Source organism: Pseudoalteromonas sp. ATL1 (assembly GCF_058933015.1).
The window spans coordinates 2,471,446-2,702,131 of sequence record NZ_JBZYXL010000001.1 but is presented as its reverse complement, the minus strand read 5'-3'; the positions used below and the strand labels follow the sequence as shown (position 1 = coordinate 2,702,131).

The window sequence follows — 230,686 nt, the reverse complement described above, 5'->3', positions numbered from 1 at the left end:
CCAAGCATTCTTCTCTTTGTCTTTAGGGGTAGGTTGCATGATGATTTATGGCTCATATCTAAAGCCTAACGAAAACCTACCAAAACTGACTATGAGCGTCGCGGCACTGGATACTGGTGTGGCATTTTTGGCAGGGCTTCTTATCATTCCAGCCGTGTTTGTGGCTCAACACAATGGTGTTCAGGTATTTCAAGATGGCAAACTGATAGGTGAGGGTCGTCTAATTTTTGCGGTATTACCAGAACTATTTTCGAGTATGGGCGCTGTAGGTTTATGGGTAGGCCTGACTTTCTTTGTTTTGATGTCAATTGCCTCCGTAACGTCAACGATTTCTTCAACAGAGATACCTGTATCATTCTTGGTTGAAAATCATGGTATGGAACGAAAAGGGGCAACTTGGCTAGTAACGGCAATTATTTTTGTTGTATCGAGTGCCATTATCGTTAATTTTGACTGGTTATTTGGGCTGGTGATCACGGTGTTGACTCAGTATCAGCTACCGTTGATGGGCTTATTTTACTTTATTACGGTCGGTTGGATGTGGAAACGAGGCAATCAGCTAGGGCTTGAGTGCAAAGGTGGACATTACTGGTTTGCGCAATATGTGCGGTTTGTGTGTCCGGTATTAATGACCATCGTGTTTGTCAATGTAGCGCTAAACAAGCATTGATAGAATAAAAGCCCTTAATAATAAGAAACTATTAAGGGCTTGGTGCTTACTTTACCAGCGATTTATGTAGTTAATCTTCACTGTTTTCTCATCAAAAGTTGTTTGGCGTTCGTGCCATCCTTCATTCAAATCATACCCCTTATTAATACTAATTTGATAAAGCTCATCGGGTGCACTTTGGTAACGTAAGCGGCTGAATATCGAAAGACTGTCTGAGCGGGTGTTATGCTGTACCATTGTGTTCCAAGACCAGTCTTCATTGAATGCAACATTTGCTTTTATACGCGTGCTATACATATTGTCTTTTATGCCGTCACGCTCGTAATAGTGATTTCTACGTGCAACAGTGAGCATTAAATGTTTGCTTGGTTTATAAATCAATTCCCCTAATATTTGTTTTCGATCACTGTCAAAGAACTCGCCAGACGTCAGCTTTATATTAGCTGACAACACTTGGTCACGAGGGGTTTCATAAAACAGTGTCCACTGGTCAAACTTATAATCTTGCGCTTTAAACTTTATGTTGCGTCCCATTGCATAACGGTTTTTCAAACGTTCATTACGAGAGTCATACTGAATGAAACCAGTGGCGTTACTTTTTGTTTGCCAGTGAAATGGCCTGATTGCGTATTCTTTACTGATCCAATTATTGTTTGTGTCGTTATGTTGATAATAAAAGTAGGTAAATTGGTACAAGTTAAGGTACTCACCTAACAGACCTGAGGTGGGGCGCTCTCTGAAGCGTGTCATTAATTCATAGTAATTAATGCCTTTACGATTAACAAAGCCTAAATCTGGATTAAAATCTTCTCCTAAATAACGATATTTTGCTTCTACATACACGGCATCATTTGGTAAATAGAGCTGTGCACCATAGGCCTTTGTATCGTCCATGCCCGGTTTTTTCTCTGTTTCCTGGTACCATGCATGGGCTCTTATTTGTTGATCTTCCAAAAAACTACCCGAAAATCGATAATCGACACCATACAATCCGGTATCATCAGCATCACTGCTATTGCCATCCGTGGCAATGACACCAACTTGATGATTTTCGTCAATTTGGTGTTTCACTCGAGCGACAGTTAGTTGTGCGCTTTCTTCTTTATTACCGTCTTGTTCTTGATTGACACTGAGTATGCCAAAGCTGGTTCCCTCAATTTTTCCTGTGACTTTAGTGCCCCAGTTTACATCCAGTAGACCATCTTGAGGCCCTTGGCCTATGCGGCGAGAGTAAAAGGGCATACCGTTGAAGTCATCATTACTGAATCCACCAAAACTAAATACTTGGGAATCTTGCAAAAAGAAATCCCGTTTTTCAAAAAAAAACTCACTAAAGCGGGTCATATTAATATTTACTTCATCAACATCAGTCCCAGAAAAATCAGTATTTAATGTTAAAACGCCTGTGATGTTAGGAGTGAATTTATAAAATGCATCTAGCGAAGGTGTCCATCTGCTTTCGTTCAAATTATCTTTAAAACTCAATCCTGATTTAAGCTCAATGCCTTTACCTTGATTTAAACCAGTAATATTGGTGATTTTTGCGACTTGCGGCACTGTCCATGGATAGTTTTCAGGGTCGTTCAGATTCCAGTATATTTGTTTGTATGGTTTAGATAGCTTGTGTCTCAGCTGTAACCCCCAATCGCTCTTATTTGGATCAAATGAAATAGACTGCATGGGTATAGCCATTTCTACACTCCAACCCGTTTCAGTTCGATTTGTTTTTGCGTACCAAATGGTTGTCCATTCTCCGATGTATTTAGTGCCATCTATGAGACCGTCTTCTCGAACGCCTGAAGGGGTAACATGAAAGAGATAGCCGTCTCTTTTGTCGTAATTTGTGTCCAAAGAGATACCAAAGTAATCTTCGTCCCACATATTTTCACCTTGGATCAAAACTCGATCTGTAATGGTATCTTGGGGTTGCGTTATTTCAGCAGCAACATAAAAGAATTCAGCGTCATACCCTATACGTGCTTTGATTGGGTAGGGAGCCTCTTTACCTAAAGTTGGTCTGAATTCAACAAATTGCTCAACTATTTTAGCGCCTTGCCATTCTTGTTCTGTGATCACCCCATCAATAACTGGCGCTTGTTGTAATTTTGTGAGCGCTAGAGGCGCGCGCTTAAAGTTATTGTTTGCTAGTACGTTTGAGCTACAAGCGAGCACCGCTAAGTATATGTAATAAATGCTTTTCATAATCTAATCCACTAGAAGAACTAACTTGAATAATGCACACAAGCCTTTTAAAAAGCGTGATAAAGAAAGGAAAAGCGATGACTAAAACATGCGTCAAAAAAGTGACAAAAACATGTAACGTATTGAATTTTAGACTAACAATTAAATTTAACGATAAAGACAGTTGAACATGTATCGGCCAATCACTTGGATAGTGAACTTTTAGCGCATGGGATTCGTATAAATCTGGACAAAATAATTTATACACAAATGTATTTGTTCAATGATCAGAGCGGCTTACTTATTCACTCATGACTTACGTCTTAATGATAACCAAGCGCTGTCATCTGCGCTTAGCGCATCTGATGAATTAAAGGTTATTTATGTACTCGATCCTGATTGGTTTAGACCCATAAATTATCAGCAAAAACCCATGGGGATTAATCGATGGCAATTTTTGAAAGCGTCACTAATCGACATTAATGAGCAGCTAAATTGTTGTGGAAGGAAGCTAACGCTGTTGTTGGGTAACCCTGTTTACGAATTGCACCAATTTGTGAAAATGTACCAAATTGATGAGCTATATCTTTCTAAGCAACTAGGTTGTTATGAAATAGAGCAACTCGAACGGTTGAAAGCGCTCAATCCCAAATTACGTATTAAGGAATTTTGGCAATCGACATTATTCAAAACAACAGAGTTAGATTTTTCATCTGTGTCACTCAATTCATTTACTCAATTTAAAAATACTACTGCGCAATTGAATGAATCTATTACGCCATCAGAAGACAAATCACCGAACCTAATAAAAAGCGAAATAAAACTGGATACGAGAGAGTTTGAACACAAAATTATGCTGTTCGAAAACCACTTACACAGCACATCACTAAGTCTTGGGCGCGAGACAAAGTTTACTGGCGGAGAAACCGCTGGCAATGTTCATCTAGAGCGCTATTTCAGCACCAATAACGCCTCTAGTTATAAAACAACACGCAATGCGTTAGATGGATGGGGAAACTCAACGAAATTTAGCCCATATCTGGCACTTGGTAATGTATCTGCAAAGCAAATCTGGCATACGTTGACAAGTTATGAGTCACACAACGGCGCAAATGACTCCACCTATTGGATACGGTTTGAACTACTATGGCGAGAGTACTTTCAATGGCTACTGTACCGTTTTGGCGCTGCTTTTTTTAAATTTTCCGGCATCGCTAATAAAACGCCGCTCACCAGCTATTATTCACAACGCTTTAAACAGTGGTGTGCTGGTTGTACCCAATATCCTTTAGTAAATGCGTGTATGCGAGAATTGAATGAAACGGGCTATATGTCAAACCGGGGAAGACAAATTACTGCGAGCTGCTTGGTCAACGAATTGGGCGTTGATTGGCGTTATGGCGCGGCGTACTTTCAACAGCAGTTAATTGATTATGACGTTGCCTGTAATTGGGGAAACTGGCAATACATAGCTGGAGTCGGTGTTGATCCAAGAGGGGGGAGGCATTTTGATATTGAAAAGCAGACGGCGATGTATGATCCAGAAGGTGAATTTATAAACAAGTGGACTGATGGCGGTGACATTATATCTACCGATCACACAAATATTGATGACTGGCCATTCGAGCGAATGAAATGAAAAAGGAACATCTTCCTTCAAAAGTATGTGTTGTTTGTCTGCGCCCGTTCAATTGGCGAAAGAAATGGCGACAAAACTGGCTTGAGGTTAAGTACTGCTCTAAGCGTTGTGCGTCAAACAAATCAACTTTAGTGGAACAACAATGAAAACCCAGTATGAAACGTTACGCTTATTATTAGGTGATCAGCTTAACGCGTCACATAGCTGGTTTAAAAATAAAGATGAGCGAACACTTTATGTAATCGCTGAACTTCACCAAGAAACTGGTTATGTAAAACATCATATCCAGAAAATATGCGCATTCTTTTGCGCGATGGAACACTTTGCAAATGCGCTAAAGCAGGTTGGCCACCATGTTCAATATATGACGCTTGATGATACTAATCGCTTTGACTCGCTTACAGATCTACTGGAAAACTTGATAGAGCAGTATGAGGTTAAAACATTTGAATATCAGCTTCCAGATGAGTACCGGTTGCGTAAACAATTGTTTGAATTCTCCAATCATACGAGCGCTCAAGTTACTCATTTCGAAACTGAGCATTTTTACTTAGATGAACACGCTTTAGGTAAAGAATTTCAAGCAGGAAAAAAGCATCGTATGGAAGCGTTTTATAGGAAAATGCGTAAACGCTTCAATATATTGATGCAAGGCAGTGAACCTATGGGGGAAAAGTGGAATTTCGACCATGATAATCGTAATAAATTAACACATAGCCACTTTAACGAAGTACCTGATCCACTCTTGTTTGCGAACGACGTATCTCACATATTGGTAAGGCTCAAGAAGCACGATGTTCAGACAATTGGCACGTCGAATCATGCTTTGCTTTGGCCTGTTAATCGCGCTCAAGCCAAGGCGTTATTGGCATATTTTTGTGAATACTGTTTGCCACATTTTGGGCGCTTTCAGGATGCAATGACAGGTGAACTGGACAATGTTTTTGAGTCGAGGCAGTGGAGTCTGTTCCACTCGCGTTTGTCGTTTGCCATGAATGTAAAAATGATAAGCCCAATGTTTGTTGTTAATTATGCGATTGAACACTATACGCAAAATAAAAGCGTAATTTCCATATCTCAAATAGAAGGGTTCGTTAGGCAAATTATTGGTTGGAGAGAGTTTATCAGGGGCGTTTATTGGGCAAACATGCCAAATTATGCGCAGTTAAATTATCTGGACGCGGGTAGAAGCTTACCGACATGGTTTTGGAATGGTCAGACCAAAATGAACTGCTTACGACATGCAATACTTCAGTCTCTCGATTATGCCTATGCGCATCATATTCAGCGCTTGATGATAACGGGCAACTTTTGTTTGATAACCGGCATCGACCCTAGTGAAGTAGATGCGTGGTATTTAGGAATTTATATCGACGCCATTGAGTGGGTTGAAATGCCAAATACAAGAGGGATGAGCCAGTTTGCTGATGGCGGTATTGTGGGCTCAAAAGCGTATGCAGCAAGTGGTAACTATGTAAAAAAAATGAGCGATTACTGCTCTTCTTGCGACTATCAAATAGATAAGGCTTCTGGCGCGAAAGCTTGCCCGTTAAATTCGCTCTATTGGTATTTTATGGTGCAACATGAAGAAGAATTTTCGAAAAATCCACGTAATCGTATGGTTTATGCAAATTGGAATAAGAAAAGTATTGACGTAAAAAAGGCCATACTGACGCATGCAGAGCATTGTATTGAGAATATGGATCAGCTGTAGGGCCTGTAAACTAGGGCTATATATGACTGTAAAGGACCTTTACGTGTGATTAAAATTCTAAAATATCCAAATTACGCGTGCATATCACAGTGGTATTCAATATGATTTTCCTTTTGATTATGTAAGAAGGTCATATCAATATGGAATTGTCTACTTGGCTGAGCTTAGCGTTTATCTGTGTTTTAGGGGCCATGTCTCCAGGGCCAAGTTTGGCTGTGGTTTTAAAGCACTCACTTCATAATAGCGCTGCACATGGTGTCGTAGCTAGCTTAAGCCATGGTTTTGGTGTGGGAATATACGCGGTATTATCTTTATTAGGGTTGGCGGGTCTGATCAATAACTACCCAACTCTATTTCAAGTAATGGTCTTTGGTGGCGCGTTGTATTTGGCGTACATGGGCGTAAAAATACTAACAAGTAACGCTAGCAGCTTGTCAGTGGCAAGCCCCAGTAGTACGTCTAATTATGCAAAAGCGGCCAGAGATGGGTTTGCGATCGCATTTCTCAATCCAAAATTGGCAATTTTCTTCCTAGCGCTTTTCTCACAGTTTATTGTGCCGGAAAATATGACGCTACAATCTGCCACCATCATGTGTGCGACTGTATTGATCATTGATACGGTGTGGTACTTTTGTGTTTCAGTGCTAAGTGCAAAAGCAAGAGATAAATTCGATTTACTGTCAAAGCAGGGCATTATTGACAAAGTGTTAGGATGCGTATTTTTACTATTAGCTTTGCGAGTTGTTATTGAGCAACTCTAATGTATGTTGATTAATCGAAGCTATCGTTATAAAGCTCAAAAATAGTTTCTTTAAGCTCATCTAATCCTGAATTTATGTTCATAATCTCAAGCGCGACAGCGGTTTCATTAACAAAACGACTGAGTGCCACTTCAAAAGTAGCACTTCGGTCATTTGGCAAGACGAGCGTTACTGGCGCTTGAGTGATGATTTGTTGAATATGATTTGCTAAATAAGGATGTGTTCTGATCACAAGCCCGGAAAGTGACAGTGATAAGACCGAAAATTGAATTGTCGTGTGCGGTATTTTGAGAACAATGCCATTCAGCCGTTGAGTGATCCAATGCCGATTAGTTGCTTCTGCTGAGAATATGTTAGGGAGATCGCAGGAGAAAGTCGGCATGCCTTCATTTGTTGTATTGAATTGAGCTGGAAAATAGACAACTTCAGAGTTTACTTTAGCAACAACTTGTATGTCAGTTGCTTGACTTAATGTGTGTAGCCAATGTTTAAGTTGAGCTGCATGGTTATCCTCAAGAAAAATATCAAAGTGAGGTGAACCGTCTTCCTTAACGACTTGGGATATAAATTGGGTCTCTTCCTTTGAAAGCTTCATTTTGATAGTCCACTTAAAGTTGTTTATTGAATATACACACACATTGTTCCCTTTCAAGGGATTCTTACAAGTTTATGTGCATCCGCTTAAACAGGCTATTACATCTAATTACACCCTATAAATTCAACAGTTAATGAAAATCACTCCCTGTTGATATACTAATATCGGCACAAACGTTAGAACATTTAGTGTTAATATTAATCCAAAAAGTAAAACAGTGTTAATTGGGACAAACATCAGGGCAAGAGCATGAAAAATCACTTGCTATTCAATACCTTTTCTAGATAGCACTCGTTTCTAGCTGCTTTTAGCTGTTTAGCGCGCACACCTTTGTTAAAGGATGTCTCTTTCTTCAATAAATTCAATGCAATATGTCTTACACCAGCCAACACTTCTGCTGCTCCGCCGCGGCGTATACGGCAACCATCTTCATTCATCGCCACATCCAAACACCAATGAAGACTGTTCTCAATATACCAATGTGCTCGCGTGGCTTCTGCTAGTCTTTGCGCACTCAAGTTCGCTGAGCTTATGTAATATCGATATGTTAATTCACCTTGCTGTTGGTTATCCGATTTACGGTAAGACACTATCACGCCTACACTTTGTAAATTGGGCCAGCTAGCACTTGCGGGAATTTGAGCCATATCATGGCAGACAACAGCCGCTCTGAATTCTTCTCGACCTCGTTGATAATCTACTTCACTTAATAAGCTATCAGTCGCTATCTGGCGTGATATTTCTGGTTGCAAGAGTTGTTTCACTTGTTCAAATAAGTTGCCCTGATTGGCTTTGAGAGCCAGCAAGTAATCTGCTTCTTTTTCTACAATTTGCTTTGCAATTTCCTTTTGGCAGCCCATCGCATCAATCGTCACTAAGCAACCTTTTAGCTCTAGTAACTGTAGCAACTCTGGGATTGCGGTGATTTCATTGGACTTCGAGTCGGTCTTGCATTGACCTAACGTTACGCCATTTTCGCAGGCAAACGCACTGACAATGTGGATCGCATCTTTTCTATCTGGCTGTTTAAATGAACCTTTTAGCCTTTTTCCATCAATGGCAACCACACTGCCGTCTGTGAGTTCACTACAGCTGTGCATCCATTGAGAAAAACTGGCTTGAAACTGGGTCATATCGATACGGCTTATAACCCTTGCAATCGTGTCATGCCGAGGCACACCGTTCGATAGTGCTATAAATTTACGTAACCAAGATAGCTTGTCATGGGCAAAATCTTCAATTTCTTCCCAACCTTGGCAACCTGCGATCACGGCACTGATAGTTAGAAACAGAATATCGAACAATGTATGTTGTACTTTGCCTTGCTGGCGTGGGTCATCAATTGAAGAAAAGTGTTCGAACAACTTATTGGCTGACATAATTGTGCTGCTTAATCTGAAAAGCAGTATAAGATCATAAAATTATGCCAAGGTAAAGTTCATGATCTTGCCCTGGGACAAACATGTTTTTTGAGCAACGCTTAAAGAGGTTAAGTGTGATTAATTTATAAAAGGGGCGTATTCAATTCGTGTATTAAAAACAGTCTTTTCGGCGTGCTCAATTAGTTTTTTCAATTCGCCGCTTTTAATCATTTGTTGGAGCTTTTGGTTCACGATGGGCACTAAGTTCGAATGAGTTTTATAGACGTAGTGATATAATTCAAGCCTATCTAAGCTATGTTCGTGTGCGGTTATGTCGTTCATATTCAAGTTTCTTAAAACGATCAGACCATCCATTTTGTTGGTTAGCGCGATATCAGCAAGGCCGTCATGGAGTAACTTGAACATTTGCGCTGTATTGTCTGTATCCATTACATTGCTCATGCCCTTTGTGATATTTTCTGTATGCTTAACGCCTCTAACTTTAACAACTTTAAAATTTTTTAAATCGGACGCTGTGAGTATTTTAATTCCGCTGTTGTTTTTGGTGAACACCATCGTTTCTAAATAATAATATGGAGTTGGTACGCGTATCGTGTCAGGCGCTTCCTTTCCGTAACTAAAAATGCGCATAATTTCGCCATCTTTTATGCCTCTTGAAGCTTCGTATTGCGCACGTTTCCCTGGAACGGGCGTGATTGTTATTTCTAATCCTAATTGATGATAAACTTCACCCAGTACTATTCTGCCAACTTCTTGCTCAATAAGGTGATTGATTGAAACAAAATGGTAGGTTTTAGCATGCGCTGATGAAAAATAGCAAAGTAAAATTAAGAGATATTTCATAGTTAAATAACGGACTCTTTGGTAACAGTAAGTATAGCTGAGTTTTTTCTTGCTAAATATTCCTTAAATGACGCGGCTCGCACGCTGGGCTGCTAAGCCTAACGCGTGTAATTCCAAATGAGGAAAATTTTTTAATTTTGCGTGAACCTTTTATAGCGCGACTGCGCCCTATAGAAAACAAATCTGATAAGGGGTGTTATGAATGCAAGTGAAGTAGCCATGTTGGTATTGGATGCCCAAAAGGGCGATAAAGGTGCATTTGAAACGCTTTGCAGCCACTTATATCTTCCAACTCACCGTTTTGCGATCAAGTTATCGAAACATGCCGCTGTCGCGGATGACGTTACGCAAGAAGCGTGGACGTACGTAGCCAAAGATATAAAACGCTTGCAAGAACCAAGCGCATTTAAAGCGTGGTTATTCAGAATAGTTTACAGAAGATTCATTGACTACACGCGCAAGCACCCGATGACTTCAAATGAGGAAACAGAACGGGCTTATACCCCGAATATAGAAGAGCAGTATGATGTATTAAAGTTGATCAATAAATTGCCAGACATTGAGCGTCATACCATTTATCTATATTACTTTGAACAAATGACGACTTGTGAAATAGGTGCTGTATTGGAAGTACCTGAAGGAACCGTAAAATCAAGGTTATACCGGGCGAGAAATGAGCTATCTAAATGGGCTAATGAAGCGTGATGTTTTTGACACACTAAACGCGGAGAGAATGATATGAATATTGATGACAAAATTAAGCAAAGTTTAAATGCAGAGCAGCACCATTTAGACACAATATTAAGTAATGAAAGCGGCATATTTAAACGTTTGGGAGATATATATCAAGGAAGAATGAAAGTATGGGTAATTCTCTCTACCTTGATGGCATTTATAGCGTCGCTGGCCTTTATATATTGTGCCTATCGATTTGCAGTTGCTTCAGAAGTAGAGCAACAAATCTTTTGGGGCGTGTGGTTTATTGCAGGGCTAGTGGTCCAAGTAACAATCAAGTTGTGGTTATTTATGGAAATGAATAGGGTCGCTTTGCTTAAAGAGTTAAAAAGAACCGAGTTGAACCTATTAACAGCTCAGAAAAAGGGCTAGTGGTAAAAGCGTGAATCGCGCATATCTGCGCGATTCACATTTTTATACAACTAAACAATTGCAATAATCTGTAAAGCCCCTAGTATACTGAAGCGACGGCTAGTAAAAGAATAAGAACAGGGTGATGTCGGTAATACAATTTGGTGATTTTTGCTTTGATTTAGAGCTTTCTCGTTTAACGCATGCTAATTGCGATGTTGGATTAGATCCGAGACAACAAGCACTTTTGTTATATTTTATTAATAACCCACAAAGGGTGGTATCTCGTGATGAACTCCAAGCGCACATATGGCAAGGACTGATCGTCACAGACAATGCAATAAACAAGCTTGTAGCAAATTTGCGCAAAGTATTGAACGACGATGCAAAAGACCCAAAGTATATTCAAACAGTACCTAAGATTGGTTATAGGTTTGTTGCGCCCATCTCTCGTATTAGCCACAAAATTCCTCCTAAAGACACGCTCATAACGGAAGATCGTGAAGAACGTCAGTTTTCTAAAAATTGGTTATTGCTGACCGTGTCTTTGATGGTCATCATGAGTATGTTCTGGTTTTTACAAGGGGTATATTCTCAGCCAGAATATGGCGAAACAACTGCTTTGACTCGATTTCATGGTTCGAAACTGTCACCAACTTTTATAGATAAACAGCGCATGTTATTTTTAAATGCGACACAAAGAGGGCGCTCTTTGTGGCTAAGCAGTGGCTTGTCTGATTCAAATGTGGTCCCTCAGGAAATCGACATATCAGACACGGTGATTGAAAGATTGGTAGGTTTTACTGGGAACACGTTGGTTTATCATGGATATAACTCTGAGTGTGGCTGGTACAAAACAAATTTTAATACACAAACATTGCAGTTAGCTGCGCAAGAAAGCGCGCATACAGAGTGTGGCCCTTTAACTGTTCATTATTCATCATATGATGTAAAAAACGACACAATTTACGCTTTAGCACACCCCAAGATCCGTGAACATGATAACCAGTTGTATCGTGCTAAATTCGGCGAACCACTGGAGCTATTAACTATCGATTTAGATAAAGATTGGCGTCTTGTGTCTTTTGATATTCATGATCAAAGCGGCAAAATATTAGTTAATGCACATTCCTTTTCGGGAAAAACGGGCTCGTACTTATATGAACCAACGACTAATCAATTACATCATCTCAATACGTTTGATAATTTGCTAGATCATGTGATTTGGGATCATGATGGTAATGGCCTTGTATTTGTGACCCAAGCGCCGAATAGTCGTTTATTACATTACGCCTTAGACGGCGAACAAACAACATTGCTGGCAAGTGCCAATGAGCGTTTGTGTTGCTCTATTGTCAGACACCCGAACTCTAAAGATTATGTATTCACAAGTAGTGACAAAAATATTGACGTGAAGTGGCTTAAATCAGGTTATAACCTTGATAATAGTAGTGTTATTGATAGTAATCCGCTATTGGCGCATACTCAAGAGGGCCATTATTTTTTGTCAAATAGAACAGGCAAAACACAAGTGTTCTTTCAAAAGCCAAATGAACCGGCGACCTTGCTTAAAGAGTTGGCACGTAGTGCGCGAGTTGAGTCAATGGCGCTATCAGATGATGATACGCTGTTATTGTTGCGCGAAAAGCATAGGCTGTGGGTGATACCAACATCAGAATCAACAGAGCAAAACGACATCTTTATAGATGGCTACGTTTTTTCAGAGCATTGGTTAAGCAATACGCTTTTTACGACTACCCTAAAGCAAGGTGAGAAAAAAAGTGTTTGGATATTTAACAAAGATTTGCAAAAAGTAGCAGAGCTGAATGAGCGTTTTAGGCACATACTGCCCGACCAAGCGCTCCCTCAAAACCATTACTACCTCGATGACGAAAGTAACTTATACAGAGGGACTCCAGAGCAGGTGTTTTCTGATCCTGCGCCGGTAAATTTAGCATTACTAGGACAGCTTCCGGTGTTCTCTAATTTGCTAATAGAAAACAATATTTTATACCTAGTAAGTCATTATGGCGAAACCCTTTCTAGCTATAAGTTGGATGAAAATAATATACAATTTTTGAGCAAGCAGCCATTAAACGCTTATCAAGGTTTTGACGTAAATGATGCTCAGGTTATATTTTCAGGTAAAACGCATTACCGCAGTGAGGTTTATCGAACTGTCGCGCATTAATCATTGCACGGTCTCAAGCATTGGCAATCTAAATACCAAAAATTAGTTATTAAGTATTAGTGATTTTTATGAAATTAGCTATTTGGGCTAATTTTTATAGATAACACTATATAGTTTCTTAGTTTAGTTTAAACTTACTTTATAATTATTTTCATAATAAAAATATGATGTTAAACGGTTTTCTTAAGATTCTATGTTCCATAGCGCTGTTGCTAAGCTTGTCTTTAAGCGTGTGTGTAGACGCGCATGCGGATGAAAGTGAAGCTGATAAGCAGCTTGAGTTAGAGTTAGTTCAGCAGCTTAATGCAGATCCTAACGCTGCGCTTAAAAGAGCAACTGAGTTACTTGAACAGCGAAATTATGCTTTTGAAACTAATCGTAATGCATGGTTCTTTTTAACCGAAATCATCGCCCACTCCCAGATTAACCTCGGACAATTTGAGCAAGCGAAGTCTAAAGCTGATAAGTTATATACGCTGCATAATGCTGAGCAATACCCAATCTATCGCGCGCGCGTAACATTGATACTTGCTATGTTAGCAGAGCGGCAAAACAATTCAGGATCGGTAAAACGTTTTGCTAATGAAGGACTTGAACTGTTGAAAAATCATACAGAGCAAAATGAGCTACAGGCCGATTTATATAGCATGATTAGCAATGCATATCGCCAAGAAGCAAACTTACCCAAAGCACTAAATAACTTACAACGTGCATTAGAGTTGTCTAAAAGTAATGAGTCTAAGCTTGGGGTATTACATAATCAAATAGGCATTATTTATGACTATATGGGTGATTTGAAGCTCGCGTTGAAACATCATGAACTGTCGTTAAATATCAGGAAAAAAAACGCAAATCAACAAGGCCTATCGGATTCTTTATATAACATTGGCGAAATATATCGAGACATGGGGCAACTAGACAGTGCTTTGTTACACTTTAAGCAGGCATTACAAGTCGATAAATCTCTTGGAAATCCTTATCACATAGCAAATAGCCAAGGCAAATTAGGCCAAGTTTATTTGGCTATGGGCAAGCTTGAATTAGCGAAGTCACATATTGAACAAGGACTAGCGCTAACGCAAAAAATGGATGCACCAAGTGATACGGCTTGGCAACTAAGTAATATGGCTCGTGTACATATGGCACAAGGGCAACTGACGTCCGCATTGGATGTTGCCAATCGCGCATTAACTTTAGCGGTCGACGCCAACGCTAAGCGTACAGAGCATACTGTTAGGATGACACTGCTAGACATTGCGCTTGCTCAGAAAGATAAAAAGCTCGCTCGTGAACAAATCTCTCTTTTACTCAAAATGGACAACATTGGTTTGCAATATAAAAAAGAGCTTCATGAAACCAATGCAAAACTCTACAAAGATGAAAAGCGATGGGAAGAGGCGTACTCAGAGCTAGAAAATTACATCGATACGCAACAACAACTCTATACAGATTTGGAAACCAAGAGTATTGAAAAGCTTAAACAAAATGTTGAAGTAATAAGGCAGGAGCAAGAACTAAATCTACTTAAAAAAGAGCAAGCACTACAACACGCTGAGTTAGAAAACCTAGAGCTTCAGCGTACGGTGGTTATATTAATTGGATTGCTACTAGCCGGTGGATTGCTACTCATTTACCTAAAGCATAAACAAAGTCGCCGTATCGCATTTATGGAAGCAAGAATGCTCGCGACTAATTTAGAGGAAAAAAACCAGTTACTTGCCGATGTGTCTCATGAGCTTCGTACTCCACTCGCAGCGCTTAAGCTATCGATCGAACTTCTTGAGCACAATATAGAGCCAGATGTTGGTAAAGCATATGGAAAAGTACATAGCAAAATAGCTCAGCTTGATAATTTGATTGGTGATATTTATCGCTCTGCCCAGTATGACAATAATGCGATGCAACTTATTAAAAGTGAGTGTGATTTAGCAGAATTGCTTTTCGACGTTGTTCATGATTTTACTGCTCAATTCGATAATAAACCACAGGAGCTTGTGGTAGAGCCCATTGTGGGAAAAGTGCTATGTCATGTGGACCCTGAGCGATTTAAGCAAATAGTTGTTAACTTGCTCAATAACAGTTTGGCTTATACAAATACGAATGGTAAAACAGTTGTGTCGCTTAAGGTCACTGAAAGCCAAAATAGAAAAAGAGCAGAGCTTATTGTGAGTGATTCTGAACCTGGTCTTGAAGACAATGAATTGGCCAAAATATTTGAACGCTTGTATAGAGTTGAAGGGTCACGTAGTAGAGATTTAGGTGGTTCAGGGCTTGGTTTAGCAATATGTAAACAAATAGTCTTGGCGCATGGCGGCACGATTGAGGCACAACACAGCTTTCTTGGCGGTGTTTCGTTTATAGTACTACTCGATTTGCAGTAACTTTGCCTAGAATCTTATAGCAAAAACATCTGAGCCATTGAAAGTTGAAGGTGCTGAGCTAATCTCAATAGGTGTACTTTGAAATAGCATATGCCTGATGAGAACGATGTGAATGTTCAACTTTTAATCATAAATACCAAATCCTTTTTAGTGATTTTGCTGTTTTATTGTCAAGTCGGTTGGTGCGAGAAGCTAAAAATTGGCGTTGGAGAGTGGCCTCCATACTTTGTTCAAGAACAAACTTCTCAAGGTACTGTTGCTGAAGTCATTAGAGAAGCATTTTTGCAAGCCGGGCATGAGGTCGAGTTTATATTTTTGCCTTGGGCGAGAGCATACAAAGACGCTGAGGCAGGCCGTCTAGATGCCACAGCTGTTTGGCTTAGAACTCCGGAGCGGGAGGAGGCTTTTTACTTTTCTGATGCCGTGTTAGAAGAAAGGCATGTGTATTTCTATCATCGCAGCAATAACTATCAGGCTTATACGCCACAGCAATTGTATAAACTTTATTTTGGCGCGTTATTAAACTTCAGTTATGGACCACATTTGGATAGCCTAATTGAAGATGGCACTATTGTGGTGCAACGCGTTTCAAGCGATAAACAAGCGTTTGGCATGCTTTTGAAAGGGCGTATTGATATCTACCCTCAAGAGCAAAATGTTGGCTACCTGCAAATTGAAAAATATTTACCCGCAGAAGAGGTGTCTAATATCACTCATATAACCCAGCCATTTATGACAAATAAAAGCTATCTGCTTGTTACTAAATCAAATCCAGCCGGACAATCACTTATAAGCCAGTTTAATCAACAATTAAATTTGTTACGTGAAAATGGCCAGCTTCCTGATATGTATTGATTGAGCGCTGAGGTTAATTTTCAAGCGCTCAAATGGTAAAGGCGCGCCTAATGAAGTGTTATTCTTTAGGCAAAATCAGGTGTGTGGCACAAATTTTATTACCAGAAGGATCGCGTAAGTAGGCTAGGTATAGGTTACGACCCAAACGACTTCTCAAACCCGGAGGCTCTTCACAGGTCGTTCCACCGTTAGCCACTCCCGCAGCATGCCAATCATCAACCAGTTCAGGGCTATCTACTTTAAAGCCAATTGTCATACCATTACCATGCGTTGCTTGTTCACCATTAATTGGTTTTGTTAGTCCTAAAATACCTTGTGAATTGACGTATAGACAACGGCCATATTCATCAATTGTGCCTGCGGGGTAGCCAAGCACTTCCAAGATTGCATCGTAAAAACGCTTTGAGTTATCGATGTCATTGGCACCGATCATAATGTGGCTATACATTTTATTCTCCTTAAAACACATTCCGTTTTACTCTGCTATATTGCGCTGATGATGTCTAGCAAGTTTTACTACATTGTCATCTATCGCTAGAATTGGTGAAAGTAACCAAAAAATGAAGTCTATATTGATGAACAACGGGCCATCCGCATTATTTGAATCAAAACGCCTCGAATTTAAGTACTGTAAGGCATTATATGACACAGATGCTCCTAACTTTATTGCCCAATTGAGTCAAATTCTAACTGAAAATGTGATTAAAGAATTGCCATCAGATTGGGAGCGAGCCTTAAACCCAAAAGAAATACGAAGGTGGTTAATCGAACAGCTTGCGACATGTGACATGCTAGCGATGCTAAATAAAACTAATGGCGCATTGGTTGGGTTATTCTTTGTATATAAAGACAGTCGAGCGGCCCATATCGGTTATTTGCTAGGAGAGCAATATTGGCGTCAAGGTCTGGCCAAAGAGGCATTAGAGGAACTTATCCATTATTTTACTGAGCATGAATACCTCGATAAACTTTATGCTGGCGTTGAAATTTCAAATATACCGTCAATCAATTTGCTGGAGCATGTAGGGTTCATTAAAGGCCAAGCTGTGAGTGACCACACAACCTCAATTATGTATGAATTTGACTGTAAAAAAGCTGGCTATCCACGCTAATAGACGCCAGCTTTAGTTTAAGGTTGAATTTTATTGATATGTGACTTTTAGCTCAGTACCTGTACCTTGACCTGTTACCATAAGGTAGTGCCAGCCAGAATTAGGGCTATTGATTGTAATAAGCTCTTCACTCGAATTGGCTGTAACCGCTTTGTTTTCAAAGTTACTATTACTTGGCCAACCCTGACTGTTTTGATACACGCTAGCGTCACCATCACCACCCGTTGTTTTTACAGTGAGTGTTGATTGACCTGCTGGTACTGATATTGAGACATATACGGTTTGACTGTCCATACAAATTGCTTCGCCATTGCTCAATTTTCCTCTCGTTTGTGGCGACTTGGTTTCACATGCATTGTTTGGTGGTATAATCACATCGTCTTTGTAACTGGCAGTTAATGTAACATTGTCAGAAGCACTGAATCCTAAAACGGATACATAGTAGGTACCGCCTGATTTGGTCAGCTTGCTGCTATCACAGGTTTCATCCACATTACCACCCTTATAAGGACGACAATCCCAGTTATTTGCGGTGTCAGAGTCGCCAAACTTCACGTACAGATCTGGATCGCCCGAGCCGGCTCCCATGTGAACATTGATATTAGTGGCACCTTGAGGTACGTCAAAGGTAAACGTTTTGGTTTCACCTTTGGTAACGTTGATACCAGACTTGGTTTCACCATTTTTCAGTTCATTACTTGGCTGAGTTGAATCAATGATAGTGACATCATAATCCTCAACTTCGCCCCAACCAAAACTGCCACAGGCAGGCACTTTTCCATCAGTTAGTTCATAAGATTGCATAACACGCATCACGGTTTTACCCGTAGAGCTAGTTTGCGGCACCGACAATGAACCAACCACTTCATCAAACGTTGTTGCACTCTTTTGTAGCAATAACTCGCCAGCGTCATCAAAACTATTGTTTTGGTTCAAATCGACATAAACTGCCCAATTCGCTAAGTATGGACCGCCCGAGCCGTGAGTTAGACCAATTTCAGTGTCACCACCTTTGCTTAATACAAAGTCTGTATCTGCAAAGTGGGTAAATTGACTCTTTTGCGACGCATTGTTTTTATTTCCAACTCTTACGTTGCTTGTCCATTGAGTTGGAGACTTACCATAGGCAATACAATAAGCGTCTCCAGAAACGGTCACGTCTTGCTGTTTTACATAACTTACACCGTTTGTGAGCGTTACTTTAGCGCGCACCGTATAAGTCCCCGCATACAAATAGGTGTGAGTAGGGTTAGACTGTGAGCTTGTGTTATCCGAGTTAACCATACCATCGCCAAAGTCATACTCTATCGAGGCGATGTTTTGACTCGAACCAGCGCTATCTTCAAAGCTTACGGTTAAGTTGTTTGCAGTCACATTGGCCGTAAATTCGGCAGGGTTTTGTGCTTTGATATCGACAGTGAAGTCTTCAACTTCACCCCAGCGAATTCGACCGCAAGGCGACGACAGTTTTTCGTAGCTTTGTAATACGCGCATTCTGGTTTTACCTTCAAGCGCGGTGTTTGCGAGGTTAAAAGTTCGCTCGATTGCATTGCTGGTATTAGCGCCTGTCCAGTACCACATACTTTCACTGTCTTCAAAAGTACCATTTTGGTTGCTATCAATATAAACACGCCATTCTGCGTTGTATGAAGATTTAGAGCCCGTTGCACCTTGGCGAACAGACAAAATGTTTTCTCCGTGAACGGCACCCATGATTGTTGCTGTGTGATCAGAATAGTTTGTTGCGCCTGATGTAACGCCTGTGCCATTGAGTGTTACATTGGCATTGTATTGATACTTAGGTTGATTACCGTATGCTTGGCAGTAATCTTCGCCTGCCGGTGCGGTTACATCAACAACCTTGGTATGCGTAAGTTTTTCGCCATTTTTCAGGGTGATAGTTAAAGTGACGGTATAGCTGCCGGAGAATAAGTATCTATGACTTGGGTTGAACTCAGTGCTTGTGCTTGAGCGGCTAAATAATCCATCGCCAAAATCCCACTCTACAGAAGCAATATCAGCATTCGATACGCCACTAAAGCTGACATTTAAATCGTTAGCGGTAATATTCGGTGTAAATTCTGCTGGATTTTGCTCTTGCTTGATATTTATTGTGTAATCTTCAACCTCACCCCAAGTAAATTCGCCACAAGCCCCCAATGTCGTTTCATCATCGCGTAACTTGTACGATTGCATAACCCGCATGCGTGTTGTGCCAGCCAGTGCTGTTTGAGGAATTGTGATGTTACCCAGAACAGGCTCTCTTGATTGCGTTGTTCTAGGTACTGAATAGTGTAAAAGTTCATCCTCACTAAACGTGTTATCTTGGTTCAAATCGACATACACAGCCCAATAAGCGGCATACGGGCCAAAGTCATTGCCACGAGTGCCTTGCTGTAGTTCGATACCTGTAGAAGAACCAGCATAGGCAGTAAACGCATCTTTTTGCGTTTGATCAGTGTAATTTCTACGCCATGTCTCGTGAGTTAAACCGTTTACACCCACGCTTTCTATATGTTGATATAGCGCGTTGTAGCTTTTAGCAGCACAGTAACCTGTTCCAGGTAAAGCCGTTACGGTTACTTCAGTTTGAGCTGAATGAATAAGGCCTTGATTGTCGGTTGCGGTGTAACGAACTGTGTATGTGCCAGGAAATTGATAAGTATGAGAGACATTATCGCCCTGAGCATACGGTTCATTATGATAAACACCATCACCAAAGTCCCATAGAGTCGACACAATACTGCCGTCACTATCACTAGCTTGGCCAGAAAAGCTGACAGTTAGGTTATTATCTGTTGCGTTGACCTGTGTGATAGTCGCATTGGGTGCAATATGAGCGCTAGTGCGAAGTGCAGCCATGGCGGCTGCACGTTCATTGTGTACGCGAGCATTATTGTTTGTTGCTGTTGTACCACCGACTTCATCTTTGTACATTTGATCTGGGTTTGACCAAACATTGAGTCGCTCACCACAGTCTGAAATTGCCATGAGTGTTCGCCACGTTTTATCGGTATTACAAAAACCATGGCCATACGCGAATGGGGTAGTGGTAGAGTCATTATCGTGGCGCGCGCCATATAAATGGCCTAATTCATGGGCGAAAGTATTTTTAAATGTACCCCAACTACTTAGTGTAAATAGTGCACTTTGCTCATCGGTACCGATTTGTCCTGCCCAACCAGCCCAAGGTGACGACTTATTTTTATCCGCTAAAAATACCATGACATCAGCCAGGTGTTCATCACGCAGACTCTTTAATTCAACCCCAAAGCCATTTGGTGCAAGCGGGTTTGGATTTTTTAGCCAGTCACTCGAGTTTTCATTGAGTAGCGTTGAGTTGTCCTCAGCCATATCGCCGGTAGATTTGTAACCCGTTTGATAAGAATGCACGATGCGCACGGTCGCATTTACGCCACTGGCAACGTAACTATCGTTGGTGTCTTTTTCCATCAGCGCTAAGTACGCGTCAATATCGCCAACTTCTTTCGCGACTTCTTCTGTGTAAGCAACTATCACCGTTACTTCAGGGCTGGCTTCATCGCTATTTAACACATTAGCGATTGAGCGGCTTAGACCTTGGAAAGTTGTCGTGTTTGACAAATCATTGATTTGTGGATGATCTGAATCATCAACTTGCGTCTTATCATCTATAAATTTACTCAATTTATAGATGCTACTGTTGTTCGGTGAAGGGCTAAGTAAATAGCCAACGCCGTTAACTTCAATTTTAGCGCTGTAACGATTATTTACACTGACCATCGAAAGCGTGGCACCGCTGTCATAAGAGCGACCAGAAATGAGAACTTTATTACCGGTCGCCTGGGTTACTTTGGTCAGTTCAATTTGAATATATTGACCATCAATCGTGAGGCTAAGTAGGTCGCCCGCTTTTAATGTACTTGCATCAATTGTATTGATCTCGACGGATTGCACTAATGCGTTTTCAGCCGCCGAATTAACACCAAGTGCTACATTGTTATTTTTTTGTTGTAGCTTAGCGACTTGACTGCCAAAAGAAATAGCGTGGTTAAATAAATTAACTTCCTGCGCAAGCGGAGAAAATGATGTAGTAATCGCCAATGCAGCGGCTATTTTTGTTAGTTTATGCTGTTTCACTGCGTATACCTTAGTTAAATTATGCTCAAATTCAGGTTTGAGCGGATCCTGTTAACGAGTGACCTATCGAAAGGTAAATCGTGCGGACATCAAGATATAATGTATACAATATATCTTGATGTTCATTCAGTATACATATTGGTGAAATGATTGCCATAAATTTGTTCAGTTTTTGGGGAGTATTGTTATAAATAAGTAATTGTTACTAATTTGGCGAGTATGATAATGCTTTGTTCTGGGTGAAAATTGGTCTGTATTATTGAACTTGGAGTGATAGATATGACAAACAACATTTAATTACTTCACCATCAGAGCAAGTAAAACAATGCAGCTATTTTGTGTAGTGATACGCAGGTTTGCTAATCTATTAATGTGCTATTGAGAATTAAATTAACATAGAAATGTTTAAATTTCAGTGTATTATGATGTATTGTTTGCCCAAAATTAAGTAAAGGCAATGCAATTATAATCTATAAAAAAGCCCTGCATTTGCAGGGCTATGTAGTTTCACGGGGAAATGGACAGACATGTTAAAAGTTAACGTCAATTCCTACATATCCAGAGCGGCCTAAGATTGACCAACCATTGTAGGCACCGCGAGAAGTAGTCCAGTGATCACCACCATTATTGTCCGTAATGTTATTCAAGCCCACGTAAAAAGACATACTATCGTTATACTGATAGTCGGCACGTAAGTTGTGAATAAGCGAGTTACGGGGAGTATCCGAATCACGATAATCTGGCGCTGAATCATCATTGTAACGGCCAGATTGTTTAAACTTAAATGTCCACGTCAAGGTTAAATCTTCAAACTTGTACTTAGTTTTTAGATTAGACATCCATTTAGGATCGCCTAGCTGTCCTGCTTCATTGTTAGTTTCTACAATTTGTTCAACAATATTGAATGTAGAAGCCGAGCGCTCTAAAATACGGCTTGCTTTAAAGTCAAATGACAGCGCATCCCAACTATAGTAAAGTTCAATATCGACACCTCTGGCTCGTGCAGAGTCATAGTTAAGACTCAATGGTCGCACAAAGTCTACATCGCCATTATTTTTACGCTGGATCAGCTTACAAAACATGTTATCTACACTGTTTGCTTGTAAGTCTACACAGTTTTCCATTACGGCTGTACCACCGAAGCCTGAAATCATGTCATCGAGCTTAATATCATAAAAATCGACAGATGCAGTAAAGCCTTCCAAATATTCTTCAGGCGTAAATACAAAACCTACGGTTAGCGTATCGGCTTTCTCTTCTTTTAAATCTGGGTTACCCGAATTTTTCACTTGCGCCCGTTGCGTTTTAATATTTGAATTCCAACCTTCGGAAATACCCAGTAATGCACAGTTGGCTTTACGTCTACCATCTGCCGGTCCTCCGTTAATATTAGAGTCATCACAGGGGTCGCTTACATCAGAATAACCAATACTTTCTGCGCCATATAGCTCTTCTAATTGCGGTGCTCGTACTGCTTGAGAGAAAATTGTGCGTAAACGAACGGCGTCACTAAATGCCCAATTTAAAGCCAGTTTAGTACTTTCAAAACGGCCATCGCTGCTTGAGTAATCGGCAATGCGGTATGCGGCTTCGAGGTCTACCTGTTTTGCATATGGCATGTCACTTAATAAAGGCACGAGTACCTCTACGTAAGCTTCTTTAATATTGCGGCTTTCATCAATGGGTTTTTTAACAGAGCTTATTTTACCTGAAGACCACAATTCCGAAGGATCAAAATCAAGGCTTTCATAACGAATATCAACACCGGTACTAACTTGAACCATACCAGCGTCAAGCTCATATACATCTCCACCTAAGTTCGCTTGAAATGCATGATTAACCGTCACTGTATCGGCAATGAAGCCATCAACAATGTAATCCATTAAAGCTTGTGATTGACGCTCAAAAGGATTAAAGGTAGGGCAGTTACCTTGCGCTTCACACTCACCAACAACTTGCAATTTACTATTCAGTCGGTCTTGACGTAGTTGACTAGGGCTATCAAGTTCAAATTTAGAACGCCCGGTTGTAAAGCTAACGTCCCAGAACCAATCATCATTATATACGCCAGAGAGCGATAAATTGGTCGAGAAGAAATCTCTTTGTGTTTTACTTGTACGGCCACCGTGTTCATAAAATGTGTGATGGAAGCCTATCCAGTCATCATCACTAAAGTTATTGCTGATTGAAGCTGGAGTATCAAAAAGTGCTTTCACCTCTGAAACTTGCATCCAAGCACGCTTAAACGGCGGATCGATTACGTTGTGAGATGAATTGCGAGAAAGTGTAATATCGTATGCAAGATCAAAATTATCGAATTGATAGTTTAGTGAGCTATACAAGCTAAGGCGTTCAAGCGGATCTTCAATATGGCCCCATCGTGTACCTTCATAGCCATTTTCTTCATCAACTAACCATCCGTCATACATATCACGATAGCGCGCTCTTAATGCAATATCTTGGGTCGACTCGTCAAAGTCATACCAGTCGTAACCTTTATCATCATTGTTATAAACTGAGAAAATAGTTTGTGGTACTCCCCAAGGGATAGGTGAAAGCCCTGTTTTCCAAATTTTACTTGGTTGTCCTTCGCCTTTATTCGGATTAGTTACAGAGCGTTGATAGTTATATGACTTTGCACGGTTCTCTTGTGTTAGAGCCGACTCTGACAAGTAATCAAGTGAAACGGTCAAATTACCTTTGTCATCGTCAAAATTAAAGCCATGTGTCACGGACAGGCTTCGTGTACTGTGGCCACCTTCTTGAGTTCCTGATACTTGGGCGTTTGCAGTGGTGCCTTCGAAATCTTTTTTGAGAATAAAGTTAACAACCCCAGCGACAGCATCAGAGCCATAAATAGCTGACGCTCCCCCCGTCATAATTTCAATGCGTTCAACAAGTGATGATGGGATAGTGCCGACATCAGTAAACATGCCTTGATAGTCAGTTGCCACAGCCGGTGGGCGCTTGCCATTGATCAATACCAATGTACGGGCTTCACCTAAGTTGCGAAGGTTTATTATATTAAGCCCTGCGTTACCAAAGCTATAGTTACCTGACGCTGAATCAAACCCATCGGCAAACATTGGTAAGCCCGTCAAAATATCATTAACATTTTGCGCACCTGTTACTTTGATATCTTCTGCTGAAACAACAATAGTAGGAGAAGGTGCCTCAAAGTTTAAACGTTTGATACGCGAACCCGTCACCTCAATTCGCTCTGGTCTTTTGGCTTCTTCTTGGTCGTCTGCAGCCCAAGCTGAGTGGCTAGATGCCGCTACAGCCATTGCTATTAAGCTTTTAGTTAGCGTAGTGTTTATATTCCTGTTGTGACGCATTGTAATACCCCTTTGTGTCATTGTTTTTCTTGTGTTGTGAAGTGTTCTGAGTGAGTAGTTAAAATATGATGTTTGTACCTACCAAATCAGATATATTGTATACAATATATCTATTATCAGATATTGCAAGTACTTTTATTGGGAAAATGTAAGTAATGAATCTACGGAGAGTACCTAACAAATAAAGCTAGGGAGTCCTAGCTTTATTTGTTATTCTATATATCCTTTTTAAGAAAAATGACGACATAGTCCTGGTATCCCTGGATTTCCTCCACCAGGCTTATATGGGCAACCAGCGTCACCACACCACACGCCATCACTTCCACCTACTACTTTTTTAAGCTCTCTAGTTGATAACCTTTTAATGTTTCTGATTTTTTTCATAATAACTCCTTTATATAAACAGATATGAAATTGCAATTTTGTATATTGAATGCAATTTAAATGTACGTATTTTGAGTTCTATTTACAAGTCTTTTTACCAAAACGGATACAGTTATTTATCAAGCGTTTCAACTAATGTAAGTGGTTCGCCATCCACATCCATCGTTGCGTTAATTAGTATTATTCCGTTACTCAATTTACTCTCGATTGGTATGTTTGGTTTCCAGTGTTTCTGTTCATTCGGTTTGATGCTAATTGACTGAGACCATAATGTTTGGCTCTGCTCTGAGTCGTCAAAGGAATAAAATGACACCGTTAGAGTGCCAGCCGTTTTGCCCGAATATGGACCTGATAGGGTTATTTCAAGTCCATGCTCAACGTTGACCTTAATTCTTACACCGTCATTCGCGCTATCGTAATTAGTTTTAGGAAGGAGAAACGCTGTGCTTTTTGGAATTTTGGCTTGCCATTGTGTATTAAGCATATGCAATTGCTTTTTAAGTTCTTTGTGTGCTGCAGGTGTTTTCAACTTGTTTGCAAGTACAGTCAAGCGACTTCTGCAACCAATTAAAATATCTTGCGACTCTTCACACAGGTTTAGTAAATGTACAAACAAAGCCGTGTTTGAGAAGTACCAAGGATCGGGATTGTTTTGTGCCAAGTTAGGTAGTTCAAATGTGTGAGCTTGAATATACGGAGTGATTTTATGGTTCATACCGCGGCCAATGAGACTAAATGCGTTATCTTTGAGTTTTACGGTGTTTGGCAAATGGAAGCGCATTGTTTGATGTTCGTTATTAATGTAAAGCATTAATTGCAATTGCGATTCGTGTTGCTTAAGTGAGAATGTGAGTGCCGCATTTTGCTTAATCAAATTTACAATTTTCGGTCGAATAGCAAGAGTTTGGGTATCAAAACCTAATTTTGTCAGGTCAAGTTCAACACGGTTACCTGTCACGAGTTTAACTGCAAGCGATGCATTATCGCTTGTGCTCAACATGACGCCTATTTCACCACGGTGTAACTGTGAAAGTTCAAACTCTGTGGTTGCTGCTACGAGCCAATCTTTTGCAGATAATACATTAGGCAGCTTTGGTTTGGGGAAATCGAGTACCTTGTGCTGCGCTTCCAAGTTTGGCGAGATATCCAATTGATGTAAGGTATCACCGTCATCGCTTCGCAGCCAATAGGCGTTGCCATCTTGTTCCCAAGGTCCAGATACAATGTCAAAAGTAGGCTGGATATTTTCGACAAACTGCGCAAATTGCTGCTCTAATAAAGACCAATTAGGAAAAATTGTTTTTAAAAGCTTATTTGCAACGGGCAGGGTATTGTCCGAGTGGGGGTTTAGTGCCATGAGTTGTTGTAAATACCGCTTAAAGTAAAGCTGGCGCATTGGATCATTCATCAAAAAGTGAATAATAAAAAAGTTAAGTCCTCTTTGTAGTGCCGGGTCATCGTTTATCTGCTCAATGCTAGGGGCGTTACCTTGATGATATTGTTTTAAACCCGTTGTGATGTAATTCATAGGCGCGCGGTCAAATACCATAACCGTAAGTTGTTTTTGAATAGGGTCATAAACATGGCTGGCGATAGAGTCAGCCATTCCCTCTGTGATCCAATTTGGCGCCCAAGTTGAATGGCCATTTAATGCCATGTGAAAGGCATGCATCGTTTCATGAATAACGATGTAGCGTTGATGATGTTGTCTGTGACTTGGAAAGTTGTATCCCGCGCGGTTGTAAAACATGGTTTCGCCACCGGCAGTTTTATGAATACCACGTAGAAACCCATCGTCCAACATTGCTTCTTTTAGCCGCGCTCTGGAGCTGCCGTATACCACGGCAATTCGTTGCTGTGCGATATTTTTGGGTTCCATACCAAACAGTTCAACATAATGTGGGTAAGACATTTCAAGCAATTCTAAGTATAGACGTACCTTATCCTCGCTCAGATCACTTTTCAGCGCAAAGTGCTTGCTCGCCCACCAGTTATATCCTCGGCTATTACCAATTTTTCCATCGCTGTAAGTTTTAGGAATGGTTTTTCCAAGATAGGCGATATCAATATGTTTTAGTGTACTTGTTCTACCAACGACACTCACATCTGCTCGAAGCGAATTTAAATCTAGAGGCTTGTTGTTTGGGTCGGAAATGCTTTTACATCCGAGAGAAAAAAGTACAAATAGGAACAATATTATTGGCATTTCGGTCTTCTCATTTCTTTAGTTAAAGTATATTGTATTCAATATACTTTAACTTTGATGCACTCAGTTTGCAAAATGAATTGCAATTACAAAGTACATAAATAGGTTGTATCACACCTAAAAGAGTTAAGACTGACTGGGATCAAGTTTTCCATCCCGGTTAAGAAGTTAAAGGATTGAAGCATTATTCATAAGTTAACTCATAAACAAGCTACGCTGACGGGTTTAAACAAATCAGTGGGTTTATTGGGCTTAACATTAAGAGTAATAAAAAAACAAGAACAATTAGGGCGTGTTGAACTTTGCTGTGTGTTTTTGCAGCAGTCATTCGGTCATTTTGGCAAGGCAGAGCCAGCGTCGCATAGTTATTCTATGTAAGTCTGGCGATAACGTAGAAAAATAGCCGAATGGCGCTGCCCATAGGGTTCAACCAAAGGCTTCCACTACGGCGTCATGCGCTACTCGTATAGTTAGCTATGCGTCATAGCGCATTTCTGGTATTGAAAGCCTTTGATTTGAACAAAAATCATACTTCAAAGACCAGCATGCCCTATGTTCGTTTACAATTAACAAATTAAGGAAAGCATTGTGAAATTTATACATTTTAGAAATACAGCTTTGGCATTTGCCATTACCACTTCAATGGCTGCAACTGCAAGTCAACAGCAAATGGAGCCGGCCGCTCAAGTTAGCGCGGTGGAGCAACAAGAAAATACTGAATCATTTGCTACTCAAGGGCTTGTTACCACAGCGCTTATTCGCGGTTGGATCTTAGATGGTGCGAAAAGTGCTATTAAAGGCGGAGTTAAAGACTTTATCTCCGGACTATTATTCGGTGGTGGTCCAGCGGGTCCGCAAATTGTACGCTTGCATGCTGAAGACCTACAAAAAATTGAAGACTTGGTGTTTGGCGTGATCATTACTGATGCTGTTCATGACGCAAAAAGTCAGCTAGCTTCATTTAGTAATACATTTGACTACTATCAAGACTCACTAAGTGGTAATAACTTTGATCCTGCTATTTTGTCTTCTTTACTATTTTATGTTAACTCATTACGTGAGCATCGAGCTTATGACCCGTCATATAATTCAAACGCTTATGCGTTAACAACCTCATACTCTCTAATTGCAACATTAAATTTAGCAATACTGACTGAGCGTCATGTAAAAGGTTACGTCAGCGCTGCCTTTGTAAAATCACAAGCCGGGGCAATGGCAACTAAATTAGCGTCTTTAGGTACGTTGGTCGATCGTAAATCATATTCAATGGGAGGAGTACAAACTTATGGCAGCCGTTGTTGGGGAGGGCGTTCGGCTCCAGAGCTCAGCGCCGCGACGTCACAAAAGCAAACTGATAACCATATAATGGCACCATTAGATTGTTTGGTGTCGGCTTCATTTCCAGGTAAACCGACTAAACGCTGGAACGCAACAGATATTGGTTTGCACGTGGCTGAAGAGCTAGCCTACGACTATTTAAACCAAATGCGTGCCGAATATAGAAGCGAAATTAAAGGCGCTGACTTTGATTCTGTGGTGACTAAGTTACGTAATCTTTAGCCATTGAAAAATCGAAGGTTTAATAACTAAGTGGCATATCTTAGAATAAATGATGTTAGCGAATTTTAAAATATAACTAAATTAAGTGTTGAGTGTATACAGTATACCAAATACACTGAGGTTACTTTAAGTGCTATTGCTATTTTTCAAATAGAGATTATGTCCTGCACTTAAAGTTAATTTCTTTGCTTGCGCAAAGTAGTTAGTTATTATTTTCCCTGACTAGTAAAGCCCAGCAATGCTGGGCTTTTTTCTGTGTTTACAGCTGCTGAAATGGGTAGACACTGCCTAACGACAATATTTTTGTTAGCTCATCAAGCGCTGCTTTTGTTTCTTCTAATAGGAGCGGATCGGCTAGGTCTTTGTCGGTCATTCTATCTCTGTAATGGGTTTTAACCCATGACAGCAGTGTGGTAAATTTTTCTTCACTCATTAATACGTCTTTATTTACCGCATCAAACTCGTCTTGGTTTAGCGAAACTCGTAAACGTAAGCAGGCTGGTCCTCCGCCATTTTGCATACTTTGTTTCAAATCAAAAAACTTAACATGTTGAATTGGGTTATTGGCGCTGAGCATACTGTCAATGTAGGTGCGCACGGCGGCGTTATTTTGGGACTCTTGGGGCGCAACTAGCATCATTGTACCATCTGGTAGCGTTACTAACTGACTGTTGAATAAATAGCTTTTCACGGCATCTTCGACGCTCACAGAATGAGTGGGTACTTCAACTATATAAAGTTGTTTATCTCCCAAGTAGGCTGTTTTAATTTTATTTAATGTGTCAGTTTGATTTAGAAAAGCTTGCTCATGACATAGCAGTACATTTTCATTGCCGACGGCGATAACATCATTGTGAAACACACCTTGGTCAATCACATTTGAATTCTGCTGTATATATATCGCTTGGTTTTCTTTGACTTTATGCAGGCGCGCAATCGCTTGGCTAGCTTCTAATGTTTGCCGAGCTGGGTACTTCTTTGGCCCAGTAATCGCGTTGTTTAGGCTGCTTGAACCATAAACAAACAACTCTAATCCTTTATCAGAATGGCTGTCGCACAAGCGAGTATGGTTCGCAGCGCCTTCATCGCCAAAAAAAGGCTGCTCAGGTAAATGTGTGTGATGAACAAAATGATCGCTGGGAAACATGGCTTTTAACAAATTAGTTGTGGTGCTTGGTTCCAACGAACGATGAAATTTATTGTTTAAATTAGCACTAGTGAAATGTACTTTACCATCGTCAGTATCCTTTGAAGGCGACACCGTTGCGGCATTTGCAGTCCACATTGCAGATGCTGAATAAACTGCTCGCAAAAGAACGGGGGATTCTTTTGCTGCTTTGTTGATTACCTGCTGATCGGAGCCTGTGAAGCCCAATCGTCTTAGCGCGTTTAAATCTGGTCGTGCATGAGGCGCGAATATCCCTTGCTTAAGGCCAAGATCATGCATTGCTTTCATTTTAGCGAGTCCTTGTAATGCGGCCTCTCTAGGGTTCGAGGTCACGTCAGCATTACTTAGTGAAGCAACGTTTCCATATGATAGGCCCGCATAATTATGTGTGGGCCCAACAAGGCCATCAAAGTTAACTTCGTAACTTTTGTTGTTGTTATTCATGTCATTTTCCTGTCCTGTTGATGTGCTAATTAGGGCGTGTTGATCTTTGCTGTGTGTTTTTGCAGCAGTCATTCGGTTATTTTGGCAAGGCAGAGCCTGCGTCACTTAGTATGACAATTGACGCAAACTAAGCAATTAGCATTCGATTTCATAGGGAAATATTGAACATACGAAAATATGTATATATGATATTTCGAATATAACTTGAGGTATGGATATGGATTTAGTCAATTTCTATAAAGCGCTGAGTGATGTGACGAGGTTGCAATGTTTACTGCTGATTGAGCAAGAGCAAGAACTTTGTGTTTGTGAGTTAATGGCTGCGCTGGATTTGAGTCAGCCAAAAATTTCGCGACATCTCGCTCAATTACGAAGACTTGGCATTCTTATCGACCGCAAACAAAAACAATGGGTTTATTACAGTATGAATAAAGAAATGCCAGATTGGTGTCTCACTGTTGTTACTCAAACATTTGAGCAGAATAAAGATTTTATTCGATCAGCCACTCATAAACTAAACAGCATGGGAGCGCGTCCAGAACGCGTAACGACGTGCTGCAATGCTAATTAAGGAACTTCCATGACAATTAAAGTGGGTATTAACGGTTTTGGCCGAATGGGGCGCTTAACGATGCGTGCGCTATATGCAAGTGACAATATTGAGATAGTACACATTAATGATCCAGCCGGAGACGCAGCAACGCTGGCTCATTTGATGAATTTTGACTCTGTTCATGGGCGTTGGCGTTACGAGGTTGAAAGCCATGGCAATGATATGACCATTGATGACGCTACAATCTCTGTGACACAGAACAAAGAAATTGCACAAACGGATTGGTCGAAATGTGATTTAGTCATTGAAGCATCGGGTAAAATGAAGACCAAAGCGTTACTTCAATCGTACTTGGACCAAGGCGTTAAACAAGTTGTAGTCACGGCTCCGGTGAAAGAAGAAGGGGTATTGAACGTTGTCTTCGGCGTGAACCATAAAGACTATGATGCCAGTGTGCATGACATAGTTACTGCCGCATCTTGTACTACTAACTGTTTGGCACCCGTAGTCAAAGTATTACAAGATAAGATTGGCATCGAACATGGTTCAATGACAACTATCCATGACATTACCAACACACAAACTATCTTAGATGCGCCTCACAGAGATCTGCGCCGTGCTCGTGCTTGTGGCATGAGCTTAATTCCTACAACGACTGGTTCAGCTACTGCTATCACGCACATTTTCCCAGAGCTAAAAGGTAAATTGAATGGTCACGCTATACGCGTACCGTTGGCAAACGCGTCGATCACCGATTGTGTTTTTGAGGTGAGCCGTGAAACCACTGTCGAAGAGATTAACGGCTGGATGAAAGACGCGGCACAAGGCGCGCTGAAAGATATTCTCGGTTTTGAAACTCGCCCATTGGTATCAATTGACTATCGAACTGATCCAAGAAGTTCAATTGTTGATGCACCTTCGACTATGGTCGTGAACGGCACTCAAGTAAAAATGTATCTTTGGTACGACAATGAGTGGGGATATGCCAATCGTACGGCTGATTTAGTGCGTTATGTTGTTTCCCAAAGGTTTGTATAATTGCGATGTTCCACCAGTTATCAAGCGACATTAAACAATATTTGATCATAACGGGTAATTATTGGGCCTTTACCTTAACTGATGGGGCACTGCGAATGCTCGTGGTGCTGTATTTTCATCAGTTAGGTTACAGCCCCATAAGTATTGCTATGCTCTTTTTGTTTTATGAATTCTTTGGTGTAGTCACCAATTTGTTGGGGGGATGGCTCGGCGCACGGCTTGGCTTAAATAAGACCATGAACTTTGGCTTGGCGCTGCAGATAGTTTCGCTGGCCATGCTTGCTGTTAATCCACAGTGGTTAAGTGTTGCTTATGTGATGGCCGCACAAGCGCTTTCAGGCATAGCCAAAGATCTCAATAAAATGAGTGCTAAAAGCGCCATTAAGTTGTTAGTACCAGAAGATGCCGATAGCACACTTTATAAGTGGGTTGCCAGATTAACTGGGTCTAAAAACGCACTAAAAGGCGTAGGCTTTTTTATGGGAGGCGCGTTACTTGGGGCGTTTGGTTTTCAAGGTGCCTTGTGGTTAATGGCCGCAATGCTTGTGGTGGCTTGGGTTGTCAGCCTAACATTGCTCAAAGCGGATTTGGGCAAAAAGAAATTTAAGCCCAAGTTTAACGAGTTGTTTTCAAAGAGCAAACAGATCAATACATTGTCGGCAGCACGGTTGTGCTTGTTTGCATCGCGTGATGTTTGGTTTGTTGTCGCGCTCCCAGTATTTTTAGCATCAACTTTTGGGTGGGACCACTCGCTGGTTGGCGGCTTTATGGCCGTTTGGATTATTTTCTATGGCTTAGTTCAAGCCAATGCGCCTCGCATAACGGGTCACAAAGCAAGTAATTCGGTGCCAAGTAAACAGCTCTCAGTTTGGTCGCTCATATTAACTGTGATCCCAGCCCTAATCGCATTAGGATTGTCGCAGAATATCGCACCAGTGTGGGTAATAGCACTTGGTTTGCTATGTTTTGGTGGGGTATTTGCGGTTAATTCGTCGCTGCACAGCTATCTTATCGTCAAGTTTGCAGACAGTGACGGGGTGTCGTTGGACGTTGGTTTTTACTATATGGCCAACGCGATGGGCCGACTAATTGGCACTGTTTTGTCTGGAGTGATCTACCAAAGCTATGGGATAGAAGCATGCCTTTGGCTGTCTAGTTTATTTTTGCTTACGACAACGATAATAACCAGAAAACTACATCGCTGATTTAAAAATTTAAGCACAGTCAATTTTACTTACTGTGCTTTAATTAATAACACTCAATAAATTGCGTAACTTGCAACTTCGGCTATTCAAGCCCTTAAGCTAACGCGTTAGGCGCATCAATCAACTGTACTTTACAGCCTGTTTCTTTATCATACTGTGCATACAAGGTGGGCGATTCAGCCTTTAAATCCATACCAAGCACTTTACTTGTATCGACTCCTCGAACAAATGCACGTAACTGCTGGTCGACTATCTTCCAAGTCGTGACTGTTGTTTTTTCAACAGGTATACGTAGCGGTGGCCTGACTGGCGCAAGCATCGACCCTGTGATGCTAATATCTAAATAGTCCTTAAGCTTATTTATTATTTGGAAATAGTGCGCTTGTTCATCATTTGAGTGATTGACTAATAAAAATTGAGTTGCATTAAGTTCATTCACACCACCGATAAACCGATCACCTTGTGAGTTAAGCCCCAGATAACCAAAATCTGAACCATCATGTGCTGTAAGTTTTAAAATCTTGTTCACTCTGTTTCCTTTATAAACTAGAGGGACCATGGTAATAAACAAAAATGGACCAAACATGAAGCTTTGCCACTTTATATATAAATTAATTAAGGTTTTTCCTTAGTACGATTAATAACAAGCTACGTAGCGTGGCCATTAGCAATCAGCAATCAGTAACTATTTAAGTTTTGCTACATTATTTTACCTATTATGGGTCCTTTTGATGAAAGTGAAATTACAGCGCATTACACCAAATGCTAACTTTAGGTACGCACAAGGAGGTTTGAACATAATCAAAATTGATAGTGTGCTGCGCTTTAGGGTTTGTTTTTTTGTTAAATTTCAGGTTTTTACGGTTTCATGTCGTACATGTTATGGGCTAATAATGAGGGCTTCTTCGCGATTCAGGAGTGTACTTTCTAAATTAGATATGAATTTTTCGTCCTCATTCTTTGCACTTTTGACTTCTACCTTTTGCGTTGGTTGCTAGTACAGGATCATTCTTATGATCTCTGGTTAAGGACCAACACATTAAGTAAAAGGAGAGGAATTTAACTATGAAACAAAGTAACAAACTGAATAAACTCGCATTATTACTAGCCGGAGGCATGATCGCTTCGATTGTACCTTCAGTTACTCATGCGGCAATCGACACCGATGACGACAAAGTCACACGTTTAGATTTGCAAGGCCAAATTGATAACTTCGCGCCTTTTTCGAAAACACTTTGGGCGGGAGCCCACAATGCCTATGCTTCGTATTCATGGAGTAAAGGTACGTATACTGATGTAAACCAATATTACTCACCAAAAAGCTTACTAAAGCGTGGCATACGAGTAATGGAGTTTGATATTTACCCAGAAGGTACTTTTGATTCAACGCCGATGCTATGCCACAACTCACTTGAAAATAAAGCTTTATGCTCGAGTTTTCATGCAAAGCTATCCGAAGGGTTGGACGATATAAAAGAGTTTTTGCAAGATAATCCAGACGAAGTTATTTTGCTCAAAATAGAAGCCTATAAGCACAATGACCACAACAATTGGCACAACAAGATAGGTGAGCGCCTACAAAATGATATTAGCGATTATTTGTTGTTGCCTTCAGACTGGGGCTACCCTGATAAAAGTTGTGCATCGTTACCTGTATCACATCTGACTAAACGAGACATATTAGCTGCCGGTAAACAACTGGTGGCGGTTGTACAAACGCCCAGAGACAAAAGCGATCTCTGTTCGTACCACAAGGCGGGAAATTACTCCAAGTTCTGGAACACGGTATTTATTGGTGTCGACGCGTTTGATTCAAGCGGTAATTTAAAAAGTAACCGTCCGTTTTGTCAAAACGGTAATGACGAATGTGTAAGCAACGACCAAACTGCGCATTACAACGCTAAGAATATGACGGTGGTTATTGATGATGCAACACAGCTCAATACGGATGGGCCTAGCTCTAGTAAAACGGGTGGCAATGTACTAAAAAATTGGGGCAAGAAGGGCTCTCAAATCTTAGAGCTGGCACTTGTTGAGGCAAATAACACCAGTGCTGCCAGTGGCTATGGTGCCAATGAAGTACAAATCGAAGACTATATTTGGTCTTGGAAATCAAACCGCCCCAATGGCACCGGTGATTGCGCAAGCCTTGAAGACGATGAGTCTATCGTAGATAAAGCATGCACAACATTTCAGTATCATGCGTGTGTGGATAAAGATAGAAACTGGCTGCTCTCGACAACAAAAGGTACCTGGCATATGGGCTTCGAGTACTGTAAGAGCTTAGGTGGTACCTATACGTTTGGTATGCCATACAATGCCTATGAAAATGAGTTATTGCTAGATGAAATTGGCACGAGTACTGAAGACCATTGGGTCAATTACTACAACGCATTTGAAGATTTTTGGCTCTCTAACGCAAGTAGTTATATCGATTGGAAGCTCGTCAAAAATAACGCTGTAGGTTCGACTAACAAAGGGGACTCATTCGACAACATCGGATTTTTAAAACGCAAAGCTTTGCTGGGTGGCGCACTCAATTTAAGCTCTGTAAGAATTCGATCCAACAATCGTGTTGATGGCTTTCAAGCGTGTTATGAAACTAAGCAAAGCGTGAGTCATGCTAGTGTAGGGACCTCCGAACTATGCGTTACTTACGGCGGAAGCGGTGGCAGTTGGGGCAATGAATTGACCTTTGACGCCAGTAATGGGGAATTCCTAAAAAATGTGTTCATCTGTAAGGACGACGCCAAATACGGCTACGACACGGTTTATTATGTGAAGTTTACCTCTAGCACTGGAAGTAACATCTCGGGCGGTACCAATTCGGGGAGTTGTACATCTTATAACGCAAGCTCTAGCCAGCAAATATTCGCATTCCATGGCACAGAGAACAGTGAAATCAATTCGCTAGGCTTATATCGCATAGAAAAGTCACTGGTTAACGGCGGGTTGTATGCAACTGATTGGTTAGACCGAGATGACCCAGCAAGCGGCGATAATGAGTTGTTTAATGCACATAAGTCATCAGGCAACATTTCAGCAAGCTGTGAATCAAGCGACATTGCAGCCATTGTTGCCCGCGATGTAGATACAAAACTGGATGCGAGCTTAACTGGCCAAAACCTGGTTAATAACGCGTCAGGCTTTGCCTGCTGGAATTCGAGTAATGGCGGCAGTAGCAGTAATACGACATGTAAAGACTATGAAGTTAGGTATTTCTTTACAAAATCGAGCTGTTTGCCTTAGAGATATTTGGTAGCGGAAGCCAGAAGGATTACCGTTATAGAGTTATGAATAAGACGAATGCTATTGAATTGGTCTATATTAAGGTGTTATTTGTTAAAGAAGGAGTCACTATGGGTATTAAACCTGGACCTAAAAGAAAGAATGAAGATGGTACGCCTGATAAAAGACAGCGTGTACGTCCTGAAAACAAAAAAAAGCACCCAAAGCTCAAACCGCATGATCACGAAAAGGGTGATTAGATATTCTGAAAATCAAAAAAGCGCCTTTATGGCGCTTTGTTGGGCTAGTAATTGTGTTTATTTCAGTGCTTGAATACGTTGTTCAAGCGGTGGGTGAGAGGCAAACATTTCCGATAAGCTCTTACCAGAAGCGATACCGAATGCCATCATTGACCCTTCAAGTTGTGACTCTTGGTTTTGTTTTAAACGCTCAAGTGCTGCACGCATTTTATGTGCGCCTACTAAATCAGCGGCACCTTTATCAGCGGCAAACTCGCGTTTACGACTAAAGTACGCGACAACAATTGAAGCCAAAATACCGAACACCATTTGGAAAATCATATCAAATACAAAGTATGCCCAACTGGTGCCTTCTTCGTCTTCGCCACGGAAGAAGTTATCAACGATACCGGCGAGCACTTTTGCAATGAAGATCACGAAGGTGTTCACCACACCTTGGATCAGTGTCAGTGTGACCATATCACCGTTTGCCACGTGCGATACCTCATGGGCTAGCACAGCTTCGGCTTCATCTTGACTCATGTTATGCAAAAGACCTGAACTCACCGCAACTAGACTGTTGTTCTTGCTCGGGCCTGTTGCAAAAGCATTGATCTCAGGGCTGTCATAAATAGCCACCTCTGGCATCTTGATATTTGCTTGCTGTGCTTGGCGAGCAACTGTTTGTAATAACCAGTGCTCTGTTTCATTACGAGCGTGCTCAATGACTACTGCACCCGTAGATTTTTTCGCCATCCATTTCGACATAAATAACGAAATAAAAGAACCACCAAAACCAAATACCAGTGCTATTAGCATAATGCCACTATAACTTCTAGACGATATGCCTAGTACCGACATTAAGACAGATAAAACCACTCCCAATACCAGCATAACTGCGAGGTTTGTTAGTAGAAATAACACAACGCGTTTCATAATCACCTCAGTGAAATAATAAATGTAAGTTCTGCATAAGCGCGCTTATGCAGTGTCAGATTTCTAATACGTAAAATGGGGCAGATTGAGATACTAATCAATAGTAAGAAGAGCAATAAAACAGATATTTTTATCACTTTTTTGAGTTAATTTTTTGTCAAGGGCCAAACAGCCAGTTTGGCCCAGATTATTTCTTATAACTGCAACGAAAAAGCCGATTCTTTCAATTTTTGCTTAAGCGCTTCATCTTTGATTTCACCTTGTTCGTTGTCGAAAACATCGTAAAAACTTGGGACAGACACACTTGCTTTTACATCCATCGCAAAAAATGGGGCAGAGCCATTGGCACTAGCTAACACACTTTGCGCGCCGCCTGGACCCGGTGATGTTGCCAATAACAACATAGGTTTGTTTTGGTATACTTTTTGGTTGATACGAGATACCCAATCAAACACATTTTTATACGCAGCTGTATAAGTACCATTGTGTTCCGCGAACGACACGATAATGGCGTCAGCTTCACTTATCTTGTTATAAAACTGCTGTGCTTGTACTGGAATGCCACTATCGTTTTCTCTATCTGAGCTGTAGATAGGCATTTCATAATCGTTTAAATCAAGTAACTCGACTTGGGCCCCTTCAACGAGAGACGCTGCGTATTGCGCTAATTGCTTGTTGATAGACTGACGACTGCTGCTTGCTGCAAATGCTAGAACTTTCATAACGTACTCCAAAGTGGTTTATTCAATAACGAAGACTTAGTCATTCGTTGTGTTCATTTGATGTTTCACAGTGTATATTGATATTCAAAATTCATTAATAAGCTTTTTGTAAAGTTACTATTTCCATATGGCTAATAATATATTTGATGGTGTAGAAGTTTTCGTGCAAGTGGTAAAAAGCGGCGGATTTGGGGCTGCGGCGCAAGTGTTGGGGCACTCGAACTCGCATGTGAGTAAAGAGATAAACAAGTTAGAAGCACGTTTAGGGGTGCGGTTACTGAATAGAACAACGCGTTCAATTGCACTCACACCAGAAGGAGAGCTGTATTATGGCTATTGCAATCAACTTGTTGATGATGCATCCGAAGCCTTTACTTTGCTGACGGAACATGACGACAACCCAAAAGGAGAGCTAAAAATAAGCTGTCCTGTGGGGATCAGTCGCTCATTTATTCAACCTGTCATTTCTCAGTACTTGAAGCGCTATCCAAATGTAAGAGTTGATTTGGATTTAAGTGATAAAAGAATTGATTTAGTTGCGGATGGATTCGATCTTGTTGTCAGAGCCGCTCCGATGCTCGAAGAATCGACTTTAATTTGTAAGCGGCTGTTCTCATGCCCTACTCATGTTGTTGCGTCACAGACGTATTTAGAACGTTTAGGGTTTCCGCATCACCCAAAAGAGTTGATGAAACATGATTGCATTTGTTATAGCAACCTGAAAACGCCGGACCGCTGGGAATTTACAGATAAAGAAGGTGAAAAGTTCAGCGTGAAGGTGCGGCAAAAAGTACGAACCAACAGTGGCATGATGCAAACCCAAATGGCACTTGATGGGATCGGTATTTGCCGATTACCTGAGTTTTATTTAAAAGAAGCGTTTGAGAGTCAGTTACTTGAAATCTTATTTGAAGACTACCCGCAGCCAGAGGTGAACGTGTATGCGATTTACCCCAGCAAAAAGCATTTAGCAACCAAAGTGCGTCGATTTATAGACTTGCTAGAAGAACACGCGAATGAAATTTGACCATGCAACGTATTTTTTATTGTGCGAAGTACATGCTTTTCATCGCGTGCGTTGTATAAATGCGATAAAATAGATGATTACTTTCCTATAACTCGATACCCACCGTGTTGTGGATATCCTGACATCGAGAACACCATGAAAAAAACATTTGCATTAACGCACCCTAAATTAAAACCAGCACGATTAGTTGATGCTATTAAATACGAAGTAAAAAAGTACTTGCGCAGAGAACGCAATAAGAACTTGCCTGCAGGCGCTGATTTTTGGGATTTTGATTGTCGCTTTGGCGCAACACAATCACAAGCCGATGTGATTAAAGTCGCAACTATCAACAAGCACATAGATAAAGCGGTAGAAGCTGAATTACCTTCGTTTTACTTAGAAATATTGGCAAAACCTGGCTATAAAGCTCCATTGATGGATGACGACGTAGAATAAGCGCCGGCCATTTGTGGCATTCACCATTGAGTGCCACAAAAAACGCTTATTTGTTTGATAACTAATTTGTTCGATACTGGCGAATAAAATTATAAAGCAGAGGAAGGGACAAGACTACACCGCCAATTGCACCAAGCAAATGCGCTTCAATTGCTACTCTGGACTGAATAAGTTCACCCACTTGCGCACTTGGACCTTGTATTTGTTCCCAGGCCAATTTCGCCCAAATTCCGATAAATAACAAAGCGCCAGATCGCATGCCAACCTGAATATCTTTAAGCGCCCCCCACACAATAACGCCATGTAAAAGACCGCTCAGCCCGGTATAAATCGCAATATCAGGGCAGAACAACCAAATGCCCAATCCTGTCCACAGTGCTAAAGAACAAATATGACAAAAATATTGGGTTGGAGAGCGATGTTCTGCATGTAGTATCCATATAAAGACGATGCCTATCACATTGAGTAGTAGGTGAGTCCAATTGCTGTGCATGAACTGGCCGGTAAAAATACGCCACCATTGCTCTGGCATAAACGCTCGATTGAATGCAAGTATTGCGTTTGCGTCAAGCAGCATTAACGCACCAGCCAAAAGGGCAAGTACAAGCGGGGGGAATACGTAGCGCTTTTCTAGGGGGAATTCAATCATGTTATCTAGCAGTTATTTTTTGCATATTGTGCCCGTTTGCTTTTATCATGCCAATGTTTTCAATGGATAAAAGTGACCAGATATGAAATATGCACCGCACATAGTGAGCATGTTATTACTGACAAGTTGTGCTTCAAATCTTGATACACAAACGACTCAAAAGCGCGAGACACGTGAGCCAGAAGCCGCCACGGGTGTTCAACAAAAAGACCAAGTCGTTGCTAAACAATTTATGATAGCGGCAGCAAACCCTTATGCGTCAAAAGCGGGACAAACAATGCTTGCCAAAGGGGGCAGTGCGATTGATGCAGCCATTGCCACGCAACTTGTGTTAACACTAGTCGAGCCTCAATCATCGGGTATTGGTGGTGGTACGTTTATTTTGTACTTTGATAAAGACAAAAATGAATTGGTTACTTTTGATGGCCGTGAAACCGCACCAAACAATGCGGATCACACTTTATTTTTAGATGAAACAGGCAAAGCCGTACCTTGGATTAAAGCCGTAGTTGGCGGACGTTCAGTGGGTGTGCCGGGCGTGTTACACGCGTTCAAGCAAGCGCACGATAAATATGGAAAGTTACCTTGGCTACAATTGTTTGAACCGGCTATCAAGCTGGCGACAGAAGGCTTTGTGGTTTCACCTAGGCTGAATATGTTACTTGAGAAACAGCTCAATCCTGGATTAACTCAGCTGTCACCCGCAAAAGAGTATTTTTATCCAAATGGTGAAGCATTAAAGGTGGGTACCGTTAAGCAAAATCCTGAACTCGCTGCGTTATACACACAAGTGGCGCACAAAGGTATTAAAGCCTTCTATCAAGGTTCAAATGCCAAAAAGCTCGTGTCTGCAGTGCAAGGTTCCGCGATTGCGCCGGGTAAATTAGATGACACGGATCTAAAAAACTATAAAAGCAAGCAACGAGATGCTATTTGCGTAGAGTATCATCAATATAATGTCTGCTCTATGGCACCACCAAGCAGTGGCGGGGTTGCAGTTTTACAAATTTTGAAACTACTTGAAGGCAAAAATTTGAGCCAATACAAAGCGAATGATCCACAAGCTTTGCACTTATTCACACAAGCATCACGTTTAGCATTTGCTGACAGAAACCACTATGTCGCAGATCCTGATTTTATTGCTGTACCAACGAAGGCATTGTTGCAAAGCGACTATCTATCGAATAGGGCTGCGCTGATTACAAACCAAGACAATCACAATGTACCTGTAGGTGATCCTACTCAGGGTAAGCTTGCTTACGCGATGGATGACGGCTACGAACTACCGTCTACAACGCACGTCTCAATTGTTGATAGCGAAGGTAACGCGGTATCTATGACCAGCTCAATTGAGATGGCTTTTGGTTCAACGGTGATGGTGAATGGGTATCTTTTAAACAATCAACTTACCGATTTTTCACTCAGTCCAAAGAAAGAAGGTAAGTGGGTAGCCAATCGCGTGGAGGCAAATAAGCGTCCCCGCAGTTCAATGTCTCCAGTTATGGTGTTTAACCCCGATGGTAGTTTACGCTTAATTGTTGGCTCTCCAGGTGGTAGCCGCATCATAAACTACGTTGCGCAAACGGTGATTGGTGTTCTTGACTGGCAATTGACGCCTCAAGAAGCGATAAACTTACCTCGGATCACCAACCGCAATAAATACACGACCTTAGAAAAAGGTACCGAATTGGAAAACTTAGTGCCGTTCTTTCAAGAAAAAGGGCACAATGTGCAGGTAAGAGATTTGAACTCCGGCCTACATGTAATTGAACTGAAAAACGGCAAGTTATTTGGTGGCGCAGATCCACGCCGAGAAGGTGTTGCATTAGGCGAAAACACGCGATAATCGTAGGCTTAGACACAAGTTTACGATATACTGTATCGCCCTGTTTACGGAAGGTTACTTCATTGAACAGGGCTTTTTACATTGGTCTGATGTGAGCGAAATTCATTGAAATTTAATCACTTTGGGCAATAATGAACTCTCAGCCTATATAAATGTGTCAAAACTTGTAAATATGACTAAACAAACCGATCCAAATTATTTATACATTCCTTACTCTGGTCCAAATCTTTTAGAAACGCCTTTATTAAACAAAGGCAGTGCATTTAGTCAACGTGAGCGTGAAAGCTTTAACCTAACTGGTTTATTACCGCCTCGTTATGAAACCATCGAAGAGCAAGTTGAACGCTGTTATCAGCAATATTCAAGTTTTCAAGATAACTTAAACAAGCATATTTACCTGCGTGCAATTCAAGATAATAACGAAACTTTGTATTACCGCTTAGTTCGCGATCATTTAGAAGAAATGATGCCTATTATTTATACGCCAACGGTAGGTGACGCATGTGAGAAATTCTCTGATATTTATCGTAGTTCGCGTGGCTTGTTTATTGCGTATGAAGAGCGTCATCAAATGGATGATATTCTGCGTAACGCAACGAAAGGTAAAGTAAAAGTCATCGTAGTAACGGATGGTGAACGCATTTTAGGCTTGGGTGACCAAGGTATTGGCGGTATGGGTATCCCTATAGGTAAACTGTCTCTGTACACGGCCTGTGGTGGTATCAGTCCTGCTTATACTTTACCTGTCATGCTTGATGTTGGTACCAACAATGAAAAATTACTCGCTGATCCTATGTATATGGGCGCTAGGCATAAACGTATCAGCCAAGAAGAGTATGATGAATTTTTAGAGCTTTTCATTAGTGCTGTGAAACGTCGCTGGCCAAGTGTGCTACTTCAATTTGAAGACTTCGCACAGCCTAATGCAATGCCATTGTTAAAGCGCTATCGTGATGAAATATGTAGTTTCAACGACGATATTCAGGGGACTGCATCGGTCACTGTGGGTTCGTTGTTGGCCGCTTGTCGTGTTAAAGGCGCAAAATTGTCTGAGCAAAAAGTGGTATTTGTCGGCGCAGGCTCTGCTGGATGTGGTATTGCCGAACAGATCATCAGCCAGATGGTTGCTGAAGGCATTTCTGACGAACAGGCTCGCAGCCAAGTGTTTATGGTCGATAGGTTTGGCCTATTAACTGAAGGCATGGAAGACTTACGTGACTTCCAAGCGGCGCTTGTGCAAAGTAAAGATTCACTAAGCGATTGGTCGTATAGTGGCGATTTTGCATCATTATTGGATGTAATGCACTGCGCAAAACCAGATATCTTGATAGGCGTTTCCGGTCAACCAGGCCTGTTTACTGAGCAAGTGATCCGTGCAATGCACAACGGGTGTGAGCGTCCTATTATATTCCCACTGAGTAATCCATCACGACAAGTGGAAGCACATCCAAAAGACGTGATTGAATGGACAGAAGGCAATGCCATTGTCGCAACAGGTAGTCCATTCGAGCCCGTTGAGTACGAGGGCAATACCTACCCAATTCCACAGTGCAATAACAGTTATATTTTCCCTGGCATTGGTCTTGGTGTAATTGCAGCCAAAGCAACACGTATCACAGATGCTATGTTGATGGTTTCAAGTGAAACGCTTGCTGAGTCATCTCCTTGGGCAAACACTGGCAAAGGCAGTCTGCTTCCAGCGTTAGTAGAAATAGAAGCATTGAGTAAGCGTATTGCATTTGCTGTTGCTAAGAAGGCAATGGAAGAAGGCGTAGCGCTTGAAATGAGCGATGATGCTATTTGGCAAGCGATCGAGAAAAATTACTGGCTACCTGAATATCGTAATTATAAACGACGTAGTATTTAATTTTTAATTGATAGAGCCAGCATGACGATTGCTGGCTCTTTTGTTAGTATTGCATAATGATTGAACGCCAAGGAGGTGAATGACACACTTAGCTTGGTGGTTTATGACACTTTTTAAAAATATCGCAGTTTTTATTCTTCTATGCACCTTTAAAACTCATGCACTCGTTATTGATTTAGCATCGGATTATGACCCTTCGAAAATCTACGAGCCCCGTGATGCTGCGATGGTTTTACTCATGAAAGTTCAGCAAAAGCTGGATGGTAAGATGGTTTTCAATCACATTCCTGCAAGCCGAGTTCGCGAGTGGCGCGAATTAGAAAACCAGCCATCAACTTGCCTTTATAACAAAGCCAAAACCCCTGAAAGACAAAAACAAGCGAGATATAGTAAATATCCACTCATGGCATTTCCCGCAAATAGAATTATCGCCTTCGGCCATCAATCACTGCCATTGGCCATATCAATTAATGAGTTAGTCATGACACACAGGTTACATTTAGGTGTGACTAAAGGGCGTTCATACGGTAAAGAAATCGACAAAATGTTGCTTGAGGTCAATGACAGCATTTTTATCAATGAAGGTGCAAATAGTGCGGTGCGCTTGCAAAAGATGCTCATCCAAGGAAAGCTAGATGCGATCATTGAGTATGCCCCGGTGTTTAGATACAACCACCCGCATGAATCAAAAAATGACTCTATCTCAATTCATCAAATAAAAGGTATACCACTGGCGACCTTTGGCTATTTTGTTTGCGCTAATTCTCACATTGGTGAACAAGCAATCAAGTTATTTGATGAAGCAATGTCTGATGCTAAATTACAAGATGATATTATTGAGTTTCACAGAGACTTGTTTTTCGAACCAGAAAGCGCTTTTATAACGGAGGCATTGAAATCACAATTTAACGTTCAGGAATGATTAAGGACAATGTGATTCAATACAAACAATAGATTAAATAAGGAATCGCATTATGCGCATGTTCACTTCACTCGTAGCAACTCTATTTTGTACGTCAGTATTTGCATCAGCACTTCCTGACGAGCCTCATCTCTATGTTCAGGGTTCTGCTAAATTGCAAGTTCAGCCGGATAGAGCAACCATCCGCGTGGCCATTACTGAAAAACATAAGCAGCTAACTGATGCTAAAAAAAGAGTGGATAGCATTATGGAAGATGCAATTAAGTTAGCGAAAAGATTTAATATCAAACCGGATGATATTCATGCTGACCAACTCAATGTTCACCGTCAAACGCGTTATGACAGAAATACCAGTGAAGAAGTGTTTGAAGGCTTTCGTGTTAGTCGTAGCTTAACGCTTACATTGAGCAATATAGAGAGCTACCCAGAGTTGTTACAACAGCTGGTTGACGCAGGTATTACTGAGTTTTACAACACCGAATTTAGCGTAAGCAATCAAGACGAGCTTGCTGATAAGTTGAGAAAAGAGGCAATCAAAGATGCGAAGCTTGCAGCAAAAGAGTTAGCAAATGATTTTGATGTAAAAGTTGATAAACTATATTCAGTGTCGTTTTCACCTCTATCAACACCAACGGTGCCTTATCTGCGCCAAGCTTCCATGCGTATGATGGATTCAGAATCGGGTAGCTATAAAGAGGCTTATAACACAGGGGCTATCACCATTGATGCACAAGTTTACGCTGTATATCTTATCAAGTAGCTATCTACGATAGGTAGGGGTGTCTCAAGCCCCTACCTAAAGACCTTTCGACTCCTGTATACTTGCGCCATATTCTCATTGAGGTATTCATCAATCAGTTATGAGTGATAAAGTTTTTATTGTGGGGCTTCCTAGAACAGGCACAACGAGCGTGTGCGTGGCTACACTTCACTTAGGATTTAGAACAGCGCATACGGCATACACGCGTAACACATTTAAAAATGCGCAGGTTATCGCTGATACCCCCGTGTTTAACGATTACCAGACACTGTCTCGCATTTATCCAAATAGTCGGTTTATTTACTTAGAACGTGATCTGCAGTTATGGCTTCCCTCAATTTCCCAGTTGCTCCAGCGTATGTCCACAAACTTACTACGTGAAGATGGAGGCTTTAATGACACCATTAAACGATGTTTTTTAAATACATTTGACGGTTTAAATACGCAGTTGACGAAGGACTATGAGTATCTATCTGCATGTTATGAAGGCCACAAGTACAAAGCGCTCCGCTTTTTTGAGCTAAACGCGTTGGACTACCTATTGTTAGATATTTCCGCGCCGCAGGCACTTAATACATTAAGCACATTTCTTTTTGCTGATAGCCTCAATTTGGACTCGATGCCATATACCAACAAAGGTGGAAAAGTGACTGCATGGAATGAAATACGCCATCCATTGAAGGTAAGTTCAACCCGCAACGGAAAAGTAGATAAGGACAGTCAACTGTATTGCCAGACTTAAACTTTGCTCGCTGATCAGAATGCGTTAAAATGCGCGTAATTTTATCGATATAAATGTAAGTATTAGTAATGTTTGAACTTAAATACCACACGCCATTTGAATGGACTCATAAAGTACTCGAAGATTTTGGTACCTTTTTACAAGATCATGCTGCAGCGGAAAAAAAAGCGTCAGGTATGGCTGTTTCGATGTTAAGTCATTACCCAGACAGAATTAAACTCGTAAAGGCAATGACTGACCTAGCCATTGAAGAAATGATCCACTTCAAACAAGTACTGAAGTTGTTGACTGAGCGCGGTATTACTCTTGGTAATGATCAGAAAGACCCTTATGTAAAAAAAATTCGTGCGATATTTAGAAATGGTCGTGACGAATTCTTGATAGACCGTCTGCTTGTTGCCGCGGTTATTGAAGCGCGTGGTCACGAGCGTTTTTCTCTTGTTGCAGAAGCCTTACCAGAAGGCAAAGAGAAAGACTTTTATGTGAGCATTGCCAAATCCGAAGAAAAGCATAAAAACCTGTTCGTAGAGCTAGCATACGAATATTTTGACAAAGATGTGATTGATCAGCGACTGGAAGAAATTTTAATTGCGGAAGGCAAGATCTGCGCAGAAATACCATTTACGGCAGCATTACACTGATTTTGTTGACACTTAATTGCTATGTAAAACGAGTAGGGGTTCGACCTGCTTGTTTTACTGTTCAAAAAATAGCAATACCAAGAAAATACAAAGAAAAATTATGTTGACTTGCTAGCGCAAATCTATATAGTAACGCCAAGCTTAAAAGTAAGTTCTTTTATACACTCCATTTCGAAGCGTTAACGTTAGTACCTCCGTCCTGTAGTTTTAAATATCATTTATCTTTTTTTGCTATTCCGTCTGACTTTGATGATAGTCAGCAATTTAATTTTTTATTACAGGATATACATTATGTCTAACACAGTTACTGGTACAGTTAAGTGGTTCAACGAGTCTAAAGGTTTTGGTTTTATCGCTCAAGAAAACGGCGCTGACGTTTTCGCACACTTCAGTGCAATCAAAGGCGATGGTTTCAAAACTCTTGCTGAAGGCCAACGCGTAGAGTTCACTCTAGCTCAAGGTCAAAAAGGTCCTCAAGCTGAGAACATCGTTGCTCTTTAATTCTTAGGAATTAAGTTCAACAAAAAAGGCAGCCTAAGCTGCCTTTTTTAATGCCTAAAATAATTTAAACTGTAAATGAATTACAGTTTAAATTTAGATGTTGAGTCTAGTAGGTTATCAGATAACTTATGTAAGTTTTGAGCAACATCACCCACCTGTTCTAGTGCTTTCATTGTTTGCTCAAATGAGCTGTGCATATTAGAAACGTTATCTACAACCATAGCTGCAACGGATGTTTGCTCTTCAGTTGCCGTCGCAATCTGAGAGTTCATACCATTGATTGCTAGAATTTGGTCAGAAATCTCCTGAATAGACTTACCAGTTGCTTCGGCGGCTTCAGCATTGTTAGTTGCCATATCTCTTGCAGAATTCATCGCATTAACCGAATCAGATGCAGCGACGGTTAAAATGTTAATCAGCTCTCTGATCTCATTTGTAGATTTCGCCGTTCTAGAGGCTAGTTCTCTTACTTCATCTGCAACCACGGCAAAGCCACGACCTTGCTCTCCAGCCCGTGCAGCCTCAATGGCGGCGTTTAATGCTAGTAAGTTGGTTTGTTCTGCAATAGATGTAATTACATTCAATATTTGCGTGACATTTTGTGTATCGTCTGCGAGTTTATTAATCGTCACCGCGGCTTTATTTATCTCTTCACTTAAGTCTTGAGACTGTGCCACTGATACATTTATCTGTTTTAGGCTTTCATCAACGGCATTTTCAGCAAGCTCAGCTGCTTGGAAGGCAGTCGCAGCAGATTGTGAAATATCACCAACGCTTTGCTTCATTTCTTCCATTGAGTTACGAACAACTTGAGCATCGCTTGACTGTTGTTGTGTTGCTCTCTCCGCAGATTCCATACCTTGCACTAAGCGAGTGGAGTTTTCCATTAATGGCTCAACTACTGCAATAACATCCTCAACGGTACCACGTAGCATATTCACAAACGCATTAAAGTTTTTCGATACTTGACCAATTTCATCGTTAGATGAAACGGTAAGTTGAGAGCTCAAAGAGCCTTTTCCTTCAGCCAGCAGGTGCAGATTATCAGCAGCTTCGCCTGCTGATGAGCTAATACCCCGGGCAATCACGACGGCTAGAATAATAACGATTGATAAAGAAACGATGGCGACGACAAACATCATCGTCAGTGCATCGTCAGCGTTCGACTTTGTATTGTTAATAAGTTCGAAAAAGCGGTCATCCGCGCGTTTTTTATCTGAATTGAGGTCTTTCAGAATACTGTCGAATAGGTCACTCTTTTGTTTAGCTATTTGCGGTAACTTCGTGAAGTCAGCGGTACCATCTATCATGCTCGTCGCGATTTGCTTTGCAATTTTTCCATACTCTTGGATTTTTCTTATAGTATCCATAGTAGGGAAATTTATATTAAGGTTTGGTACTTGCTTAAGGTTCTCGACTAATTTTTTTTGTGTTGCAGTTGCCTTACTAATGAGTTCAGCGTCTCCAAATGTCACCGATTGAGTGTATGTCTCGTCAAGGTTTTGCATGGATGTAACATTTTCGGAAGTAAGGATGAGCAATTTATAAGTTTGGTTTTCTAATTCATCTAACGAGCGTTGATTCTCCAAAAGCGATTTATAATTAATCATTACGAGTACGACAAACGCTGCGACGGCAACTATGGTTATCGCATGAATCTTCTTCGAAATACTCATATTCTTAAAATGCAATAATTTAGACATATAACACCTTGTAATATAACAATGTGACAACCTTAAGTTGTGTTACTCCTTGCTATTAGCCCATTTTATGGCGCAGCTTGGCTATTTTTATATTTCCCCTGATTCTAAGCTTAGCCATATTCCAATTTTTATCAATAAAACTTTCTTTTTCGGAGGTTTAACTATACTTAGCTTGCCAATTACTCTTAAATGAGCGGAGCTATCTATGAAACTAAAAACTACTCTCTTGGTCGCTGCACTTAGTTCGACGGCGGTACATGCAGAGATAAATATTTCAGGGTTTGCAAGTGTCAATGGAGGTAAAGTGCTAAGTGGCACTGGAGTCCCACAATACGGTATAGAGCCGTCCTTTCTTGCTGACTATCCAATTGTAAGTACATACACTAAAGACTTTTCCTTTACACCAGAATCACTTATCGGTTTACAAGTGAGTGGTGATCTTGGAGATGGCTTAAGTGTTACCGGTCAAATTGTGGCGCGTGGTGCGAATGACTACGATGCCGAATTTGAGTGGGCTTACATTTCTTACGAGATAAATGACAGTTGGACATTGCAAGCAGGTAAGAAGCGTTTGCCACTGTTTTACTACTCAGATTTCTATGATGTAGGTTACGCATACGTATGGATGCGACCCCCTGCGGATAACTACACATGGCAAATTTTTAACTATGAAGGCGTAAATTTACTGTACAACGGTTCAGTTGGAGATTGGGGACTGTCAGCAAATATTTACACAGGTCGAGAAGATGATGCGCAAAATAAGCTGCTTTCAGACTTTTTCTTTAGTCAACCAACGCGTGAAATTTGGGAAGATATCCTTGGCGGTGTCGTCAACCTAAGTCACGATTGGTTAGAAATACGGTTAACGCACATGCGCTATACCAATAAGCGTTTTGTAGGTGGTGAACCGTCGATGTGGAATGGTAAAGATGAACGAGATGGTAAATTTTATGGCTTAGCCGTGAATGCTGATTGGGGTAATTTCTTTATTTTAACAGAGTTAAACCGCCTTGAACTGGATAGCGACTTTGATACTTACATGATAAGTGCGGGTTATCGTTTTGGCGATTTCACCCCTTATGTGACGTATTCAGATTATGAGCAAAGTGGTGATGGTGATGTTGAGAAACATGACACAACTGCGGTAGGTATCCGTTGGAATTTCCACCCTTCAGCCGCTTTCAAAGTACAATATGACCGCGTTAAAGATGATTCGTTTGACTTTGCCGTAGCGGGCGACAGTAAAGCGCTTACGTTTGGCGTAGATGTAGTATTTTAGGAGGCATAAGCGATGAAAAAACTAACTTATTTAGCTGCAATGTTGCTATGTGCTCAATCATATGCAGGCGTGTCGGTTATTGTTCATCCAAGTAACAACAGTAGCTTTGATGATTCAACTATTAACCGAATCTTTACAGGTAAAGAAAAGTCATTTTCAAATGGCAACAAAGCGATTCCAATCGGCCAAGAATCAGGCAGTGCAGTTGCTGAAGAGTTCAATACCAAAGTGTTGAACAAATCTTCAGCGCAGCTTAAAGCATATTGGTCAAAACTCATATTTACGGGTAAAGGAACACCACCGAAAGAAGCTGCTAATGATACAGAAGTCATTCAAAGCGTATCATCTAACCCTGATACGATTGGCTTTGTATCATCTGGTTCTGTCACTGGTGATGTAAAAGTAGTGAAAGAATTCTAAGCACTTTCTAAGATTTTGATTTAAAAACTCGCTCTTTTGAGCGAGTTTTTTATTTTTAGTTATGTGTTATTTCAAGTTCAACAGTTTGAGAAATAGGGGAGAGGTTACCCGCCAAGTCCTGCGCATAGACAGCATAAGTGACTATCCCTTGAGGAGGCCATGGATCATTGAACTGCGTATCACTTGTGTGCGTGTACATTTGCCCATTCCTTACAATCTTGTATAACTTGACGCCATAATTATCACTACTAGCTTGCCAAGTTAATTGTGCGCCGTAAGCCCCATCTGATTGAACAGTCAGCGCTCGCGGTACCGAAGGTAACTCGCTATCTCCTGCTTTAGTGACAATCTGTTTGCTTGCTATTAGCACACCAGTATTTTCTACGACAGCCTCAATTTGGTAAGTTATTTGCCGATCAAGAGGTAACCAATGATTCTCAAAAACATTGTCGTAACTATGTGTGAGCAGCGTTGGGACTCGAGAGATTTTGTACACTATAGGTTGATCGACATTGCTCAATTGCCAACTTAACCTAACACCATTAGTTTCAAATATTGGTTCTGCTGCTAATGTTAGTGCTGGTGTCGGATCTGGTTCAATCACTGGAGGTGGATAAATAACGTCTGTTGGTATACCTATTGGATCGTCGTTGTGTGTGAGATTCCTTTCGCATAACTGCCACCAACAGGTGTTATGCTCAATAAATTTCAATACAGCGTCAAATTTGACTGCACTTTGTCTGGGTTGGGTTTGATATTCTTTTAGCGGAAATGCTCCCCAAGTGTCCCAACGCCCAATACTTTCAAAGACTATATATAATCCAGCGCCAGAATCCCGCCAATCCTCTAAGTGCTCAGTAAAAGCGTTTGCCATTCTAGGGTCGCGGTTAGCGGTTAAAAATAACGTATCACTAATTTTATCTCGACCTTCACGTCTGTCACCTGCGTAAGTTAAATGCTGACCACCTTCATAAGCTGCCAGCATTAACCCATTTTGTTGCGCAAGCGCTAGGTTACCGGAGATATTCTCTTTTGCTTGGGCTAGTGCACCATGCTCAGGAGCTTGCCACCAAATCGGTTCATCAGGGTTAAACGTTAATGAGCGCAATAGGCCCGAATGCATTTCGGTAAACAGGTTATCTAAGCCAGTTGAAGGTGTTTTCGCCCAATTATTTAAAATATCTAGATACTTTTGGTCGGCAAAATAGCCTCCAAAATAGCTGCCCACAGCTAGCACGTCCATGTTCTCTGCACACTTAGCATTAACCCCAGAGGCATAAATAGGGCAGTTCAATGCTTGTTCACTGATCCATGGAACACCTGTTTGCCCACCCATGACACATTTAATACGAGCGGCTTGATCAGCAAATTCCGTTTTTACAATATTGCATACTTGGCTGCTACGCATACCGTAATAATTCATTCGATACTCAATATCATGGTAATTGGTATTTGGCCAAAGCGCTTTACCTTGCTCTTCCATATATATGGCGTCATTAATATAGGGCCATGCGTTATTCCAAAGCTCATTACCAAACTCAATGAAAATATCACTTTGCTCATCAGCGGTATTTTTTAGTAACCGAGCAAATTGTCGAACGTATTCATCATTAACTCGAACGGGTAAGTTATACCAACCTTCAGCATGTAGCATGTTTGCCATTGTAATGGCTACTTCAAATGGGCTGCCGCCATTTAGTGCCCAGCTTGCGTAATTGTATTTAGGGCGGTCGTGCCAATTTTCTACCGGGTTATCTATAGTGTTGAGTAATTGCATGAATCGGAGCGTTCGAAATTGCGACATGTCTTTTAAAAATAACGGGTGAAAAACACGCTGTGCATAACTTTGTTCAAACGGCATAAATGTAGCAGGATCATTACAGTCGCTTGCACTTTGTACAAAGTCGGTTGCCACTGGGCTGCAACTCCCGCCCGGGGCAATGATCCTCACATTACGAATGTAGTTTCCCGTATTGTTTGGATCGGTACTATGAATTTGCAAGTGAAAGTAGCTATTGTCACCCATGCGTACTACATCCCGTCCAGGTGCGGTGCTAATTAGCTCGGGGCCGGAATAATATAGCTCACCTTCACCTTCGTATAAAATGACATAGTCACCTCTAGCGTAATGAAGATTGTCGTGAAAAATAATCGTAGTGACATAATGAAAAGGGGATTCACTCGTCAATGAGGGTAAAGAACGCGGCCAGCCTTGTTCGTCTAAGTCCAGCAGTGACTGGTCGCCAGTATTATATTCGTACGTAATTGCATTACTGGTTGCCCAAAGTTCACCACTGCCATTGGACGCATGTTTCATTACATCTATCGTTGTCCATTGGCTTGACCAATAGTTGATACCGGTGAGATTAATACCTACGCCTGAATTTGCGTTATTCGCTACAGCGGTACTTGATACGATAGAGAGTAATGTGCAAAAGAAGAGATTTTTCATGATTGAATGACCATTCCAATTGACCAAGATTTAAGCATATAACAAAGTGAAATAAATACTGATAGGTCGAAAGGGTGGTTTTATGTAAGCGCATATACTTGTTATACTGTGAACAATTTGTCGAGTAACTCTGTGAACATTCCTAACTCGTTTGCTTAGTGCACAACACTCAATCAAAACCTCAATTTACGATGACCGATTTGACATAATTAAAAATGCCCATTAAAAAACTCTCAGCTGCAATACTCATTATAACAGCGTCACTACATATAGATGTTAGTGCGCGTGGCGATACAAATCATATTACTACCCCTAAAAAAGTATCTATTGCAGAAGATGACAAACGTGTGAGAAAAACAACACAATCACCAAAGTATCTAAATGCTGTTTTAAAGATTGTAATTTCTTTTAAGCACAAGAAGAAAGCTAAGTTTTGTACTGGCACACTTATTGGTAGCGATCTGAATAGAGATTCTCGTGTGGTGTTAACCGCGGCTCATTGCGGTGTAATGGAGAATGGCGTTGAAAAAATTGAAGTCTACGCCACTACTGCACAGCAAGTATTTAAGATGACAGCAACGGCTCCAGATAAAGTGAGTCATCAATACGTGATGAGCTATGAATATGATTGGGCGATTATTGTATTAGATAAAGCTATCGAGCATACGCTTATTAAGCCTATTTTGATTTTCAATGAACAAGAAGAAGTATACTTTGGCGAAACTTCAGAAGAACTTGTTTATGAATTTGAAGGCGAAGTAACAGTTGCAGGTTACAGCACAGATGCAGAAATAGGCGATAGTGGTAAATATATGACCTACGAAACGTTTACCACAGACTTTTTATTTGAATCTGATATAGATTACTATTTAAGCGAAGTCGGAGGCGGGCGTTTTGACATGATACGTTCATTTACCTACCCCGGAGCGAGCGGTGGCCCAGTTATCGCTTATGTTGATGTTCATGAAAATGGTATTAAAAAGCCTTATATTGCTTCAATCATAAAAGGAGGTATGGATAGTGATGTTAAGAATTACCATTCAAGCTCAAATGGCGTAAAAGGTTCGCTAAGAACTAAAGTTGTTGATATGAAACACTTTAAAGAGGCTGCACTCGAAGCAATTAAAAAGTACAACAATTAGAACCTAGCTTTTCTACATCAGATGGGCAAAATATTCCACACCACAAAAACAGTACTTTTTGGCTATTTAATTTTTATTCGCTAGTTATTAAAGTTTAGATTCTGGAGTTTTTTGGATCACTTGAAATGCTAGAGCAAATGAAATGGCCTTACTTAGGCATATTGATTGGCATTGTGGTTACAGCACTTTTTTGGTCAAAGAGTGCACTGACAACGCAAGAGCAAGATGTGAAGCTTACATCGATGTATGATGGCGTTTATTTTTTTAGCCTCGTAAATGCCACTGGAAACAACCTCTATATAAAAGAATCGTGCGCAGCAACAAGTAAAGCAGATCGACGATTTCTTAACGTACACAAAGGTAAGATTTACAAAGCCAAGGTAAGATTTCGCATAGGCGATGAAGTTTGGACTTATTGCACACTCACTCAAGAATCAGAAAAAAGCTTTAAAAAGGCGATTGATTCATTCTTTCGCGCTGGTTGAGATATCATTAATCACGAACACTAAATATGACTGACTTATTTAGCGATACGTTTTCTGTATTTGGTGATAATACGCTGTTTATGTTTATTGAAATCTACGAGGGCTGACAAGTACTATATACACGTTTAACCTAATTTAACATAACGTAAATTATAGGCCGTTAACCATATAGATGCACTTAACCTCTCTAGAAACATTCTGAGTTGCTCAAAATGTCCAATACTAGGCGGTATCGGACATTTTGGGGTGTTGTTCAGTTATCTGTTGCTAAAATGGTCAAAGTTATTGAGCTTGAAGTTTGTATGCCTTAGTATGTTTTCATACAAACAATATGAAGTATCGTTATATGGAATTTGTAAAACCCCTTGAGCCGATATTGATTATCGACGACTCTCAAGACATTCGAGATTATTTGAGTAACATATTGAATGAACTTGGTTTTGAAGAAATTTTTGAATCTGAAGATTTTGAATCTGCCAAAGCCTTGTTATCTGAAACCCCACCTAATGTTATTTTTTTAGACATTGAATTGCCTGACACTGACGGAACGCAAATCTTAGAGTTTATAAACGATAATTATCCGAACACACATGTGATTATGTGCTCTGGTCACAACAGTTTAGAAAACGTTCAAAACACTTGGGAGCTTGGTGCTAAAGGTTTTATCGCAAAGCCATTTAATGCAAAAAAAGTGGATACAGTATTAAAGCGCATAGAAATGATTGCATGAACCAAGTAATTGAACAAATAACGTCGCAGCTATCTCATATCATCTATGGTAAAGAATCACAGGTAAAACTCGCCATTTGTAGTTTATTGTGCCGTGGTCACTTGTTGATTGAAGACTTACCAGGTATGGGTAAAACCACGTTATCACACGGCTTAGCTGATGTTTTAGGCCTTAGCTATCAACGTGTACAGTTTACGAGCGACCTATTGCCAGCCGATGTTATAGGTACGATGATATTCAATACCAATGAGCATCAATTTACCTTTCATCCAGGCCCGATTTTCAGTCAGTTATTACTGGCCGATGAAATAAATCGCGCAAGCCCAAAAACACAAAGTGCCTTGTTGGAAGCGATGGAAGAACGACAGGTGACGGTTGACGGCGTAAGCCACCGCCTTCCTGACCCATTCTTTGTAATTGCAACGCAAAATCCATTGCATCAAGCTGGTACACACCCCCTGCCCGAGTCTCAACTCGACCGCTTTTTTATGCGTATAAGTTTGGGTTATCCAAGTGAAGATGCTGAACGCAAGCTGATACTTGGTATCAAAGAGAATGACACTTCCAAAGCATCTCAAGTTATTGATACTAAAACATTAAACGATATACAAGAGCAGGTTAAATTGATCAAATTGCCCAAACCTGTAGTCGATTATATTCTAGCGCTTGTTCGCTATACTCGTGATAGCGGCCGCTTTACCGATCCACTCTCTCCCCGTTCCAGCATCGCCTTAGGAAGTGCAGCTCGTGCATGGGCACTAATGGATAATAGAGAGTACGCGACTCAAGATGATGTGCAAGATGTGTTTGCAAGTATTGCAGCACACCGTTTGAATATTCCCGTTCATATGCAAGGCAATGCAATATCGGACATTTTGAACGAGGTGAGCATTCCTCTTTAATGAAAAAGATAACTAGCCGTATATTTGAGCGTTTAGTCAGCAAAAAGCACTCGGGCAAACAGATCACATTTTCTCATAACAACATATATGTGCTGCCTTCAAAAATGGGCGCTGGTTTTTTGGGTGTTGCTGCGCTCAACTTTGTGCTCGGTATTAACTATCAAAACAACTTGTTGTTGGCCATTGCTTATTTAATGGTTATGCTCTTGATTGTGTCGCTTCTTTACGGTTTTGCGAATTTAAGCGGAACCAAAATAAAGTGTGTAAACGTTCATAGCGATTATGTGAATGCGCCACCGACACTCAATCTTGAGATCACGCCCAAAAAAGCGCTATTAGACTTCCACATTACACACCGCAGTTCGCTTTCAAATTTAACGATAGAGCAAGTTTTAAAATCAACCATACAGGCTTTGCCCATCGCTTTTTCGCGTGGAAAACATAAAATTGGCCGAGTTAAATTTTTAAGTCATTACCCTTTTGGCTTAGTCAGTGTTTGGAGTTATCTATATGTGGCAGATTCGATACATGCCTACCCTAACCCGATACCAACAGATGAAACAAGTCATTTAGTAATAGATGAACATGGCGAACAATCAGGTGTAAAAGATGCGTCCTTGACCGAAGAATTTCAGCAGTTATTGCCTTATCAACATGGTATGAGTATGCGCAGAGTATCTTGGCGTCATTATGCTAAAACGCAACAGCTAGTGATTCAAAGTTATGCAGGCGAAGATGAAAAATGTTCCGTGGGATATGACTACGCGCAATTGCAAGGCGATACTGAAGAGCGATTGTCAAAGCTCAGCTACTTGATTTCCAACGCAGATAAAGAGCAAGTTGCGTACGCATTAAAGTTAGGACATCTCCAGTTTAAAGCCGACAAAGGCGAGCATCATAAAATGCGTTGCATGGAGGCTCTCAGTGAATTCCAATAAATTATTGGTGTCTTTTAGTTATTTATTGCTGACTTGGATGCCCATAACAGACTTTGGTACGCTATTTAACATAACCATGACATTGCTTGTAGTTTGGCATGTCATTCTTGTGTATAGCAACCAAATTGGTGTACGGACCTCTTTACTAAACCTACTCGCTTTAGTTGGCATGGGGATCACCGCATTATCTGCGGGATTATCAAACTCGGTATCCTTGTTTGTCGCACTTATGCTTTTGGCTTGTCAGCTAAAGGTGTTACAAGCTAATAATAAAAGGCTGTGGCGACAAATATTTGTACTTAATTTTTTTACGATCCCTTGTGCCTTTTTGTTTTCACAAAGCTTATATATCACCCTTTTCGTATTCTCATTTTTAGTCGTCAATTTGGTTTTAATGCTAAGGCTTGAGCATAACAAGCCTATGTTTAAATTAACAAAGTTTGTATTTTCTAAATTATTGTTTAGCGCTGTTTTAAGCGCCGCTTTAGTCATATTCTTACCTAAGCTACCCGCATTTTGGCAGTTACCAGGGCCAAATTTGGCAAAAACAGGTCTGTCTGAAGATGTCGATCCATTTAATATAGCCGCGTTATCTCAATCAGATGAATTGGCATTTAGAGCGGTTTTGAGCAGTCAAGAACAAGCCAAGTCTCCCCTTTATTGGCGTGCCATTGTGCATGATAATTTTGATGGCGTTCAGTGGAAAATGGCTGATTTACAACACGTGCCATGGCCTTTTTCACAGCAGGAAAATTCCACGTTTTACACTATTTATGCGGAGCCTAGTAACACACCATGGCTTTATGGATTGGGTTATTCCGGAAGCTCAACGTCCGGCGTTGTGACAAATTATTTTGGTACCTTATATAGAACTGAGCAGCTAAGTAGTACGTTTGAATATTTGGCGTATGGCGCAAACATCCCAAGTCAATCACAAATAAGCAGACGAGAATATAGGCGCAACACCGAGTTTCCAACAGCACTTAACCCTAAGGTACAAGCTTTAGCCGAACAATGGGACTTACAAAGCGCTGATACTGCAGCGTTTGTTACATTGATGAAAAACTACTTTTTGCAGCAACAATTTAGCTATACGCTCACCCCGCCCACCGCACAATCTCGTCATGTTATTGATGAATTCGTGTTTGAAAACAAAAGAGGATTTTGTGGGCATTATGCCGCGACTGCGGCTCTAATGATGCGTGTTGCCAATATTCCTGCGCGTTTGGTATCTGGCTATTTAGGCGCAGAATACAACTCAAAAGAAAACTATTACAGTGTTTATCAATACGATGCACATGCCTGGGTTGAGTATTATGTACCAAACCAAGGGTGGATAAGCCTTGACCCAACTGGATGGGTGTCGCCTGAGCGTTTACAAGGTTCGCTCTCTCAGCTTCAGCCCTTGTCTGACGAATTTAAATCTAATCTAGGTTTAGGGTTAGCTGCTTGGTCTAGTTTTCCGGCCGTAAATTGGCTTAGGTTGCAACTTGAACAACTGGACTACCAATGGACGCGTTGGGTGCTGAATTTTGATCAAGAAAAACAAACAAACCTGCTCACCTCTTTATTTGGTGAACGAGGTAAGCTTGTTTCTGGGCCTATTCTAATTATGACGTTAAGCTTGGTATTTATGGCATGGTATGGCGTCGTTTTTTTACAAAACCGGGTCAAGGAACCATTAGCTGTAAAGCATTATAGAAGGTTGTTAGCCTACTCCAAGCACGACCTTAATAAACTAGGACCAAAGCAAGCGATTGCGCAGTTGCAAGCTGAATTTCCAGAAAAAAGTGAAGAATTTGCCCAGTTTTACGGCAATTTTTGTGCAAATAGGTATCAAGGTAAAACTTTTAACAAAAACCAAAACATTCAAGCAAAAAATTTGATAAATTCAATAAAAACAAAAGCAAAGAGAAGAATATGAATGCAGTAATTATCGGGGTTATATTGATGCTCGGGCTCACGCTGGTGCGCGTGAATGTCATTGTGGCTATGACGGTCAGTGCCATGGTTGCAGGCCTAAGCGCAGGGCTTGGCTTAACGGATACCATGAACGCCTTTAACAGTGGTCTATCTGGGGGCGCTGAAATAGCACTAAGCTATGCCATGTTAGGTGGTTTTGCCGTTGCGATATCCAAATCTGGATTAACCCACATTTTAGCGCAGAGGCTATTGAACCTTGTTGATAATTCGGACGAATCACACACGCGAATGCTCAGTTATACTATCATGGCTATCATCGTGTGTTGTGCAATTGCATCGCAAAACTTAGTCCCTGTGCACATCGCTTTTATTCCAATTTTGATCCCGCCACTATTAACGATATTAAATAAACTCAACTTAGATAGGCGTGCTATCGCTTGTATTCTCACGTTTGGCTTAGCAACTTCGTACATGGTTTTGCCTTATGGCTTCGGCGGTATTTATCTGTATTCTATTTTGCATAAAAACCTCGTTGATAATGGGTTGGATGTGGTGAATACACAGGTACCTATGGCAATGATTATCCCTGCGCTCGGTATGGTGATAGGATTGCTTATTGCTGTATTTTTTAGCTATCGCAAAGGCCGCGAGTATAAACATAATGAAGCGTCAGAAGTAGCTGAAGCGAAAATGATTGAGAATCCCAAAAAAGTGATGATCATAGGTAGTATTGCGGTTATCTGCTCTCTTATCGCTCAAAATGTGAGTGGCTCGATGATTTTGGGCGGCCTAGTAGGTGTGATGATGTTTAGCGTATTTGGCATCGTGAAGTGGGAGCAAAGCTCAGACGTCTTTAGTCGAGGCGTTGCCATGATGGCCATGATCGGCTTTATTATGATTTCGGCGCAAGGCTTTGCATCGGTGATGAAAGCAACCGGTGATGTCGCCGCTTTGGTATCCGCGTGCGCAGACTTTATCGGAGATAATAAGCCGTTAGCCGCAGCAATGATATTGCTTGTTGGCCTACTGATCACCATGGGTATTGGTAGCTCTTTTTCGACCGTGCCAATCATTGCAACTCTATTTGTACCACTTTGTATGGAAGTCGGTTTTTCTGTAATGGCAACTGCTGCGTTAGTTGGTACTGCGGGTGCCCTAGGTGATGCTGGCTCCCCTGCTTCTGATTCTACTTTGGGGCCCACCTCTGGCTTGAACGCGGATGGTCAGCATGATCACATTTGGGATTCTGTGGTACCAACCTTTGTTCATTTTAACTTGCCGCTACTTGCTTTTGGTTGGGTTGCTGCGATGGTACTTTAATCTCGTCTTATTTTGCATTTTGCAACGCGCTTTGCAGCAAGCGCGTTGTGCTCCCTCTCACGATTCTTCCTAATAAGCTCTAACTAATTGTTTTAACATGTAATAGACGTATATTTAAAAGGTCGCATGCTTTTTGCTCCATTAAAACAACACAAAGCAAAATGAGTACAAAGACTATGGCTTGCATTACCGTTGTTGAGCTAGGTTATGTGGCGTTGGCAAACGCATGCCTGTCATCTCAAGCAATTACCCAATATCGAACAACTCAATGAAGTTCTCTCAAAATTATTGCAATGTAAAACCGACTAAGCTTACAGACTGGCAATGAGCTTGTTGGCGTCCTTGAAGGCGAGCGTACTTTGCTCTGTTGCTTGCTCCACAAGCGGTTTTAAAGCACTAAGCGTGATGTCTGTGTGTTTTGTTGTCATCTCTAATAGTTCGCAAGTTTGCGCGAGTACCAACGCGCCATAACTGCGGCTACTGCTTTTCAAACTATGGGCGATATGAGCAATTTCGCTGATGTTATGGGTGTTGTTGAGATCGTCAATTTGCTTTCGAGACTCAGCGACATAAACACTCAAAAGCTGGCGTGCCAACTGCTCACCTACATCATTACATAGTTGCGAAAATACCTGCTTATCTATCATTATTAAGCCTTCGGAGGTCGAAATGAGTTATCAAATGATTTTTATGTAGATTCTGCCGGCTATGGAGGCATTGAATCTCATACTATTGCGTTAGCGAAACTCTTAAAACGCCATCATGTTGAGTGTAGCGTGCTTTTTTATAAAGACCATAACAATCACAATTATTACAATAATTAACATCGCCTTCGCATACTTATCAGGCTCATTATGACGTGGATCACCAGACACCGTAGAGAACATATCGACAAATACCTTTCTCGTTACATTTTCTACGTACAAACTTAAATTTAGAACACCCGTAACCTTACCCAAAAACAGGATGTTACCTTCAGCTGTGTAAACTTTGACATAAACCTGATCTGCGCTGAACCCATATGAACTCGGTTCAATCATCAGTGTGTGGTCACTGAATTGTGAAAAAGTAAATTGCTCATTAGCAGGATTATCCGCTAATAGATTGACTCATTCGTTGCAGGAAGTTGTTGCTCTACCTGTGGCGTAGGCTCGTTAGATTGAGCGGTGCTTTTTGGGGTATTACTTTGCTCACCTCCACCACACCCACACAATATTAAAATTGTGGCCGAAATCAGTAATTGCTTCATCGTCTCAACTCCATAAATAATATTAGAATTGAACAATCAAAAAATACGCCAAGGCATAACATTCTGATTAATTGTTAATTTCAATAATCATTTTTGCAATATGCAACGCATTATGATTATCGTCGCAATCACCCCGCTTGATAATATTGCGGATAGATTTCACACGAATGATGAGAAGTTAGTAGACAAACTTTTAGTATGATGTGTTCTATTTAATTTGAAATATGGACCACATAAAGTGGCCTATATTTCAAATTTAGCTTATTTAGACTTACTTGAATCCAGATAGCATTTTATCGCAGACCACAGGAGTCGGCCTATGATTATCATCTACGGCAACAAATGTGAAACTACCAGATATTGCTAAGTGCTTATCATCTTTGTGCATGCGTTCTAAGTAGATTTCAACTTCTACCTTCAAACTTGTATTGCCCACATGCACAACGCGAGAAACGAGTTCGGCGAACGTGCCCGCCGGTATTGCCTCTTTAAAATCGACTCTATCGGATGAAATTGTCACAAGAGGTTTACGACAAAATCTTGTTGCAGCAATAAACGCAACTTCATCCATCCATGCTAAAGCATCCCCACCGAATAACGTGTTGTGGTGGTTCGTTCTTCCGGGGAAAACCGTTTTAGTTACTGAAGTTACTGAACTTTCAATGCGTTTTGCAATAATTGCATCTTTATCTATTTGTGTCATTTGTTACTACTTTTCGCTCGCCAAAGTGTCTTGCATTAATAATTGTGGATCAAGTCGTTCATTATACCAATTAAAGCGCCAATCTAAATGCGGGCCAGTCACTCGTCCCGTAGCACCGATATCCGCGAAATGGTCTCCTGTTTCTAGCTTATCACCCACCTGTACATGAAGCTTACTGAGGTGAATATACGTAGAGTTAATCCCATAACCGTGGTCAACAATCACAGTACCACCACTGTAATATAAATCTGCGTCTGCAAATGTAACGACACCCGGTAATGGTGCTAAGACAGGGGTACCCGTTTTGTTAGCGATATCTAATCCATAATGAGGATTACGGGGTTTGCCGTTAAAGTACCGTTGGCTACCATACACGCCCGAAATACGACCTGTCGCAGGTCTATAAACAGGCTCTTTAAAGTACTCAAGATCTGAATCTGTAGTGCGTGCTTGGTGTACAGCCTTTGCCTCTTCACGAATACGCTTTAGAACCGCTTTTGGTGGAGAAACGTATTTTTTTTCAACACCTTCAATGCGATCGATTTTAAACTCACGGCTTGTTATCGATAATACCTTTTCGTGTTGCTTACCGTTCTTGTCAACCCATGACAATGTCTGTTCGGTTTGTGCATCTCGACCAAAACCGAATACAAATTCACCATCAGGAGTCAGCCTCAAGGGTTTATCATTCAAATAAACCGATTTGGCGGTTTCTAGCTTTCCAATAACCATACCGCCTTGAGTCAGGTTACCTTTGAGCTCTAATGCGCTTACATGGATTGATGCGCATAAAACACCTGCAAACAGCAAACCTGCTTTAAGCATATGCAATTGCCCCTTTACCTACACCTTCATAGGCTTTAACCATGATTGTTTTGTCTGGATTTTCTAGCTTGATCTGTTGCGCTAAATAGTCGGCGATACATTCAACCGTCGTATCACATGGCAGAATGTCACAGCGTGCTTCACTGATTGCTAACTCGAAATAACCCTGAGTCGATTCGTAGGCAAAGCTGATATCACCTTCTCTTGCTGTAACATGCTTAAGTGCACTTGCTTCGATGATATCTTCTTCTGTTCCGAGATAAATATCTTGCCACTTGGTCGCCCACTGTTTTTGCATGCTAGGGTGTTTCATACCATCTACAAAAACACCGAGCTGTGAACGGTGACCATGAATAATGCGCTGACAATTTCCATCATGTTTTTTCAAGCCATGGCTGTAGTGGTAGTAAAAGCTTTCTGTGGGCTCAGCTCTGAGCTCAATGCCGATGTCTTTCACATTACTTGGCATTTGAGGCATGATCACTGATTTTAAGAATGCCACAACAGCCTGTTCATCGACGATTTGCGAGTTAAGCATACATACGGCTTGTACTGGCGCATTCATTGCTAAATGATGGCCTTCACCAAACTCGCAATCAACCGTGACAGTGTCATTTTCAAATGACACTTTGCCGTTGATACCTTTTGCAATAGCAAGCTTATGATCGATTGTGTCGTCGATGATGCGTTTAATTTGTTTCTTTACCAGTGCAAAGTCCAGCACCATTGATTCGTCATTCAATTGACCGTGTAGAGTCAAATCAACAACCCAACTTTCGCCAACGGCGCCGCGTTTGTTACAAAGGTAAGAAAAATCAATGACAGTCAGTGCATCTACAAAAAGGATCATAAACTTCCGATAAACTAATTAAATACTGGGGGTATTATAAGGTTTTTTAACACAAAAAGCGCCCCATTCAGTGTCTGAAATCATTATTAATGAGAATTATTCTTAGATAATGGTGTTTTTTAACTGTTCAGAGTTGTCTAGCGTACAAGTGTACGCTAGAGTAGCTGCGAATTTTTAAGCAAAGATTGTGAACTATGGAACCAAAAAATAGCTATACAAAAGAAGAATTAATCCTATGTGGTCGTGGTGAAATGTTTGGTGAAGGCAATTGTCGTCTTCCTAGCGACAACATGCTGATGATGGATCGTATCGTTGAGATCAATGATGACGGTGGTGAATTTGGCAAAGGTCACATCATCGCCGAACTTGATATCGACCCAAGTCTTTGGTTCTTCGATTGTCATTTCAAAGGCGATCCTGTAATGCCTGGATGTCTTGGCCTTGACGCAATGTGGCAACTTGTTGGCTTTTTCTTAGGTTGGTCTGGTGGCCCTGGCCTTGGTCGTGCACTAGGTGTTGGCGAAGTAAAGTTCACGGGCCAAATTCTGCCTACCGCTAAAAAAGTAACTTATCGAATTGATATGAAACGCGTGATTAAACGTAAGTTATTCATGGGTATGGCTGATGGTACTGTGGAAGTAGATGGTCGTGTGATTTACGAAGCGAAAGACCTTAAAGTAGGTCTATTCCAAGACACTAGCGCTTTCTAATATTTACGCTTTGAAACAACAAAGCCCCTAATTAAGGGGCTTTGTTGCTTTTTAATTCTGTCAAACAATCACGTTTTATATGCATTGCGATTGTCAATCGCTTCACGCCATCCACCCAGCCACTGCGATCTAGGTTCAATTTGTTGATATGGACATAACTCTTTTGATCTACCTGCTAAACCAGCTTTAAATCCTTGTGAATGTGCTCTTTCTAAGCGATCTCTTTTCTGTCTCTTCATAGGTAAAATCCTCACCTTTTTGTTCAATGATGCCAATGAAAAATATCATCAACATTTAATGATTAGTTAATAAAGCCGTAGTTATCAACTCTATCGAGTGAATGCTTTTACTTATTCACTGCCAATTTGATTGAGTTACCACAAACAAGACTTTTACTTTTAACTGATGTGTATTCCCGCGCACATCTCGCACTATTGAATTATTGAGAACAAACAATCAACCGAGTAAGTACTTTTAGCATCGCTATGCCCAGCCTTACAAGACGCAATTGTTACAGAGCAGGGTTGGCCAAACCTTCATCTTCAATTAATCATATTAGATGAAAGCATGCAATAGCATTTTTGAATCCTAACTATGAGACGCATTAACATGCAAATAATTTATACATTAAGTTAGATATTTAGAGATATAAAAATCAATTTAGAACAAAGTTAGATCTTGTTTTTGTCTGATCTAGTTTAAAAAAACATTCATATTTCTGACATAAAAACTTTCCTTTTTAATTCAAAGTCAAACAAAAAGTGACAAGAAAGTTAGCCAGCAATATTTGAAATGGTTACGGAATTTAAAAACAGCAATGCAGTCGAGTACGCATTTTATGGGTACAATATTAAGAAATTTATAATAGTGGATGGTGTAACCAATTTTGGTTACACCACAGATCAACTTAATCGCTTCTATGTGCAAAGCTAAAACTACTTTGGGGCACTAACTTACCGGATTGATCATTCGGTGTTGTGTAAAAGCTCACTTCAAGCTTCTCTTTATCGTTATTCAAACTAATATGCGCAAAACCCCACACAAAGCTTTTAGACCAGACCAAATCATACTCTTTAAACTGAGCTTCTTGATATTCTGCAAGCTTCGAGTGCGCGCCTCGCATTTTTGAAGCTGCCCCGCTGATGATCAAAGGTAGTTTAGGCTTACCATGATTGGGTGGTAAAACACGCGAGCAATCGTCTGTTAAAAGCTCTAAATCGTGTTCATGCCCTGCGATATAGGCATCAGCATATTCGCACAGCTCTGGTAGAATTAAACGACGTAACACGTGCGCTTCATCGTATTTTGTCCCACCGATAGACCACAAAACATGGTGCCCATATACGATTTTCCATTTTGCGGTTGAGTTTTTAAGTCCATTAGCCAACCAAGCCAACTGCTTGTGGTCCTCACCGTTTAAAGGGGTTTCATGCTTTTCAATATCTTCTACTTTGGCTTGACCGCTCGCAAGTGCGCTTGCTAAGCCTTGCTCAGAACCATCTGGTCGAAGTGGAATTTCATAATAATGTTGTCCTGACAGAAGCATGTTGGTATCCAGTACGAAAAACTCTACGTCATTACCGGGCTGCCCTTGCTTAAAGCTGTAGTATCCAGTGTCTTGCATATAGAAATTCGGTTGTTTCGCCATCCACTTCGTTTGTAGCCCAACACCTTTTCTAGATGTTTTCCAATCATGGTTGCCAAGCGCTGAATAGACCACCAGCGATTGTTCTTGATCGAATAATGGTTTTAACGGCGCGAGGATCAGATCATCCATACGTTTTTGATCGTCTTTACCATCTTTAGCATCTGCCCCGTCGGGATAAATGTTATCCCCTAGTTGAATGCCAAAATCACATCGTTTTGTTGTACATAGCTTTGCCATCGCTTTTCCAACAGCATGAGCACCACTTTTTTCCGTGACCGCATCCGTGCCTGGGTAAACATAGAGTGGAGCATGCGCAAATTCTTCAATCGGCCGATGCTCTTCTAGCCAGTCTGCTTTTTCTGCCGCAATAAATTGTGCTTGTGTCTTTGGCTTTTTTAACACGTCTTCTTTCGGATAATCAACGCTATAACCGCCATCACCAAATGCTAAGAATTCGATAGTGCTGCTGTCATTGGCTATTGCACTATTTGACAGTACAGATAACAGCAAAAATGATAGTTTTACATGTTTCATAGTGTTGCAGCCAACATCTGTTGGCTGCCTCCTCAATCATTTAAAGAGAATTAAAGCTCACACCCAGTTCGAATGTTCTGCCGTAAGTTTCATATTGGTAGTTATACTGCGAAGTACCGTGATACAAATAGAATGGCTCATCGGTTAGGTTCACGGCATTGAAGTAAATTTGAGTCTGGTCATTCACATCGTATTTTGCGCTAAAGTCCAATTGCAGGTGATCTTGTTGATACACTCGCGCATCGCCATCTTGTTGTTGATAGTTTTTGCTCTTGTAACTTGCACTCAAGCGCGTACTGACGACACTATTTTCGTAACCCAACATGAAATTAGCGACCGTGTCTGATTGATTCGGCAACTTATCGTCTGCATCGATAAATGTAGCATTTACGCCAATCATGATACCGTTTTTAAAGTTTTTGCTGTAAGCCAGTTCAATACCTGAAAGGCTCGCTGAATCGCCATTACGCGACTGTTCCACTTTTTTATAGCCTTGCCATGGTGCAATACCTTGAACTTGTTCAAGCGTAATGAAGTTTTCAATGTCTTTATAGAAAATACCCGCTGATATCACACCTATACCGTTGGGGTAATATTCTATCGAAAAATCCAGGTTATTTGATTCAAGTGGCTTAAGATCAGGGTTGCCCACTTCTGCTTTTCGTTCAGTAACCGCGCCTTCATCTTCCATTGTTACTTCTGTTTCAATCACTTGAAACGCGGCAGAATCTGAAAATTTTGGCCGTGCAATGGTACTGGTGTACGCGAAACGTGTAACGAGATCTTCTTGCACATCATAGCGAACCGTTAGGTTTGGCAGTAGATGGTCGTAATCTTTCTTTGTTTTCCAAGCAGAAATATCAACTCGCTCAACGTCATTTACTTCATCAGCAATAAGTTCAACTCCATTTCCCTCTGTTTTGAATTCGGTTGATTCATAACGTAGACCAGAAATGACCTGCCATTGTCCCATATCAAGTGTGATCATGGCATACGCTGCACTTATCTGTTCTTCAGATAGGTAACTCTTACCTTTGTTGTTAATATCCGTATCTAATTCGTTGATTTCAAATGCTGAGCGATTCGTTAATACAAAGTCTTTTATTGCACCACGATTTAGACCCGGCCCAAATTCACCGAGAGAATAATCAGGCGAAGCAGCAGAAAATTGACTTGCTAGTGCTTCGTCAAAACCACCGTCATAGACAATGGCGTTTACATTCGAAACTTTCTCTCTTTTATTAAACTTGGCACCAAACTTAAGCTGCGCATTGTAGTTGTTAACCACAAAGTCTTTGCTAATGTCTAATTTGAAACTCAATGATTCATCTTCACTCAGGTTATTTTCAAAACTAATTTCGTCGAGTTCAAAATTATTAAGATCGTGGGCGTCAGAGCTATGGGCTAGAACAGGGGTATCTCCCAAACTGGCGTATCCCAATGTAAAACCTTTACCTTTAAAACTTGCGTCCAAACGGTTCGGTTCTTTTTCATTTGATTTTGAATAGCTCGCACTGTATTCAGCTAACCAAGGGCCAAATTGTTGTTCCGCCCCCGCAACAATTGATAAAATTTCTTGGCTCTCATATCTGTCTTTTGTGTCTCTATCCATGGCTGCGCCATCAAATTGCGCAGAAGTTTGAGATGCAGAGCCGGCTATAAGGTCGCCTTTAGCCAGTTTGTATTCATTGCGTAATCTAAATTCGTCGTCACTAAACTCACTGTAAAGCGTACGTAGATAGTAGGCGTTAGCATTTTTATCACGCAAATCTAAATTTAACGCCGCCCCTAATCTTTCTCTTTTTATAGAGTAATGACGTTGTTCAATTTCTTCTGCGGCCCTCATGCTCACTTCATTGGCGTCCGTGTCTTCTAACGTCAATGTTTGCCAACCGCCGTCTGTTTCCATATTGTGAGAACCAAACTTGCGCTCCGACCATGACAGCGCGGTGGCCACACCCAAATCATAGTCATTTCCTAAGCTAAATATTTCAGAGAAGCTACCTGAGAGTTTTGGACTGGTATCGCTGGTTTGCTTATTATACGTTGCTTGGACATTTGCGCTATAACTCATGCCGTCACGGTCAAACGCACTTAAGCTTTGTACTTCAACACTGCCACCTATTGCTGATGCATCCATATCAGGTGTTACCGTTTTACTCACCTCTAGACTTTGGATAAGTTCACTTGGGATCACATCCATTGCCACACTACGCACTCCCGCTTCTGGCGAAGGAACGTTTGCACCATTGATTGTTACGTTATTCAGGTTCGGGTCGATACCACGAATGCCAACAAAACGACCTTCACCTTGGTCGCGCTGAATGAACATGCCTGGTAGTCTTTGTAAAGCTTCTGCCGCATTTTGATCGGGAAGCTGACCAATGGAGTCACTACTCACAATGGCTTTAATGCCATACGCATTTTTCTGTCGATTTAGCGCCCCCGCTTGACCAGCGCGTTGTCCAACAACTATCACGTCTTCTATGACTTTATCTTCGGATACTAGCGCGACCTTAGTATTTAACACCTGCCCATCAACAACCTCAATTACCTGCTCTACTGGCTCTGCACCTAAGTAATCAACAATTAAGGTATATCGACCTTGCGGTAAGTTAGTGAGTTTAAATGAACCATCACGCTTGGTCACAGTACTGCGTTTTAACTCTTTGATAGTGACTTTTGCCCCTTCAAAATAAACGTCATGATTGTCGTTGCTCACTTTACCTTGGAGGGTGTTCGCCATAGTAAGCGAACTAAACAGCACACTGCTCAGTGCCAGCGCTATTTTCGATTTAATAAATTTAGACGGATTATGTGTTTTCATTATGATTCTCAATTTGCACAGGGTAACGAGCGCGAGTACCCCACTCGGCTCAGTGACGGCAAGATAGATAATTCACATGAAAGAAATATTTCACGCTTTCTAGCGGTTGAAGAATTTGCACTAAATTAGGTCAATTCACGTACAAATTGAGCCGTTTTGACCCCCAACAAACGGCTTGAATATTCATTTTTGTGCAAAATACTCTTTAAAACACACGGTTTGTCATAAATTTAGCAACTCGTGTGAGCTATTCTAACCCTGTTTAACAACTCACAAGCTAAGCCATACTATCAGTACAAGATCAAACTATGCGTCGACTCATGCAAAACAACCTCATAAAGTTACACAAAACTTTATTCTTAACTTTACTCATCACAACTGTTGCCACTTTCGTACTTATTTTACAAATAAGTACGCCAAGGTATGGTTCAGAGATTAAGCTCATAGACTGCATTGGAGAAGGTGGCATGGCTTTGGTTACGCTACTTTGGATCATCGCCACTTTATTAGCTCGACCTAAAGGCAAAGTCACTACATTGCTATTTTTTGGGCTACTTGCAATGCATATCACTATGCTTTTAGACTTTTTAGACGAATTCTTCATTTTCAACGCACAAGGCGCTTGGTATTTAAATTTTGAGGCGTTCCCGGCTGTACTTGGTATGTGTTTGATGAGCGCTGGCATATATTATTGGTATCAAGAGCAGCAAGTGCTTAATCAGATGTTAGTGAAAAAAGAACGTTTTTACCGAGAAAATGGCTCGACGGACTTCATCACTGGTTTGTATCGGGCTGATTACATGAAACAGCAAATAAGTAATGAACTCATCTCTTTGAATGAAAAGCACAGTGAGTTTTGTATTGCGCTTATTGATATAAAACATTTTTCAAAGTTTAATGCGAAATACGGTGTGGTTAAGGCGAATAGCCTACTGGCTGATGTGGGTCAAATTATCTTACTGAACCTTAGAGAGTGCGACCTAGCTTGCCGCTATGCGGGAGATCGCTTCATTGTTTTGCTTCCCAAAACCAGTTTGAGCACTGCAAAAAACGTTATCCAACAAGTCGCTAACATGGTTGGACAACATACACCTTATAACAATACGCAAGTAATTAAAGGCTTTACCGACGTACATTGGCACTGTGTTCAACCCCTTAAACATGACTCACTGACGGATTTACTTGAGCGTCTCAATGATGAACTTCATACCAGCAAAGCAGCATAAGCGATGAAGCCCTATTATGAAGCTAATCTAAAATGCTTCAAAGCGTATGAGCTAGCATTGCCTTTGGTAGAATTTGCGCATCAACGTGGTTTACAACCAGACAAAGCGCTTAAAGGCACAAAGCTGTTTTACAGCGATCTCAATTGCCCAAAGTGTATGGTCAGTTTTGAGCAAATTTGCGCTGTCATCTGTAACGTTTCAAAACATTTACCCAATGACGGCTTAAGCTTTTTGCTTGGTCAACATTTATTGAACTCGCTAGAGGGCCCTGCGTTTAAATCGCTTTTGCATGCTAAAAACCTCAGGAGTATGTTTAGGATCAGCCAGCTATGCCATGGTGCGCTTTTTCCATACATGTATGTAGATGTATACCGTAGTGACAGCAAAACTCACTTTATTTGTAACTTTGCTATTGCTAAGCCAAATATGTCCGTACAAATTTTCTTTATTGAGATGCTGGCCAGCTTAATCGTACACCTGTATAAATGGCGTTTCAGTTGTTCAAAACAGCTCGAAATCAAATTTCCATTTGAGCAACCAAAATATGTCGAGCAATTTCACGCCCACATGCCGTGTCATTATCAGTTTTCGCACCCCTGCTTTATGTTTACGCTCAATGATGCACTGCTTAGTGCCCCCCAATCTCAACCTGTTTTAAATATGTCTAAGTTCTATTTAAAACAATTAGATCAGAGAAAGAAAACAACGGGCTTTGTTGAACATATATGCGCACTTATAAAATGCGCCCCCAAGGCCACCAGCGATAAAATAGCGCTGAGCTTAAACATCAGCTCAGCGACATTGAAGCGTAAGCTAAAGCAACATAATGTGTGCTTTAAAGCGCTTAAAGACGAGTATAATAAACAACATGCGCTCATCAATATTCTTGAACGAGGTTATTCCAATGAACAGGCAGCTGCGGCACTCGCGTTTACAGATCTCACTAATTTTCGACGAGCGTTTAAACGTTGGACTGGAAAGACGCCCAGTGAAGCTAGATTGATTAACTTTGATTAAGCTTATGAATGAGTTGCCACCTGATTTTTCTAGCTTGTACCTCGTCAATCTCCCCAAGCATACCTAAGGCACTATCGTTAATGTGCTCATGATTTTGTTCTGAAAACACATAATGATCGAAGATATCACGCCAAGCTCGCCTTTGCGCTTTGGGTAATTTGCTGATACTCAATACCGCATGTGTTAAAGCATCGGTCGCAAGCCCAAAATGTTCGTTTGTCGTTCTCCACCAGTAATTAACTAGCGCGTTAATATTGGCGGTACTTTTAACATGATGCCACCACATACTTGGGATATATATCGCATCCCCCGGCTCAAGCTCTGCGTAATAAGCGCGTTCTAGTGCATGCCGGTATTTGGGAAAGCGCGCATGATCAGGGTTATTAAAATCCACCATGCTTACAATTTGACCAGCGGGTGTAAAGTCTATCGGTCCAGGGTAAAGGTTAGCAATTTGTTCAGGTGCAAATAGTGTAAATGCCCTTTTACCAGCAACAACGCAGGCAATATTGTGTGGCACGTCATAATGCGCGGCGACTTCACTTTCACTACCAAGCCATAGACTCACAAGCGGCTGCTGCTCAATCATAGGTAGGTCGTTGTCACTTCGAAACTTTGGTAAGCAATAGTCCAACGTTGTAGACCCCATGTACAAGGTTTTTTTTTGCTCGGAATCTAGACAGTTCAAATGATTAATTATCTCATTTATATGAGTTTTCTTTTGCTCAAAGTTCTTTGATGTCTGCGTCGCATCATAAAAAAAGCGCCCCTTGTACTGCGCATCACATTCATAAGCATACACAGGCACTTTGGCATCAAACTGAAGTAAATAGTCGCAAAAGCGGTTAGCTGAATGTTTCGCTTGTTTTACTGCAGGCCAGTCGTCGACGACACCTTTAAATACGATTGGTTCAGGATGTTCTAACTGACTATATTCAAGTATCGTAGCGACCATCTGCTGTGGAGTATATGACTGACAGATTTTGATAGCTTTTGTCATAGCGCGCTCCTATCAACACTGCTTATTTATCAGTTTTTTTAACTGACCGAGCGATGCAAGCACCATATACAGATGTTGCAAGTATCCTTGTTGATGTAACAAAGACAACGTATGACTATCCAACCTCGCCAGTACATCTTCATTAATAGTGTAAAGGCCACTTAATTTGTGCTTTCCTACATTAAGCAAAGCACTTTCTAACAAATCAAGTTTTAGTAGATAGTTTATAAATTGCTGACTCTGTTCATGACCTTCATGAATACGCATTAAGATTTGGTTAATATTATCTAGAAATGGCGTTGTTCCGCCGACATCATTAAATAGCGCTTCACCTTCAAATTCACTCACCTTTGGGTGTGACATATCAATATGCACGACTGGCTCTTTTATTGGCACACCATTTTGCAGCTTTTCAACAAAGCCGATTAAAAATGGCTGGCGTTGCATGCTTAACGGTATGGTATTCGCATTCCAGCCATGCTCATTAAGGTAAAGGTTTTCATCTGCTTCAAACCCTAACAACACAACACTTTGAAATTGGCCTGTTTTTGTGTCTTTTTTGAAAAATATCGGATATTCACTTTGCAATGCGGAAAATTCACTTGGAAATACGCGAGCTAAACTCACATTGTCACCAAGCACAGCGCTGTAATGGTTGATCACACGTGTGTTTTTATGTGTGACATTGTCTAATAGTTGTTCTTGGTTCATATATGTCACCTTTATAATTTTGCTATGCCAAACTCTTTGATGTTCTCTATCAGCGTCCGATTACTAGGTAAGGTCGATAAACCGTGTTGTGCCAATTGCGTCACACTTTTAAACATGTCGTTTCGCTCAGTATTCCATGAGGCCTCGGTAAACTCAGTATTGTATCCCATACCATAAAGCACATATTGATAGCTCGCAGCACAAAACACTTCGCCTACTTGTTCAAAGTCGGTGTATTTGGGAGTTTGATAGCGCCACATCAGCAATAAGTCTTGGAGTGACTTAGGTATGGATTGCGCCCTCATTTCACACCAATAATCAGTATCGTTTCTTTGACTCAATACGTAGTGAAGTTTCAAAAAGTCGATGACCCGTTGCCATCGATATGTAAACTTTTTATTGAATCGTGTCTGAACGATAGCCATCATTTCTCGATTAACAGGCATGTAGTCACATAGATACTGGGCTGAAAGTTCGATCATCACCAAGGCCGAGGCTTCTAACGGTTCAATAAAACCAGCAGACATGCCAATCGCGATACAGTTTTTATGCCAAAACTTTTCTCTGTAGCCTGGGTCAAATTTTATTTCTTTGAAGTGCGCACGAGTCAATTCACTCAACCCTTGCGCATTGATGTATTGTTGAAGCCGCTGTTTCGCTTCATCCCATCCGATATATTCACTGGAAAAGGTATAGCCAATGCCACGCCTGCTTGGTAATGCAATATCCCATATCCAGCCGTGGGGTTGAGCTGTTGATTTAGTGCATGATGCTAGCTCACTATTTGGCATTTTATGGACGACTTGTGCAGCCACAGCGCAGTCGTTTTTTAAAATATCCTTTTTAGATAGCCACTTTACATTGTAATGACCATTTAAAAGAAGCGCCTTAGACCCCGTGCAATCGATGAAAACATCAGCTTGAATTTCCCTTCCATCATCGGTTGTGACTGAATGAATATAGTCAGCGTCATCAGTATTAACCTGACTGACGTCACCAATTATGTGTTCGACCCCGAGTTCGCTGACGCAATGTGTCTTTAAAAGGTTAGCAAACTTTTCGGCGTTAAGATGATAGCCATAGTTTCCTTTGCCTTCAAATGCTCTATCGCTTGGTGTTTTTGGTGCTCTAGATTCATCACACCAATAGCTTTGCGAACACACAGCATGGGCAAAATCTACCTTATCCTTTACATCTTGCCATGCCCTAACCATATCGAACCCCTGCTCAAACCCAATGGGAAGCGAAAACGGGTGATAGTAGCTTGGCTTGTCGGTATCTATCCAACCTATAAATTCTGTTCCTTGTTTAAAGGATGCGTCACATGCTTGCATAAATACGCCTTCATCTATGCCTATTTTTTGCAAAGTCCCTTTCATCGTTGGCCAAGTACCTTCTCCGACACCAATGGTTTGGATATTCGCCGACTCGACCAGTTTAATGCAAAGCCTATTTTTATGTTGTGCAGCAATCAAGCCCGCGGTAAGCCACCCCGCGCTACCACCACCGACTATGAGTACTGTATTTATCGCTTTATCTTGACTCATCTCTCTTCACTCTAAAATGTCGACATAACATAAAGCCGCTAAAACGCGGCTTTATATAAATGTTAGTGCATTGAAATCAGTCAACGCAGTTAGAAAGTATAACGAGCGCCTAAATTGTAGCGCGCACCGTATTGCGCACCATTTAAGAACTGCTCGGGATAGCGGACATAAACACGTTGCGTTTCTTCAGTTATATTTAAACCTTCAAAAAACACGGTCAACTGCTCTGTAACTTGGTAATTAACGTTAACGTCAATTTGTGAATAAGCCTCAGTAAACACTGGCGACGCATGCTGATCAAAACCTGATAAGAACTCGTCTCGCCAATTATATGAAATACGAACAGATAATCCGTCTTTATCATAAATGGCAGACAGGTTAGCTGAGTCACTCATACCAACTAATGCAAACTGAGCAGTGGTTACATCACGATTTACGCTTACGTCACCGTCAACAAACGTGGCGTTTGCTTGTACACCAAAACCGCTTTCGCCAAGCATATGTTGTACAGCCATTTCCCAGCCATACAATCGCGATGCGCGTAGGTTAACATCACGAGACACAGCAAAACTCGCCAGTGGGTCACTGCCATTCGCGCCAATACGAGTGCCCGTTTCTACGCCCATATTTTCATTGATCCTGTCGTGAATAGCTTGATCTGACGGCTGGATCCCTTCTGCGATTAATTGCTCTCTCGCTTCTTGTGCACGCGGGCCTGAAAAAACGTCGCGCAAGCCATCGATGGTCTCATTGCTGGTCATCTTCACTAGAAAGTTATCAACTTTTTTATTGAAGTAACCAATTGAGGCGTAACTGCCTTCTTGGTAGTAATACTCAAATGACACATCGTAATTGTCTGCTACATAAGGCTGTAATGACGGGTTACCAACAGACACTTTACGTTGGCCTACTTTCGGATTACCCAAAAAGTCTTTGGTTGAACCTAACGCTCCGATGGGCGGACGAGTAAGTGAACGAGAATACGAAGCGCGCGCAATCACGTCATCAACCAATTCGATGTCTAAATCAATGCTAGGTAAAAACTCTTCAGTTTCACCTGAACCTTTTGAAAAACTCTGCTCAGTCGCATAGACATATTCCCACTCGTTGCCATTAACCCATTCCATGGCAACCGCTGGACGCTCTAGACCCGCCGACTCAACATCAGTTTTTTCATAGCGTAAGCCAACTGACACATTTAGCGGGCGTTCTGCAACGTCAAAAGTCATATTTGCCTGAGTGTAAAGCGCGGTTGTCGTTTCTTTCACTCGACTATCATTATCTATCGGACCTGCTTGAAACTGACCGTTGACCTCTTCAGGCCATCCATCGTTGTAAATGTCTGGTGCAATTGTATCTTCTATCGTTTCAAACAAATGCAACACCTGATCAAAATCAGCTGTTAGGTAATAATTTACCGGCTTGTCTTTGGCATTGTTAAAACCGTCTAACAAGCTATCAAGTGCTACACGGTTAAACATGTCATCAGGGAAATGAACCGCCGACCAGGTCCACCATCCTGCAGGTAGGTTTTGAGAATATGCTTTGGTTTGCTTAAACTCCATTTGCGTGCGTGCACCACCAAATGACACTTTATTCAAAAAGCCGCTTTCTGGATTGACCCATTCACCTCTTAACTGAAATTGAGTCATATCGTTTTCTTTCTCTTCCTGAGTCACGGCACCAAATAATGACCCCATATCAGCGCCTGTTAGCTCAGCTTGAGGATTACCTTGACCATCAACAAGGTCAAAGCCCCATAATGGGATCCCACCACCCGACACAGCATTGGTTTTAACATTGATGTTTGCGGTGTTGGGACCAAATGCTTCTCCGGCATCATTACAAAAACCACAAGAAGTATTACCAATAATGAGGAATGCGTCATTACCTAACCCGGCCCCTTCATTCACTGCAGTTGAGTCATGTGCGTCCAATTCAAAACTCAAAGAGTCTGAAGCTTGCCATGTTAAGTTGAAACCCAAAGATTTGTTTTCATTTACATATTCAGCGCGACTCAAGTTAGTTGCGTAGTCGCCGCCAATTTCCGCAACATCCGTATAGGTCCCATTTTCGTTAATTGTGGCACTTTTAACGTTACCACCATTGTTAAACCACACGCCAAACGCATTGCGATTTGATTCAAACTCAAGCTTAGAATAGGTGTAATCAAGTGTCGCCCGGACATCGTCATTGATATCATACTGCAACACTAATTGACCGTTGACTCGTGTGCGTTCGTTGTCATTTATTGAGTATCCTGAGTTCTGTGGATACCAAGTTGTACCATCAGAACGCTGATTGTTATCAGTCAAATCAAGGTCCGGTGACGCACTGATATCTACATTTGGGATCCAGTTATCTATCGCCGCTTTTTCTTCCCGGTTATTGCGGTCTTGATAAGAACCTGACAATAAAATACCCAACCTATCGTCGTTAAAGGTATTACTATAGATACCCGAGATCTCAGGTGTAATATCGTCTCCCGCTTCATTTGAAGTTTCTAAAACGCCTTTTACGCCCAAGGACGCTTTCAATCCAGGTGAGTTCAGCGGTTTTGCGGTGAGCATATTGACAGTTGCGCCAATACCGCCACTTGGTAGAGATGCTTTGGTTGTTTTGTATATTTCTACAGCACTCACACCTTCAGTGGCTATATTTGCAAAGTCGAATGAACGTCCACCCACGGTTGGCAATTGGCGACCATTGAGGGTGACTAAGTTAAACTCTGGGCCCATGCCTCGAACCGTGACTTTGCTACCTTCATTGTTACTTCGATCAATAGACACCCCTGTGATACGCTGCAAAGACTCAGCCAAGTTAGCATCCGGGAACTTACCGATATCTTCAGATGTAATTGCGTCTACAACCCCAGTAGCACTGCGTTTTACGTCCATTGACTTGATGAGACTTCCCTTAATACCTGTAATTTCGATTACTTCTATTTTTTGTTCTTCTTGAGCTACTGCAAAAGGCACTAAGCTACCACCTAAAATGAGCGATAAACTGCTTGCCAGCAAAGACTTATTAAATTGTTTTGTTGTCATAATTGAGTCCCCGGACGTCACGATTGTTTATTGCTACTCAAAAACCATAGAAAGAATTTGAGCAACGCACAATGTAAGCGCTTACATTTAACTTTACACAAATGAAAGCGCTTACATTAAATTAATGTATTATGTTGTTTGTGTCAAATAAAAACCATGCTTAATAATTAGTATATTTATAGAGACAGATGTACTCGTGAATTATTTGCCTTAACTTATCTTCTTAAGACAGGAGTCACGTACAATCAACTGTGGTACAAACACGTCTTGCACTTCTAGACCCTTAACGCCATAAACCTGCTTAAGTATTTGTTTTGCCGCCATATGCCCCATTTCATAAATGGGATAATCCACTGTCGTCAAGGTAGGATATAAGTAGCTGGCATAGATAATATTATCAAAGCCAACGACTGAGAGCTGACTGGGGATCTCTATGCCAAGCTCCCTTGCCCGGGTCATAACACCGGATGCCATTTCATCATTCGCACACACTACAGCGGAAAACTCACCTGCATGTTCCTTTAACCAGTCAAACCCCTCTCTTCCTGAGTTTTGCTGATAATCCCCTTCGTACAAACTGTTTTCATCAAACACGCCATGCGCTTGCTCAATAGCCTGCTTATGTCCTGCAAGTCGCTGTTGCGCATCTTGTTTCCATAAAGGCCCTGAAATGTAGGCGAGTTTATAGTGACCATGTTCAAGTAGGTACTGCGTTGCCAAAAAACCGCCTTCTTTGTTATCTAAGCTAATACATCTCTTAGCAATTTTTTCGATAAAACGATTTATCAAGACAAATTCAACGCCTTTCTCATCAAGCTCTAATAAATAATCATCAGAAACCGCTTCCACATGTAATATAAGCGCATCGCATTTGCGGCCAATTAAAAAATCAATGCTTTCTCTTTCACGATCTTCGTCTGCATGGCCAGAGGTGATAATGGTGTGCTTTCCTTCCATTCTCAATGTGTCTTCAATGGCACTCATCATATCTCCAAAGAACGGACCATGTAGCTCAGATACGAGCACACCCACACTGTTTGAACGATTCGATGCTAAAGATTGGGCGATTGAGTTAGGCTGATAACCAAGTTGCTTCATTGCATCGAGTACTTTTTGCCTCGTTTTGTCGCTCACCTTGGCATTATTGTTCATGACGCGCGACACGGTCGCCAATGACACGCCCGCTAATTCAGAAACTTGGTAGATTGTGGCCATAACCTTCTCTTACTCTTAATTTTGGCTTTGCATTTGCTCTATCTTGACTTGAATGCTTTTCATCTTGTGTGAATCAAGTGTGTAGTTACGCATAAGAAGCGCCACAATCAAAGAACCAAATGCAGGAAAAACGCTAAAACTCAACGCTATACCGTATTGTGTATGTGCAGATTGTGCCATATCCGCTTGATAACCAAAATAGCCAAGTAACCAGCCTGCGATTGCACCACCTAGCGCAATCCCCATTTTGATAAAAAATACCACAGATGAGTATAGCATTCCGGTCACACGACGATTGGATTGTATATGTCCATAATCAATTGTGTCTGCCATCATTGCCCACAACAGCGGCGTAGCCATTTGTAAAAAGAAACTCCAAAATGCAAACAACATACAAGCCAACATCCATTGTTGGTGGTCCACAAGTAATGCACTAGCACAAAGCAATGCAGAAATAAGTTGCAACCAAATATAGGCTTTCACTTTACACACTCTTTTTGCTAACCAACTAGAACATGCACATCCAGCAATGCTTGAGATCATACCGATAGTCACGAATTGGGTAATATTGTCGGGCAGTCCCAAATAGTACTTTACATAATAAACAGCCAAAGACGCTTTCAGTACTTGTCCTGTTAACAGACAGACGCCAACCATCGCCAGTATGCGCCATTGCTCGTTCTTAAATAACAGCTTAAAGTCATCAAGAATTGTAAATGTACGAGCACCTAAAGGGGTACGCATGCGCTCTTTTGTGCCCATAAAACACAACAAGAATAGGACTAGGCCCAATATGCCCATTACCCCCATCGTCAACTGGTAGCCCTTTTGCACGTTACCTTGACCTAACAAGTCCACCAAAGGCATCGTACCGGCCGCAATGATCAAGCCACCCAGCATACCAAATACAAACCTAAATGATTGCAACGAAACGCGCTGAAGCGGATCGGCAGTCATAACGCCACCTAGAGCTGAATATGGAATATTGATTGCGGTATAAATCAACATGAGTAGCGCATAGGTCACAAACGCATAAACGACTTTTAGATCATAAGGCCAATCTGGTGTGGTAAAAGCCAGAACACTTATCAGTGCAAATGGCACACACAACCAAAGCAAGTACGGGCGATATTGCCCATATTTTGTTTTGGTACGATCGGCAAGCGCGCCCATGAGTGGGTCCGTGATAGCATCAAAAATACGTACAACCAAGAACAACGTGCCAACAAGCGTCGGGTCTAATCCCATTACATCCGTGTAAAACAGCAATAAAAACATCATCACTGTTTGAAAAATAAGGTTACTCGCAGTATCCCCGAGTCCATATGCTATTTTTTCTTTTATTGTCAGCATGTACATTCTCTGGTTATTAAGGTCGTTCGTTAAGCATATCTCGATACGCTTTCGCGCTTTGTTTTAGAGTGCGTTGTTGTGTCTGGTAGTCCACATAAACAATGCCGAAGCGTTTTGAATAGCCTTCAGCCCATTCAAAATTATCCATAAGGCTCCATGCAAAATATCCCTTAATCGCAATACCTTGCCCAATCAAACATTCCACGGCATTGAGATGCGACTGAAAATAGGCTATTCGGTCGAAATCTAATACTTCATTATTGACTAATGCATCATCCATCGCGGCCCCGTTTTCTGTGATATAAATGTCGGGTAACGAGTATTTGGTCGAAAGTTCTTCGAGCAACTGCACTAAGCCTGTTGGATATATTTCCCAACCCATATCAGTCAGGTTGCTGGCAGCCGGTGGTTCGCACACCTTAAAACCATTTATATCACAGTGCTGATATATTGCACGGCTGTAATAATTGATGCCCAAATAATCGATAGATTGACTAATGATAGCCATGTCGCCCGCTTCAACTTTAGGCTTATACGCTGTTGGCATTTCATCTATCACATCGGGGTATTTACCTTCGATAATTGGACGCAGGTACCATTGGTTAAAATGTTCATCTGCTAGCTTTGCCGCCGCGATGTCTTGTGCGCTGTCTGTTGCGGCGAAACAAGGGCTAAAGTTCAGTACAATGCCGTTTTTGGCATTAGGGCAATTTTTGTTAAGCGCTTTCAAAGCTAAGCCATGTGCAAGCAATAAATGATGCGCAACTTGTTTAGATTGCTGTTTATTTTTAAATCCAGGCGCATGAATACCAATTTCGTAACCCAAGTAAGCGCTACACCAAGGTTCATTTAACGTGGCGTACGAATAAACCCGATCGCCAAATGCGGTTGAAATCAAATCAGCGTAACGTTCAAACGCTAAAACGGTATCTCGATTAAGCCACCCCCCCTTGTCTTGTAAGTATTGCGGTAGATCCCAATGATAAAGTGTCACAAATGCTTTGATGTTGCGCTCATTTAATCCATCTAACAGATCTGTATAAAATTGTATTCCTTGCTCATTGATGCTGCCATCTTGATTCATCACCCGTGCCCAAGAAACTGAAAAGCGATACGCATCAACGCCTAAATCGTTTATCACTGCCAAATCTTTTTGCCAACGATTAATGTGGTCACAAGCTTCTTCACCGTTAGAACCATCAGCAATATTTTTCGGCTCATCGCAAAACCGGTCCCATATCGTTTCTAATCTCGAGTGTCTGCCGCCTTCAATTTGAAATGATGACGTGGCGACTCCAAAAATAAAGCTTCGGTCATTTAATGGAGAATTATTAGCTAATTGCAAAAGTTTAGTGTGATTTTTCATGCATTCTCATCAATTTTGAGCGCGTTTCATAACCGCTGTGCAACATTAAAAACAACTTGATTGTTGCACCAGCTCATGATTATGCTATAAATGAAAGCGCTTACATTTTTATGTAACGTTAATAGCTAATACTTAATTGGTCAAGAAATTTCCAGTTATTAAATAGTAACCTACTAAAATATAAGAATTAATTTATAAGAGGAATGAATATGGCAGGTACTCCTACATCTATCCCAACATCTGGTCGTGTAGATCATGGTCAAGGTAGAAATACCTTTGCGTTGGGTGCACTCACTACCTTGTTTTTTATGTGGGGCTTTATTACCTGTCTAAACGACATCTTAATTCCCTATTTAAAAGCTCTGTTTTCATTAAGCTACACGCAAGCAATGTTGATCCAGTTTTGCTTTTTTGGCGCGTACTTTGTTGTTTCACTGCCCGCTGGAAAACTGATCAGTAAACTGGGCTATCAAAAAGGCATCATAGTCGGATTGATGGTTGCGTCGTTAGGATGTGCACTGTTCTACCCTGCGGCTAACGATAAGAGTTATATCATGTTTCTAGGCGCTTTGTTCGTATTGGCAAGCGGTATCACGATTTTGCAAGTCTCTGCTAATCCATTTGTAAGCGCTTTAGGTGATCCGCAAACAGCGTCGTCTCGGTTGACCATGACACAGGCTTTTAATTCGCTAGGTACGACTGTCGCCCCCGCTTTTGGTAGCATCCTGATCCTGTCAGCTGGGATTAAATCTCAAGATGTTAGTGGTGTGCAATTTTCCTATTTGTTACTCGCTGGTATGCTATTCACGCTCGCTGTCATTTTTTCACTTTTTAAACTACCAAAAGTTAGCCATGATGACGGCACAATAGATAGCCAAACATCACAATTCAATATTCTTCATCATAAGCACTTGTCATTAGGTGCTATTGCTTTGTTTCTCTATGTTGGGGCTGAAGTTGCCATAGGTAGTTTTTTAATAAATTACATTGGTCTTGAACATATTGCAGCACTCGATGAGTCAGAGGCGGCACACCTCATCGCCTATTATTGGGGAGGCGCGATGATAGGCCGCTTTGTCGGCGCTGCCGTTATGCAAAAAGTAAAAGCAGCTCGTGTTCTTATGTTTAACGCATGTGCTGGCGCTTCTTTGGTCCTCATCGCAATGCTCGCATCGGGTCAAATAGCGATGTGGTCTCTGCTGTTAGTTGGCCTTTGTAATTCAATTATGTTCCCGACTATTTTCAGCCTTGCAATTAACTCACTAAAGTCTCAGACAGCGCAAGGTTCTGGCTTGCTTTGTCTCGCCATTGTTGGTGGCGCAATTATTCCCTTAATACAGGGAGTGCTCGCTGATAGTATTGGCTTGCAGCAGTCCTTTATCTTACCTGTACTGTGCTTTTTATTTATCGCTTACTACGGACTTGCAGGGTGTACCCCTAAAAAATTCGCTCGCTTCGAAACTCAACCGGAATAAATCATGACTATGTATAAATACACTTTGGCAGCGCTTTCATTCGCTATACTTCAAGGCTGCTCGCAACAAACCAGTACACAAAGTGAAGTACACCAGCAACATATCTGGCCCAAACTGCCCATTGCCATTAAACAAGACCCGAATGTTGAAGCTAAAATACATAACCTCCTTAAAAGCATGAGTTTAGAGCAAAAAGTGGCACAAATGATCCAGCCCGAGATCAGAGATGTGAGTGTTGAAGATATGAGGCGCTACGGATTTGGCTCATATTTAAACGGCGGTGGCGCTTTTCCTAATAATGATAAACACGCAACCCCAGCGGATTGGATTGCACTGGCTGAGAAAATGTATCAAGCATCCATTGACGACAGCCTAGATGGTATTGCCATTCCGACTATGTGGGGAACAGATGCTGTGCATGGTCATAACAATGTGATTGGCGCGACCTTGTTCCCTCATAACATTGGACTTGGCGCTACCAATAACCCTGAACTTATTGAACAAATAGCGGCTATCACAGCCAAAGAAGTGATGGTAACTGGTATCGATTGGGTGTTTGCGCCTACTGTGGCTGTTGCCCGTGATGATCGTTGGGGCCGAACGTATGAAAGTTACTCTGAAGATCCCAAAATCGTAGGTGACTATGCCAAAGCGATTGTTTCTGGATTACAAGGCCGAGCTGGTGACGACTTTTTATCTGAAAACCGTGTAATTAGCACCGTTAAACACTTTTTAGGCGATGGCGGCACTGTCAACGGCGACGATCAAGGTAACAACATTGACGACGAGCAAACGCTTTTTAACATCCACGCACAAGGCTATGTGCACGGGTTAAGTGCAGGCTCACAGTCAGTTATGGCATCGTTTAACAGTTGGAATGGCAGTAAGATCCACGGCAATCAATACTTACTCACAGAAGTGCTAAAAAATAAAATGGGGTTTGACGGATTTGTTGTTGGTGATTGGAATGGTCACGGGCAAGTTGATGGGTGTAGCAATGAAAGCTGTCCTCAAAGTATCAACGCTGGCTTAGACATTTTTATGGTACCTACCCAAGCATGGAAGCCGCTATTAGAAAATACCATTGCGCAAGTCAAAAACGGACAAATCCCAATACAACGTATTGACGATGCAGTAACACGTATTCTGCGTGTTAAATTCCGCGCTGGATTATTTGATAAACCAAGTCCTGCAAATCGTCCTTTGTCCGGTAAAACCGAGTTAATTGGCCACCCTGCTCACAGAGCGGTAGCGCGTCAGGCCGTGCGCGAATCCTTAGTATTATTAAAAAACAATAAGCAACTTTTACCTTTATCGCCCAACGCTCACGTATTGGTGGCTGGTGATGGTGCACATAACATTGGTAAACAATCTGGAGGCTGGACAATCACATGGCAAGGTACCGGAAACAATAATGCGGACTTTCCTGGTGGAAGCTCTATTTATGACGGTATAAAGTCCGTCGTTGAGCAAAACGGCGGAAAAGCCACTTTAAGCGAAGACGGCAGCTACACACAAAAGCCCGATGTCGCGATTGTTGTATTCGGTGAGGAGCCTTATGCCGAGGGTAATGGAGATCTACAAACACTCGACTTCCAACCGAATGATCACAAAGATCTCAGGTTACTTCAAAGCCTTAAAAGTCAGGGGATCCCTGTAGTATCTGTATTCATTACTGGCAGGCCGCTATGGACTAACCCAGAAATTAATGCATCTGATGCATTTGTTGTGGCTTGGTTGCCAGGCTCTGAAGGTAACGGTGTGGCTGATGTATTGTTTAAACGCGCCAATGGTAACGTAAACTATGATTTCAAAGGCAAACTATCCTTCTCTTGGCCCGCTGCGCCTAGTGGCACTTTGCCTAATTTGAATGATCATAACTACAAGCCCCAATTTCCCTACGGATACGGTTTAACATACGAAGACACGTGTATGTTGCCATTACTCGATGAATCAGTCAGTAACGATGGGCAAGCCGAACAATCGCGAGATATTCTTAATGGCACGATTAAACATCCTTGGACGTTAACTTTACAGTCAGTTGAGCAATCAAAAGAGATGCTTAGTAACACGCTAAACCTAGGTAGTATTCAAGCTCGTACTTCTGACAAATTAGTGCAAGAAGACGCGAGAACGATCAATTTTGACGGCAGCAGCAATGCTAAGGTACAAATTGCAAGTCCGTTTACAGAAGATCTTCGAAACTACACAGCGAGTAGCAGCGCAATTAGTTTTGAGATAAAAGTATCGTCAGGTTCGCTCAGCGACACCAAGTTTGGCATGAACTGTGATACAGCCTGCTCTAATGGACTACCGCTTGATAAGTTGCTCGAAGATCCTACAAGCCAGTCATGGCAGAAAGTGTATGTACCTACGTCTTGTTTCTTTAATCAAACAGATAAGATGGCCAAAGTGTCTAGCCCGTTCGCAATTGCGTCTAGTGATAAGATAACATTAAGTATTGCTAGCATAAAACTAGAAAAGTCCGTTGATAAAGTGGTGCGCTTTCATTATCAATGTGAATAAACACATTTTGTAAGGGGCTTAAGGCCCCTTTTTTAATGTTCTAATCGTTCGTTATCCCAAAATTGAGAGCATACGGATTAACGAGTGCTTCCACTGAGCATTTTACAAGCAAAAACATCAACAAAAAGGACGATAAGTTATAAAAACTACAGGTATGTTTATTTAATTTAATATATTCCGATATTTTTGGATATAAATATGTACTTATATTGTTGGCGGGCAACTTACACCCGCCCCTTGCTATATCTCTCTATAATCTCGCATGCTTAGTATAATTTTTTGTTATTACATATAGAAATTAGAATAAACTAACGTCACAGATTGCAACAAAGTCGTTACCACTTAAACAAACGACATTTTTGCTTTGTGCTTAACCCATAGTTTGCAACCGTATATTGCCCTACCTTCTTTTCCCTAACAGGATCAAAGGTAAAAGTTTCCATAGACACATCTAACGTGCCATTAGTATCGAGTGTATAAGTCGACTGAATTTTAACGTTACCAATTTCAAAGAGGCTCATAAACTCATTGCCTACGAGGTATTGGTCAATAACAATACCGTTGTTTTCATCTACAGCAAAATGACCTATGTTTGAGTCTATATCGAGCAATGTGTAGTTTCTAATTTGCTGTGCTTGACCTTCACCATAGGTGATAATCCAGTTAGCTTTCTTATCGTTAACTGCGCTTACCTCCAAAGCCATAGGAAAATGATAAAAACTTCCCCTTTTAGGAGATATGAGATCACACTGTCCTTTGAAATATCCGCTCCATCCTTCGGGTACTTCAGCAACACTTTGCCCACTTACAAAAACCACCGCCAGAGTTAACAAAATCTTCTTTTTATTCATAACACACTCCTTTTATATATTACATTTAACATTGAATATTCAATTTCAAAACAAATGAAATAATTTATAAATATACCAGCATTACCCCATTTGCAAACATTATTTTTGCGTATTAAGATGCGCGCCCCAATAAAACCAGACTTATAAATTAAGCCTGTTTCTAATTCACAAATTAGATTCATTTAGGAAAGTAAAATTGAATAAATTAAATCCATTAAGCATGTCAGTGAAGTTGTTGTGCTTGGGTGCGGTTGTAACTGCGCCTGCACAATTTGCATATGCCAGTGAAGACGGTGTTGAGAAAATCCAAATTACGGGTTCACGCATCTCACGAGAAGGTGATATCGCACCAAGCCCAGTATCAGCTATTTCAGGCGAAGAACTCGTTAATACTGGTGCCCTGAATATCGGTGAAGCATTGAATAAGATGCCAAGCTTAAAGCCAACTTATGGCATGCAGAACTCAGGTCGTTATATTGGGACGTCAGGCCTGAATCTACTAGATCTTCGTGGTATGGGTACCGACAGAACATTGGTTTTAGTTAATGGTAAACGCCATGTATCAAGTAATGGTGGTACAGCTGCCGTTGATACAAACTCAATTCCAACAGCGTGGATAGAGCGTGTTGATATTATAACAGGTGGTGCATCCGCTGTTTATGGCGCAGACGCAGTAACAGGTGTTGTAAACTTTATCCTAAAAGATAATATCGAAGGTTTCTCTGCTTCAGCGACACATGGTGAAGCGCAGCATTCGGATTACAGCAACGACAAATTATCACTCTCATATGGCCAATACTTCCTTGATGGCAATGCTAACTTCGGTATTTCATACGAATATGCGACACAGGATAGACTGAATGCGCTTGATAATAAGTTCACTAACTACGCAGTGCGCACACTTAAAAACTTTGAGCAAGACCCAACCCGTCCTGACGATATCAACAACCCAGACCGCAAAGTATATGACAACGCTGGTATTTTCGCGTTAAACGAGGCTGGTGCATACCAAGCTGGTGATACTTGGTACACATTTAATGAAGATGGGTCAACGCGTCCAATCGCACTTGGCGATAAAGTAGATGGTATTTCATGTGTAGATTGTGAAATCATCAATCTAAGAAAGTACACAGCGGTTCAGCCAACTTTCGACAGACACATTGTTAACCTAAAAACGACTTATTACCTAAACGACGACGCAAAAGTTTACTTTGAAGGTAAGTATGCAAAAGTTGAATCAGAAGATTGGGGCCAACCTAGTTATTTTTACTTTAGCAAAGGCGTTAATATTGCGCGTGATAACGCATATTTAGACTCAAGTACAGCTAAGGTTATGGACGAAAATGGTCTAGATTCAATCACAGTTAACCGATTTAATGGCGATATTGGTCGTCGTTTTGAGATCAATGACCGCGAAACGACACGTTTTGTTCTTGGTATCGATGGCGTTATGGCTAACGATTGGGAATATGAAGCATTTGTTAACTCAGGCAAAACTGAATTAAAACGTGCCAACTATAACAACCTAATCAAACCAAACTTCCGTGCCGCGACAGACGCAGTTTTTGATGCAAATGGTAATATCGTATGTCGCGATGAACAAGCTCGTCAAAATGGCTGTGTAGCGATGGATATCATGGGTTACGGCCGTCCAAGCCAAGCGTCAATCGACTATGTAAACACGACGTCGTTTGGTTCTACAACCATAGAACAGCTTAACGCTGGTGCTACTTTCTCAAATGGCGGATTAATTGATTTACCAGCTGGCCCTATGGGCGTAGCGTTTGGTGTAGAGTACCGTAAAGAAAAAAGCCGCCAAATTGAAGATGATAATGCGAAATCGGGCGAAACTTTCTTCAACGCGTTAGGTGAAGATGCGGGTGAGTTTGACGTATCTGAAGTTTTCTTTGAGACGTCAATGCCATTAATTGGTGACCTGCCGCTAATCGATACTTTAACACTTGATGTTGCTGCTCGTTATGCTGATTACAGTACAACTGGCGATGTAACAAGTTGGAAAGTGGGTATCGATTGGGTTGTTTATGATGATTTAAGATTCCGCTCAACTTTATCAGAAGCAATTAGAGCGCCGAACATTGGCGAATTATTTGGTGCTGCGAGTGAAACTTTCTACAGTATCGAAGACCCATGTCGTGCTAAGTACCTCGACGAAGTATCTGGCCAATCAAAAGTGACTCGTCAAACAAACTGTAGCGCCCTTGGCGTACCTACAGGTTTCGACACGCCGTACGACGATGCTTCGGTTAAAGGCACAACAAGTGGTAACAAAAACCTTCGACCTGAAGAATCAACAAGCTACACAATCGGAGCGGTGTATACACCAAGCTATATCGACGGTTTAAGCCTAACAGTTGATTACTGGAATATTAAACTTGATGAGTCAATCAGTTCAATTTCTGCACAGCAAATCATTGAGCGCTGTGTTGATGCTGACGATATTAACAATCAATATTGTGCATTAATTAGTCGCAGTAATGACGGCAGAATCGTTAACATTCAAAACAGTGTGCTGAATATTTCTAAGCAAACGGCCGCTGGTGTTGACTTTGAAATTAACTACGATATCAGCACGACGGTTGGTGACTTTAAAACTCGCCTAGTTGCGACTCGTCTTATTGAAAACCGCGTTTATCCTTTCCAAGATGAATTAGAAAGTTTTGAAGAATATGCGGGCGTAGATTCAGAGCCGAGCTGGAAAGGGTCTGTCGACGTAGACTACGAGTACCAAGATTTCTTTGCTACGTGGCAAACACGCTACATGAAACGTTCTGCAAGATACCGTGGTGATGAGTTAGTAACAAACCCTAACCCATCTAATTTCATGGAATTTGCATCTTACGTAATCAGTGATGTAAAGGTTGGTTACCACTTCGATAATGGTGCAACAGTGCAGTTGGGTATCGACAACTTGTTCGATAAAGCCCCTTCTCGATTCACGACAGGCACAGATGACGAAGGCGCTGCATATGACCTATTAGGTCGCTTCGGCTACCTTAAACTGTCTTATAAATTCTAATTATTTGAAATAAAGTCAGTAAGGCACGCTTTCACGGCGTGCCTTTTTTTATGTATAGTACATAACATAAATTTCCAGCCGACCAAATTCACACACATCTCTATGTAAACCGTACTCTTCTAGCAATAAATTTCTACAAACTCACTTAGAGTGTGTAATGCTAGCGTTTAGATGATCCTAACCTTAGCCAAGAAACCAAAATACACGTGTTAGCGCACTGCCATCTTGTTTAATAGTTTCATCGCTGAGCATATTCTTCATTCTCTACTTATTTTTAACATTCATCACCATAAACAAGTGGTAATACACAGTGTTCACCACTTAATGTTACCCCTCATTCATAATGACTCACTTTAACCATATGAAATAGTTTATAAAAAATCACATTTCCCTAATTTACAAACATACAATTAACGTATTAGTATTAAGAGGGGACAAATTGAGTGGATACTCAATTCCATATCTAACGAAAGTTAATCCATAGGGAAAAAAGTAAAGATGAATATTGGAAAAGTGCACAATATTAAACCACTTATTGGGCACCATAGCTAGCGCGCCAGCACACATGGCATTTGCAAAAGAAGACGGTGTAGAAAAAATTGAAGTAACTGGTTCTCGTATCTTACCTGAAGGTACAATTGCGCCAAGCCCAGTATCTGGTGAAGAGTTGGTCAACACCGGTGCATTAAATATAGGTGAAGCATTAAATAAAATGCCAAGCTTGAAGCCTACATATGGCATGCAAAACTCTGGCAGATATATTGGTACTTCAGGACTTAACATTCTTGACTTACGTGGCATGGGAACAGACCGTACACTTGTTCTTGTCAATGGTAAACGTCATGTTTCTAGTAGCGCTGGTACAGCTTCTGTTGACACGAACACGATCCCGACTGCATGGGTTGATCGTGTAGAAGTTATAACAGGCGGTGCCTCAGCTGTATATGGTGCTGATGCAGTTACTGGTGTAGTGAACTTCATCTTGAAAGACGATATTGAAGGGTTTTCAATAAGAGCAACCCATGGTAAAGCTGAAGGTTCAGACTATACCAATGATAAGTTAAGCATGTCATTTGGTCAGAGCTTTATGGATGGCCGTGGTAACTTTGGTATATCTTACGAGTTTGCAACCCAAGATAGGTTAAACGCGCTTGATAACGAATTTACCAATCATAAAATCCGCGAACTGACTAACTTTGAACAAGACTCATCAAGACCTGATGATGTCAATAACCCCGATGAAAAGTTTTATGATAATGCAGGTCTTTTTGCCCTTAATGAAGCAGGTGCATTCAACGCCGGTGGTACTTGGTACACGTTTGACCCTGATGGATCGTCAAGACCAATCCAGTTAGACCCTAATAAAGTTGACGGTATTTCATGCTACGACTGTGAGTCTATGGACCTAAGAAAATTTACAGATATTCAACCTGTTTTCGATAGACACATCGTCAACTTTAAAACTAATTTCGATATAAACGATGACACCAATGTGTACTTTGAAGGTAAGTACGCAAGGATTGAATCGGAAAATTGGGGCCAGCCAAGCTTCTTTTACTTTGGTTCAGGGATCAATATTGCTCGAGACAATCCATATTTACACCCATCAACCGCGCAATTAATGGATAACACGGTGATTGATGACCAAGGCAATGCAATCAATCAATCAATCAAAGTAAACCGCTTTAATGACGATATTGGTCGTCGATTCGAGATCAGTACTCGAGAAACAACTCGATTTGTTCTAGGCATTGAAGGTGTCGTTGCCGATGATTGGAATTACGAAGTATTCGTCAATTCCGGCACCACAGAATTAGAGCGTGCAAACCATAACAACCTTGTAGTGCCCAACTTTAGATTTGCGGTAGACGCGATTTCTGACGCACAAGGTAATATCGTTTGTCGCGATGAAACTTCCCGCGCAAATGGTTGTGTACCGATGGATGTGATGGGTTATGCTCGCCCAAGCCAAGAAGCGATTGGCTATGTAAATACCGTTTCAGTTGGTACAAGTAAAATCGAACAACTCAATGCTGGCGCCAGCTTCTCAAACCCAGCACTTTTTGAATTGCCTGCAGGTCCTATGGGGGCAGCATTTGGTGTTGAATATAGAGAAGAAAAAAGCCGTTCAACTGAAGATGATAATGCCAAGACAGGTGACACCTTCTTTAATGCATTAGGTGAAGATTATGGTAAATATGATGTGTCAGAAGCGTTTGTAGAAACATCAATGCCATTACTCGGTGACTTGCCATTAGTTGACACGCTAACACTTGAATTAGCGGCTCGCTATGCAGACTACAGCACGGTTGGTGACGTTACAAGCTGGAAAGTAGGACTCGACTGGCAAGTATATGACGACTTAAGATTCCGCTCAACACTATCGGAAGCTATCCGAGCACCTAACATCAGCGAGCTATTTGGTGCCGCTAGTGAAACCTTCTATGCCATCGATGATCCGTGCCGCGCTAAATACTTAAACAACGTTGCAAGTCAGGCCCGCGCGAACAGAGAAGTCAACTGCGCCGCTTTAGGTGTACCCGCTGGATTTGACGAGCCATATGATGAATCAAGGATCAAAGGGATTCAAAGTGGTAACAAGAATGTCAAAGAAGAGCAGTCATCTAGTTACACAGTGGGCATGGTTTTCACCCCTGGTTTTATTGAAGGCTTAAGCCTAACGGTTGACTATTGGAATATCGAACTAGACGATGCAATAGACCTGATATCGGCACAACAAATTGTTGACCGTTGTGTTGATGCAAGTAGCATTGATAACCAATATTGCGCGCTAATCACACGAAATAATGAAGGCAAGATGACGAAAATTCAGAATAGTGTTCTGAATATTTCTAAGCAAGAGGCTGAAGGTGTAGACTTTGAAGTTAACTATGATTTCAAAACTGACTTGGGTAACTTCAAAACGCGTTTGTTAGCTACTCGTCTTTTAGAGAGCAAAACATACCCTTTCCAGGATGAGCTTGATAGCTTTGAGCAGTATGCTGGTGTTGATACTGAACCCAAGTGGGCTGCGTCATTTGATATCGACTATGAATACCAAGAATTCTTCGCTTCTTGGAAAACACGTTATATTGAACGTACTAATCGTTTCCGTGATGATGAATTGGAGAGAAATCCCAACCCTTCTAACTTCATGCAATGGCCTAGTTACGTGATCACAGACATCACGGCTGGTTATCATTTCGATAACGGTGTTTCTGCTAAGTTAGGTATCGACAACCTATTTGACAAAGCGCCTGTTAAATATACTACAGGTACAACTGAAGAAGGCGGTTCATACGATAACATAGGTCGCTTCGCATATTTAGAAGTGTCTTATAAGTTCTAATATTTTAAGGTATCACGATAAAAGCACGCTTTCTCAGCGTGCTTTTTTATTGCCTAATCTCGTTTATACAACGCTTCTAACGTCACTGAACCAATACTGTTAGCGTTGATCATATAGCCTACTAACGCCGACGAAGGTGCTTCAGGGAGCGAGAGTTTGCCTACCGACAAAGCATGAATAGTAAATTGATAACGATGCACACCATGCCCTTTAGGTGGACAGGCGCCACCGAAGCTTTCAATTCCATAGTCATTGCTGATCTGTTTTGCGCTATCTGGCAATTTACTTGTCCTAACCCCAACACCTGTTTTGAACTCATTTACAGACGCTGGAATATCAACCACTTGCCAGTGCCACCAGCCACTACCTGTCGGTGCATCTGGATCATAAACAGTGAGCGCAAAACTTTTAGTGCCTTTTGGTGCATCACTCCAGCGTAAATGCGGTGATAAGTTATCACCTGTACAGCCAAAGCCTTTAAACTCGTGTTTACTACCCATAAATTCACCTTGGATAATATCATCACTTGTTAAAGTAAGCGCTTGGGTAAACAGCGGAGTCATTAATGTCGCGTACAATAGATGCTTGGTTATTACTTTCATTTGTTATTACCTTTGTAATTAATTCTGTGCGTTTATATTGCCAGTTTAAAAAGGCTTTGCGTTATACAAAATCAGTCAGCTTTTCGCCTTGTTCCTTCATTTTGGTGCTTCTTAGCTGCGAGGGTGTGAGCCCAAAGTGACGCTTAAACTTCTCTGTAAAACGCGATTGCGAGATGTAACCGCACAGACTAGCGACTTCTCCAATCGAGCTACATGTCGATTGTAGTAGATGTAAGCCTTGGCCAAGCCTTGCTCTGTCTTTTATTTGCTGTAACGTCGCCCCTTCTGCTTGCAGCCTTCTGCGCAGCGTTGATTCACTCATAGCGAGTGCTTGGCATAATTGTGATTGCTTTAAATCCGCAAAGTCATTTTGCTGGAATATTCGATGTACGCGGCTACTAAGGCTCGTATTTTTTATCATGTGAGGGAGTTGTTCAAAGCCTAGTTCATAAAGTAGCAGCAGGAGTTCCGCTTTTCGATGAGTTAGCAAATTTTGCGGTGCCCAAGTGACAGATTCTATAAATTGCCTGATGCACGCTTTTAACTGATGAGATACAGGCCCACCGAAGTGCGAAATACTTCTTGCTTTTTGAACTCGCGTAAAATTCTTGAACACTTTAAAGTCATCATTATCAAATTCTATAAGCACAGCATGATAGGCGTCATTATTTGGAATGTTTCGCATGTCCAATTTTGGGCTGTCCGACAGAAAAACAAACTCACCCGCATGGCACTTAATTTGACCCTGCTCGCCTAAATGCTTACTGCCCTGTAGAACAACAACCAGCAAAGGTTTTGCAACAGGTACTCCCAATAGTATTTGCTCATAAAACGAATGGTATACCGAAAACGGTAAATCGGAATGCGTTTGTGATACAACTTCAATACTACGTATGAGTTCTTGCATTAAAATCTCTACTTAATTTGCTGCAAAACATCGAACACTACCGGTAAAACCGATGCAACAAGTAACGCTGCCATAGTGTAATTAAATAGTTTTCGATATGTAGGTTTCGCTAAATACTGTTTTAAAAGCGAACCAAACAACAGCCATATACCTACACAAGGGAATGACACCGTAAGAAAAACAAGCGCTATTGTGATACTTTGTTCCAAGTCACTTGCGCCCACTGTGCTAAACGCAGCGACCGCCCCAGATGCCACAATCCAAGCCTTACCATTAATCCATTGGAACAATGCACCATTTATAAACGTCAGTGGCCGCGCTTGCGCTTTAGCATTAACTTCAGATGATGACCGTGCAATTAGCCATGCAAGATAAAGTAGGTAACTCACACCGATAATTTTTATGGTCAGGTGTAAGCTTGGAAACATCGAAAAAAGCTGCATAAAACCGATGCCTACAGCAAACAGCATAAAACCAAAACCTATACAGATCCCACATAATAATGGCAGGCTTTTACGCACTCCAAAATTAACCCCCGAAGTCATAACAAGCACGTTGTTAGGTCCCGGTGTAACTGAAGAAGATATAGCAAATAAAAAAACGGCGATTAAGTATTCCATAATGCGCTCCTACTCCTTGACGATAAGTATTAAATTTTATGGCTATGAAACCACGTTATTGTGTCAAAAAAGTTGAAATTTTGTCCGTCAATAGGTTCACTTTATCATGTTTTGTTTTTTCGCTGTAACCAATAAAAAGTGGGATGGTATGAAAAGCGTGATCCAACAATACAATATCCAAATGATGTTGCTCGATAACGCGTTTTGCCCAACGTGCATCCACTAACATAACATCAATCTTATCGTTCTTAAGAATGTCGAAAATCGTTTTACTATCTTCACTGCTTCTTTCGTAATAAGAAACTCGGTGGATCACGGCATTTAGCATTTTGAGCTTGTCATACAGCTCTCGCGGATAATCGTATTCTTGCGCTAGTACAACTCTAAGATTTTTCTTTGTCTTGATGCTTTTTATGTTTTCGAGTTCGGGTTTGGCTGTTGCAAATGTTAAATGCCAATCAATAATCGAAATCGGTATCATGGGTAAGTTGTCAGACTCATCAATGTCGAGCATAAAGTCGAAATGGCCCTGTTGGAGCTGAACTTTACAACGCTTAAATGGTAATTCGGCAAAAGTGACGGTGATGTTAGAGCTATCTAAAACTTGATATAGCAAGTCAATTTCTTTGCCTTTCGCTACGCCATTTTCTTCGTAGGCATTAGGCCACCACCTCGAAAAACAAAATTTTAGCGCCAGAAAGTCTTCATCGAGGGCATATAGCGCCTTAGAAGCTAACAAACACATGATCAGCAAATACTTAAACATGACAAATTAGGTAGCAAAGATTGAGGCTATCATACTCATAGCCTAAACCAACGCTCATGTTCTGCAAGAATAACCCATTAGATATTCAAAGAATGGTAGCGATACCACAGACAATAATTAAAGATATGCTCACGACCAAAAGCCTTGTGAAGTAGGCAGTCTGTTCAATGAGTGTCTTGCAAATGGTCGGCTCGAGTGGGTCTATATCGATGTGAGTAGGTAGACCGCCAGAGCACCTACCCCAATCGTTTGAAATATCAACAAGGTGCTGAGTAATTCTTTGCCCATTAAATTGATATTCAATGATAATGGTGCTCGAGCACATGGTCTGTGCACTGCCTAAAGCCACCAAATCTAAAATCTCAAAGCGTTCGACCCGCACTTTCTGCCAAGCTCTTTCTTGTCGCTTGCCGAAACAAGCTTGCCAGCTGCGTTTCCATGTTCCAAGTGTGGCACGAACGCTTAACGACATTAGTTGAGAAGCCTATACACAAGCGAAGACGCTAATAAGTCTCCAAGTGCCATACCTACCGACTTAAATACGGTTATGTCATTTTCACTACGCTTCCAGTTCATTTCGTGCATGTCACTCATTTGAGCAATGATATCCTGCTCTTTAAATATTCCTTCTGAAATGGGGATAAGTAATTCACCAGCCTCTTGCAACACGTTAACTTTGCTGTCGACAAACACGTTTGAACGAGAAATGGTCACTGAGTCACATTCTCTACAATCAGCATGATGGTTTCCGATCAAATCAATGTGTGTCCCATCAGTCAGCCAATTTCCGTCAAACAACGGTGATTTTGAACCAGTTGCACAGCTAATAATATCGGCACTGGCGATTGTCGCCTCGTCTGAGCAGCCCTTAACAAACTCAATATTTGCATGCTCATTGCGTAGCTTTTCAATGAGCGCTTGTGCTTTTTGCATATTTCTCGCAATGAGCGTTACCTTGCTGATATTCCTAACTGATAAATGCGCTTTTATCATGTATGGTGCCAAGTTACCCGAGCCAAAAAACACGAGATGTTTGGCGTTCTCGTTCGATAAATACTGACTTGCCAAAGCTGACACACAGGCAGTACGCCAGAGCGTCACACTCGTCCCGTCGACGAGCGCTAAAGGTTCACCATGCGCCCTATCAAACAACATTACTTTAGAGTAAAGGCTTTGATATCCATGTTGGCCATTATTTGGAAAGTAAGTAAATGCCTTAACGCCGATAAACTCTTCATTCCAAGCTGGCAGAACGGCAAACGCGTCGTGGCAGTCGCTTCGATCGCTTAATGAATATACGTTTCTGGGTGGAGTGCCCGATGGTATGGCAAACCCCTTTTTAAGCGCCTTTATCAGGTATTCAAAAGTAAGTTGTCCGTGTACTTGTTGCTGAGTAATAATTTGCATCAGATAGCTCCCCCTAATTTACGACAACACGAATGATTTTGGTGCGTGAGTAAGGCATTCATGCCCAAACTCGGTGACGAGTACGTCATCTTCGATACGAACACCTCCAAACTGCGGTAAATACACACCAGGTTCAATTGTGATAACGTTACCGGCACGCAGCGTATAATCAGTTTTTGAGTTGATAAATGGGGTTTCATGTACGAACAGCCCAAGTCCATGACCTAAACCTTTACCAGCCCACTCACTAAATCCGGCTTCATTCAATATTGTTTCGCTTACCTGATTAAGCTCACGGCAAGACAAACCCGCTTTGATGGACTCTAAACAAGCATGTTGAGCACCAAAAACCGCATCAAAAATTTGCTGTTGTTTCGTGCTTGGTTCACCTAAAACATACGTTCTCGTCATGTCTGAGCGATAGCCATTAACGACAGCACCAAAGTCAATGAGGATTAAATCACCCGGCATTAAAGCCACATCGGATGGTTTTCCGTGAGGAAGTGCACTTCGTGCACCAAATAATAAAATTGTGTCAAAGCTCACCCCATCTGAGCCCAACTTTTTCATCTTGTAGTCCAGCTCAGTCGCTAGCTCTTTTTCTGTGACGCCTGCCTTAACCAGTTTTAGCGTGTCTGCCAATGCGATGTCGGCTATCGCTGCTGCTTTTTTAATACTCTCAACTTCCCACTTATCTTTGACTGCTCGATTAGCCTCGACGAGACCCGTTACCGGTATAAGATCGAAGTCCAAACCATGAAGCTGGTTACTGATTTCATTCCAAATAGACACGTTTATATATGCTGAATCAAATCCTGTTCGTCCTTTAGGCAAAATACGTTTGATACATGCACCTAACGATTCGGTGTCTCTATCTCGGCAAATTACTTCGCAATTGACCGCTTCTGCTTTAGCGCGCTCAAAATATCGATAATCTGTAATTAGACAAAATTGAGATGCTGTTACGATAAGGTATGCGGCGTTACCACTATAACCGCAAAGATAGCGGATGTTTTCATAACCAAAGACTAGCATTTGGTCTAAGTTGTGGTGAAGCAAACTGCTTCTGATGGCTTGTTGTCTTGAGGTGAAAATAGAATTCATTGCGTTATGTTATTACTCATTGTTGGTAATAACATAACGCAAAGATTTATTGTATACAATATTAAGTATACTTAAATTTAAAAAAACGCTTTAGCTGTTGTTTTGTTCGATTTTTATCAGTAGTTGCTTAATGTCGTTTTTAGCCCCGGTAATATGCTGTTTTAAGTATTCACAGGCCTTTTTAACATCCTTACTTTTACAGAGCTCTAGTAACATACGATGCTCTTCTGGCGCAGTGTTAATTCCACCGGCAAGTAAAATATGCATTCGAACGTAACGTTCAGAGTTTTTACTATACATCTCTACGAGTTCTGCTGTTTGAGGACGATTTGCTTTGCTGTATAACTTAGCGTGAAATTCAGCATTAAGCTTGCCCGTTGCCGATTCGGCATCACCGGCTTCTGTCGCTTCTTCTAGATCATATAAAATCGCTTCAGCTTCAAGTAAATCTCTTGGCGTCAGGTTTTTTATTGAATGACTCAGTAACTCTGCTTCTAGCAGTGCTCTTAAATCAAATATTTCGTCAATTTGTTCCGCACTGAGCTGTGTGGCTGTCGCCCCTTTATGTGCCTCAAAATTGACTAAACCTTCAGATTCAAGCTGTAACAGTGCTTCTCGAACAGGAATACGACTCACATTCAGTTCTTCAGCTAATGCAGCTTGGCGTAACGGTTCTCCGGCTTTTATTTCACCAGACAGAATTTTTTCTCTGATCGCTTCCGCAACAAGCTGCGTTCGCGTTTTATGCTCAATCGCCATATTTCTCTCTTAATTTTGCATTTAGCATACATTATACATAAACAGCTGATATCTGCCATTTTAATTACGAAATAACAACAACCACTTTGCCTAAGTTTTCATTATTTTGCAAAATTGCATAGGCCTGCTCAACTTGTTCAAAACGAATTACCTGATATATCGGAATGCACATATTTGCATCAAACACGCGATCACCTATCTCTTCCCAAAACTGTTTAACAAGTTGGCGTTTGTAATCAAGGCTTCTATTTCTCAAGGTTGAACCATGCAGTGTCACTCTTTTGGCCAATAGTTTTGACATATCGATGTCGGCATGCCGACCACCCAGCAAAGCTAAAAAGATACAATGGCAATCCATCGCCGCTACTTGGAGGTTTTTATTCACGTAACTGCCAGCGACTGGGTCGACAATAACATTGGCGGTTAAGCCTTGTTCTCGCATCAATTCGGTAAAACATGTGTTTTTATAATTAATCGCAAGATCAGCCCCAAGTTCGAGCGCATATTGACATTTTTCTTCACTACTTTGAGTCGCGATAACTTGTGCGCCAAGCGATTTTCCCAATCGAATCGCTGCACTACCTACTCCAGAAGCCCCGCCGTGCACCAACAACGTTTGCCCTTGCTCTAGCGCCCCTTTATTCACAACCGCGTCAAACGCGGTGAGATACACCTCCGCTATGCTTGCGGCTGTCGTAAAGTCGACTCCATCAGGGATCAGCATAAGCTGTTCGGCGTCAATGCACACATATTCTGCATAAGCGCCACCAGCAGTTAAAGCAAATACCCGTTTGCCTAGCCATGTTGCCTTTAAATGCTCGGAGCAATCCACCACCGTGCCTGCTGCTTCTAAGCCGAGAATATCGCTATCCCCTTCAGGTGGCGGATACTTGCCCTGCTTTTGCAATAGATCAGCACGATTAACGCCAAACGCTGCAACTTTGACGAGTACTTCATGTTGTTTTGGTACAGGAATGGACCGAGCTGCGATTTGTAGCTGGCCACCTATACATGATACGTAGTTCATTTTTGTGAGGTGTTCACTCTTTTCCATATTTCAGATTCAACTAGCTTACCGTTCTCATGCAAGGTATGGTGCCATAAATTTCCTTCAATCTTATAGCTAAATGCCATTGTTTTACCAAGCAAAGACTCAACGTTCCCATATGCGACAGTTTCAATAAAGTGATTATTTTCAAGTTTATAGGGCCCACCTCCCGCATAGAGAAACTTACCTTGCTTTTGGGTTATGTAGCTAAAATGATTATCCGATACGATTTTTACAGACGTGAGTTCCGGTGCTTTTGCGCTCACATAACCCGCTTCCGTAGCGTATTTACCCTCAACATATTCCCATGTGCCCATTAAAGGATTTGCCATAGCGCTAGTTGAGATCAGTAATGCCGTGGTGATTGATAATTGAGTTATATTTCGCATAGTAGGCCCTTGTTATTATTAATAAATAACCTAGTACACCACAAACCAATAGATAACTCACTTGATATAATTTCACATCCTTTCCCTGCTTTTAAGTGAAATTGTTTCTGGTTCATCCGGTCTACGTATAAAAAGAAAAATACATAAAGTTATGACGATGAGAAATTTATTGTTGGTTTTTGTACCTATATTTGCACCACAAATAACAGCACAAGCAAATGAGATACAATATAAGCATTTAGAAAGCTTAAGTGATTCTCAGCAAACTAAAGTAAGAAACTGGGTCGAGCATGGAGTCAACGCAGCCCGTCAAACGCTTGGCCCACTTAAACAAACGATAATACCTATTAACTTGGCGCCAAGATATTTTGCAACTGAGCCCGTACCTTGGGCAAGCGTTGAACGAGGCGAGTTTGACGGCATCTCACTGCACTTTTATCGCTATGCGTCACAGAATTCGTTGATCAAGGATTGGAGCTTATACCATGAGCTTTCGCATCTTTATCACCCATTGTTTGACCATCAAGACTTTTGGCTGAGTGAAGGGTTAGCCACATATTTGCAAAACATCATCATGCTTGAGAACGGTATTATTGATCATAATGATTTCAAACAACGGCTTATATCGGGTTTAAAGCGAGGAAAGCGCCAAACCGAACAAATACCGGGAAAATTACAAAATGTCGCAGAGCAAATGTGGTCGCTGGGTGCTCAGCAACGCATTTACTGGAGTGGCGTGGCATTTTTCATTGAAGCGGATCTTTTACTCAAAGAACAGCATAAGGCATATTCTGTCACCAGTTTAATTCGTGAATATCAGTCATGCTGTAAACATAAATCAGATACGGCTAAACACTTTATTACAAAATTAGACAAGCTATCAAAAAGTGCCTTATTCAGTACGCTCTATAATAAATATGCCAATCGAAGAGACTTTCCACAAATAAGCACTGAAGCAATAAATAGCTTACGCTTTTAAACATCATTATGAGAACGTAACGCTCACGCAGCGTCCATTATTCAAGGTCTTAATGTCATAGCCCCAATTGTACAAATCAGTCAAACGCTGGGTAAGTTCTAACCCAAGACCAAAGCCTAGTTGGCTCGCTTCTCGCACAGGGCCACTGTCGATATTAGTAATTGTAACTTGGTTACCCGTTTGACGTATTTGTACCTGGCCCTCAGCGGTATGAACATAGGCATTACGAATAATATTACTGAGCACAATTCGAGATGCCATGTGTGGCAAATTTACAATACTGTCATCACAGTTAATTTCCACCTCGATATGCCTATCTTGTATGAGATAAAGCAGCTCTAACATGATTTCTTTTAGGAGTTCAGACAAGTTGAGCGCGCTAAGTGGCTCTCGTTTATTTTCATCCCGATTTAACCACAGCAACGTCTGTGTCAAAGCACTCATTGTTAGTACTGAACGCTCTATTCGATCAAGCCCTGGCTTAAACTTAGATTTAGGAAAATCACCTTCCAGTAACTTTTTTAAAAGCTCAGCATTGCTTTGAATAACCGCAATAGGAGTACGTAGCTCATGACTGGCATAAGCTAAAAAGCGCTGCTCTCTTTCTACGCTTTTATTTAGATTACTCGCACTTTCGTTAATCATATGCGCTAATGTATTTAACTCGTTAAAGCTGAAATCTGGAATTGGCTGCGAAAGATTCGTGCTATCTAGGTGCCCAGCCCATTGTTGTAATTGTTCAACTGGCTTAGTGACCTTTCTTAGCACTAAAACGAGTACTACCACAAACACCAAAATCGCAGCGATAGCCGTCGCGCTGATCACCACAAAATGTGGCACTTCGGGTGATAGCATCAACATACGTTCATCGGCCTTGAAAATACTCGCCACATAGACAGTTTGTCGACTATTACGGACCTTCATCGCAAAGTAGCCTGCCGATGGTGGCGTAAACCACGTACCGCCAATCATATGCTTATTAAGTGTGTTATAAGTCATATTGTCATCAGTTAAGTATTCGGTTACTTCCTCAGGTAAATCTTGCCAACATGAAGCCACAATATATAACTGACTTTTTATTGGTTTTCCGTCACTCACAACGTGTTCCTGCGCGTAGGCATACATTGCTCCTCTCATTGCCACATCCATCCCGGTGATAAAGTACTGCATACTAAGCGCAGACAAAATCAATATACTGCTGATCCCCGTCAGCAGCATGGCGAGTAATACGTAATACCTTAAACTGAGCCGTATCTTCATTCTTCGTTTAACTTCTTAATTGCAAAACCTTTTCCGCCTATGGTGTGCACGAGTTTCTCTTCATGCTGTGCGTCTATTTGTTTTCTGATGTGGAACATATGTACCTTTAAGCTGTTGCTATCGGGCGGTTCATCTGCCCAAACCGATTGGAGTATCTTCTTCCGTGACACAACTTGCGGACTGTTGCGCATCAGAAGCTCCACAATTTTTAAACCAATAGGTGATAAACCTAGAAGTTGCTCTCCTCGATAGGCCTCTTGCTGTTTAACATCAAGGTGCAGATCATGAACGGTAAGGCGCGAAACTTGCCCACTTTTTCGTTTTGCTAGCACTTGTGTTCTCACTATTAACTCTTCCATTGCGAAGGGTTTAATTAAATAATCGTCTGCTCCTTTGGCAAATCCATTTAATTTGTCGTCGAGGGTATCCTTTGCAGTCAACATCAGTACAGGTGTGTCGACGCCTTTGTGGCGTATTCGCTCACACACTTGCAAACCATCTAAGCTTGGCAAATTAATGTCGAGAATTATCACATCGTAACGATGACGCTCAATTAAGTGCACCGCAAGCTCGCCATCGCTGGCATGATCGCAAAAGATATTTTCTAGCTCTAAATAGTCAAACACGGTCGCGGCCAAGTCTCTATCATCTTCAACGAGTAAAACACTCAACTGCGTATTATTCATGATTTACTCCATTTGATTGCTCGAGGTGCCCAGCAACTTCGTTATGTTTTTTACTAAAAACACGATTTTTGTTAGGACTTTTAATCGCTAATTTTGTGTTTTCCAATATTAATAATAGAGTTGGCGTTAGGAATAACGTAATTAAAGACGCGAATAAAATGCCATAACCCAATGCAGCCGCCGCGGGAATCAAAAACTGTGCCTGCAATGAAGTTTCACTTAGTAGCGGCAATAGCCCCGCAAATGTGGTGATTGATGTGAGCAATATAGCTCTCAGTCTCGAGTGCGCTGCCACACTCACTGCCTCTTTGACTGATAAGTTATCTTCTTGTCTTAACTGGTTATAACGATTCACCAATAATAAGCTGTCGTTTACCACAACGCCACTCAATGCCAGAATGCCGTTTAATGATAATATGCTGAGCGTTAACCCATTTATCCAATGACCCAGAATCGCACCAACAATGCCAAACGGGATCGCACTCATAATCACGAGTGGTTGTAAGTAAGACTTTAATGGGATAGCCAATAACGCAAATATTGCAACAAGCGCCAATACAAACATATGTACCATAGAACTCCCCGTCTCTTGCTGCTGCTGTGCTTCCCCTGCAAACTCAACAACCACATCAGGGTAACGTTGTTCAATCTCCTCTAGCGATGTTGTGCGAAGCTGTTTAATAAGCTCATGTGGTGCAATTTTCGACTTATCTAATACAGCGCTGATAAACACCGTTCTTTGTCCATTTGTTCGTTTGATCTGGGCACTTTGATATTGACTATGTACCTGAGCAACATCACTTAAAGGCATGCGTATACCATCTGGCGTTGTGACATAAGCTTGCATTACGTCTGCTAGCGTTTGTCTTTGCTCTTGCGGATAGCGCACACGAACCTTGATCTCATCTTCACCACGCTGAAAACGCTGTACAATATCGCCACCAAAATTTTGCAATACTTGTTTTGATAGTTCGGCACTGTCAAAACCCAGCGCTCTGCCATAATCAGTTAACTCAAAGTAGTACTGTGGCTCGCCCAAATCTAAGTTATGGTCAACACCGCTTACACCGTCAATCGCGTTAATTTGAGCTAGCAACTCATTGCCAGCACCAGTCAGCGCTTTGTCGTTCGACGATTTCAGTAATAGCCTAAAGTTATCTATCATGCCTCGCTTTGCGAGTACTTTGGTTTTTTTAACGCCCTCCAAAACCCCCGCCGACTCTCGCCACGTATCAGCAAATTCATAGGCACTATAGCGGCTGTTTTTATCAAGCTCGATGGTCACGGTACCTTGTGTATCACTCTCAGCGAGTACTTGAATACTGCGAATATAACTTGCCTTAGCCTCTGTGCTTTCGCCGTACTTCCTGCGCAGTTGGTTATCGCTATAAATTGCTAAGTTTTCCAAAACCAATAAGTTTTTATGGGTTTGACCAAAACTGGCATCATTGTATAGGGTAATATCGGCCGTCACTGTATCCCCGGGTACTTCCGGAAAGAACGCCACGCGCACTTGGCCACTAAAAGGTAAGGAAATAACCGCAACCATCAGCGTTATAAACAAAACAATCACTTTTGTTTTGTTCTTCAAAGCGCTGGACAAGGCTTTTTGATAGACCTGTTCATTAAAGTACATCAGTGCTTTATTTGCGCTGAGCTTTTCCCACCAATTGAGCGATTTAACCTTTTTACGCGTATTTAGGTGTGTTAAGTGGGCAGGCAAAATGAGTTTTGATTCTATAAGTGAAAGCAACAACGCAATGGCCACAACAGTACCGAATTGCGCGTAAACTTGTCCCAAACGCCCTTGAACGTTACTCAATGCTACAAATGCAACGACCGTCGTTAACACACCAAATATGGTTGCAGCGGCAACCTTTTGCGTACCCCAAATCGTATTGGCTGTCGTGTCGCCATATTGTGCTCTGGTATGGTAGATACTCTCACCGACGACGACCGCATCATCCACGACAATGCCCAAAGCCATGATAAACCCAAAGGTAGTCATTTCATTAAGAGTGAGGCTTGCAAAACTCTCTGTCATAAAAAAGAGTGTACCGCAAAATACAAATGGCAAGCCCATCGCAACCCATAAAGCGACTCTAACGTTTAAAAACAGGGCTAATACGATAAATACAAGCGCTATCCCAGTCAGTGCATTTTTTATCAACAAAGACAGACGTTCGGTGATCAAGGTGCTTTTATCGAGCCAGCTTTCTATCTGTATGGTATCTGGTAGCATATCGCTGTTTTGCCACTGAGACACAACCTCCTTAGCTTGTTCAACCATGCTTACCACGTCACCATAGTCGTCCATCACAATTTCTAACGCGACAGCAGTTTTTCCGTTGTAACGAGACAGCGAAAAGCTATCATCTTCAATAATGCGCTCAACTGTGCCGATATCTTTTAACAACAACTCACCACCCGATGGAAAGCTTTTAATCACTATTGACTCAAAATCACTTTCGCTAAAAGCCTGATCTAACACTTTAAGCCTGACTGATTTATCCTCATGCCTTAGGCTCGTTCCTATGGCGTAAGACGACTCTTTGTTGATAGCATCAGCCACTTGCTTAAGCGTTAAGCCATAGGCCTGCAACATTTGCTCTTCAACTTCTACGGAGATCATTGCTTGTGTTTTAGCTTTAATTTGCACATCTTTAATATCACCCTGTGCAAGCAACTGCGCTTTGAGTTTAATTGCCCACTCATTCAAACTCTGTTTGTCAGAATCGCCATAGAGCTGAACCCATAAAACATGATCTTGTCGCTTCGCTTTGGTAATGACGGCAGGTTCCGCCCGCTGAGGTAAGTTATTAATGGCATCCACTTGCGCCTTAACGTCTTGGTACAAGGTCTCGATATCATAACCACTTTGCATCTCTATACTGACGTGTGCACCACTGGCATTTGAGGTTGATGAGATGTTTTTGATACCGGCAACGGACTGCAAAGCATTTTCAATTTTTATGGCTACGCCTTGCTCGGCCTGAACAGGCTCGCCACTGTCGAAAACCACTGACACTGATACGGTATCAGGCTCGAGGCTCGGGAAAGCCTCTTTGCGTAAATTATTGATTGATAAAAGCCCAACTAAAACCATCGCCACAAAAAGTAAATTTGCCGCCACCGAGTTTTGTGCAAACCACGCAATCACGCCCTTTTGTTGATTAAGCTGATTCATAACACCGCCTCCTCAATAGGGCTCACTTTCATCCCTTCACTAAAATGACTCAAAGGCCTTTTAACTACTTGTAACGACGCGCTTGAAAACGGCTTAACATAAACAGATGAATCAAGTGAAAATACACTATTTGCGGCTTGTTTTTGCAATTGACTATTTTCGTCCACAAACCAAACGTCACCGCTTTGTGACAGCGCTGAAGCTGGCAGTTTATATAGCGACTCTTGAGAGCCTTGCAACGTGACTTTAACAAAGCTTCCTGCAATTAAAGGCTCAGCTTGCCCCAAGGGGTCATCAACCACAACAATGACCGAACGTTGACGTGTTTGTGCATCAATATGGCTTTCTATTCTCTGCACATAGCCTTGCCATTGACCGGTTTTACTATTCACTTTTTTTATCGAGACAGGCCATAACCCTTTGTCTAATTCACCATTGAGCTTTACATTGAGTTCTTGCCATTGACGTTCTGACAAAGGGATTTCTATTTCCGCTTTTTCAATGTCATACAACAGAGCAATTGCTGTGCTTGCAGTTAAATATGAACCTAACTGAATGTTACGCTCGACAACCAAAGCATCAAAAGGAGTCTTTATCACTGTGTTATCTAAGTCATGCTGCGCTTTTTTAAGGGCTTTCTTAGCATAGTTAAGAGCAGCCTGTGCAGCCGCCAATTGGGGCTCTCTTAGTACAAGAGGCGTTGCTTTTTGGCCGCCTTCTTTGCTCAACAACCACTCTTGATAAGCGACTTCACCTTGCCTTTTTTCTTCTTCAAGTTCCAGTTTAGCTTGAGCAACTTGTGATTGAGCTTGCGCTAATTGCGTTTGGTAAAAGCTGTCTTCAATCGTAGCCAGTGTTTCTCCTTTTTTAAGGATCTGCCCTGACTGAAACTTTTCACTCAAACTAATGATTTTGCCATTTACATCGCTTGTTAGGTTTAACTTATAGCGAGGTAGCACCTCCCCTAAACCAGTTACCGTTGCTTTATAGTTATCTGCATTAATCGTTATCACGCCTACTTGTGGCAAACTAGTACGGATAACGCTAGAGTGCTCTACCAGTGCATGAATTTGTTTGGGACTCTCTGATACGCTATGTGCTTTGTTGTAAATCAGCACACAGCAAAATGCTGTTACACACATCGCTACACTTATGAGTTTAAATTTCATCTTTGCTCCCGCTCTCAACGCTAATACGCCCCCCCTTGTTCAACGCGCATTTATCCACATCAAAATTACCGATAGATAAAAGCATAAAGCGCGTCTCCAAACTTGAATTCACGCAGTTTAAATGCTGAGCGGTTAAAAGAGGGTTAAACAAGAATTGAGGAGGTTAAAAGGTATAAAAGATCAGGCGGCTTTCAAAGAATTCAATTGAACGTTTATGACGAGCAAAGCTGTATTTACTATTCAACAAAACACACAGACTCACTCGTCAATAATAGACCTATTGCTAGCCGCTCACCTTCTTTAACAGGGTTATGCCAAGGTGAAATCGCTATCCATTATAAGGAAACTTTAATTGAATTATTAATATGATAACTTAGAATAATGCCCTCTATTTGGTCCACCGCTAAAGTCTATTCCACATATACATAAAGCATTGCGACACAGTATAAGTCTTCGAAAATTCTTTTCGAACAAATACTTTACTCCCTAGGCAAGATAGTTGTCATTCTTAAAACTTAACCAATTTGTAACTACACCTAATCTAGTACAACTCATTAGTAGAATTATGCAGCCTCAGGTAACCAACTGGGTCATGTCTTTAGGGCAAGATCATGAACTTTACCTTGACATAAATTTATGATCTTATACTGCTTTTCAGATTAAGCAGCACAATTATGTCAGCCAATAAGTTGTTCGAACACTTTTCTTCCATTGATGACCCACGCCAGCAAGGTAAAGTGCAACATCCATTATTTGATATTCTATTTCTAACAATCAGCGCCGTAATCGCAGGTTGCCAAGGTTGGGAGGAAATTGAAGAGTTTGCCCATGACAAACTAACTTGGTTACGTAAGTTTATAGCGTTAGCGAACGGCGTGCCGCGGCACGACACGATTGCAAGAGTTATAAGTCGTATTGATATGACCCAGTTTCAAGCCTGTTTCTCTCAATGGATGCAAAGCTGTAGTGAACTCACAGACGGCAGTGTGGTTTCCATTGATGAAAAAAGGCTAAAAGGTTCATTTAAACAGCCAGATAGAAAAGATGCTATCCACATTGTCAGTGCGTTTGCCTGTGAAAATGGCGTGACGTTAGGTCAATGCAAGACCGACTCGAAGTCCAATGAAATCACCGCAATCCCAGAGTTGCTACAGTTACTAGAGCTAAAAGGTTGCTTAGTGACGATTGATGCGATGGGCTGCCAAAAGGAGATTGCGAAGCAAATTATAGAAAAAGAAGCAGATTATTTGCTGGCTCTCAAAGCCAATCAGGGCAACTTATTTGAACAAGTGAAACAACTCTTGCAACCAGAAATATCACGCCAGATAGCGACTGATAGCTTATTAAGTGAAGTAGATTATCAACGAGGTCGAGAAGAATTCAGAGCGGCTGTTGTCTGCCATGAAATGGCTCAAATTCCCGCAAGAGCTGGCTGGCCCAATTTACAAAGTGTAGGCGTGATAGTGTCTTACCGTAAATCGGATAACCAGCAGCAAGGTGAATTAACCTATCAATATTACATAAGCTCAGCGAACTTGAGTGCGCAAAGACTAGCAGAAGCCACGCGAGCACATTGGTATATTGAGAACAGTCTTCATTGGTGTTTGGATGTGGCAATGAATGAAGATGGTTGCCGTATACGCCGCGACGGAGCAGCAGAAGTGTTGGCTGGTGTAAGACATATTGCATTGAATTTATTGAAGAAAGAGACATCCTTTAACAAAGGTGTACGCGCGAAACAGCTAAAAGCAGCTAGAAACGAGTGCTATCTAGAAAAGGTATTGAATAGCAAGTGATTTTTCATGCTCTTGCCCTGGTCATGTCTTCCAGTGGACTTTCAAACTAAAAAGTAAGTAAGTCATAATCTATTGCTTCTTCGATATGTTTTCTTACTTTTGACACTGGTATTTCTAAGTCAGTACATATTTGCTCTAGAGAGTGTGTACCATCAATGTGTTGAATGACTTTCATCCAATCTCCGTCACCCTCTTCGCTTAGTTCATATTCTATTCGGCCATTAACAGCGATAAATATGCATGTACTTTGGTACATTTTGCTCGAGTTAGTGAGTAATTGCACGTTGTCCGCCAAAGCTATCGGTCTACCTAAACACAATTCGCTTCGTCGTGTTGACATTGACTCCTGTAACGAACTTTGTTCTTGCTCAGACCAGTCTGAAATATTGAGAGAATCAAGTACAGAGTACGAATTACTTACGTGTTTATGAGGAATAGGTAGTTCTTTGGCCATTTTTTCCAGTAATCCCATACTGGTAATTTTTAATAGCGACTCAACACCTTGATACTCCGGATCTTTAGGAATTGAATCAATCAACTTGTTTAACTCTTGAGTGCTTATAACTGAGTGTCTGCTGTCACCAAATGCTTCATTTAGCAATGCATAATCATCATCTATGAGTAAGTTATACATCATGCGTTGGGTGAAACGTTGGTCTTGGCCCATAAAAAAAGGCACCTTAGGCCGTTCACAAAACCTTTCAGGTAGCCAAGGCTTCATGGCCTCTCTTAGTATACGTTTATCCCAGAACAAATCTTGATAGTGTTTTTCAGGCACTTTGGCACAGAGTTCCACTAATTCGTGATCTAAAAATGGAACGCGACTTTCTATGCTATTGCCTGATGACGTTCGATCTTCATGCCACAGGTTGTACATTTGCAGGTTCTGGCGGTTCATTCGCGTATAGGTTTGCCACGGGTGTGTACTTAACTGGCTGTTACTCGATATAGCCATAAATTGACGGTGAACTAAATTTCCGTAATGGCTAATCTCACTATTTTGCCCGCTGGTTAAATAGTGTCTTTCTATTTCGCGCATTGTCTCCATCAATGCTGGCCATCCATAATTAGACTCTTGCAAATCAGGACGAAATTTTTCTAGATAAACGTGACTATAACCGCCATTAAGTTCATCACTGCCCTGCCCTAATAACATGACTTTTAAGTTTGGGAAATGATGTCGAGCGTAGCGGTGCAGGTGATATTTGTATAAATGTTCAGCATCGATTTCAGGAGTTTCTAGTAACCAAACTAAATCCTTCCAGTGACTCGCTTTGAAGGAATTGTTGTGCCAAGAAAAGTTCACCTGATGGTTACTCAGTCCAAAATGGCGAGCCGCTTCAAAACTCGACTGTGCATCGCCATTTTGAAAGGTACTCTGACTAAACACCGAAAAAGTTTGTAAATCTGGTAACTGTTTTGATGCAAAAGCGGCAATTGCAACCGAATCAATGCCACCGCTGAGGAAAAGCCCAACGTCCACATCTGACATAAGTCTTCTTGACACCGCAGCTTCAAGCGTCTGAGCATATTGTTCAATTATCTCTTCTTTGCTTCGCGTATCTGCTAGCTGCTCTTCTTCGCCTAAGTCTGGGTAGTTCCACCATACATGCTGATGAATTTGTGATGAGCCAATGTCAATTGACAAATAGTTACCTGCGGGTAGGTAATGTATATCCTTAAAATAGGTGGGTAAGGATTGTTGCTCAATAAGTGGAGAGTTTCGCCCGCTCAACGCTTGGAACCAATCAAATTCTCTAGGGCAATCTGGGTGAGCGAGTAACGCTTTTAATTCAGACGCAAATGCAAGCTGACCATTGAATTTGCTATAGTAAAGCGGTTTTATTCCTAGTCGATCTCGGGCTATGTACAAGCGTTGGCGACGCATGTCCCAAATCGCAGCAGCAAACATGCCATTGACCATTTTTAAGGCATCAATACCATGCTCTTCATACAAATGAAGGAGCACCTCACAGTCTGAGTCACTTTGAAAAACATGATGGCCTTGAAGCTGTGACTTTAATTGTTTGTGATTGTAGATTTCACCATTAACGACCAGCATGACGCTGCGGTCTTCATTTAAAAAAGGTTGGCTTCCAGATTGAAGATCTACAATGGATAAGCGATTAAATACAACGCCCAGCGGCCCGTCACAGAAATATTGTGTTTCGTCAGGTCCTCTATGCGATATTTGCTCTCCCATGCTCTGTAACAAAGCAAAGGATTCAGGATTGTACCCTGCACCGTTACAATTAATAATACCAACAAAGCCACACACTACTGTTCTCCTTGGCTAGACTAGGATTAAAAACACGGTCATTGAACCTGAATTGCTAAATTATGGTGTCATAAAAATTTTGAACTGTGTAAAGAAACTAACGGGCCCCAGGGTTACCAGCTTTGATCCCTGTTTTAACTAGAAGGCCCTGTTTTTTTTGTTCGTTTACTGCAGCGGGTTGCTCAAGGTTGATTGACGATGAAACACTTTCTGGCTGTGTGCTTTTATATTTTTTCATTTTAAATTTCATTTAAATAGGTTATTTATCGAGAGGTTATTTTTAGGCTCATTGCTATGCCTCAGCGCAGAGCCGCAATAACCCCACTTTATTTTGAGTCAAAGGAGGCTTGTTACTTGGGGTAGAGCTTTAAATTTAATAACCGCCGCCGCCATAAGCTGCTTTTAATCCAGATTTAACGACAACGCCTTTGGTACTTGCCTGTTTTGGCATTTCAGGTTGTGTTGCTGTTACATTATTATCTACTGTTTTTGGTGCTGTATGTTTTTTCATTTACATACTCTCCTCGTTTTAAATATATTTCCCTAAAATAGTAATGTAATTACTCTGAGATTCACAGAAAAAGTTATGATTCTTTATTATTCAGTTCGACGTTCAGTAAGGGTCCGTAGCATAGGTAGCTCAAAGTAAGGATAAAACTCTGTTGTTCAGTTGGTCTGCTGCTGTGAACGGTGTTTTAATGTTGCAAAGCTTTGCAACACGTATCTACGAAAGTTGGCTGATATATAAGGCCAACCCCTTTTAGGATTCCAGCAAAAAAGTGTTCTGCAAACCAAGATATACAAAGTGTTCAGTTTCAATTTCGCCGCAGGCATTGTCGTTTGGGTTTTTCTTCTCAAGCGCAGTCACCTGAGGTTTCGTCAGAATGATGCCTTCTTGCGCGGCCTTAGCTTCTAGCGTTTTTAAAAACGCTTCTTAAAATTTACCAAGTCATGGCGCAACCAAATTGAGCGCACACCACTAACCTAACAAACACACCTTACCTATTGCTATTAAAACTAGACACAACAAACTATCACTATACATAAGACAATATATTACCAGCATTCAAATATTTAACAAAACCAATAACCTGTCGTCACTTCCTGTAGAACAATTATCTGTATGCTAACTTATTGGTAGATGGTCTTTGTTGGGTGGAAGTGCGAAACATGCTTAAGTAAAGTATTGCGATGGATGTCGAGCAGAACATTGTAAAATAAATGTAAAAATTGATGTTTATTTCTGCTTGCGATGTTTGAAGTATCTGGCTAGGATTGAGCGCGACTTTCATTGTTCTGAGATTGGCAAAACTTGCCGAATAGCAGGCAAATAATGGAAGTGTCATTACGTTAGTATCGAGCATCAGTAATCGCCCCAAAACCAGCGTATGTCTTACAAATAAAATAGGGAATATCACAAAATGAATATTAAAAACATAATATTTGGTTTGGCTGTTATGGCAATAACCACAACAGCGGCTGTAGCCACCGAAGTTTGTACTGAGTCAGAAGTGCGCACGGTTGCAGTCAATATCTGTAAAAACCAATGCATTGTGAAGTGCGCCGGACTTGCAGCACCTTTTGACTCGACATATCCTTGTTTCTGTTCAAACCCAGATATACAGGCAGCACCTGTTAGCCCTGTTATGTGCGACTATTTTCAAAACATATCCCCCAGTGATCCAACACTAAACTGCGCTGTACCCTCGCACTTGGCGCACCTTCTTGAGGGGGCGGTTAAGGACTAGCTCACACGAAGGTAACTATACTATTAGCTATCGAAAATGCAGGATTTGTTGGCAGCGCTCGCTTACTAAAGCCTGCCAGCGTAGCGCGGCCAATAATTTTATTTATCTTCAATGATTCATATTGTCTCTTTCGCTATGGCCTTTTCCTAAAATAGCGCAATAGTGTTATTACTATTGTTATAAGACATCAGAAAATATTTCTTTACATTACCACTACCAGAGTTAATCCAAACCGTGACGGATATAAAGCCCCTTTCTTCAGCTCTATAACACCTAGCGACTTCCGCTAACTCAATCTTTGGCCGATGTACTGCCACGATAATTCTGTTATTTAGCATTTGCATTTAAAAAGTTGACAATTTTTATATGCATAATCGATAGTAATGGTCCGACAGGTGGGGAATGCCGCACCCGAGCAGCCTCAAAAGCAGGCACTGTTTCATTCGCTGTCGATTTTTCTGCAGTACGCGTGGCGCACAACGTCACCGAAACATATTTTAAAGAGGATGGAACGGATTATCGGGGCAATAAGAACGTAACCGAGCTGGGGTATACCTGCCAATACTGGGATGCGCAATATCCAAGAGAACACAGCTATACACCCCAAGCTTATCCTAGTACTGGGTTGGGTAGCCACAATTACTGCCGCAACCCCAGTGCGTCGGCCAAACCTTGGTGCTTTACAATTGGTGCTGAGCGCTGGGATTGGTGTGATGTTTCAGAACATTACCAAGGGCCAGGAAGCGAGCCGCATGGCATGCCCTCGTCAGCAAACTAAGCTGGAGTACGAGTTCAATTTGTATACATAGAGTACTTAGTTGACACAGTTCTCCGGCTGGCCAATTTTGGCAAGGCGGAGAACTGAATTACTTAGATGTTTAGTACCCGCCACCATGATAACCGTAAGCGGCCTTCAACCCTGATTTAATGGCAATCCCCTGCTTGACCGTTTCTTGAGCACGTATAGGTTGCTCTGGTTTATGAAACTGAGCAGTTAACACAGGTTTGCTTGACTGATATTTTTTCATTCACTTCCTCCCAATTACTATATATCCAAGTTATTTGCTGACTAAAACTAACACTGGGTATCAAAATAGACAGTTAGAGTTGAACACCCCATATTGTGTACAGTCTTAAATTAAGGTCACCTATTTTGGAACTCATTAATAATGAGTTTAGCAAATACTTTTTTCTCTTGGCTTACATCAGCATCAAATTCAGCTATGATCCCATTGGATCTAACCCTGTTTTGTCTATTCCCAATCGCACTGTTTCGCAATTTATCCCAGTTTGCACTTAAAGCGCTACCTGCATAACCTGTCGTTAAATATGTTCCGCCAGGGCTAGCATAAGGAGAGGAAAATACCGATGTTAATATAGGCTGAGATCTATCTAGTGGTCTTAACGCAAAAGCGCCTTCAGCGCCAAAAAAACCAACTTTCTTGGTCGCATAAAGTTGTGCAACAAATGCAAACTCGACATCGTTACCATTGTCATCAAAGGCAACATCCAAACCTCTTATAGTTACCTCCTTGGCGTTTACACCTGGCAGCTTAGTTCTCGGAAAGTCTTTCATTTTTCCAGCCCACATATATAAATCCCCGCCATTTGAAGTGAAGTTTTGGCAAACTAAATTGGTGGTACTGAAATTAACTACTAAGCCTAGAAAATCTCTGTTAGATTTAACCGCATACCATACAATCAAAGGTCCTAGAACGCCTGCGATCAAGGCAATTGCCAATCCTGCACCAGTAAACGACAGCGCACCAAGTACAGCCGCTGAAATACTTAGCCCCAGAAAGATTCTACGTTTAACTTCTTCAGACATGATGTCTCCAATTGCAAGTAAGTTCAATGTATGGAACGCATTTGCAATGTGATCAGTAGTTAAGTTATCTTGGTATTGTAGTAAAGCAAGGGTTAAGTTTTTCTCTATCAAAGAAAGGTGGACATTATAAGCTGAGCTAGTTCTAAGGAATTCCACAGACCGTCTCATATACATTTCTGGTGGATTTGCGTCCCCAAATTCACGAATTAGTAGTTCTTGTTCCTCAATATTGATTAAGTCACTTTTTGCGCCCTTTGTACTTACAACATTGTTGTTAAAGTTTTTCGATAGCTTTCTTGCATAAGCGATTGCGACATCCTGAACTGCTTTTGAGTGGTCGAAACTTTCGTCATCGCAGCTGTTGCAAATTCTATCTCCTAACCCTGCTTCCATATCATTGAGAAGTTTTCGTGCATCATTTTCTATCATTTTATAGTCCATTAAGTTCTAGTTGCCCAACTCCTTGTGTTAATTAGCAATGTCGTTGGGCAACATAGTTTTTATGCGTCAAACTTATGAATGACGGTAAGACCAATGGGTGTGGAGCCTCTAACTCCATCAACAGTTGACACAGCGCGAATACCGTTTTTATTTATACTTGCTCGTAAACTACGACCATTACGCAATGGATGCCAAAAGTCACTTAATTGACTACCACGAATATTCGTTTCCAAATTAACTCCATTATTCTCACTATATGGACATGAAAAAAGAATGGCTAAGTTCGGGCCTGTTTTGTTTTCCGGTGTCAATGCAAACATACCCTCAGCACCAAAAAGTCCGAATTTTTTTTCTGCGAAGTAGGTGCCAGCATAAAATGCTACAACGTCATTGCCATCGTCATCAAAGGCCAAAGCACTTCCTCTTACATTTACAGTATTAGCACTTACTCCATCTTCCTTATCCAGAGGGAAGCTAACTAAGGTACCTGCATGCATATAGCGATCAGCGTCACCACAGTTCAAATTGCTCTCAGTAAGATTTAATATCACACCATAAAAACTTTTTTCTGCGGTTAGCAAAAAGTAAAGAATGACAGCCGCTAAAATAAAACCAACCACAATAAGAGAGTTCGTAACGCCAATAGCTCTTACACCCGCAACAATAGCTCTTCTGGCTGACTTTGTTTTTGCCAACTCTACTATAGCCCTTTTCCCTGCGGCATAGGATATCGACAAAACTCCCGCGCTTGCTAAAGCATTAGCAGTATCACCAACAGTGGCTCCGGCTTTATCTACAAGTCGCTCATATGTAATACGTTTATGATTTAGGTAAAACCCCATTTCTTCTGCGTTAAATCCCGCAAGCTCAGCAGCATCATCAGCATGATATAGCTCATTTGGGTTTGGTTCACCGCTGTTCCTAATAGAGCTAATTACCTCTTCAACATCTACAGGCCCTTCCCAGTCTTCAGATACGTCACGCGCGTCGCCACCTTTGTTGTAGTTTGTTAACGCAGTACGGATAATTGCTTGCGCCAGCTCCAGTTTCGCATCTTCTAAATTAAGTCTGCCATTGCTTGTATCCTCGGTCAGCCGTTCAGCCAAACCGGAAGATATCCTATTTACAAACGCTTTAGCTTCAGCTTGGGCTGCAACTAGATCACACTTATTAAACTCTATGTTCATTGTCAACCTCCATTGTAGAATAAATTAATGTTGCGGTTACCCCCCTTGGGTATAATCGCGACTAAAGTTAACCATTAATAAACACAAAAGACAAGATTGGTTAACCATTTATAAACACAAAAGTCAAGCGAGGTTAGCTAAAAGTGTACCCGAAGCGAATCTTTCTAGCTAAGGAATAGGAGCACTAAAGCGACCTAATGTAACGCTCCCTTTAACAGGTGTAATGGCAAAGCCACAATAATCAGGGTTACTTGCAAGCTCGCTAAAGCTTGTGCAACTTGCCATCTTCAAGCTTCATTCTTTGCCAGGTTGGGTCATGCCGTAGCGCAGCCTGTGTTGTTACCTCAGCAGCCAACAGCTTGGTATACAGCGAATCGGGGTTTGCCGCTAAATGTACAGGTGCTGCGTCTTCACATAGTTGACCTTCTTCAACCACCCATACGCGTTTAAAGTCTTTGGTATCTTCAATATTGTGGGAAATAATTATCAGGGTTGCATCTTTCCATAAGCGCTGTGCTTTGCGTAGAAGTCGTTGGCGCTGGACTTTCGGCAATCCTCTAAAGGGCTCATCCATAATCACTAAACGAGGAAATGGTTTGTTAAACGCCCTTCCTAAGCGAATTCGTTGCCCTTCACCGCCCGAAAGCATGCCACCGCATTCACCTAAGGGGTCGGTTTGTTCATCGGGTAGCTGATTGAGTATGTCTATAAGCTCTGCTTCTTCATATACAGTAGGCGCTACATCACGCTGGCTATCATTACCATACTGTATGTTTGCTGCAATTGACTGATTCCAAATTTGTACCTCTGGCGCTATCCACACTATCTCTCGGTGCAGCTTATGTATTTGCTCCCCTTGATATAAGCGCTCATCAATAACCAGCGTACCACCATCCATAGGTTTATATAGGCCAAGCAACAAACCTGCTAGGCTAGATTTCCCTGACCCTGATTGACCTACAATGGCGATATGCTCCGAAGGTTCTATGCATACATTCCAGTTTGATAGTAACCTTTGGCCCGTTAACTCCAGATCAATGTTGTTGAGCGTTATTTTGGCCCCATGAGGTTGCTGTTGCTTTTTGTGTGTGTTTTCTTCAAAGTTAGACGTTTGTGGGTACCAAGTGGTGTTTTCGTTTGGTACCGACAGCGGCTCTAGTGCACGTATTAATCGGTTGCGAAGCGAAGGATACTGTTGCACATTTTCTGCAAGCATACCGCCCAGTTGAGGTAAGTACAACATCCAATACAACAACACTAATAGTCCACTGGCGTCACCACCAAAATCTACGTACGACAATACAACCCATACCGTCAACGCTGAGCCGACCAAAAAGTTACAAAGTGCCACATGTTCATAGCTTGCGCAAAAACGCCAACCTGCTTTCATCCAATTAACTAACAGCCGTTCATGCTCTATTCTTACTGCTGCGCCACTACTGTGACTGCGAATGGTTGTGAGGCCGCGAAGCGCATCTAAATAAAAGTTACTTAATCCGCTGATATGCGTTCTAAACGTGAGGTCCTGCTCTTGCATTAAAGGTTGAGTTGCAAACGTACATGCAAGTATTGCAATGCAACTTAAGGCGATAATCACGGTACCTTGTGGAAATAACACCGCAAGGCCTATTGTGATAAACACAATCTGCAATGTGATTTTTATAACATTAAATCCTAGGACAGGTATATTACGCAACTGGCGAAGTTCATATGCTCGCTGGATCATGTCTGAAGACAATCGGCTACTAAAGTAACGTTCACCAAGCTTGGGGAGTTTCTCCAAAAAGCGTTGCCGAATACGAACCTCAATACGTCGCCCTATGGCTCGTGATGTGACAGCTAAAGGCCATTCAAGTATTAATAAAGCAAAGAAGAACAGCAATACAAAGTGCATGATTTCTAGCTTTTGTGAAAACAAACTAATTTGTTGGCTGACTTCTACTAGGCCTCGCAATACGATGACCTCAAGTGCTAATCCAAAACTAGCGAGCAAAACCCCAACAAAAAGCACCATGGGATGTAACAAACCATCCTCGACAAGGGCTCGATAAATTGTGCGCTCAGGGGTTACACTTTGCTCATCAAGCTTTGCTTTTTCATAGTCATTGCGCGGCTCATTCGACCTTTGGGTTGTCGAACTTTGTTTACCTGCGACGTGTATTATCACCACCCCAGACATGTATACAGAGCCTTCGCTCTCAGGCTCTGCAATATAATTATCAGGGGAAATGAGTTCCGGTGTTTGATAGCTGTGGTTAAGCAATAAAGCCGCCTGTTCACCAGGTTTTATTGCGCCTGAGCGTATCACCTTCATAACCATGGTAGTTGCGGCATCGAGTTTAGTTATACTTTGCCAATCATCGCTTTGCAAAGCGATATCAATACAGGATTGTGCCCAATCTACATCATTACAAATAGTGAGCATTCTCACTTTTAGCAATTGCGAAAACTCAACAGATGTCACCCATTGTTGCCAAGCACTCTCGTCAATCAGTTGCTGGTGTGTATATAGTCTCTCTTGTAATGATTTGAGCGTTACCCAGTGGCGTCCAGTGCCGGGGTCCATGATTTGCGCCCAGCCTGACACTATACGCCACACTACAATAAAATGCGGCATGCCGTTTGGTTGCACAACCACGGCTATAGCGGGTAATACTTCCGCCTCAGGCAATAAAAAATGCTCTTTCGGTGTAAGCAATTGAGTCGCGTTGAGGCCAAACTCTGTCAGAATAGATTCAAGCGCCTCTATTGATGTACCATCAATATCAGTGTGGCAATGTTCTCTAAGATTTTCATAATTAGCGTCAATATCAAAGCCAGATAACACAGCTTTTATGACCGCCGGCCCACAATCCAAAGCTGAGCTTTGAATAACCTCTGGAATGAAAAAGCAACGTTCTGCGTTATGCATAGGTCAACCTAAAGTTACTGTGTGAGATGAAACAAGTAGGATGCTGGAGATTGACTATCAATCTCTACGGCAAAATCGATGGCAATGCTTTTTTCTAATAGTGTAGCCACCTCGAACGTAGTACTCACGGAGCTCTGTGCCTTATCGACATCGGTAATGTATGCCTTAATAGGCTTTAGCGGAAGTGTGGTACTTCCTGACAAGGTGACTATGGCAACTTGGCCCACTTGAATTTTTGCAATATCCTCTTCATTAATAACAGCATCTACCTGATATTGTCGATAAGGTGTTACCCTGCCTTCATTCATTCGCCACACAGGCTGAGCTTCTAGGGTCACTTCAACAGACTCACTGTAAGCAAGGTGTGTTATGCGGCCCATAAATAACCACATTACCCACAGAATCAGTAATATTGAGGCTAAGCTTAGCCCTATCCAAGAACGCTCACGCTCGCTTTTAAGTGCGTGTAATGTTTGAGAAAAATGAACAGCCAAGTTAGTTTCCTCCACTCATGGGGCGTGCGCGGAGAGTTTGCATCCTGACTTCGAGTTTAATGACCGAACTTTGAACTAATGTGCCGTCGTTAAACATATCACTATATCTTGTGACTAGCTTAGTTTTGGCGATGCCATTGGCAATCAAAAAGTCTGACAGCGCGTTTGTGTATTCATTGTCATTAGCTTGTTCATCGGAAGCGTTAACAATAATTTGAGCATCATAAACCAACGTGCGCTCAAAACGTTGCATAAAAGCGGCAAGCGTTAGTTTCGCTTCGTCGGTTATACGGTATTTTCTATCAAAATGCTCGGCAAATAATTCATGAACATATAATGTTGTGCAACCATCTGGGTCAACCTGAACACCGACTGGTGTATTTGGGCATTTATCCAGATAATCTTCTAAACCATCTTCATCACTATCTACTGGGCACCCTTGAGCATCGACGCCATACACCTTAGACTCTGACGAAGTATCTTGACATGTATCTAATACATCGATAATTCCGTCTTTGTCATGATCTAACGGACAACCAAACCCATCGACCCCTTTTGCGAGCTCTTTTTGTGTATTCATTCGACAGTTATCTGCATGATCAGGCACATTATCCTTATCACTGTCTATTGGACAGCCTACAGCATCCACGCCGAAGCGAAGTTCGTTTTGCGCATTATCGGGACAGCTGTCTCTATAATTGGCAACACCATCATTATCGTTATCAACAGGGCACCCTTGTACATCCAACCCCCCTGCTTTTTCATGTTTACCACTTAGCGGGCAGGCATCTAGATAATCAGGGATATTATCCAGATCGGTATCTATAGGGCAGCCCTTTGCGTTAACGCCTTTGCTCAGTGCGCGCTTTTCGTCATTTGGGCATAAGTCTTGGTAATCGGGCACCTTATCTTGGTCAGTATCGTTTGGACACCCTTGGAGATCTAGCCCTTTACTTTGCGCTTTAATTGAATCGTTTGGGCAGTGATCAAGATAGTTGGGTATATTGTCTGAGTCTGAATCTAACGGGATGCCTTCATTGTCAACACCTGCGCTGATTGCCTCTGGCGTGTTATGGGGCGCTTTATCACGGTAGTCTGGTATTGAGTCATTGTCAGTATCTTTTGGACAGCCTTGTTCATTAACACCTTTTACCAAAGTTTCTTTGTCATCATTTGGGCACTGATCTCGATAATCTGGTACGCCGTCGTTATCGGTCTCTATAGGACAGCCTTGAGAATCCCCATCCAGATAAATTCCCTTACTAAGCTGTAACTGTGTATTGTTTGGGCATGCATCTAATTTATTAACTACACCGTCATTGTCGCTATCAAGTTCTACACACAGTTTGAGTGACTTTGCTCTAGGTTCGCTGACCACATTGTCTTTTAAAGTTCGATATTCGAAACTACTGCCTACAAACGACTTGATGATATATGTCTTGCCACTTACATCACCATTATCTTGAAAACCAACCGTGCCTGTTAGGCCTCGACAAGTTGGTGAATAGCGTATCTCATCAGCGATTTTGCTCGGCTCTGATGTGCCTGCCCGTTTTATAGCTCTTAATATGACATTTATACTGTCATAACCAAGCGTTGCAAACCTGTCAGGCGCTTGTTGGTACTGCCTTTCAAACTTACTGACAAATGTGTTATTTGATTGACTTGCCAAATTAAATACTGTTGGTACTGAGATATTAATCTGAGAGTCTTCATTTTGTTGAAGTTTGCCTAACTTTTCCCAAAACGTTTGGTTATCTAAGTTCTCCCCTCCCACAAATAAAACATCATCGAGCCCGCGTTTTTTAAATTCTCGAATGATTTGAATTGCTAATGTGGTATCGGTAAATAAAAAAATTGCATCTAGAGGGTTTTTCCTATGAGCCCGCACAAAACTTACTGCATAATCAGTGAACTCGCGCTCGCTCATGTCAGAAAAAAAAGACCGTTGAATTGCGGTATTTATGTCAAAGTTTTCTTCTGCGGCTTGAGAGAATGCTTCGCTTAACTCTAGTGCCCCTTCGCTTCGCTCATTAAACACTGCCACTCGTTTAAAGCCTTTGTGCCCTGCAAACTGTGAAAGCTGATGACCGAGCTCAACATTGGTGGGTAACATGCGATACACATAATCAAAATTCATTGTTGTGAGTAACACATTGGTGGCAGTGGGCGCGATAAAAACCTTTTGATTTTGTTGGTAGATTTGTGCGGCAGAAAAAGCGCTAGCCGAATACTGATGCCCTGTCACAGCAACCACTTGCTTGTTGTGATATGAGAAATCTCTTGCCACGATGCGGGAGTATTCTTTAATACCTTCCCCAGCTGTTAAAATAGAGGTCGTTTCCAGCGCTTCATACAGTGCCTCCTCTCGTTCATCAATAACGAGTTCGACCGCTTGACCTAAGAGGCCGCCTGCGTCATTAACTTCTTGCACAGCAAGTTGTGCACCTTCTACAAACTGTCCTCTTCCTTGTGGCCAAGCTACACCGATAGTGATTGTCCCATCTTCTTGAAACTCTTTCATTTGTTTGGGTTGCTTTGTGTCACAAGCCATGAGCAATAACAATAAACCACACAAAATAGATACTTTGTGTGTGATGCTTTTATTTATAATGAGCATACTCATTTGGCTCAAATTATTCATTTTAACCAGCCTTTGCTATTGTTTGTCTTGTTGCTCTGGTTCAGAGTTATCAGCCCAATCGCCAGCATTAAGCATTAAAGGTAGGCCGTCTTTTTGTCCGCCGATAATCACCACCTTTGCATTATCCGATGACGCCAGAGCTGTTGTTGCTTGAATGCCATGCCAGCGTAAAACCCTGTCACTCATCGTGGCGTTAATTTTCTCAGCGTAATCTTGTATACCTGCAGCTTCAATACGTTTTCGCTCAGCTTCTTGTTGCTCTGCTTTTAATTTAAATGTGTATGCTAAGAAGTGTTGCTCTTCCACGAGCTTTTCTTCTATTGCCGTGCGAACGCCAGAAGGCAAAGAAACACTGCGTATGACGATGTCATCAACAATGACAAATTTTCTACCTACTTCTTCTATTGCTCGGGCAATTAACTTGCTAAGCAACATGCCTTTGTTGGTATATATTTCCTCCGGTGTATGGTTACCTAAGCCCTTACGTAAAACCGACTCTATTTGCGGTAATATAATTCTGTTTGGATAGTCAGGCCCTACTTTTTGGTGCAATACACCAAGTAATTCAAAAATTGGCCGATAACGTACAGCAACCTTGAGCGTAACCGGTAGGCCACGATTTGTTAGTACATCAAATTCGTGGCGAATGATTTGCACTCGGGTATCGTAAATTGCCGCATAATTGAGAGGAAAAAGAAAGTGTATCCCTTCGGTTAAGATATGATCTGTAACTACCCCGCCATCAAATGGACGATATAACACGCCCCCTTCACCTGCCTCAATGTAAATAATGGCACGCTTCCAAAGCACAATAAGCAGCACCAACGCCAATATGACCAAAGCAATCTTTGCGGGCATTTTTAGCGTGACATTATTTTGTATCCGCTGCCAAAATTTCATCATAGGCTTAGGTAAATTAGCCTTGTCAGGAGACTCATTTTTATGTGTGTCAGAAGTGTGAGCCATAGTTGTTTATTCCCTTTAAGGATGAGCGATAAGTAGCAATGCATTGCTTCGTTTTAGTACACTAGGCAATGCAATATTGAATGTTTTGGGGTCAAGCGAGCTAAAGCTTTCATCTAAAATTATTAAATCTGCTTGTTGGAGGAGTGCTCTGGCGATAAATACACGACTTTGCTCTCCATGAGATAAACTCCAGCCCCCTTCACCAACCATTTGGTGTAGCCCCGCAGGCATTTGATTAATTAGCTTTCCAAGATCTAGCTCTTCGCAAACCGTTTGAGCATCTATCAAATCAGCTTCACTTGGTGGCCAACATCTTCCCATTAGTAAGTTAAAAGCTAGCGTTTGTGAAAATAGGTAGTTGTCATGAAATTGTGGGGCCATGACTACCTTTTTACGCCATAGTTCATTGTAAACTGCCTTGAAAGACGCACCGTTTAATGAGAGTTCACCTTGTTCCGGCATATATGCGCCCGCGATTACATAACCTAGGGTAGACTTTCCTGCGCCAGAGTTTCCCTCTAGTAGTACCTTTTCTTTTGGGTTGATACTAAAGTCACAGCCATCCAATATTTTGCGCTTATTGAAGGAAAAGTGTAATTCACGTGCTTGTATAATCGGATATTCTGCGCCTTTTGAGTCTGCATGAGTAAAACTTGCCATAGTATGAGGTGAGTTTGCTCGGGTATCGGCTGCTCCTTCATATATAGGTCTTAAGTTTACCCAAGCACACCTTGCTTCTAGCAAGTATTTTACGCTATTGGCAAATTGCTCAAGAGAGGTAGCCGCGAGTAAAATAGCGCCAATACAGACTGACAAGCTCGCAACATCTACATGATCACTTGTCAGTTCAGGCATGAGCAGAAGCAACGACAAAAACAACCAAACTCGGCGGCCTGCGAATGTTGTTAATACCGCTCCCCATTTATCGAGCTGCTCGCAAAGTTTTGCATAGTTGCTAAGGTCTTCATCTTCTGTCAGGTGTCGCTGCTCGGGCAGTTCTTGAATAAATCGAGTACGGTGACCTACCAATTGCTCAGATAGCTTGCAATTTAATTGTAAATCAAAGGAGAGCCATCGTTTTATCTCTCGATAGTACTTTAAACTTAACATGCTTATCAGTATTAGCAGTGCAATTAACAGTATTGAATGTGACCAACTCACGCCTGCGACTGCCAAGATAACACCGGCTAAAAATACTTGAATTAACGCGGTGATAGCAATAAATGACATACTAAAACTTTGCGCTTCAAGTAAATCAATATCCATCACTTGACCCATAAAATGGCCACTACCGTAACGGCGTACGTCATTCGGTTTTAGTTTTAAGATCCCCTGCAATAGCTGTTTACGGAGTTCAGCGCCAAAATCAAGCGACAGTCTATTTTTAATCTTCAGGCTTAAATAATAAAAAGGGATGGCACTGAACAGCAGTAAAGCCCAAAGAGAGAATACACTGTCATGATCATTTGTTTCAAAAACACTGAGTCCGATCACATACCAACTTAGAATCAGCATCATTTGAAATAACAAAGCAGAGCAAATACTTAGCGTTAAGCCTTTTAAAAAATTTTCCTGCTTGAATTGTGTAAATATGTTGTCGTATGCAGCAGGGCGAAATAACCTCGCTTGTATAACGGGTGTATTTGATAATTGTTCGATTAACAATGACTCTAGTATTTTTTCACGCTGCTGAGTAGGTAGCCCCAATGGTAAAAGTTGCTCTGATAATGACTGCCTTAAGGGGAGCACATGGTCTTTTGTGAGTATATCTTTGAGCTTTGCTAAAGGGAGCAAGCTGGATTTTTGCCTGCTATTTAGTATTACCGCATTTTGGCGTTTGGTTTTAAGCAATACGATAAAGCCATTACCTGGCATCATCAAAATACACGGGGCGCAATTATTTAGCGTTTTGCTTACATCGGGATAGTTTGATGTATTGCTTTGAATATCTACGCCTGAGCAGTTGGCTATTTGCTCGAACCAATCATCAAGGTTTACATCACTACTATGCGCATTTATTGTTGCTGCGGTGAATTCTGGGCATGCGCCAGATCCTCTAATATCACTTGCTAAAAAAGAGGCGGCGACATGTAAATTTGATAACGGCCAGATCAAATCATCCATAGATGTAGATTGAGCAAGGTATCCTTTTTCTATTATTGCCCTGAATTATATAAATAAAAGCAGATTAGAGGGAAGTAATATTCACATGCAAAGTTCGTAATGTCAAACCTGAACACGTAACTTAATCACTCTTCATGCGGTATTTCACATTGATTAATGTGCCTATTTTGTTGGAGATTAAATGTAAGGCGCATGAAATGTGGCCGAGATATGTTTGTGCTAGTATAGCACCAGAGAAGATGCAGTACGTTTTGCTTCTATCCTCTACCACAGTGTATAAATTAAAAGGAAAATTATTTATGACCCGATGTTTAAAGTATTTATCCCTTGCTAGCGCTCTACTTGCTGCATGCTCCTCTGCCACCAAAGCGAATGAGTATTCCGGTCACTCAAGCATTAACCCGGATGGCATGCTGTCAATATCCGCTCTATCAAAAAAAGTAGCTGTTGAGGTGCTAAATAGCGAGGCTGCACATTTACAAGTAAATGGAATGAGCACCACAGAGTTGTTTGTACTTGATGCAACAAGTGTAAATGAAGAAAACTTGTCAAGTTATAAAGACTTGTTAGATACAGCCCGAGTGATGGGCATACCAATACTGATTGAAAGCGCGCAAGATACAAAAATCATGGCGTCATTAATAGGCCTCGGAGTGACGGGAAATAAACTATTGCTTAAGCCAAATGAGGATGAGTCTACTCTGACAATTGAAGTTATTAAGGAAGAGCCTAGTGCAGACACACCTCTTTCAGAGCATGTGGTAAACGAAGTGCGAAAATATCATCTTTCCAAACATAGGTTGCAACAGATGACATTCTCAAATAGCGCTAATGCGCCAGCTGGCACAAAGTATGTTTTTCGCGTCGAGAACGCAATCAATCACACTTGGAAACCAGGTAATACAGAGCAAGTTGTTACGACTCACGCAGATATAGAATACAAGCTATACGCAGCTAGTGAGGATAGTGCAAAGTATGTGGTTGTTGGTTTAACAGAAGTGGTGTTTAGTCCTGGCGAGCTATACAGCAATACTGAGTCTAATCGAGGTTACTTTCAAGACAGGGTGAAGATGAGCTTAATACCCAGCTCGCCTTCAGACATTCACTATAAAGAGCATGTACCCGTTAACGCAAATAACCTATCAACCGTTACAGTCTCGAAAGGATGGACTCTGACGGCAGGAACAACACCGGAAGGGCCTAGCACATCACTTTCATACTCTGAAAGTCAAAATGTCACTGAGAATTACTCTGATTTTAAGGTTGTACATAGCTCTAATGGAAATGATATGCATTGGGAGTGGAATATGAGCAAGTACGACTATAACAACGACCCAAAAAACCTATGTTACAGATACCTTTTTCACAGATATCAGGTTGCATCGCTGCCAACGCTTGCTACGAACACTTTAATCCCAAATTTTAGCGCTGTGTATAGATCTGCTTTGGATTTTGATGGTGTTGTGAGTTTTGATTTTAAATATGCGCATCAACTTCGTAATGTGAAAGAAGAATTTAAGGATGGACCCGAAGGAGCCTTACATTACGTATGTTCTATTGATGACATTGCAAAAAAAGAAGGGACAGTGACATTTTCAGTGGACTTCTCTGCTGTACGAGCTGCACGAAATGTGACCGAAACCTATCTCGATATAAATGGCAGGGACTATCGTGGAAACATAAACCAAACTATAAATGGTCATACTTGTCAATACTGGGATGCACAGTATCCTCAAGCGCATAGCTATTCACCACAAACTACCCCTGGTAAGGGTTTAGGCTTTCACAATTACTGCAGAAACCCAGACTCAAACGTAACTAATTCAAACAAACCTTGGTGCTTTACAACGACAGCAGGCACGAGGTGGGAGTATTGTAACGTAGCTGAGCACTATCGCGGTACCGTGAACCGTACCATAACCAAAAGTGTAAACGGAAGAGCGGTGAATGGCCTCACGTGTAAAAAGTGGTCTGAGACTAGTTACACCGCAGCAAAATATCCGGGTAAAGGTTTGGGAGATCACAATTACTGTAGAAACCCTTCAGGTGGTGATTACAACAAAACTTGGTGCTTCACAACTGACCCTGAGATGACTTGGGACTATTGCCAAGAATAAGGACAAATAAAGCCTGACAGTAAGTAAACGGTCGGCATTTTATGTGCCGACCGACCCTGTAATACATTATTAATAAGCGAATTTAAATAATAGTACTATTACCGAGCGTGGTTTTGCTTCACTAAACAAGTTTCCGTCTACCTCAACAACACTTGCCTATACTTATGCGTATTGTCAACGCACCTTTAAAGTCTTCCTTATTGTAAGTTTTATTATTTAAATAATTGGAATGACAATACCTTTAGTGCATGTTTGTATGGTGAAGAAACCGATATTGCAAAGAGCGAATGGACTATTTTTTGCTTTATTTCTTCATTTATCATTCAGATTTTTGATATAAATACCGTGTACAGTATTCGGAGTAGTTACATTGACAAAACCAAAATATGAGACATTACTGCGTTTTAGCTACATTCTACTTTTCATACTGGGTATTTCACCCTATAGTCACGCCAATAATCTGCGTGTTGTGACAGAGCATTTTCCTCCATTTCAGATAGCACAATCAGAAAATACACCAGAATCAGGCATTGCCCTTAATTTGTTCAAGCATATACAACAAGCGTTAGGAAGGGATGAAAAAGCGGAATTTTTGCCTTGGGCTAGAGCATATAAAATTGCACTGAACGAGCCTAACACACTCATTTTCAGTTTGGCGAAGACCAGTAGCAGAGCACAAAAATTTCACTGGATAGGCTTTCTCGATGTAACTGATGCTCTTTGTATTTGGTCTTTACGGGCAAACACCTCATTTAATGTCGAACAGTGGCAAGATTCAAATACGTATAGCACCGCCTTACCCATTGCCGATTCCATGCAAAATTATTTAGAGAACTTTGGGTATAGCACTGACCACAACCTCCATTTGGTAGGCGATTTTGCACAAGCTATCCAAATGCTGCAATTAGGACGGGTTGATTTTATTGCCGCTGGCGAGCACTCGATGTATAACACGTTAAAAAGCCTCGATGTAGACGTCACGCAATTAGTCGCAAAAAGGATTAAAGGCATTCATCCCCCCAAACTCGGTTTTGCTTTAAGCCAAGGCAGTGACGAAAAGCTCATACAACAGTACACAGCAGCATTTTCAAAAATGAAAGGCTTGATGGACACTTCTTTATTAGATAACTACAGCCATTGTTACTAAAACGAGGATTGGGCTGTAGAACCATGCTCAATCGACCTGAAAAAATGACTTTCTAAACGCTTTGATTTCGTCGTCATACAAGCTCTGCCATTGAGAGTCTGACAAATGCGCGAATTCAGTTTCTCTGCTCTGCTGCAGTTGGACTTGTTTGACATTAAGCGCTTGCTGGTAATTATTTACACGCTTTTGTTGATCGATAACTTGTTGCTGTCTAGCCAAGATTGCCTGAGCCTGCCCCTCATCAAAATAGCGCTGTGCCAACTCACCTTTTAAATGTGATAACGCACTCGAGCTCAGATCAGTGCCTAACACTTCAACTGCCATACTATAGAGTTCGTATTTATCTTGCGATAACTTGCCTTGCTCACTCAATAATTCCATTTGAGCTAAAAAGTCACTTTGCTGCAACCCTTTACTAAGCTGAGTTAATTCATCTAATGTGGCTCTAGAGTCATAAAAGGCAAACTCTTGGTTAAAAAGCTCAGGTGCAAACTCCCCCCAAACTTGGCGATAGAAGCTTTTAATCCTCATAACTTTGTCAGCAGTACTGGTTTGAAAATCTTCATTTTCAGTGAGCTGCTTAAATTCTTCCTTTTTCGCGGGGTATTCTGCAAGTAATTGATATTTTGTTGAGCTCAGCAGTTTTTGTAACTCTACTAATAACTCTTCGCAGTCAGAGCGCTGTTGACAACCTTGCCAGAACGATTCAATTAATGGCTTTATCTGCGTTAAGTGTGTATCTGTGAGATTTTTACTCAACGCCTCCATTCGACTATCTTTTGGATCTGCGCCCTCTTGAGCTTCTAGATCCACCGTTTGCGTATTCTTTGGAGATTCAATTTGTTGCGTGGCATGAGTTTGAGTGCTCTTTAGTGCCTTAGTTGAACTCCCCCACTGGATAAACACAAAAATAGCTACGATTAGCACAGTAAGCATTAAGTATAAAATACCTTTTTTCATTATTTAACCTAGGTATAAGTAGATTTAAGACGCAAAGATGTAATGCCATCACTTTGGCATACAAAACGGTGGCCCAATTAACAAGAATTGAGCACACCTGTCACAACAAAGCTATTTAATCACGGCTTTGACTGGGAAGTGATCTGACAGATCCCAATGTTCCCAAACACTTTGTGCGGTACTACGAGGTACTTTTACTTCATTAGTATTGTTTTCAATCGTCTTATACTCATCACTCACGACGATATAATCTAGGTATTCGACGGTATCACCCGCTTTTTTCGCAAACGAGTTAACACGAGGGTCAAAAGTCGACTCTGTATAACCCGTATATTCAGGCGCTGATGCGGCTAGATTAGCTAGCATATCGCTATAATCACTTGGAAACTTAAGTTTATTAACGTTAAAGTCGCCGCCATAGACAACGGTTTCGTTCGCAGGAATATTTAAACTCTTAGCCAAGGCACGAATTTGCTGAAACTGGCGCTGTCTGTGTTGACGCGCCGTATCTGTATCGCTAGATGCAGTGTGAGTTGCAAACAAGTGGTAAGCTTCGCCATTTTTGATAATTTCCGCGTAATTCACGCCTTTATCAGCAAAACAGTCTGTTCCCGAACAATCTGGAAAAACATATTGTGCTTGATTGACGATTGGGTAACGGCTAACGATGATAACGCCACCATCATAAATATTAACGCCCGATTTATCTAACATTCTGGTTTGATAAGGATACTCAGTAGCCAATTGTTGTAAGAATGATTCACGCTTTGCATCAAACACCTCTTGCAGTAACAATGCATCATACCCTTTCACATAATCAGGCAACAAAGCCATCCTATCGGAAATATGAGACGCAAGAACCGGCAAAGCCCAAATATTGTATGTCATGACCTTAAGTTGCTCAGGCGCAGGAGTTGCGACTTCATCTTGTTGTTTGGATGTGATTGTGTAGTAAAAATCGTCATATCGAGCCGTCGCTTTGGCTTTGAATGCCACTTCGCCAGACTGCGCTATTGGCTCTAATTTTGATTGGTAACGGTGGATATTTCTGTCGCTAAACTGGCCCGAACTAAAGTCTTGAGCATGTGCACTGTGCGTAATAGTTGACCCGAACCAAGTGCCTTTCATATTCTGCTGCAGGTTAATAACCGTACCAGATTGATTCGTCACTTTGGTTTTAAATTGATAGCTATGCCCTGATTTAGCACCGTAATAACGGTTAAAGCTCAAAGCCATTTTGGTCTCGTACGGCTTTAACTGTGTTGTATGCTGTGTCCATTCATCCCCATATTCCATTAGATCAGAACCTGTGTGCTCAACCGAAATAGTTAAAATATCGCTGCTGTTGTTGGTTAAATAGATATCACTGTCGGCTAATACCGATGTTGAGATCATTGCCGTTGCAATACTTAATAATTGAAGTTTCATAGTTTTTTCTTGTTGATGAGTAAAGTGGTGATGGATTATTCACACACAATGTTTCTTTATTATGTCTTTTCTGTGAATTAGTCTAGACCAGATTGTACTCGGTGCATATTTGAACTTAAGTCACTGTAATTAGAACTTCTGCCTCATCTGAAAAGCATTGACCACCCTGCTGGTAAAGTTGAGCATTTGCTTTATCAGTCTTTTTAGATTGAATTTCATACTTGGAAAATCTGCACGCAATGAGCATTATACGTACGATAAATACTGCACTAGATTGTTACAACTCTGAATGGCATTTAAATATAGGGGATAATCCATCATTCGAATCAGTTGTTTAGATTTTAATTTTGATTGTAAGCGATGCAACACACGCCCTGTTTAAGGACGAGAATAGTCAAAGTCGGAGGCACTGTGTATACCCTGAGCAAGCGTCATAAAAGATTAACCATCTTCCGATATGAGCCAACAGCGGATCTTCAAGCGTAACTCGTTTCTGCCCCAAAGTGAGTTAGAGTTAGGTGCTTTCCACTAATCTGGTATCGTTTTTTGCGTTTGCTATTGGAACGATGTTGAGGGGCTGTTCAAATTGAGTTTCATATAGTGTAGATTACTGAAAAACATAACTGTGTGAAATGCTTATGAGTTCTCTCTTACCCTTGGAAAAAAGCATAATAATAAGTGTCCCTTCTGATTTCACCACTTCAAAGAAAGGGGCTTTTTTTGAAAAATTGTGTGCTCAAATACTGCGCAAGCAATCATACGAGATCACAGGCTGGGAAGTTAGAAGATCTGGGATGGAAGTTGATGTAGAGGCGGTACATAAGCCGTCCAGCAAAAATGTATATGTAGAATGTAAGTTTTACAACGACAAGAGCACCATTGACTCAAAAATTGTTGATTTATGTTTTGCGCAGTCATTCCGAGGAGACTTTGACAAGATTGCCCTATTTTCAACAGTCAAGTTAGGCAAGGATGCACAAACCACTTACGAAAACTTTATAACAAAAGGAATAGACTTTTCCTTTTATGATAGTGATGAAATCTTATCAGCACTGGAAGTAAGCGGTTTAGTTGCAAATATTGATAATCTTAACCTACAAGCCAACATCTCATCCGCAACTCTCTTGATACATCCTGAAATCGACCCTGTATGGTTATTTCAGGAAAGTTCAAATGGCTCTCCAACAGCTTTGATAGCATACGTAAATCAAGGACACTCTGTTGATACCGAGAGAGTGAGAGAAATATTAGATACTGAAGGTAAGCTAGAAGAATTAGACATTCGGCAGTATCAAGATAAACAGAACTCTAATATCGAAAACTCTTCCTTTTCACAGCCAGTAACTAGAGAAGTAGTCAGTGGTATCGTGTTGGCAGATGACATCATGGATCCTAAGCCCTGTCGTCCAAAAGACTTTATAGGTAGAGATGACATACAAAAAGAGATCTGGGATTTCTTAGAGTCGGTAAGGTCAAGTGATAGTGACTGTCGAGTTTTGTCACTAACTGGATCATCGGGAAATGGTAAGTCATCTCTTGTTGCTAATCTTGCTGAGCGATTCACAAATATAAAGTGGAAGAATAAGTTTTATCTTTATCCCATCGATGTCCGTTCAGCAAGAGGCTCTCGATTTGTAGCCGAAGCTGTTTGTAAGGCTTTTAATACAGCTATTGATGATGGCTTCATTGAATACGAACACAAATTCTCAGTTGAAAATATTGATGAAATCACAGGTGGTACTGCATTCCGTGAGTGTGCTGAGTACTTAGAGCGGAATAATAAAGTCATGGTTGTCTTTTTCGACCAATTCGAAGAAGTTTTCATGAAAGAAGAGCTTTTCTCTCTATTCCGCTCATTTAGAAGATTCGCACTTGATGTTTCGGCAGAGAAGACCAACGTGGTTGTCGGCTTCTCTTGGCGTACAGGAATATTTTTAGGAGATGATAATCCAGCTTACGGCCTGTGGCATGACTTACGTGATCATCGCACTGAAAGACGCTTGAAGACATTTGATGAAAAAGATTCAAGAAAACTGATTTCCACATTCGAAGCAGAAGCTGACATTACCCTCACCAAGCCTTTAAAGGCACGCTTGATACAGCAAGCTCAAGGTTTTCCTTGGTTCTTGAAAAAGCTATGTATCCATCTTTTCAAGAAGATAAAAGAGGGCAACTCTCAAGAAGAGCTACTTATCAGCCAGATGCAAATAAAGAATTTGTTTGAAGAGGATCTAGATCGCCCATCTCGTGAAGTTGATTGTTTAAAGTTTGTTGCTAAAAAGTCCCCTGTCGACAGATATGAAGCAACCAAAGAGTTTGGTGATAAGACGGTTTCTCAATTGATTTCTGACAGACTGCTAATTAAGACAGGTGAGAAAATCTCGGTCTATTGGGACGTGTTCAGGGATTATTTAACTACCAATGAAGCTCCTGTCATATCCTGGGCATTCATGCCGAGCTACGGTACAAATATGTCTCTAAAGCTTATCGAGCTTATAAAAGATGATACAGCTTCGATAGATGAGTTGGTTGAGAGGACTAGTTATAGTAAAGGGACAATACAAAACATTTTTATTGACCTTTCATCATTCTCATTGGTTGTTAAGACTAGTGATGATAAGTACAAGCTGAACTGCGATATTGACGAGATACCTGAAAAAGTGCGCACCCAAATGTTAGGACATACGATCTATAAAGAATCGATGTCTGCATTCAAAGCAGGCAACAAGTCGTATATCTCTATCGATGATATAGCTCAGATAACAAATAGCGCATACTCTTCCGAAGCAGGTAGAGCACATGATCAGTATGTAAATCGAATTATTTCGTGGCTAAGGTATTCAGGACTAATCAGCCTCTTACGTGACAAAGTTAGGGTTTATGATGCAAATAATTATTCCCCTGATTTCGGTGAGATGACAGGGGGCAGAAATAAATCTAGTTTATTCTTGGCTGCTAGCAACTTTGAAAATGCAGTGCTACTTATTGATAAGTTGATTAAACAAGGCTCTATTGAGCAATCTGAACATGGGGCTAGGAATGTTATTGCTGATTTAGTCGCTCTTGGAATTTGCCGAAGAGTGAGTGGTAACAAGATAGAGTTAGTAAAAACCAGCGATCCCGACCTGACAATTGAGCAACATCTAGCAATACAAGTTTTAAGTGCTGATACTGTAATACTGCTTGATGCGTTGGTTCTGAAGTACGGTGATGACTTAAACACTCTTGTTGAAAAAATGTCGCATGAATTAGGTAAGAAGTGGAAGCCTGCATCGGGGCAGAGATATGTAAGAGCTTTATTACGTTATAGTAATTTAGCAAAAGATACGATAGCAGCAAATATGAAAAACGACTAAATTAAAATAGTTTAAAAGCAGCCCAAGTAGATTAGTCTGGATTCAACCCGCCGCTCCCAAGTCATGATACGATCAAATCAGATTTGGCTGGTTACCCTAACTCATTTGTGTCCAAAAGCGAGTTAGAACAACTGTCAATTTTTCGCTCAAAACAGTCAGCAAACATAACCTCTTCCTCAGCACAACAGTTCATATAAACTGATAGAAATCTAAAGTAATTGAGAGAAGATAAATAACGACAGTGACCGGCTCTCACTGTCGTTTGATTAATATTGAATGTCGCTTAAGAAAGGCTTAGCTTAGGCAATTGACTCGTTAATGTCTTTTAACGTGTCTACTGGGTTTTCAGCTTGAGTGATTGGGCGGCCAATCACCAAGTAGTCACTGCCCGCTTCTACTGCTTTTTGTGGTGTCATAATACGTTTTTGGTCGCCTGCATCGCTGCCTGCAGGGCGAATGCCTGGGGTCACGAGTTTAAAAGACTCTCCAAGCTGTGACTTCAATAAACTCGCCTCTTGTGCTGAGCAAACAACCCCGTCTAGGCCTGCTTCTTGTGCTAGCTTTGCAAGGTAAATAACCTGTTCTTGCGGCGTCTTTTCAATACCTAAACGTAAAAGCTGTCCTTGGTCCATACTGGTAAGTACAGTGACAGCAATCAACAATGGGGCTTTGTCACCGTACTCGTTTAACGCTTCTTTTGCTTTTTGCATCATTTCCAGACCGCCACTGGCATGTACGTTGACCATCCACACGCCCAACTCAGCAGCCGCTTTAACTGCTTTAGCCACGGTATTTGGAATGTCATGAAATTTAAGGTCTAAAAATACGTCAAAATCCAGCGCAACCAGCTCTTTAACAAATTCAGGGCCAAAGTAGGTAAACATCTCTTTGCCAACTTTCAATCGACATTGACTTGGCGATAGCTGTTTAACAAAATCCAGCGCGGCTTGTTTATCGTCGTAATCTAAAGCGATCAGCACTCTTTTATTATCTAATTGAGACATATTATTCCTACGGTAACCTAGAGTTAGAATTAAATTGCGATTGTATCTGGGTGGCTATTATACCCAAAAGTGAGTGGAGTTGGTGTAAGGAGTTAAACTTTAATTTAATAGCCATCAAGGCCTTTACTTGGCTCAATTGACTCCCAGTGCTTACATGAGGGGCATAACCAATACAAGGTGTGGCTCGTAAAACCACAGTGTTTACACTGATATTCTGGTTTGGTAGCAATATATGATGTCACCAATTTATCGATTTCTGATAGAACGACTTTAATTTTTTGGTTTTTATCAGCAAGTAGCTGTAGTAGATAACTAAACCCACGGATTGAGGGCTCTCGCTTTAAACTGTCAGTTAAAAACTCTATAGCTTGTTGTTGCTCGCCTTTTCGGATCAAAGCTTGGCAATGCTTAATTCTTATTAGCACACCACCTTTGGCGAGTAATTCTTCTACTAGCTCTTCAAACTGCTGATGTAAGTTAAGTTCGGTGTAACTTTGCTCTAAATCAGCAATATACAAAGGTGCTGTGTTGGTATTTAAGATTATCAATTTACGCCAATAATAAATTGCTTTTACATGGTCTTTATTGATAAAGGCTTCTTTACCCAGCTCATAGTATGGCCTAATCGTTTTATGATCGATAGCACAAGCTTTTTCCATGAGCTTGGGTGTATCATCGTTAAGCGCTGCTTCACAGTAAAAATTAGCGATAGCCGCAAAGTGCTGTGACTTTTTGAACAAGTCACTATGCGCTTCAAACATATTAATACCTTTGTGCCACTCGCGCATTTGTGAATACAAATTGATGATAGGATCGAGTGCATCAGAATGACCGCCTTTAACCAAGGTAACCAAGTGTTCTTCGGCACTATCTAATAAACCAGCCAATATGTAATCTTGCGCCAATTCTAATCGGCTAGAGGCCATATCCTCATCGCTTAAGCTTGGTTGATTTAATAGGAGTTCATGAATTTTTATAGCGCGGTCAAGCTCGCCTCTTTTTCTAAAAAGCGTTGCTAAAGTAAGGTAATGCTCGACTGAGTCAGCCGATACTTCAAGAAGTTGAATAAGATGTTCAAGGCCTTGATCTTCTTCTCTATCAAGTAAGAATTTAAGACCTTTGCTGTATTGCGATGTGATTTGGCGATTTAATTCAAGAGCTTGATTTTTTGCACTATTTTTACCCATCACATAACCGTATGCAGCTGCGACGGGAAGCAGTAAAAACAACAGCTCAATCATGGTCAGCGATCAGTATCAGGTGTCAATTGACGATTGTTTTTCTTAAGTCGATAATTTTGCAATTTTAACTTCGAAAACACCGCAATGCTGAGTACGCTTCCAAGCAAAACACCAATAGCAAAGCAAACACTCATTAAGGTTGATAACGGCAATGTACTACTCGCTACAATGTAATTAACGTTTACTACCTCAGGGTTCTGAGTACCAATTACAAACGCTAATAAAATAAATACGAGTGCCAATCCTTTTTTAACTACCCCTATCAAGTGTTACTCCATTTACTAATTATTTAATGCTTTCGTTTACGCGATCACGTAATTCTTTGCCAGGCTTAAAGTGTGGAACGTATTTGCCATCCAACTCTACCGTTTCACCTGTTTTAGGGTTACGACCTGTGCGAGGCGAGCGATAGTGTAATGAGAAACTACCAAAGCCACGGATTTCAATTCGATCAGAGCTTGATAATGAGCCCGCCATTTGTTCAAGAATTTCTTTAACCGAGTTTTCTACATCCTTAACTGGAATGTGTGCATGCTGCTCTGCTAGTTGTTCTATCAATTCTGACTTTGTCATAGTGTTTCCTTAGATATAAAAAGGAAGGGCTAAAGCGCCCTTCCAGTTAAGACTCTATATTAGTCTTTTTGAGCGTTTTTGAAAGCAGCTGCCATTGCATTTTCAAATGCTGGCTCTTCTTTCTTCAACTTCTCAAGAACTTCTTTCTCTTCAGCTTCGAACATAGCTTTAACTGATAGGCTGATTGTACGGTTCTTACGATCAACACCTACGAATTTAGCTTCGATTTCGTCGCCAGCAGAAACAACAGTAGTTGCATCTTCGATACGCTCTTGAGCGATGTCAGCTACACGGATGTAACCTTCAACACCTTCGATAAGCTCAATAGTTGCGCCTTTCGCGTCAACTTCAGTCACTTTACCTTTAACAATAGCACCTTTTTTGTTTGCGTCTAGGTAGTTATTGAAAGGATCAGCTTCGATTTGCTTAACGCCTAGTGAGATACGCTCACGCTCTGGGTCAACTTGAAGTACGATAGCTGTGATTTCGTCGCCTTTCTTGTACTCACGTACAGCTTCTTCGCCTGGAGTGTTCCAAGAGATGTCAGAAAGGTGAACAAGACCGTCGATACCACCGTCAAGACCGATGAAGATACCGAAGTCAGTGATTGACTTGATCTTACCAGTAACTTGGTCGCCTTTGTTTTGAAGACGAGCAAATTCTTGCCAAGGGTTAGCGATACATTGCTTAAGACCTAGAGAAATACGACGACGCTCTTCGTCAATTTCAAGAACCATAACTTCAACAGTGTCGCCTAAGCTAACAACTTTTGAAGGGTGGATGTTCTTGTTAGTCCAATCCATTTCAGAAACGTGAACTAGACCTTCAACGCCTTCTTCGATCTCAACGAAACAACCGTAGTCAGTAAGGTTAGTTACACGACCAGAAAGCTTAGCACCTTCAGGGTAACGACCAGCGATAGCTGCCCATGGATCTTCGCCTAGTTGCTTAAGACCTAGAGATACACGAGTCTTATCTTTGTCGAACTTAAGTACTTTAACTGCGATTTCGTCGCCAACATTAACGATTTCTGAAGGGTGCTTAACACGCTTCCACGCCATGTCAGTGATGTGTAGTAGACCGTCAACACCACCTAAGTCAACGAACGCACCGTAGTCTGTAAGGTTCTTAACGATACCTTTAACTTCTTGACCTTCAACAAGGTTAGCAAGAAGCTCTTCACGCTCTTGTGAGTTCTCTGATTCGATAACTGCACGACGTGAAACAACAACGTTGTTACGTTTTTGGTCAAGCTTGATTACTTTGAACTCAAGCTCTTTACCTTCAAGGTGAGCTGTGTCACGTACTGGACGAACATCAACAAGTGAACCAGGTAGGAACGCACGGATTGAATCAACTTCAACAGTGAAACCACCTTTAACTTTACCGTTGATGATACCCATAACGGTTTCTTGCTCTTCGCAAGCTTTTTCAAGGCGGATCCAAGCTTCGTGACGCTTCGCTTTCTCACGAGAAAGGATAGTTTCACCGAAACCGTCTTCGATTGCGTCAAGCGCTACGTCTACTTCGTCGCCAACTGCAACTTCTAGTTCACCAGCAGCATTTTTGAATTGCTCTGCAGGGATGGCACTTTCTGATTTTAAACCAGCGTCAACAAGAACGATGTTGTTCTCGATTGAGATAACAGTACCTTTAACGATAGAGCCTTGCTCTGCTTCAAAACCCTTTAGGCTTTCTTCAAATAACTGCGCAAAATTTTCTGACATACTAAATACGTCTCATAAATTAATATTCCAATTAGCAACCATGCTGCATGGGGTAGTTAGAAAAACACCAGCTTCCTGCCAGCGCATAAAAAATTTTAGGCTAAGCGCGACTTTTCGAGCTTACCTGAAACCACTGCGTCATCCAGAATCGCCATTACTTTAGCGTATACCTGTTGTGCATTCAGTTCAGTCGTGTCAATCACGATTGCATCATCTGCTGGGACTAGCGGCGCCACTTCACGATTCATATCGCGATCATCACGGGCTTTAATGTCTTCGAGCAGACCACTTAGTGTAACATCTAGCCCTTTTTCATTCAACTCTAAGTAACGTCTATTCGCTCGCTCTTCAGCGGTTGCTGTTAAATAAAGCTTAACTTCAGCGTCAGGAAAAACCACGGTTCCCATGTCTCTGCCATCGGCGATCAAACCTTGTTCGCTTCTAAATGCTCTTTGACGACGTAACAATGCTTCTCGAACTCGCGGTAATGCAGCTACTTTAGACGCCGCTGAACCTACCTTCTCGTCTCGAATCGTGCCACTTACATCTTCACCTTCTAAAATAACTTTGCTCTTTTTAGTAGTTGGATCTATTAAAAATTGCACATCTAAATTAGCAGCAAGAGGCACTAACGCTTCTTCGTTGTCTAGCGCTATTTGGTGATGTAGAGCAGCGAGTGATAACACTCTGTAAATTGCGCCACTATCTAGTACATCCCAATTTAACTTTTCAGCTAACAAGCGACAAACGGTTCCTTTGCCTGATCCGCTTGGGCCGTCCACGGTGATAACTGGCATAGATGCCGGCATTTAAACCTCCTGAAATGCTCACCTGAAATAAATCGCGAGTATTATACGCATGTTAAATGAATTTATCCTTATTAACATGTAACTTTTTGTGAGATAAGCATAAAGAAGCGACATTTAGAGCCATTTTGGAAACAGCTCTAAATGCTTTAAGAAGGTAGCTTAAGCGCTGATTGACGCAAGCACGTCAAAGTAGGTTGGGAAGGTTTTAGCTGTACAGCCTGGGTCATTAATGATCACTTCTTGACCCCCCACAGCCACCATGGAGAAACACATTGCAATACGATGATCGTTGTATGTATCGATGTCAGTGAGCTTAAGTGTCGATGGTGGCGTGATTTCAATAAAGTCATACCCTTCAACTACACCAGCGCCAACTTTTTTAAGTTCAGTCGCCATAGCAGATAAGCGGTCCGTTTCCTTTACGCGCCAGTTATAAATGTTACGTATCGCAGTTGGTCCATCAGCAAACAAAGCAACGGTTGCTAATGTCATCGCCGCATCTGGGATCGCATTGGCATCTATGTCAACACCTTTCAGCTGTCCTTTACGAACAACAAGCTTTTCATCATACCAATCAATTTGTGCGCCAACCTGTTCCATCACTTTAGCGAAGCCAATATCTCCCTGCACACTTTGCTTACCTACGCCGTTGATTTCAACTTCACCGCCTGCGATAGCTGCTGCAGCGATAAAATAGGAAGCCGAGGATGCATCACCTTCAACCATAATACGTGTTGGTGATTGATATACCTGCCCGCCTTTGACTGTAAACGTTTGGTAATTGTCATTAATCACTTGCACACCAAACTGCGCCATAACACCTGTGGTGATATCTATGTAAGGCTTTGATACCAAATCACCTTTAATTCGAATAACAGTGTCTCCAGAAAATAGAGGCGCAGCCATTAACAGTGCTGTCAAAAATTGGCTTGATATACTGCCGTCAATCTCCACTTCACCGCCAGCCAATTTCTGGCCATTTATGAGTAATGGTGGATAGTCTTTGTTTTTAAGATACTGAATGTCAGCACCAAGCGCTTGCATTGCGTCAACTAAGTGCCCGATGGGTCGCTCTTCCATTCGAGGCTCACCAACCAATTCAAAGCGCCCTTCTGTCGCTGCCAATACCGCGGTTAATGGTCTATAAGCGGTTCCAGCATTGCCTAAAAAAAGCGCTTCGTTTGGCGTGTTTAATTTACCAGCACATCCAACAACGGTTGCTGTTGTTTTATCTTCATTTAGCGTGACCTGTACACCCATGTGCGCAAGCGCTCCGAGCATATGGCGAATATCGTCACTATCTAACAGATTATGTACTTGAGTTGTTCCTTCGGCTAACGCTGCTAACAGTAAAATTCTGTTAGATAGGCTCTTAGAGCCCGGTAGAGTGACTGAACCCGATACCTTTGAAATTGGTTTGAGTGTTAACTGTTCCATCAGCTATGTTCCTTTGCAAATTTGTCCATAAAAGCAACCAATGCTTCAATTCCTTCAATTGGCATTGCGTTGTAAATGCTTGCACGCATACCGCCCACTAAACGGTGTCCTTCGAGTGCAACTAAGCCCACTTCTTCTGCTTGAGACAAAAATAATGCGTTTAAGCTATCATCTTTTAACCAAAATGGTACGTTCATGCGTGAACGACAGTGCTCTGCCACTTTATTGCTATAAAAGTCTGAACTATCGATGTAGTTGTATAAGATTGCTGCTTTCTTCTCGTTATGTGCTTCCATTGCCGCAACACCGCCGGTAGATTCCAAATATTTGAAAACCTCAGCGGCCAAATACCAAGCAAATGTAGGTGGCGTATTATACATACTGCCTTGCTGCGCCTCGATGGTGTAATCAAGAATCGAAGGTCTAGGTAACCCCTCTCTTCGCAGTAGTGATTTACGTACAATCACGATACAAAGCCCAGACGGACCAATGTTTTTCTGTGCACCTGCGTAAATAACATCAAAATCATCCACATTAATTTCGCGCGAAAGGATAACAGATGACATATCGGCGACAATGGGTGCGGTTGGGTGTTTTGGCACATCAACGATCTCAATACCATCAATCGTCTCATTTGGACAATAGTGGATATAGGATGCTTGCTCTGGTAAAGGCCATTGCGCAACTGGCTTAATATCGAATAAGCCTTCGTTATCGGTACGAATATTGATGCCTTCAACCTGAGTAAATTTAGCGCCTTCTTGCGTTGCACCCGTTGACCAAATACCGTTTTCAATATACACACCCGGCGCATTATCTAAATGCAAGTTTAAAGGCACAGCCGCAAATTGACCTCGACCACCACCATGCATAAATAGTACTTCGAATTCGTCAGAGATATTCATCAAACGGCGGAGGCTAGCTTCACACTCTTTAACCATTTCTAAAAATGGTGTTGAACGGTGACTGATCTCCATGACAGAAACACCTAGGTTCTGCCAATCAAGAAACTCTTGCTGCGCTTTTTTCATTACCTCAGGGGGCAACATTGCTGGGCCTGCGCAAAAATTATATACGGTCATTTTCCTCATTCCTAAACAACATAATATTTTTGTATAAAAAAAGCGGCCGAAGCCGCTTTAAATCTTTTTATTCACTCGGTGAGTCATCATTGCTCACTTGCGCGTCCTGAACGTCTGGCGTTTCTTCGCCAAGTCCTTCAGGAAGTTCATCAACCTCTATTTCTTCGATACGTTGTAAACCAACTACTTGCTCTTCGTCAATAGTTCTGATCAAAATAACCCCTTGGGTATTACGACCAACTGTTGAAACTTCGCTTACACGTGTACGTACTAAGGTTCCTCGGTTGGAGATAAGCATGATCTCATCATTATCTTCAACCTGAACAGCGCCAACAACTGCACCATTACGTTCGCTCACTTTGATAGAAACAACGCCCTGAGTTGCACGGCTCTTCGCTGGATATTCATCAAGCGGTGTGCGTTTACCATAACCGTTTTCAGTTACAGTTAGGATTGCACCGTTGTTTTTAGGTACGATGAGTGAAACCACTTTCACATCGTCAGGCATCTTGATACCACGAACACCCGTTGCAGTACGACCCATAGGACGAAGCGCTAGCATTTCTTCACCCGTTTCAGGGTCAATTTTCACTTCACCGGTTTCTGAATCACGCAGCTTTTCATTAAAGCGAACAACTTTACCATGATCCGTGAATAGCATGATGTCATTGCTACCATCAGTGATATCAGCACCAATCAAGCAATCGCCTTCGTTTAAGTTGATTGCAATAATGCCACTTGCACGCTGACGGCTGTATGCTGTTAATGGAGTTTTCTTTACAGTACCGTTAGCGGTTGCCATCAATACGTATTTACCTTCTTCGTATTCACGAACAGGCAGAATTGTTGTGATACGCTCGTTTTCTTCAAGCGGTAATAAGTTAACAATTGGCTTACCGCGTGCTGCACGCGACGCTAATGGCAACTGATACACTTTCAGCCAGTACATACGACCAGACGTTGAGAAACACAAGATAGTATCGTGAGTATTGGCAACTAACAGACGTTCAATGAAATCTTCATCTTTCATACGTGTTGCGGCTTTACCCTTACCACCACGACGCTGCGCCTCATAGTCAGTAAGCGGTTGATACTTAACATAGCCTTCGTGAGACAGCGTAACCACCACGTCTTCTTCGTTGATCAAGTCTTCTAGGCTGATGTCATGCGCTGCTGCACTGATTTCAGTACGACGCTCATCGCCATAAGTTTCTTTGATAACTACAAGTTCGTCACGGATAACTTCCATCAAACGCTCTGGTGAAGATAAAATGTGTAGTAATTCTGCAATTAGGTCTAGTAGCTCTTGGTATTCAGCAAGGATCTTCTCGTGCTCAAGACCAGTTAACTTGTGCAAGCGAAGATCAAGAATAGCCTGTGCCTGAGGCTCCGATAGATAATACTGACCATCACGAATACCCAGTTCAGCTTCAAGCCAATCTGGACGTGCCACATTGTCTTCACCTGCTTTTTCAAGCATCGCTTTCACTGTGCCTAATTCCCATGGGCGTGCAATAAGTGCTTGTTTTGCTTCAGCCGGGCTTGGCGATTTGCGGATAAGTTCAATAATTGGGTCAATATTAGCCAGTGCGATTGCCAAACCTTCTAAGGTGTGGGCTCTGTCACGGGCTTTACGTAAATCAAACACAGTACGACGTGTAACCACTTCGCGACGGTGAATGATAAACGCTTCTAGCATTTCTTTTAGGTTAAAACACTTTGGCTGATTGTTGTCTAGCGCAACCATGTTCATACCAAACACAGTTTGTAACTGAGTTTGCGCATAAAGGTTGTTTAGAATAACCTCGCCCACTTCACCGCGTTTAACTTCAATAACGATACGCATACCGTCTTTGTCAGATTCATCACGTAGTGCGCTGATCCCTTCAACTTTTTTCTCTTTAACTAGCTCTGCGATTTTTTCAATCAAACGCGCTTTGTTAACTTGATACGGGATCTCATGAACAATGATAGTTTCTTTGCCCGTTTTCTCGTCTACTTCGATTTCTGCGCGAGCGCGAATGTAAACTTTACCACGACCGGTTTTATAAGCTTGTTCAATGCCTTTTTTACCGTTAATAATCGCAGCAGTTGGGAAATCAGGACCTGGGATGTATTCAATCAGGTCATCAATGGTCATGTCTGGGTTTTGGATAAGCGCCAAACACCCATTCACTACCTCAGTTAAGTTGTGTGGCGGAATGTTTGTCGCCATACCTACCGCGATACCCGATGAACCATTTACCAGTAAGTTGGGCACTTTAGTGGGTAATACATCTGGGATCTGCTCTGTACCATCGTAGTTAGGTACATAGTCGACAGTTTCTTTTTCTAGGTCTGCCAGCAACTCGTGCGACATTTTAGCCATACGAACTTCGGTATAACGCATCGCAGCGGCAGAGTCACCGTCTACTGAACCAAAATTACCTTGGCCGTCAACTAACATGTAGCGTAAAGAAAATGGTTGAGCCATACGTACAATTGTATCGTATACCGCGCTATCACCATGAGGGTGATATTTACCAATCACGTCACCGACAACACGCGCCGACTTCTTATAAGGCTTGTTCCAGTCATTTTTTAGCTCGTTCATGGCAAAGAGCACGCGACGGTGTACCGGTTTTAAACCATCACGAACGTCGGGTAATGCACGGCCAACGATAACACTCATTGCGTAATCTAAGTACGAGTTTTTGAGTTCATCTTCGATATTGACTGGCAGGATTTCATTGGCGAGATCAGTCATTTGATTCCACTTTCCTTCAGTGTCTACCTCTTTTATGTCACACTAATGCGTGGCAACGAGGTTGAGTTATTATTAATTCTGAACTTTCATGCTAACACATTTTAAAATAATTTACAGGCGCAAAGTTTTAGTGATTTTAATCTGACCCTGCTTATAATGCGCTCAGATTAACGAGGAAGTTTTTTATGACCGAACATCAAAATGTAGACCAACAAGAAATTGCCAAGTTTGAAAGTATTGCCGAGCGTTGGTGGGATACCGAAGGTGAATTCAAACCACTACATGATATTAACCCGCTAAGACTCGATTTTATTAACGACAAGTGCCAAGGCTTATTCGGCAAACAAGTTTTAGATATTGGCTGCGGTGGCGGTATTTTAACGGAGAGTATGGCTAAGCTAGGCGCAAAAGCGTGTGGAATTGATATGGGCCAAGAGCCTTTGAATGTCGCCAAATTGCACAGCTTAGAATCTGGCGTTCAAGTTGACTATCAAAAAATACCCGCTGAAGACTTTGCCGAGCAAAACCCAGAGTCATTCGACGTGGTTACTTGCATGGAAATGCTTGAGCACGTACCCGACCCAGCTTCTATCATTCATGCCGTCGCCAAGCTAGCAAAACCCGGGGCGCATGTATTTTTCTCGACATTAAACAAAACGGCAAAAGCATACTTACTTGCGATAGTTGGCGCTGAAAAATTGTTGAAAATGGTACCAGAAGGTACGCATGACCATGATAAGTTTATTCGCCCATCAGCGTTAATTAATATGGCCGAAAGTGCAGGACTAAAAGTTCGCGCCAGTGCTGGCATTACGTACAACCCACTTAGCAAAGCTTTCAAGCTTAGTAATGATGTGAGCGTAAACTACATTCTTCATTTTGAGAAGCTAGCATGACTCAAGCCGTAATTTTCGATTTAGATGGCACGTTGCTCAATACCAGCGATGATCTAGGTGCTGCGCTTAATCACACACTTGAAAGTAACGGTTTACCGATCGTAGACAAGTCCATTTACAGTCCAGCCATTTCAGACGGCGTAAAAGCGCTATTAGAAGTTGGGTTTAAAGAGCAGTTAGTCAACTTCGATCAGCAAGTGCTACGTCAATCTGTTTTAGACTATTACGCGAGCAACATTGCTGTGCATTCACACTGTTTTGACGGTATTAGTCATTTGCTCGCTGAACTCGAGCATAGAGGCATCAAAGTCGGTATTATGACAAACAAGCCGACCTTCCTAACGCTTCCATTGCTTGAACAGATAGAGACCCTAAAAAATATCGCAGTAGTTGTATGTGGGGATACGCTTGATGAAGCTAAGCCATCACCCAAACCACTATTGCATGTTGCGCAACAACTCCAAGTAAGCCCTAGCACTTGCATCTACGTAGGTGACGCAGCGCGCGATATTGAAGCAGCCAAGGCCGCCAAAATGCTTTCTGCAGTAGCTTTATGGGGTTACGTGCCAAGTGAAGCAATTGCTCTAAGTTGGAAAGCAGATCTGAATTTAACTAACCCAGAATCATTACTATCACATATATAGTGTGCAAATATCAGGCAAGGCACTATATCTTGTGCTTTGTCTCATTTTTCAACCCAAGTTGAATATAAAAAAATCAGTTAGAATTTTTTTTGAATTTGCGAAAAAATAGAGTGAGCTTGGTTGATTTTTTTTAGGTGTGTTTAAGCGTAAAACCTCAAAGGTTAATAGCCACTAACACAAACTAATTATCCCTAAGTTATCCACAATCACGGCCAAGTTGTTCTATTGCAAATTCCACTCAACCCCACTATCTTGTGATCCACGGTATGCTTATCACCATATATAGTGGTGAATAGATAAACAAATAGTGTGAACCGTGCGTTTACCATAAAAATACACATTCCGAAGGAATACAGGCGCAACTATGAACCAACAGTTATCTGTCAGCAAAAGAAACGGCCGTAAAGAGCCGCTTGATCTAGATAAAATCCACCGTGTGATCACCTGGGCCGCAGAAGGCTTAAATAACGTTTCAGTATCGCAAGTAGAATTGAAATCGCACATTCAGTTCTATGATGGTATCCGTACCGAAGACATTCATGAAACTATTATCAAAGCAGCAGCTGATTTAATTGACAAAGAATCACCGGATTATCAGTACTTGGCTGCGCGCCTTGCAATATTCCACCTTCGCAAAAAAGCTTATGGCCAATTTGAGCCACCGCGTCTTTATGACCATGTTACTAAAATGGTTGAAGACAAGCGTTATGACCCACATCTGCTTGTTGATTACACTGAGCAGGAGCTGGATCAGTTAGATAGTTTCGTTGATCACAGCCGTGATTTGAACTTTAGTTATGCAGCGGTTAAACAGCTTGAAGGTAAATACTTGGTTCAAAACCGTGTTACTGGTGAAATCTATGAAAGCGCGCAGTTTTTATATATTTTAGTTGCGGCGAGTCTGTTCTCTGATTATCCAAAAGAAACGCGCTTAGATTATATTAAGCGTTTCTACGACGCCGTTTCTCTATTTAAGATTTCTTTACCTACACCAATCATGGCCGGTGTACGTACACCAACACGCCAATTCAGTTCATGTGTATTGATTGAATGTGGTGACAGTTTAGACTCTATCAATGCGACTTCTTCTGCAATCGTTAAATATGTAAGTCAACGTGCTGGTATTGGTATCAATGCCGGACGCATTCGTGCGCTGGGTAGTCCTATTCGTAATGGTGAAGCATACCACACAGGTTGTATTCCATTTTACAAGCACTTCCAAACAGCGGTTAAAAGCTGCTCTCAAGGTGGTGTGCGTGGTGGTGCAGCGACACTATTTTACCCACTTTGGCATTTAGAGGTGGAAAACCTACTGGTGTTGAAAAACAACCGTGGTGTTGAAGAAAACCGTGTACGTCACTTAGATTACGGTGTGCAGTTTAACAAGACCATGTATTCACGCTTGATTAAAGATGATTACATTACTCTATTCAGCCCATCTGACGTACCAGGGCTGTACGATGCGTTCTTTGAAGACCAAGATAAGTTTGAATCGTTATACGTTCAATACGAGCAAGATGAGTCAATCCGCAAAAAGCGCATTAAGGCGATTGAACTGTTTTCTATGTTCGCTCAAGAGCGTGCAAGTACAGGTCGCATCTATTTACAAAACGTTGACCACTGTAATACACATAGCCCATTTGACTCGAAGGTAGCACCTATTCGTCAGTCAAACCTATGTTTAGAAATTGCATTGCCTACTAAGCCGTTGAACAATGTTAACGACCCTGATGGTGAAATTGCACTGTGCACACTTTCAGCATTCAACTTAGGCGCAATTGAATCGCTTGACGAGCTGGAAGAGCTAGCTGAACTCGCCGTTCGCGCTCTAGATAATTTGTTAGATTTCCAAGACTACCCTGTTCCTGCTGCACAAAGTGCGACAATGGGTCGTCGAACGCTAGGTATTGGTGTTATCAACTATGCCTATTATCTTGCGAAAAATGGCGTTAAATATTCTGATGGTAGTGCAAACTCATTAACTCACCGTACGTTTGAAGCTATCCAATACTACTTGATGAAAGCATCAAACGAACTTGCGAAGGAACGTGGTGCGTGTCCTCTGTTTAATGAGACAACTTACTCTCAAGGCATCATGCCAATTGACACTTACAAGCGTGACTTGGATAAGATCTGTGAAGAACCATTGCACCTTGACTGGGATGCATTGCGTGAAAGCATTAAAGCACACGGTATGCGTAACTCAACATTATCTGCATTAATGCCATCTGAAACATCATCTCAGATCTCTAATGCAACTAATGGTATTGAGCCGCCTCGTGGTCATATCAGTGTTAAAGCGAGTAAAGATGGAATTTTGAAGCAAGTAGTACCAGAGTACGATCGTTTGAAAGATAACTATGAACTGCTTTGGGATATTCCATCGAATGATGGTTATCTAGGTCTAGTTGGGATTATGCAGAAGTTTGTAGACCAAACGATTTCCGCAAACACAAACTATGATCCAAGTAAGTTTGAAGGTGGTAAAGTACCGATGAAGTTACTTTTAAAAGACTTACTAACCGCCTACAAATTAGGGGTTAAAACACTTTACTATCACAATACACGTGATGGAGCATCAGATTCTCAAGATGAGCTTAAGGCTCAGGCAGAAGATGACGATTGTGCAGGCGGCGCTTGTAAAATATAAGTTTTAGCGGGTCGAAAGGCCCGCATGTTTTGGTATTGAGTATAAAAATATGTCTTATTCGACTTTTAGCAGAAATCATAACGATCAGTTAAAAGAGCCAATGTTCTTTGGTCAATCCGTCAATGTATCTCGTTACGACCAACAAAAATATCCAATCTTCGAGAAACTCATTGAAAAGCAACTTTCATTTTTCTGGCGTCCTGAAGAGGTTGATGTCAGTAAAGATAGACTTGATTTCCAAGGTCTACCTGAACATGAAAAACACATTTTTCTGAGCAACCTGAAATACCAAACATTGCTAGACAGTGTGCAAGGTCGTTCACCAAACGTTGCCCTGCTCCCTATCGTATCGTTGCCAGAACTGGAAACGTGGATTGAAACCTGGGCATTTAGTGAAACCATACACAGTCGCTCATACACACACATTATTCGCAACGTAACAAAATCACCAGAACTTATTTTTGATGACATCGTTACGAATGATCGAATTAATCAACGAGCAGATGCCGTAACTAGATACTACGACGAACTCATCGAAAAAGTCTCTTTGTACAACTTGTATGGTGAAGGTAAGCACGAAATTAATGGTCAAACTGTCGTGATCAATCAGTTTGAGCTTAAAAAGCTGCTTTACCTTTGCATCATGTCAGTGAACATTCTTGAAGCAATCCGTTTTTATGTCAGCTTTGCTTGTTCATTTGCTTTTGCTGAACGTGAACTAATGGAAGGTAATGCAAAGATCATCAAGCTAATTGCACGTGACGAAGCACTACACCTGTCAGGCACACAGCATATGCTTAACATCATGCAAGAAGGCAAAGATGATCCTGAAATGGCCATCGTTGCAGCCCAATGCCAAGAACAAGCAATTCAAATGTTCATTGAAGCGGCAGAACAAGAAAAAGAGTGGGCTGAATACCTGTTTAAAGACGGTTCAATGATTGGTTTGAATAAAGATATTCTATGCCAATATGTTGAGTACATCACTAACGTTCGAATGACTGCCGTTGGATTACCGGCACAATTTGAAAACAAAACAAACCCAATCCCTTGGATCAATGCTTGGCTTGTTTCCGATAACGTACAAGTTGCGCCACAAGAAGCTGAAATTAGCTCATATCTCGTTGGTCAAATCGATTCCGAAGTTGACGCTTCAGACTTTGGTGATTTTGATCTCTAATGACTGACACACCTCAAGGTGATAGGCCTTGTAAAAAAGTCACAGTTAATGTGCAGACTGAGCCGCTTGATTTTGCGGCTCAGTCACCTTCCATACTCCACACGCTTGAACAAGCCAATATAGAAGTTTCATATCAATGTAGAGAAGGCTTTTGTGGCGCTTGTCGAGCAAAGTTGGATAACGGTGCTGTAAGCTATAATCAAGAACCTTTGGCTTTTGTGAGAGATGGTGAAATACTACTTTGTTGTACCAGACCTCTGACCGACATAACGATTACATTGCTTTAGTCATCGGACTGTTGATAGTTCACAGGCGCCATACATTAGATCACAAACGTAAAAAAACCACAAAAAACACATTTCACTTACGCAAAATTAACAACCTTTAAAGCCGTAACCATATCAAACACTTTCGGCTTTTTAAAAAAACCAAACACATTCACACCTATAACAGGAACTAATATTTATAATAATATCAACGCATTATGCAAACGCGACCATTTTAAATATTACAACTTTAATAATCGGTTGTAATTATTTATCACTTCGTTATCATTAGCACGACAGTAATGATTATAAAAGTTTTCATTTTGTATATATGATAGAACTTGAGGTAGCCTTCAAATGCAGTTAATATTATGTTTCAAGGTAAATATAGTGACAACAATGTTAACAGATCTGTTTGGAATACCTCACTTTGCATATAACGCAGTGCTTTTAAAACGATTAAGCGCAAATACCCGTAACTAGGATAGGTAGTAAGGAAAGTTGTATGAAAAACAGCAAGGAAATTTGCTTTGATAGCTGTTTTAATAGCAGCGAAGGTGAAGCAATACAGATTGATATTTCATTGGTTCGCACAATTTTCAAGCAAGCATATTTAGCAGGTCGAGAAGACGGACTAAATGGTATTTTCATTGAGAGTAACAGTGCATTTGAGAATTTTACTGAAAAAAATAGTCTATTTCGAACACGTTAAACATTGAGCTTCTTGTCAAAATGTCTGACGCAAACTATATCTTTGCGTTTGCTCTCACAAAGACTAATGACATCGTAGATACAAACCTATTTTGACTCGCAACAATGGTAACACCAAATGCCTATACAGAGCTTTGTTGGTCAAGTTTCTCGAACTATCTACTTTCTGCTCATCTTAAAATTCCGTCCCTATACAAAAAGTTGCAAAATAGGAAATATAGTACTCCAACATATCTCCTATTTCGTATATACTCCAAAAGCCAGACATAGGTGCATAAAGAAGCACCAATCAACTAATAACTAAATAAAAACTATAATAATTGTTATGTTATGAGCCTTGCGCTTGGCTCAGTTGTAGACTAGGAAAACAATGGACAAAATTGAGCAGAATATATTAGCGTCTTTAGTATCTAACAAAAATAATGGGATTACAGACTCTGGCTATGAATATAAATCTCTGTTCCTTAGCAAAGTGCTCCCTGACGAAAGTAATCCGCGATACTTCCCCGCAATCATTATTAGTGACAAACATGCTAATCAAGTCGTAAAGAAACAACTTTCAAAAAGACAGTTAATAGAGTTGTACGCTGCCGAAAATAAAGTGGTTATAGGTAAGTCTTGCATTGTTAATTGCTGTGAATCAGGCTCTGCCGAATGGAAAAAGTCGAATCAGACAATTTCTTCCATCATTGAACTTGGCGAAAATATTGCGGTATCCGAAGTGATACAAGCTCCAACAGTGTTTCCTACTGAAGAAGGTTGCTACCAACTCTTGACTGGACACCGTCGCTTCTTTGCAATGATATTTGCCCATGGCATTGAAGGTGCAGCGCATTTTAAGGTGTACTATCACAAACCCCTATTACATAAAGTTAAGCAATTTCAAGAAAATGCTAGCCGAGAAGACCTTCCTCAATACGGCAAGCTGCAAGCTTTTATGACAGCGATGTATGAAATTGAAACACTTAATAGAGCAAAAAAAAGACTTGCCGAAAAGCCACTCACAGTGAGAGAAACCGTCAGTGTACTCGGTATTTCTGCCGGTGCATTTGATAATTACAATGTACTTGTTAGATACCCCGCGATCATCAGCGCGTACGAAAATGGCAACTCTCATTCATTTTTTAAAATGAAAAAAATGATTTTAGATGTTGAGCAGGCCTATAAAAACGAGCACAACATTAAAGTTCTGAATGTATCCGATAAAAGGCAGATCAATAGCACGCTTAGCGAAATTCTCAACGGTTCCAGTAAGCCAAAAAATAACAAAAACACTTCCCAGTATTATACGCTGGGCAAGCTGCACTCTCCGAGAGCTATCTATAAATTGCTTTCTACAAATATTCTGAACGTTGATTGCGGTGTTGATTGGCAAGAAGTAGATTGGAACAATATTAATGAAGTAAACGACTCAATTCAAAAAGTGTTAAACCATCTATCTGAAAGCCAAACAGAAAGCGACTAAGCCCCTTCCACAAGTCAGGTCTTTTATCTCAAAGGCCTGACCATCAACTCCCCTATCAGCTAGCTACATAAGCTTTTGAACAATCGTTTCGTAATATTCTTGTCGGTCGCTGACGCTAATTTGATTTTGCTCAATCACGATATCCCAATGAAGACTGCGGCTGAGCGCGTCACTTAAAGAGTCAACAAAATCACTCTGTAGCGAAAATATGCTCATGTTTGTAACATAACTCAATCGCTCTTTTACAGAAGCAAACCACTCATCTTCGTTTTTGATCAACAATACGAGCTTTTCGCATTGCTTACTAAACTTAATGATTTCCTCAATCTCAAGCGTGCTTGCGTACAATGCGACCTTTATATAGCCTTGTTCGTTTTCAATCCAAACATCGGGTTTTTGCTTTTCGTTTGTACTATTTAAATGGGCTGTGTGTTCATATGAGAGTGCGCAATACCCTATCAACTTTAATACAAAATGATCGAGCGTTTCTGATTTTTGCAACGCCGTCGTAAACACTTCTTGATGATTTGTTCGATGAAACAAATCAGCCACATTTAAACGCGCTTTAAAAACGAAAGGTTTAGTCATCGTCCGCACTCTGCTTCTTGCTCACTGTAACTATAGGAGTTAGTGGCACATTCGCAAAATATATATAAGTTATAATATAACATCATTGAACCAAGCTAACTTTGATGTTATGTTATAACAATTGATAATTACTCATACTCTAAATTGCAAATAACTATGATAAAGAAGTCACTTATTAGCAGCGCAATTGCCGCTGTACTTTTTTCGTCTAACAGTGTAGCTGGCGTTGTCAAAGGCAAAGTTGTCGACCAAAGCAACCAGCCTATTAGCGGTGCAAAATTACATTTGCATGGAAAATCACAATCCGTTACCAGTGACGCTAATGGACAATTCACCATTTCCGTCGATGCAGATTCTCAACTCCATATTTCGAAAAATAACTACATTGACGAGCGTATTGATGTAAAAGACGAAAATAACTACGTCACAGTCAAGCTGATGCGCAGCGCCGTTGAAAGCATTGTCGTTTTTGCGTCCGCTTTGCATAAAAATAATGTCGAAATGGCCTCACCCGTTTCAGTGATCGGTGGGGATGAATTAAAGAACTCTGCTAAGCCCACATTAGGCGAAACACTCAAAGGCATTCCTGGAATTAATGCCAGCTATTTTGGCCCAGTATCATCAAGCCCTATCATCCGTGGTTTAGACGGTCCTAGAGTTAAAATAACGCAAAACGGTTTAGATAGTAGCGATGCATCACGCGTCGGCCCTGATCACGCCAACAGCAATGACAGCTTATCTGCCCAACAAATAGAAGTTTTACGAGGACCCGCTACGCTTCTTTACGGCTCTGGAGCAATTGGCGGTGTTGTGAACGTTGTTGATAACCGTATACCAAGTGATCTTATAGACTCGTTAAGTGGTGCAGCAGAATATAGCCATGACACGGTATCTAATACCAATACTTACGCCACTTTATTAGAAACCGGTAATAACGGCTTTAATTTCCATTTTGATGGCGTAGCAAGAAAAGGTGGTGACTATAAAACCCCTTCGTTTGAATTGCCAAGTGATGAGCACCATGAAGATGAAAGTGAAGATGAGCATGACGAACATGCCACAATGGCAAATACCGTTGAAAACACCTTCATTGACTCTCAGCACGTTAACTTCGGCACCAGCTATATTAATGATCATCTGACGGTTGGCTTATCTTATGGCCGTATCGATACAGATTATGGTATTCCTGCCCATAGTCATGCACATCACGATCATGAAGAACATGAAGGCGAGCATGAAGACGAAACGCACGATGAAAATAGCGAGGACCACTCTGAGGGCAATGTCTATGCCAAGGTCGAACAAGATCGCTGGCAAGGATTATTCAATTATGCGATGCATGACAAATGGATCGAAGCAATTAGCATTCGAACTGGGTACACGGATTATACGCATAGTGAGATCGAGGGTTCAGAAGTCGGCACAACATTCAGCAACAAATCTAAGGAATTGCGTGTAAATTTAGAGCACAAGCTAGGCCAATGGCACGGTATTGTCGGTTATCACTTCAGTGATAGCGATTACAAAGCGGATGGTGAAGAAGCCTTTACGCCCGCCACAAAAACCAAAACCCATGCAGTATATTTGTTGGAAGAGCGCCAATTCGGTGACTTTACAATTGAGCTTGGCACACGCCTAGAGGATTATAATTTATCCAGTACTGTAAGCTCCCATGACCATGACCATGACCATGAAGATCACGATGAAAGCGACGCAGTATCTTATCAACTCGACATGACCAATGTTAGTGCATCCATTGGTAGCGTATACCAATACGATGAAGGCCATAATATCGCGATTAACCTATCACGTTCTGAGCGTGCACCTCTCACTGCAGAGCTACTTTCCAACGGCGTACATATTGCAACAAGTACTTATGAGTTAGGTCTTGGATATCATATCGAAGACAGCGATATTCACTTCGAACCACAAGATATACGCCAAGAAACATCGACAAATATCGACGTAAGTTTACGCCGCTTTATTGGTGATTTTGGCTACACCGTCAATTTGTTCCATAACAACATTGATAACTACTACTACCAACAAAATACCGGATTGATGTTCAGTAATGACCATGGTGTTGAAGTGGCTGACCATTTTCACGAAGACACGATGCAGGTTTTTAAATTTGTAAGTCATGATGCCCAGCTATACGGAATTGAAATTGACGCGCACTACAACATTAATGATAAGAACCGCGTAAAACTGTTTGCTGACACACTTAATGCAGAACTTAAAAGTGGCCAAGCCCTGCCTCGTATTCCAAGTAGTAAGTTAGGCATTAAATACGAATATGAAAATGCCGGAATTAAGGCAAACATGACCGTGACTCGTTACGCAAAGCAGGATGATATTACCAGCTATGAGACCGAGACTGCCGGTTATACGTTAGTTGATGCAAGTTTTCAGTATGATTTCAGCAATAGTGGTATCGACTTTGTTGCTTACGCCAATCTCGACAACTTGACCGATGAACTGGGTTTTGTGCACACGTCATTCATAAAAACTCAAGCGCCGTTGCCTGGCCGTAATCTAAAACTTGGCATTCGCGCTTACTTCTAACGCTCCAATACAATGTTAACTTGCCTGCGGTTGGTGAGTTAACATTGTATTTCTTCCACTTTTGTAATGCCTTGTAATGGTAAGTGTAACATTGTGTAACTACAATGTTACAAATCACCGTCATAAGGAAATCTTAATGAGTAAGTTACACTTAGCCGCAGCTATTGGCATAACAAGCGTTTTGTCCATCGTTGGTTGTAGCACAAAACAACATACAGCCACGCCAGAACCCATTTCCATCACGCCTGAAAAAGGCGATGTACCTACACGAACTTGGTTAGATCAGGGTTGGAGCAAAGAAATAAGTGAAAATTTCTGGTTTACTGGTCAGGGCTCTCAAATCATTCCTTATAGTTGGTTTGTTTGGCTAGAACAAGCAGATAATACTGAGCTATTCAGGCATAGCGAACATATGGAGTCTTTACGCTACTTACCAAGTAAAGCGAGTACGAAGAACCCCGGAGGCTTACCAATAGGTTTTGCGCTACATAGTAACCAAACCACAGGCGAAAACTGGGTGGGCATGACCTGCGCAGCTTGTCACACTAACCAAATTGATTACAAAGGTACCAAGATACTCATAGACGGTGCGCCAACGCTCGCAAATTTTGTTCTGTTTTTTGACCAATTGGTGTCTGCATTAAATAAAACTGTTAATGACAATGACAAATTCGAGCGATTCGCCCGTAACGTGTTAGGCGCAAAATACAATACCAGTACCAAAAACGCACTTAAAGAACGCCTTCAACAAGTGGCGCTTCAAACAGCACAAAGACAAGCTGTTAATGCGTTACCGGATGACTATCCAAAAGATTTCACTAGCTATGCTCGATTGGATGCATTTGGCAATATTCAAAACGCCGGCACCGCATTTGCGTTGAATGATCTGACAAATAAAAACGCGCCAACAGGTCCCGTATCATATCCATTCTTATGGGGTACTCACCAATCTGATGTGGTGCAATGGAATGCTTCAGCGCCTAATACACCAATTGTTGGCCCGCTAGTGCGAAACATCGGCGAGGTTGTTGGCGTATTTGGTGAGCTTGAAATTAAAGAAGCGCCGTTCTTTCAACGCCTCCTAGGTAAGCACACAAGTTACAGCTCAACCGTCGACATGATAGCGTTAGGCAACTTAGAATCTTGGGTTAAAACCCTAAAGTCTCCACAATGGCCGCTGCAATATTTTCCTGCAATCGACTCGCAAAAAGCAGCACAGGGAGAACTACTTTATCAACAACAATGTGCAGGGTGTCACCAAGTTATTCCGCGCGATAAAGAGCATTTAGATTACATTGCAAACCAAACGCTCATTACCGAGTTAGGCACAGATCCTGTGATGGCAACAAATGCCTCATGTCATATGTCCAACACACTGATTTTAGAGGGTACCAAAGAGTATATTCTCGTGGGTGAAAAGTTTAAGCCGCGCGATAACTCTATTGATATACCAGTCAATGGCGTTGTGGGCATTGTATTGAAAAATCCAGGAGTAGCGCTAAAAGCTGGCAATATTCCAGAACGCACCGATGCAAACGGTAACAAAATAAGTATTGTCGAGGAGCTTGAAAAACTACTCGTCCAACACCTTGAAAAACGAAATGCGAAAGACCAAGAAGCCGAAGCTGACTGCGTTGACGGTGTACTTGACGGTGGTGTGTACAAGGGCAGACCACTTAACGGTATTTGGGCAACAGCCCCCTACTTACACAATGGCTCGGTGCCCAACTTATATGAGTTGATGAAAAAACCAGAGCAACGCGTTAAGGAGTTTTGGGTTGGAAGCCGTGAGTTTGATCCAGTCAACGTCGGATTTAATACTGCGCAAGGTCTCAATAAGTTCAGAGTCAACGCGAGTAACGGTAAAATTATGGCAGGTAATTCCAACTTAGGCCACGCTTACGGCACGGACTTGAGTGAAGAGCAAAAATGGCAAGTGATTGAGTATATGAAAACACTTTAATTTACTTAATTGGGCACCATAATGCGGTGCCCAATTAAAATAACCAGAAGGCTTAAGCCTCCCCCAATTAAGCAGAAAGACCTTTGACAGTATTAGTTAAATGTTCAGCACCTTCTTTGATTTGCTTCATAACGTCATTGATTTCTTCAATCTGACTTAATCCTCGTTGAGTACTTTCTGCTATTGCTAACATTTGCTCAGTAGATTGTTGTGTCAGCGCTTCGTTGGTACTGACCACCTCATTAATTTCTCTGGTTGATTGCGAAGTTCTTGCTGCTAGATTTCTAACTTCATCTGCAACAACGGCAAACCCTCTTCCTTGCTCGCCTGCACGAGCCGCTTCAATCGCTGCATTCAGTGCGAGTAAATTCGTTTGTTCGGCAATCGCACTGATCGTCGAAACAATAGCTGTGATCCCTTTAGATTGTTCATTCAGTTGCGCTATCGCATCCATAGCACCTTGAACCTGATTTGAGATCAAATCTGACGTTTGCACTGAATGCGCCAATAACGTGCTTGCATGTTCCGTTATTTGTTCTGTGTGCTGCGCAGTTGTTTGAGCAACTTCAGCGGCCTGAGCCGTGCGTTTCGCGCGTTGCACGCGCTCAGTAATGTTGGTCGCAAATTTTATCACTTTGACAACTTTACCATGCGCATCAAATATGGGGTTATAAGTAGCTTCTATCCATATATCTTGTCGATGTTTACCTAATCGATGAAAACGGCCGCTCTTGTGCTCACCTCGGCTAAGTTCCAACCAAAAATCTGGTTGCTCGCGATAAAACTCGTCTTCACAAAACAATTTGTGGTGTTTACCCTTAATTTCATAGAGGCTATAACCCAGCGTATCAGTAAAGTTTTTGTTCGCATCTAAAATGACACCTTCCGGCGTAAACTCAATCGTCGCCATGGATTTATCCAATGCTTTTGCGATGGCCGTTTGCGATTGAAGGGTCAACTTTTGCGCTGTAATATCTGTGGCTATTTTAACAATACGTGTGGTTTTTCCTTGCTCCTGAACAGGAAAGTACGTAGCGTCTAGCCATATCATCTGTCCACTTTTGTTAATTCGTTCGAAATGTCCAAATTGGGCTTTACCTCTATTCAGATCACGCCAAAACTCTTGGTACTGTTTCGAATTGACTAAATCTTTATGACAGAAAATACGATGATGTTGTCCCAGTACATCGGCACGTTGGTAGCCAATAACAGATAAGAAGATGTCATTCACCGCAAGAATAACGCCTTCAGGGCTGAACTCAATTTTCGCGACAGAGTTTTCTATGGCACTAAGTAATGCTCTGTTTTGATTAAGTTCTTCGGTCAGCGTTGCTACTTCTTGCTTCTGTTTACGGAAAAAGTTCATTGACTAGATTATTCCAAATTTTAGCAGTGGTAAGATGAGTTTATTTATGCAATTGTATCAACAAAGCTCATGTATTGAATAAAAATTTATTCAAAAATAGCCAGAAAGTTACACAGAAAAAACATAACAAGCAGATTTTAAACGATTAATAAAAAAAGCCGCGGCCTTTCGGCACACGGCTTTAACAACCAGAATTTTGTTGTTCTTATTATAATGCAGCTTCTAGCTCTGGTAGCACATCGAATAAATCAGCTACTAGGCCATAATCGGCAACTTGGAAAATTGGCGCATCTGGGTCTTTATTGATGGCCACAATCACTTTGGAATCTTTCATACCCGCTAGGTGTTGGATCGCGCCACTAATACCTACGGCAATATACAAATCCGGAGCAACGATTTTACCCGTTTGACCCACTTGCATATCGTTTGGAACGAAGCCTGCATCCACAGCGGCACGCGACGCACCAATTGCAGCGCCTAACTTATCTGCAATACCGTTAAGTAATGCGAAGTTTTCGCCGTTTTGCATACCACGGCCACCAGAAATAACCACTGGTGCAGCGTTAAGTTCTGGACGCTCTGATTCTGTTTGCTCAACGCTTACAAAAGCACTTAACGCGTTCTCCATGCTCAGAGACAAGTTTTCAACTTCACATGCGCCCTGCTCGACTTGTGCGTCAAATGCGCTTGCTCGAACCGTGATCACTTTTTGCGACTCATTAGATTTAACCGTCGCAATCGCATTACCCGCATAGATTGGACGCTTAAATGTATCCGCGTCAACAACAGCAATAATTTCAGAAATCTGCGACTTATCTAATAATGCAGCTACACGCGGTAAAGTGTTTTTTCCGGTTGTTGAGGCACTTGCAAGTATATGGCTATAGCCACTAGCCAGTTCAACAATGAGATCTGCTGTATTTTCAGCAAGCTGATGTTCGAATGACGCGTTATCGGCAACGCGCACTTTAGTTACACCACTAATTTGTGCTGCACTATTCGCAACTTCGCTAACGTTATGACCTGCAACTAATACTTCAACACCGCCACCAATCGCAACCGCCGCATTGATAACTTTTGCTGTTTCAGGCTTTAATTGACCATTTTCATGCTCTGCAATCACTAATACGCTCATGAGATCACCTTCGCTTCAGTTTTAAGTTTAGTTACAAGCTCTTCTACACTTTCAACAATAATACCCGCTTCACGCTTAGCTGGCTCTTCAACTTTCAATAGCGTTACACGTGGCGCAAGATCAACACCCAAGCTATCAGCTGCTATTACATCAAGCGGCTTACGCTTAGCCTTCATGATATTCGGCAGTGAAGCATAACGAGGCTCATTTAGGCGTAAGTCTGTTGTTACAACAGCAGGTAACGTCAATGCTACAGTTTGTAGACCACCATCTACTTCACGGGTTACATTCACTTTATCGCCTTCCAACGCTACTTTCGACGCAAATGTGCCTTGGCTTCTACCTGTTAACGCAGCAAGCATTTGACCTGTTTGATTATTATCAGAGTCAATTGACTGTTTACCAAGAATAACCAGCTCTGGCTGTTCTTGCTCAACCAACTTCGCTAATAATTTAGCGATATGTAAAGACTCAAGCTTTGCATCGCTTTCGATGTGGATGGCTCTGTCAGCACCCAATGCCAAGGCCGTACGTAATTGCTCTTGACACGCTTTGTCACCGATAGAAACTGCTACCACTTCGTTTGCTGTACCCGCTTCTTTTAAGCGTACAGCTTCTTCAACTGCGATTTCACAAAATGGGTTCATCGCCATCTTTACATTCGTTAAATCAACATCACTGTTGTCTGGCTTAACTCTAGCCTTGACGTTGTAGTCAATCACACGCTTGATTGGCACAAGTACTTTCATGGTTACTCCATCATCTGGTTATTCTTAAAAGCTGACGTACACGTCAACATATTTATTTTATGGAATCAGACTACTTCCTGTTGACGTAAACGTCAACCTAAAATAACCTTAACTTAACGTAATAAAAACTAAAGCCTCGTTTTAGTTAATACACCGTCAAATATAGTGAGGTTAAAATGGTTGAACGCGAAACCATGGAATTCGATGTTGTGGTAGTCGGCGCAGGACCTGCGGGTCTTTCGTGCGCAATTCGCCTAGCACAACAGGCACAGCAACAAGAAAAAGAACTCATGATCTGTGTTGTTGAAAAAGGATCAGAGGTTGGCGCACATATCCTCTCAGGTGCTGTATTGCAAACAACGGCACTCGATGAACTACTTCCTGACTGGAAAGAAAAAGGCGCGCCAATTACTACTGAAGTCACCCAAGATGACATTTACTTTTTCACAAGCGAAGAAAAAGCAATCAATATTCCTCATATTGCCGTACCAAAAACGTTTAAAAACCATGGCAACTATGTTGTATCAATGGGTAATGTGTGCCGTTGGTTGGCAGAACAAGCTGAAAGCTTAGGCGTAGAAATTTTCCCAGGTTTCAGTGCGCATTCACTCATTGTTGAAGACAACGAAGTAAAAGGCATTGTCACTGGTGATATGGGCGTTGATAAAGACGGTCAGCCAAAAGATAGTTATATGCCGGGCATGGAGTTACGCGCTAAATACACCGTGTTTGCAGAGGGGTGTCGCGGACACTTGGGCAAGCAGCTCATCAAGCAATTTGAGCTCGATAAAGACTCGACACCACAACACTACGGCCTTGGCTTTAAAGAAATTTGGCAAATAGACCCAGCTAAACATAAGCCAGGGGCTGTTGTTCACGGTACTGGTTGGCCACTGTCGATGGACACCCACGGTGGCGTATTCATGTATCATGGCGAAAACAATCAGGTCGTTGTTGGGTTAATCGTTGATCTTAATTACAGCAATCCTCATTTAAGTCCATTTGATGAATTCCAACGCATGAAGCACCACCCAGTATTTGCAAACGTACTTGAGGGCGGTGAGCGTATTGCTTATGGTGCACGTGCCGTTGTAAAAGGTGGCTTTTACTCGTTACCAAAAATGCACTTCCCTGGCGGCCTACTAATTGGTTGTGATGCGGGTACACTCAACTTTGCCAAGATCAAAGGTAATCATACCGCTATGAAATCGGGTATGTTGGCCGCTGATAGCATTATCGAAGCGCTTATCAGCGAACAACCGGCTTCAGATTTAGTCAGCTTTACTGAAAAGTACAAATCAAGCTGGTTATATGACGAGCTTTATCAGTCGCGTAATTTTGGCCCTGCACTTCATAAATTTGGCAAAATTTTAGGTGGAGCATACAACTCACTGGATCAAAATATTTTCTCAGGTTCTTTGCCATTTACTTTTAAAGACAATCAACCCGATCATGCTTCGCTGAAGCTAGCCTCTGAGTGTGAAAAAATTGCTTACCCAAAACCAGATGGCAAACTGAGTTTCGACAAACTGTCGTCGGTATTTTTATCCAATACCAACCATGAAGAGTCTCAACCATGCCACTTGCAGTTACAGGACGCAGGTATACCAATCCGTGTAAACCTTGAAAAATACGACGAGCCCGCGCAACGTTACTGCCCAGCCGGCGTGTATGAAGTGAATGAAAACGAGCAAGGTGATAAGCAGTTTGTGATAAACGCGCAAAACTGTGTGCACTGTAAAACTTGTGATATTAAAGATCCCAGCCAAAATATTACATGGGTCACGCCTGAAGGCGCTGGTGGTCCGAATTATCCAAACATGTAAAAGTAATACAATCCTAAATTGCAGGGGCCTATGGCCCCTTTTTCATACCTGTAAAAGCAAAAATATCAATATTGCATATACTTAAGTCAATTGTTTGCAAAATCAGAGTATGAGCAATGAGCGGAAACTCAGAAATGGTATTTAGATTTTTAGCAGAACCCACCGATGTTAACTTTGGCGGTAAGGTCCACGGCGGAATTGTAATGAAGTGGATCGACCAAGCGGGTTATGCCTGTGCTGCCGGCTGGAGTGGCAGTTATTGCGTTACAGTGTCTGTGGCAGGTGTGCGCTTCAAACGCCCTATTCTGGTCGGCCAAATTGTGGAAGTATCAGCACAAATCGCCCATACCGGCAAAACCAGTATGCAAATATTTATTCGAGTGCGTTGTGGTGATCCGCAAAATCAAGCACTCGTTGAAAGCAATCATTGTATCATCAGCTTTATTGCGATGGATAAAGCCGGCTACCCGGTACCTGTGCCCCAATTTAAAGCTAAAACTGCTGAACAAAAAAAACTTGAAGTTTACGCAGTAAAGATGAAAGAAATTGCAATTGAAACTGAATCTCTATTGCAGAGAACAATTGAAGACTAAACGGCCCGTTATTCACTAAGATTTAGGAAATTGGATAAACTGCGCCATAAAAGCTACAATCGCGACCGCCTTTTTAGTTGCATAGAAGAGACATTGTGCAAAGTTATCAAATTCAACCCATCGGTCACATACAGTCGCCCTACAAGCAAAAATTTGCAATTCCTCGTCAGCCACGTTTAGTGCCACAGGCCAAAGCGAAACTCATATTTTGTGACGACTTCAATCGAGAAGAATTTGTTCGAGGCATTGAAGAATTTAGCCACTTATGGCTGCTATTTCGCTTTCATGAAACCGCTGACAAAGGCTATTCGGCCCTCGTACGCCCACCTCGTTTAGGGGGTAACGAGCGCAAGGGGGTATTTGCAACCCGCGCGACTTTTAGACCTAATGGCATAGGTATGAGTGCCGTTAAACTTGAAGGCGTAGAATATAAAAATGGCCAGTTAGCACTTCTGCTCTCGGGCATCGACTTACTTGATGGCACCCCGATTATCGATATTAAGCCTTACTTGCCCTACTCTGATGCTATGCAAGACGCAAGCGCCGGATTTGCAGATACGCGTCCTGAAACGCAAATGACGGTCGATTATAGTGAACAAGCCAAAGACTTTGTCGCAAAACAAAAGCAATATCCTGATCTAAAAGAATTTATTAGCAATGTGCTGAAACAAGATCCCCGCCCAGCGTACAAAAAGCAACGTGAAGATACACAGTTTTATGGCATGAGCTTGTATGAATTTAATATTCGCTGGCAAGTGGACGGACAACATAACCATGTGATTGAAATAACCCGCGAATAAAGGCTTTGTCTCGGCGCTTTGCGCTGCTAAACTACGCGCTATTATTACAAAGAACAACTAGATTACGAACGGAAACATCATGCGTACCAGTCAATATATTTTGGCAACTCTAAAAGAAACGCCATCCGATGCTGAAATTATCAGTCACCAGTTAATGCTACGTGCGGGTATGATCCGCAAACTGGCTTCAGGTTTATACACTTGGCTGCCATCTGGATTAAAAGTACTACGAAAAGTAGAACAAGTTGTACGTGAAGAAATGGACAAGGCAGGTGCGATTGAAATGCTGATGCCAGTGATCCAACCTGCAGACTTATGGCAAGAATCTGGTCGTTGGGAGCAATTCGGGCCAGAGCTACTTCGCATTAACGACAGACACAACCGTCCGTTCGCACTTGGTCCAACACATGAAGAAGTTATTACAGACTTCGTACGTAAAGAGATCAGCAGCTACAAGCAGCTACCTTTAACGTTATACCAAGTACAAACAAAAGTACGTGATGAAGTACGTCCACGTTTTGGTGTAATGCGTGCGCGTGAATTTACCATGAAAGATGCCTACTCGTTCCACATGACTGAAGAGTGCTTGGCTGAAACATATCAGCGTATGCATAAAGCGTATTGCAATGTGTTTGAGCGTTTAGGCCTAGATTACCGCCCAGTAATTGCTGATACAGGTTCAATTGGTGGTAGCGTATCGCACGAATTCCACGTGTTAGCTGAGTCTGGAGAAGACGCCATCGCATTCAGTACTGAAAGTGATTACGCGGCAAACATCGAAAAAGCAGAGGCACTCGCCCCGACAGAAGCACGTCCAGAGCCAAGCAAAGAACTTAATACTTTTGCGACGCCAGAAGCAAAAACCATTGCTGACCTGAAAGAAAAACACGGCGTTAAGCCGCATCGTGGTGTAAAAACGCTTATCGTGTACGGCACACCTGACGAAAACGAACAACGTGGTCTAGTAGCACTGATCCTTCGCGGCGATCACGAACTTAACGAGCTGAAAGCTGAAAAGCACTCACTGGTTGATTCACCACTTGAAATGGCTAAAGAAGAAGACATCTTCGCTGCAATTGGTGCGCATCCTGGTTCATTAGGTCCTGTTGGCCTTAATATGCCCATTATCGTTGACCGCAGCGCGGCTGTGATGGCTGATTTTGTCGCTGGCGCGAACAAAGATGGTGAGCACTACAGCGGTATCAATTGGGACAGAGACGTTAAAGAATACGAAGTATTTGACTTACGTAATGTTGTTGAAGGCGACCCTAGCCCGTGCGGTAAAGGTACATTGCAAATCAAACGTGGTATTGAAGTTGGGCACATCTTCCAACTTGGCACTAAGTATTCTGAAGCAATGAATGCGGGTGTGCTAGGCGAAAATGGTAAAAACCAGATCATGACCATGGGTTGTTATGGTATTGGGGTGTCACGTATTGTTGCTGCTGCGATTGAGCAAAACAATGATGATTATGGTATCAAGTGGACAACCGCGCTTGCACCATTTGAGCTTGCTATTGTACCGATGAATATGCACAAGTCTCATCGTATTCCTGAAATCGCAGAGCGTTTATACAGCGAATTCAAAGAAGCGGGTGTAGATGTATTGTTTGATGACCGTAAAGAGCGCCCAGGTGTGATGTTCAACGATATGGAACTACTTGGTGTGCCTTTCACATTAGTCATCGGTGAACGCAACTTAGATAACAACCAAGTTGAGCTTAAAAACCGCCGCACTGGCGAGAAGCTTATGCTTGATATTGATGAAGCTGTTGCAGCTATCACTGCGCAAATTCGTGGCTAATTGATACAGTCTAAAACCATAAAAACGCAGTACTTCGGTACTGCTTTTTTATTACATAAAGTTGTAAAATGCGCTAGTCAAATTCAGACAGCATTAAATCTGACATTTCCTCATACTCCATTTCAAGAAAATCCATAATATCTTCTTGTACTGCCTGCCATTCACTATCTACTTCACCTGAGTTGTTTTTTAAAAACACGATATGTCTGGCAATTTTTAAAATACAAAGCAAATCCAAACCCGACTGTTCAAGCTCTCCTGAGTTAAAAATGCCCTCTACGTCATGCATATAGTAAATCACATAGACCATCACTTTAGGTAAACCCCACTGGGCAGCCAGCAATGAGCCGATAGTCGTATGATTGGTTTTGTATAACTTCATTTCTTCCGTAGCTGCATAATCCCAGCCATTTTCCTCAGCTAAACTGAGGATTTGCTCATAATTATCAAAATGTTGCTTGAGAATAGGCACACCAACAAAATGGAACAAACCTAACATATACGCATGATTTGCAAGACTCGGTTTTTTCAGCGCGTTTGCAACGACTGATGCACATTGTGCGATTTCGGTTTGACTATCCCAAAACTCTGCCATTTGTGGTTCTTGTCCAACTGTCGCTTTTAAGGCCACAGCTTTAACAAGCGGCACCAATCGTTTTAATCCCAAGGTCATAATCGCTTGATCGATAGAATCAATCTCGCGCGCACGACGAAAAGCAGCAGAATTAACGACTTGAAGAACCGCAGCAGAAATACCCACATCAGAATGTAAAATTTTTGCGATTGTGCCAATATTTGGTTCTGGTTTTTTTGCTTCTTGTGAAAACTCAATTAACACTTCTGGCCGAGGAGGTATGGCAACATTTTTTAATATTGCCTTCTCTTCTTGCGTTAATGTGATTGCCATTCTTTGCATCCTTCACATTTAAATGCGTGCTATGAATAAGGTATAGTCAAGCCAAATGCAAACGTCACTTTTTATTTAAATGTGCTGTAAATCAATGACAAGCTTGATGATCTGCAAGCGCTAGCAGGTAATATGAAAAACGTGATTTTAATGACAGTCGTTTACAACACACTGCAAATATTAAGCGCCCGTTACAACAAAAATGCCAGTCTAGTATGAATTAGACTGGCATAATTTAAAACAACAAGCTTTTTTATAAAGGTGCTTGTTAACACCGAATACAATTAAGCGGAAACACTCAATTTAGCGTCTGATACAGTTGATTGTTCACCTTCATACCAAACACTGTTCTGTTCACCATAATAGGCTCGATACTGAGTTTTGTTGGCCATATGCCAAAAAATAACAGCAATCACCGCTGAACAAAGCTCTAGAACGATTGAGGAAAGATCATTCGCCGGCCAAATAGACAAACTTGGTAAAAGCAATGCGATTAACGAGGTGGCTGGTAACGATAAACACATTAGCGAAATCAATCTTTGAGAAACAATTGCCGTTTTGCTCATGCCAACCACAAACGAAGCGATTAAAGTCATAATAAAGCAACTGTAATAAACCCACATATAGACTTGGTTGATATTGAGTCCGGTAAGCGCAATCCACTTAGTAACGGCAAATGAAGCTGCAACGCCTAAAATAGCGCCCATTGCAACACCCACGGTCAATTTCCCCATGAAACAACTGGATTTAGATTGGACTGGCTGTTTTTGCTTTCGACGTTTTTCAATCCAAATCAGGTTGCCAGTATAAAATAATACCGCGCCCATGATCCCCATGATGAAATAGGCCCAGCGGCCCAGCTCTCCACCATAGCTACCAAAATGTAAGCCAAACATAGTTGTGACTATATCGCCCCAGATCCCCTGATCACCATTTGTAATACTACTGGTCGATACTTCAAAAGTATAAGGATTCATAAATAGGAAATCTGATTTCGGTCCACGCATAAAATGCTCATTGCTCACTAATTGGATAGACGCTGAAGGCATTTTACTATTCAATCGGCTGAGGCTAATCTCTTTGATTTGATGATCGGGCGCGTAAACTTTTACGTTAGCCACAATCTCACTTAGGCTAGGCAAGTTCTCAACTTTAAACTCTACAGCCGCAGGTGATTGGCGGGCAAATAAAGGCTTATCTCCATAAATTTTGCTTAAACCATCATAAAATACATCATGAAATGCAAATACAATCACAGTCACTGAAATTATTATATGAAATGGCAGGCTGGTTACGCCTATCAAATTATGGGTATCTAGCCAAAAGCGCGAAGTGCCTTTATTGGTTCTTAATGCAAAAAAGCTCTTAACCAAACTCGGCAACAAAAATATAAGCCCAGAAACCAACGCTAGAAAGTAAAGCACTGCAGCGACACCCAATACATACACACCGATATGATCATGCCCTACTTCACCTACCAAACCTGCACTTCTGTGTAGGTAATCTACTAAAGACGACAGTTCGTTAATGCCACTCGTATGAGTCAGAAGTTCACCAGAACTATTAAAGCTGCCATGCCAAAGTTGATCATCTAGCCGAAGTCCTCGAGGGTTGCCTTGTTGGTACCAAGTAACAGGTGACGCTCCTTGTTCAAAGCTTATCTTTATACCGTTTTGAGACTCTGGATATGCAGAAAATACCGCGTCGGTTAGGGCATCGTATTGTTCACTTTGCACTTGTGGTAGATTGACTGTCGGTGGCGTTGCCCACCTGTCAATGTGGGGGGCAAACATGGTGATCGCACCTGCAAAAAAACCTATAAACAGTAACAGCCCTGTGGTGATACCCGTCCACGTATGGACTGTTTGATATATTCGTAATATGTCCGATCTAATTTTCATGCCACTCCCCTTACGACAATGAGCGCGATAAAAACCAATATATTCGCACCACCTAACCATAATGCCGCACTTTTAGCGCTACCAAACATATAAACAAAACTAAATATCAATAACCAAATAGGCGTTATTAGCCACATGCTAAATTGAGTGCGCCATAATAAACGCTCATCAGTTAACGGTTGGTTTAAACTATCGGCACCTAGCCATGCAAAAAGACCAACGAGGCCAAAGCTGAGCGCTAGACCAAACACCGCACCAATTATCGTCTTACCCAACCAATCGGGTTTTATGGGTTGTTGCTTAACACTATCATTCATCGTGATTTACCAAACAGAATTAGCATAGTGAACGGGATCAAAGCAGTTAATACCATCGCTGATATCAACCATGAGAAGACTATCGCTGAGCCAACAAATAGCTTGAATGCACATACTGCAGCAAGTACCAGCAACACATAGCCAACTTTATTAGTACGTTTAGGTAAAGGCTTGTTGAGTAAATACTGATGTTTGTTGGTACAGTACAGAATCGTAATTGCTGCGACCAACAAAATAATAAATAGCGACGCTAACACGGTAAAAACTCCATTTCTCAATATAATACTGATTAAATATGCACTCACGATTATAACGAATGTTTTTCTTAGGGCAACACAAAACGAAACTTATACGAGAATCATTATCATTTGATAATGTGATTTGTGTCGGTATACACTTTGTGATGTTTGCACCAACAGGTTTCCCCACCACTATCGTGGTAATGTTATAAACTCAAAAATATATGAGCGTTTTCTTCAGTTATCATGTCTAAAAACTTCGTTCTAACGTAAGGCAAACTAGCACTTTCAAATAACGCTTATCCTCGTAAAACATCTCAAATCTGTCGTATTTATGTCATGGCTTGGTCATTTTTTATCACTATTGTGGTTTTTATTACGCTTGAGACCATGGACTATGACTGCAACGTACTACCCTAGCATCTGGATCTCAGATGTTCATCTTGGCTATAAGGACTGTAAGGCCGAATATTTGCTCGACTTTTTGAACAGCACTCGCTGTGATGTGCTCTATTTAGTAGGCGATATTGTTGATTTGTGGTCAATGAAACGTCAGTTTTATTGGCATCCATCTCATTATCAAGTACTCGAATGCATTCAATCTAAGGCTGAGTCTGGTACTCGAGTTGTATATATTCCCGGGAACCACGATGAAACATTTCGTAGTTATGTGGGAAATAGCCTATTTAACGTAGAAGTGCATAAAACTTTTATCCACACCACCTCGCTTGGTAAGCGCTTTTTATTATTGCATGGCGATGATTTCGATTCAGCAACGCGCTACAACAAACTCATCAGTATTGCGGGCGACACTGCGTATGATTTTTTATTGTTTTTAAATCGCTGGACTAACCGAATTCGCCGCTTGTATGGGGGTCACTATTGGTCACTCGCATCTTGGCTTAAAAACCGAGTTCACAAAGCGCGCGAAGCAATTGAAGCATTTGAATCCGCCGCCATTCATGAAGCAAAAAGACGAGGCGTAGATGGTATCATTTGTGGTCATATCCACCAGCCAGCCATCAAAGTGCAAGAAGGCATTGTGTACTGCAACGATGGTGACTGGATTGAGAACTGCACGGCACTCGTTGAGGGTGAAAATGGCCGCATTGAATTGATTCATTGGTCTGACATTCAGCATGTTATGAATGTGGTGGAACTGCAGGAAGTAAAAGAAACCGATATTAAAGCCGCCTAACAAAAAACAAAGCGATGTAATTTACATCGCTTTGTCCTGTACCATGCTTATCTAAATAGCACTTCTTCTTTTGAGAACCACTTAACACAAAAGCCCAGCAACACAGCGGCAAGTGCTGCAGACGTCATCACTATCATCGCGAGCAATGAGAAATCGACAGTACCTTTAACAATTTCTTTAATCGCCAAGGCAACATTGGTCACTGGGATCATGGCGGTTTTGGCATTGAGTTCCATATTTGGCATCAGCGACACCACAATCGGCAAAAATACTCCCATACTCAAAGGTGCCATGTAATTTTGCGCTTCTTTGAATGTGCGAGCATAAATGGAGATTGCTAACACCAAAGATGAAAATATCGCAGCAATCGGTACCAACAGCGCAAAAATAAGTAAAAAGTCGACGCCGTTCACACTAGAAAAAGCTGACTTAATGGTATCTAGCTCAACAAAACTGGTCGCAATTGAGATCCAAATAGCCATACTCAGCACCGTGACCGTTGCGCAAGCCAATGAGCTTAATAGCACAGTTGCAAATTTACCCAGTACTAATTGAGTGCGTGTAACAGGCGTTAACAGCAACGTTTCCAAAGTACCACGCTCTTTTTCACCCGCGCCTAAATCAATAGCTGGGTAACTGGCGCCCATTAAAACAAGCGGGATCAGCAAATAGGGAATAAACGCGCCAAGCTTTTCACCTAAGTTTTCGCGTTTATCCGCGGTATCAACTTTACTCACCTTAATCGGTTGTAACAGCGCTTGCTGCTTGTCTTCTTCAACACCTAGAGTTAACAGTGTTTGCGCTCTAATTTTGTTTGCATAGTCGTTGGCTAACTCACGTAGTCTGTCATAGATAAAATTGATGCTACGTGCATCATTAAAAACCATCTGCCACTGTGCTTGTTGACCAGATTGTAATGACGTTTTTGGATCCTTATCAAGGTAAATGCCAACATCAATTTTACCCGCTTTTACAGCCGCTTTAAGTTGCTCAACGTCGGAAAATACCTCTTCACCGTCATATTTTTTAAAGCTCTTATGGTAAAAAACCTGTTCGGAAAACTCAGATGCTAGCTGATCGTTAACAATGTAATAGGTATGCACTTCCTGCTCCGCTTTTAACGCAGCCTGAGAGCCTAAAAACGCCACTAAAGCCATGATCACGGGAAAAATAAGCATGGGTAATGCCAGCACAAAAAACAGTGTTTTTTTGTCTCTTAACAGTTCGAGGAGTTCTTTCTTAAAAACTTCAAACACACTCTGCTCCTTGTAAAATGTTTAAAAATGCTTGGTTTAGTTCTTCACTATCTCCCTGCTTCTTGAAAGCACTCACTGTGTCATCAAAACAACTTACACCTTTATCAATGACACAAATTCGGTCACATAGCAGTGCAACTTCATCCAAATGGTGGGTGGAGAAAATAACAGGCGTGCCCTGCTCTTTTAAATCGCGAATAAAACGAATAACGGTTTGTGTTGTCATGATGTCTAACCCCGTCGTAGGCTCGTCTAGCACAACGACATCGGGCTTATGAACCACAGATCTGGCGATATTGGTCTTCTGTTTCATGCCTGTAGACAAGTGCTCGGCACGTTTGTCTAAAAAGGCGTCCATCTCTAATAAGGAGAACAGTTCATCACAACGCGCCTTTAATGCCTTACCTTTAAGGCCGTGCAAGCGCGCAAAATACTCCACATTCTCTTTGGCACTTAAACGTCCGTATAAGCCCGTCGAGCCGGATAAAAACCCGATTGACTGACGTCCAACGATTGGCTTTTTTATCACGTCCTGCCCGTTAATGATAATGCTACCGCTATCAGGCTTGAGTGCAGTCGACAACATTCTCAGTGTGGTTGTTTTACCTGCACCGTTGGGGCCCAATAACCCCAGAACTTCACCCTGTTTGCAAGAAAAGCTAACATCTTGCACGGAGTGAAAATATCCGTCACGTTCTCTCACATCAATTGATTTTGCCTTTTGTTGATGTGCTTTGGTCAATTTAAAGCGCTTTTGTAACGCCTTGACTTCTATCATGTGTGTTCCTTCGCTTCGGTCTAAAGTAATTCGTGTTGTTATAAAATTCAGGATTTTGGTTTTCGTCGTACCAAGACGGGACACCAAGTAAAGGTAAGGGTGACAACTGACTGTTATCGTTGAGAACACCGTGCTGTTCAATCAACTCAACCAATTTATTGTCCAAGCAGGCGTACTGCGATTCTAGCGTCATTGCGTAAAAACTTTGCTCTACATGAATACATAGCACCTTGCCTGTTAAGCCAATAAATGGGTGGGTTAACATTTCATAATTTGCGTGTCCAAAAATAAAAGGTTTTACCTGGGCCCCCCAGCAAGCCCTTTGCTCAACAAAAACATCGTGCCATTGGTGTGCTTTTAACTGCTCAGCAAACATAGACTCGGAAATCGCAAGCACCACACCACACTCATCAAATAATGTCAGCGCATTTCGGTGTTTACTGCGTTGCTTAAGCCCATGCAGCTCAATCTCATCAATATGGCGTTTGTTTAATAAGGCTTTTGTGCGCGGAAACAAACACCAAATTAAGGCACCAAATAAGTCATGCCAGTTTTCTTCTCGCGTGGGTACTTGACCCGTTTCAAAAATAATTTGTTCGTAATAGCGAGTTTCATCTTGAAGTTGAGCGTCCGGTACAAAACGAATACTTTTGTTGTTGAGATTGCGCGCATCAACATGGGTATTTAGCCAGGTAAAATTTGGCCAGTCGACTTGTTCATGTAAGCTGAAACACGCATTAAGATGCTCAAATGCGCCATGCGTTATGAGTTTTGGGTCAAATTGTTCTGGCGGCGTAAACTTTTTCATCAACTACTACTTTTTACAATGATTGTTGCAGTTTACCCCAACTCACTCCAAGCGCCAACGGCCATCACCCGCTGTCGATCGTACTGACTCGAAAATTGGTGAATTTTATGTTTATACTTACGCGTCTTAAGTAATAATAAAGAATCATCATGAAACTAAAAATGACACTCAGTGCGTTAGCAATCGCTGTTATCAGTGGTTGTGCAACCACGGCAAGTAACACACAAGCTGACGTACAAAGCGCTTACAACAGCATTAATGCAAAACAACTCGCTGAACACGTTAAAACATTGGCCTCTGACGAATTTGGAGGACGAGCCCCATCATCAAAAGGTGAAGAATTAACGCTCGCTTATTTAACCAAGCAATTTAAAGCGCTAGGTTATGCTCCAGGTAATGGCGACAGCTTTTTACAAGAAGTCCCACTGGTATCGATTGAAGCAGACTCAAATATGACACTCGATATTGGTGGTAAGTCCTATCAATACAAAAAAGATATGGTGATGGGCACAAGCCGTATCAGCCCATTTGAATCAATTAAAGACTCTGAATTAGTATTCGTTGGCTATGGTGTAAACGCACCAGAATACGGCTGGAATGACTACGAAGGCTTAGATGTAAAAGGCAAAACCGTAGTTATGCTCGTAAATGACCCCGGCTATGCCACCAAAGACAAGTCTATGTTTACTGGCGAAGCGATGACGTATTACGGTCGTTGGACATATAAATACGAAGAAGCGAGCCGTCAAGGTGCTGCAGGAGCCATTATCATTCATGAAACGGCGCCAGCTTCGTACCCTTGGAGCGTCGTAGAAAACTCATGGAGTGGTGAGCAATTTGGCTTCCAAAAAGCGAATAACAATATGGACAGAGTTGCTGTCGAAGGTTGGGTAACCGTTGATGTCGCTAAAGAGCTTTTTGAAAAGGCAGGTCTTGATTTTGATACAGCAAAAGCCAATGCGGCCAAAGGCGCATATCATGTTGATATGGGAGATTTGACCGCGTCAGTTTCCGTGAGGAGCAAAATTAAAACATCGACCTCGTACAACTTTATCGCGACTCTGCCAGGTAGCAAAACACCTGATGAACATATCATCTACTCAGCCCACTGGGATCACCTCGGCACAGACAAAAACCGTAAAGGTGATCAGATATACAATGGCGCGCACGATAACGCCACTGGCACAGGCGGTATGATTGAAGTTGCAGAGGCATTCGCAGCTTTGCCTAATCGCCCAGATCGATCCATCACCTTCTTGGCAGTTACTGCCGAAGAGCAAGGCCTACTTGGATCTAAGTTTTATGCAGCTAACCCTGTCATTCCAGCTAATAAAACGGTTGCGAATATCAATATGGATAGCTTAAACCTACTAGGCAAGGTGAAAGACATCAGCGTGGTCGGTATTGGAAAATCATCGCTTGATGACATGTTAGCAAACGCTGCTAAGCAACAAGGCCGAACTGTATCAGGCGACCCTAAACCAGCTTCAGGTGGTTACTACCGTTCTGATCACTTCGCATTTGCCAATATGGGCGTACCTGCAATGTATGCTGGTGGTGGAACGGAAGCACTCAATGAAGAAACAGCAAACTATCGTAAACGCATGAGCTTAGTACTACGTGGGTGTTATCACCAGCCATGCGATCGATTTCGCGATGAGTGGGACTTAAGTGGTGCAGTACAAGATTTGCAGCTGTTTTATCAAGTTGGTTATGATATTTCACAGCAGTCGGATTGGCCAACATGGAATACAACTTCTGAGTTTCAACGCAAATGATATTGATTATCATTTAGGTTAATATATAGTGTGACTAAGTTTTTTAATTTGGTCACACTTATGCTGCATCTAGCGCGTTTAACAACATTTCAACTCAATTCCCATATATGCATCTCGTTCAATAATAAACGATTAGTTTTCCCTCTGCTGCTCATTTTGGCGTTAATGAGTGAATCGCTTGGAGATTTAACCCGTACGACGTTAGCCGATGCATATTTTCAAGTGACTGCGTTTGTTGCAAGTACACTTTACGTCTACTTCTATTTTTCGAAAAAGTTTCCTCAACTAGAACTATCACGGCTAAAACAAACATCCCCACTGCTTGAAATGTGTTATGCCTCGGTATTAGGCGCGCTTCCTGGCTGCGGTGGCGCGATTATCGTTGTTACTCAATATACCAAGCAACAAGCTAGCTTCGGTGCACTGGTTGCTGTGTTAACAGCCACCATGGGCGATGCTGCGTTCTTGTTATTGGCCAAAGAGCCCTTAACAGCCATCGCGATTATCGCCATAGGCATTCTAGTGGGGATGATAAGTGGTCTCGTTGCCAACGCATTACCAGCCAGATTTCATCCTTTATTGGCAGCACAAAAAACGGATTCAATTAAAGAAATAACTGAGGACGGCAAAGCAACACTGTTGACCCGAGTGTGTCAATTTTTACTCTGGCCTAGCGTAGCCATCGCGCTACTCATCGCTTGTAATTTTGAGTTTGCTCAACAGCAGCCATTACTTGAATACCTAGGCTGTACTTTAGCCCTGCTCGTTGTTTTCTCATGGGCTGTTATTCCCAAAACGCAAAAGCCTACCGTGTATACAACCACACATAACAGCAATTATTTCGAACGCGTATTAAAAGATACTCAATTTGTAAGTGTTTGGGTAATAGCAAGTTTTATGCTTTATGAAGTATGCGTGAGCGTATTTCAATTAGATTTATCGCTTTGGTTTGGTCAAATTAGCGTACTTGCCCCTTTAATCGCTATCGTCATTGGTTTTATACCTGGCTGTGGCCCTCAAATAGTTGTCACTAGCCTTTATCTGCAAGGGGTTATCCCATTTAGCGCACTCGTGGGTAATGCTATCTCTAACGATGGCGACGCGCTATTTCCAGCCATCGCAATGGCACCAAGCGCAGCATTGCTAGCGACTGCATACTCGGCCATTCCCGCGTTAATTGTTGCGTATGCATTCTATTTTTTTATATGAGGAATGTGCTTGAACTGGCTACAGTGGCATAACAGACATATTTGTCGTGAGAATCAATTTACAATTAAAACTAGCGCACAGTGAATTCGAGCTGATATTTAGAAGAACTATTTAGAGCATTTAAAGGTAAGCGCAACGGAAATAACTAAGGCAATAATACTAAGAGGAAATTGACTGTATTAAAGCTACTTAGGAGAGAACATGTGTGCTCTCCTGCTACCACTCGAATATATACGCCATTTTACTAATGGTCTTGAGTGCAACGCCATGTGTATTACGTTTTGCATAGAGGTGTTGCAAAGACTTATCTTTTACTTCGCCAACGATGACTTCTTTAACTTGATAGCCCATCGCCACTGCCGCAGCGCTGTATGCAACAAACTCCCACTTTTTAATGTTGGTATTATCGACAATAACCAATGGGATACCTTCCGCTAACCCGTTAATGAAGCGAGCGAGGTTTAAATTATGGTACTGAGGTAATTTGAATTTTTCAAAATGATATTCACCTGCATCATTGTAAAAATAGTCATCGGTTGAGCAGATCAAACTTTGTGTTTCATCACCCGCAACTAACTCATCAACCAATGTTTGTGCATAGTGTGTTTTGCCACACCCTGGCAATCCGCGTAATATAAAAACCTGTTTCATCGACAATTAAAGTTACCTAAGCGTAAGTATAAGATTGTAGTAAAACAGCTATGATGCCATATTTTTGAAATTTAATCATGAAATACGCACGTTTATTGCGAACTTTAGCCCTTTAAACCAGAACTCAAACTGCATAATGCCGCCATATCGATTAATAAAGCACATTAAGTTGTAAAAGAGTTGCAATTGAGTGTTTTTTTATTGGCGTATGAGAGGTAAGATACGGCCTACGTGTCTGTAACAGATATTACAGGTACATCGAATAATTATTAGGTAACTTATATCATTGGAGTGAAAATGAGCCACATAGCGATAACGGAGCTACTCAAGGGCACCGTTGCGGTAGACAGCCAGGTAACAGTTAAAGGTTGGATCCGTACACGCCGCGATTCAAAAGCAGGTATTTCTTTCTTAGCCGTTCATGACGGTTCTTGTTTTGACCCTATCCAAGCAGTTGTGCCTAATTCGCTCAATAATTATGAAGAAGTTACCCGCTTAACAGCTGGTTGCTCAGTTAAAGTAACTGGCGTGTTAGTAAAATCTGAAGGTCAAGGTCAAGCTTTTGAAATTCAAGCAAATTCCGTAGAGGTATTAGGTTGGGTAGAAAACCCAGACACATACCCTATGGCAGCAAAGCGTCATAGCATTGAGTTTTTACGCGAGCATGCGCACCTTCGCCCTCGCACCAACGTAATAGGCGCTGTAACACGCGTTCGTAACTGTTTATCACAAGCGATCCACCGCTTTTTCCATGAACAAGGTTACATGTGGATCAGCACCCCAATCATCACAGCCAGTGACTGTGAAGGTGCAGGCGAGATGTTCCGCGTGTCTACGTTAGATATGAACAACCTACCGCGCACCGACAAAGGTGATGTGGATTACTCTGAAGACTTTTTCGGTAAAGAAGCGTTTTTAACGGTATCTGGCCAGCTCAATGGTGAGACATATGCAAGCGCTATGTCGAAAATTTACACATTCGGTCCAACATTCCGTGCAGAGAACTCAAATACTTCTCGTCACTTGGCTGAGTTTTGGATGGTTGAACCAGAAGTGGCATTTGCTGATTTAGAAGACATCGCTTCACTTGCTGAAAACATGCTCAAGTATGTATTCAAAGCAGTGTTAACTGAACGTCGTGATGATATGGAATTTTTCGCTCAACGTATCGAAAAATCTGCAATCACTCGTCTAGAAGAGTTTGTTGAAAAAGATTTCGCACAAGTAGATTACACAGACGCGATTGAAATTTTGAAAGCGTGTGATAAACAATTCGAATTCCCAGTTGAATGGGGTGTGGACTTGCAATCAGAACACGAGCGCTACCTTGCTGAAGAACACTTCAAGGCACCTGTGGTAATCAAAAATTATCCTCGCGACATCAAAGCATTCTACATGCGCCAAAACGAAGATGGTAAAACTGTGGCTGCTATGGACGTTGTTGCACCGGGTATTGGTGAGATCATTGGTGGTTCACAACGTGAAGAACGTTTAGATGTACTTGACCAACGTTTAGAAGAAATGGGCTTAAACAAAGAAGATTACAGCTGGTACAGAGACTTGCGTCGTTACGGCACTGTACCACATTCAGGTTTTGGTCTTGGTTTTGAGCGTTTAGTAGCTTATGTAACCGGCATGGGCAACGTACGTGACGTGATAGCTTTCCCTCGTACAAAAGGCAGTGCGACTTACTAATAAATTCTAGTAAAATATAATTTGTTAAAAGCCCAGCTATTTTGCTGGGTTTTTTATTGCTCTCCACTTGATTCGTAAATGCTAACTGAAAACCCCTCTCCTTTTTAATTCTTTGAAATAAAAAAGATAAAAAAACGTTAATTGTTCAACCATCCCTGATTTAGGTATTTACAACACTGTTCGATAAGGGGTACATTCCTGTCCATTTTATAAAATAGGGACAGATGTAAGTATGGTGAAGAACACTAAATTAGCGTTATTATGCACCTTTATTGTAGCGTGCTCGGACAACAATTCGCATCAAGATAATCTGCATGTTGAAAACGGAAAGTATGCGGTCACGATTGTATCTAGCGAAGGTGGACAATTAAGTCCTTCTAGTTTGTCTATAGATAGTAACGAGCAAGCGGAAATACAGATTACACCGAGTGAGGGCTTCCGCCTTGAAACAATTTCAGGGTGTGGTGGCACACTAGACGCGACAAAGTTTATTATTAGAAACGTTAATAAACATTGTACTGTCAAAGCTCAATTCAACAGAAACGTTTACAAAATAAACGCCAACTCAGATAGCGGCGGAAGTATTGCGCCACAGCTCGCCAATGTCCCTTATGGACAAGTGTTTACATTCCAAATTAAAGCCGAAGCTGGTTACCAACTTAATAAAATTGAAGGCTGTCATGGCACACTAAAAGATGACACTTATATAGTTAATAAAGTTTCTTCTGAATGTACTATTAATGCATCATTTTCTAAAAAGCAGTACAAAGTAAGTTACCAAGTCAATAACGATGATTACGGCTCTATAAATTCTCATATCAGCACCTTCTCATATGGTGATAAAGCTGAATTTGTAATAACGCCTAATAAAGGCTACGAAATTAAAGATGTAAAAGGGTGCGATGGTACGTTAACCAAAAATGTATTCCGTGTTGGGGCCATTAAAGAAGATTGTACTATATCAGCGGAACTGAAGCCGATTGGTAGATTTATGCTCACATTTGACGATGCATATGTAGAGTCTTGGCTCGAATTAGCACACCCAATTCTTGCCGATTACGATATGAAAGCCGTGTTTTACGTAACCGCTGATTATGTTATTGAAAAAAATAAACAGAGTTATGTCGATGCATTATATAAAAATGGTCATATTATCGGGCATCACTCTTGCTCACATAGGTTTGTCGAATCATATGAGGGGGATTATATTGCAGAAGAAGTTGAGCGCTGTATTGATTTCTATGCTGATTATAACCTTCGTCACTTTGCTTATCCTTACGGCTGGGCTGGCTTAGGAAAAGGCGATGTTGAGAAAAAGCTGAAGGAAAAATTCGATACCGTTAGATACTTCAATGTCGGCTGGGTCAGTGAAACTGGACCAACAACAAGACCAGAATCAGCAACATCTATCGATGGTATCGTGCTAAAAGGAAATTGGGAACCTGTATGGAAGCTGCTAGATAAAACAAGAGCTGAAGGCACCGTTGCCCATTTAGCAGCGCATGGTATCAACCAAGATTGTGAAAAAGCAAAATTAGGCTGGCGATTATGCGAACAAAACCTACGAGCTGTTATTGACTATGCTCACAACCTTGGTTTAGAGCTTGGTCCCCCAGATAGTTGGTTTTAGTGGATTAGCTTAGATGTATTAGCTCAGACTTGATCTGACAGTAACCCATTTTTCTATCGGTAGCTGTTAGATTTGAGCTAACTCTTCTCAGCCTAATCCTTTTTAGTACGACAAAGCAGCTAGAATTTATCTCTTTGTGGGTCTATAGAAGTTAGTGAAATCACTGCTCATTAAATTCAAGGCCCACTTTTAGCCTCAAAACAAAAAGCCCAGTCAAATGACTGGGCTCCGTGTATCTAGCGTGGTTATGGTTAACTCATCGCCATCATCATTTTGGCAGGATTCTCAAGATATGCTTTCCATAGGTTGTTAAATCGTGCAATGGTACCACCATCAATCACACGGTGGTCGCCCGACCAACTTACTTGCATGATTGCGCGTGATACAACGTTCCCCTTATCATCGAAACGAGGAAGGTGTTGCAGCTTACCTAGTGCAACAATAGCAACTTCTGGCTTGTTAATGATCGGCGTTGCCGTTGTGCCACCGATTGCGCCAATGTTTGAAATCGAGATTGTGCCACCTTTTAAATCATCTGGTGATACACGCCCTTCTCGAGCCGCATCAGTCAAACGAGTCACTTCTTGTGCTACTTCCACAATCGACTTAGTTTGACACCCTTTGATATTAGGCACTAATAAGCCAAGTTTTGAATCTACTGCCATACCAATGTTGTGATCATCAAAGTAAGTGATCTCTGTGCACTCATCATTTACTTGTGAATTGACAATTGGGTACTCTTTGATTGCTAACGACAGCGCTTTAATGAAGAACGGCATCATTGTGAGCTTAACGCCCTCTTTTGCATATTGTTCTTTCAACTCTTTGCGCAACGCAATGATCTCGGTCAGATCAATTTCATCACTAAAGGTAAAGTGTGGAATAGTCGATACGGACGCAACCATTTGTTTTGCCATCGCCGCTTTCATACCGCGAATAGGCTCTACACGCGTACCACCGCTCAGCGTTTGCGTAACAGTATTCGCTGAAGAAGCATTTGATGTTGTTGCAACAGGTTGAGCTTGGGCACCACCACCTTCAACAAAACGCGTGATGTCTTCTTTGTAAACGCGACCATTTTTGCCTGTGCCTGGTACTTGGTTAATATCAATATCGTGCTCACGAGCTAGCCGACGAACAGCGGGAGATGCGATTGCTTTACCGTTGGCTGGCAACTGAGCCTTTGCTTGTTGGCTTTGTGCAGCTTTAACCGTTTGCGCCGCCGCTTTTACTTCGACTTTTGCTTCTACAGGCGCATCGTTAGTGCCAGCCAAACGCATTTGGAAAAGCGGGCTATGCACTTTTGCAATTTCACCTTTTTGATAGTAAAGCTTCTCAACTATGCCATCATGCTTTGCAGGAATTTGTACCAGTGCTTTATCCGTCATCACGTCACAAACAGCTTGATCTTCTTTGATCTCATCACCTTCAGCAACAAGCCATTCTACAATTTCACACTCTACAATCCCCTCACCGATATCCGGCAAGATGAAGTCTTCTAACTGAGAGCCGGTGGAAGCTGCATTTGATGATTCACCCACCGCACTGTCGTTTGCAGGGGTCGCGCCAGCCACTTCCATCGCAAAGAGCGGTTCGTGCACTTTGGCAATTTCACCCTTTTCATAGTGCAATGTTGTGATCACACCATCATGTACCGCAGGGATCTGAACCAGTGCTTTGTCGGTCATAACGTCACAAATTGGTTGATCTTCTTTTACTTCGTCACCAACAGCCACTAACCATTCAACGATTTCACACTCTACAATGCCTTCGCCAATATCTGGTAAGATAAATTCTTTAGCCATGACTAATCCTTAAAACTCGACTGATTTCTTGATAGCAGCAAACACTTTTAACGCGTCTGGCACATATTCTTTTTCAAGTGCGAGAGGATATGGTGTATCTAAACCACACACTCGCATGATGGGTGATTCAAGGTGCAAGAAACACTCTTGTTGGATAGTCGCCGCAATTTCCGCCCCAAACCCATTGGTGATCGGTGCTTCATGGCTAATGATCAAACGGCCTGTTTTAACTACAGATTTCGCTACAGTTTCCATATCCCAAGGCAAAATACTACGTAAGTCAATCACTTCACAGCTTACACCCGCCTCTTCTGCTTTTGCAGCTGCTTGCTCAATGATTTCCATTTGTGCACCCCAAGCAAGCAAAGTGACATCAGAACCCTCTTTAACAACTTCAGCCTTGCCGATTTCAATGGTGTAATCATCTTCAGGTACTTCACCCACTGATGCGCGATATAGACGTTTGGGCTCAAAGAAAATAACCGGGTTATCATCTTTAATACAAGCGCGTAATAAGCCTTTAGCTTGGTATGGGTTACGCGGCACAACCAGCTTTAATCCTGGTGTGTGTGCAAAGTACGCTTCTGGCGACTGAGAGTGGTATAAACCACCGGCGATACCACCACCATATGGTGTACGGATGGTTAAATTACCCACATTAAACTCATTACCACTGCGATAACGGAATTTGGCAGACTCGTTCACGATTTGATCAAATGCCGGGAAAATATAATCAGCAAATTGAATTTCAGCGAGCGCTGGCGCACCGAATGCGGCTAGACCATTAGCGAAACCAAGTATGCCTTGTTCCGTTAAAGGTGTATTGAAGACACGATGCTTACCGTATTTTTCTTGCAAGCCAGATGTGGCACGAAATACACCACCGAAATAACCCACATCTTCGCCAAAAATACAAGCTTGAGGATGTTCATTCATGGTAATGTCTAATGCCGAGTTAATGGCGTGGAGCATATTCATTTTAGCCATTATTTAAGTCTCCCTGCTGTCACTGGGTAAGCATCTGGATGTTGCTTTATGTGTTCTTTTAATTCTTCGTATTGTTTTTGCAAAGACGGGATCGGCGTGTCATATACATCCGAAACAAGCTCTTCAAGCGCTGGTTTTTGTACTTTTTCTGCTACTTTTACTGCCGCTAAAATGTCTTCACGGATCTTATCTTTGGCTTCTTCATCTTCTTTCTCGTCAAGCCAGCCTTGCTTTAACATCCACTTTTTGAAGCGTTCTATCGGGCAACTTGCTTTAAATTGTGCTTCTTCTTCTTTACTACGATAGCCTGACGGATCGTCCGATGTAGAGTGTGCACCCAATCGATATGCAATAGATTCAATTAATACCGGCTCGCCATTTTCAGCTGCAATCTTACGAGCTGCTTGTGTTGCCGCATAAACTGCTAACGCATCAGCGCCGTCAACACGAATGGTTTTAATGCCATAACCTACGCCGCGTGATGCGATACCATCACCTTTAAATTGTTCATCGGCTGGCGTAGAAATGGCGTAACCGTTATTCCGTGCGAAGAAAATAACAGGTGCTTCATGAACCGCTGCCATGTTTAAACCAGCGTGGAAATCACCTTCTGATGCAGCACCTTCACCAAAATAACAAATGGTGACGTTATCGATTTCCGAAGCAAGCTTACCGCTCTCTTTATCAATGTGCTTTAGCTTTTGACCATATGCATAGCCTGTAGCTTGAGGAATTTGCGTGCCCAAAGGAGAGGAAATCGTCATATAGTGCAATTCGCGTGAACCATAATGCACTGGCATTTGACGACCTTTACCTAAATCATGTTCATTTGAGAACAATTGGTTCATAAACTGCTCAAGGGTAAAGCCACGATAAGCAATCGCCGCTTGCTCTCGGTATTGCGCCATGATCATATCATCTTGCTTCAGTGCCGCTGTACTGGCAGTGATGGCCGCTTCTTCACCCAAGCATTGCATATAGAAACTGACTCGACCTTGGCGTTGTGCCGCCTGCATACGTTCATCTAACAAGCGAATAAAGCGCATTGTTGAATACAAGCGTTGTGCTGTCTCTTTATCTATTTCAGGCACAGTGGCACCGTCCAATACTTCACCGTTGTCGCCTAAAATAGTTAATGTTGGGATATCTAAGACATGACTATCAGTAAACTTCAACGCATGGCTGATATTTAACGATATGTTATTGGGGTTAGTCATAACCTACCTTCTCTTGTTGTCATAACACATTTGCAAAGCGCCTTGTGAGCAAACACTAAAGCCGTCGACACAGCGCCAATCTAATTGAATTTTTTAATTATAAATTGGCGGTAGTTTGTAAGAATAATCTGTTCGACAAATGCAAATTGATTAAATTAAAACTTGTGTCACTTTACGTTAACGTAAAGGGTTATTCAACTAATCCTAGATGAATAACCCTAAATTTGCATAATTATGCTTGGAAAGATTTCGATACGGTAGGTTAAGTTGTTTTAAAACAGTGAATTAGATAAATCTTTCATCCACTTCCATCGGAATAACCGTCAGCAAAGCACGCTGACCAATGGCAACATTGGCATTTGGAAAAATAATCGCTTCTCCCTCTACTTCCGCTAAATACTGAGTTTCTCCGTCGGTCGCGAGTAACTCACCTTTCGAAAAACCAGTAAAGTTTTCTGCGCTCTCTGAAAAAGGAAAAGTAAAGTTATCTTGGGTACGATTGATGGTTCTGTGCACTTGGAACAGTTCAAAATCGGATGAATTAAAATCCCCATAATTTAAATCATCTTGGCTAATTAATGCAGAAAGCGTTTGTTTGGTTTTCGCAAACCTAGACATGTCGTTTTCACCGAATGGTTTTACTTGACCCAATTCGACGGTAAACGCGTCCGCAGCAAATTTTATCGATGAGAAATAGCTAAATGTGGTTGCTGCTGAACGCATCATCAGCACTGTATTTACGCCACATGCAAGCAAAAATTGTAACTGTTGTTTTTTCCAAGGCTTTCCATGTAAGAATGGATAGACGGCAAACTTCTCATTTTTAGACCCACGAATAGCCGTATGCAAATCGTAATGACAACGATAACGACCGTCTTCGACCTGAGTGAAAAACTCCGTCACGTAACGCTCTAGATTAGCCGCTCGTTTACGTTCTTCATTAACGATGTCGCCCTGAGCATGCGTACCGTTGAATAAGCGATTTAGGTTTTCTTCAACAAAACGCTCACCAATATTGATCGATTTAGGATTGCCAAAAATAAACAAAACGCGATGCTTCAACGTAAGTTTTCCGGTAATAATCGCTTTTATCAACTCATCACATATTTCGATGGGAGCGGTTTCATTGCCATGTATCGCGCTTGACAGCACAATATCTTTGCCACCGTAATTCTTGGGAGTGAACTGGATCACGCCAGTATCTTTAACATCCACTGTAGTGCCATTGTCCAAAACAAATTGCGAAGCAGGTAAATGAAATTCATTATTTCGAGTTAGGGTTAGGAAATCCCCAGAATTCTTGAGTTCTTCAAGGTACATACGGTCACCTAGTATTTTTGTGAGAGTCAACATCTTTGAATTAAAGATGCAAAAAAGCCATGCATGAGCATGGCTTTAATCATAGTTATAAATTTAGCTTATCACTGAATCAACCAGCGCTTTGGCTTCTTGCTCAAGCAATGAAAGGTGTGATTCACCTTTAAACGACTCAAGGTAAATCTTGTAGATATCTTCAGTGCCTGACGGTCTTGCTGCAAACCAGCCATTTTCTGTCACGACTTTTAAGCCACCAATCTCTGCATTATTACCCGGTGCTTTGGTCAAAATTTGTGTGATCTTATCACCAGCTAATTGATCAGCCTTCACGTTTTCAGCACTCAATGCACTTAATCGTGATTTTTGCTCAGGCGTCGCTGGCGCATCAATACGTTTATACATAGGTGCACCAAATTGCGCTTCTAATTCTCTATAGCGCTCGGAAGGGGTTTTACCCGTTACGGCCAAAATTTCGGCTGCTAAAAGACCTAAAATAAAGCCATCTTTGTCGGTATTCCAAACATCCCCATTCTTACGTAAGAATGAGGCGCCTGCGCTTTCTTCACCACCAAATGCGAGCCACTGCTTGTTAAGGCCTTTCACAAACCATTTAAAGCCAACGGGTACTTCGTAAACTTCATGACCATTGGCGTTGACAACTTTATCTATCATGGCTGATGAGACCAGTGTTTTGCCAATTTTTACATCACTCGGCCATTGGCGATGATTTAACAAATAGTCAATCGCGACAGCCAAGAAGTGGTTTGGATTCATCAAACCATCTTTTGTCACTATGCCGTGGCGGTCATAATCAGGATCATTGCCAATGCCAATATCATAATCGTCTTTAAGCGCGATTAAATTGGCCATCGCATAAGGGGATGAACAATCCATTCGGATCTTGCCATCTTTATCTAATGGCATGAACGCAAATCGCGGGTCAACTTCGTTATTAACCACCGTCAAGTTTAAATCGTACATTTTCGCGATGACAGGCCAAAAATTAATACCTGAACCGCCTAATGGATCAACGCCAATTGACACACCGGCCTTGGCTATCGCTTGTAAATCAATAATATTCGTTAAGTCTTCTACGTACGGTGTAATTAAATCTTCGTATTTAATAAACCCTGAGCGACTTGCTTTAGCGAAAGGAAACAGTTCTACCTCAACCAAATCTTCTAATAATAATTGGTTCGCTCTGTCTTCTATCCATTTTGTAATATCAGTGTCTGCTGGGCCGCCATTCGGTGGATTATACTTAAAGCCGCCATCTTCGGGTGGATTGTGCGAAGGCGTTACGACGATACCATCAGCTAACTCGTTTGGATTTCGTTTATTATGGCAAACTATAGCGTGGCTAATTACTGGCGTTGGCGTGTAGTCATCGTTTTCTTGCGTGATAACTTGGACTTCGTTTGCAACAAGCACTTCAATAGCAGAATTAAACGCAGCTTCTGATAAAGCGTGCGTGTCTTTGCCCAAAAATAACGGACCAAAAATGTCATTTGCTTTACGATAGTCACAAATCGCTTGTGTAATCGCCAAAATGTGGGACTCGTTAAATTTCACATTATATGAACAGCCGCGATGGCCAGACGTGCCAAACGCAACACACTGCTCTGGGTTCTGTTCCAAATCAGGCTCATTAAGATAATAAGCAGATACTAGTTTTGGTATGTTCGCCAATTGCGACTGCGCGGCTTTTTTACCAGCGCCAGGATGGAGTGCCATACGATGTCCTTATAGGTAGTCTCGGATAGTTTCAGCTTGCGCTTCAGTGTAGCCTAAGCATAATGCGACTTCATGAAGCATCATTTTTTTACGAGTCGTATTTGAGTTGGTCATCACCCAATATTCACTGTCGAGAATATTTTTTGGGTTCATACTACTACCACTTTCAAGTAACGCTTCTTTACTTTTTGCAAAATAAATTCGGTCTCTGCCCTTAATATCGAGCACTTTGTGAAAAGACTTTTTATGCGTTCTGTGTAAGGCACACAGAATAAACAGAAAACGCCCTACCACACCTTTTTGCATTGCCAGCTCTTCTTTATTCAAAATGTTGAACACATTTTCATGGCTTTGCGTTGCAATTTTTGTAGTCGGCTGCTGTTGTTCTTGTTCTGCTGGTTTGGCACTTTCATCACTCATTGGTGCTTGTGACGTACTGCTGTCAGTAGAAAGGTTTAATAAACGACGCAATATTTGTGAGGCACTTTCGCCAATACTTTGTGTATTGCTAGCGATGTATTGATAAAGTTCGTCATCTATTTCTATTTTCTTCATGCTTTTCCTGTCATTACTGAAATTTCGTGCATCTATTTTCGATTATATCGTGATTTGCCCTATTACTCTACGGCTTTGAATTTTCGCCTAACACTGGCACAATTGCGTTCATATATTTAGGAGAAAGCATGTTACTTAACTATTCCCAAACGGGCTCAGGCCCTCATGTTATCTTAATTCATGGTCTATTTGGCTCTTTAGATAATCTCAACATTATTGCAAAGGCCTTGTCTGAGCACTTCACTGTAACCAACATAGATTTACGCAATCATGGTCAATCGTTTCACGATAACGCCATGGACTATACTACGATGGCTGCAGACGTATTATCTCTTATGGACGAAAAAAATATAGAGAAAGCTCACTTAGTGGGTCATTCTATGGGTGGAAAAGTTGCAATGCAACTGGCAATAGATGTGCAAGCGCGGATTGAGCGCCTCGTGGTACTTGATATCGCCCCTGTTGATTATCACGCAAGACATGATGACATCATAAAAGGCCTAAAAACAGTTGCACAAAATAAGGTGACCAGTCGCTCTGAGGCGGATAAGTTATTAACTGCCTTTATTGACGAGTTAGGCGTTCGTCAATTTTTGCTTAAAAGTTTAGCTAAAGATGAAACAGGCACATTCTCTTGGCGTTTCAATTTGCCTGTCATTTGTGATAGTTACAGCAAAATTATTTCTAATATAAATGCATCTCATTCTTGTTTGTGCGATACTCTGTTTGTGAAAGGAAATGACTCAGATTACATACTGCCAGAGCACAGAGACGCCATTATGGCTCTTTTTCCTAATGCTAAAGCAAAGGTCATTCATGGTGCAGGACATTGGCTACATGCGCAAAAACCCGAATCGGTAAATCGCACGATTCTTGATTTTCTTCAATAATCGGGCTGTTTTTAACGTGTGAACTTAATTTATCTCAATTGATTATGTTATAGTACGCGCCGTTTGAGTTTTTAGTAGAGCGCACATGGTCAGTCAGTTTATAAATGAATTCGAAACTTTAGGGCTATATTTCGCGTTAGCTGGCATCTTCTTTTTTATTGGTATGGCTATTCAGGATGTACTTAAAAAAGGGGATGTACCAAAGTTTGGTAGATATATCGTCTGGTTAGTCTTATTTTTAGGCTGCTCAGGATTTATTGCAAAAGGGTTAATTCAAGTTTTCTGGCAAGGTGCAGGTGTTGGTTAACCATGGCGAAGTCTGAGGCAGATAGAACAACAATCGACTTATTTGATAATGAAAAACGCCCAGGACGACCTAAAACAAACCCACTTCCTCGCGAGGTTCAATTAAAGGTCAACAAGCGTAATCAAATTAAGCGAGACAAAGCACGCGGCTTAAAACGCGTAGAATTTAAAGTCTCTTCAGAGCTATACCAAGCTCTGAGTGACATGGCAGATGCTCAAAACATAAGCCGTAGCGCATTAATTGAGACCATCTTGCAAGAAAAATTAGCGAATAATAGATAGAAGGTAAGCACTAAAATGGCAAGCGTAGGTATTTTTTTCGGTAGCGATACAGGCAACACAGAACACGTTGCCAAAATGATACAAAAAGAGTTAGGTAAGAAACTTGTCGATGTAAAAGATATTGCTAAAAGTAGCAAAGAAGAAATCGCTGAATTTGACCTGATTCTGTTTGGGATCCCAACGTGGTACTACGGTGAAGCACAGTGCGACTGGGACGACTTCTTTCCTGAATTAGAAGAAGTAGATTTTGAAGGTAAGCTGGTAGCGATATTTGGTTGTGGCGACCAAGAAGACTATGCTGAGTATTTCTTAGACGCAATGGGCATGATCAATGATATCGTGACTGAACGTGGCGCCATTGTCGTAGGTCACTGGCCAACTGAAGGTTATGAATTTGAAGCGTCTAAAGCACTTGTTGATGATACTCACTTTGTAGGTCTTGGTATTGATGAAGATCGCCAACCTGAGTTAACTGAACAGCGCGTAAAGGCATGGAGTGCGCAAGTTTATGATGAAATGTGCTTAGCCGAGTTAGAAGACTAAAATTATTTCACGCTTTGCACTTAATTGCTTAGCACGTTATCCTTAAGTTTAGCGACGTCGTGCGTATGACTTAAGATAAATACAAAAAAACAGATTGAGACAGATTTAATGACTGATCACAACTTAGAGTTAAAAAAAGCCGGTTTAAAAGTTACTTTGCCAAGAATCAAGATTCTTGAGATCCTGCAATCACCAGACAATCAACACATTAGTGCTGAAGACGTTTATAAAATCTTACTAGACTTGGGTGAAGAGATTGGCTTAGCAACAGTATACCGCGTTTTAAACCAATTTGATGACGCTGGTATCGTTTCACGTCACCATTTTGAAGGTGGTAAGTCAGTATTTGAGCTCTCTGGTAGCACCCATCATGATCACCTAGTTTGCTTGAAATGTGGCAAAGTTGTTGAGTTTGAAGACGAAGTTATCGAAAGCAGACAAGACGAAATCGCTAAAGAGAACGGCATTCGCTTAACTAATCACTCGCTTTACCTTTACGGCGAATGCAGTGACACTGAAGCGTGTAAAAAATATGCTGAAGAGAATGGCGGTTAAATCTAGCTTTTCTTATAACCGGCTTAGGCCGGTTTTTTTATGTCTGCGTTTCTTTCTTTTGATCACTTCCCCATCAAAGCACTGGATATTTGTACAATACAATATAGAATGTACCTCTTGCAGTTAAAGGATGAATAAGATGTATAAAATTTTCGAGCGTTTTACACAACCGTTTCCAGAATCAGATATCACGCAGCCGCCCAATACGCTGTATGCATTTTGCCGCTTTTATACCAAAGGTATGGAATGGCCATTGTTTTTTATGTCGCTCAGTGCTGCAGTGCTAGCCATATTAGAAGTGACTTTATTTAGCTTTATGGGTGATCTTGTAGATTGGCTGTCAAATTACACGCCACAAACGTTATTCAAAGAAAAATATGATGACCTACTTTATATGGGCGTCATTACACTCTTCGTGCTGCCCATATTAGTTTTCTTACACTCAACGATATTGCACCAAAGTTTGTTAGGTAACTACCCAATGTCAATTCGTTGGCAAGCGCATCGCTATTTACTGAAACAAAGCATGAGCTTTTACCAAGACGAATTTGCGGGACGTATCGCGACCAAAGTAATGCAAACCTCATTAGCTGTTCGAGAAAGTGTGATGAAACTACTCGATGTTTTGGTCTATATTTTAGTTTACTTTGGGGCCATGCTCGCGCTTGTAGCCCAAGCAGATATAAGGCTTATGTTACCAATGTTAGCATGGCTTGCACTTTACATCAGCGTACAAGTCTATTTTGTGCCCAAATTAAAACGTGTTTCTGCTGATCAAGCGGATGCACGTTCTCAGATGACCGGCCGCATCGTTGATAGCTATGCAAATATCTCTACAGTTAAGCTTTTTTCTTATACACAGCGCGAAGAACAATACGCAAAAGAAAGCATGGAGTTGTTCATTGAACCGGTTTATAAGCAAATGCGTCTTGCTACAAGCCTTAATATTGGTGTGCAAGCGCTTAATTATCTGCTGGTATTTTCAGTCGCAGCATTATCACTCTATTTATGGTCATTTAACGCAATAACCGTTGGGGCAATCGCGATCACAGTAAGCCTAGCGCTGCGTTTAAACGGCATGTCGCAGTGGATCATGTGGGAAATAAGTGGCTTGTTTGAAAATATCGGCACTGTCAGCGATGGCATGGCTACCTTATCAAAAGCCATCGATATTAAGGATAAACCAGAAGCCAATACGCTTGATTTCAAAGCCGGTACTATTGAGTTCAAACACGTTAACTTCGCATATAAGCGCGTTGATAAAAACACGCAAAATAATGTGCTTAACGATCTTTGTTTATCAATTCAAGCTGGGCAAAAAATTGGTGTGGTTGGACGCTCAGGCGCGGGTAAATCTACACTGGTTAATTTGTTACTGAGATTTTATGACCTCGATTCTGGTAGCATTTGTATCGATGGTGTTGACATATCATCCATCAAACAAGAAAGTTTGCGCCAACATATTGCCATGGTGACTCAAGACACCTCCCTACTACATCGAAGCGTTCGAGATAATATTCTGTACGGACGACCAAACGCGACCGAAGACGAGCTTATTAACGCGACCAAAAAAGCGCAAGCTTATGAGTTTATACAAACACTTGAAGATAATGAAGGGAACACTGGCTTTGATGCGCAAGTAGGCGAACGTGGTGTTAAACTGTCTGGCGGTCAAAGGCAGCGCATCGCTATTGCGCGTGTTTTACTCAAAGATGCGCCTATTTTGATTTTAGATGAAGCGACGTCCGCCCTTGATTCAGAAGTAGAAAGCGCAATCCAAGACAGCTTAGACTCGTTAATGGCAGGAAAAACGGTCATTGCCATTGCGCATCGCTTGTCGACGATTGCTCAAATGGACAAGTTAATTGTCATGGAAGAAGGACAAATTATTGAGCAAGGTACGCACGCAGAATTACTTTCTATGGGTGGTGTTTACGCCAAACTATGGGCACATCAAACTGGTGGCTTTATTGGCGTGGAATAACACCTAAACAAAACAGGTTACAAACTTGCTCAATGAGCACATCAAGCGCCTCTTCATCAAGAGGCGCTTGCCATTTTATCGCTTGTTCCCAAAATGTAAGTTTCTTGAGCCCTCCCCAAAAAAATGCCGCAGCGAAATCGGCATTAAATTGACCTAGACATTGGGCTTTTTCAGCGTCTTCAAACCATTGAAGCATATCTTTTTCACAGTTCATAAAGCGCTCATTTAAACTATCGGCCTGCTCTTTTGAACGCATTGACTCAATCATAACGATTCGAGACAAAGTCAGATAATCTTCATCATTAAGCAGCGCAACGGCACTCATTGCTAGGTGTCGTAGCTGCGTTTTAAAATCAAAGTTGGGAATAAACTGGATAGCAGTCAGCGGTGCTATACGGCTGATCAACAATTCAACTACAACATCAAATAGCGCGTCTTTAGTAGCAAAATGTTTATACAGCGTACGTTTCGACACGTTGGCAGTTGAGGCTACTTGCTCCATAGTCGTGGCAGATAAACCATACTGCGCAAACAAGTCGATGGCAGCTCGGAGGATATCATTCTGCTTTTGGGAATACTGCGTCATTATTAGCTACATTGCTGATCAAATTAACGCTATTTTAACGAATATTTGAGAAATTAAAAGTACACGATACCGTTTACCACCTAATAAAAAAAGTATACACTACCGTTTACCTGTTTAATTAACGCGCCATGATAACCAACTTTGGTATATGCTGTATAAAAAACAGGCTGCTTTCGAGCCCTACCGGTCGATAACGTTCACCACAACTCAAGGACCATTAGAGTGCTCATATTTATTTGCATCGATCGATGCTCGTTGGAATTGGAGTAAACATGAACCCACAAGTCGTCAGTCGCTTACTAACATATACCGCTATTTCGAGTATGCTCATGTTACTCTCTGGTTGTGAACAGGGAGAACAACAAAATAGCGCTCACGCCATGCCACCAGCGAGTGTTCAAACACTTGCCGTCACCCGGACCAGTGTGCCAATTACTATTGAGTTACCTGCAACACTCGCAGGTAACAAAGAAGTAGAAATTAGAGCCCGAGTTTCAGGTATTGTTGAGTCAAGAAACTTTGAAGAAGGCCAAAAAATTACAGCTGGTCATTCATTATTCACACTTGACTTAGACCCCTTTCAACTTGACCTTGCTCAAGCACAAGCTCAATTAAATGCAGCCAAGGCAACTGTCGAGCAAAGCAAGCGAGAACGCGATCGCTTAGAAGCACTCAAGAACGAACGTTCGGTATCAAAACGCGACTTTGATAATGCAGCCTCTAACTATGATATCGCTTTAGCCAATTTAGAGTCAGCCAAGGTTGCGCTGCAAGAGGCACAGCTCAATCTAGAATACGCACAAGTCAAAGCTCCTGTTTCTGGCATTATTGGTAGAGAGCTAGTTTCAGAAGGAAGCTACGTATCAGGACCTGACGTATTACTCACCCAGTTAACAGAAACAAATACCATGCGCGTGCGCTTCGGCTTTTCCGAAAGAGAGCAGTTAAAAATGCGCCAAGACGTTGAACGTGGTGCCCTAACATTGCCAGTAAAGAATGAGTTTGATGCGCAAATAATTTTGCAGGATGGCAGCATTTACCCACAAACAGGCCAAGTCGATTTTAGTGATGTTAGAGTTAATCGCTATACAGGTACCAGTGAGCTTCAGGCCAAAGTTGCCAACCCTTCTTCACAATTACGTCCTGGACAGTTCGTACGTGTTCAACTGCAAGGTGCTGTTAGACACAATGCAATATTGCTCCCGCAGCGAGCGGTTTTGGACAACGGTACAGGTAAGTTTGTTTATGTCGCGACCAAAAACGAGCAAGGTGCGTTGGTTGCACTACCTGCGCCAGTTAAAGTAGGTGAATGGATTAAGCAAGGTGAACAAAATCTTTGGATCATTCGCGAAGGTCTAAGTGATGGACAAGAAGTCGTCGTAGAGGGAATGGCAAAAATATTCTTCCCTGGTATGCCTATTCAAAAAGCGCAATAAGGGAGCAAATTAATCATGTTTTCTCGTTACTTCATAGATAGACCTATCTTTGCTTTTGTTGTGTCTATCGTTATTGTTCTAGCGGGTTTGGCAGCTATGCGAAGCTTGCCGATCGCGCAATATCCTGAAATTTCTCCCCCTGTGGTTCAAGTCACCGCCGTGTATCCTGGCGCTTCAGCTGAAGTCATGGAACAGACAGTCGCAGCACCCATTGAAAACGCCATCACTGGAGTTGAGGGCATGATGTACATGAGTTCCACCAGTAATAGTTCCGGTGTAACTACCATCGCCGTTACTTTCGAGATAGGTACAGATGTAGACCAAGCGGCAGTTAACGTAAATAACCGCGTTAAGCAGGTAGAGGCACGGTTACCAGAAGAAACTCGCCGACAAGGTGTGGTCGTCGCTAAAGGTTCATCAAGCTTTCTACAAGTTCATGCTTTTTATTCGCCAGATAACTCTCGGACGAGCCTATGGACCTCTAACTATGTGACAATGAATATCATCGATAGGATCAAACGTATTCCAGGCACCACCAATGTGCAGATATTTGGTGCAAAAGATTACGCCATGAGAGTTTGGCTACGCCCTGATGTGATGAGCCAGCTTGGCGTTACCGTCGAAGAAGTTTCGTCTGCGATTCGAGAGCAAAACTCTCAATACGCAGCCGGACAGATTGGTGCAACACCGACCCCTAATTCTGCGCAAGAATTAGTATACAGCGTCACTGCGCAAGGGCGTCTATCAACAGCCGAAGAGTTTGAAGACATTCTAATTCGTGTTAATCCTGATGGTTCAAACCTAAGACTGAAAGACATTGCGCGCGTTGAACTAGGATCAAAAGATTACAACTTCGCCGGTACAGTTAACGGTAAACAAGCCGTGTTACTGGGAATTTTCCTACAACCTGGTGCAAACGCGTTAGATGTCGCAGCTCAAGTTAATGCGACGATTGACGAACTAAAAATTCAGTTCCCTATCGGTTTATCTCATTTGACTGCATACGACACGACAAGGTTTGTTGAAGTATCGATTAGAGAGGTTTTAAAAACGCTTATTGAAGCCATGGTACTCGTGTTTTTAGTTGTGTATCTATTTTTGCAAAATTGGCGCGCAACGCTAATCCCAACACTTGCGGTACCTGTGTCATTGCTTGGTACATTTGCTGGCATGTACATGCTAGGTTATTCAATTAATACGCTAACCTTATTCGGTATGGTCTTGTCGATAGGTATTGTGGTTGATGATGCCATCGTTGTGCTCGAGAACGTCGAACGTATCATGCATGAAAAACATCTCAGCGCTCGCGAAGCTGCTATCCAAGCCATGCAAGAGGTAAGCGGTCCCGTTGTTGCGATTGTGCTCGTGCTGTGTTCAGTGTTCGTCCCTATTGCATTTTTGGGTGGACTGACCGGCGAGCTGTTTAGGCAATTTGCGATTACTATTTCTATTGCTGTGACGTTATCGGGCGTTGTTGCACTTACCATGACACCCGCACTTTGTGTGCTCATCCTAAAGCACGAGCATAAGCAAACCGCCAAGTTTTTTATCTGGTTCAATGACTTTTTCACGCGGATTACTGGTCGTTACGTCGGTGCGGTAAGCTTTATGGTCCGTCGAGGCCTTCTAGGTCTAGTGCTGGTAACAGCAATGGTCGTTGTGACTGGTTCGCTTTGGAAAAGTACACCAAGCTCGCTAGTGCCGGATGAAGATCAAGGTTACTACATTTCTGCCATATTTTTACCCGATGGCTCTTCTTTGGAGCGCACCAGTAAAGTGGTAGACGAAGTCATCGAAGTTGTTCGCTCAAACCCCGCTAATGAGAATGTGGTTGCGTTTACCGGTTTTGACTTCATTGGCAACGGATACAAAAACAGCGCAGCGACCATGTTTGTCACTCAAAAACATTGGGACGAAAGAGAAATTGATGTGAAGTCGCTCATTGGCGAGTTATACATGAAAACGTCGCATATCAATGAAGCCCTCGTGCTGGCATTTAACCCTCCGCCAATTATGGGCCTAGGCAACACCGGTGGTTTTGAAGTTTATCTGCAAAACAAAGGTGCGGGAGGTCATGAAAAGTTAAAGCATGGCATGCAATTATTGATGGCTGAAGCACAAAAAAGCCCCGTTTTAGCGAGTTTACAAACACTATGGCGCCCAGACGCACCACAACTGAAAGTGCATATGGACCTCGAGCAGGCCCGTGCAATGGGTGTGAATATCAATAGTGCGTTTAATGCGTTAGCAGCCAATTTGGGCACCTACTACGTCAATGACTTCAATAAGTTTGGTCGAGCGTGGCAAGTACTCTTATCTGCAGAAGCCGAATTTAGAATGACACCTGAGGACGTAGGTCGTATTTACGTTAAAAATAACCAAGGTGAAATGGTACCAATTTCTGCATTTACAGATATTGAGTACAGCCGAGGCCCAGAGAGTTTAGAGCGCTACAATAACCTATCTGCCGTTAAACTTTTAGGGGAAGCAGCACCTGGCTACAGTTCTGGTCAAGCTATCGCCGAGATGGAAAGAATTGCTCGCAGCGTATTACCGCCTGATATGAGCTACGACTGGACAGGCTCTGCATATCAAGAAAAGCAAAGCTCAGGCACAACCGGACTTGCTTTAGGGCTTGCAGTTGTATTGGTGTTTTTGGTGCTTGCTGCATTGTATGAGCGTTGGTCGTTACCGATATCAGTGTTGTTGGCACTGCCATTTGGTACATTCGGAGCATTAGTATCAGTTTGGATTTTTGGTCTGACTAATGATGTTTACTTTCAAATCGGCTTAGTTACCTTGCTTGGTTTGGCAAGCAAAAATGCCATTTTGATCGTTGAGTACGCACTGATGAAACACCAACAAGGTTGGAGTGCAAGTGCAGCCGCATTAGAAGCCGCTAGGTTGAGATTTAGACCGATCATTATGACGTCTCTCGCATTTATTCTTGGTGTTGTGCCCTTAGTGCTAAGTTCAGGAGCTGGCGCTGGCGCGAGACATAGCGTCGGTACAGGCGTGATGGGTGGAATGATGGCTGCAACTTTCCTTGCTGTATTCTTTGTGCCGTTATTCTTTTTCTGGCTCACGAATAGACGCTTAACAGAAAAGCGCTCTAGACAAGAGCTAGCAAACGAAATAGCAGAGCAACATAAAAAAGAGCATGTTGATACGCAAGAAGGACTAGTTTAAACAAAAAGGCGACATAATGTCGCCTTTTTTAGGTCTGTAAAATCTAAACGTTGAGATTAAGGTTGTACAACTGTTACGTACAGGTCCCAGTTGATTTCTTTGATAAGTTCAGTGCCTTTGTACACTTTAACGTAGAAAGTGTACGCTTCGATTTGTGAAGTGCCAGGATTTGGACGACCTGGTAATGTAGCATTAGCTTGTACGAATGGTTGATAAGCTGTTTGACGTTCAATAGCTACACGCTGATCTTGTCTCATTGGAATTGCATCTTGCTCGTAAACAAACACAGGCGCATTACCTTGATATGCAGTCCAATCTTTTAACAATGTGTTGTTATTCCAATCGTGCTCTGCGTCAATGATAACCGAATAGTTCTCAGTGCAGCCTTCTGGTTGTACAACTTTAGGGAATGCATTCCATCTAATGATGTCATCGTTATCAACGCGAATACTTAGCTCATAAGAACCTTGAGAGTTGCTTAACACAATGTCTTGTGACGCAAACATGTTAACAGCACGGCTACCCGGTGCACCATTTTCAACCGCTTCGCAATCAACAATAACTTCCACGCGATGTATAGTCATCTTCTTATCCTTAAATTTCCAACATTTAAATATAAATAGATAGTAACCGCTGTATTTAAAAGAAATACAGAATTACAATCCACTGTATTAGTAAATGCCAAATAAAATATTCATTCGGCGAAAGAGATAATACGCCTGACCAAACACCATATAAACATAATTAAAATATTAAATTTACACTACAGTTAACACAGATCACTTGAAATCAAAAACCCTATTAACTTCAATACCATAGCAAACTTCCTCAAAAGGATACTTATTCATCGTCATACCTAACGCGCTGTCTAGTTGAACCGCGCCGTGTTTTTCATAGAATCGTCTTGCTCGCTTATTTTTTGCATAGATCCAAGTGTATGCTCGCAAATAACCTTGTTCGTAGAGTTTGAGTAAGCGCATTTTTAGCATGGCCTGCCCTAACCCTAAGTTTTGATATTTGGGTAACACATACCCCCGGTATAGTTCACCCGCTTTATACAACGCGACTTGATCACTATGTGGGTTATGCTCTCCGCGATACCCGCCCGATGCGCCGCAAGCTACGATTGTATTACCCTTGACTATGACTTGAGATGTGTGTCTTGTCCTATCTTTAAGTATCGAACACCATAGTTCTTCAAAGAATGTCTGCGTACCTCTTTGCAGCACTTCATTAGGCAAAAAAGGCTCAAATGCCAATTGCCAACTCTGCCTTGTAACGCTAGCCATTTGTTCTAGATCGCCCATACTTGCAGCGCGTATTTTTAGCCCAGCAGGTAACGATAACGCCTTGGAAACTAAGTATCCTTCATACTCAAGTACGTCCATATGATTTTCCATTCAGATATTAAATATTGGTAACAATTAGTACATTATTGTTACATTTTGCCATTTCCTCAAATCTTTATTTTGAGAGTCGTACCTGCAACGCCTTCCTCTATGGCATTTTTTAGCGTAACCCGTTAATATTAAATAAAACGTCGTGTGGAAATTGACAATGAGAAACGAGCTCCAAGAAAACTTTGAACGTTACTTTCAAGTAGACGATTCAAATCAAGTCAATTTGAAAGAAGTCGATAAAGACGCGGTCCCTCAAACAGTCGCTGAACTTGAGACAAAAATTCCGGCTCTATTTAAGCTTGCTAATGAAATGAAAGAGCTTGATCACAAGATGCTCAGCCCGCTGCGTAATCTTGGCGATTTAGCGTCTGATCTCGCTGCGTTTTTGCAAGCCCAGTCAAGGAAAATTGACCTCATAATGAGCCACATTTTGGCGACTGAGCAACCCGATGAAGACAATATTTATTGCGATTCGTATGGTGGCGGTGGACTCAAATTCACTTCTAGTATCGAATACCCATTAGGAACGCTCTTTAGAACTAAACTATTTTTACGACAAGAGGCTGCTGCTATTTATTGTTATAGCGAAGTCATAGACGTAGATAAACTGCCTGACGATAAGTACCAACATACCCTCGCCTTTATCAATATTAGGGATGAAGACCAAGAGTTGATAGTTCGAGCGAGCTTACACGCACAAACGCGCCAGCTAAAAAAACGCCAGTCAGAGCAGAATAAAGAACAAAATAGCTGACAGAGACCTGCACAATGATAAACTAGCGACTTAGTTATTTATTAGTGTTTGATCATGAGTTTTAGACTTTTACCTGAATGGGCGCCACAAGATGCTGTAATGTTGACGTGGCCGCACAAAAATACCGATTGGGCAGCCATCCTAAGCGACGTAGAGCCTGTCTATATCACACTTTGCGACGAGATAACTAAGCGACAAAATGTTGTTATCGTTGCGCACGATGAGCAACTAAAAGCGCACATAACCGCGCTGTTAAGCAACGCAAACATTGCCCTTGATAAAATCCATTTTGTCATTGCCCCTTGCAACGATACCTGGGCAAGAGATCACGGCCCATTAACGACCGCAGATGCGCAAGGCACAATTTGTATCAAAGATTTTGTCTTCAATGGCTGGGGCAATAAGTTTGAAGCGCAACTTGATAATCAAATTAACAAAACGCTCGTTGATTGTGTTGCTAACAAAAACAACCAGTATCGCGCTCTGGATTTTGTACTAGAAGGCGGGGGTGTTGAAATTAATGAACACGGTACGTTACTAACGACTTCAGAGTGTTTGCTTAACCCAAATCGCAATCCAACGATGAGCAAATCGGACATTGAGTCAGTGCTTGAGCAAGAGCTAGGTGCACAAGACTTTCTGTGGGTTGATCATGGTTATTTGGCTGGTGATGATACGGATAGCCACATTGATACTCTGGTACGTTTTGCGCCAAACAATACGTTGGTTTACGTTCAATGCGATGATGAGCGCGACGAACATTATCAAGCATTAATGGCGATGGAAGCGCAGCTACACCAGTTTAAAACAGCCAATGGCGACAAATATAATTTGCTGCCACTACCATGGCCAAAAGCTGTATTCGATGACGAAGGCGACAGATTACCTGCAACCTATGCTAACTACCTCATCATAAACTCAGCGGTATTAGTCCCTGTTTATAACGACGAACAGGATAAAAATGCGCTTGAGCAAATAGCAAAAGCTTACCCTGAACATACTGTAGTTGGCATCAACTGCCTTCCGATCATCCATCAGTTTGGTAGCTTGCACTGTATTACAATGCAGCTGCCACGTGGCTTTTTAAAATAGGATCCAATGATGAGTTCACAACTATTAAAAGTAGGTCTTGTTCAACATGCGAATAGCGGCAATCTTGCAGATAACGCAGCTAGAACTGAGCAAGGCATAAGAGATGCAGCCAAACAAGGTGCAAAACTCGTCGTGTTACAAGAGCTGCACCGTAGTTTGTATTTTTGCCAAGTTGAAGATACCGATTTGTTTGACTTAGCGGAACCAATTCCAGGGCCAAGCACTGAAACTTACGGTAAGCTCGCCAAAGAATTAGACATTGTGATCGTCACCTCGCTTTTTGAAAAACGCGCGACTGGCCTGTATCACAATACCGCAGTGGTTATCGAATCAGATGGCTCGATTGCTGGCAAATATCGTAAAATGCATATTCCTGATGATCCGGGTTTTTATGAAAAATTTTACTTTACCCCGGGCGATCTCGGCTTCACGCCAATTCATACATCAGTGGGTAAATTAGGCGTACTCGTATGTTGGGATCAATGGTTCCCTGAAGCAGCTCGTTTAATGGCTATGGCGGGTGCAGAGCTTCTAATTTACCCTACGGCAATCGGTTGGGACCCACGTGATGAAAAAGATGAGCAGATCCGTCAGCGTGATGCGTGGATCATTTCTCAACGTGCACATGCCGTGGCAAATGGTGTGCCTGTGATCAGTGTAAACCGTGTTGGTCACGAGCAAGATCCAAGTGGTCAAAGCGAAGGAATTCAATTTTGGGGTAACTCTTTTGTTGCTGGACCTCAAGGCGAAATGCTGATCCATGGTAGCGAGACCGAAGAACAAACGCTTGTCGTTGATATTGATCAAGCGCGTAGCGAGTCTGTTCGTCGCATTTGGCCATACCTAAGAGATCGCCGAATCGACCATTATGACGACCTTTGCAAAATCTATAGAGACTAAATAATAACAAAACAGGAGTGATCAATGGCATCTGCGCATTGGAGCGAATTACCGTGGGTTAAAGGCCCTACTGACAAAATTCATTGGGGCCAGTTAAGCGGTAGTGGCTTAAGTGTAGCGATAAGCTCTGGCATAGCACAGCATGCTGAACTAGTTGTCATCGTCACTCCAGATACTCCGTCAGCACTACGTTTAGAGACTGAGTTAGAGTACTTATTACCTCATCATTCGGTGATGGTGTTTCCTGATTGGGAGACTTTGCCTTATGACCACTTTTCACCACACCAAGACATTATTTCTCAACGCTTGGCATCGCTCAATGCGCTGAAACAGCAGAATCAAAGCGTATTAATCGTGCCGGTTTCAACCTTAATGCTGAGAACTGCACCACCGGCATTTATTTATGGGAATGCGCTTAAGTATAAAGTTGGTGACACTATAGATGCGCAGCGCCTAAAAACCGCACTCAGTGAGTCCGGCTACCGTCATGTACAGCAAGTCATGGAACACGGTGAATTTGCAGTGAGAGGCTCGATTGTCGATTTATACCCGATGGGTAGTAATACGCCCTATCGATTTGATTTTTTCGATGATGAGTTAGACAGCATTCGTTTGTTCGACATTGAAACGCAGCGCTCAAGCGACAAAGTGGATGCGATTGATTTACTGCCGGCGCATGAGTTTCCTACCAATGACGAAGACATTGAGCGTTTTCGCGTTGCCTACAGAGAAGCGTTTGGTGCAAGTGCTGAGCAAGACTCAATTTACATGCAAGTCTCGCGAGGTAACTGGCCTGCGGGTATTGAGTATTATTTACCTCTTTTTTACGAGTCGTTAGCCACCATTTTTGACTACCTACCCGAAAACGCAACTTTAATGCACCTTGGGAACATTGAAAACGCTGCTCAAGACTTTTGGCAAGATGTTGAAAAACGATATGAAAATAGACGGGTAGATCCACTTAGGCCACTACTTGAGCCAGCAAAGCTTTACCAACCAATTGAAGAGCTGTTCGCAAACTTTAATCGTTATGCACGGATCAGACTAAGTCAGGCAAAGCTAGGTACAAAGGCTGGGCATACAAACTTAGCGGCATATCCTTTGGCCGATATTCGTATCGACCATAAGCAAAGCGAACCGTACGCCAAATTGCTTGACTATGTAGCTGAGCAGAAAAAGCAAAAGGCACGGGTGCTATTTAGTGTTGAGTCAGACGGACGCCGTGAATCATTACTCACCCTGCTTAAACCAACAGGGCTAAAACTTAAAGAATTCGAGTGCCTAAATGATTTCCTCGCTCATAAATCAGATGTGGGTTTAATAGTTAGTCCACTTGAGCAGAGTGTTTATTTAGAAGGTAAATCACCACTTAGCATTGTCACTGAGCAAGAGTTGCTCGGCGTTAAAGTGTCACAACGTCGCCGACGTAAACACAAATACGAACAAGGCCAAGACGCACTGATCCGAAACTTGGCAGAACTAAAAGAAGGCCAACCCATCGTTCACCTAGACCACGGAGTCGGTCGGTATTTGGGGTTGCAAACAATTGATGCTGCAGGGGTGGCTACCGAGTTTGTGACCATCACTTACGCAAATGACGCTAAGCTGTATGTGCCCGTTTCTGCATTACATATGCTCAGCCGTTATTCTGGTGGCGAAGAAGCATCTGCACCACTACACAAACTAGGTTCAGACGTGTGGGAAAAAGCCAAACGTCGCGCCGCTGAAAAAGTGCGTGATGTAGCCGCCGAACTACTCGATATCTATGCAAAGCGCCAAAGTAAACCGGGCCATGGTTTTAAATTGGACGGTGCGTTGTATCGAGAGTTTTCTGGTAGTTTTCCATTTGAAGAAACAGATGACCAACGAAACGCCATTGAGGCTGTACTAGCTGATATGCAATCAAACCAAGCGATGGATCGATTGGTGTGTGGAGACGTTGGCTTTGGTAAAACGGAAGTAGCAATGCGTGCAGCTTTTGTGGCAATTAACGATAACAAACAAGTCGCGGTGCTTGTGCCAACCACCCTGCTTGCTCAACAACATTATGAAAACTTCAAAGACCGATTCGCAGACTTCCCGGTAGAAGTTGGCGTACTGTCACGTTTTAATAGCGCAAAAGAGCAAAAAGACACATTAGACAAATTACAAAGTGGCGCGATTGATATCGTTATTGGTACGCATAAGCTTATTCAAGAAAACATCAAATTTGCAGACTTAGGGCTGTTGATTGTCGATGAAGAGCATCGATTTGGTGTAAGACAAAAAGAAAAGATTAAGCAATTACGAGCCAATGTGGATATATTGACGCTTACCGCAACACCTATCCCACGTACGCTTAATATGGCAATGAGTGGCATGCGTGATCTATCCATTATCGCCACGCCGCCAGCCAAACGTCTCGCGGTAAAAACATTTGTTAAAGAACGTAACGATGAACTTATTCGAGAGGCAATACTGCGTGAAATAAAGCGTGGTGGTCAGGTTTATTTCTTACACAATGCCGTCGAGACTATCGATAAAACCGCTGCAGATCTCGCAGCACTGGTGCCAGAAGCAAGTATCGCCGTTGCACACGGACAAATGCGTGAACGAGAGCTTGAACAACTAATGAGTGATTTTTACCACCAGAAGCACAATGTTCTGGTGTGTACCACAATTATCGAAACAGGTATTGATATTCCAACCGCTAATACCATTTTGATGGACAGAGCAGACAAACTTGGTCTTGCGCAAATGCACCAATTACGTGGCCGTGTAGGCAGAAGCCACCATCAGGCATATGCGTATTTGCTGACTCGTAGTACAGCCTCTTTAACAAAAGATGCGGTCAAACGACTACAAGCCATTGAGTCTTTAGAGGATCTCGGTGCAGGTTTTGCGCTTGCAACACACGATTTAGAGATCAGGGGTGCTGGTGAACTGTTAGGCGATGATCAAAGTGGTCAAATCCAATCCGTAGGTTTCAACTTATATATGGAAATGCTCGACCAAGCAGTTCAAGCTCTCAAAGAAGGCAAAGAGCCCACACTTGAAAACTTGTTACAGCAGCATAGTGATGTCGATCTGAAAATCCCTGCACTGTTACCTGATGATTACATTCCTGATGTAAATATGCGCTTAAGTATGTATAAACGTATCGCCAGTGCTAAAGATAATCAAGAACTCGATGAGTTACAGGTTGAGCTTATTGATCGCTTTGGACTACTGCCAGATGCAGCTAAAAACCTCTTTACGGTACAACTACTTAAACTAAAAGCCAGTGCTTTAGGTGTCAGTAAAGTTGAAGCTAATGTTAAAGGTGGTTATTTCGAGTTTAATGCCTCGACAAAAGTTAACCCAACGTTCATCATAGCTTTGATACAAAGTAACCCTTCAATCTACAAAATGGAAGGCGCGAACAAACTACGTTTCGCCATTGAAGAAAAAAATGGTCAAGCGCGTTTGAAACTAATTAATGCCATGATGGAAGACTTTGAGAAGAAGGCTGTTGCATGAAGCACCACTTAACATCACTACTATTTGCATTCACCACTCTCACCTATTCCAATAGTGCGCTTGCAGTACGCTGGTTCGAGGTCGAAATGATTGCATTTGAACAGCAGCCAGCGCCATTACTGCGTGAAGACTTTACCTTAGAACATGACAACATAGAGGGTAACAATCAGTTAGATTTACTCACGAAAGGCTTTAATGCTCAAGGACAGCAATATTGCTTACAAGGTGACTCAGAATTCGATTTTCGTTCTCTTAGTGAACAATTAAGCGACATTGGCTCATCACGTGCGTGTCGACCCGATGATAACTATATCAGCCGTTTTGATCGCTTGCCTCTGTCACCGTATGCTGAACCACAAGAGCACATGGAGCACATCTACCTACTAGCCAAAGAGCAATATCAATTTGATAGTGTGTTAAAAAAGCTCAACCGTTTAGGATTAAGACCAATACTGCATACTGGGTGGCGCTTTCCAGAGCAAAGCAAACGCAGAGCGCCCTTTATTAAAATCTTTGCCGGAAAAAAATATCCATCGCCGATAAGCCAAAGACTGTCAAATACAATACAAACTTTGGGATATTCAGGACTTCTGCTACAACCATTTGAGACAATCCAAGAAGCTGAGCCAGACCACTGGCAGCTGGAAGGATTAATAAAGATCCATGTAAAACACTATTTGTACGTGACAACAAATTTAGATATACGCTATGACAACGAAGATTCACATGTAAACAAAGCGCGCATGTCACAATTCACGCGCGTGTACAGTGGAGATATTCATTATCTTGATCACCCTAAATTCGGGGTTATCTTCCAAATTAGAAAATACAAACACTAAGAACGGGCATATTATGAAAAAACTATTATTAGCTACCGCAATACTGACTTTGGCTGGTTGTTCTAAAGTTAATATGGAAAACTATAACAAAGTAAAAGTGGGTATGGATAAAGCAGAAATAGAAGCTATTTTAGGCTCTGCTGATCAATGTGAGGAGAAAACCTTACATACAAATTGCACCTGGGGTAACGAAGATAAACATATTAAGGTGACATTGGTATCAGATAAAGTAACGCTTTATACCAAGAAAGGTCTTGAGTAAATCCTAACAAAAAAGAGCGCTAATCAGCGCTCTTATCTATCGTCTGTTGCCCTATTAAAACGGCTCTGGGCAAGTATGACCTCTACCACATGTGAATGCCCAAAAGTCGGTTAAACGATTTACTGCACCACCAGCAACAGCAGGCGTTAATTTTTGAGAAATAGCTTTGTCTTCCGATAACGAGGGCGTTCAGAATTCTGTGTCAGCTAATTTTGGCTAGATATCTAAGACATCATCCAAGCGCCCATCAAAATGAATCGCCAGTTGAGACAATGTCATATTCCAGTTTTGAATTGGCATTGTCCATTTCTTAGAAGCATTCAATATCCCAGCATACAGTAGCTTAAGCAAGCTGTTTTCGTTTGGGAAGCCGCCTTTAGTCTTGGTCAGCTTACGGAACTGGCGATGTACAGCCTCGATAGCGTTCGTGGTATAGATGGCCTTGCGAACGTACTCTGGATACTTAAAATAAACGGACAGGTTTGCCCACTTGTTTCGCCAAGAACGGAGCACTATCGGGTAATGTTGACCCCATTTGGACTCTAAACGCTCAAGTTCCATCTCTGCTGCTTCTTTGCTCACAGCGCGGTAAACTGGTTTTAGATCAGCCATGAACTCCTTTTGATGTTTGGAAGCGACGTACTTCATAGAGTTGCGGATCTGATGAATAACGCATTGCTGAACTTCTGTATTTGGGTAAATAGTTGCAATAGCTTCAGGGAAGCCTGTCAGGCCATCCACGCAGGCTATCAGGATATCTTCAACGCCACGGTTATGCAGATCCGTTAGTACAGATAGCCAGTAGTTCGCGCCTTCTGACTCGGATAGATACAGACCAAGCAGCTCCTTCTTGCCTTCGACGTTTAAGCCTAAGATAGTGTACACCGCTTTGCTGACATAGCGGCCATCTTCCTTAATTTTGTAGTGGATAGCATCAAGCCAGACGAACGGATAGAGCGCATCTAATGGTCGTTGCTGCCATTCTTTCAATTCGGGTATCAAACAGTCGGTAACGCCTGTGATGGTAGCCTCAGAAACGTCAATACCATACATATCTTCAACATGGCCGCGGATATCACGATAGCTCATGCCAAGCGAAAACATGGATAAGATCTTGCGGTCGATCTCATCAGTTAACTTAGTCTGGTTTTTCTTAACTAGCTTTGGCTCAAATGAGCCTGCACGGTCACGCGGGGTATCCAGTTCAAAAGTGCCTACTGAAGATTTAACGGTTTTCTTACTGGAACCATTTTTACGGTTAGGCTGCTCATCATCTACAAGGTGTTGTTCCAGCTCTGCTTTTAAGGCAGCTTCAGTGATCTGTTTGATAAGAGGGGTTAAAAAACCATCTTTGCCTGTCAGATCTTGCCCTGACTGAAGGGCTTTAATGGCTTGTTCTAAATCGAAGTCTTTGGTCATGTGTCATTCCTGTTTTCTTAATGATACTGAAATGACACAGATTTCTAAACACTACCCCGATAACTGCTTCATGCTCTTTTTTGTACTTTTAGTTTTAATTTCATGTCTAATCCTTATTCCTGAATATTAAAGCTTATATTCTATAAGCGAATTTATAATAACTTAACCGCAAGCACTTCTCAAACAAATCCGTTAGATATAACAAAATATTCTTATAGACAATATTAATATTAATGAAATTTTATTCACATTTTCCTTGCATACTTATTTAATACAGGTCGGAATAATGAGGGAAAGCATCTTTAACTTTTGAGTCGTTAGATTATTTACAACAACTAATAGAGCTATATAAATTTTAAATCCACACTTAACTTTTTAAACACATAAAAAAACGCCATTCAATTTAATGAATGGCGTTCATTATTTACAATATCATATTGTATTATTTAGTATATGCTCGTGGCATTTTAGAGTCAGTCGTATAACGCTCACGTAGCTTGTCGTGACGTGATTCAGTAGACACTTCTTCACCGTTGATCCACATCTTGTTGACGTGTGTACTCAACTCAAATGGATCTGAGCTCCACAGTACCAGATCAGCTCGCGCGCCCACTGCAATTTTACCGCCTTCAATGCCAAATGCATCTGCAACGTTGCTCGTTACAGCTTTAATTGCGTAGTCGTGATCTAAACCATTTGAAACAGCGATACCTGCGTCAAAACGTAGTTGATACAAGTTATGGCTCGCATCTCCAAATACAGATAGAATTACCTTCACGCCTGCTTTTTCAAGTTTGCCTGCATTTTCTAAACTTGCATGCATTGCATCAAAATCAGAAGGTAAGTTGGCTACGCCACTGACAATCACTGGGATCTCTGCTTTAGCTAACTCGTCCGCTAGCAAAACAGCATCAGAACCACCATACATGATAACGTTGATAGCAAATTTTTCTTTTAATTTGATCACATTTAAAATGTCAGAACCACGATATGTTTCGATAACAACTGGCATTTCACCTTTAAGTACAGCCGTTAGAACACGTTCCTCACCACTAGGCTTATCTGCGTCCTTTTTATCTTTATCTGACTTTTTGTTTAGCTTAGCTTGCTGTCCTTCCAATTTTTCTGAGAACTGTTGGAAACTCAAAGCACGCGAGCCTTTGTCTTTAGAACCAAGTGACACAACTAATGCAGTATGCTTGTCGGTGACGCTTTCAAAGTCACCACTTAAGTCCGCTGTGAATGCCAACCCACTAAAAATGCTTTCATAATTGACTGGTGCTGCAATATTTTGCGTTATTCCGCCTTTTCTCGCATATGGGATAAGTGAACTGCGAGGGTTAAATGCATAACTTGGATCAAAGTCTAATCCGGCCTTTTCATCAGCCATATCGCGAGAGCGCGCCACCGCCCCCACTTCAACTAAACCAAGTTGATTCATCGCGCCAATAAAGCCTGGTGTTAAGATTGCGCCGTTTGCGTCAACAGTTACGTCTGCTGTTACATTACTTGGGTTAATCGCTTTGACCTTACCGTTTTCGATAACGACTGTTGCGTTAGTCAAAACGCCCTGCTCTGTTGCAGTATGTACCGTCGCACCTGTAATGGCTGTAACTTGAGCAAATGCAGCCGAACTTGCGAGCAAAGCACCGGTGATCATAGATAATTTAAATTTCATCATGGGGTACTCTCCTTATCGTTGGCCTAACATGAAATCACTAACTGCTTGGTATTTCTCGTCTGTACGGTCATATACTTTTGCACCATCGATATAAACACGCTCTGCTTTGGCATAAACGCTAAATGGGTTTTTGTCCCAAATAACAACATCAGCCTGCTTGCCTTGCTCAATTGAGCCTGTTTTATCTTGAACACCTAGAGACTTAGCTGCATTAAATGTGATCCATTTAATTGCGTCTTGTTCTTTTAGGTTAAAGCCCTTTTGATTTGCCGTGTACATGATTTTGCCAGCTTCTTGGTTCAGACGCTGAATTGTGGTGTCTGAATCTGAGTGAACAACAGCACAAGAGTTCTTAACGGCATCAACTATGGCCACGTTTTCTTGTACCATGTCATAGGCTTCCATCTTAAAGCCCCACCAATCTGGCCAAAGTGCCGCACAGTTATTGTTTTGCGCAAGCAAATCCGCAATCTTGTATGCTTCAATACCGTGGTGGAATGTACCTGAGTGATAATTAAACTCTTTACCCAAGTCAATCATCATTGCCATTTCTTCTGCTTTATAGCAGTGGTTGTGGATTAAGATCTCGCCATCTAGTACACCTCTGAGTGTGTCTAGTTTGATGTCACGCTCTGGCGCATCTGGATTCATACCAGCCGCATATTCTTGCTCGTAACGTTCCCAAGCGCGCTTATATTCTGTCGCTTGTGCCCAAGCTGCACGGTAACCTGCCATATTGCCCATACGCGTGTAAGGCGCTTCACCTTTGGAACCATAAACACGTTTAGGGTTTTCACCACACGCCATTTTCAAGCCGTATGGCGCTTCAGGAAACTTCATGCCCTGCATCGTATGCGCAGGCACGTTTTTAAGCGTCACGCTGCGGCCACCAAACAAGTTGGCTGAACCTGGTAAAATTTGGAGTGTCGTAATGCCACCTTCACGCGCACGGTTAAAGCCAGGATCTTGAGGCCAAACTGAGTGCTCTACCCACACTTGCGCAGTATTCGGGCTGATCATTTCGTTACCATCTTGGTGAGATTCTACTTGAGGGCTTGGGTAAGCGCCTAAATGAGAGTGCACATCAATGATACCTGGTGTGATCCATTTACCTTGTGCATCTACCGTGTTGTCAGCAGATACACTCAAGTCTTTTCCTACTTGGCTAATTTTGCCATCTACGATAAAAACATCCGCATCATCAATACGCTCACCTGTACCGGTAAGCACCGTAGCGTTAGTGATCAGAGTTGATCCTGCCTTCATCGGTTGATACGTGCTTGGGTAGGGGTTTTTATTTATTGTTACTTTTTCTTTTTGCGGGCCCTTATCTTGGCAACCCGTTAGTGCAGCAGCCATTGCCAGCACCAATATGGAGGGAGCAAATTTTTGCATTGTTTTATCTCTATTGTTTTTTTCACGTTAACTGTATCGAAACTTACCACATATTGCGATGTAAAACGCCAAAATCGCAATTATATACGATGAACGTCTCACACTTTGTTGTATGCTCAACTTTCTATGTAATCCCGGTAAAGCTTAGCAAGTGCGGCGTCTATGTCTAACTTTGCATCTCTTTTCATAAGGCTGTCTGTCGCTCGGGCCACAAAGTCAGAGTTTTGTTTGTGCTCTTTGGCAAATTGCAGGATTTTGTTCTTTGCGACATCCAACGTCTTAGGTTTACTATGACGATGTTCATATTGGCTCAATGCCTTGTCAAAATCACCATGACATTCTTGTACCAATAAATCGTAAAAATCGCTTTTATTAAGTTGAAATTCCTCGACACTGTAGGTCAATGCAGCTTGGAAAGTAGAAAACTCGATATTATTTACATAAAAAGATGTTTGGTGCACAAACTGGAGGGCTTGTGCGTCGTCACATTCAAGTGCAAACGGTGCATGAGCGAGTCTTTGGCTTGCTTCCTCTCCCAATCTCATACCAGCCTGAATGCTATGACTAAACTCTGGGCTCATTTCATCAAGCTCATCATCCCGCCACATATGAAATACCTTCAGTGCCTTAGCATATTTTTTTGCAAGTTTTTGTTTTAGCTTTGCCACTCTAACTTGTAACAACAAAGTACGCTCGTTGTGTAACAGTGCAAAACATTCGTAGCAAGAAGGTACATTAATAAAGTCTGCAGTTTCATTGAATTCTAGAATCAGCTCAGCACAATCTAATGGCGGGCAGTAATCAGTATGGGTTGCTTCACAACCACAGTAATAGCAATTTTTTGCATCAGCCCAGTGCTTTGCGACACCACTTTTGTAATATCGTTTGAGTTTTGTGTTCTTCGTTGTCATTTCATTCTGTCAATTGTTCAGCATTGGTAATTGTTGATAACTGCGGTTTGCACCCATGATACGAACTTGTAAACAGTCAATTTTAGTGAAAAATCATTCTGAAAACTGTGTCAGAAATCTCCATTATTTATTATATTTTTCAGTAAGTTAATAATAGCCTGTTACACTCACATACTTACTTACATTCTTACAGCGTTGCTTTACAACTTCAATTTTAATTTGGGTAATACTTACTCTCGAACCCAATAAAAGTAACGGAGAAATATCATGAACAAGTTAACAATGTTATGTGCAGCATCAATTTTAACTGGTTTAAGCGCTATTCCAGCCCACGCAACTGAATTTGTCGCAGCAGACAATACGATAGAAACAACCTTGTGTATGGCTGTTGCCAATAATCGTTCTTTAACGCTGAGAAAAACAATGGCAAAGAACCGCATTACGCATAAAGTAATGAACGATGCACTCGAATGTAATGGCCATAGCGTTGCCGAGTTTGTTTCAATCTACAATCTAAACAATACAGCAGGTTTACTAGGTATCGATGTTAATGCCCATACCCATATTCGCGATTTATCTGCACAAGTTGATAGTGATACAACGACCTTGGTTGTTTCAGGGTCTAAATAATGATTGTTAATAAGCGAACACTGGTCAAACTCCCTGAGTAGTCCAGTGTTCATTATTTTTGCCCTAACTTATAAACGCAGCAACAAGTCCAAATAAACCACCGAATACCCCACCCCAAACAACTAGCCAGCCTAAGTGCGTTTTGATCATGTTTTGCACTATCTCTTTGACCATATCAGGTGTTAATTCCTCAAGTCGGTGCTCAACGGCTTTTTCAATCGTGCTAAAAACGACGTCAGCGCTGTGGCCACTGCTCAATTCATCTTTGAGTAACTGTTTAAATTTTTCTTCTTCGGTAATATCAATGAGCGCGTCTTGCATTTTATCTACAAAAGAATCTTTCATTGGTACCAACGCTTCGTTACCGCCCAGCATGGCCAGCATAGGCCCAAATTGAGAAGATTCAATAACCTGCATCAACTTGTCAAAAGCGGGTGACAAATCAACTTTTTTTATCACTGGCGTTAGGTTTAACGTGTTTTGCTGCTTTTCCAAAAGCTTTGCCACCTTTTCTTGGCTGAAAAACTCTTGCAAAATAAGCACACTGATTGACTCTTTAAACTCTTTAAACTTTAACTTAATCACGCCTGAGCCATACAAAAATGGCACTTTTTCAAATAACATATGAATCGCAAGCAAGTTAGTCATCGCCCCCGATAACGCAAAGATCCCAACGGAAAAAACCACAGGCAACGATGCGAAGTAGCCAATTAAAACCGCGACAAGTGCGAATGAATTCGTTATGAAACTTTTATTCACCCCAACCTCCTAAAAAATTCAATGGCGCATTTTATACTTTAAGTTTTGCTAAATATAGCGCTGTGCATTGCAAAATCGGTGCAAATTACAATTATATTGAATGCTTTAGTTGAGATCCGTGATTTTTGAACCATAGTTTGAATTAGGTTTCGATTGTCTAGGGTTCTCACGATGTGGAATGTCGTCAACCAATACATTTCTGATGCGTTACACCAACCATTCTCTTTCAACTACAAAGAGCAATTGCGTAGCAGCGATACAGAAAAGCGCTTTCATATTGCCAATGATGAACATCAATATCTGGTGAAAGTTGATTTGATTGGCGCGCTAGAAAGGTTTGAAACTGAATCACACGCTCGTGACCTGCTTATTAGAGACAGTGATTTTTTAGTCGCCGATACCATCACAATTGGCACCACACTGGAGTTCAGCTTTATTGTCTTGGAACTCATTCCTCATACACAGGGCGCTGAGAATTGGCAAGATTGCGCACGTTTACTTGCCAAAATGCACAATCGATTTGAACAAGAGATGTTTGGCTTGGAAGAAGACGGCTATATACAACACCTTATTCAACCAAACCAATGGCATAAAAAGTGGGAAACGTTTTTTGCCGAAGAGCGCATTGGTTGGCAGCTTCAGCTACTCAAAGAAAAAGGCATTGAGTTGGTCAACATTGACGACTTTGTGATCACCATCAAGTCACTTTTGTCCCACCCATGCAGCCCTTCTTTACTTCATGGTAATTTTTGGAAAGGCAACATCTATTTTAGCGATGGCAAGCCCTGTTTAGATAACCCTGCGTGTTACTATGGCGATCGTGAAATTGACTTAGCGATGAGTGAATTGTTCGCGCCGCTCCCCGAAACCTTTTACGATACCTATAACACTGAGTTTGAACTTCACGCTGGTTATGAGCTCAGAAAACCCATCTACCAACTCTACCCTATTTTGCTATATGCAAATCTATATGCCGGAGACTACCTCAATCAGGCGCAAAAAAGGGTTAATGAAATATTAAAGTAGCTGTAATACAGCTTTCATAATTGCATATACTGCTATAATGAAGTGAGTGCAATCGCTAAGGGTTTTCGCCCTTTTGGAGAGCAATATGAAAGCGCTGTATGATCAAAGAATTACATGCCCTCACTGTGGACATCATGTGTACGTGAGTCTTGATGCAAGCGAAGGTGATCAAGACTTTTATGAGGACTGCGCTGCTTGCTGTAACGCCATTCATTTCAATATGCATATAGACCAAGCTAGAAATAAACTTGAGCTTCATATTGATAGCGACGACGAGCAGATCTTTTAGCTGATGAGCTTGCAGCATGTGCAAGCTCATCGAATTTTATTGGTTATAGCTTTGTTTTCTAAGGTAATTTTCAACTGTATTAATAATAGTATAGGTTTGTTGGTCTACTTCAATGTTAACCCAATCACCTTCTTGCAACCTACCAATGTTGGTAATGTTCAATGTTTCAGGGATCAAGTGAAGCCAAAACCCACCTTGTTCAATTTGGCCAACAGTTAAACTTGCGCCATTAACACAAACAAAGCCTTTATACAGAACAAATTTAAGCCAATGCTCAGGCAGCTCGATGTGAATTCGACAGTTGTCCGCTTCTTTGATTATGGTTGTGACTTGCGCTGCACAATGAACATGGCCCGAAACAATGTGTCCGCCCAATTCAGTACCGATTGTCACTGAGCGTTCAAAGTTAACTCTGCTTCCTCGTACCAATAAACCAAGGTTGGTTAACTGAAGTGTTTCGTCTATGACGTCGAAATAAACCTGACCAACAACATCATGACGGTGAACTTCATACTTTACAACCGTTAAGCAGCAGCCATTGATAGCGATACTTGCGCCAATATCGAGGTGGTTTAAATATTCAATTCCAACTGATATACCCAGTCGAAGTACGCCATCCACATGTGTAACGCCAATCACAGTCGCTTGGGTTTGAACAATTCCAGTAAACATGGTTTCCCTTGACAGTTTTAACTAGGCGCATCATACAGCAAACTTGTTAACGTCAGAAGTCTCGTTTGTATGACTTTATGATTTGTTTTTTGCTTTAGCTTTTACTCGCTATCGTAGCCAAGCCTCGGTTATAATTGTCTTTTTTCTCAGGCGTTAGCGGTATGAAATTTAGTCATTGGGAAGCAAAGCGTCTGCTGCAACTTGCAACCCCTGTTTTCTTTGCGCAAATAACATTGGTACTTATGTCGGTGGTCGATACCATTATGGCAGGTCAAGTCAGTGCAAATGATCTCGCTGCTCTATCTATAGCCACCGGGCTTTGGAACCCACTGGTTTTTTCACTGCAAGGGATATTACTTGCCCTAACCGGTATTGTGGCGCATTGCCATGGAGCCAAAGACAATGCCAATATTCGCTATTACTTTCAACAAAGCCTTTATCTCGCGCTCGTGTTAACTCTTGTTAGTTTGCTGCTCGCTATGTTGACACCTTTGGTTTTTGAGCGACTCGGTACGACAGAGCAAATCACCTCACTTTCTTACCAATACATCGACTTTGTAAAATGGGGAGTGCTCGGATTTTTGCTATTTTCCATATTTAGAAATGCAACTGAAGGTGTAGGCCTAACTAAGCCCGCATTTTATATCAGTTTAATTGGCCTTATCGTTAACGTCATTGCAAACTACATTTTTATTTATGGTAAATTTGGCATGCCGGCATATGGCAGTGCAGGCTGTGGATTAGCAACTGCGCTGGTGTTTTGGGCCATGGCAATTGCACAATGGATTTACTGTTCAAAAAGCAAAATCATGCGCTCGTTTAATCTCATGTCAGGTTTTGTAAAACCACAGCTTTCAGGAATCACTTACGTTGCAAAACTTGGACTGCCCATTTGTTTAGCCACGTTTTTTGAAGTAACGCTATTTGCGTGTATTCCTTTATTTATTGCCGATCTTGGGCCGATTGCTGTATCTGGTCACCAAATTGCCGCTAGCGTAACAACAATTTTATTTATGATGCCATTGAGCTTATCCATGGCGATTGCTATTAGGATAGGTAATCTTTCAGGTCAAGGCGATTATGACCAATTAAAAACCGCGATTTCAACCAGTTTTTGTTTAGCGGCTTTAATTTCAGTTTTTGTTGCACTAATCACGTTTTTGGGAAGAAACAGTATTGCATGGTTGTATACAAACAATACTGAAGTTACAGTGCTCGCTTCTGGGATCATTGTGTTAGCGTGTATTTATCAGCTCCCCGATGCGCTACAAGTCGCGGCAAATGGCGTTTTAAGAGGCCTTAAATATACTAAGCCTATTAGCTATATCACTTTTTTATCTTATTGGGTGATAGGATTTACGCTAGGTTTTATACTAGCTAAAACTAACTTATTAGTCACAGCGCTTGGTCCAAAAGGGTTTTGGATTGGTATCATTGTGGGTCTTTCTTGCGCTGCGATTATGCTTTTATTAAGCGTGAGGTCTCGTCTTGAGGTTATGTTATCTTCTAATTAGTGCCCTTCTGTTACTGAGCGGTTGCAGCCCTGCGCCAAGCGATGTGTATATCGAATATCAGCATCGCTTGGCCAATGTATTGACCAGTGAGCCTCTCGACTTTTCGCAAATAGAACCTCTAGCGCTTTACAACGCTCAAAAGCCAGCTTCAACGGTGACTATTTCAGTGTTGGAGCTGGCAAGCTTAGATCACTGCGCGTTAATGAACACAGTTGCGAACAACAATAATCAGCTTGGCAAGGTTAGAAAGCCCAGCGAGCAGCTCAAATACGCGCTTTACTTTATTAAACATACAACATTGTGTATTAACCACCCTGCCACTGACAACGCAACGCTTCGCGCTAAACTAGAACTCGCCCTAAAAGAAAAACAAAGCACCTTAGACAAGTACTTTGAATACATGGTGTTTAATGAACGAGAACTGGCCAAAATGTCTCGCCTTTCTAGCCAAGAAGTACAACTTGAAGATCACAAAGAAGGTGAAAACCGCACGCTCGAAGCGCTAGAGCAGCTCACCTCGATATATCAGCGTATTTTAAACAAAGACGTAAACGATATAACCCCTGAGCTAATCACACTATCTCTTGAAAAACTCAATAAAAACCACTTCGTTGCCAGCCTCATCACTTCCGCTCGCAAGCAAATAGCGTTAAACCAGCAAACAACGCAATGGTTGAACACACTTTCTATGGATGAAGATATTTGTAAACCCAATGAGAATAAACAACGAGCCGAGTTCCTAAGCAATATTTTCCAGCGCTTTTATCTAGAACAACTTCAAGCGTATCAATCAAAATTGGTGGTTATGCTACAGCGAGTGTCTCCCCTACTGGCTGAGCTTTGGCAGAGTCAGCCCGAATTAAGTAGCAAGTTTGATATAGAAAGTCGTGATTCTTATTATCAGCAATTAAAACAAAGTGCTGTCAAACACGTAACATGGTGGCAAGACTTTTATAAAACGTGCAAAATACGACCTTGATGAGCAAAAAAACTGCAAACAAACAAAAATTTAGCAAACTCGCTTGATCCACGCTGCGACTCGCTATATATTGTCCGCCGTTGCCAAGCAACATTGTACGACCGTAGCTCAGTTGGTTAGAGCACCACCTTGACATGGTGGGGGTCGGTGGTTCGAATCCACTCGGTCGTACCAATTCTAAAAAGTGTATAATACAACCGTAGCTCAGTTGGTTAGAGCACTACCTTGACATGGTAGGGGTCGGTGGTTCGAATCCACTCGGTTGTACCAACTCCCTAAATTAGAAAAATACGCATGAAGTACTCAATTAAGTGCACTCCACGCTTCGCCTTTAAGTTTATTACTTGGTCAAAGTTAAACGATAATCACCAGCGCCCGAGTACGAATACACAAGTACACGGTAATAACCATTTGCTGCGTTGTAAGTGATTGACTCGTTAGATGTCGGAGTTTCTGAAATAGCTGCTTGCGTCCAGCTACCGTTCCACTTTTCTAGTTTTAAGTCAAAGTCAGCATTGGCTGGGCCTTCAAGCACCAATTCAATAGTGCCACCAGCATACTGGAACCAACTGCCATCGGGCTGAATCGCTTGTTGTCCATTTGATAAATAGCCGGTGTAAACAGTACCAGGATCGGGAGGGGTTACATCGCCAGAGACTGTGAACGACATGGTTTGTGCCGGATCGCTAATATTGCTTATCGATAAACCAGAGTCACTGCCGTTCCACCACAGCGCGTTAGTACCACGACTGCTTAAACTATTGGGTAAAGTCGCTGAGAATTCACCGGCAACATCATATAAATCCGATGCATCTCCCCTATTCACTTTGTTTTCTGGGTCGCGATTACCATCGGCATGTTCCATTTGAATGTATGGGTGCCATTCGTTAGAGTTATTCCCTGCGTTATCCACGTGCCAAATTGCTAAACCTTGATCAAGCTGCTCAGAGTTTTGCCCCGACTTATGAATCGCCTCTATATAGAATGCTTCGTTACGATTACTTGGATTGGTCCACTTATATGACGTGTTTGAGCCCGACGTATGCGTTAGCTGACCTTTGGGCGCATTGGCGTTAATTGCTGGGTTTAGCTCAGTCACGGTGTCCCACCCTGCGATATTTCTAAAATGTGCTACTGGCGGAGTTGGCTTGTACTTGTTTGTCTCGCCAATGGCACCAAAGCCCATTACTCCAAAACTCGCGACAGAACCTTGTGAGCTACCATCGTAATCATACAGATCAGGCCAATTGGTGATCAAATGCCCAGATTCATGTACAAACGTTCCGATTGCTAAACTTTCTCGCATATCAGTGATTTGGTATCTATCAGTACACACGCCATCGGCACAAAAACGCGGACTCAAGCCCGCCATATGTGGCCACAGCCCTTTTGACCAACTGCTATCAGAATTACCCGCATAAAAGATGTTTAAGCCTTTAATTTGACGGCTTGAACTGACTGAAAGCGTTGAAAAATCAAAGCCCTGCTCGTATTCAAGCCAGTTTAGTGCTTCTTTAATTAGCTCTTGAGAACGCACCGTAGAGCTATATCTGTCATCGGCATAATAGGCTTTATTGTTCTTTGCGGTGTAATAGGCGGTGACTGTATTCGTGTAATCAAGTTTGCCTGCTGACACGCTTCTAAAATAGCCACGCACCGATTGCGCATTGCCAAAGTCGTTGTAATTGAGATCATTCAAAAACGATTCAACTTGCGATTTTGTAATCGTGCCACGCTCGTCAGGAAAGTCGATAATAATCGTTAAGCCCTTGATCTGCCCAGTGCTAAGCGTATCAACATCACTTTGAATGCTTGCGCGCGTGCTACCTTGCATTGCAGGCTGCTCGCCTAACATTCGGCGTTTTGCTTGGGCCACCTTATTAGCAATAGCTTGCGTGGTTAACTTTCGGCTTGCTTGCTTTAATTTAATGCCGCGCTGTTGACGATTACTTGCCAATACACCCGTCGATACAAAGTCACTACCATCTTCAGACACCGTTGCATACGCTAAACCATTAACCGTTTCGTCATAGATAACAAATTGCCCATCTTGAGTGGTTTGTACCGCGAAATAATCATTACCTTCTAAGTTGATGGTGATCACTTCGCCATTAGGCTGAGTATATTGATATTGATGATCTTTATATGGTATTGCCGCGTGCCCTAAGGCAGTAACAAACGCCAGTGGTGCGAGTGCAAATTTTGTAAACCTATACATGTTGTGTTCCTATTTTACGTTTGAAAGGAAACACATTATTAACATCTTAAAAAAGAGACAGCAACAAAAACGCGCTGTATAACTTTTGCTCTATTATAACGCTTTGCTATATGGTGGATGAAAAAAATTCAATCAACTCTTAGTGTTGCCTGAGTACTGTAACAACCGATTTTTGAGAACACGAAACGTTATTCAAACAAACTAAAGCATACAGGTGCATAGAAAGCACTCATGGGCCGTTCCCGTTTCACATGCAATAAAAAAAGGCCGCTACAAGCGGCCTTTGGTTAAGGTTAATTAATAAATTATTGTGGGTTAGCAGTTACGTTTAGAGTGATACCGCTAGATGCTCTGTAACCATAGATGTCGATGTACCAAGTACCTGACTGAGGGTTAGTGAATGAGCATGATTCATTGTTGCTGCTACTTTCAGATTTACAATCATAGCTAGATGTTGTTGACTGTGCACCGCGAGTAACAAACAGATCCGCATCACCTGTACCACCTGAAATCGCCACATTAAGGTCTGCGTAGCCTTCTGCTAGGTCGATTGTGTAGCGAGTCCAACCGCGACGAGAAACACTGATGTCAGTTTTAACTTCGTTAATTGGCTGTGTACCTGGGTTTGTTGTGCCGCCATCTGTGTAGCTAGCAACTAAAGAAACACCAGAGAATGCGCTATAACCTTTCACCATCACATGGTAAGTACCACCAGACTTAGTTAAGTTACAGTTTTCCGCGTTACCGCCTTCATATGGACGACATTCGAAGTTAGAGTCGCTTGGCTTAGAACCAAACTGTGCGTAAAGGTCAGCATCACCTGTGCCACCACTCATGCTTACTTTAACGTCCGTTGCGCCAGCTGGTACTTCGAAAGTGAATAGAAGTTCTTCATCTTTTGCACCAGAAAGGCCCGTTTGCGCTACGCCATTCTCTAGTACACCACCTACTGGAGGCTCAACAGGACCACCTGTACCATCACAACCTTTCTCAGCAATGAAGTCGATAGCGTCTTTAGTTTGAACTAGACCGTAACCGAATTTAACATCACGACCTGTTGCACCTAAGTCTTGTGCTGTTGCTGTTAGTACTGCACGGATCTGCTCAGCAGTACAGCTTGGATGGTGACTCCATACTAGAGCCGCTACGCCAGCAACGTGAGGAGAAGCCATTGAAGTACCGCTCATCAAGCCGTAGTTGCTTGGGTCAAGGTTAACAGATGCAGACATACCAATGTTGTTCAGCATTTGTGCGCCGTCTGTGTCGCTTACAGTTACTGCTGGAATAGTCGTTTGGTTTGTGTCACCTAAAGTACCACCGAATGAACCGGCTGCATTGTTATAGATGATTGCGCCAACACCGCCACTGTCTTCACAGTTTTTCACTTTGTCATGGAACGAAATGTTACCACGTTGAATTAAACATACTTTACCGCTTGCACCACCATCTACTGATTCACCTGTAGCGAAATCATATAAAGGTGCATTTGCATTGCCTTGGTTTTCCATGCCGTTTGAAGCATATGACTGACCAGCAACAGACAATGAAACAACTGTGCCTAAACCTTCAGGGTAAGTTGATTGAATATCAACACCTGGCGCTGCAATTTCTACTTGGCTATTCTTTTGAGAGAAGTCAGCTAGATCTTTATTGCTATCAATCGCAGCTACCGACATAACTGAGTCGTATGAAGCAGGGTAGCTTTCAACGTCTGTTGTATTTGTTGGTACGCCGTCATTACCCGCTGCTGCGATAAGTAGCATGCCAGCATCAGCCGCTGCTTGGATACCGTTACGCTCAGTAACGCTTGAACCTTCACCACCTAGACTCATGTTAACTACATCAGCGCCTGCTGCTTGACACTTTTTGATTGCATCAACTAGCTCTGAAGAGTAACCCCAACCATCAGCGTTGAATACTTTAATGATGTGCATTGAAGGATCTGTACCAATCACACCGCGTACACCGATACCGTTGTTAAGCGCTGCAATTGTACCCGCTACGTGCGTACCGTGAGGACCACCGTGCTCATACCAGTTGCCCGTACCTGAATCGTTTGTACCAGAAACTGTTGCACCACGACTACCCATGTCTTCATGAGGCAGGTCTAGACCTGAGTCTATAACACAAATTTTCTTACCACCGTTCGCTGCAGATGCAACAGAGTCATCTACTAAATCAGCTTGAACCATTGAGATACCAAATGGCTGAGACTGAGACATCAAACGACGAGGTAAATCTTCTTCTACGTACTCAACTTGACTGTCATTGCGAAGTGCTTGTAACTGAGACTCGCTTAACTGAGCAACCACTGCATTAAGGCTTGCTTTATATTGCGCATTTTGAATGCCCAGCGTCGCCATACGATTTGCTGCAGTTTGTGGCATACGGCTTTGTACCGAAATACCCATCATTGCAGCGTTGTTGTTTTTGTATTTAACAATGTAACGTTTTGGAAGTGGTGACTCTGCTTTTTCTGCAGCTAGTTTTAGTGGTGCCGCCTGTAGTGATGCTGATACCGCTAGCGATAGCATAGTGGTAGCAAACAGCGCTTTATTATTATTAGTTACTTTCTTCATAGGAATAATCCATGTTTGTTATTATTTTCGTAATGAAATGTATCAAAAAACAAAATAATTAACACAAACAGTTTCATCTCTTTGTAAAGAATTGTTAATGAGGCTGTCACAAAAAACAGTGGAGTGCATACATATCAGTAACTTAGCAATTTTCACATTGTATTTATTTGTAAAGAGCTATTACTCAATAACGGGCCAAAGTCACAACAATGTACCCAATAAATTTACAAATGACGTCTGTAAGCAGTCTATTTCTCGCGCTAAAAACGGGGGTAATTCGTACAGAGTTAGCATAAAGTTAAAACAAAAATGATAACTTTATTCCTCATTGAATAATTATGACGATACTTTGCGCCATTGACGTAAAAAGTTTCTGCCTTGGCGCAAACCAAGTAAATAGTCGTATTGCAACATAGTGGTTGATGATCCCAATACCATACTTTGTAACGGCCTATTTGGCGCAATTTGCATAATTGTGACATCTGTCGGCGGGTTATTAATAAACTCAAGCGAATCAGCATATTGTGCCTGATGATAATCATATAACTCGAGCATCTTTTGTGACTGCTTCAATCGGCTCATTAAGGGCTTTAACCTGTCCAATAGAGGCATGTTGCCATTGTGATGCGCTTCAAATGTTCTCACTATCAGAATTTTTTTAGCGCCTTGCTGATATGCCCACTGCACAGGTAAGGGATCAGCCACTCCCCCATCCATATAAGTCATATCGCCCACCCTAACGCCGCCTTGGTATAAAAACGGAATTGCACTTGAGGCTTTTAAATGTTCAAGCATGTTGTCATGCCAAGTATGTAGATAGTGAGCCTGCAACGTTTCTGAATCGGTAGCAACTGCGTAAAACTCACTCTCTTTGAGTAAATTATGTGGGTCGGTGATTGTGCTTAATTGAGGGTTATGATGAACCTGTGAAAAGTACCAATCTAGATCGATGACTTTACCATCAGTAAAGAATTTGCTCGGATTAAAAAATGCATCGTGCGTAGTTAACTGCACAATGGCTTTATGGGCAAATTGGTGGGCACGAGCGGAAAATGCTGCCAAGTTTTGTGCTCCAGCAGATACACCAACTTTAAGATCAAAGGGCCAAAACCTCGCTTCTAAAAATGCATCAAGTGCGCCCGCAGTAAAAATCCCCTTTTGCCCGCCACCCTCTGCGACCAATGCATATTTTTCAGGCTTAGCGCTCAGCGCTAACTTTGCATTATATTCAAGTCCGGCTTGCATTAGTTTTACCCTCGAGTAGAAATCTCATCAACATGTCATGTTTAAAGCTAGATCTGATAAAAAAACCTTGGTAGCCTCTAACATGTAAACAAATAGTTTACGGGTTTACCCTTAAATCCTTAATATAATAACTGGGACCTTTCGCCAAGATTTAAACCTCTGACTACAGTTTAATAGTTAACTTTTCATGGAAAATGTATGCGGATATTTTCTCGTTGCATGACAGTGTTTATACTGGTCACGTTATCTAGTGTGGCCTATTCAAACACACCTATCAAAGTAGTCACTGAACATTTCCCACCATATCAAATAGTTAAAAATAACAAAGTCATAACAGGTAAAGCCTATCACATCGTTAACAGTGCGCTAGCACAAACTGATTTTCAATATGACATCGAAGTCATGCCATGGGCTAGAGCCTACGAATTAGCGCTCAAAGAGCCAAACGTGGTGATTTTTTCAATTGCGCGCACAAAGCCCAGAGAACAACTATTTCATTGGGTTCAAAAGCTAGGGAACTTAAAGTTTTATTTTTACTCCCCTAAAAACAAACAGGACGTAGAAATTGACAGTATCCATGACGCGCGTAAATACATTCAAGTTGCTGTGAGAGGCAGTTACGAGGCTGACAAATTAAAAGAACTAGGATTTAGATTGGATAGCAACTTAGTCCTCGTAAATGATTTTGAGCATGCATGGCGAATGGTTAACAAGGATAGAGCGCAAGCGATATATGCTTCTATTGTTCCGCCTAAAATCCTTCATACGAGTTTACACGGATTTAAGCGACACCCTCTTGTTGTTGATGAATTAGAATTATACATCGCAGTTAGTATCAAAACCGATCCAGCTACCGTTGACAAACTGTTGAATGCGTTTAAGAAAATGAACGCTCTAAGCGACGAAAACTCATTATAACAAGCAAATTCGCCCCAACTTACTCCGCTCTACGATTTATTCTAGGTGAACACTGTAACAAAAATATGGATCTAATATATTTCGGTACATAACCGTGATATGGTGCCAAAAAAATTACAATATCCGTTAAGGAAACAGATGAAGAAATTAGCTATTGGTCTTTTCGTTTTACTCAAGACAGCCACCGTATTCGCTAGTCAAAATATCAACACGCTTGTTAACGCAGAGTTAACCAATAAAAACATCCCCTCAATTGCAATATCCGTTATCTCTTTTGGAAAAATCGTACACATTGGCGCATATGGGCTTCGTGATGTGGAGAATAATAAAACCGCCAACATTGATACGCCTTATCACATTGCTTCTGTCAGTAAGACCGTAACCGGTATGGCCATTTTTCATCTTTTGCAAAATAACCGAGTATCTTTGCATGAAGACATCAATGTCTATCTTCCTTTTAAAGTAGTTAACCCACATCACCCAAATGACAAAATTACCATTGCAGAGCTTTTAAATCACACTTCAGGCATTCTAGACAACGAGCGTGTTTATTTACCCTATTGGTCCAACCCCGTTGGCGACCCAAAAGAGCGCTTAGAGTCGTTTTTAAAGCGTTATTTAGTTAAAGGCGGAAAACACTATTCATCCGAAAATTATGAAAAAATAGAAAACTACAAGGTTTACGATTACTCAAATACCGGATACGCACTGTTAGGTTTAATCATTGAACATGTTTCAGGCGTGAGTTTTAACCAATACCTCACCGCCAATTTGTTCACCGCTCTGAACATGACCAATTCATCATATTTATTGAGTCATATGAACGAAGATCAAGTTTCCAAAACATACAGCACCGCTGATGAGACATTGGTTTTTAAAGGTTTTAACGGCTATCCTGACTTTCCCGCAGGTTTACTCAGAACCTCTATAAGAGACTACACAAATCTAATTTTGGCATACTTCAACGCCAACAAAGGCACATTTCCATTAAAACAATCAACAACTTCATTGATGACGCCCAATATCAACATCAACGATAAAGATAAGTCTTTCACTTGGTTTTTGGATAAAGTAAATAGTACCCTGTACTACCAACACGGTGGTGCCGACTTGGGCGCGCGAGCAGAAGTGATTATGGAACCGACTAAAAAAAATGCCGTTATTATATTTACTAACTCGGAAGCAGATCTAACACCGTTGCTCAAACAAGTTGAATCTATGATGTTCAAAAATTAAATTTGGGTAAGGCTCTTGGCACAAAAAAACCAGCAAAATCTTGCTGGCTTTTTCATTTCTAATTTTGCTTAAGCTTTTGCTTTTTGTGCTCTTGCAGCGTGCAGCTTTTTATAACTATCTATCAAACGTAAATGCTTGTCTAGTCCATCAAGGGCCATATTCGTCTCAGTAAGACCATAAAAACGTGTATCGCCCATTACTGAACCGACAACGTTTTCCATCACTTCAACACCAAACATGCGCTCAAAGCTTGTCATATAATCTTCAAGCTCAAGCTCTTCATCCAAAGTGACTTCAAGCACTGCGTGAACCGCTTGGTAGAACAAACCACGCTCTACAGTGTTATCGTTGTACTGCAAGAAGCTTTCAACTAATTCAATCGCCTCTTCCAATTCACCTAACGCTAGGTAAATTAAAATTTTAAGCTCAAGAATCGTCAGTTGGCCCCAAACGGTATTTTCGTCAAACTCAACACCAATTAAAGTAATGATGTCAATGTAGTTATCAAGCTGGCTTTCTTCTAAACGCTCAACCAAGTTAACAAGTTGATCATCATCTAAACGATGTAAGTTCAAAACATCTTCACGGTACTGAAGGGCTTTGTTGGTGTTATCCCATATTAAATCTTCAACTGGATACACTTCTGAATAGTCAGGTACTAAGATACGACACGCCGTGCCTAAATCCGAAAATTCAGCCACATAGCACTCTTTGCCTAAGTCTTTTAAAATGCCAAATAAAGTGTCACTTTCTTCCTCGTTTGTGCCCGAGAAGTCCCACTCAACAAAATCATAATCGTACTTTGCACTGAAAAAGCGCCATGAAATAACGCCGGTTGAGTCAATAAAGTGCTCAACAAAGTTTTCAGGCTCAGTTACCGCCATGCTGTTGAATGTCGGCTTAGGGACATCGTTTAGACCTTCAAAGCTTCGACCTTGCAATAATTCAGTTAAGCTGCGCTCTAATGCCACTTCAAAACTTGGGTGTGCACCAAATGAGGCAAATACACCGCCCGTTTTTGGATTCATGAGCGTCACACACATAACGGGGAACTGCCCGCCTAATGAAGCATCTTTAACGACAACTGGAAATCCTTGCGCTTCAAGCCCTTCAATACCTGCAACAATACTCGGATACTTGTTAAGTACCTCTTGCGGCACGTCCGGCAGCACAATTTCTTGCTCGATGATTTGACGTTTTACCGCACGCTCAAAGATTTCCGATAAACACTGCACTTTTGCTTCGTTGAAGTTGTTACCTGCACTCATGCCATTACTTAAGAACAAGTTTTCAATCAGGTTTGAAGGGAAATAAACTGTCTCACCATCAGACTGGCGCACGTAAGGAATAGAACAAATGCCACGTTCAATGTTACCTGAGTTGGTATCGATTAAGTGAGAGCCACGCAACTCCCCTTCAGGGTCATAAATTTCGCGACAATATTCGTCCAAAATACCTTCAGGTAGTGCATCATCAACACCGGGCTTAAACCATTTTTCATTTGGATAATGAACAAACTCGCTGTTAGCGATTTCTTGGCCTAAAAACTGGTCATTATAGAAAAAGTTACAGTTTAAACGCTCAATAAACTCACCGAGCGCAGAACATAATGCGCTTTCTTTTGTTGCGCCTTTACCGTTGGTAAAACACATAGGCGACGCAGCATCGCGAATATGCAATGACCAAACGTTTGGAACAATGTTGCGCCAAGATGAGATCTCAATCTTCATGCCCAGCTCAGCTAGAATGCCTGTCATATCTGCGATGGTTTGCTCAAGTGGTAAATCCTTACCCTCTATAAACGTAGTTGACGATCCATCAGGCGTTGTCATCAACATCGCTTGAGCATCTTCATCTAAGTTTTCTACGGTTTCAATCTTGAACTCAGGGCCCGTCTGTACCACTTTTTTAACCGTACAACGATCTATCGAACGCAAAATACCTTCGCGATCTTTGTCTGAAATGCTCTCTGGCAACTCGACTTGAATTTGAAAAATTTGGTTGTAACGATTCTCAGGGTCAACAATATTGTTTTGTGACAAACGTATACCATCAGTTGGGATCTCACGAGCATTACAGTAAACTTTCACAAAGTAAGCTGCACACAAAGCTGATGACGCCAAGAAATAATCGAACGGACTCGGCGCTGAGCCATCTCCTTTATAACGAATTGGCTGATCGGCAATCACCGAAAAGTCGTCAAACTTAGCCTCTAATCTTAAGTTGTCTAGAAAATTAACTTTAATTTCCATTGTAAAATCCCATATTGCGCTAACCAAACACCTT

187 protein-coding genes, 2 tRNA genes and 1 pseudogene (1 of these 190 cut by a window edge) are annotated in these 230,686 nt (G+C 41.7%); 89 read left to right on the top strand and 101 right to left on the bottom strand.

Annotation, left to right across the window (positions count from 1 at the left end; all coding sequences use genetic code 11):
- A protein-coding gene (locus tag AC5FX4_RS12165) for a sodium-dependent transporter (protein WP_493606651.1) crosses the window boundary here: on the top strand, nucleotides 1–670 show its 3' portion. It extends 659 nt beyond the left edge of the window; 670 of the gene's 1,329 nt are visible here — the last part of the coding sequence; its start codon lies off the left edge, out of view; it ends in the stop codon at nucleotides 668–670.
- Nucleotides 671–721: 51 nt separating this feature from the next.
- Here AC5FX4_RS12165 and AC5FX4_RS12160 read toward each other — a convergent pair whose 3' ends face one another.
- Nucleotides 722–2,872, bottom strand: coding sequence for a carbohydrate binding family 9 domain-containing protein (locus AC5FX4_RS12160; protein ID WP_493606650.1), 2,151 nt, complete (start codon nucleotides 2,870–2,872; stop codon nucleotides 722–724).
- A 262-nt stretch (nucleotides 2,873–3,134) separates the two neighbouring features.
- On the opposite strand from AC5FX4_RS12160, the gene AC5FX4_RS12155 reads away from it, so the two are divergent.
- The 4 genes from AC5FX4_RS12155 to AC5FX4_RS12140 all read left to right on the top strand — a co-directional run bounded on the left by AC5FX4_RS12155 (nucleotide 3,135) and on the right by AC5FX4_RS12140 (nucleotide 6,965).
- Complete coding sequence (locus AC5FX4_RS12155) at nucleotides 3,135–4,490, top strand: DASH family cryptochrome (protein ID WP_493606649.1); 1,356 nt, start codon at nucleotides 3,135–3,137, stop codon at nucleotides 4,488–4,490.
- On the top strand, nucleotides 4,487–4,636 hold the full coding sequence (locus AC5FX4_RS12150; protein WP_493606648.1) for a DUF2256 domain-containing protein: 150 nt from the start codon (nucleotides 4,487–4,489) through the stop codon (nucleotides 4,634–4,636). The genes AC5FX4_RS12155 and AC5FX4_RS12150 overlap by 4 nt, the downstream gene beginning before the upstream one ends.
- Entirely contained in the window at nucleotides 4,633–6,204 is a 1,572-nt protein-coding gene (locus AC5FX4_RS12145) for a cryptochrome/photolyase family protein (RefSeq protein WP_493606647.1), read from the top strand. Before AC5FX4_RS12150 ends, AC5FX4_RS12145 begins: the two co-directional genes overlap by 4 nt.
- A 140-nt stretch (nucleotides 6,205–6,344) precedes the next feature.
- The gene (locus tag AC5FX4_RS12140; RefSeq protein WP_493606646.1) at nucleotides 6,345–6,965 is read left to right on the top strand and encodes a LysE family translocator; all 621 of its coding nucleotides are present in this window, start codon (nucleotides 6,345–6,347) and stop codon (nucleotides 6,963–6,965) included.
- A 10-nt stretch (nucleotides 6,966–6,975) separates the two neighbouring features.
- Here the strand turns inward: AC5FX4_RS12140 and AC5FX4_RS12135 are convergent, their stop codons facing one another.
- From AC5FX4_RS12135 to AC5FX4_RS12125, 3 genes are all read right to left on the bottom strand, one after another.
- Nucleotides 6,976–7,560 carry a hypothetical protein gene (locus tag AC5FX4_RS12135; RefSeq protein WP_493606645.1) on the bottom strand — a complete coding sequence of 195 codons (585 nt, stop codon included), beginning with the start codon at nucleotides 7,558–7,560 and terminating at the stop codon, nucleotides 6,976–6,978.
- A 257-nt stretch (nucleotides 7,561–7,817) separates the two neighbouring features.
- The gene (locus AC5FX4_RS12130) at nucleotides 7,818–8,939 is read right to left on the bottom strand and encodes an ISAs1 family transposase (protein ID WP_493606644.1); all 1,122 of its coding nucleotides are present in this window, start codon (nucleotides 8,937–8,939) and stop codon (nucleotides 7,818–7,820) included.
- 120 nt (nucleotides 8,940–9,059) lie between these two features.
- Entirely contained in the window at nucleotides 9,060–9,785 is a 726-nt protein-coding gene (locus AC5FX4_RS12125) for a substrate-binding periplasmic protein (RefSeq protein WP_493606643.1), read from the bottom strand.
- A gap of 198 nt (nucleotides 9,786–9,983) precedes the next feature.
- On the opposite strand from AC5FX4_RS12125, the gene AC5FX4_RS12120 reads away from it, so the two are divergent.
- From AC5FX4_RS12120 to AC5FX4_RS12100, 5 genes are all read left to right on the top strand, one after another.
- Nucleotides 9,984–10,490 (top strand): RNA polymerase sigma factor, encoded by a 507-nt coding sequence (locus AC5FX4_RS12120; protein ID WP_493606642.1) that lies wholly within the window; start codon nucleotides 9,984–9,986, stop codon nucleotides 10,488–10,490.
- 33 nt (nucleotides 10,491–10,523) lie between these two features.
- Complete coding sequence (locus AC5FX4_RS12115; protein ID WP_493606641.1) at nucleotides 10,524–10,892, top strand: DUF6768 family protein; 369 nt, start codon at nucleotides 10,524–10,526, stop codon at nucleotides 10,890–10,892.
- 124 nt (nucleotides 10,893–11,016) lie between these two features.
- The gene (locus AC5FX4_RS12110; protein ID WP_493606640.1) at nucleotides 11,017–13,062 is read left to right on the top strand and encodes a winged helix-turn-helix domain-containing protein; all 2,046 of its coding nucleotides are present in this window, start codon (nucleotides 11,017–11,019) and stop codon (nucleotides 13,060–13,062) included.
- 164 nt (nucleotides 13,063–13,226) lie between these two features.
- On the top strand, nucleotides 13,227–15,443 hold the full coding sequence (locus AC5FX4_RS12105; RefSeq protein WP_493606639.1) for a tetratricopeptide repeat protein: 2,217 nt from the start codon (nucleotides 13,227–13,229) through the stop codon (nucleotides 15,441–15,443).
- A gap of 90 nt (nucleotides 15,444–15,533) precedes the next feature.
- Nucleotides 15,534–16,298 carry a substrate-binding periplasmic protein gene (locus AC5FX4_RS12100; protein WP_493606638.1) on the top strand — a complete coding sequence of 255 codons (765 nt, stop codon included), beginning with the start codon at nucleotides 15,534–15,536 and terminating at the stop codon, nucleotides 16,296–16,298.
- Between the two features lie 58 nt (nucleotides 16,299–16,356).
- On the opposite strand, the gene AC5FX4_RS12095 is transcribed toward AC5FX4_RS12100, so the two are convergent.
- Nucleotides 16,357–16,746, bottom strand: coding sequence for a VOC family protein (locus AC5FX4_RS12095; RefSeq protein ID WP_493606637.1), 390 nt, complete (start codon nucleotides 16,744–16,746; stop codon nucleotides 16,357–16,359).
- Nucleotides 16,747–16,858: 112 nt separating this feature from the next.
- Here AC5FX4_RS12095 and AC5FX4_RS12090 point away from each other — a divergent pair, with 112 nt between their 5' ends.
- Nucleotides 16,859–17,410 (top strand): GNAT family N-acetyltransferase, encoded by a 552-nt coding sequence (locus AC5FX4_RS12090; protein WP_493606636.1) that lies wholly within the window; start codon nucleotides 16,859–16,861, stop codon nucleotides 17,408–17,410.
- Between the two features lie 30 nt (nucleotides 17,411–17,440).
- Here the strand turns inward: AC5FX4_RS12090 and AC5FX4_RS12085 are convergent, their stop codons facing one another.
- The 4 genes from AC5FX4_RS12085 to AC5FX4_RS12070 all read right to left on the bottom strand — a co-directional run bounded on the left by AC5FX4_RS12085 (nucleotide 17,441) and on the right by AC5FX4_RS12070 (nucleotide 27,457).
- Nucleotides 17,441–21,529 carry a GEVED domain-containing protein gene (locus tag AC5FX4_RS12085; RefSeq protein ID WP_493606635.1) on the bottom strand — a complete coding sequence of 1,363 codons (4,089 nt, stop codon included), beginning with the start codon at nucleotides 21,527–21,529 and terminating at the stop codon, nucleotides 17,441–17,443.
- Nucleotides 21,530–22,059: 530 nt separating this feature from the next.
- Nucleotides 22,060–24,816, bottom strand: coding sequence for a TonB-dependent receptor plug domain-containing protein (locus AC5FX4_RS12080; RefSeq protein WP_493606634.1), 2,757 nt, complete (start codon nucleotides 24,814–24,816; stop codon nucleotides 22,060–22,062).
- Between the two features lie 279 nt (nucleotides 24,817–25,095).
- Complete coding sequence (locus AC5FX4_RS12075; protein ID WP_493606633.1) at nucleotides 25,096–25,251, bottom strand: hypothetical protein; 156 nt, start codon at nucleotides 25,249–25,251, stop codon at nucleotides 25,096–25,098.
- A gap of 112 nt (nucleotides 25,252–25,363) precedes the next feature.
- A complete protein-coding gene (locus AC5FX4_RS12070) occupies nucleotides 25,364–27,457 on the bottom strand; it encodes a hypothetical protein (RefSeq protein ID WP_493606632.1) in 2,094 nt (697 codons plus the stop codon).
- 588 nt (nucleotides 27,458–28,045) lie between these two features.
- Between AC5FX4_RS12070 and AC5FX4_RS12065 the strand changes: the two genes are divergently transcribed.
- Nucleotides 28,046–29,017 carry a hypothetical protein gene (locus AC5FX4_RS12065; RefSeq protein WP_493606631.1) on the top strand — a complete coding sequence of 324 codons (972 nt, stop codon included), beginning with the start codon at nucleotides 28,046–28,048 and terminating at the stop codon, nucleotides 29,015–29,017.
- Nucleotides 29,018–29,276: 259 nt separating this feature from the next.
- On the opposite strand, the gene astB is transcribed toward AC5FX4_RS12065, so the two are convergent.
- Nucleotides 29,277–30,629 (bottom strand): N-succinylarginine dihydrolase, encoded by a 1,353-nt coding sequence (astB, locus tag AC5FX4_RS12060; RefSeq protein WP_493606630.1) that lies wholly within the window; start codon nucleotides 30,627–30,629, stop codon nucleotides 29,277–29,279.
- 217 nt (nucleotides 30,630–30,846) lie between these two features.
- Here astB and AC5FX4_RS12055 point away from each other — a divergent pair, with 217 nt between their 5' ends.
- From AC5FX4_RS12055 to arsJ, 3 genes are read left to right on the top strand one after another with little or no spacing between them, the layout of a single operon-like run.
- Nucleotides 30,847–31,200 (top strand): metalloregulator ArsR/SmtB family transcription factor, encoded by a 354-nt coding sequence (locus AC5FX4_RS12055; protein WP_493606629.1) that lies wholly within the window; start codon nucleotides 30,847–30,849, stop codon nucleotides 31,198–31,200.
- A 9-nt stretch (nucleotides 31,201–31,209) separates the two neighbouring features.
- On the top strand, nucleotides 31,210–32,220 hold the full coding sequence (locus AC5FX4_RS12050) for an ArsJ-associated glyceraldehyde-3-phosphate dehydrogenase (RefSeq protein WP_493606628.1): 1,011 nt from the start codon (nucleotides 31,210–31,212) through the stop codon (nucleotides 32,218–32,220).
- Nucleotides 32,221–32,225: 5 nt separating this feature from the next.
- Nucleotides 32,226–33,425 (top strand): organoarsenical effux MFS transporter ArsJ, encoded by a 1,200-nt coding sequence (arsJ, locus tag AC5FX4_RS12045; protein ID WP_493606627.1) that lies wholly within the window; start codon nucleotides 32,226–32,228, stop codon nucleotides 33,423–33,425.
- Between the two features lie 94 nt (nucleotides 33,426–33,519).
- On the opposite strand, the gene AC5FX4_RS12040 is transcribed toward arsJ, so the two are convergent.
- A complete protein-coding gene (locus AC5FX4_RS12040; protein ID WP_493606626.1) occupies nucleotides 33,520–33,954 on the bottom strand; it encodes a hypothetical protein in 435 nt (144 codons plus the stop codon).
- Between the two features lie 536 nt (nucleotides 33,955–34,490).
- Here AC5FX4_RS12040 and AC5FX4_RS12035 point away from each other — a divergent pair.
- Both AC5FX4_RS12035 and AC5FX4_RS12030 read left to right on the top strand, forming a co-directional pair.
- Nucleotides 34,491–36,674 (top strand): phosphatidylinositol-specific phospholipase C domain-containing protein, encoded by a 2,184-nt coding sequence (locus tag AC5FX4_RS12035; protein ID WP_493606625.1) that lies wholly within the window; start codon nucleotides 34,491–34,493, stop codon nucleotides 36,672–36,674.
- A gap of 44 nt (nucleotides 36,675–36,718) precedes the next feature.
- Nucleotides 36,719–36,913, top strand: coding sequence for a hypothetical protein (locus tag AC5FX4_RS12030; RefSeq protein WP_493606624.1), 195 nt, complete (start codon nucleotides 36,719–36,721; stop codon nucleotides 36,911–36,913).
- A 57-nt stretch (nucleotides 36,914–36,970) separates the two neighbouring features.
- On the opposite strand, the gene htpX is transcribed toward AC5FX4_RS12030, so the two are convergent.
- Nucleotides 36,971–37,828: a protease HtpX gene (htpX, locus tag AC5FX4_RS12025; RefSeq protein WP_493606623.1), complete on the bottom strand. Its 858-nt coding sequence runs from the start codon at nucleotides 37,826–37,828 to the stop codon at nucleotides 36,971–36,973.
- A 194-nt stretch (nucleotides 37,829–38,022) separates the two neighbouring features.
- A complete protein-coding gene (locus AC5FX4_RS12020) occupies nucleotides 38,023–38,550 on the bottom strand; it encodes an NADPH-dependent FMN reductase (RefSeq protein WP_493606622.1) in 528 nt (175 codons plus the stop codon).
- Between the two features lie 127 nt (nucleotides 38,551–38,677).
- On the opposite strand from AC5FX4_RS12020, the gene AC5FX4_RS12015 reads away from it, so the two are divergent.
- Together AC5FX4_RS12015 and AC5FX4_RS12010 are read left to right on the top strand one after the other, a co-directional pair.
- On the top strand, nucleotides 38,678–39,577 hold the full coding sequence (locus AC5FX4_RS12015) for a LysR family transcriptional regulator (RefSeq protein WP_493606621.1): 900 nt from the start codon (nucleotides 38,678–38,680) through the stop codon (nucleotides 39,575–39,577).
- 135 nt (nucleotides 39,578–39,712) lie between these two features.
- Complete coding sequence (locus tag AC5FX4_RS12010) at nucleotides 39,713–40,015, top strand: DUF6172 family protein (protein WP_493606620.1); 303 nt, start codon at nucleotides 39,713–39,715, stop codon at nucleotides 40,013–40,015.
- Nucleotides 40,016–40,076: 61 nt separating this feature from the next.
- On the opposite strand, the gene rrtA is transcribed toward AC5FX4_RS12010, so the two are convergent.
- Nucleotides 40,077–40,664, bottom strand: a complete 588-nt coding sequence (gene rrtA / locus AC5FX4_RS12005) for a rhombosortase (RefSeq protein WP_493606619.1) — start codon at nucleotides 40,662–40,664, stop codon at nucleotides 40,077–40,079.
- A 109-nt stretch (nucleotides 40,665–40,773) separates the two neighbouring features.
- On the opposite strand from rrtA, the gene ggt reads away from it, so the two are divergent.
- The 7 genes from ggt to cspE all read left to right on the top strand — a co-directional run bounded on the left by ggt (nucleotide 40,774) and on the right by cspE (nucleotide 47,943).
- Nucleotides 40,774–42,510 (top strand): gamma-glutamyltransferase, encoded by a 1,737-nt coding sequence (gene ggt / locus AC5FX4_RS12000; RefSeq protein WP_493607813.1) that lies wholly within the window; start codon nucleotides 40,774–40,776, stop codon nucleotides 42,508–42,510.
- 172 nt (nucleotides 42,511–42,682) lie between these two features.
- Entirely contained in the window at nucleotides 42,683–44,377 is a 1,695-nt protein-coding gene (locus tag AC5FX4_RS11995; RefSeq protein ID WP_493606618.1) for an NAD-dependent malic enzyme, read from the top strand.
- A 79-nt stretch (nucleotides 44,378–44,456) separates the two neighbouring features.
- Nucleotides 44,457–45,299: an ABC transporter substrate-binding protein gene (locus AC5FX4_RS11990; protein ID WP_493606617.1), complete on the top strand. Its 843-nt coding sequence runs from the start codon at nucleotides 44,457–44,459 to the stop codon at nucleotides 45,297–45,299.
- Nucleotides 45,300–45,351: 52 nt separating this feature from the next.
- Nucleotides 45,352–46,059 (top strand): SIMPL domain-containing protein, encoded by a 708-nt coding sequence (locus tag AC5FX4_RS11985; protein WP_493606616.1) that lies wholly within the window; start codon nucleotides 45,352–45,354, stop codon nucleotides 46,057–46,059.
- Nucleotides 46,060–46,159: 100 nt separating this feature from the next.
- A complete protein-coding gene (locus AC5FX4_RS11980; protein ID WP_493606615.1) occupies nucleotides 46,160–46,801 on the top strand; it encodes a sulfotransferase in 642 nt (213 codons plus the stop codon).
- A 68-nt stretch (nucleotides 46,802–46,869) separates the two neighbouring features.
- Nucleotides 46,870–47,442, top strand: a complete 573-nt coding sequence (locus AC5FX4_RS11975) for a MiaE family protein (RefSeq protein WP_493606614.1) — start codon at nucleotides 46,870–46,872, stop codon at nucleotides 47,440–47,442.
- Between the two features lie 291 nt (nucleotides 47,443–47,733).
- The gene (gene cspE, locus AC5FX4_RS11970) at nucleotides 47,734–47,943 is read left to right on the top strand and encodes a transcription antiterminator/RNA stability regulator CspE (protein ID WP_070985466.1); all 210 of its coding nucleotides are present in this window, start codon (nucleotides 47,734–47,736) and stop codon (nucleotides 47,941–47,943) included.
- An 80-nt stretch (nucleotides 47,944–48,023) separates the two neighbouring features.
- On the opposite strand, the gene AC5FX4_RS11965 is transcribed toward cspE, so the two are convergent.
- On the bottom strand, nucleotides 48,024–49,646 hold the full coding sequence (locus AC5FX4_RS11965; RefSeq protein ID WP_493606613.1) for a methyl-accepting chemotaxis protein: 1,623 nt from the start codon (nucleotides 49,644–49,646) through the stop codon (nucleotides 48,024–48,026).
- Between the two features lie 205 nt (nucleotides 49,647–49,851).
- On the opposite strand from AC5FX4_RS11965, the gene AC5FX4_RS11960 reads away from it, so the two are divergent.
- Complete coding sequence (locus AC5FX4_RS11960) at nucleotides 49,852–50,925, top strand: porin (protein WP_493606612.1); 1,074 nt, start codon at nucleotides 49,852–49,854, stop codon at nucleotides 50,923–50,925.
- Nucleotides 50,926–50,937: 12 nt separating this feature from the next.
- Nucleotides 50,938–51,345: a type 2 periplasmic-binding domain-containing protein gene (locus AC5FX4_RS11955; RefSeq protein ID WP_493606611.1), complete on the top strand. Its 408-nt coding sequence runs from the start codon at nucleotides 50,938–50,940 to the stop codon at nucleotides 51,343–51,345.
- 55 nt (nucleotides 51,346–51,400) lie between these two features.
- Here the strand turns inward: AC5FX4_RS11955 and AC5FX4_RS11950 are convergent, their stop codons facing one another.
- Complete coding sequence (locus AC5FX4_RS11950) at nucleotides 51,401–53,797, bottom strand: hypothetical protein (protein ID WP_493606610.1); 2,397 nt, start codon at nucleotides 53,795–53,797, stop codon at nucleotides 51,401–51,403.
- A gap of 215 nt (nucleotides 53,798–54,012) precedes the next feature.
- On the opposite strand from AC5FX4_RS11950, the gene AC5FX4_RS11945 reads away from it, so the two are divergent.
- The 7 genes from AC5FX4_RS11945 (at nucleotide 54,013) to AC5FX4_RS11915 (ending at nucleotide 61,237) form a co-directional block, all read left to right on the top strand.
- Nucleotides 54,013–54,939 carry a trypsin-like serine protease gene (locus tag AC5FX4_RS11945; RefSeq protein WP_493606609.1) on the top strand — a complete coding sequence of 309 codons (927 nt, stop codon included), beginning with the start codon at nucleotides 54,013–54,015 and terminating at the stop codon, nucleotides 54,937–54,939.
- 125 nt (nucleotides 54,940–55,064) lie between these two features.
- Nucleotides 55,065–55,424: a hypothetical protein gene (locus AC5FX4_RS11940; protein WP_493606608.1), complete on the top strand. Its 360-nt coding sequence runs from the start codon at nucleotides 55,065–55,067 to the stop codon at nucleotides 55,422–55,424.
- A 346-nt stretch (nucleotides 55,425–55,770) separates the two neighbouring features.
- The gene (locus AC5FX4_RS11935) at nucleotides 55,771–56,154 is read left to right on the top strand and encodes a response regulator (protein ID WP_493606607.1); all 384 of its coding nucleotides are present in this window, start codon (nucleotides 55,771–55,773) and stop codon (nucleotides 56,152–56,154) included.
- Nucleotides 56,151–57,056, top strand: a complete 906-nt coding sequence (locus tag AC5FX4_RS11930) for an AAA family ATPase (protein WP_493606606.1) — start codon at nucleotides 56,151–56,153, stop codon at nucleotides 57,054–57,056. Before AC5FX4_RS11935 ends, AC5FX4_RS11930 begins: the two co-directional genes overlap by 4 nt.
- Nucleotides 57,056–57,994 carry a DUF58 domain-containing protein gene (locus AC5FX4_RS11925; RefSeq protein ID WP_493606605.1) on the top strand — a complete coding sequence of 313 codons (939 nt, stop codon included), beginning with the start codon at nucleotides 57,056–57,058 and terminating at the stop codon, nucleotides 57,992–57,994. Before AC5FX4_RS11930 ends, AC5FX4_RS11925 begins: the two co-directional genes overlap by 1 nt.
- A complete protein-coding gene (locus AC5FX4_RS11920) occupies nucleotides 57,981–59,918 on the top strand; it encodes a transglutaminase TgpA family protein (protein WP_493606604.1) in 1,938 nt (645 codons plus the stop codon). Before AC5FX4_RS11925 ends, AC5FX4_RS11920 begins: the two co-directional genes overlap by 14 nt.
- On the top strand, nucleotides 59,915–61,237 hold the full coding sequence (locus AC5FX4_RS11915; RefSeq protein WP_493606603.1) for a Na+/H+ antiporter family protein: 1,323 nt from the start codon (nucleotides 59,915–59,917) through the stop codon (nucleotides 61,235–61,237). Before AC5FX4_RS11920 ends, AC5FX4_RS11915 begins: the two co-directional genes overlap by 4 nt.
- A gap of 311 nt (nucleotides 61,238–61,548) precedes the next feature.
- Here the strand turns inward: AC5FX4_RS11915 and AC5FX4_RS11910 are convergent, their stop codons facing one another.
- The 6 genes from AC5FX4_RS11910 to AC5FX4_RS11885 all read right to left on the bottom strand — a co-directional run bounded on the left by AC5FX4_RS11910 (nucleotide 61,549) and on the right by AC5FX4_RS11885 (nucleotide 64,864).
- Entirely contained in the window at nucleotides 61,549–61,884 is a 336-nt protein-coding gene (locus AC5FX4_RS11910) for an Hpt domain-containing protein (RefSeq protein WP_493606602.1), read from the bottom strand.
- A 102-nt stretch (nucleotides 61,885–61,986) separates the two neighbouring features.
- Nucleotides 61,987–62,277 (bottom strand): hypothetical protein, encoded by a 291-nt coding sequence (locus tag AC5FX4_RS11905; RefSeq protein ID WP_493606601.1) that lies wholly within the window; start codon nucleotides 62,275–62,277, stop codon nucleotides 61,987–61,989.
- A 56-nt stretch (nucleotides 62,278–62,333) separates the two neighbouring features.
- Nucleotides 62,334–62,486 (bottom strand): hypothetical protein, encoded by a 153-nt coding sequence (locus AC5FX4_RS11900; RefSeq protein ID WP_493606600.1) that lies wholly within the window; start codon nucleotides 62,484–62,486, stop codon nucleotides 62,334–62,336.
- A gap of 271 nt (nucleotides 62,487–62,757) precedes the next feature.
- On the bottom strand, nucleotides 62,758–63,189 hold the full coding sequence (locus AC5FX4_RS11895; RefSeq protein ID WP_493606599.1) for an acyl-CoA thioesterase: 432 nt from the start codon (nucleotides 63,187–63,189) through the stop codon (nucleotides 62,758–62,760).
- A 6-nt stretch (nucleotides 63,190–63,195) separates the two neighbouring features.
- On the bottom strand, nucleotides 63,196–64,014 hold the full coding sequence (locus tag AC5FX4_RS11890; RefSeq protein WP_493606598.1) for a M23 family metallopeptidase: 819 nt from the start codon (nucleotides 64,012–64,014) through the stop codon (nucleotides 63,196–63,198).
- Nucleotides 64,007–64,864 (bottom strand): 6-carboxytetrahydropterin synthase, encoded by an 858-nt coding sequence (locus tag AC5FX4_RS11885; protein WP_493606597.1) that lies wholly within the window; start codon nucleotides 64,862–64,864, stop codon nucleotides 64,007–64,009. Before AC5FX4_RS11885 ends, AC5FX4_RS11890 begins: the two co-directional genes overlap by 8 nt.
- 194 nt (nucleotides 64,865–65,058) lie before the next feature.
- On the opposite strand from AC5FX4_RS11885, the gene fabA reads away from it, so the two are divergent.
- A complete protein-coding gene (gene fabA / locus AC5FX4_RS11880) occupies nucleotides 65,059–65,574 on the top strand; it encodes a 3-hydroxyacyl-[acyl-carrier-protein] dehydratase FabA (RefSeq protein WP_493606596.1) in 516 nt (171 codons plus the stop codon).
- A 68-nt stretch (nucleotides 65,575–65,642) separates the two neighbouring features.
- Here the strand turns inward: fabA and rmf are convergent, their stop codons facing one another.
- From rmf to AC5FX4_RS11865, 3 genes are all read right to left on the bottom strand, one after another.
- On the bottom strand, nucleotides 65,643–65,813 hold the full coding sequence (rmf, locus tag AC5FX4_RS11875) for a ribosome modulation factor (RefSeq protein ID WP_493606595.1): 171 nt from the start codon (nucleotides 65,811–65,813) through the stop codon (nucleotides 65,643–65,645).
- Between the two features lie 668 nt (nucleotides 65,814–66,481).
- Nucleotides 66,482–67,756 carry a metallophosphoesterase gene (locus AC5FX4_RS11870; RefSeq protein WP_493606594.1) on the bottom strand — a complete coding sequence of 425 codons (1,275 nt, stop codon included), beginning with the start codon at nucleotides 67,754–67,756 and terminating at the stop codon, nucleotides 66,482–66,484.
- Between the two features lie 40 nt (nucleotides 67,757–67,796).
- Nucleotides 67,797–70,583, bottom strand: coding sequence for a TonB-dependent receptor (locus AC5FX4_RS11865; protein WP_493606593.1), 2,787 nt, complete (start codon nucleotides 70,581–70,583; stop codon nucleotides 67,797–67,799).
- A gap of 467 nt (nucleotides 70,584–71,050) precedes the next feature.
- Here AC5FX4_RS11865 and AC5FX4_RS11860 point away from each other — a divergent pair, with 467 nt between their 5' ends.
- Nucleotides 71,051–71,809 carry a GGDEF domain-containing protein gene (locus AC5FX4_RS11860; protein WP_493606592.1) on the top strand — a complete coding sequence of 253 codons (759 nt, stop codon included), beginning with the start codon at nucleotides 71,051–71,053 and terminating at the stop codon, nucleotides 71,807–71,809.
- Nucleotides 71,810–71,812: 3 nt separating this feature from the next.
- A complete protein-coding gene (locus tag AC5FX4_RS11855) occupies nucleotides 71,813–72,826 on the top strand; it encodes a helix-turn-helix domain-containing protein (RefSeq protein ID WP_493606591.1) in 1,014 nt (337 codons plus the stop codon).
- On the opposite strand, the gene AC5FX4_RS11850 is transcribed toward AC5FX4_RS11855, so the two are convergent.
- From AC5FX4_RS11850 to AC5FX4_RS11820, 7 genes are all read right to left on the bottom strand, one after another.
- Nucleotides 72,813–73,826 carry a cupin-like domain-containing protein gene (locus AC5FX4_RS11850; RefSeq protein WP_493606590.1) on the bottom strand — a complete coding sequence of 338 codons (1,014 nt, stop codon included), beginning with the start codon at nucleotides 73,824–73,826 and terminating at the stop codon, nucleotides 72,813–72,815. The genes AC5FX4_RS11855 and AC5FX4_RS11850 overlap by 14 nt on opposite strands.
- A gap of 12 nt (nucleotides 73,827–73,838) precedes the next feature.
- Nucleotides 73,839–74,537, bottom strand: coding sequence for a SapC family protein (locus AC5FX4_RS11845; RefSeq protein WP_493606589.1), 699 nt, complete (start codon nucleotides 74,535–74,537; stop codon nucleotides 73,839–73,841).
- An 11-nt stretch (nucleotides 74,538–74,548) separates the two neighbouring features.
- On the bottom strand, nucleotides 74,549–76,084 hold the full coding sequence (locus tag AC5FX4_RS11840; protein ID WP_493606588.1) for a tryptophan halogenase family protein: 1,536 nt from the start codon (nucleotides 76,082–76,084) through the stop codon (nucleotides 74,549–74,551).
- An 89-nt stretch (nucleotides 76,085–76,173) separates the two neighbouring features.
- The gene (locus AC5FX4_RS11835) at nucleotides 76,174–79,131 is read right to left on the bottom strand and encodes a TonB-dependent receptor (RefSeq protein WP_493606587.1); all 2,958 of its coding nucleotides are present in this window, start codon (nucleotides 79,129–79,131) and stop codon (nucleotides 76,174–76,176) included.
- Nucleotides 79,132–79,341: 210 nt separating this feature from the next.
- On the bottom strand, nucleotides 79,342–80,346 hold the full coding sequence (locus AC5FX4_RS11830; protein WP_493606586.1) for a LacI family DNA-binding transcriptional regulator: 1,005 nt from the start codon (nucleotides 80,344–80,346) through the stop codon (nucleotides 79,342–79,344).
- A 15-nt stretch (nucleotides 80,347–80,361) separates the two neighbouring features.
- Nucleotides 80,362–81,699: a glycoside-pentoside-hexuronide (GPH):cation symporter gene (locus tag AC5FX4_RS11825; RefSeq protein ID WP_493606585.1), complete on the bottom strand. Its 1,338-nt coding sequence runs from the start codon at nucleotides 81,697–81,699 to the stop codon at nucleotides 80,362–80,364.
- Between the two features lie 16 nt (nucleotides 81,700–81,715).
- A complete protein-coding gene (locus tag AC5FX4_RS11820) occupies nucleotides 81,716–83,065 on the bottom strand; it encodes a GH1 family beta-glucosidase (RefSeq protein ID WP_493606584.1) in 1,350 nt (449 codons plus the stop codon).
- Nucleotides 83,066–83,274: 209 nt separating this feature from the next.
- Here AC5FX4_RS11820 and AC5FX4_RS11815 point away from each other — a divergent pair, with 209 nt between their 5' ends.
- Nucleotides 83,275–84,540 (top strand): sugar MFS transporter, encoded by a 1,266-nt coding sequence (locus AC5FX4_RS11815; RefSeq protein ID WP_493606583.1) that lies wholly within the window; start codon nucleotides 83,275–83,277, stop codon nucleotides 84,538–84,540.
- Nucleotides 84,541–84,543: 3 nt separating this feature from the next.
- Nucleotides 84,544–87,066, top strand: a complete 2,523-nt coding sequence (locus AC5FX4_RS11810; protein ID WP_493606582.1) for a glycoside hydrolase family 3 protein — start codon at nucleotides 84,544–84,546, stop codon at nucleotides 87,064–87,066.
- Between the two features lie 335 nt (nucleotides 87,067–87,401).
- Here AC5FX4_RS11810 and AC5FX4_RS11805 read toward each other — a convergent pair whose 3' ends face one another.
- Complete coding sequence (locus AC5FX4_RS11805; RefSeq protein WP_493606581.1) at nucleotides 87,402–87,917, bottom strand: hypothetical protein; 516 nt, start codon at nucleotides 87,915–87,917, stop codon at nucleotides 87,402–87,404.
- A gap of 220 nt (nucleotides 87,918–88,137) precedes the next feature.
- Here AC5FX4_RS11805 and AC5FX4_RS11800 point away from each other — a divergent pair, with 220 nt between their 5' ends.
- Together AC5FX4_RS11800 and AC5FX4_RS11795 are read left to right on the top strand one after the other, a co-directional pair.
- The gene (locus AC5FX4_RS11800) at nucleotides 88,138–90,954 is read left to right on the top strand and encodes a TonB-dependent receptor domain-containing protein (RefSeq protein ID WP_493607812.1); all 2,817 of its coding nucleotides are present in this window, start codon (nucleotides 88,138–88,140) and stop codon (nucleotides 90,952–90,954) included.
- A 565-nt stretch (nucleotides 90,955–91,519) separates the two neighbouring features.
- Complete coding sequence (locus AC5FX4_RS11795) at nucleotides 91,520–94,303, top strand: TonB-dependent receptor domain-containing protein (protein WP_493606580.1); 2,784 nt, start codon at nucleotides 91,520–91,522, stop codon at nucleotides 94,301–94,303.
- A gap of 53 nt (nucleotides 94,304–94,356) precedes the next feature.
- On the opposite strand, the gene AC5FX4_RS11790 is transcribed toward AC5FX4_RS11795, so the two are convergent.
- From AC5FX4_RS11790 to AC5FX4_RS11745, 10 genes are all read right to left on the bottom strand, one after another.
- A complete protein-coding gene (locus tag AC5FX4_RS11790; RefSeq protein ID WP_493606579.1) occupies nucleotides 94,357–94,905 on the bottom strand; it encodes a YbhB/YbcL family Raf kinase inhibitor-like protein in 549 nt (182 codons plus the stop codon).
- A 61-nt stretch (nucleotides 94,906–94,966) separates the two neighbouring features.
- The gene (locus AC5FX4_RS11785) at nucleotides 94,967–95,812 is read right to left on the bottom strand and encodes a helix-turn-helix transcriptional regulator (RefSeq protein WP_493606578.1); all 846 of its coding nucleotides are present in this window, start codon (nucleotides 95,810–95,812) and stop codon (nucleotides 94,967–94,969) included.
- An 8-nt stretch (nucleotides 95,813–95,820) separates the two neighbouring features.
- Nucleotides 95,821–96,432 carry a LysE family translocator gene (locus AC5FX4_RS11780; RefSeq protein WP_493606577.1) on the bottom strand — a complete coding sequence of 204 codons (612 nt, stop codon included), beginning with the start codon at nucleotides 96,430–96,432 and terminating at the stop codon, nucleotides 95,821–95,823.
- Between the two features lie 55 nt (nucleotides 96,433–96,487).
- On the bottom strand, nucleotides 96,488–97,198 hold the full coding sequence (locus tag AC5FX4_RS11775) for a hypothetical protein (protein ID WP_493606576.1): 711 nt from the start codon (nucleotides 97,196–97,198) through the stop codon (nucleotides 96,488–96,490).
- Nucleotides 97,199–97,283: 85 nt separating this feature from the next.
- On the bottom strand, nucleotides 97,284–97,670 hold the full coding sequence (locus tag AC5FX4_RS11770; RefSeq protein WP_493606575.1) for a hypothetical protein: 387 nt from the start codon (nucleotides 97,668–97,670) through the stop codon (nucleotides 97,284–97,286).
- The gene (gene lhpI, locus AC5FX4_RS11765) at nucleotides 97,670–98,605 is read right to left on the bottom strand and encodes a bifunctional Delta(1)-pyrroline-2-carboxylate/Delta(1)-piperideine-2-carboxylate reductase (protein WP_493606574.1); all 936 of its coding nucleotides are present in this window, start codon (nucleotides 98,603–98,605) and stop codon (nucleotides 97,670–97,672) included. Before lhpI ends, AC5FX4_RS11770 begins: the two co-directional genes overlap by 1 nt.
- An 18-nt stretch (nucleotides 98,606–98,623) precedes the next feature.
- Complete coding sequence (locus AC5FX4_RS11760) at nucleotides 98,624–99,709, bottom strand: M24 family metallopeptidase (protein ID WP_493606573.1); 1,086 nt, start codon at nucleotides 99,707–99,709, stop codon at nucleotides 98,624–98,626.
- 90 nt (nucleotides 99,710–99,799) lie between these two features.
- Nucleotides 99,800–100,468, bottom strand: coding sequence for a GntR family transcriptional regulator (locus AC5FX4_RS11755; RefSeq protein WP_493606572.1), 669 nt, complete (start codon nucleotides 100,466–100,468; stop codon nucleotides 99,800–99,802).
- 64 nt (nucleotides 100,469–100,532) lie between these two features.
- Nucleotides 100,533–101,495, bottom strand: a complete 963-nt coding sequence (locus AC5FX4_RS11750; protein ID WP_493606571.1) for an NAD(P)H-quinone oxidoreductase — start codon at nucleotides 101,493–101,495, stop codon at nucleotides 100,533–100,535.
- Nucleotides 101,492–101,905, bottom strand: a complete 414-nt coding sequence (locus tag AC5FX4_RS11745; protein ID WP_493606570.1) for a DUF4488 domain-containing protein — start codon at nucleotides 101,903–101,905, stop codon at nucleotides 101,492–101,494. The genes AC5FX4_RS11750 and AC5FX4_RS11745 overlap by 4 nt, the downstream gene beginning before the upstream one ends.
- A 157-nt stretch (nucleotides 101,906–102,062) precedes the next feature.
- On the opposite strand from AC5FX4_RS11745, the gene AC5FX4_RS11740 reads away from it, so the two are divergent.
- Nucleotides 102,063–102,884: a M61 family metallopeptidase gene (locus tag AC5FX4_RS11740; protein ID WP_493606569.1), complete on the top strand. Its 822-nt coding sequence runs from the start codon at nucleotides 102,063–102,065 to the stop codon at nucleotides 102,882–102,884.
- Nucleotides 102,885–102,890: 6 nt separating this feature from the next.
- On the opposite strand, the gene AC5FX4_RS11735 is transcribed toward AC5FX4_RS11740, so the two are convergent.
- Genes AC5FX4_RS11735 through AC5FX4_RS11720 form a run of 4 tightly spaced genes read right to left on the bottom strand, consistent with a single transcriptional unit; the run spans nucleotide 102,891 to nucleotide 109,186 of the window.
- The gene (locus tag AC5FX4_RS11735) at nucleotides 102,891–104,144 is read right to left on the bottom strand and encodes a sensor histidine kinase (RefSeq protein ID WP_493606568.1); all 1,254 of its coding nucleotides are present in this window, start codon (nucleotides 104,142–104,144) and stop codon (nucleotides 102,891–102,893) included.
- Nucleotides 104,141–104,830, bottom strand: a complete 690-nt coding sequence (locus tag AC5FX4_RS11730) for a response regulator transcription factor (RefSeq protein WP_493606567.1) — start codon at nucleotides 104,828–104,830, stop codon at nucleotides 104,141–104,143. The genes AC5FX4_RS11735 and AC5FX4_RS11730 overlap by 4 nt, the downstream gene beginning before the upstream one ends.
- Nucleotides 104,823–108,017 (bottom strand): efflux RND transporter permease subunit, encoded by a 3,195-nt coding sequence (locus AC5FX4_RS11725; protein ID WP_493606566.1) that lies wholly within the window; start codon nucleotides 108,015–108,017, stop codon nucleotides 104,823–104,825. Before AC5FX4_RS11725 ends, AC5FX4_RS11730 begins: the two co-directional genes overlap by 8 nt.
- Entirely contained in the window at nucleotides 108,014–109,186 is a 1,173-nt protein-coding gene (locus AC5FX4_RS11720) for an efflux RND transporter periplasmic adaptor subunit (protein ID WP_493606565.1), read from the bottom strand. The genes AC5FX4_RS11725 and AC5FX4_RS11720 overlap by 4 nt, the downstream gene beginning before the upstream one ends.
- 674 nt (nucleotides 109,187–109,860) lie before the next feature.
- Between AC5FX4_RS11720 and AC5FX4_RS11715 the strand changes: the two genes are divergently transcribed.
- Nucleotides 109,861–110,982, top strand: a complete 1,122-nt coding sequence (locus tag AC5FX4_RS11715) for an ISAs1 family transposase (RefSeq protein ID WP_493606564.1) — start codon at nucleotides 109,861–109,863, stop codon at nucleotides 110,980–110,982.
- Between the two features lie 46 nt (nucleotides 110,983–111,028).
- On the opposite strand, the gene asnB is transcribed toward AC5FX4_RS11715, so the two are convergent.
- The 4 genes and pseudogenes from asnB to AC5FX4_RS11695 form a co-directional block, all read right to left on the bottom strand.
- A complete protein-coding gene (asnB, locus tag AC5FX4_RS11710; RefSeq protein ID WP_493606563.1) occupies nucleotides 111,029–113,260 on the bottom strand; it encodes an asparagine synthase (glutamine-hydrolyzing) in 2,232 nt (743 codons plus the stop codon).
- 97 nt (nucleotides 113,261–113,357) lie between these two features.
- Entirely contained in the window at nucleotides 113,358–113,498 is a 141-nt protein-coding gene (locus tag AC5FX4_RS11705) for a hypothetical protein (RefSeq protein ID WP_493606562.1), read from the bottom strand.
- A 135-nt stretch (nucleotides 113,499–113,633) separates the two neighbouring features.
- Nucleotides 113,634–113,771 (bottom strand): hypothetical protein, encoded by a 138-nt coding sequence (locus AC5FX4_RS11700; protein ID WP_493606561.1) that lies wholly within the window; start codon nucleotides 113,769–113,771, stop codon nucleotides 113,634–113,636.
- Nucleotides 113,772–113,860: 89 nt separating this feature from the next.
- Nucleotides 113,861–114,241: pseudogene (locus AC5FX4_RS11695) on the bottom strand (IS481 family transposase); the annotation flags it as partial.
- A 1,119-nt stretch (nucleotides 114,242–115,360) separates the two neighbouring features.
- Between AC5FX4_RS11695 and AC5FX4_RS11690 the strand changes: the two are divergent.
- A complete protein-coding gene (locus AC5FX4_RS11690; RefSeq protein WP_493606560.1) occupies nucleotides 115,361–115,786 on the top strand; it encodes a hypothetical protein in 426 nt (141 codons plus the stop codon).
- A 100-nt stretch (nucleotides 115,787–115,886) separates the two neighbouring features.
- Here the strand turns inward: AC5FX4_RS11690 and AC5FX4_RS11685 are convergent, their stop codons facing one another.
- The 8 genes from AC5FX4_RS11685 to AC5FX4_RS11650 form a co-directional block, all read right to left on the bottom strand.
- Complete coding sequence (locus AC5FX4_RS11685; RefSeq protein WP_493606559.1) at nucleotides 115,887–116,036, bottom strand: hypothetical protein; 150 nt, start codon at nucleotides 116,034–116,036, stop codon at nucleotides 115,887–115,889.
- Nucleotides 116,037–116,152: 116 nt separating this feature from the next.
- A complete protein-coding gene (locus AC5FX4_RS11680) occupies nucleotides 116,153–117,265 on the bottom strand; it encodes a hypothetical protein (protein WP_493606558.1) in 1,113 nt (370 codons plus the stop codon).
- 71 nt (nucleotides 117,266–117,336) lie between these two features.
- Nucleotides 117,337–118,464, bottom strand: coding sequence for a hypothetical protein (locus AC5FX4_RS11675; protein ID WP_493606557.1), 1,128 nt, complete (start codon nucleotides 118,462–118,464; stop codon nucleotides 117,337–117,339).
- A 262-nt stretch (nucleotides 118,465–118,726) separates the two neighbouring features.
- Entirely contained in the window at nucleotides 118,727–121,375 is a 2,649-nt protein-coding gene (locus tag AC5FX4_RS11670) for an ATP-binding cassette domain-containing protein (protein WP_493606556.1), read from the bottom strand.
- A 14-nt stretch (nucleotides 121,376–121,389) separates the two neighbouring features.
- On the bottom strand, nucleotides 121,390–121,869 hold the full coding sequence (locus AC5FX4_RS11665; protein WP_493606555.1) for a hypothetical protein: 480 nt from the start codon (nucleotides 121,867–121,869) through the stop codon (nucleotides 121,390–121,392).
- Between the two features lies 1 nt (nucleotide 121,870).
- The gene (locus AC5FX4_RS11660) at nucleotides 121,871–124,513 is read right to left on the bottom strand and encodes an ABC transporter substrate-binding protein (protein ID WP_493606554.1); all 2,643 of its coding nucleotides are present in this window, start codon (nucleotides 124,511–124,513) and stop codon (nucleotides 121,871–121,873) included.
- A gap of 15 nt (nucleotides 124,514–124,528) precedes the next feature.
- The gene (locus AC5FX4_RS11655; RefSeq protein WP_493606553.1) at nucleotides 124,529–125,479 is read right to left on the bottom strand and encodes a prohibitin family protein; all 951 of its coding nucleotides are present in this window, start codon (nucleotides 125,477–125,479) and stop codon (nucleotides 124,529–124,531) included.
- A 15-nt stretch (nucleotides 125,480–125,494) separates the two neighbouring features.
- On the bottom strand, nucleotides 125,495–127,603 hold the full coding sequence (locus AC5FX4_RS11650) for an ATP-binding cassette domain-containing protein (RefSeq protein WP_493606552.1): 2,109 nt from the start codon (nucleotides 127,601–127,603) through the stop codon (nucleotides 125,495–125,497).
- 299 nt (nucleotides 127,604–127,902) lie between these two features.
- On the opposite strand from AC5FX4_RS11650, the gene AC5FX4_RS11645 reads away from it, so the two are divergent.
- Complete coding sequence (locus tag AC5FX4_RS11645) at nucleotides 127,903–129,720, top strand: hypothetical protein (protein ID WP_493606551.1); 1,818 nt, start codon at nucleotides 127,903–127,905, stop codon at nucleotides 129,718–129,720.
- 370 nt (nucleotides 129,721–130,090) lie between these two features.
- The gene (locus AC5FX4_RS11640) at nucleotides 130,091–130,867 is read left to right on the top strand and encodes a substrate-binding periplasmic protein (RefSeq protein ID WP_493606550.1); all 777 of its coding nucleotides are present in this window, start codon (nucleotides 130,091–130,093) and stop codon (nucleotides 130,865–130,867) included.
- A gap of 27 nt (nucleotides 130,868–130,894) precedes the next feature.
- On the opposite strand, the gene AC5FX4_RS11635 is transcribed toward AC5FX4_RS11640, so the two are convergent.
- Both AC5FX4_RS11635 and AC5FX4_RS11630 read right to left on the bottom strand, forming a co-directional pair.
- Entirely contained in the window at nucleotides 130,895–131,827 is a 933-nt protein-coding gene (locus AC5FX4_RS11635; protein ID WP_493606549.1) for a hypothetical protein, read from the bottom strand.
- Between the two features lie 111 nt (nucleotides 131,828–131,938).
- Nucleotides 131,939–133,255, bottom strand: coding sequence for a sphingomyelin phosphodiesterase (locus AC5FX4_RS11630; protein ID WP_493606548.1), 1,317 nt, complete (start codon nucleotides 133,253–133,255; stop codon nucleotides 131,939–131,941).
- Nucleotides 133,256–133,893: 638 nt separating this feature from the next.
- Here AC5FX4_RS11630 and AC5FX4_RS11625 point away from each other — a divergent pair.
- A complete protein-coding gene (locus tag AC5FX4_RS11625) occupies nucleotides 133,894–136,611 on the top strand; it encodes an nSTAND1 domain-containing NTPase (protein ID WP_493606547.1) in 2,718 nt (905 codons plus the stop codon).
- A 299-nt stretch (nucleotides 136,612–136,910) separates the two neighbouring features.
- On the opposite strand, the gene pyrF is transcribed toward AC5FX4_RS11625, so the two are convergent.
- The 9 genes from pyrF to gyrA form a co-directional block, all read right to left on the bottom strand.
- A complete protein-coding gene (gene pyrF / locus AC5FX4_RS11620) occupies nucleotides 136,911–137,615 on the bottom strand; it encodes an orotidine-5'-phosphate decarboxylase (protein ID WP_493606546.1) in 705 nt (234 codons plus the stop codon).
- A gap of 104 nt (nucleotides 137,616–137,719) precedes the next feature.
- Nucleotides 137,720–138,856: a lipopolysaccharide assembly protein LapB gene (gene lapB, locus AC5FX4_RS11615; protein WP_493606545.1), complete on the bottom strand. Its 1,137-nt coding sequence runs from the start codon at nucleotides 138,854–138,856 to the stop codon at nucleotides 137,720–137,722.
- 2 nt (nucleotides 138,857–138,858) lie between these two features.
- Entirely contained in the window at nucleotides 138,859–139,122 is a 264-nt protein-coding gene (locus AC5FX4_RS11610; protein ID WP_493606544.1) for a lipopolysaccharide assembly protein LapA domain-containing protein, read from the bottom strand.
- Nucleotides 139,123–139,141: 19 nt separating this feature from the next.
- Nucleotides 139,142–139,429: an integration host factor subunit beta gene (gene ihfB, locus AC5FX4_RS11605; protein WP_152086029.1), complete on the bottom strand. Its 288-nt coding sequence runs from the start codon at nucleotides 139,427–139,429 to the stop codon at nucleotides 139,142–139,144.
- 59 nt (nucleotides 139,430–139,488) lie between these two features.
- The gene (rpsA, locus tag AC5FX4_RS11600; protein ID WP_493606543.1) at nucleotides 139,489–141,156 is read right to left on the bottom strand and encodes a 30S ribosomal protein S1; all 1,668 of its coding nucleotides are present in this window, start codon (nucleotides 141,154–141,156) and stop codon (nucleotides 139,489–139,491) included.
- A 95-nt stretch (nucleotides 141,157–141,251) separates the two neighbouring features.
- The gene (gene cmk / locus AC5FX4_RS11595) at nucleotides 141,252–141,965 is read right to left on the bottom strand and encodes a (d)CMP kinase (protein WP_493606542.1); all 714 of its coding nucleotides are present in this window, start codon (nucleotides 141,963–141,965) and stop codon (nucleotides 141,252–141,254) included.
- A 159-nt stretch (nucleotides 141,966–142,124) separates the two neighbouring features.
- A complete protein-coding gene (gene aroA, locus AC5FX4_RS11590) occupies nucleotides 142,125–143,402 on the bottom strand; it encodes a 3-phosphoshikimate 1-carboxyvinyltransferase (RefSeq protein ID WP_493606541.1) in 1,278 nt (425 codons plus the stop codon).
- Nucleotides 143,402–144,484 (bottom strand): 3-phosphoserine/phosphohydroxythreonine transaminase, encoded by a 1,083-nt coding sequence (gene serC, locus AC5FX4_RS11585; RefSeq protein WP_493606540.1) that lies wholly within the window; start codon nucleotides 144,482–144,484, stop codon nucleotides 143,402–143,404. The genes aroA and serC overlap by 1 nt, the downstream gene beginning before the upstream one ends.
- Nucleotides 144,485–144,551: 67 nt before the next feature.
- Entirely contained in the window at nucleotides 144,552–147,230 is a 2,679-nt protein-coding gene (gyrA, locus tag AC5FX4_RS11580) for a DNA gyrase subunit A (protein WP_493606539.1), read from the bottom strand.
- 185 nt (nucleotides 147,231–147,415) lie between these two features.
- On the opposite strand from gyrA, the gene ubiG reads away from it, so the two are divergent.
- From ubiG to AC5FX4_RS11545, 7 genes are all read left to right on the top strand, one after another.
- Complete coding sequence (ubiG, locus tag AC5FX4_RS11575) at nucleotides 147,416–148,126, top strand: bifunctional 2-polyprenyl-6-hydroxyphenol methylase/3-demethylubiquinol 3-O-methyltransferase UbiG (protein WP_493606538.1); 711 nt, start codon at nucleotides 147,416–147,418, stop codon at nucleotides 148,124–148,126.
- Entirely contained in the window at nucleotides 148,123–148,770 is a 648-nt protein-coding gene (locus tag AC5FX4_RS11570; protein WP_493606537.1) for an HAD family hydrolase, read from the top strand. Before ubiG ends, AC5FX4_RS11570 begins: the two co-directional genes overlap by 4 nt.
- 364 nt (nucleotides 148,771–149,134) lie before the next feature.
- Complete coding sequence (nrdA, locus tag AC5FX4_RS11565) at nucleotides 149,135–151,420, top strand: class 1a ribonucleoside-diphosphate reductase subunit alpha (protein ID WP_493606536.1); 2,286 nt, start codon at nucleotides 149,135–149,137, stop codon at nucleotides 151,418–151,420.
- Nucleotides 151,421–151,469: 49 nt separating this feature from the next.
- Nucleotides 151,470–152,600 (top strand): class Ia ribonucleoside-diphosphate reductase subunit beta, encoded by a 1,131-nt coding sequence (gene nrdB / locus AC5FX4_RS11560; protein WP_493606535.1) that lies wholly within the window; start codon nucleotides 151,470–151,472, stop codon nucleotides 152,598–152,600.
- Nucleotides 152,600–152,887 carry a class I ribonucleotide reductase maintenance protein YfaE gene (gene yfaE, locus AC5FX4_RS11555; protein ID WP_493606534.1) on the top strand — a complete coding sequence of 96 codons (288 nt, stop codon included), beginning with the start codon at nucleotides 152,600–152,602 and terminating at the stop codon, nucleotides 152,885–152,887. The genes nrdB and yfaE overlap by 1 nt, the downstream gene beginning before the upstream one ends.
- A 484-nt stretch (nucleotides 152,888–153,371) precedes the next feature.
- Entirely contained in the window at nucleotides 153,372–153,578 is a 207-nt protein-coding gene (locus AC5FX4_RS11550) for a hypothetical protein (RefSeq protein ID WP_493606533.1), read from the top strand.
- A gap of 369 nt (nucleotides 153,579–153,947) precedes the next feature.
- Entirely contained in the window at nucleotides 153,948–155,042 is a 1,095-nt protein-coding gene (locus AC5FX4_RS11545) for a hypothetical protein (RefSeq protein ID WP_493606532.1), read from the top strand.
- Between the two features lie 63 nt (nucleotides 155,043–155,105).
- Here AC5FX4_RS11545 and AC5FX4_RS11540 read toward each other — a convergent pair whose 3' ends face one another.
- Nucleotides 155,106–155,630 (bottom strand): YaeQ family protein, encoded by a 525-nt coding sequence (locus AC5FX4_RS11540; protein WP_493606531.1) that lies wholly within the window; start codon nucleotides 155,628–155,630, stop codon nucleotides 155,106–155,108.
- 156 nt (nucleotides 155,631–155,786) lie between these two features.
- Here AC5FX4_RS11540 and AC5FX4_RS11535 point away from each other — a divergent pair, with 156 nt between their 5' ends.
- Entirely contained in the window at nucleotides 155,787–158,195 is a 2,409-nt protein-coding gene (locus AC5FX4_RS11535; protein WP_493606530.1) for a TonB-dependent receptor, read from the top strand.
- 136 nt (nucleotides 158,196–158,331) lie between these two features.
- Nucleotides 158,332–160,158, top strand: a complete 1,827-nt coding sequence (locus AC5FX4_RS11530) for a di-heme-cytochrome C peroxidase (RefSeq protein ID WP_493606529.1) — start codon at nucleotides 158,332–158,334, stop codon at nucleotides 160,156–160,158.
- A 67-nt stretch (nucleotides 160,159–160,225) separates the two neighbouring features.
- On the opposite strand, the gene AC5FX4_RS11525 is transcribed toward AC5FX4_RS11530, so the two are convergent.
- The 3 genes from AC5FX4_RS11525 to AC5FX4_RS11515 form a co-directional block, all read right to left on the bottom strand.
- Entirely contained in the window at nucleotides 160,226–161,524 is a 1,299-nt protein-coding gene (locus AC5FX4_RS11525; RefSeq protein WP_493606528.1) for a methyl-accepting chemotaxis protein, read from the bottom strand.
- Between the two features lie 208 nt (nucleotides 161,525–161,732).
- Entirely contained in the window at nucleotides 161,733–162,659 is a 927-nt protein-coding gene (locus AC5FX4_RS11520) for an electron transfer flavoprotein subunit alpha/FixB family protein (protein ID WP_493606527.1), read from the bottom strand.
- Nucleotides 162,656–163,408 carry an electron transfer flavoprotein subunit beta/FixA family protein gene (locus AC5FX4_RS11515; protein WP_493606526.1) on the bottom strand — a complete coding sequence of 251 codons (753 nt, stop codon included), beginning with the start codon at nucleotides 163,406–163,408 and terminating at the stop codon, nucleotides 162,656–162,658. Before AC5FX4_RS11515 ends, AC5FX4_RS11520 begins: the two co-directional genes overlap by 4 nt.
- A 176-nt stretch (nucleotides 163,409–163,584) precedes the next feature.
- Between AC5FX4_RS11515 and AC5FX4_RS11510 the strand changes: the two genes are divergently transcribed.
- From AC5FX4_RS11510 to AC5FX4_RS11495, 4 genes are all read left to right on the top strand, one after another.
- Nucleotides 163,585–165,234 carry an electron transfer flavoprotein-ubiquinone oxidoreductase gene (locus AC5FX4_RS11510; protein WP_493606525.1) on the top strand — a complete coding sequence of 550 codons (1,650 nt, stop codon included), beginning with the start codon at nucleotides 163,585–163,587 and terminating at the stop codon, nucleotides 165,232–165,234.
- 116 nt (nucleotides 165,235–165,350) lie between these two features.
- Complete coding sequence (locus AC5FX4_RS11505; protein ID WP_493606524.1) at nucleotides 165,351–165,827, top strand: acyl-CoA thioesterase; 477 nt, start codon at nucleotides 165,351–165,353, stop codon at nucleotides 165,825–165,827.
- Nucleotides 165,828–165,922: 95 nt separating this feature from the next.
- On the top strand, nucleotides 165,923–166,627 hold the full coding sequence (gene tsaA, locus AC5FX4_RS11500) for a tRNA (N6-threonylcarbamoyladenosine(37)-N6)-methyltransferase TrmO (RefSeq protein ID WP_493606523.1): 705 nt from the start codon (nucleotides 165,923–165,925) through the stop codon (nucleotides 166,625–166,627).
- 79 nt (nucleotides 166,628–166,706) lie between these two features.
- The gene (locus AC5FX4_RS11495; RefSeq protein WP_493606522.1) at nucleotides 166,707–168,431 is read left to right on the top strand and encodes a proline--tRNA ligase; all 1,725 of its coding nucleotides are present in this window, start codon (nucleotides 166,707–166,709) and stop codon (nucleotides 168,429–168,431) included.
- A gap of 73 nt (nucleotides 168,432–168,504) precedes the next feature.
- On the opposite strand, the gene AC5FX4_RS11490 is transcribed toward AC5FX4_RS11495, so the two are convergent.
- The 4 genes from AC5FX4_RS11490 to AC5FX4_RS11475 all read right to left on the bottom strand — a co-directional run bounded on the left by AC5FX4_RS11490 (nucleotide 168,505) and on the right by AC5FX4_RS11475 (nucleotide 171,813).
- Complete coding sequence (locus AC5FX4_RS11490) at nucleotides 168,505–169,338, bottom strand: HDOD domain-containing protein (RefSeq protein WP_493606521.1); 834 nt, start codon at nucleotides 169,336–169,338, stop codon at nucleotides 168,505–168,507.
- A 284-nt stretch (nucleotides 169,339–169,622) separates the two neighbouring features.
- Nucleotides 169,623–171,239, bottom strand: coding sequence for a PepSY-associated TM helix domain-containing protein (locus tag AC5FX4_RS11485; RefSeq protein WP_493606520.1), 1,617 nt, complete (start codon nucleotides 171,237–171,239; stop codon nucleotides 169,623–169,625).
- Nucleotides 171,236–171,556, bottom strand: coding sequence for a hypothetical protein (locus AC5FX4_RS11480; RefSeq protein WP_493606519.1), 321 nt, complete (start codon nucleotides 171,554–171,556; stop codon nucleotides 171,236–171,238). Before AC5FX4_RS11480 ends, AC5FX4_RS11485 begins: the two co-directional genes overlap by 4 nt.
- Nucleotides 171,553–171,813 (bottom strand): hypothetical protein, encoded by a 261-nt coding sequence (locus AC5FX4_RS11475; protein ID WP_493606518.1) that lies wholly within the window; start codon nucleotides 171,811–171,813, stop codon nucleotides 171,553–171,555. The genes AC5FX4_RS11480 and AC5FX4_RS11475 overlap by 4 nt, the downstream gene beginning before the upstream one ends.
- A gap of 379 nt (nucleotides 171,814–172,192) precedes the next feature.
- Between AC5FX4_RS11475 and AC5FX4_RS11470 the strand changes: the two genes are divergently transcribed.
- Nucleotides 172,193–172,993, top strand: a complete 801-nt coding sequence (locus AC5FX4_RS11470) for a UDP-2,3-diacylglucosamine diphosphatase (protein ID WP_493606517.1) — start codon at nucleotides 172,193–172,195, stop codon at nucleotides 172,991–172,993.
- 47 nt (nucleotides 172,994–173,040) lie between these two features.
- On the opposite strand, the gene AC5FX4_RS11465 is transcribed toward AC5FX4_RS11470, so the two are convergent.
- Genes AC5FX4_RS11465 through AC5FX4_RS11455 form a run of 3 tightly spaced genes read right to left on the bottom strand, consistent with a single transcriptional unit; the run spans nucleotide 173,041 to nucleotide 175,835 of the window.
- On the bottom strand, nucleotides 173,041–174,249 hold the full coding sequence (locus tag AC5FX4_RS11465) for an ABC transporter permease (RefSeq protein ID WP_493606516.1): 1,209 nt from the start codon (nucleotides 174,247–174,249) through the stop codon (nucleotides 173,041–173,043).
- On the bottom strand, nucleotides 174,242–175,027 hold the full coding sequence (locus tag AC5FX4_RS11460) for an ABC transporter ATP-binding protein (protein WP_493606515.1): 786 nt from the start codon (nucleotides 175,025–175,027) through the stop codon (nucleotides 174,242–174,244). Before AC5FX4_RS11460 ends, AC5FX4_RS11465 begins: the two co-directional genes overlap by 8 nt.
- Nucleotides 174,993–175,835: a DUF3025 domain-containing protein gene (locus AC5FX4_RS11455; RefSeq protein ID WP_493606514.1), complete on the bottom strand. Its 843-nt coding sequence runs from the start codon at nucleotides 175,833–175,835 to the stop codon at nucleotides 174,993–174,995. Before AC5FX4_RS11455 ends, AC5FX4_RS11460 begins: the two co-directional genes overlap by 35 nt.
- 149 nt (nucleotides 175,836–175,984) lie before the next feature.
- Between AC5FX4_RS11455 and AC5FX4_RS11450 the strand changes: the two genes are divergently transcribed.
- Both AC5FX4_RS11450 and AC5FX4_RS11445 read left to right on the top strand, forming a co-directional pair.
- The gene (locus AC5FX4_RS11450) at nucleotides 175,985–177,613 is read left to right on the top strand and encodes a M28 family metallopeptidase (RefSeq protein ID WP_493606513.1); all 1,629 of its coding nucleotides are present in this window, start codon (nucleotides 175,985–175,987) and stop codon (nucleotides 177,611–177,613) included.
- A 165-nt stretch (nucleotides 177,614–177,778) separates the two neighbouring features.
- Nucleotides 177,779–178,822, top strand: coding sequence for a putative manganese transporter (locus tag AC5FX4_RS11445; protein ID WP_493606512.1), 1,044 nt, complete (start codon nucleotides 177,779–177,781; stop codon nucleotides 178,820–178,822).
- Between the two features lie 216 nt (nucleotides 178,823–179,038).
- Here AC5FX4_RS11445 and AC5FX4_RS11440 read toward each other — a convergent pair whose 3' ends face one another.
- Nucleotides 179,039–179,473, bottom strand: coding sequence for an AAA family ATPase (locus AC5FX4_RS11440; protein WP_476291280.1), 435 nt, complete (start codon nucleotides 179,471–179,473; stop codon nucleotides 179,039–179,041).
- A gap of 297 nt (nucleotides 179,474–179,770) precedes the next feature.
- Between AC5FX4_RS11440 and asnS the strand changes: the two genes are divergently transcribed.
- Nucleotides 179,771–181,168 carry an asparagine--tRNA ligase gene (gene asnS / locus AC5FX4_RS11435; protein ID WP_493606511.1) on the top strand — a complete coding sequence of 466 codons (1,398 nt, stop codon included), beginning with the start codon at nucleotides 179,771–179,773 and terminating at the stop codon, nucleotides 181,166–181,168.
- Nucleotides 181,169–181,400: 232 nt separating this feature from the next.
- Nucleotides 181,401–182,798 carry a polysaccharide deacetylase family protein gene (locus AC5FX4_RS11430; RefSeq protein ID WP_493606510.1) on the top strand — a complete coding sequence of 466 codons (1,398 nt, stop codon included), beginning with the start codon at nucleotides 181,401–181,403 and terminating at the stop codon, nucleotides 182,796–182,798.
- 251 nt (nucleotides 182,799–183,049) lie between these two features.
- On the opposite strand, the gene AC5FX4_RS11425 is transcribed toward AC5FX4_RS11430, so the two are convergent.
- From AC5FX4_RS11425 to seqA, 6 genes are all read right to left on the bottom strand, one after another.
- Nucleotides 183,050–184,603, bottom strand: a complete 1,554-nt coding sequence (locus AC5FX4_RS11425) for a dihydrolipoyllysine-residue acetyltransferase (RefSeq protein ID WP_493606509.1) — start codon at nucleotides 184,601–184,603, stop codon at nucleotides 183,050–183,052.
- Nucleotides 184,604–184,612: 9 nt separating this feature from the next.
- On the bottom strand, nucleotides 184,613–185,590 hold the full coding sequence (locus tag AC5FX4_RS11420; RefSeq protein ID WP_493606508.1) for a transketolase C-terminal domain-containing protein: 978 nt from the start codon (nucleotides 185,588–185,590) through the stop codon (nucleotides 184,613–184,615).
- Nucleotides 185,590–186,807 carry a thiamine pyrophosphate-dependent dehydrogenase E1 component subunit alpha gene (locus AC5FX4_RS11415; protein WP_493606507.1) on the bottom strand — a complete coding sequence of 406 codons (1,218 nt, stop codon included), beginning with the start codon at nucleotides 186,805–186,807 and terminating at the stop codon, nucleotides 185,590–185,592. The genes AC5FX4_RS11420 and AC5FX4_RS11415 overlap by 1 nt, the downstream gene beginning before the upstream one ends.
- A gap of 285 nt (nucleotides 186,808–187,092) precedes the next feature.
- Nucleotides 187,093–188,127, bottom strand: a complete 1,035-nt coding sequence (gene astE / locus AC5FX4_RS11410; RefSeq protein WP_493606506.1) for a succinylglutamate desuccinylase — start codon at nucleotides 188,125–188,127, stop codon at nucleotides 187,093–187,095.
- A gap of 93 nt (nucleotides 188,128–188,220) precedes the next feature.
- Nucleotides 188,221–189,858 (bottom strand): phosphoglucomutase (alpha-D-glucose-1,6-bisphosphate-dependent), encoded by a 1,638-nt coding sequence (gene pgm, locus AC5FX4_RS11405; protein WP_493606505.1) that lies wholly within the window; start codon nucleotides 189,856–189,858, stop codon nucleotides 188,221–188,223.
- A 9-nt stretch (nucleotides 189,859–189,867) separates the two neighbouring features.
- Nucleotides 189,868–190,413, bottom strand: a complete 546-nt coding sequence (gene seqA, locus AC5FX4_RS11400; protein WP_493606504.1) for a replication initiation negative regulator SeqA — start codon at nucleotides 190,411–190,413, stop codon at nucleotides 189,868–189,870.
- Nucleotides 190,414–190,541: 128 nt separating this feature from the next.
- Between seqA and AC5FX4_RS11395 the strand changes: the two genes are divergently transcribed.
- The 6 genes from AC5FX4_RS11395 to AC5FX4_RS11370 all read left to right on the top strand — a co-directional run bounded on the left by AC5FX4_RS11395 (nucleotide 190,542) and on the right by AC5FX4_RS11370 (nucleotide 194,973).
- Nucleotides 190,542–191,303, top strand: a complete 762-nt coding sequence (locus AC5FX4_RS11395) for an alpha/beta fold hydrolase (RefSeq protein ID WP_493606503.1) — start codon at nucleotides 190,542–190,544, stop codon at nucleotides 191,301–191,303.
- Between the two features lie 85 nt (nucleotides 191,304–191,388).
- Nucleotides 191,389–191,610: a DUF2788 domain-containing protein gene (locus AC5FX4_RS11390; RefSeq protein WP_171624287.1), complete on the top strand. Its 222-nt coding sequence runs from the start codon at nucleotides 191,389–191,391 to the stop codon at nucleotides 191,608–191,610.
- Between the two features lie 2 nt (nucleotides 191,611–191,612).
- The gene (gene ybfE / locus AC5FX4_RS11385; RefSeq protein ID WP_476291256.1) at nucleotides 191,613–191,891 is read left to right on the top strand and encodes a LexA regulated protein; all 279 of its coding nucleotides are present in this window, start codon (nucleotides 191,613–191,615) and stop codon (nucleotides 191,889–191,891) included.
- Between the two features lie 15 nt (nucleotides 191,892–191,906).
- Nucleotides 191,907–192,434, top strand: coding sequence for a flavodoxin FldA (fldA, locus tag AC5FX4_RS11380; protein WP_493606502.1), 528 nt, complete (start codon nucleotides 191,907–191,909; stop codon nucleotides 192,432–192,434).
- 108 nt (nucleotides 192,435–192,542) lie between these two features.
- Nucleotides 192,543–192,989 (top strand): ferric iron uptake transcriptional regulator, encoded by a 447-nt coding sequence (fur, locus tag AC5FX4_RS11375; RefSeq protein WP_493606501.1) that lies wholly within the window; start codon nucleotides 192,543–192,545, stop codon nucleotides 192,987–192,989.
- Between the two features lie 139 nt (nucleotides 192,990–193,128).
- Complete coding sequence (locus AC5FX4_RS11370; protein WP_493606500.1) at nucleotides 193,129–194,973, top strand: ABC transporter ATP-binding protein; 1,845 nt, start codon at nucleotides 193,129–193,131, stop codon at nucleotides 194,971–194,973.
- Here AC5FX4_RS11370 and AC5FX4_RS11365 read toward each other — a convergent pair.
- Entirely contained in the window at nucleotides 194,957–195,559 is a 603-nt protein-coding gene (locus AC5FX4_RS11365) for a TetR/AcrR family transcriptional regulator (protein WP_493606499.1), read from the bottom strand. The two genes, AC5FX4_RS11370 and AC5FX4_RS11365, sit on opposite strands and share 17 nt — an antisense overlap.
- Nucleotides 195,560–195,831: 272 nt before the next feature.
- On the opposite strand from AC5FX4_RS11365, the gene AC5FX4_RS11360 reads away from it, so the two are divergent.
- Both AC5FX4_RS11360 and AC5FX4_RS11355 read left to right on the top strand, forming a co-directional pair.
- Nucleotides 195,832–196,995 carry an efflux RND transporter periplasmic adaptor subunit gene (locus tag AC5FX4_RS11360; RefSeq protein WP_493606498.1) on the top strand — a complete coding sequence of 388 codons (1,164 nt, stop codon included), beginning with the start codon at nucleotides 195,832–195,834 and terminating at the stop codon, nucleotides 196,993–196,995.
- Between the two features lie 15 nt (nucleotides 196,996–197,010).
- On the top strand, nucleotides 197,011–200,184 hold the full coding sequence (locus tag AC5FX4_RS11355; RefSeq protein ID WP_493606497.1) for an efflux RND transporter permease subunit: 3,174 nt from the start codon (nucleotides 197,011–197,013) through the stop codon (nucleotides 200,182–200,184).
- Nucleotides 200,185–200,240: 56 nt separating this feature from the next.
- Here the strand turns inward: AC5FX4_RS11355 and AC5FX4_RS11350 are convergent, their stop codons facing one another.
- Together AC5FX4_RS11350 and AC5FX4_RS11345 are read right to left on the bottom strand one after the other, a co-directional pair.
- A complete protein-coding gene (locus AC5FX4_RS11350) occupies nucleotides 200,241–200,768 on the bottom strand; it encodes an AidA/PixA family protein (protein WP_493606496.1) in 528 nt (175 codons plus the stop codon).
- A gap of 195 nt (nucleotides 200,769–200,963) precedes the next feature.
- Nucleotides 200,964–201,572, bottom strand: coding sequence for a GNAT family N-acetyltransferase (locus AC5FX4_RS11345; protein WP_493606495.1), 609 nt, complete (start codon nucleotides 201,570–201,572; stop codon nucleotides 200,964–200,966).
- A gap of 169 nt (nucleotides 201,573–201,741) precedes the next feature.
- Here AC5FX4_RS11345 and AC5FX4_RS11340 point away from each other — a divergent pair, with 169 nt between their 5' ends.
- Genes AC5FX4_RS11340 through AC5FX4_RS11315 form a run of 6 tightly spaced genes read left to right on the top strand, consistent with a single transcriptional unit; the run spans nucleotide 201,742 to nucleotide 208,929 of the window.
- Nucleotides 201,742–202,338, top strand: coding sequence for a PilZ domain-containing protein (locus tag AC5FX4_RS11340; RefSeq protein WP_493606494.1), 597 nt, complete (start codon nucleotides 201,742–201,744; stop codon nucleotides 202,336–202,338).
- 54 nt (nucleotides 202,339–202,392) lie between these two features.
- Nucleotides 202,393–203,430: an agmatine deiminase family protein gene (locus AC5FX4_RS11335; RefSeq protein ID WP_493606493.1), complete on the top strand. Its 1,038-nt coding sequence runs from the start codon at nucleotides 202,393–202,395 to the stop codon at nucleotides 203,428–203,430.
- Between the two features lie 9 nt (nucleotides 203,431–203,439).
- On the top strand, nucleotides 203,440–204,330 hold the full coding sequence (locus AC5FX4_RS11330; protein ID WP_493606492.1) for a carbon-nitrogen hydrolase: 891 nt from the start codon (nucleotides 203,440–203,442) through the stop codon (nucleotides 204,328–204,330).
- A gap of 24 nt (nucleotides 204,331–204,354) precedes the next feature.
- Nucleotides 204,355–207,828 (top strand): transcription-repair coupling factor, encoded by a 3,474-nt coding sequence (gene mfd / locus AC5FX4_RS11325; protein WP_493606491.1) that lies wholly within the window; start codon nucleotides 204,355–204,357, stop codon nucleotides 207,826–207,828.
- The gene (locus AC5FX4_RS11320) at nucleotides 207,825–208,667 is read left to right on the top strand and encodes a CsiV family protein (RefSeq protein WP_493606490.1); all 843 of its coding nucleotides are present in this window, start codon (nucleotides 207,825–207,827) and stop codon (nucleotides 208,665–208,667) included. The genes mfd and AC5FX4_RS11320 overlap by 4 nt, the downstream gene beginning before the upstream one ends.
- A 13-nt stretch (nucleotides 208,668–208,680) precedes the next feature.
- Entirely contained in the window at nucleotides 208,681–208,929 is a 249-nt protein-coding gene (locus AC5FX4_RS11315) for a DUF3862 domain-containing protein (protein WP_493606489.1), read from the top strand.
- 216 nt (nucleotides 208,930–209,145) lie between these two features.
- On the opposite strand, the gene AC5FX4_RS11310 is transcribed toward AC5FX4_RS11315, so the two are convergent.
- The 4 genes from AC5FX4_RS11310 to AC5FX4_RS11295 all read right to left on the bottom strand — a co-directional run bounded on the left by AC5FX4_RS11310 (nucleotide 209,146) and on the right by AC5FX4_RS11295 (nucleotide 214,335).
- Nucleotides 209,146–210,348 carry an IS256 family transposase gene (locus AC5FX4_RS11310; protein WP_493605020.1) on the bottom strand — a complete coding sequence of 401 codons (1,203 nt, stop codon included), beginning with the start codon at nucleotides 210,346–210,348 and terminating at the stop codon, nucleotides 209,146–209,148.
- Nucleotides 210,349–210,790: 442 nt separating this feature from the next.
- Complete coding sequence (locus AC5FX4_RS11305; RefSeq protein ID WP_493606488.1) at nucleotides 210,791–212,029, bottom strand: amidohydrolase family protein; 1,239 nt, start codon at nucleotides 212,027–212,029, stop codon at nucleotides 210,791–210,793.
- A 12-nt stretch (nucleotides 212,030–212,041) separates the two neighbouring features.
- Nucleotides 212,042–213,424 carry an amidohydrolase gene (locus tag AC5FX4_RS11300; RefSeq protein ID WP_493606487.1) on the bottom strand — a complete coding sequence of 461 codons (1,383 nt, stop codon included), beginning with the start codon at nucleotides 213,422–213,424 and terminating at the stop codon, nucleotides 212,042–212,044.
- Nucleotides 213,425–213,540: 116 nt separating this feature from the next.
- Entirely contained in the window at nucleotides 213,541–214,335 is a 795-nt protein-coding gene (locus AC5FX4_RS11295; protein ID WP_493606486.1) for a hypothetical protein, read from the bottom strand.
- Between the two features lie 267 nt (nucleotides 214,336–214,602).
- On the opposite strand from AC5FX4_RS11295, the gene AC5FX4_RS11290 reads away from it, so the two are divergent.
- The gene (locus AC5FX4_RS11290) at nucleotides 214,603–214,965 is read left to right on the top strand and encodes a DUF3718 domain-containing protein (protein WP_493606485.1); all 363 of its coding nucleotides are present in this window, start codon (nucleotides 214,603–214,605) and stop codon (nucleotides 214,963–214,965) included.
- Nucleotides 214,966–215,028: 63 nt separating this feature from the next.
- Here the strand turns inward: AC5FX4_RS11290 and AC5FX4_RS11285 are convergent, their stop codons facing one another.
- The gene (locus AC5FX4_RS11285; RefSeq protein ID WP_493606484.1) at nucleotides 215,029–215,724 is read right to left on the bottom strand and encodes a DUF445 domain-containing protein; all 696 of its coding nucleotides are present in this window, start codon (nucleotides 215,722–215,724) and stop codon (nucleotides 215,029–215,031) included.
- A 171-nt stretch (nucleotides 215,725–215,895) separates the two neighbouring features.
- Between AC5FX4_RS11285 and AC5FX4_RS11280 the strand changes: the two genes are divergently transcribed.
- Nucleotides 215,896–216,750, top strand: coding sequence for a fructosamine kinase family protein (locus AC5FX4_RS11280; protein ID WP_493606483.1), 855 nt, complete (start codon nucleotides 215,896–215,898; stop codon nucleotides 216,748–216,750).
- 85 nt (nucleotides 216,751–216,835) lie between these two features.
- On the top strand, nucleotides 216,836–217,039 hold the full coding sequence (locus AC5FX4_RS11275) for a CPXCG motif-containing cysteine-rich protein (RefSeq protein WP_493606482.1): 204 nt from the start codon (nucleotides 216,836–216,838) through the stop codon (nucleotides 217,037–217,039).
- A gap of 36 nt (nucleotides 217,040–217,075) precedes the next feature.
- On the opposite strand, the gene AC5FX4_RS11270 is transcribed toward AC5FX4_RS11275, so the two are convergent.
- On the bottom strand, nucleotides 217,076–217,711 hold the full coding sequence (locus tag AC5FX4_RS11270; protein ID WP_493606481.1) for a riboflavin synthase subunit alpha: 636 nt from the start codon (nucleotides 217,709–217,711) through the stop codon (nucleotides 217,076–217,078).
- A 161-nt stretch (nucleotides 217,712–217,872) separates the two neighbouring features.
- Between AC5FX4_RS11270 and AC5FX4_RS11265 the strand changes: the two genes are divergently transcribed.
- The 4 genes from AC5FX4_RS11265 (at nucleotide 217,873) to AC5FX4_RS11250 (ending at nucleotide 220,474) form a co-directional block, all read left to right on the top strand.
- Nucleotides 217,873–219,225, top strand: a complete 1,353-nt coding sequence (locus AC5FX4_RS11265) for an MATE family efflux transporter (RefSeq protein ID WP_493606480.1) — start codon at nucleotides 217,873–217,875, stop codon at nucleotides 219,223–219,225.
- The gene (locus tag AC5FX4_RS11260; RefSeq protein WP_493606479.1) at nucleotides 219,200–220,204 is read left to right on the top strand and encodes a DUF3080 family protein; all 1,005 of its coding nucleotides are present in this window, start codon (nucleotides 219,200–219,202) and stop codon (nucleotides 220,202–220,204) included. The genes AC5FX4_RS11265 and AC5FX4_RS11260 overlap by 26 nt, the downstream gene beginning before the upstream one ends.
- A gap of 97 nt (nucleotides 220,205–220,301) precedes the next feature.
- A tRNA-Val gene (locus tag AC5FX4_RS11255) sits at nucleotides 220,302–220,378 on the top strand.
- Between the two features lie 19 nt (nucleotides 220,379–220,397).
- Nucleotides 220,398–220,474: transfer RNA gene (locus AC5FX4_RS11250), tRNA-Val, on the top strand.
- Nucleotides 220,475–220,544: 70 nt separating this feature from the next.
- Here AC5FX4_RS11250 and AC5FX4_RS11245 read toward each other — a convergent pair.
- The 3 genes from AC5FX4_RS11245 to AC5FX4_RS11235 all read right to left on the bottom strand — a co-directional run bounded on the left by AC5FX4_RS11245 (nucleotide 220,545) and on the right by AC5FX4_RS11235 (nucleotide 226,246).
- Nucleotides 220,545–222,422 (bottom strand): M6 family metalloprotease domain-containing protein, encoded by a 1,878-nt coding sequence (locus tag AC5FX4_RS11245; RefSeq protein ID WP_493606478.1) that lies wholly within the window; start codon nucleotides 222,420–222,422, stop codon nucleotides 220,545–220,547.
- A gap of 305 nt (nucleotides 222,423–222,727) precedes the next feature.
- Nucleotides 222,728–225,001 carry a S8 family serine peptidase gene (locus AC5FX4_RS11240; RefSeq protein ID WP_493606477.1) on the bottom strand — a complete coding sequence of 758 codons (2,274 nt, stop codon included), beginning with the start codon at nucleotides 224,999–225,001 and terminating at the stop codon, nucleotides 222,728–222,730.
- Between the two features lie 336 nt (nucleotides 225,002–225,337).
- Nucleotides 225,338–226,246: a patatin-like phospholipase family protein gene (locus AC5FX4_RS11235; protein WP_493606476.1), complete on the bottom strand. Its 909-nt coding sequence runs from the start codon at nucleotides 226,244–226,246 to the stop codon at nucleotides 225,338–225,340.
- 219 nt (nucleotides 226,247–226,465) lie between these two features.
- On the opposite strand from AC5FX4_RS11235, the gene AC5FX4_RS11230 reads away from it, so the two are divergent.
- Together AC5FX4_RS11230 and AC5FX4_RS11225 are read left to right on the top strand one after the other, a co-directional pair.
- Nucleotides 226,466–227,164, top strand: coding sequence for a substrate-binding periplasmic protein (locus AC5FX4_RS11230; RefSeq protein WP_493606475.1), 699 nt, complete (start codon nucleotides 226,466–226,468; stop codon nucleotides 227,162–227,164).
- Nucleotides 227,165–227,302: 138 nt separating this feature from the next.
- Nucleotides 227,303–228,400, top strand: coding sequence for a serine hydrolase domain-containing protein (locus tag AC5FX4_RS11225; RefSeq protein WP_493606474.1), 1,098 nt, complete (start codon nucleotides 227,303–227,305; stop codon nucleotides 228,398–228,400).
- A 68-nt stretch (nucleotides 228,401–228,468) separates the two neighbouring features.
- On the opposite strand, the gene AC5FX4_RS11220 is transcribed toward AC5FX4_RS11225, so the two are convergent.
- A complete protein-coding gene (locus AC5FX4_RS11220; RefSeq protein WP_493606473.1) occupies nucleotides 228,469–230,652 on the bottom strand; it encodes an OsmC domain/YcaO domain-containing protein in 2,184 nt (727 codons plus the stop codon).
- Nucleotides 230,653–230,686 lie beyond the last annotated feature (34 nt).

What these genes read in the sequence shown, in the direction of transcription:
- AC5FX4_RS12160 (WP_493606650.1), bottom strand. Translation starts at nt 2,872, where the DNA reads ATGAAAAGCATTTATTACATATACTTAGCGGTGCTCGCTTGTAGCTCA.
- AC5FX4_RS12155 (WP_493606649.1), top strand. Translation starts at nt 3,135, where the DNA reads ATGATCAGAGCGGCTTACTTATTCACTCATGACTTACGTCTTAATGAT.
- AC5FX4_RS12150 (WP_493606648.1), top strand. Translation starts at nt 4,487, where the DNA reads ATGAAAAAGGAACATCTTCCTTCAAAAGTATGTGTTGTTTGTCTGCGC.
- AC5FX4_RS12145 (WP_493606647.1), top strand. Translation starts at nt 4,633, where the DNA reads ATGAAAACCCAGTATGAAACGTTACGCTTATTATTAGGTGATCAGCTT.
- AC5FX4_RS12140 (WP_493606646.1), top strand. Translation starts at nt 6,345, where the DNA reads ATGGAATTGTCTACTTGGCTGAGCTTAGCGTTTATCTGTGTTTTAGGG.
- AC5FX4_RS12135 (WP_493606645.1), bottom strand. Translation starts at nt 7,560, where the DNA reads ATGAAGCTTTCAAAGGAAGAGACCCAATTTATATCCCAAGTCGTTAAG.
- AC5FX4_RS12130 (WP_493606644.1), bottom strand. Translation starts at nt 8,939, where the DNA reads ATGTCAGCCAATAAGTTGTTCGAACACTTTTCTTCAATTGATGACCCA.
- AC5FX4_RS12125 (WP_493606643.1), bottom strand. Translation starts at nt 9,785, where the DNA reads ATGAAATATCTCTTAATTTTACTTTGCTATTTTTCATCAGCGCATGCT.
- AC5FX4_RS12120 (WP_493606642.1), top strand. Translation starts at nt 9,984, where the DNA reads ATGAATGCAAGTGAAGTAGCCATGTTGGTATTGGATGCCCAAAAGGGC.
- AC5FX4_RS12115 (WP_493606641.1), top strand. Translation starts at nt 10,524, where the DNA reads ATGAATATTGATGACAAAATTAAGCAAAGTTTAAATGCAGAGCAGCAC.
- AC5FX4_RS12110 (WP_493606640.1), top strand. Translation starts at nt 11,017, where the DNA reads ATGTCGGTAATACAATTTGGTGATTTTTGCTTTGATTTAGAGCTTTCT.
- AC5FX4_RS12105 (WP_493606639.1), top strand. Translation starts at nt 13,227, where the DNA reads ATGATGTTAAACGGTTTTCTTAAGATTCTATGTTCCATAGCGCTGTTG.
- AC5FX4_RS12100 (WP_493606638.1), top strand. Translation starts at nt 15,534, where the DNA reads ATGCCTGATGAGAACGATGTGAATGTTCAACTTTTAATCATAAATACC.
- AC5FX4_RS12095 (WP_493606637.1), bottom strand. Translation starts at nt 16,746, where the DNA reads ATGTATAGCCACATTATGATCGGTGCCAATGACATCGATAACTCAAAG.
- AC5FX4_RS12090 (WP_493606636.1), top strand. Translation starts at nt 16,859, where the DNA reads ATGAAGTCTATATTGATGAACAACGGGCCATCCGCATTATTTGAATCA.
- AC5FX4_RS12080 (WP_493606634.1), bottom strand. Translation starts at nt 24,816, where the DNA reads ATGGCTGTAGCGGCATCTAGCCACTCAGCTTGGGCTGCAGACGACCAA.
- AC5FX4_RS12075 (WP_493606633.1), bottom strand. Translation starts at nt 25,251, where the DNA reads ATGAAAAAAATCAGAAACATTAAAAGGTTATCAACTAGAGAGCTTAAA.
- AC5FX4_RS12070 (WP_493606632.1), bottom strand. Translation starts at nt 27,457, where the DNA reads ATGCCAATAATATTGTTCCTATTTGTACTTTTTTCTCTCGGATGTAAA.
- astB (WP_493606630.1), bottom strand. Translation starts at nt 30,629, where the DNA reads ATGAATAACAACAACAAAAGTTACGAAGTTAACTTTGATGGCCTTGTT.
- AC5FX4_RS12055 (WP_493606629.1), top strand. Translation starts at nt 30,847, where the DNA reads ATGGATTTAGTCAATTTCTATAAAGCGCTGAGTGATGTGACGAGGTTG.
- AC5FX4_RS12050 (WP_493606628.1), top strand. Translation starts at nt 31,210, where the DNA reads ATGACAATTAAAGTGGGTATTAACGGTTTTGGCCGAATGGGGCGCTTA.
- arsJ (WP_493606627.1), top strand. Translation starts at nt 32,226, where the DNA reads ATGTTCCACCAGTTATCAAGCGACATTAAACAATATTTGATCATAACG.
- AC5FX4_RS12035 (WP_493606625.1), top strand. Translation starts at nt 34,491, where the DNA reads ATGAAACAAAGTAACAAACTGAATAAACTCGCATTATTACTAGCCGGA.
- AC5FX4_RS12030 (WP_493606624.1), top strand. Translation starts at nt 36,719, where the DNA reads ATGAATAAGACGAATGCTATTGAATTGGTCTATATTAAGGTGTTATTT.
- htpX (WP_493606623.1), bottom strand. Translation starts at nt 37,828, where the DNA reads ATGAAACGCGTTGTGTTATTTCTACTAACAAACCTCGCAGTTATGCTG.
- AC5FX4_RS12020 (WP_493606622.1), bottom strand. Translation starts at nt 38,550, where the DNA reads ATGAAAGTTCTAGCATTTGCAGCAAGCAGCAGTCGTCAGTCTATCAAC.
- AC5FX4_RS12015 (WP_493606621.1), top strand. Translation starts at nt 38,678, where the DNA reads ATGGCTAATAATATATTTGATGGTGTAGAAGTTTTCGTGCAAGTGGTA.
- AC5FX4_RS12010 (WP_493606620.1), top strand. Translation starts at nt 39,713, where the DNA reads ATGAAAAAAACATTTGCATTAACGCACCCTAAATTAAAACCAGCACGA.
- rrtA (WP_493606619.1), bottom strand. Translation starts at nt 40,664, where the DNA reads ATGATTGAATTCCCCCTAGAAAAGCGCTACGTATTCCCCCCGCTTGTA.
- ggt (WP_493607813.1), top strand. Translation starts at nt 40,774, where the DNA reads ATGTTATTACTGACAAGTTGTGCTTCAAATCTTGATACACAAACGACT.
- AC5FX4_RS11995 (WP_493606618.1), top strand. Translation starts at nt 42,683, where the DNA reads ATGACTAAACAAACCGATCCAAATTATTTATACATTCCTTACTCTGGT.
- AC5FX4_RS11990 (WP_493606617.1), top strand. Translation starts at nt 44,457, where the DNA reads ATGACACACTTAGCTTGGTGGTTTATGACACTTTTTAAAAATATCGCA.
- AC5FX4_RS11985 (WP_493606616.1), top strand. Translation starts at nt 45,352, where the DNA reads ATGCGCATGTTCACTTCACTCGTAGCAACTCTATTTTGTACGTCAGTA.
- AC5FX4_RS11980 (WP_493606615.1), top strand. Translation starts at nt 46,160, where the DNA reads ATGAGTGATAAAGTTTTTATTGTGGGGCTTCCTAGAACAGGCACAACG.
- AC5FX4_RS11975 (WP_493606614.1), top strand. Translation starts at nt 46,870, where the DNA reads ATGTTTGAACTTAAATACCACACGCCATTTGAATGGACTCATAAAGTA.
- cspE (WP_070985466.1), top strand. Translation starts at nt 47,734, where the DNA reads ATGTCTAACACAGTTACTGGTACAGTTAAGTGGTTCAACGAGTCTAAA.
- AC5FX4_RS11965 (WP_493606613.1), bottom strand. Translation starts at nt 49,646, where the DNA reads ATGTCTAAATTATTGCATTTTAAGAATATGAGTATTTCGAAGAAGATT.
- AC5FX4_RS11960 (WP_493606612.1), top strand. Translation starts at nt 49,852, where the DNA reads ATGAAACTAAAAACTACTCTCTTGGTCGCTGCACTTAGTTCGACGGCG.
- AC5FX4_RS11955 (WP_493606611.1), top strand. Translation starts at nt 50,938, where the DNA reads ATGAAAAAACTAACTTATTTAGCTGCAATGTTGCTATGTGCTCAATCA.
- AC5FX4_RS11950 (WP_493606610.1), bottom strand. Translation starts at nt 53,797, where the DNA reads ATGAAAAATCTCTTCTTTTGCACATTACTCTCTATCGTATCAAGTACC.
- AC5FX4_RS11945 (WP_493606609.1), top strand. Translation starts at nt 54,013, where the DNA reads ATGCCCATTAAAAAACTCTCAGCTGCAATACTCATTATAACAGCGTCA.
- AC5FX4_RS11940 (WP_493606608.1), top strand. Translation starts at nt 55,065, where the DNA reads ATGCTAGAGCAAATGAAATGGCCTTACTTAGGCATATTGATTGGCATT.
- AC5FX4_RS11935 (WP_493606607.1), top strand. Translation starts at nt 55,771, where the DNA reads ATGGAATTTGTAAAACCCCTTGAGCCGATATTGATTATCGACGACTCT.
- AC5FX4_RS11930 (WP_493606606.1), top strand. Translation starts at nt 56,151, where the DNA reads ATGAACCAAGTAATTGAACAAATAACGTCGCAGCTATCTCATATCATC.
- AC5FX4_RS11925 (WP_493606605.1), top strand. Translation starts at nt 57,056, where the DNA reads ATGAAAAAGATAACTAGCCGTATATTTGAGCGTTTAGTCAGCAAAAAG.
- AC5FX4_RS11915 (WP_493606603.1), top strand. Translation starts at nt 59,915, where the DNA reads ATGAATGCAGTAATTATCGGGGTTATATTGATGCTCGGGCTCACGCTG.
- AC5FX4_RS11910 (WP_493606602.1), bottom strand. Translation starts at nt 61,884, where the DNA reads ATGATAGATAAGCAGGTATTTTCGCAACTATGTAATGATGTAGGTGAG.
- AC5FX4_RS11905 (WP_493606601.1), bottom strand. Translation starts at nt 62,277, where the DNA reads ATGATTGAACCGAGTTCATATGGGTTCAGCGCAGATCAGGTTTATGTC.
- AC5FX4_RS11900 (WP_493606600.1), bottom strand. Translation starts at nt 62,486, where the DNA reads ATGAAGCAATTACTGATTTCGGCCACAATTTTAATATTGTGTGGGTGT.
- AC5FX4_RS11895 (WP_493606599.1), bottom strand. Translation starts at nt 63,189, where the DNA reads ATGACACAAATAGATAAAGATGCAATTATTGCAAAACGCATTGAAAGT.
- AC5FX4_RS11890 (WP_493606598.1), bottom strand. Translation starts at nt 64,014, where the DNA reads ATGCTTAAAGCAGGTTTGCTGTTTGCAGGTGTTTTATGCGCATCAATC.
- AC5FX4_RS11885 (WP_493606597.1), bottom strand. Translation starts at nt 64,864, where the DNA reads ATGATCCTTTTTGTAGATGCACTGACTGTCATTGATTTTTCTTACCTT.
- fabA (WP_493606596.1), top strand. Translation starts at nt 65,059, where the DNA reads ATGGAACCAAAAAATAGCTATACAAAAGAAGAATTAATCCTATGTGGT.
- rmf (WP_493606595.1), bottom strand. Translation starts at nt 65,813, where the DNA reads ATGAAGAGACAGAAAAGAGATCGCTTAGAAAGAGCACATTCACAAGGA.
- AC5FX4_RS11870 (WP_493606594.1), bottom strand. Translation starts at nt 67,756, where the DNA reads ATGAAACATGTAAAACTATCATTTTTGCTGTTATCTGTACTGTCAAAT.
- AC5FX4_RS11865 (WP_493606593.1), bottom strand. Translation starts at nt 70,583, where the DNA reads ATGAAAACACATAATCCGTCTAAATTTATTAAATCGAAAATAGCGCTG.
- AC5FX4_RS11860 (WP_493606592.1), top strand. Translation starts at nt 71,051, where the DNA reads ATGGCTTTGGTTACGCTACTTTGGATCATCGCCACTTTATTAGCTCGA.
- AC5FX4_RS11855 (WP_493606591.1), top strand. Translation starts at nt 71,813, where the DNA reads ATGAAGCCCTATTATGAAGCTAATCTAAAATGCTTCAAAGCGTATGAG.
- AC5FX4_RS11850 (WP_493606590.1), bottom strand. Translation starts at nt 73,826, where the DNA reads ATGACAAAAGCTATCAAAATCTGTCAGTCATATACTCCACAGCAGATG.
- AC5FX4_RS11845 (WP_493606589.1), bottom strand. Translation starts at nt 74,537, where the DNA reads ATGAACCAAGAACAACTATTAGACAATGTCACACATAAAAACACACGT.
- AC5FX4_RS11840 (WP_493606588.1), bottom strand. Translation starts at nt 76,084, where the DNA reads ATGAGTCAAGATAAAGCGATAAATACAGTACTCATAGTCGGTGGTGGT.
- AC5FX4_RS11835 (WP_493606587.1), bottom strand. Translation starts at nt 79,131, where the DNA reads ATGACAACAAAACAATTTAATAAGTCTTTGCTGGCAAGCAGTTTATCG.
- AC5FX4_RS11830 (WP_493606586.1), bottom strand. Translation starts at nt 80,346, where the DNA reads ATGGCCACAATCTACCAAGTTTCTGAATTAGCGGGCGTGTCATTGGCG.
- AC5FX4_RS11825 (WP_493606585.1), bottom strand. Translation starts at nt 81,699, where the DNA reads ATGCTGACAATAAAAGAAAAAATAGCATATGGACTCGGGGATACTGCG.
- AC5FX4_RS11820 (WP_493606584.1), bottom strand. Translation starts at nt 83,065, where the DNA reads ATGAAAAATCACACTAAACTTTTGCAATTAGCTAATAATTCTCCATTA.
- AC5FX4_RS11815 (WP_493606583.1), top strand. Translation starts at nt 83,275, where the DNA reads ATGGCAGGTACTCCTACATCTATCCCAACATCTGGTCGTGTAGATCAT.
- AC5FX4_RS11810 (WP_493606582.1), top strand. Translation starts at nt 84,544, where the DNA reads ATGACTATGTATAAATACACTTTGGCAGCGCTTTCATTCGCTATACTT.
- AC5FX4_RS11805 (WP_493606581.1), bottom strand. Translation starts at nt 87,917, where the DNA reads ATGAATAAAAAGAAGATTTTGTTAACTCTGGCGGTGGTTTTTGTAAGT.
- AC5FX4_RS11800 (WP_493607812.1), top strand. Translation starts at nt 88,138, where the DNA reads ATGTCAGTGAAGTTGTTGTGCTTGGGTGCGGTTGTAACTGCGCCTGCA.
- AC5FX4_RS11795 (WP_493606580.1), top strand. Translation starts at nt 91,520, where the DNA reads ATGGCATTTGCAAAAGAAGACGGTGTAGAAAAAATTGAAGTAACTGGT.
- AC5FX4_RS11790 (WP_493606579.1), bottom strand. Translation starts at nt 94,905, where the DNA reads ATGAAAGTAATAACCAAGCATCTATTGTACGCGACATTAATGACTCCG.
- AC5FX4_RS11785 (WP_493606578.1), bottom strand. Translation starts at nt 95,812, where the DNA reads ATGCAAGAACTCATACGTAGTATTGAAGTTGTATCACAAACGCATTCC.
- AC5FX4_RS11780 (WP_493606577.1), bottom strand. Translation starts at nt 96,432, where the DNA reads ATGGAATACTTAATCGCCGTTTTTTTATTTGCTATATCTTCTTCAGTT.
- AC5FX4_RS11775 (WP_493606576.1), bottom strand. Translation starts at nt 97,198, where the DNA reads ATGTTTAAGTATTTGCTGATCATGTGTTTGTTAGCTTCTAAGGCGCTA.
- AC5FX4_RS11770 (WP_493606575.1), bottom strand. Translation starts at nt 97,670, where the DNA reads ATGTCGTTAAGCGTTCGTGCCACACTTGGAACATGGAAACGCAGCTGG.
- lhpI (WP_493606574.1), bottom strand. Translation starts at nt 98,605, where the DNA reads ATGCAAATTATTACTCAGCAACAAGTACACGGACAACTTACTTTTGAA.
- AC5FX4_RS11760 (WP_493606573.1), bottom strand. Translation starts at nt 99,709, where the DNA reads ATGAATTCTATTTTCACCTCAAGACAACAAGCCATCAGAAGCAGTTTG.
- AC5FX4_RS11755 (WP_493606572.1), bottom strand. Translation starts at nt 100,468, where the DNA reads ATGGCGATTGAGCATAAAACGCGAACGCAGCTTGTTGCGGAAGCGATC.
- AC5FX4_RS11750 (WP_493606571.1), bottom strand. Translation starts at nt 101,495, where the DNA reads ATGAACTACGTATCATGTATAGGTGGCCAGCTACAAATCGCAGCTCGG.
- AC5FX4_RS11745 (WP_493606570.1), bottom strand. Translation starts at nt 101,905, where the DNA reads ATGCGAAATATAACTCAATTATCAATCACCACGGCATTACTGATCTCA.
- AC5FX4_RS11740 (WP_493606569.1), top strand. Translation starts at nt 102,063, where the DNA reads ATGAGAAATTTATTGTTGGTTTTTGTACCTATATTTGCACCACAAATA.
- AC5FX4_RS11735 (WP_493606568.1), bottom strand. Translation starts at nt 104,144, where the DNA reads ATGAAGATACGGCTCAGTTTAAGGTATTACGTATTACTCGCCATGCTG.
- AC5FX4_RS11730 (WP_493606567.1), bottom strand. Translation starts at nt 104,830, where the DNA reads ATGAATAATACGCAGTTGAGTGTTTTACTCGTTGAAGATGATAGAGAC.
- AC5FX4_RS11725 (WP_493606566.1), bottom strand. Translation starts at nt 108,017, where the DNA reads ATGAATCAGCTTAATCAACAAAAGGGCGTGATTGCGTGGTTTGCACAA.
- AC5FX4_RS11720 (WP_493606565.1), bottom strand. Translation starts at nt 109,186, where the DNA reads ATGAAATTTAAACTCATAAGTGTAGCGATGTGTGTAACAGCATTTTGC.
- AC5FX4_RS11715 (WP_493606564.1), top strand. Translation starts at nt 109,861, where the DNA reads ATGTCAGCCAATAAGTTGTTCGAACACTTTTCTTCCATTGATGACCCA.
- AC5FX4_RS11705 (WP_493606562.1), bottom strand. Translation starts at nt 113,498, where the DNA reads ATGAAAAAATATAAAAGCACACAGCCAGAAAGTGTTTCATCGTCAATC.
- AC5FX4_RS11700 (WP_493606561.1), bottom strand. Translation starts at nt 113,771, where the DNA reads ATGAAAAAACATACAGCACCAAAAACAGTAGATAATAATGTAACAGCA.
- AC5FX4_RS11685 (WP_493606559.1), bottom strand. Translation starts at nt 116,036, where the DNA reads ATGAAAAAATATCAGTCAAGCAAACCTGTGTTAACTGCTCAGTTTCAT.
- AC5FX4_RS11680 (WP_493606558.1), bottom strand. Translation starts at nt 117,265, where the DNA reads ATGATAGAAAATGATGCACGAAAACTTCTCAATGATATGGAAGCAGGG.
- AC5FX4_RS11675 (WP_493606557.1), bottom strand. Translation starts at nt 118,464, where the DNA reads ATGAACATAGAGTTTAATAAGTGTGATCTAGTTGCAGCCCAAGCTGAA.
- AC5FX4_RS11670 (WP_493606556.1), bottom strand. Translation starts at nt 121,375, where the DNA reads ATGCATAACGCAGAACGTTGCTTTTTCATTCCAGAGGTTATTCAAAGC.
- AC5FX4_RS11660 (WP_493606554.1), bottom strand. Translation starts at nt 124,513, where the DNA reads ATGAATAATTTGAGCCAAATGAGTATGCTCATTATAAATAAAAGCATC.
- AC5FX4_RS11655 (WP_493606553.1), bottom strand. Translation starts at nt 125,479, where the DNA reads ATGGCTCACACTTCTGACACACATAAAAATGAGTCTCCTGACAAGGCT.
- AC5FX4_RS11650 (WP_493606552.1), bottom strand. Translation starts at nt 127,603, where the DNA reads ATGGATGATTTGATCTGGCCGTTATCAAATTTACATGTCGCCGCCTCT.
- AC5FX4_RS11645 (WP_493606551.1), top strand. Translation starts at nt 127,903, where the DNA reads ATGACCCGATGTTTAAAGTATTTATCCCTTGCTAGCGCTCTACTTGCT.
- AC5FX4_RS11635 (WP_493606549.1), bottom strand. Translation starts at nt 131,827, where the DNA reads ATGAAAAAAGGTATTTTATACTTAATGCTTACTGTGCTAATCGTAGCT.
- AC5FX4_RS11630 (WP_493606548.1), bottom strand. Translation starts at nt 133,255, where the DNA reads ATGAAACTTCAATTATTAAGTATTGCAACGGCAATGATCTCAACATCG.
- AC5FX4_RS11625 (WP_493606547.1), top strand. Translation starts at nt 133,894, where the DNA reads ATGAGTTCTCTCTTACCCTTGGAAAAAAGCATAATAATAAGTGTCCCT.
- pyrF (WP_493606546.1), bottom strand. Translation starts at nt 137,615, where the DNA reads ATGTCTCAATTAGATAATAAAAGAGTGCTGATCGCTTTAGATTACGAC.
- lapB (WP_493606545.1), bottom strand. Translation starts at nt 138,856, where the DNA reads ATGATTGAGCTGTTGTTTTTACTGCTTCCCGTCGCAGCTGCATACGGT.
- ihfB (WP_152086029.1), bottom strand. Translation starts at nt 139,429, where the DNA reads ATGACAAAGTCAGAATTGATAGAACAACTAGCAGAGCAGCATGCACAC.
- rpsA (WP_493606543.1), bottom strand. Translation starts at nt 141,156, where the DNA reads ATGTCAGAAAATTTTGCGCAGTTATTTGAAGAAAGCCTAAAGGGTTTT.
- cmk (WP_493606542.1), bottom strand. Translation starts at nt 141,965, where the DNA reads ATGCCGGCATCTATGCCAGTTATCACCGTGGACGGCCCAAGCGGATCA.
- aroA (WP_493606541.1), bottom strand. Translation starts at nt 143,402, where the DNA reads ATGGAACAGTTAACACTCAAACCAATTTCAAAGGTATCGGGTTCAGTC.
- serC (WP_493606540.1), bottom strand. Translation starts at nt 144,484, where the DNA reads ATGACCGTATATAATTTTTGCGCAGGCCCAGCAATGTTGCCCCCTGAG.
- gyrA (WP_493606539.1), bottom strand. Translation starts at nt 147,230, where the DNA reads ATGACTGATCTCGCCAATGAAATCCTGCCAGTCAATATCGAAGATGAA.
- ubiG (WP_493606538.1), top strand. Translation starts at nt 147,416, where the DNA reads ATGACCGAACATCAAAATGTAGACCAACAAGAAATTGCCAAGTTTGAA.
- AC5FX4_RS11570 (WP_493606537.1), top strand. Translation starts at nt 148,123, where the DNA reads ATGACTCAAGCCGTAATTTTCGATTTAGATGGCACGTTGCTCAATACC.
- nrdA (WP_493606536.1), top strand. Translation starts at nt 149,135, where the DNA reads ATGAACCAACAGTTATCTGTCAGCAAAAGAAACGGCCGTAAAGAGCCG.
- nrdB (WP_493606535.1), top strand. Translation starts at nt 151,470, where the DNA reads ATGTCTTATTCGACTTTTAGCAGAAATCATAACGATCAGTTAAAAGAG.
- yfaE (WP_493606534.1), top strand. Translation starts at nt 152,600, where the DNA reads ATGACTGACACACCTCAAGGTGATAGGCCTTGTAAAAAAGTCACAGTT.
- AC5FX4_RS11550 (WP_493606533.1), top strand. Translation starts at nt 153,372, where the DNA reads ATGAAAAACAGCAAGGAAATTTGCTTTGATAGCTGTTTTAATAGCAGC.
- AC5FX4_RS11545 (WP_493606532.1), top strand. Translation starts at nt 153,948, where the DNA reads ATGGACAAAATTGAGCAGAATATATTAGCGTCTTTAGTATCTAACAAA.
- AC5FX4_RS11540 (WP_493606531.1), bottom strand. Translation starts at nt 155,630, where the DNA reads ATGACTAAACCTTTCGTTTTTAAAGCGCGTTTAAATGTGGCTGATTTG.
- AC5FX4_RS11535 (WP_493606530.1), top strand. Translation starts at nt 155,787, where the DNA reads ATGATAAAGAAGTCACTTATTAGCAGCGCAATTGCCGCTGTACTTTTT.
- AC5FX4_RS11530 (WP_493606529.1), top strand. Translation starts at nt 158,332, where the DNA reads ATGAGTAAGTTACACTTAGCCGCAGCTATTGGCATAACAAGCGTTTTG.
- AC5FX4_RS11525 (WP_493606528.1), bottom strand. Translation starts at nt 161,524, where the DNA reads ATGAACTTTTTCCGTAAACAGAAGCAAGAAGTAGCAACGCTGACCGAA.
- AC5FX4_RS11520 (WP_493606527.1), bottom strand. Translation starts at nt 162,659, where the DNA reads ATGAGCGTATTAGTGATTGCAGAGCATGAAAATGGTCAATTAAAGCCT.
- AC5FX4_RS11515 (WP_493606526.1), bottom strand. Translation starts at nt 163,408, where the DNA reads ATGAAAGTACTTGTGCCAATCAAGCGTGTGATTGACTACAACGTCAAG.
- AC5FX4_RS11510 (WP_493606525.1), top strand. Translation starts at nt 163,585, where the DNA reads ATGGTTGAACGCGAAACCATGGAATTCGATGTTGTGGTAGTCGGCGCA.
- AC5FX4_RS11505 (WP_493606524.1), top strand. Translation starts at nt 165,351, where the DNA reads ATGAGCGGAAACTCAGAAATGGTATTTAGATTTTTAGCAGAACCCACC.
- AC5FX4_RS11495 (WP_493606522.1), top strand. Translation starts at nt 166,707, where the DNA reads ATGCGTACCAGTCAATATATTTTGGCAACTCTAAAAGAAACGCCATCC.
- AC5FX4_RS11490 (WP_493606521.1), bottom strand. Translation starts at nt 169,338, where the DNA reads ATGGCAATCACATTAACGCAAGAAGAGAAGGCAATATTAAAAAATGTT.
- AC5FX4_RS11485 (WP_493606520.1), bottom strand. Translation starts at nt 171,239, where the DNA reads ATGAAAATTAGATCGGACATATTACGAATATATCAAACAGTCCATACG.
- AC5FX4_RS11480 (WP_493606519.1), bottom strand. Translation starts at nt 171,556, where the DNA reads ATGAATGATAGTGTTAAGCAACAACCCATAAAACCCGATTGGTTGGGT.
- AC5FX4_RS11470 (WP_493606517.1), top strand. Translation starts at nt 172,193, where the DNA reads ATGACTGCAACGTACTACCCTAGCATCTGGATCTCAGATGTTCATCTT.
- AC5FX4_RS11460 (WP_493606515.1), bottom strand. Translation starts at nt 175,027, where the DNA reads ATGATAGAAGTCAAGGCGTTACAAAAGCGCTTTAAATTGACCAAAGCA.
- AC5FX4_RS11455 (WP_493606514.1), bottom strand. Translation starts at nt 175,835, where the DNA reads ATGAAAAAGTTTACGCCGCCAGAACAATTTGACCCAAAACTCATAACG.
- AC5FX4_RS11450 (WP_493606513.1), top strand. Translation starts at nt 175,985, where the DNA reads ATGAAACTAAAAATGACACTCAGTGCGTTAGCAATCGCTGTTATCAGT.
- AC5FX4_RS11445 (WP_493606512.1), top strand. Translation starts at nt 177,779, where the DNA reads ATGAGTGAATCGCTTGGAGATTTAACCCGTACGACGTTAGCCGATGCA.
- AC5FX4_RS11440 (WP_476291280.1), bottom strand. Translation starts at nt 179,473, where the DNA reads ATGAAACAGGTTTTTATATTACGCGGATTGCCAGGGTGTGGCAAAACA.
- asnS (WP_493606511.1), top strand. Translation starts at nt 179,771, where the DNA reads ATGAGCCACATAGCGATAACGGAGCTACTCAAGGGCACCGTTGCGGTA.
- AC5FX4_RS11430 (WP_493606510.1), top strand. Translation starts at nt 181,401, where the DNA reads ATGGTGAAGAACACTAAATTAGCGTTATTATGCACCTTTATTGTAGCG.
- AC5FX4_RS11425 (WP_493606509.1), bottom strand. Translation starts at nt 184,603, where the DNA reads ATGGCTAAAGAATTTATCTTACCAGATATTGGCGAAGGCATTGTAGAG.
- AC5FX4_RS11420 (WP_493606508.1), bottom strand. Translation starts at nt 185,590, where the DNA reads ATGGCTAAAATGAATATGCTCCACGCCATTAACTCGGCATTAGACATT.
- AC5FX4_RS11415 (WP_493606507.1), bottom strand. Translation starts at nt 186,807, where the DNA reads ATGACTAACCCCAATAACATATCGTTAAATATCAGCCATGCGTTGAAG.
- astE (WP_493606506.1), bottom strand. Translation starts at nt 188,127, where the DNA reads ATGTACCTTGAAGAACTCAAGAATTCTGGGGATTTCCTAACCCTAACT.
- pgm (WP_493606505.1), bottom strand. Translation starts at nt 189,858, where the DNA reads ATGGCACTCCATCCTGGCGCTGGTAAAAAAGCCGCGCAGTCGCAATTG.
- seqA (WP_493606504.1), bottom strand. Translation starts at nt 190,413, where the DNA reads ATGAAGAAAATAGAAATAGATGACGAACTTTATCAATACATCGCTAGC.
- AC5FX4_RS11395 (WP_493606503.1), top strand. Translation starts at nt 190,542, where the DNA reads ATGTTACTTAACTATTCCCAAACGGGCTCAGGCCCTCATGTTATCTTA.
- AC5FX4_RS11390 (WP_171624287.1), top strand. Translation starts at nt 191,389, where the DNA reads ATGGTCAGTCAGTTTATAAATGAATTCGAAACTTTAGGGCTATATTTC.
- ybfE (WP_476291256.1), top strand. Translation starts at nt 191,613, where the DNA reads ATGGCGAAGTCTGAGGCAGATAGAACAACAATCGACTTATTTGATAAT.
- fldA (WP_493606502.1), top strand. Translation starts at nt 191,907, where the DNA reads ATGGCAAGCGTAGGTATTTTTTTCGGTAGCGATACAGGCAACACAGAA.
- fur (WP_493606501.1), top strand. Translation starts at nt 192,543, where the DNA reads ATGACTGATCACAACTTAGAGTTAAAAAAAGCCGGTTTAAAAGTTACT.
- AC5FX4_RS11370 (WP_493606500.1), top strand. Translation starts at nt 193,129, where the DNA reads ATGTATAAAATTTTCGAGCGTTTTACACAACCGTTTCCAGAATCAGAT.
- AC5FX4_RS11365 (WP_493606499.1), bottom strand. Translation starts at nt 195,559, where the DNA reads ATGACGCAGTATTCCCAAAAGCAGAATGATATCCTCCGAGCTGCCATC.
- AC5FX4_RS11360 (WP_493606498.1), top strand. Translation starts at nt 195,832, where the DNA reads ATGAACCCACAAGTCGTCAGTCGCTTACTAACATATACCGCTATTTCG.
- AC5FX4_RS11355 (WP_493606497.1), top strand. Translation starts at nt 197,011, where the DNA reads ATGTTTTCTCGTTACTTCATAGATAGACCTATCTTTGCTTTTGTTGTG.
- AC5FX4_RS11350 (WP_493606496.1), bottom strand. Translation starts at nt 200,768, where the DNA reads ATGACTATACATCGCGTGGAAGTTATTGTTGATTGCGAAGCGGTTGAA.
- AC5FX4_RS11345 (WP_493606495.1), bottom strand. Translation starts at nt 201,572, where the DNA reads ATGGACGTACTTGAGTATGAAGGATACTTAGTTTCCAAGGCGTTATCG.
- AC5FX4_RS11340 (WP_493606494.1), top strand. Translation starts at nt 201,742, where the DNA reads ATGAGAAACGAGCTCCAAGAAAACTTTGAACGTTACTTTCAAGTAGAC.
- AC5FX4_RS11335 (WP_493606493.1), top strand. Translation starts at nt 202,393, where the DNA reads ATGAGTTTTAGACTTTTACCTGAATGGGCGCCACAAGATGCTGTAATG.
- AC5FX4_RS11330 (WP_493606492.1), top strand. Translation starts at nt 203,440, where the DNA reads ATGAGTTCACAACTATTAAAAGTAGGTCTTGTTCAACATGCGAATAGC.
- mfd (WP_493606491.1), top strand. Translation starts at nt 204,355, where the DNA reads ATGGCATCTGCGCATTGGAGCGAATTACCGTGGGTTAAAGGCCCTACT.
- AC5FX4_RS11320 (WP_493606490.1), top strand. Translation starts at nt 207,825, where the DNA reads ATGAAGCACCACTTAACATCACTACTATTTGCATTCACCACTCTCACC.
- AC5FX4_RS11315 (WP_493606489.1), top strand. Translation starts at nt 208,681, where the DNA reads ATGAAAAAACTATTATTAGCTACCGCAATACTGACTTTGGCTGGTTGT.
- AC5FX4_RS11310 (WP_493605020.1), bottom strand. Translation starts at nt 210,348, where the DNA reads ATGACCAAAGACTTCGATTTAGAACAAGCCATTAAAGCCCTTCAGTCA.
- AC5FX4_RS11305 (WP_493606488.1), bottom strand. Translation starts at nt 212,029, where the DNA reads ATGATGAAATTTAAATTATCTATGATCACCGGTGCTTTGCTCGCAAGT.
- AC5FX4_RS11300 (WP_493606487.1), bottom strand. Translation starts at nt 213,424, where the DNA reads ATGCAAAAATTTGCTCCCTCCATATTGGTGCTGGCAATGGCTGCTGCA.
- AC5FX4_RS11295 (WP_493606486.1), bottom strand. Translation starts at nt 214,335, where the DNA reads ATGACAACGAAGAACACAAAACTCAAACGATATTACAAAAGTGGTGTC.
- AC5FX4_RS11290 (WP_493606485.1), top strand. Translation starts at nt 214,603, where the DNA reads ATGAACAAGTTAACAATGTTATGTGCAGCATCAATTTTAACTGGTTTA.
- AC5FX4_RS11280 (WP_493606483.1), top strand. Translation starts at nt 215,896, where the DNA reads ATGTGGAATGTCGTCAACCAATACATTTCTGATGCGTTACACCAACCA.
- AC5FX4_RS11275 (WP_493606482.1), top strand. Translation starts at nt 216,836, where the DNA reads ATGAAAGCGCTGTATGATCAAAGAATTACATGCCCTCACTGTGGACAT.
- AC5FX4_RS11270 (WP_493606481.1), bottom strand. Translation starts at nt 217,711, where the DNA reads ATGTTTACTGGAATTGTTCAAACCCAAGCGACTGTGATTGGCGTTACA.
- AC5FX4_RS11265 (WP_493606480.1), top strand. Translation starts at nt 217,873, where the DNA reads ATGAAATTTAGTCATTGGGAAGCAAAGCGTCTGCTGCAACTTGCAACC.
- AC5FX4_RS11245 (WP_493606478.1), bottom strand. Translation starts at nt 222,422, where the DNA reads ATGTATAGGTTTACAAAATTTGCACTCGCACCACTGGCGTTTGTTACT.
- AC5FX4_RS11240 (WP_493606477.1), bottom strand. Translation starts at nt 225,001, where the DNA reads ATGAAGAAAGTAACTAATAATAATAAAGCGCTGTTTGCTACCACTATG.
- AC5FX4_RS11235 (WP_493606476.1), bottom strand. Translation starts at nt 226,246, where the DNA reads ATGCAAGCCGGACTTGAATATAATGCAAAGTTAGCGCTGAGCGCTAAG.
- AC5FX4_RS11230 (WP_493606475.1), top strand. Translation starts at nt 226,466, where the DNA reads ATGACAGTGTTTATACTGGTCACGTTATCTAGTGTGGCCTATTCAAAC.
- AC5FX4_RS11225 (WP_493606474.1), top strand. Translation starts at nt 227,303, where the DNA reads ATGAAGAAATTAGCTATTGGTCTTTTCGTTTTACTCAAGACAGCCACC.
- AC5FX4_RS11220 (WP_493606473.1), bottom strand. Translation starts at nt 230,652, where the DNA reads ATGGAAATTAAAGTTAATTTTCTAGACAACTTAAGATTAGAGGCTAAG.